This is a genomic window from Psychrobacillus syltrankelensis (assembly GCF_055454035.1).
Window position 1 is genome coordinate 1,787,309 of the sequence record NZ_CM144227.1, and the last position, 230,686, is coordinate 2,017,994.

At 36.6% G+C, this 230,686-nt stretch carries 207 protein-coding genes, 2 pseudogenes and 1 riboswitch (1 of these 210 only partly in view); of the genes and pseudogenes, 39 read left to right on the forward strand and 170 right to left on the reverse strand.

Annotated features, from left to right (window positions below; all coding sequences use genetic code 11):
* Both ACTSKG_RS08700 and ACTSKG_RS08705 read right to left on the reverse strand, forming a co-directional pair.
* A protein-coding gene (locus tag ACTSKG_RS08700; protein WP_464757787.1) for a S8 family serine peptidase crosses the window boundary here: on the reverse strand, positions 1–3,266 show its 5' portion. It extends 2,038 nt beyond the left edge of the window; only the first 3,266 of its 5,304 coding nucleotides appear in the window; the start codon lies at positions 3,264–3,266; its stop codon lies beyond the left edge, outside the window.
* A 405-nt stretch (positions 3,267–3,671) separates the two neighbouring features.
* The gene (locus tag ACTSKG_RS08705) at positions 3,672–8,915 is read right to left on the reverse strand and encodes a S8 family serine peptidase (protein ID WP_464757788.1); all 5,244 of its coding nucleotides are present in this window, start codon (positions 8,913–8,915) and stop codon (positions 3,672–3,674) included.
* A gap of 926 nt (positions 8,916–9,841) precedes the next feature.
* Between ACTSKG_RS08705 and ACTSKG_RS08710 the strand changes: the two genes are divergently transcribed.
* The gene (locus ACTSKG_RS08710; RefSeq protein ID WP_464757789.1) at positions 9,842–10,612 is read left to right on the forward strand and encodes an eS27 family ribosomal protein; all 771 of its coding nucleotides are present in this window, start codon (positions 9,842–9,844) and stop codon (positions 10,610–10,612) included.
* Between the two features lie 225 nt (positions 10,613–10,837).
* On the opposite strand, the gene ACTSKG_RS08715 is transcribed toward ACTSKG_RS08710, so the two are convergent.
* The 4 genes from ACTSKG_RS08715 to ACTSKG_RS08730 all read right to left on the reverse strand — a co-directional run bounded on the left by ACTSKG_RS08715 (position 10,838) and on the right by ACTSKG_RS08730 (position 21,322).
* On the reverse strand, positions 10,838–13,549 hold the full coding sequence (locus tag ACTSKG_RS08715) for a hypothetical protein (RefSeq protein ID WP_464757790.1): 2,712 nt from the start codon (positions 13,547–13,549) through the stop codon (positions 10,838–10,840).
* An 828-nt stretch (positions 13,550–14,377) separates the two neighbouring features.
* A complete protein-coding gene (locus tag ACTSKG_RS08720; protein WP_464757791.1) occupies positions 14,378–15,589 on the reverse strand; it encodes a hypothetical protein in 1,212 nt (403 codons plus the stop codon).
* A 664-nt stretch (positions 15,590–16,253) separates the two neighbouring features.
* A complete protein-coding gene (locus tag ACTSKG_RS08725) occupies positions 16,254–18,494 on the reverse strand; it encodes a hypothetical protein (protein WP_464757792.1) in 2,241 nt (746 codons plus the stop codon).
* Between the two features lie 581 nt (positions 18,495–19,075).
* A complete protein-coding gene (locus ACTSKG_RS08730) occupies positions 19,076–21,322 on the reverse strand; it encodes a hypothetical protein (RefSeq protein ID WP_464757793.1) in 2,247 nt (748 codons plus the stop codon).
* 684 nt (positions 21,323–22,006) lie between these two features.
* Here ACTSKG_RS08730 and ACTSKG_RS08735 point away from each other — a divergent pair.
* Positions 22,007–22,174 carry a helix-turn-helix domain-containing protein gene (locus ACTSKG_RS08735; protein ID WP_464757794.1) on the forward strand — a complete coding sequence of 56 codons (168 nt, stop codon included), beginning with the start codon at positions 22,007–22,009 and terminating at the stop codon, positions 22,172–22,174.
* 1,015 nt (positions 22,175–23,189) lie between these two features.
* Here ACTSKG_RS08735 and ACTSKG_RS08740 read toward each other — a convergent pair.
* The 5 genes from ACTSKG_RS08740 to ACTSKG_RS08760 all read right to left on the reverse strand — a co-directional run bounded on the left by ACTSKG_RS08740 (position 23,190) and on the right by ACTSKG_RS08760 (position 31,338).
* Positions 23,190–23,651, reverse strand: a complete 462-nt coding sequence (locus ACTSKG_RS08740) for an SLAP domain-containing protein (RefSeq protein WP_464757795.1) — start codon at positions 23,649–23,651, stop codon at positions 23,190–23,192.
* Positions 23,652–24,143: 492 nt separating this feature from the next.
* Positions 24,144–26,378 carry a hypothetical protein gene (locus tag ACTSKG_RS08745; protein ID WP_464757796.1) on the reverse strand — a complete coding sequence of 745 codons (2,235 nt, stop codon included), beginning with the start codon at positions 26,376–26,378 and terminating at the stop codon, positions 24,144–24,146.
* 1,153 nt (positions 26,379–27,531) lie between these two features.
* Positions 27,532–28,848, reverse strand: coding sequence for a hypothetical protein (locus ACTSKG_RS08750; protein ID WP_464757797.1), 1,317 nt, complete (start codon positions 28,846–28,848; stop codon positions 27,532–27,534).
* A gap of 15 nt (positions 28,849–28,863) precedes the next feature.
* Complete coding sequence (locus tag ACTSKG_RS08755; protein WP_464757798.1) at positions 28,864–30,156, reverse strand: amidohydrolase; 1,293 nt, start codon at positions 30,154–30,156, stop codon at positions 28,864–28,866.
* A 6-nt stretch (positions 30,157–30,162) separates the two neighbouring features.
* On the reverse strand, positions 30,163–31,338 hold the full coding sequence (locus ACTSKG_RS08760; RefSeq protein WP_464757799.1) for a M20 metallopeptidase family protein: 1,176 nt from the start codon (positions 31,336–31,338) through the stop codon (positions 30,163–30,165).
* Positions 31,339–31,527: 189 nt separating this feature from the next.
* On the opposite strand from ACTSKG_RS08760, the gene ACTSKG_RS08765 reads away from it, so the two are divergent.
* Positions 31,528–33,048: an AbgT family transporter gene (locus tag ACTSKG_RS08765; protein ID WP_464757800.1), complete on the forward strand. Its 1,521-nt coding sequence runs from the start codon at positions 31,528–31,530 to the stop codon at positions 33,046–33,048.
* A gap of 420 nt (positions 33,049–33,468) precedes the next feature.
* Here the strand turns inward: ACTSKG_RS08765 and ACTSKG_RS08770 are convergent, their stop codons facing one another.
* The 4 genes from ACTSKG_RS08770 to ACTSKG_RS08785 all read right to left on the reverse strand — a co-directional run bounded on the left by ACTSKG_RS08770 (position 33,469) and on the right by ACTSKG_RS08785 (position 37,064).
* Positions 33,469–34,437: a nuclease-related domain-containing protein gene (locus ACTSKG_RS08770; RefSeq protein ID WP_464758004.1), complete on the reverse strand. Its 969-nt coding sequence runs from the start codon at positions 34,435–34,437 to the stop codon at positions 33,469–33,471.
* A gap of 364 nt (positions 34,438–34,801) precedes the next feature.
* A complete protein-coding gene (locus ACTSKG_RS08775; RefSeq protein WP_464757801.1) occupies positions 34,802–35,530 on the reverse strand; it encodes an amino acid ABC transporter ATP-binding protein in 729 nt (242 codons plus the stop codon).
* Between the two features lie 21 nt (positions 35,531–35,551).
* Positions 35,552–36,211 (reverse strand): amino acid ABC transporter permease, encoded by a 660-nt coding sequence (locus tag ACTSKG_RS08780; protein ID WP_464757802.1) that lies wholly within the window; start codon positions 36,209–36,211, stop codon positions 35,552–35,554.
* Between the two features lie 22 nt (positions 36,212–36,233).
* Positions 36,234–37,064, reverse strand: a complete 831-nt coding sequence (locus tag ACTSKG_RS08785; protein ID WP_464757803.1) for a transporter substrate-binding domain-containing protein — start codon at positions 37,062–37,064, stop codon at positions 36,234–36,236.
* Positions 37,065–37,320: 256 nt separating this feature from the next.
* Between ACTSKG_RS08785 and ACTSKG_RS08790 the strand changes: the two genes are divergently transcribed.
* Complete coding sequence (locus tag ACTSKG_RS08790; protein ID WP_464757804.1) at positions 37,321–37,875, forward strand: helix-turn-helix domain-containing protein; 555 nt, start codon at positions 37,321–37,323, stop codon at positions 37,873–37,875.
* Positions 37,876–38,803: 928 nt separating this feature from the next.
* On the opposite strand, the gene ACTSKG_RS08795 is transcribed toward ACTSKG_RS08790, so the two are convergent.
* The 28 genes from ACTSKG_RS08795 to ACTSKG_RS08930 form a co-directional block, all read right to left on the reverse strand.
* On the reverse strand, positions 38,804–39,757 hold the full coding sequence (locus ACTSKG_RS08795; RefSeq protein ID WP_464757805.1) for a nuclease-related domain-containing protein: 954 nt from the start codon (positions 39,755–39,757) through the stop codon (positions 38,804–38,806).
* A 255-nt stretch (positions 39,758–40,012) separates the two neighbouring features.
* Complete coding sequence (locus ACTSKG_RS08800; protein ID WP_464757806.1) at positions 40,013–40,393, reverse strand: DUF1761 domain-containing protein; 381 nt, start codon at positions 40,391–40,393, stop codon at positions 40,013–40,015.
* 15 nt (positions 40,394–40,408) lie between these two features.
* A complete protein-coding gene (locus ACTSKG_RS08805; protein WP_464757807.1) occupies positions 40,409–40,864 on the reverse strand; it encodes an SRPBCC family protein in 456 nt (151 codons plus the stop codon).
* A 258-nt stretch (positions 40,865–41,122) separates the two neighbouring features.
* The gene (locus tag ACTSKG_RS08810; RefSeq protein WP_464757808.1) at positions 41,123–42,271 is read right to left on the reverse strand and encodes an acetylornithine transaminase; all 1,149 of its coding nucleotides are present in this window, start codon (positions 42,269–42,271) and stop codon (positions 41,123–41,125) included.
* Entirely contained in the window at positions 42,268–43,047 is a 780-nt protein-coding gene (argB, locus tag ACTSKG_RS08815) for an acetylglutamate kinase (protein ID WP_464757809.1), read from the reverse strand. The genes ACTSKG_RS08810 and argB overlap by 4 nt, the downstream gene beginning before the upstream one ends.
* On the reverse strand, positions 43,010–44,236 hold the full coding sequence (argJ, locus tag ACTSKG_RS08820) for a bifunctional glutamate N-acetyltransferase/amino-acid acetyltransferase ArgJ (protein ID WP_464757810.1): 1,227 nt from the start codon (positions 44,234–44,236) through the stop codon (positions 43,010–43,012). Before argJ ends, argB begins: the two co-directional genes overlap by 38 nt.
* An 18-nt stretch (positions 44,237–44,254) precedes the next feature.
* Positions 44,255–45,289 carry an N-acetyl-gamma-glutamyl-phosphate reductase gene (argC, locus tag ACTSKG_RS08825; protein WP_464757811.1) on the reverse strand — a complete coding sequence of 345 codons (1,035 nt, stop codon included), beginning with the start codon at positions 45,287–45,289 and terminating at the stop codon, positions 44,255–44,257.
* 230 nt (positions 45,290–45,519) lie between these two features.
* Entirely contained in the window at positions 45,520–46,611 is a 1,092-nt protein-coding gene (locus ACTSKG_RS08830; RefSeq protein ID WP_464757812.1) for an anti-sigma factor domain-containing protein, read from the reverse strand.
* A complete protein-coding gene (gene sigI / locus ACTSKG_RS08835) occupies positions 46,608–47,384 on the reverse strand; it encodes an RNA polymerase sigma-I factor (RefSeq protein ID WP_464757813.1) in 777 nt (258 codons plus the stop codon). The genes ACTSKG_RS08830 and sigI overlap by 4 nt, the downstream gene beginning before the upstream one ends.
* 87 nt (positions 47,385–47,471) lie before the next feature.
* Positions 47,472–48,101 carry a hypothetical protein gene (locus ACTSKG_RS08840; protein WP_464757814.1) on the reverse strand — a complete coding sequence of 210 codons (630 nt, stop codon included), beginning with the start codon at positions 48,099–48,101 and terminating at the stop codon, positions 47,472–47,474.
* Between the two features lie 654 nt (positions 48,102–48,755).
* On the reverse strand, positions 48,756–49,436 hold the full coding sequence (locus ACTSKG_RS08845) for a DUF4956 domain-containing protein (protein WP_464757815.1): 681 nt from the start codon (positions 49,434–49,436) through the stop codon (positions 48,756–48,758).
* A 28-nt stretch (positions 49,437–49,464) separates the two neighbouring features.
* Positions 49,465–50,175, reverse strand: coding sequence for a polyphosphate polymerase domain-containing protein (locus ACTSKG_RS08850; RefSeq protein ID WP_464757816.1), 711 nt, complete (start codon positions 50,173–50,175; stop codon positions 49,465–49,467).
* Position 50,176: 1 nt separating this feature from the next.
* On the reverse strand, positions 50,177–53,278 hold the full coding sequence (gene pelG / locus ACTSKG_RS08855; protein WP_464757817.1) for an exopolysaccharide Pel transporter PelG: 3,102 nt from the start codon (positions 53,276–53,278) through the stop codon (positions 50,177–50,179).
* A gap of 6 nt (positions 53,279–53,284) precedes the next feature.
* Positions 53,285–54,697: a GT4 family glycosyltransferase PelF gene (gene pelF, locus ACTSKG_RS08860; protein ID WP_464757818.1), complete on the reverse strand. Its 1,413-nt coding sequence runs from the start codon at positions 54,695–54,697 to the stop codon at positions 53,285–53,287.
* Between the two features lies 1 nt (position 54,698).
* Positions 54,699–56,534, reverse strand: a complete 1,836-nt coding sequence (locus ACTSKG_RS08865) for a DUF2194 domain-containing protein (RefSeq protein WP_464757819.1) — start codon at positions 56,532–56,534, stop codon at positions 54,699–54,701.
* Entirely contained in the window at positions 56,518–57,426 is a 909-nt protein-coding gene (locus ACTSKG_RS08870; RefSeq protein WP_464757820.1) for a hypothetical protein, read from the reverse strand. The genes ACTSKG_RS08865 and ACTSKG_RS08870 overlap by 17 nt, the downstream gene beginning before the upstream one ends.
* Before the next feature lies 1 nt (position 57,427).
* The gene (locus ACTSKG_RS08875; protein ID WP_464757821.1) at positions 57,428–59,602 is read right to left on the reverse strand and encodes an NAD-dependent epimerase/dehydratase family protein; all 2,175 of its coding nucleotides are present in this window, start codon (positions 59,600–59,602) and stop codon (positions 57,428–57,430) included.
* An 18-nt stretch (positions 59,603–59,620) separates the two neighbouring features.
* A complete protein-coding gene (locus ACTSKG_RS08880; RefSeq protein WP_464757822.1) occupies positions 59,621–60,958 on the reverse strand; it encodes a right-handed parallel beta-helix repeat-containing protein in 1,338 nt (445 codons plus the stop codon).
* Between the two features lie 167 nt (positions 60,959–61,125).
* Positions 61,126–61,557: a hypothetical protein gene (locus ACTSKG_RS08885; RefSeq protein WP_464757823.1), complete on the reverse strand. Its 432-nt coding sequence runs from the start codon at positions 61,555–61,557 to the stop codon at positions 61,126–61,128.
* A 191-nt stretch (positions 61,558–61,748) separates the two neighbouring features.
* On the reverse strand, positions 61,749–62,663 hold the full coding sequence (locus tag ACTSKG_RS08890) for a DMT family transporter (RefSeq protein ID WP_464757824.1): 915 nt from the start codon (positions 62,661–62,663) through the stop codon (positions 61,749–61,751).
* Positions 62,664–62,678: 15 nt separating this feature from the next.
* Positions 62,679–64,124, reverse strand: coding sequence for a sodium/pantothenate symporter (panF, locus tag ACTSKG_RS08895; RefSeq protein WP_464757825.1), 1,446 nt, complete (start codon positions 64,122–64,124; stop codon positions 62,679–62,681).
* A complete protein-coding gene (locus ACTSKG_RS08900) occupies positions 64,121–64,387 on the reverse strand; it encodes a YhdT family protein (RefSeq protein WP_464757826.1) in 267 nt (88 codons plus the stop codon). Before ACTSKG_RS08900 ends, panF begins: the two co-directional genes overlap by 4 nt.
* 608 nt (positions 64,388–64,995) lie before the next feature.
* Positions 64,996–66,249 carry an efflux RND transporter periplasmic adaptor subunit gene (locus tag ACTSKG_RS08905; RefSeq protein WP_464757828.1) on the reverse strand — a complete coding sequence of 418 codons (1,254 nt, stop codon included), beginning with the start codon at positions 66,247–66,249 and terminating at the stop codon, positions 64,996–64,998.
* The gene (locus ACTSKG_RS08910; protein WP_464757829.1) at positions 66,246–66,923 is read right to left on the reverse strand and encodes a hypothetical protein; all 678 of its coding nucleotides are present in this window, start codon (positions 66,921–66,923) and stop codon (positions 66,246–66,248) included. Before ACTSKG_RS08910 ends, ACTSKG_RS08905 begins: the two co-directional genes overlap by 4 nt.
* Positions 66,924–66,938: 15 nt before the next feature.
* Complete coding sequence (locus ACTSKG_RS08915) at positions 66,939–68,324, reverse strand: S41 family peptidase (RefSeq protein WP_464757830.1); 1,386 nt, start codon at positions 68,322–68,324, stop codon at positions 66,939–66,941.
* Between the two features lie 226 nt (positions 68,325–68,550).
* Complete coding sequence (locus tag ACTSKG_RS08920) at positions 68,551–69,363, reverse strand: flagellin N-terminal helical domain-containing protein (protein WP_464757831.1); 813 nt, start codon at positions 69,361–69,363, stop codon at positions 68,551–68,553.
* Positions 69,364–69,819: 456 nt separating this feature from the next.
* Positions 69,820–70,260 carry a transcriptional regulator gene (locus ACTSKG_RS08925; RefSeq protein ID WP_464757832.1) on the reverse strand — a complete coding sequence of 147 codons (441 nt, stop codon included), beginning with the start codon at positions 70,258–70,260 and terminating at the stop codon, positions 69,820–69,822.
* A 120-nt stretch (positions 70,261–70,380) separates the two neighbouring features.
* Positions 70,381–70,776 carry a hypothetical protein gene (locus ACTSKG_RS08930; RefSeq protein WP_464757833.1) on the reverse strand — a complete coding sequence of 132 codons (396 nt, stop codon included), beginning with the start codon at positions 70,774–70,776 and terminating at the stop codon, positions 70,381–70,383.
* A 153-nt stretch (positions 70,777–70,929) separates the two neighbouring features.
* On the opposite strand from ACTSKG_RS08930, the gene ACTSKG_RS08935 reads away from it, so the two are divergent.
* The 3 genes from ACTSKG_RS08935 (at position 70,930) to ACTSKG_RS08945 (ending at position 76,254) form a co-directional block, all read left to right on the forward strand.
* Positions 70,930–71,313 carry a helix-turn-helix domain-containing protein gene (locus ACTSKG_RS08935; protein ID WP_464757834.1) on the forward strand — a complete coding sequence of 128 codons (384 nt, stop codon included), beginning with the start codon at positions 70,930–70,932 and terminating at the stop codon, positions 71,311–71,313.
* Between the two features lie 652 nt (positions 71,314–71,965).
* Complete coding sequence (locus ACTSKG_RS08940; RefSeq protein WP_464757835.1) at positions 71,966–73,546, forward strand: hypothetical protein; 1,581 nt, start codon at positions 71,966–71,968, stop codon at positions 73,544–73,546.
* A complete protein-coding gene (locus ACTSKG_RS08945; protein WP_464757836.1) occupies positions 73,543–76,254 on the forward strand; it encodes a DEAD/DEAH box helicase in 2,712 nt (903 codons plus the stop codon). The genes ACTSKG_RS08940 and ACTSKG_RS08945 overlap by 4 nt, the downstream gene beginning before the upstream one ends.
* 508 nt (positions 76,255–76,762) lie before the next feature.
* On the opposite strand, the gene ACTSKG_RS08950 is transcribed toward ACTSKG_RS08945, so the two are convergent.
* Positions 76,763–77,158 carry a single-stranded DNA-binding protein gene (locus ACTSKG_RS08950; RefSeq protein ID WP_387582030.1) on the reverse strand — a complete coding sequence of 132 codons (396 nt, stop codon included), beginning with the start codon at positions 77,156–77,158 and terminating at the stop codon, positions 76,763–76,765.
* 517 nt (positions 77,159–77,675) lie between these two features.
* Here ACTSKG_RS08950 and ACTSKG_RS08955 point away from each other — a divergent pair.
* On the forward strand, positions 77,676–78,107 hold the full coding sequence (locus ACTSKG_RS08955) for a YwpF family protein (RefSeq protein ID WP_464757838.1): 432 nt from the start codon (positions 77,676–77,678) through the stop codon (positions 78,105–78,107).
* A gap of 57 nt (positions 78,108–78,164) precedes the next feature.
* On the opposite strand, the gene ACTSKG_RS08960 is transcribed toward ACTSKG_RS08955, so the two are convergent.
* The 9 genes from ACTSKG_RS08960 to spoIID form a co-directional block, all read right to left on the reverse strand.
* Complete coding sequence (locus tag ACTSKG_RS08960) at positions 78,165–78,515, reverse strand: hypothetical protein (RefSeq protein ID WP_464757839.1); 351 nt, start codon at positions 78,513–78,515, stop codon at positions 78,165–78,167.
* A 154-nt stretch (positions 78,516–78,669) separates the two neighbouring features.
* Positions 78,670–79,113, reverse strand: coding sequence for a 3-hydroxyacyl-ACP dehydratase FabZ (fabZ, locus tag ACTSKG_RS08965; RefSeq protein WP_464757840.1), 444 nt, complete (start codon positions 79,111–79,113; stop codon positions 78,670–78,672).
* Between the two features lie 21 nt (positions 79,114–79,134).
* Complete coding sequence (locus ACTSKG_RS08970) at positions 79,135–79,395, reverse strand: DNA-directed RNA polymerase subunit beta (RefSeq protein WP_464757841.1); 261 nt, start codon at positions 79,393–79,395, stop codon at positions 79,135–79,137.
* Between the two features lie 24 nt (positions 79,396–79,419).
* A complete protein-coding gene (locus ACTSKG_RS08975; protein ID WP_464757842.1) occupies positions 79,420–80,259 on the reverse strand; it encodes a flagellar hook-basal body protein in 840 nt (279 codons plus the stop codon).
* Positions 80,260–80,320: 61 nt separating this feature from the next.
* Positions 80,321–81,160: a flagellar hook-basal body protein gene (locus tag ACTSKG_RS08980; protein WP_464757843.1), complete on the reverse strand. Its 840-nt coding sequence runs from the start codon at positions 81,158–81,160 to the stop codon at positions 80,321–80,323.
* Between the two features lie 83 nt (positions 81,161–81,243).
* Positions 81,244–82,236, reverse strand: coding sequence for a rod shape-determining protein MreB (gene mreB / locus ACTSKG_RS08985; protein WP_464757844.1), 993 nt, complete (start codon positions 82,234–82,236; stop codon positions 81,244–81,246).
* Positions 82,237–82,549: 313 nt separating this feature from the next.
* Positions 82,550–82,825 (reverse strand): sporulation transcriptional regulator SpoIIID, encoded by a 276-nt coding sequence (locus tag ACTSKG_RS08990; protein WP_053590508.1) that lies wholly within the window; start codon positions 82,823–82,825, stop codon positions 82,550–82,552.
* A gap of 145 nt (positions 82,826–82,970) precedes the next feature.
* Positions 82,971–83,621, reverse strand: a complete 651-nt coding sequence (locus ACTSKG_RS08995; protein ID WP_464757845.1) for a peptidoglycan DD-metalloendopeptidase family protein — start codon at positions 83,619–83,621, stop codon at positions 82,971–82,973.
* 10 nt (positions 83,622–83,631) lie between these two features.
* A complete protein-coding gene (gene spoIID / locus ACTSKG_RS09000; protein ID WP_464757846.1) occupies positions 83,632–84,594 on the reverse strand; it encodes a stage II sporulation protein D in 963 nt (320 codons plus the stop codon).
* Between the two features lie 356 nt (positions 84,595–84,950).
* Here spoIID and ACTSKG_RS09005 point away from each other — a divergent pair, with 356 nt between their 5' ends.
* Positions 84,951–85,937: a nuclease-related domain-containing protein gene (locus tag ACTSKG_RS09005; protein ID WP_464757847.1), complete on the forward strand. Its 987-nt coding sequence runs from the start codon at positions 84,951–84,953 to the stop codon at positions 85,935–85,937.
* Positions 85,938–86,082: 145 nt separating this feature from the next.
* Here the strand turns inward: ACTSKG_RS09005 and murA are convergent, their stop codons facing one another.
* From murA to ACTSKG_RS09160, 31 genes are all read right to left on the reverse strand, one after another.
* Positions 86,083–87,378: a UDP-N-acetylglucosamine 1-carboxyvinyltransferase gene (murA, locus tag ACTSKG_RS09010; RefSeq protein ID WP_464757848.1), complete on the reverse strand. Its 1,296-nt coding sequence runs from the start codon at positions 87,376–87,378 to the stop codon at positions 86,083–86,085.
* Positions 87,379–87,703: 325 nt separating this feature from the next.
* Positions 87,704–87,940: a DUF1146 family protein gene (locus ACTSKG_RS09015; protein WP_464757849.1), complete on the reverse strand. Its 237-nt coding sequence runs from the start codon at positions 87,938–87,940 to the stop codon at positions 87,704–87,706.
* Between the two features lie 295 nt (positions 87,941–88,235).
* Positions 88,236–88,640, reverse strand: a complete 405-nt coding sequence (locus ACTSKG_RS09020) for a F0F1 ATP synthase subunit epsilon (protein WP_464757850.1) — start codon at positions 88,638–88,640, stop codon at positions 88,236–88,238.
* Positions 88,641–88,664: 24 nt separating this feature from the next.
* Positions 88,665–90,080: a F0F1 ATP synthase subunit beta gene (atpD, locus tag ACTSKG_RS09025; protein WP_464757851.1), complete on the reverse strand. Its 1,416-nt coding sequence runs from the start codon at positions 90,078–90,080 to the stop codon at positions 88,665–88,667.
* A gap of 35 nt (positions 90,081–90,115) precedes the next feature.
* On the reverse strand, positions 90,116–90,976 hold the full coding sequence (gene atpG, locus ACTSKG_RS09030) for an ATP synthase F1 subunit gamma (protein WP_464757852.1): 861 nt from the start codon (positions 90,974–90,976) through the stop codon (positions 90,116–90,118).
* Positions 90,977–91,020: 44 nt separating this feature from the next.
* Positions 91,021–92,529, reverse strand: coding sequence for a F0F1 ATP synthase subunit alpha (atpA, locus tag ACTSKG_RS09035; RefSeq protein WP_464757853.1), 1,509 nt, complete (start codon positions 92,527–92,529; stop codon positions 91,021–91,023).
* Between the two features lie 27 nt (positions 92,530–92,556).
* Entirely contained in the window at positions 92,557–93,093 is a 537-nt protein-coding gene (locus tag ACTSKG_RS09040) for a F0F1 ATP synthase subunit delta (protein WP_464757854.1), read from the reverse strand.
* Entirely contained in the window at positions 93,090–93,605 is a 516-nt protein-coding gene (gene atpF, locus ACTSKG_RS09045) for a F0F1 ATP synthase subunit B (RefSeq protein ID WP_464757855.1), read from the reverse strand. The genes ACTSKG_RS09040 and atpF overlap by 4 nt, the downstream gene beginning before the upstream one ends.
* A gap of 127 nt (positions 93,606–93,732) precedes the next feature.
* Positions 93,733–93,957: a F0F1 ATP synthase subunit C gene (gene atpE / locus ACTSKG_RS09050; protein ID WP_053590520.1), complete on the reverse strand. Its 225-nt coding sequence runs from the start codon at positions 93,955–93,957 to the stop codon at positions 93,733–93,735.
* A gap of 68 nt (positions 93,958–94,025) precedes the next feature.
* Positions 94,026–94,736: a F0F1 ATP synthase subunit A gene (gene atpB, locus ACTSKG_RS09055; protein ID WP_464757856.1), complete on the reverse strand. Its 711-nt coding sequence runs from the start codon at positions 94,734–94,736 to the stop codon at positions 94,026–94,028.
* Between the two features lie 26 nt (positions 94,737–94,762).
* Positions 94,763–95,137: an ATP synthase subunit I gene (locus ACTSKG_RS09060; RefSeq protein WP_464757857.1), complete on the reverse strand. Its 375-nt coding sequence runs from the start codon at positions 95,135–95,137 to the stop codon at positions 94,763–94,765.
* 6 nt (positions 95,138–95,143) lie between these two features.
* The gene (locus tag ACTSKG_RS09065) at positions 95,144–95,362 is read right to left on the reverse strand and encodes an AtpZ/AtpI family protein (RefSeq protein ID WP_464757858.1); all 219 of its coding nucleotides are present in this window, start codon (positions 95,360–95,362) and stop codon (positions 95,144–95,146) included.
* Between the two features lie 218 nt (positions 95,363–95,580).
* Entirely contained in the window at positions 95,581–96,210 is a 630-nt protein-coding gene (gene upp, locus ACTSKG_RS09070; protein ID WP_464757859.1) for a uracil phosphoribosyltransferase, read from the reverse strand.
* A 453-nt stretch (positions 96,211–96,663) separates the two neighbouring features.
* A complete protein-coding gene (locus ACTSKG_RS09075) occupies positions 96,664–97,899 on the reverse strand; it encodes a serine hydroxymethyltransferase (protein ID WP_464757860.1) in 1,236 nt (411 codons plus the stop codon).
* A 20-nt stretch (positions 97,900–97,919) separates the two neighbouring features.
* Entirely contained in the window at positions 97,920–98,465 is a 546-nt protein-coding gene (locus ACTSKG_RS09080; RefSeq protein WP_464757861.1) for a TIGR01440 family protein, read from the reverse strand.
* Between the two features lie 14 nt (positions 98,466–98,479).
* Positions 98,480–98,920: a ribose 5-phosphate isomerase B gene (rpiB, locus tag ACTSKG_RS09085; RefSeq protein ID WP_464757862.1), complete on the reverse strand. Its 441-nt coding sequence runs from the start codon at positions 98,918–98,920 to the stop codon at positions 98,480–98,482.
* 228 nt (positions 98,921–99,148) lie between these two features.
* The gene (locus tag ACTSKG_RS09090) at positions 99,149–100,453 is read right to left on the reverse strand and encodes a methyl-accepting chemotaxis protein (RefSeq protein WP_464757863.1); all 1,305 of its coding nucleotides are present in this window, start codon (positions 100,451–100,453) and stop codon (positions 99,149–99,151) included.
* 2 nt (positions 100,454–100,455) lie between these two features.
* A complete protein-coding gene (locus tag ACTSKG_RS09095; protein WP_464757864.1) occupies positions 100,456–100,896 on the reverse strand; it encodes a low molecular weight protein arginine phosphatase in 441 nt (146 codons plus the stop codon).
* A gap of 59 nt (positions 100,897–100,955) precedes the next feature.
* A complete protein-coding gene (locus ACTSKG_RS09100; protein WP_464757865.1) occupies positions 100,956–101,459 on the reverse strand; it encodes a manganese efflux pump MntP in 504 nt (167 codons plus the stop codon).
* Between the two features lie 215 nt (positions 101,460–101,674).
* Positions 101,675–102,703, reverse strand: coding sequence for an L-threonylcarbamoyladenylate synthase (locus ACTSKG_RS09105; RefSeq protein ID WP_464757866.1), 1,029 nt, complete (start codon positions 102,701–102,703; stop codon positions 101,675–101,677).
* Between the two features lie 69 nt (positions 102,704–102,772).
* Entirely contained in the window at positions 102,773–103,300 is a 528-nt protein-coding gene (locus ACTSKG_RS09110; protein WP_464757867.1) for a stage II sporulation protein R, read from the reverse strand.
* Positions 103,301–103,344: 44 nt separating this feature from the next.
* A complete protein-coding gene (gene prmC / locus ACTSKG_RS09115) occupies positions 103,345–104,202 on the reverse strand; it encodes a peptide chain release factor N(5)-glutamine methyltransferase (RefSeq protein WP_464757868.1) in 858 nt (285 codons plus the stop codon).
* Positions 104,195–105,274: a peptide chain release factor 1 gene (prfA, locus tag ACTSKG_RS09120; protein ID WP_464757869.1), complete on the reverse strand. Its 1,080-nt coding sequence runs from the start codon at positions 105,272–105,274 to the stop codon at positions 104,195–104,197. The genes prmC and prfA overlap by 8 nt, the downstream gene beginning before the upstream one ends.
* A gap of 1,171 nt (positions 105,275–106,445) precedes the next feature.
* Positions 106,446–107,018: a thymidine kinase gene (locus ACTSKG_RS09125; RefSeq protein WP_387581930.1), complete on the reverse strand. Its 573-nt coding sequence runs from the start codon at positions 107,016–107,018 to the stop codon at positions 106,446–106,448.
* 173 nt (positions 107,019–107,191) lie between these two features.
* Complete coding sequence (rpmE, locus tag ACTSKG_RS09130; protein ID WP_464757870.1) at positions 107,192–107,407, reverse strand: 50S ribosomal protein L31; 216 nt, start codon at positions 107,405–107,407, stop codon at positions 107,192–107,194.
* Positions 107,408–107,572: 165 nt separating this feature from the next.
* Positions 107,573–108,856 (reverse strand): transcription termination factor Rho, encoded by a 1,284-nt coding sequence (rho, locus tag ACTSKG_RS09135; protein ID WP_464757871.1) that lies wholly within the window; start codon positions 108,854–108,856, stop codon positions 107,573–107,575.
* Positions 108,857–109,153: 297 nt separating this feature from the next.
* A complete protein-coding gene (glpX, locus tag ACTSKG_RS09140; RefSeq protein ID WP_464757872.1) occupies positions 109,154–110,116 on the reverse strand; it encodes a class II fructose-bisphosphatase in 963 nt (320 codons plus the stop codon).
* A gap of 168 nt (positions 110,117–110,284) precedes the next feature.
* Entirely contained in the window at positions 110,285–111,562 is a 1,278-nt protein-coding gene (locus tag ACTSKG_RS09145; protein WP_464757873.1) for a UDP-N-acetylglucosamine 1-carboxyvinyltransferase, read from the reverse strand.
* A 19-nt stretch (positions 111,563–111,581) separates the two neighbouring features.
* Complete coding sequence (gene fsa, locus ACTSKG_RS09150) at positions 111,582–112,229, reverse strand: fructose-6-phosphate aldolase (RefSeq protein WP_464757874.1); 648 nt, start codon at positions 112,227–112,229, stop codon at positions 111,582–111,584.
* Between the two features lie 227 nt (positions 112,230–112,456).
* Positions 112,457–113,314, reverse strand: a complete 858-nt coding sequence (locus ACTSKG_RS09155; protein WP_464757876.1) for a class II fructose-bisphosphate aldolase — start codon at positions 113,312–113,314, stop codon at positions 112,457–112,459.
* A gap of 161 nt (positions 113,315–113,475) precedes the next feature.
* Positions 113,476–113,835, reverse strand: a complete 360-nt coding sequence (locus tag ACTSKG_RS09160; protein WP_464757877.1) for a response regulator — start codon at positions 113,833–113,835, stop codon at positions 113,476–113,478.
* Positions 113,836–113,974: 139 nt separating this feature from the next.
* On the opposite strand from ACTSKG_RS09160, the gene ACTSKG_RS09165 reads away from it, so the two are divergent.
* Positions 113,975–114,490, forward strand: a complete 516-nt coding sequence (locus tag ACTSKG_RS09165) for a DUF2529 family protein (RefSeq protein ID WP_464757878.1) — start codon at positions 113,975–113,977, stop codon at positions 114,488–114,490.
* Positions 114,491–115,121: 631 nt separating this feature from the next.
* Here the strand turns inward: ACTSKG_RS09165 and ACTSKG_RS09170 are convergent.
* The 24 genes from ACTSKG_RS09170 to ACTSKG_RS09285 all read right to left on the reverse strand — a co-directional run bounded on the left by ACTSKG_RS09170 (position 115,122) and on the right by ACTSKG_RS09285 (position 142,850).
* A complete protein-coding gene (locus ACTSKG_RS09170; RefSeq protein WP_464757879.1) occupies positions 115,122–116,717 on the reverse strand; it encodes a CTP synthase in 1,596 nt (531 codons plus the stop codon).
* 144 nt (positions 116,718–116,861) lie between these two features.
* Positions 116,862–117,404, reverse strand: coding sequence for a DNA-directed RNA polymerase subunit delta (rpoE, locus tag ACTSKG_RS09175; RefSeq protein ID WP_464757880.1), 543 nt, complete (start codon positions 117,402–117,404; stop codon positions 116,862–116,864).
* A 355-nt stretch (positions 117,405–117,759) separates the two neighbouring features.
* Positions 117,760–121,017 carry a fused isobutyryl-CoA mutase/GTPase IcmF gene (gene icmF, locus ACTSKG_RS09180; RefSeq protein ID WP_464757881.1) on the reverse strand — a complete coding sequence of 1,086 codons (3,258 nt, stop codon included), beginning with the start codon at positions 121,015–121,017 and terminating at the stop codon, positions 117,760–117,762.
* A gap of 114 nt (positions 121,018–121,131) precedes the next feature.
* A complete protein-coding gene (locus ACTSKG_RS09185) occupies positions 121,132–121,752 on the reverse strand; it encodes a TetR/AcrR family transcriptional regulator (RefSeq protein ID WP_464757882.1) in 621 nt (206 codons plus the stop codon).
* Positions 121,753–121,761: 9 nt separating this feature from the next.
* A complete protein-coding gene (locus ACTSKG_RS09190) occupies positions 121,762–122,901 on the reverse strand; it encodes an acyl-CoA dehydrogenase (RefSeq protein ID WP_464757883.1) in 1,140 nt (379 codons plus the stop codon).
* A gap of 437 nt (positions 122,902–123,338) precedes the next feature.
* Positions 123,339–124,475, reverse strand: coding sequence for an acyl-CoA dehydrogenase (locus tag ACTSKG_RS09195; RefSeq protein WP_464757884.1), 1,137 nt, complete (start codon positions 124,473–124,475; stop codon positions 123,339–123,341).
* A gap of 38 nt (positions 124,476–124,513) precedes the next feature.
* On the reverse strand, positions 124,514–125,365 hold the full coding sequence (locus tag ACTSKG_RS09200) for a 3-hydroxybutyryl-CoA dehydrogenase (RefSeq protein ID WP_464757885.1): 852 nt from the start codon (positions 125,363–125,365) through the stop codon (positions 124,514–124,516).
* Positions 125,362–126,570, reverse strand: a complete 1,209-nt coding sequence (locus tag ACTSKG_RS09205; protein ID WP_464757886.1) for an acetyl-CoA C-acetyltransferase — start codon at positions 126,568–126,570, stop codon at positions 125,362–125,364. The genes ACTSKG_RS09200 and ACTSKG_RS09205 overlap by 4 nt, the downstream gene beginning before the upstream one ends.
* A 174-nt stretch (positions 126,571–126,744) precedes the next feature.
* The gene (locus tag ACTSKG_RS09210) at positions 126,745–128,898 is read right to left on the reverse strand and encodes a (Fe-S)-binding protein (protein WP_464757887.1); all 2,154 of its coding nucleotides are present in this window, start codon (positions 128,896–128,898) and stop codon (positions 126,745–126,747) included.
* A 946-nt stretch (positions 128,899–129,844) separates the two neighbouring features.
* The gene (locus ACTSKG_RS09215) at positions 129,845–130,507 is read right to left on the reverse strand and encodes a hypothetical protein (RefSeq protein ID WP_464757888.1); all 663 of its coding nucleotides are present in this window, start codon (positions 130,505–130,507) and stop codon (positions 129,845–129,847) included.
* The gene (locus tag ACTSKG_RS09220) at positions 130,500–130,982 is read right to left on the reverse strand and encodes an ECF transporter S component (RefSeq protein WP_464757889.1); all 483 of its coding nucleotides are present in this window, start codon (positions 130,980–130,982) and stop codon (positions 130,500–130,502) included. Before ACTSKG_RS09220 ends, ACTSKG_RS09215 begins: the two co-directional genes overlap by 8 nt.
* A 5-nt stretch (positions 130,983–130,987) precedes the next feature.
* Positions 130,988–131,578, reverse strand: a complete 591-nt coding sequence (locus ACTSKG_RS09225; protein ID WP_464757890.1) for a cob(I)yrinic acid a,c-diamide adenosyltransferase — start codon at positions 131,576–131,578, stop codon at positions 130,988–130,990.
* Positions 131,553–131,963, reverse strand: coding sequence for a bifunctional adenosylcobinamide kinase/adenosylcobinamide-phosphate guanylyltransferase (locus tag ACTSKG_RS09230; protein ID WP_464757891.1), 411 nt, complete (start codon positions 131,961–131,963; stop codon positions 131,553–131,555). The genes ACTSKG_RS09225 and ACTSKG_RS09230 overlap by 26 nt, the downstream gene beginning before the upstream one ends.
* The gene (locus tag ACTSKG_RS09235; protein ID WP_464757892.1) at positions 131,915–132,514 is read right to left on the reverse strand and encodes a histidine phosphatase family protein; all 600 of its coding nucleotides are present in this window, start codon (positions 132,512–132,514) and stop codon (positions 131,915–131,917) included. Before ACTSKG_RS09235 ends, ACTSKG_RS09230 begins: the two co-directional genes overlap by 49 nt.
* Positions 132,484–133,233: an adenosylcobinamide-GDP ribazoletransferase gene (locus tag ACTSKG_RS09240; protein ID WP_464757893.1), complete on the reverse strand. Its 750-nt coding sequence runs from the start codon at positions 133,231–133,233 to the stop codon at positions 132,484–132,486. Before ACTSKG_RS09240 ends, ACTSKG_RS09235 begins: the two co-directional genes overlap by 31 nt.
* Positions 133,234–134,055 carry a cobyric acid synthase gene (locus ACTSKG_RS09245; RefSeq protein ID WP_464757894.1) on the reverse strand — a complete coding sequence of 274 codons (822 nt, stop codon included), beginning with the start codon at positions 134,053–134,055 and terminating at the stop codon, positions 133,234–133,236. It abuts the gene before it with no gap.
* Between the two features lie 9 nt (positions 134,056–134,064).
* Complete coding sequence (locus ACTSKG_RS09250; protein ID WP_464757896.1) at positions 134,065–134,595, reverse strand: bifunctional adenosylcobinamide kinase/adenosylcobinamide-phosphate guanylyltransferase; 531 nt, start codon at positions 134,593–134,595, stop codon at positions 134,065–134,067.
* Positions 134,568–135,644, reverse strand: a complete 1,077-nt coding sequence (locus ACTSKG_RS09255) for a pyridoxal phosphate-dependent aminotransferase (RefSeq protein ID WP_464757897.1) — start codon at positions 135,642–135,644, stop codon at positions 134,568–134,570. Before ACTSKG_RS09255 ends, ACTSKG_RS09250 begins: the two co-directional genes overlap by 28 nt.
* Positions 135,631–136,590 carry an adenosylcobinamide-phosphate synthase CbiB gene (gene cbiB / locus ACTSKG_RS09260; RefSeq protein ID WP_464757898.1) on the reverse strand — a complete coding sequence of 320 codons (960 nt, stop codon included), beginning with the start codon at positions 136,588–136,590 and terminating at the stop codon, positions 135,631–135,633. The genes ACTSKG_RS09255 and cbiB overlap by 14 nt, the downstream gene beginning before the upstream one ends.
* A gap of 3 nt (positions 136,591–136,593) precedes the next feature.
* Positions 136,594–138,063 carry an adenosylcobinamide amidohydrolase gene (locus tag ACTSKG_RS09265; RefSeq protein ID WP_464757899.1) on the reverse strand — a complete coding sequence of 490 codons (1,470 nt, stop codon included), beginning with the start codon at positions 138,061–138,063 and terminating at the stop codon, positions 136,594–136,596.
* A gap of 1 nt (position 138,064) precedes the next feature.
* Positions 138,065–139,048, reverse strand: a complete 984-nt coding sequence (locus ACTSKG_RS09270) for a FecCD family ABC transporter permease (protein ID WP_464758005.1) — start codon at positions 139,046–139,048, stop codon at positions 138,065–138,067.
* A gap of 4 nt (positions 139,049–139,052) precedes the next feature.
* On the reverse strand, positions 139,053–140,018 hold the full coding sequence (locus ACTSKG_RS09275) for an ABC transporter substrate-binding protein (protein ID WP_464757900.1): 966 nt from the start codon (positions 140,016–140,018) through the stop codon (positions 139,053–139,055).
* A gap of 129 nt (positions 140,019–140,147) precedes the next feature.
* Positions 140,148–140,287: riboswitch (cobalamin riboswitch) on the reverse strand.
* Between the two features lie 475 nt (positions 140,288–140,762).
* A complete protein-coding gene (argS, locus tag ACTSKG_RS09280; RefSeq protein WP_464757901.1) occupies positions 140,763–142,430 on the reverse strand; it encodes an arginine--tRNA ligase in 1,668 nt (555 codons plus the stop codon).
* Complete coding sequence (locus ACTSKG_RS09285) at positions 142,431–142,850, reverse strand: YwiB family protein (protein ID WP_464757903.1); 420 nt, start codon at positions 142,848–142,850, stop codon at positions 142,431–142,433.
* A gap of 144 nt (positions 142,851–142,994) precedes the next feature.
* On the opposite strand from ACTSKG_RS09285, the gene ACTSKG_RS09290 reads away from it, so the two are divergent.
* Positions 142,995–144,074 carry a diguanylate cyclase gene (locus ACTSKG_RS09290; protein WP_464757905.1) on the forward strand — a complete coding sequence of 360 codons (1,080 nt, stop codon included), beginning with the start codon at positions 142,995–142,997 and terminating at the stop codon, positions 144,072–144,074.
* A 507-nt stretch (positions 144,075–144,581) separates the two neighbouring features.
* On the opposite strand, the gene speB is transcribed toward ACTSKG_RS09290, so the two are convergent.
* Both speB and speE read right to left on the reverse strand, forming a co-directional pair.
* Positions 144,582–145,454 carry an agmatinase gene (gene speB / locus ACTSKG_RS09295; protein WP_464757907.1) on the reverse strand — a complete coding sequence of 291 codons (873 nt, stop codon included), beginning with the start codon at positions 145,452–145,454 and terminating at the stop codon, positions 144,582–144,584.
* Positions 145,455–145,458: 4 nt separating this feature from the next.
* Positions 145,459–146,292 carry a spermidine synthase gene (gene speE / locus ACTSKG_RS09300; RefSeq protein WP_464757908.1) on the reverse strand — a complete coding sequence of 278 codons (834 nt, stop codon included), beginning with the start codon at positions 146,290–146,292 and terminating at the stop codon, positions 145,459–145,461.
* A 167-nt stretch (positions 146,293–146,459) separates the two neighbouring features.
* Between speE and ACTSKG_RS09305 the strand changes: the two genes are divergently transcribed.
* On the forward strand, positions 146,460–148,529 hold the full coding sequence (locus ACTSKG_RS09305) for a transglycosylase domain-containing protein (RefSeq protein ID WP_464757909.1): 2,070 nt from the start codon (positions 146,460–146,462) through the stop codon (positions 148,527–148,529).
* A gap of 186 nt (positions 148,530–148,715) precedes the next feature.
* Here ACTSKG_RS09305 and ACTSKG_RS09310 read toward each other — a convergent pair whose 3' ends face one another.
* Complete coding sequence (locus ACTSKG_RS09310; protein WP_464757910.1) at positions 148,716–148,856, reverse strand: hypothetical protein; 141 nt, start codon at positions 148,854–148,856, stop codon at positions 148,716–148,718.
* Between the two features lie 61 nt (positions 148,857–148,917).
* Positions 148,918–149,433: a YwhD family protein gene (locus ACTSKG_RS09315; protein WP_464757911.1), complete on the reverse strand. Its 516-nt coding sequence runs from the start codon at positions 149,431–149,433 to the stop codon at positions 148,918–148,920.
* Between the two features lie 66 nt (positions 149,434–149,499).
* On the opposite strand from ACTSKG_RS09315, the gene ACTSKG_RS09320 reads away from it, so the two are divergent.
* The gene (locus tag ACTSKG_RS09320; protein ID WP_387581828.1) at positions 149,500–149,685 is read left to right on the forward strand and encodes a 2-hydroxymuconate tautomerase; all 186 of its coding nucleotides are present in this window, start codon (positions 149,500–149,502) and stop codon (positions 149,683–149,685) included.
* A gap of 253 nt (positions 149,686–149,938) precedes the next feature.
* Here ACTSKG_RS09320 and ACTSKG_RS09325 read toward each other — a convergent pair whose 3' ends face one another.
* From ACTSKG_RS09325 to ACTSKG_RS09335, 3 genes are all read right to left on the reverse strand, one after another.
* The gene (locus ACTSKG_RS09325; protein WP_464757912.1) at positions 149,939–150,454 is read right to left on the reverse strand and encodes a YwgA family protein; all 516 of its coding nucleotides are present in this window, start codon (positions 150,452–150,454) and stop codon (positions 149,939–149,941) included.
* Between the two features lie 13 nt (positions 150,455–150,467).
* Complete coding sequence (locus tag ACTSKG_RS09330) at positions 150,468–151,763, reverse strand: HD domain-containing protein (RefSeq protein ID WP_464757913.1); 1,296 nt, start codon at positions 151,761–151,763, stop codon at positions 150,468–150,470.
* 128 nt (positions 151,764–151,891) lie between these two features.
* Entirely contained in the window at positions 151,892–152,119 is a 228-nt protein-coding gene (locus tag ACTSKG_RS09335) for a YuzB family protein (protein ID WP_387581821.1), read from the reverse strand.
* 285 nt (positions 152,120–152,404) lie between these two features.
* On the opposite strand from ACTSKG_RS09335, the gene ACTSKG_RS09340 reads away from it, so the two are divergent.
* Complete coding sequence (locus tag ACTSKG_RS09340; protein ID WP_464757914.1) at positions 152,405–153,028, forward strand: RsfA family transcriptional regulator; 624 nt, start codon at positions 152,405–152,407, stop codon at positions 153,026–153,028.
* Between the two features lie 143 nt (positions 153,029–153,171).
* Here the strand turns inward: ACTSKG_RS09340 and lipL are convergent, their stop codons facing one another.
* Positions 153,172–154,011 carry an octanoyl-[GcvH]:protein N-octanoyltransferase gene (gene lipL / locus ACTSKG_RS09345; RefSeq protein WP_464757915.1) on the reverse strand — a complete coding sequence of 280 codons (840 nt, stop codon included), beginning with the start codon at positions 154,009–154,011 and terminating at the stop codon, positions 153,172–153,174.
* A 12-nt stretch (positions 154,012–154,023) separates the two neighbouring features.
* Complete coding sequence (pta, locus tag ACTSKG_RS09350) at positions 154,024–154,968, reverse strand: phosphate acetyltransferase (protein ID WP_464757916.1); 945 nt, start codon at positions 154,966–154,968, stop codon at positions 154,024–154,026.
* Positions 154,969–155,120: 152 nt separating this feature from the next.
* Between pta and hemQ the strand changes: the two genes are divergently transcribed.
* From hemQ to ACTSKG_RS09370, 4 genes are all read left to right on the forward strand, one after another.
* A complete protein-coding gene (gene hemQ, locus ACTSKG_RS09355; protein ID WP_464757917.1) occupies positions 155,121–155,870 on the forward strand; it encodes a hydrogen peroxide-dependent heme synthase in 750 nt (249 codons plus the stop codon).
* Positions 155,871–156,022: 152 nt separating this feature from the next.
* Positions 156,023–156,391 carry a cell wall hydrolase gene (locus ACTSKG_RS09360; protein ID WP_464758006.1) on the forward strand — a complete coding sequence of 123 codons (369 nt, stop codon included), beginning with the start codon at positions 156,023–156,025 and terminating at the stop codon, positions 156,389–156,391.
* Positions 156,392–156,409: 18 nt separating this feature from the next.
* Positions 156,410–156,739 (forward strand): spore coat protein GerQ, encoded by a 330-nt coding sequence (gerQ, locus tag ACTSKG_RS09365; RefSeq protein ID WP_464757918.1) that lies wholly within the window; start codon positions 156,410–156,412, stop codon positions 156,737–156,739.
* 1,161 nt (positions 156,740–157,900) lie between these two features.
* Positions 157,901–158,086 carry a DUF4177 domain-containing protein gene (locus ACTSKG_RS09370; protein WP_464757919.1) on the forward strand — a complete coding sequence of 62 codons (186 nt, stop codon included), beginning with the start codon at positions 157,901–157,903 and terminating at the stop codon, positions 158,084–158,086.
* 1,104 nt (positions 158,087–159,190) lie between these two features.
* Here the strand turns inward: ACTSKG_RS09370 and ACTSKG_RS09375 are convergent.
* The 5 genes from ACTSKG_RS09375 to ACTSKG_RS09395 are packed head-to-tail and all read right to left on the reverse strand — an operon-like array spanning position 159,191 to position 161,460.
* Positions 159,191–159,571 carry a DUF423 domain-containing protein gene (locus ACTSKG_RS09375; protein WP_464757920.1) on the reverse strand — a complete coding sequence of 127 codons (381 nt, stop codon included), beginning with the start codon at positions 159,569–159,571 and terminating at the stop codon, positions 159,191–159,193.
* Between the two features lie 29 nt (positions 159,572–159,600).
* Positions 159,601–159,837, reverse strand: coding sequence for a YwdI family protein (locus tag ACTSKG_RS09380; protein WP_464757921.1), 237 nt, complete (start codon positions 159,835–159,837; stop codon positions 159,601–159,603).
* Positions 159,834–160,013: a uracil-DNA glycosylase gene (locus ACTSKG_RS09385; RefSeq protein WP_464757922.1), complete on the reverse strand. Its 180-nt coding sequence runs from the start codon at positions 160,011–160,013 to the stop codon at positions 159,834–159,836. Before ACTSKG_RS09385 ends, ACTSKG_RS09380 begins: the two co-directional genes overlap by 4 nt.
* A 37-nt stretch (positions 160,014–160,050) precedes the next feature.
* Complete coding sequence (locus ACTSKG_RS09390) at positions 160,051–160,707, reverse strand: uracil-DNA glycosylase (RefSeq protein WP_464758007.1); 657 nt, start codon at positions 160,705–160,707, stop codon at positions 160,051–160,053.
* 3 nt (positions 160,708–160,710) lie between these two features.
* Positions 160,711–161,460, reverse strand: coding sequence for a DUF4230 domain-containing protein (locus ACTSKG_RS09395; RefSeq protein WP_464757923.1), 750 nt, complete (start codon positions 161,458–161,460; stop codon positions 160,711–160,713).
* A 104-nt stretch (positions 161,461–161,564) separates the two neighbouring features.
* Between ACTSKG_RS09395 and ACTSKG_RS09400 the strand changes: the two genes are divergently transcribed.
* The 5 genes from ACTSKG_RS09400 (at position 161,565) to ACTSKG_RS09420 (ending at position 165,353) form a co-directional block, all read left to right on the forward strand.
* On the forward strand, positions 161,565–161,825 hold the full coding sequence (locus ACTSKG_RS09400; RefSeq protein WP_464757924.1) for a hypothetical protein: 261 nt from the start codon (positions 161,565–161,567) through the stop codon (positions 161,823–161,825).
* Positions 161,826–161,893: 68 nt separating this feature from the next.
* Positions 161,894–162,727 carry a bifunctional hydroxymethylpyrimidine kinase/phosphomethylpyrimidine kinase gene (thiD, locus tag ACTSKG_RS09405; protein ID WP_464757925.1) on the forward strand — a complete coding sequence of 278 codons (834 nt, stop codon included), beginning with the start codon at positions 161,894–161,896 and terminating at the stop codon, positions 162,725–162,727.
* A gap of 127 nt (positions 162,728–162,854) precedes the next feature.
* On the forward strand, positions 162,855–163,205 hold the full coding sequence (locus ACTSKG_RS09410; RefSeq protein WP_464757926.1) for a YojF family protein: 351 nt from the start codon (positions 162,855–162,857) through the stop codon (positions 163,203–163,205).
* A 13-nt stretch (positions 163,206–163,218) separates the two neighbouring features.
* Positions 163,219–163,905, forward strand: coding sequence for a bacillithiol biosynthesis deacetylase BshB2 (gene bshB2, locus ACTSKG_RS09415; protein WP_464757927.1), 687 nt, complete (start codon positions 163,219–163,221; stop codon positions 163,903–163,905).
* A gap of 107 nt (positions 163,906–164,012) precedes the next feature.
* Positions 164,013–165,353 carry a YjiH family protein gene (locus ACTSKG_RS09420; protein ID WP_464757928.1) on the forward strand — a complete coding sequence of 447 codons (1,341 nt, stop codon included), beginning with the start codon at positions 164,013–164,015 and terminating at the stop codon, positions 165,351–165,353.
* Between the two features lie 483 nt (positions 165,354–165,836).
* Here the strand turns inward: ACTSKG_RS09420 and ACTSKG_RS09425 are convergent, their stop codons facing one another.
* Complete coding sequence (locus ACTSKG_RS09425; protein ID WP_464757929.1) at positions 165,837–166,796, reverse strand: L-threonine 3-dehydrogenase; 960 nt, start codon at positions 166,794–166,796, stop codon at positions 165,837–165,839.
* Positions 166,797–166,969: 173 nt separating this feature from the next.
* Between ACTSKG_RS09425 and ACTSKG_RS09430 the strand changes: the two genes are divergently transcribed.
* Complete coding sequence (locus ACTSKG_RS09430) at positions 166,970–167,605, forward strand: hypothetical protein (protein WP_464757930.1); 636 nt, start codon at positions 166,970–166,972, stop codon at positions 167,603–167,605.
* A gap of 41 nt (positions 167,606–167,646) precedes the next feature.
* Here the strand turns inward: ACTSKG_RS09430 and ACTSKG_RS09435 are convergent, their stop codons facing one another.
* From ACTSKG_RS09435 to ACTSKG_RS09485, 11 genes are all read right to left on the reverse strand, one after another.
* A complete protein-coding gene (locus ACTSKG_RS09435; RefSeq protein ID WP_464757931.1) occupies positions 167,647–168,837 on the reverse strand; it encodes a glycine C-acetyltransferase in 1,191 nt (396 codons plus the stop codon).
* Positions 168,838–169,157: 320 nt separating this feature from the next.
* The gene (locus ACTSKG_RS09440) at positions 169,158–169,829 is read right to left on the reverse strand and encodes a hypothetical protein (protein ID WP_464757932.1); all 672 of its coding nucleotides are present in this window, start codon (positions 169,827–169,829) and stop codon (positions 169,158–169,160) included.
* Between the two features lie 466 nt (positions 169,830–170,295).
* The gene (locus ACTSKG_RS09445) at positions 170,296–170,460 is read right to left on the reverse strand and encodes an amidase domain-containing protein (protein WP_464754350.1); all 165 of its coding nucleotides are present in this window, start codon (positions 170,458–170,460) and stop codon (positions 170,296–170,298) included.
* A 286-nt stretch (positions 170,461–170,746) separates the two neighbouring features.
* Positions 170,747–171,784 carry a DUF4179 domain-containing protein gene (locus ACTSKG_RS09450; RefSeq protein WP_464754351.1) on the reverse strand — a complete coding sequence of 346 codons (1,038 nt, stop codon included), beginning with the start codon at positions 171,782–171,784 and terminating at the stop codon, positions 170,747–170,749.
* Positions 171,781–172,335: an RNA polymerase sigma factor gene (locus ACTSKG_RS09455; RefSeq protein ID WP_464754352.1), complete on the reverse strand. Its 555-nt coding sequence runs from the start codon at positions 172,333–172,335 to the stop codon at positions 171,781–171,783. The genes ACTSKG_RS09450 and ACTSKG_RS09455 overlap by 4 nt, the downstream gene beginning before the upstream one ends.
* A gap of 261 nt (positions 172,336–172,596) precedes the next feature.
* A complete protein-coding gene (locus ACTSKG_RS09460; protein WP_464754353.1) occupies positions 172,597–173,010 on the reverse strand; it encodes a GNAT family N-acetyltransferase in 414 nt (137 codons plus the stop codon).
* A 32-nt stretch (positions 173,011–173,042) separates the two neighbouring features.
* On the reverse strand, positions 173,043–174,080 hold the full coding sequence (locus ACTSKG_RS09465) for a serine hydrolase domain-containing protein (protein ID WP_464754354.1): 1,038 nt from the start codon (positions 174,078–174,080) through the stop codon (positions 173,043–173,045).
* A gap of 471 nt (positions 174,081–174,551) precedes the next feature.
* Positions 174,552–175,613: a hypothetical protein gene (locus ACTSKG_RS09470; protein ID WP_464754355.1), complete on the reverse strand. Its 1,062-nt coding sequence runs from the start codon at positions 175,611–175,613 to the stop codon at positions 174,552–174,554.
* A 78-nt stretch (positions 175,614–175,691) separates the two neighbouring features.
* Positions 175,692–176,342, reverse strand: a complete 651-nt coding sequence (locus ACTSKG_RS09475; protein WP_464754356.1) for a YczE/YyaS/YitT family protein — start codon at positions 176,340–176,342, stop codon at positions 175,692–175,694.
* A gap of 99 nt (positions 176,343–176,441) precedes the next feature.
* Entirely contained in the window at positions 176,442–176,930 is a 489-nt protein-coding gene (gene ybaK / locus ACTSKG_RS09480; protein WP_464754357.1) for a Cys-tRNA(Pro) deacylase, read from the reverse strand.
* 8 nt (positions 176,931–176,938) lie between these two features.
* Positions 176,939–177,613 (reverse strand): hypothetical protein, encoded by a 675-nt coding sequence (locus tag ACTSKG_RS09485; RefSeq protein WP_464754358.1) that lies wholly within the window; start codon positions 177,611–177,613, stop codon positions 176,939–176,941.
* A 245-nt stretch (positions 177,614–177,858) separates the two neighbouring features.
* Here ACTSKG_RS09485 and ACTSKG_RS09490 point away from each other — a divergent pair, with 245 nt between their 5' ends.
* Positions 177,859–178,443 carry an undecaprenyl-diphosphatase gene (locus ACTSKG_RS09490; RefSeq protein ID WP_464754359.1) on the forward strand — a complete coding sequence of 195 codons (585 nt, stop codon included), beginning with the start codon at positions 177,859–177,861 and terminating at the stop codon, positions 178,441–178,443.
* Between the two features lie 81 nt (positions 178,444–178,524).
* Here ACTSKG_RS09490 and ACTSKG_RS09495 read toward each other — a convergent pair whose 3' ends face one another.
* The 10 genes from ACTSKG_RS09495 to ACTSKG_RS09540 form a co-directional block, all read right to left on the reverse strand.
* Positions 178,525–179,070: a YdhK family protein gene (locus ACTSKG_RS09495; RefSeq protein ID WP_464754360.1), complete on the reverse strand. Its 546-nt coding sequence runs from the start codon at positions 179,068–179,070 to the stop codon at positions 178,525–178,527.
* Between the two features lie 58 nt (positions 179,071–179,128).
* Complete coding sequence (locus tag ACTSKG_RS09500; protein WP_464754361.1) at positions 179,129–181,555, reverse strand: heavy metal translocating P-type ATPase; 2,427 nt, start codon at positions 181,553–181,555, stop codon at positions 179,129–179,131.
* A 77-nt stretch (positions 181,556–181,632) separates the two neighbouring features.
* Positions 181,633–181,842 carry a copper chaperone CopZ gene (copZ, locus tag ACTSKG_RS09505; RefSeq protein ID WP_464754362.1) on the reverse strand — a complete coding sequence of 70 codons (210 nt, stop codon included), beginning with the start codon at positions 181,840–181,842 and terminating at the stop codon, positions 181,633–181,635.
* Between the two features lie 14 nt (positions 181,843–181,856).
* Complete coding sequence (locus ACTSKG_RS09510; protein ID WP_464754363.1) at positions 181,857–182,183, reverse strand: metal-sensing transcriptional repressor; 327 nt, start codon at positions 182,181–182,183, stop codon at positions 181,857–181,859.
* An 806-nt stretch (positions 182,184–182,989) separates the two neighbouring features.
* The gene (locus ACTSKG_RS09515; protein ID WP_464754364.1) at positions 182,990–183,394 is read right to left on the reverse strand and encodes a disulfide oxidoreductase; all 405 of its coding nucleotides are present in this window, start codon (positions 183,392–183,394) and stop codon (positions 182,990–182,992) included.
* The gene (locus ACTSKG_RS09520; protein WP_464754365.1) at positions 183,384–184,028 is read right to left on the reverse strand and encodes a DsbA family protein; all 645 of its coding nucleotides are present in this window, start codon (positions 184,026–184,028) and stop codon (positions 183,384–183,386) included. The genes ACTSKG_RS09515 and ACTSKG_RS09520 overlap by 11 nt, the downstream gene beginning before the upstream one ends.
* Before the next feature lie 51 nt (positions 184,029–184,079).
* Positions 184,080–184,928, reverse strand: a complete 849-nt coding sequence (locus tag ACTSKG_RS09525; protein ID WP_464754366.1) for a M56 family metallopeptidase — start codon at positions 184,926–184,928, stop codon at positions 184,080–184,082.
* A 3-nt stretch (positions 184,929–184,931) separates the two neighbouring features.
* Positions 184,932–185,345: a BlaI/MecI/CopY family transcriptional regulator gene (locus ACTSKG_RS09530; protein WP_464754367.1), complete on the reverse strand. Its 414-nt coding sequence runs from the start codon at positions 185,343–185,345 to the stop codon at positions 184,932–184,934.
* Positions 185,346–185,728: 383 nt separating this feature from the next.
* A complete protein-coding gene (locus ACTSKG_RS09535; protein WP_464754368.1) occupies positions 185,729–186,091 on the reverse strand; it encodes a hypothetical protein in 363 nt (120 codons plus the stop codon).
* A 261-nt stretch (positions 186,092–186,352) separates the two neighbouring features.
* Entirely contained in the window at positions 186,353–186,736 is a 384-nt protein-coding gene (locus tag ACTSKG_RS09540) for a hypothetical protein (protein ID WP_464754369.1), read from the reverse strand.
* An 845-nt stretch (positions 186,737–187,581) separates the two neighbouring features.
* Between ACTSKG_RS09540 and ACTSKG_RS09545 the strand changes: the two are divergent.
* Positions 187,582–188,167: pseudogene (locus tag ACTSKG_RS09545) on the forward strand (toprim domain-containing protein); the annotation flags it as partial.
* A gap of 173 nt (positions 188,168–188,340) precedes the next feature.
* On the opposite strand, the gene ACTSKG_RS09550 reads toward ACTSKG_RS09545, so the two are convergent.
* The 6 genes from ACTSKG_RS09550 to ACTSKG_RS09575 form a co-directional block, all read right to left on the reverse strand.
* Positions 188,341–188,931 (reverse strand): hypothetical protein, encoded by a 591-nt coding sequence (locus ACTSKG_RS09550; protein WP_464754370.1) that lies wholly within the window; start codon positions 188,929–188,931, stop codon positions 188,341–188,343.
* A gap of 9 nt (positions 188,932–188,940) precedes the next feature.
* On the reverse strand, positions 188,941–190,164 hold the full coding sequence (locus tag ACTSKG_RS09555; RefSeq protein WP_464754371.1) for a phosphorylase family protein: 1,224 nt from the start codon (positions 190,162–190,164) through the stop codon (positions 188,941–188,943).
* Entirely contained in the window at positions 190,157–190,618 is a 462-nt protein-coding gene (locus ACTSKG_RS09560) for a response regulator (protein WP_464754372.1), read from the reverse strand. Before ACTSKG_RS09560 ends, ACTSKG_RS09555 begins: the two co-directional genes overlap by 8 nt.
* The gene (locus tag ACTSKG_RS09565) at positions 190,615–194,016 is read right to left on the reverse strand and encodes a hypothetical protein (RefSeq protein ID WP_464754373.1); all 3,402 of its coding nucleotides are present in this window, start codon (positions 194,014–194,016) and stop codon (positions 190,615–190,617) included. Before ACTSKG_RS09565 ends, ACTSKG_RS09560 begins: the two co-directional genes overlap by 4 nt.
* Before the next feature lie 99 nt (positions 194,017–194,115).
* Complete coding sequence (locus ACTSKG_RS09570; protein ID WP_464754374.1) at positions 194,116–196,308, reverse strand: DNA topoisomerase III; 2,193 nt, start codon at positions 196,306–196,308, stop codon at positions 194,116–194,118.
* 521 nt (positions 196,309–196,829) lie between these two features.
* Positions 196,830–197,222 (reverse strand): DoxX family protein, encoded by a 393-nt coding sequence (locus tag ACTSKG_RS09575; RefSeq protein ID WP_464754375.1) that lies wholly within the window; start codon positions 197,220–197,222, stop codon positions 196,830–196,832.
* A gap of 236 nt (positions 197,223–197,458) precedes the next feature.
* Between ACTSKG_RS09575 and ACTSKG_RS09580 the strand changes: the two genes are divergently transcribed.
* Complete coding sequence (locus ACTSKG_RS09580) at positions 197,459–197,989, forward strand: helix-turn-helix domain-containing protein (protein ID WP_464754376.1); 531 nt, start codon at positions 197,459–197,461, stop codon at positions 197,987–197,989.
* Between the two features lie 79 nt (positions 197,990–198,068).
* Here ACTSKG_RS09580 and ACTSKG_RS09585 read toward each other — a convergent pair whose 3' ends face one another.
* From ACTSKG_RS09585 to ACTSKG_RS09625, 9 genes are all read right to left on the reverse strand, one after another.
* Positions 198,069–199,160 carry an ABC transporter permease gene (locus tag ACTSKG_RS09585; RefSeq protein WP_464754377.1) on the reverse strand — a complete coding sequence of 364 codons (1,092 nt, stop codon included), beginning with the start codon at positions 199,158–199,160 and terminating at the stop codon, positions 198,069–198,071.
* Positions 199,157–200,386, reverse strand: a complete 1,230-nt coding sequence (locus tag ACTSKG_RS09590; protein ID WP_464758008.1) for an ABC transporter permease — start codon at positions 200,384–200,386, stop codon at positions 199,157–199,159. The genes ACTSKG_RS09585 and ACTSKG_RS09590 overlap by 4 nt, the downstream gene beginning before the upstream one ends.
* 17 nt (positions 200,387–200,403) lie before the next feature.
* Positions 200,404–201,336: an ABC transporter ATP-binding protein gene (locus ACTSKG_RS09595; RefSeq protein WP_464754378.1), complete on the reverse strand. Its 933-nt coding sequence runs from the start codon at positions 201,334–201,336 to the stop codon at positions 200,404–200,406.
* Between the two features lie 465 nt (positions 201,337–201,801).
* Positions 201,802–202,437, reverse strand: coding sequence for a response regulator transcription factor (locus tag ACTSKG_RS09600; RefSeq protein ID WP_464754379.1), 636 nt, complete (start codon positions 202,435–202,437; stop codon positions 201,802–201,804).
* A gap of 2 nt (positions 202,438–202,439) precedes the next feature.
* Positions 202,440–203,528 (reverse strand): sensor histidine kinase, encoded by a 1,089-nt coding sequence (locus ACTSKG_RS09605; protein WP_464754380.1) that lies wholly within the window; start codon positions 203,526–203,528, stop codon positions 202,440–202,442.
* A gap of 380 nt (positions 203,529–203,908) precedes the next feature.
* Complete coding sequence (locus ACTSKG_RS09610; protein ID WP_464754381.1) at positions 203,909–205,219, reverse strand: DUF4179 domain-containing protein; 1,311 nt, start codon at positions 205,217–205,219, stop codon at positions 203,909–203,911.
* Entirely contained in the window at positions 205,212–205,727 is a 516-nt protein-coding gene (locus ACTSKG_RS09615; RefSeq protein WP_464754382.1) for a sigma-70 family RNA polymerase sigma factor, read from the reverse strand. Before ACTSKG_RS09615 ends, ACTSKG_RS09610 begins: the two co-directional genes overlap by 8 nt.
* Before the next feature lie 112 nt (positions 205,728–205,839).
* Positions 205,840–206,403, reverse strand: a complete 564-nt coding sequence (locus tag ACTSKG_RS09620; protein ID WP_464754383.1) for an NADPH-dependent FMN reductase — start codon at positions 206,401–206,403, stop codon at positions 205,840–205,842.
* A gap of 186 nt (positions 206,404–206,589) precedes the next feature.
* Positions 206,590–207,348, reverse strand: coding sequence for an NAD(P)H-binding protein (locus ACTSKG_RS09625; RefSeq protein ID WP_464754384.1), 759 nt, complete (start codon positions 207,346–207,348; stop codon positions 206,590–206,592).
* Between the two features lie 111 nt (positions 207,349–207,459).
* On the opposite strand from ACTSKG_RS09625, the gene ACTSKG_RS09630 reads away from it, so the two are divergent.
* The 3 genes from ACTSKG_RS09630 to abc-f all read left to right on the forward strand — a co-directional run bounded on the left by ACTSKG_RS09630 (position 207,460) and on the right by abc-f (position 210,438).
* Positions 207,460–208,464: a hypothetical protein gene (locus ACTSKG_RS09630; protein WP_464754385.1), complete on the forward strand. Its 1,005-nt coding sequence runs from the start codon at positions 207,460–207,462 to the stop codon at positions 208,462–208,464.
* Positions 208,465–208,511: 47 nt separating this feature from the next.
* Positions 208,512–208,694: an SE1832 family protein gene (locus ACTSKG_RS09635; RefSeq protein ID WP_464754386.1), complete on the forward strand. Its 183-nt coding sequence runs from the start codon at positions 208,512–208,514 to the stop codon at positions 208,692–208,694.
* A gap of 175 nt (positions 208,695–208,869) precedes the next feature.
* Complete coding sequence (abc-f, locus tag ACTSKG_RS09640) at positions 208,870–210,438, forward strand: ribosomal protection-like ABC-F family protein (protein ID WP_464754387.1); 1,569 nt, start codon at positions 208,870–208,872, stop codon at positions 210,436–210,438.
* 245 nt (positions 210,439–210,683) lie between these two features.
* Here abc-f and ACTSKG_RS09645 read toward each other — a convergent pair whose 3' ends face one another.
* On the reverse strand, positions 210,684–211,232 hold the full coding sequence (locus ACTSKG_RS09645) for an RNA polymerase sigma factor (RefSeq protein WP_464754389.1): 549 nt from the start codon (positions 211,230–211,232) through the stop codon (positions 210,684–210,686).
* A gap of 376 nt (positions 211,233–211,608) precedes the next feature.
* Positions 211,609–212,874, reverse strand: a complete 1,266-nt coding sequence (locus ACTSKG_RS09650) for a hemolysin family protein (protein ID WP_464754390.1) — start codon at positions 212,872–212,874, stop codon at positions 211,609–211,611.
* Between the two features lie 115 nt (positions 212,875–212,989).
* Here ACTSKG_RS09650 and ACTSKG_RS09655 point away from each other — a divergent pair, with 115 nt between their 5' ends.
* The gene (locus ACTSKG_RS09655; protein ID WP_464754391.1) at positions 212,990–214,405 is read left to right on the forward strand and encodes a dipeptidase; all 1,416 of its coding nucleotides are present in this window, start codon (positions 212,990–212,992) and stop codon (positions 214,403–214,405) included.
* Positions 214,406–214,640: 235 nt separating this feature from the next.
* Here ACTSKG_RS09655 and ACTSKG_RS09660 read toward each other — a convergent pair whose 3' ends face one another.
* Together ACTSKG_RS09660 and ACTSKG_RS09665 are read right to left on the reverse strand one after the other, a co-directional pair.
* The gene (locus tag ACTSKG_RS09660; protein ID WP_464754392.1) at positions 214,641–215,219 is read right to left on the reverse strand and encodes a nitroreductase family protein; all 579 of its coding nucleotides are present in this window, start codon (positions 215,217–215,219) and stop codon (positions 214,641–214,643) included.
* A gap of 84 nt (positions 215,220–215,303) precedes the next feature.
* On the reverse strand, positions 215,304–217,121 hold the full coding sequence (locus ACTSKG_RS09665) for a sensor domain-containing diguanylate cyclase (protein WP_464754393.1): 1,818 nt from the start codon (positions 217,119–217,121) through the stop codon (positions 215,304–215,306).
* 50 nt (positions 217,122–217,171) lie between these two features.
* On the opposite strand from ACTSKG_RS09665, the gene ACTSKG_RS09670 reads away from it, so the two are divergent.
* Positions 217,172–217,744, forward strand: a complete 573-nt coding sequence (locus ACTSKG_RS09670) for a glycerol-3-phosphate acyltransferase (RefSeq protein ID WP_464754394.1) — start codon at positions 217,172–217,174, stop codon at positions 217,742–217,744.
* Between the two features lie 97 nt (positions 217,745–217,841).
* Positions 217,842–218,693 carry a DegV family protein gene (locus ACTSKG_RS09675; RefSeq protein WP_464754395.1) on the forward strand — a complete coding sequence of 284 codons (852 nt, stop codon included), beginning with the start codon at positions 217,842–217,844 and terminating at the stop codon, positions 218,691–218,693.
* Positions 218,694–218,969: 276 nt separating this feature from the next.
* Here the strand turns inward: ACTSKG_RS09675 and ACTSKG_RS09680 are convergent, their stop codons facing one another.
* Positions 218,970–219,458 (reverse strand): amidase domain-containing protein, encoded by a 489-nt coding sequence (locus ACTSKG_RS09680; protein ID WP_464754396.1) that lies wholly within the window; start codon positions 219,456–219,458, stop codon positions 218,970–218,972.
* A gap of 178 nt (positions 219,459–219,636) precedes the next feature.
* Here ACTSKG_RS09680 and ACTSKG_RS09685 point away from each other — a divergent pair, with 178 nt between their 5' ends.
* Positions 219,637–220,659 carry a DUF2804 domain-containing protein gene (locus ACTSKG_RS09685; RefSeq protein WP_464754397.1) on the forward strand — a complete coding sequence of 341 codons (1,023 nt, stop codon included), beginning with the start codon at positions 219,637–219,639 and terminating at the stop codon, positions 220,657–220,659.
* A gap of 29 nt (positions 220,660–220,688) precedes the next feature.
* Here ACTSKG_RS09685 and ACTSKG_RS09690 read toward each other — a convergent pair whose 3' ends face one another.
* Positions 220,689–221,732 (reverse strand): NAD(P)/FAD-dependent oxidoreductase, encoded by a 1,044-nt coding sequence (locus ACTSKG_RS09690; protein ID WP_464754398.1) that lies wholly within the window; start codon positions 221,730–221,732, stop codon positions 220,689–220,691.
* Positions 221,733–221,856: 124 nt separating this feature from the next.
* Between ACTSKG_RS09690 and ACTSKG_RS09695 the strand changes: the two genes are divergently transcribed.
* Genes ACTSKG_RS09695 through ACTSKG_RS09710 form a run of 4 tightly spaced genes read left to right on the forward strand, consistent with a single transcriptional unit; the run spans position 221,857 to position 225,644 of the window.
* On the forward strand, positions 221,857–222,648 hold the full coding sequence (locus tag ACTSKG_RS09695; RefSeq protein ID WP_464754399.1) for an ABC transporter ATP-binding protein: 792 nt from the start codon (positions 221,857–221,859) through the stop codon (positions 222,646–222,648).
* Between the two features lie 4 nt (positions 222,649–222,652).
* Positions 222,653–223,582 carry an iron-hydroxamate ABC transporter substrate-binding protein gene (locus ACTSKG_RS09700; RefSeq protein WP_464754401.1) on the forward strand — a complete coding sequence of 310 codons (930 nt, stop codon included), beginning with the start codon at positions 222,653–222,655 and terminating at the stop codon, positions 223,580–223,582.
* Between the two features lie 59 nt (positions 223,583–223,641).
* Entirely contained in the window at positions 223,642–224,640 is a 999-nt protein-coding gene (locus ACTSKG_RS09705; RefSeq protein WP_464754402.1) for a FecCD family ABC transporter permease, read from the forward strand.
* Positions 224,637–225,644: a FecCD family ABC transporter permease gene (locus tag ACTSKG_RS09710; protein WP_464754403.1), complete on the forward strand. Its 1,008-nt coding sequence runs from the start codon at positions 224,637–224,639 to the stop codon at positions 225,642–225,644. Before ACTSKG_RS09705 ends, ACTSKG_RS09710 begins: the two co-directional genes overlap by 4 nt.
* 382 nt (positions 225,645–226,026) lie before the next feature.
* Here the strand turns inward: ACTSKG_RS09710 and ACTSKG_RS09715 are convergent, their stop codons facing one another.
* Both ACTSKG_RS09715 and ACTSKG_RS09720 read right to left on the reverse strand, forming a co-directional pair.
* Positions 226,027–226,743, reverse strand: a complete 717-nt coding sequence (locus tag ACTSKG_RS09715; protein ID WP_464754404.1) for a glycerophosphodiester phosphodiesterase — start codon at positions 226,741–226,743, stop codon at positions 226,027–226,029.
* A gap of 95 nt (positions 226,744–226,838) precedes the next feature.
* Entirely contained in the window at positions 226,839–227,006 is a 168-nt protein-coding gene (locus ACTSKG_RS09720; RefSeq protein WP_464754405.1) for a hypothetical protein, read from the reverse strand.
* Between the two features lie 283 nt (positions 227,007–227,289).
* Between ACTSKG_RS09720 and ACTSKG_RS09725 the strand changes: the two genes are divergently transcribed.
* The gene (locus tag ACTSKG_RS09725; protein WP_464754406.1) at positions 227,290–228,588 is read left to right on the forward strand and encodes a bifunctional DedA family/phosphatase PAP2 family protein; all 1,299 of its coding nucleotides are present in this window, start codon (positions 227,290–227,292) and stop codon (positions 228,586–228,588) included.
* A 49-nt stretch (positions 228,589–228,637) separates the two neighbouring features.
* Here the strand turns inward: ACTSKG_RS09725 and ACTSKG_RS09730 are convergent, their stop codons facing one another.
* From ACTSKG_RS09730 to ACTSKG_RS09740, 3 genes and pseudogenes are all read right to left on the reverse strand, one after another.
* Complete coding sequence (locus ACTSKG_RS09730; protein ID WP_464754407.1) at positions 228,638–229,342, reverse strand: DNA alkylation repair protein; 705 nt, start codon at positions 229,340–229,342, stop codon at positions 228,638–228,640.
* A 271-nt stretch (positions 229,343–229,613) separates the two neighbouring features.
* The gene (locus ACTSKG_RS09735; protein ID WP_464754408.1) at positions 229,614–230,033 is read right to left on the reverse strand and encodes a VOC family protein; all 420 of its coding nucleotides are present in this window, start codon (positions 230,031–230,033) and stop codon (positions 229,614–229,616) included.
* A gap of 90 nt (positions 230,034–230,123) precedes the next feature.
* Positions 230,124–230,514: pseudogene (locus tag ACTSKG_RS09740) on the reverse strand (VOC family protein).
* Positions 230,515–230,686: the final 172 nt, after the last annotated feature.

A 230,686-nucleotide genomic window follows, 5' to 3' on the forward strand; every position in this document is an offset into this window, starting at 1 on the left:
TCTGCAGTTACGTCTTTGTTCGTAGCTTCTCCTGTTGCTGGTGTTGAAGTTTCTGTTACAGCAAGTTGAGCTGTTCCACCAGTAGTTAAATCAAGTTCCGTTGGGTTTACAGAAAGCGTTAGAACAGGTTCAGAGTAAGCTACTTCAAACGAGTGCTCGGCTTTATTTCCAGCTGCATCATTAACATAGATTGTAACTATGTTTTTACCTAGTGTTAAGTTAGTAAGGTCGAGTGAGAACGTACCTTCTTGTTGGAGTTTCACTGGGCCTTCACCAATTTTTTCGCCTTTTGCATTAAGTGCTTCGTACGATACTGAGAGTTTTTCATTTACATCAAATTTATATCCAATAGTAACTAGATCCTTGATAAATTTAATGTAATCATCCTTAATTGTTCCCTTAAACTGATACTCAGATTTAAAGGTTTCAAGTGATTCCGCTGCATCGATTGTTGCTAATGTACTTTTCACGAATAATGGCTCCGGATCAGCATCGCCATACCAAGTACTACCACTAGTATTTGATGCATAAATGGCAAGCGAATAAGCTCCGTCAGCCATATTTACAATTTCACCATTACCATTTGTATATGTTCCATTAATCGGGTAAGAGATTGGTCCACTTGAAAAAGAACCTACTTTAGCGAAGACTGTTCCAATTTCATCCCCATTGTTTAGTAGGTCTGATAGTTCCACGGAGATTTCTCCATATCTAGTGGTCCCAGTTCCTCCTAATACCCCTGATACGGTCGATGATTTTTTTGTACTTTCACTATTAAGTGATAAGTCATAATTCGATACTTTAACATTGGATACACCAACAGCTTTTACGTTATTTGGCGTGAATTCTGCTGCAAATGGTAATGAAACTTCTTTTCCATTTCCTCTAATATAAATATAACCAAGAATTTCAGCTGCCGCAGTTACTGTTGTTTTTGGTGCACTCAATGTTACGTCGATCATTTCTGAGCCATTCAATGAGAATGTTGGTTTATTAACAGTAACCGTTGCCCCAGTGAAGGCTTTTGTAACTTGCACAGTAACCGTATAGTCCCCACCAAGTTTTGCAACATCTTCTACACGAATTTGTTTTGTTACCGAAATGTCTTTTTCAGATATCTCACTTAATTTCCCAAATCTTACTGTCCCTTTTTCGTGTTCTATTACTTTTCTCTGAATTATATTACTATCCAGCGCATAAGCAAGAACTGTTGGGAATGCAGCTTCATAAGGTTGGACTCGCCCAGGACCTTGTGCAAACACATCATAGGTAGTTAATGGACTTAATAATTTTGCAGTATTTGATAAGGCTACTTTCACATCGAATGGCGTCCAAGTTGGATTTGCTTGAAGAATTAACGCACTAATAGCTGCAATATGTGGCGTAGCCATTGAAGTACCTGTTTTTCTTGCAAATGCTCCGCTATAATCTGCTCCTGGAATGTCTTTTCCATACATAGGTATCGTGGACATTATATTCGTACCTGGTGCCACTACATCTGGTTTTATATCAAAATCTGGATTTGTAGGTCCACGTGAGCTTGAAGAACTCAACGTGTCTCCCCCACTTACCGTATTCGTAAAATTGCTAAATGAAATTTTTCCTGGTTTTGAAGCAAGCGCAGCTCTTAGTAACGTGCCTTCAGGGAAGGACATATCAAATGTCGTAATAAAGGCAAATCCAGAACCCTGATTAGAATTTATTAATCCAGTACCTGCATTATTATGAATAATAACTGCAACTGCACCCGCTTTTTTTGCAGCATCAATTTGTACAGGGAATGTTGGTGTCCCCCTTGAAACCAGTACTACTTTCCCCTTAACGTCAAGACCTTCATAATCCTTTACTGTACCAAAATTAGGTATGGCAACAAGATCATACTCACCAGTAAGTTGTTCACCTGGTTTGTCACCAAATTTATATGCCATATAATTGAGAGTATATGATTTGTCATATGACTCTGCTTTTACTGCTAGTGTTGCTCCTTTTTCCGTAATTGTAGGATTTGTCGAGTTCCCTACTGCAATGCCGAGTGCAGCTGTTGCTGGGCTTCCGATAGATCCACGAGCAGATCCTGAGTTCCCTGTAGCCACAGCCGCTACAGTACCTGCTAACATCGCATTGTTAATTGCGAATGCATCAGCTGTAACTGAACTCATGGAAGGTCCGCCTAGGGATAAATTAATAACATCCATTCCTTCTTCAACTGCTGCCTCAATTCCTCTAATAACCCACGAAGTATACCCACTTCCATATGCACCTAAAACGCGGTATACATGTAATTCCACTTCTGGAGCAAGACCACTAATTCTGAACTCATTTGCACCAATTCCTGCAATTGTTCCTGATACGTGTGTACCGTGAGAAGTGGCAAATGTACTACCAGCTTGTGTGACTGGTGTATTTGGATTATTTGGATCCCGGTCCAATGGAGCTGTTTCATAAGGGTCATTGTCATCTCTAGGACGGGCATAGTCCCCTCCATCATGAGGTACAAAGTTTTTGCCGCCTTTATATACACCAACGAATTCAGGATGATTGTAATCAATCCCTGTATCGACTACTCCAACTTTAATCCCTTTCCCTTTGAATCCTCTTGACCATACTTTTTCTATACCTAAGTGGGAAATGCTGGTATTATTTGCTTCACCAATATTTCCATTTGCCGCTTCGGAGTTTTCTTCCTCAATACTTCCGTTCTCTACACCAACATTTACAATTCCATCTGTGTTATCAAGTGCATATCTTAATTCGTCTGGCTCTACTAAAGTGACACCTTGGATGGACAGAATCTTTTTTAAATCACTTGCTTTCACTTTCGCACCAAAACCATTTAAAACTGTATGGAAAGTGTAGCCTTCTCTAAAGGAAATATTTTTCACTTTCATTTCTTTTTCAACTAAAACTTGCTGTGTTTTTACTTTTCGTTCCGCAGATGTTGCATCTGATGCTGTGAATTTTTTTCCACTTAACTCTTTAATTCCTTTTTCAAGTGCTACTGGATTTTCAGATAAATGAATAATTACAGCTACTTCTTCTTCCCCCGTTAAATCTTGTAAATCTTCATGTAACGTGGCTTGTGCATTTCTTAAAGCTAATTGTTCATTAATAGCTTTTTCTGCTTGTATTTTGCTTTCATTAGTAGCATTTTGAATATTTAGCTTGTCTCCAGTGTTTGCGAATACGCTCATTGGAGATAGCATCGTGAATACCATAATTAACGTCAAGAAAGCGTTAAAAAACTTATTAAGCTTTTTTTTCTTCAAGTAGTTTCCCCCTTTTGGCAATATTAATGACAATCTTTAACGCTAGTAGAGAGTTGAGTTTGTAGTACATTGATAATTACATATGCTTTAGATCCAGTCCTTTCTTTACTAATCACAAAGTTGAATGCAACAACACTCTCAATTGCAGATTCCTCAATCAATCGAATGCTGTACTGTACGATATGATGAATCCTTAGTCAAACAATTGTTACAGGAGTGTTATCGGTGCCTGGCACCAGTAACACTCCTGTAATAAAAGATAACTTGAATACTTTTTTAGTACGAGTTTTATAGGTTTTCTAATGCAAGATACCAGTTCCTCAATGAATTCTGGATTGTTTTAGAATCTGGTACCTTTACTCAGTTGTTGAGCTTTTTCAGCCACTTTATCAAAGTGAATAGAAATTAGTTAACTTCTAGAGTTTCTCCCACTACTAAAGGGTTTCCAACGTTTACAACAATTGTCACTTCGTTTTTACCGTATTTAACAGTGATTGTTGTAGTTCCTTCTGCTTTTGCTCTTACTAAACCGTTAGTTACAGAAGCTACCTTACTATTTGCTACAGTATATTTTGCAGCTGTTGTAACATCTCTTTCTATTTTTGTTCCATCTGGCATTGTTGTTACTTCGGTAAAGATCAGTTGTACTTCTTTTCCTGGTTTCAACTCAAGTTGTGTTTGGTCGGCAACCAATGTCACAACTGGTGCTTTAACGTTTACATTGACAGTTACTTCATTTTTACCGTATTTAACAGTGATTGTTGTGCTACCTTCTGCTTTTGCTTTTACTAAGCCATTTGCTACGGAAGCCACTTTACCATCTGCTACTTTATACGTTGCTGATGTTGTAACGTCTTTTTCTGTTGTTTTTCCATCCGCCGTTGTGGTTACTTCTTTAAATATCAGTTGTGCTTCTTTTCCTACTTCCAAGTCAATTTTTGTTTCGTTAGCAACCAGTGTCACTACCGGTTCTGTCACGTTCACATTGACAGTTAATTCATTTTTACCATGTTTAACTGTAATTTTTGTTGCTCCTACTGCTTTTGCTCTTATTAAACCATCCGTTACAGATGCAACTTTACCGTTTTCTACTGTATAAGTAGCTGCTTTTGTCACATTTTTTTCGGTTGTTTTTCCATCCAACGATATTGTTAACTCTTTCACTGTCAGTTGTAGTTCTTTTCCAGGTTCCAAATCAACTTGTGTTTTGTTTACTGATAGTGTCACTACTGGTTCTGCAACCTTCACATTAACAGTCAACTCATTATTCCCGTATTTTACAGTGATTGTTGTACTGCCTACCGATTCTGCTCTTACGATACCGGTGCTAGTGACGGAAGCCACTTTGCTATTTGCTACTGTGTACGTTGCAAAATTTGTGACGTCTACTTGTTTTTCTTTTCCATCTGCTCCGATAGTTACTTGTTTAATCGTTAGTTTGGATTCTTTTTCTGGTTCAAGAACAATGTCAGTTTTATTTGTTGTCAGTGTCACTTTAGGACCGATAACCGTCACGTTGACCGTCAATTCATTTTTACCGTATTTAACTGTGATCGTTGTAGTTCCAGCCGCTTTCGCTACCACTAAACCACCAGTTACGGAAGCAACCTTACTATCTGCAACTGTATATGTCGCAAATTTGGTAACATCTGTTTGTTTTTCTTTTCCGTCTGCCCCTGTTGTTACTTCTTTAATCGTCAATTTTGATTCTTTTCCTGGTTCGAGAACAATGTCTGTTTTGTTTGTAGTTAATGTCACCCCTGGTTCTGAAACAGTTACATTTACAGTTAATTCATTTTTATTGTGTTTTACAGTAATTGTTGTACTTCCTACAGCTTTTGCTGTTATTACGCCCTCAGATACGGATACCACTTTATTATCTGCTACTTTATACGTTGCAGCTTTTGTGACGTCTGTCTGTTTTGTTGTTCCATCTGCTGCTGTTGTTACTTCTTTAATAACCAGTTTTGCTTCTTTACCTGGTTCTAGATCAATTTGTGTTTTGTTTGAAGTCAGTGTCACGACTTGTGCTTTAACCGTCACATTTACAGTTAATTCATTTTTACCATATTTCACGGCAATTGTAGTGCTTCCTTCATTTTTTGCTGTAACTAAACCATTCGTTACCGAAGCAACTTTACCATCCGCAACTTTATAAGTAGCAGCTTTTGTTACGTCTTTTTCAGTTGTTTTTCCATCTGACGTTGTTGTTACTTCTTTAATAGTAAGTTGTGCTTCTTTTCCTGGTTCCAAAACAATATCTGTTTTGTTCGCAGTTAGTGCCACTCCTGGTACGATAACTACCGGATCTTTTACGCTCACATTTACAGTCACATTATTATTACCGTGAGAAATGGTAATCGTTGTGGATCCCTTTCCTACTGCAGTTACTAATCCATTAGTAACCTTTGCAACTGATTCGTCTGCTACCACGTACGTAGCTTTTGCAGTTACGTCTTTGTTCGTAGCTTGCCCTGTTGCTGGTGTTGAAGTTTCTGTAACAGCAAGTTGAGCTGTTCCGCCAGTAGTTAAATCAAGTTTCGTTGGGTTTACAGAAAGAGTTACTACTGCTTCTGGCTCTTTCTTTTCATAAATTAATGATTCTCCAACATTGCCTGCCTCATCTTTCACGATAACGGTTACAGCATTTGTATCAGCAGTTATCGGGAATGAGAATGATCCATCTTGTTCCAGATTGAATTTCACTGCTTCCTTTGTTACCCCGTTAATCGTCGCAATATAGGTCGCGTGTAGTTTTTCATTCAAATCATAATCCATATCATACAAATATAATTCTTTATTATAATCAATATATTTGTCAGTCACTTGCCCTGTAGCCACTTGATTTGTAACTGAGCCTTTAATTTCTGGTTTCGTTGTTTTAACGACAATCGGTCCAACGTAGGCACCAAGAGCTCCAGTAGCTGAACTTGCAGAAAAGTCAATCGTATATAAACCATCTGGAATCGTTGTTGCAGGCGCACTGCCCCATGGTTTGTACTGCCCAGCAACAGTTAGCGTATAGGAACCTTTTGCAAGTGAAGAAGCAGCATGTAAGTACCCAATGTAGCCATCGCCGTACTCTCCACCATCAGGATTCATGATATCCCAAATTTCGATATAGTTTGTTCCTACATTGCCGGTCAGCGTGAATGAAAGCACAGCCGAATCTTTCACACCGTCTCCGTTAAAGGAGAGGTCAGTTTCTGTTATTTTCATATCCTTAATATCTATTTTAACTACACTACTTAAGTCAGCTGCAAATGGCAATGAAACTTCGGAACCTCCACCGTTAATACGGATATATCCTATAATTTCTGACCCAGCTGGAGCTGTAGCTTTTGAAGCAGTCAATGTTACATTTAACAGTTGTTCGCCAGCCAACGTGAATGTTGGTTTGTCAACCGTCACTTTGGCATTACCAAAGGACTTGGTAACATCCACTGTCACATTATAATCTCCACCGGTACCCTTCTTATCTTTTACAAGAATTTGTTTCGTCACAGAAATATTTTGTGTTAGTGGCTGTGGACCGAATGTAACAGTTCCTTTTATATTATCAACAATTGCTCCAGTTCCATCAAGAACAGCCTTGTCAAGCGCATAAGCAAGTACACTTGGATGTGCCGCTGCATATGCATCCACACGTCCAGCACCTTGTGCGAACACATCAAATTTTGCTTTATCAAGAATTTTCGCTGTATTCGAAAGCGCTACTTTAACATCGAATGCATTCCAAGTTGGATTTGCTTGTTTGACAAGTGCTGCGATTCCCGCAATGTGTGGTGTTGCCATTGAAGTTCCAGTCTTGCGGTCATATGCTTTATCATAAACAGCATTTGGAAAATCTGCTTTGTACATTGGAATTGTTGACATAATATTCGTACCAGGTGCACTTACATCTGGTTTGATATCGAAGTTCGGTGTGGATGGCCCACGTGAACTAGAACTGTTTACCTCATCCCCAGTTGTTTTAGTAGAGGCAAACTTCCCAAACTTAACAGTTCCCGCTCCACCTTTTAATGCTGTACGAATTGCATCGCCATCTGTTTGAGACATATCATACGTTGGGATGAATTCAAATGAATCACCTAGGAAAGTTCCTGATGCATTTGGAGCATTCGTACCACCAGCAAAGTTATGGATAATTGTTGCTACTGCTCCATTTGCTTTTGCATACGCAATTTTATCTACAAATGCAATACTACCCCGAGAGATCAGTGCAACTTTACCTTTTACATCGATTCCTTGATAATCCTTCGCTTCACCGTTTCCAGGAATTGCGACTAAGTCGAATTCACCTTGAAGCTGTGTTGCTAAATCTTTCCCAAAAGTAGTTCCCATCAATTGGATCTGTTTAGTTAGATTGAAGGCACCAACTGTGACATTTACTTCTCCGTTGTACATCGTTTCTGGGTTCGTTGTGTTACCAACTGCAATTCCTAAACGAGAAGTAGACGGAGTTCCTATCGTTCCTCTGTTTGGACCTGAATTACCTGTTGCTACAACAGCGATTGTCCCAGCCATCATAGCGTTATTGATTGCGAAAGATCCGCTATCCGTTTCTGAGTTATTCTCCCCACCTAGTGATAGGTTAATAACATCCATCTTTTCAATTACAGCAGTGTCAATTGCTTTTATAATCCCTGAGTTAGACCCACTTCCATATGCTCCGAGTACTCGGTACATATAAAGATCTACTTTAGGCGCAATACCTTTAATGCCGTATTCATTCGCACCAATCGCAGCAATTGTACCTGCTACATGAGTACCATGAGAAGTGTAGAACGCACTACCTTTATCATTAAATTCAGGTGTTCCAGCTGGGCGTTCCACTGGTGAAGTTTCCGATGCATCATTATCTGCACGAGTTCTTGTATAAGTGGATGAATTCGGGATAAAGTTCTTTCCACCTTTATAAATTCCAGCAAATTCTGGATGATTTGCATCGATTCCAGTATCAAGTACTGCAACTTTAATGCCTTGTCCTTGAATTCCTTCGTTCCAAAGCTTTTCTATTCCTAGGAATGAAATGCTAGTATTCATCTTTGCATCTAATTGCGCATCTTTACTTGGCGTTGTTGTATTAATTGGTTTAGATTTTTTTGGTTCTTCCAACGCATAAACTGTTACATCAGGTTCCACTAATGTAACTCCATGAACAGTAAGAAGTTTTTCTAGATCATCAGCTTTGACAACCGCTGCAAAACCGTTCAATACTGTATCAAATGTATATCCTTGTTTAATATTAATATTTTTTACACTTAATTCTTTTTTTACAGATGCTTGTTGTGCTTTTACTTTCGTTCTTACTTGATTTTCCTGAGCGCTTGAGAACGCTTTTCCTTTTAACTCGTTTATTCCTTTTTCAAGGGCAACCGGTTTTTCAGATAAATGAATGATTACTGCAACTTCTTGATTGCCGGAAAGGTTTTGTAATTCTTTGTGTAGTTTTGGACCGCCATCCAACAAGTCCAGTTGCTCCGTAATTGCTGCTTTTTGTTGCATCGTACTTTCGCTTGGAATATTTTGTTTGAATGGTTTTGGTACTACATTTGCAGATGCAGTCGTCGTCGGAATTATCAACGAGAAGACCATAGCTAATACCATGAACACACTAAATAACCGATTAACTAATTTTTTCTTCAATATATTTCCCCCTTTAGTACAGATAATTTCACTTTATGAAACTATGAGTTTTACTACCCTCTTTGCTAATGTTGTTTAATAGAGACCGCATCCTTCCTATGGATTAACATATGCATAATGTGATACTGTCCTAATGTATGTGCTAGTCCATGCTTCTATGACGTTTTGAAATAAAAGATATGACTATTTATTCGTCTATTAATCTTTTTTAAGAAACCTGTAAAGTAGTTTCTAATTTACTTATTAGACATTCTTTTCCAAAGTCCAAAACAAGTCGTTCTAAATAATCTTATTAAAACAGAACCTATTATTTACTCTTTTAACTTTTTCATTTTATTAGTCGCCTCCTGTGAATTTAAAGTAAAAATCAATTTTCGATACTGCAAGAGATTTATATGGTGAATTACCGTGATTAGAGGTAATACCACGTACTCTACATTAATATTTGAATTCTAGTTTATCAATAAATTTCATCCGACAATTCAGATTAGTCAAACTATTCAACAGTAATTGCTGTCGAATTATTACTGTCCAAAGCCATTTTGTTTTTCAATAATCGTTATTTCCCTATCAATCCAACACGTTATTTGTTATGAATAAAAAAAAACGTCAAAAAAGGTAATTTTCACTTGGCGAAAATTTTTTCTTGTCATAATATGAAACCTTATATTTCAGGCGAGATAAGGTGTCATTTTGTGCGGATATATTTTAGTAAGAACGGTTAACCGCTTGCCTTGGGAGAAATCTGGTGTTGAGTTGGAAATGCTTTAAAATATTGCGAGTATGGAGTTTCTGAGTTACTCCGTTGATGTTCTTCCGAGATTTTTAAAACGATAATGAGACAACTTAAGCAGGTGTCTGTTACTTTCTTTGCAGAATATTAAATTTATTCGCTTCATATGATTTTAGTAAAGGAGGAATATTGGGTGCACTGTTCGGATTGTGGGAACATTCAAATTACTGGCAAGTTTTGTAGTACATGTGGAAATAAATTAGCAGAGCCTATCTTGGATTCGGAAAGCATGCTTGCGAAAGAAGTTACTATAACGAGACGAGAGGTTGAGCCTAATGTCCATATGCAAAATATGAAACAATGGTTCAGTGAATACCGTACTTATTTTTCGAAACAATTAAGAAAGCCTTCCCTTGCGTTTAATCGGGGCGAAATGGAGTTATCAAATGGACTAACTAGTATTATTTTATTTATAGTACTTTTTACTACATCTTTGTTTTTACTAACGAAAAGTTTAAACATATCCATTGAGCCAAGCTTCGTATCATTTTTTATGAAATCGTTTTTGCTAACATTAGTTTTAATCGGAATCCCTGTAATTTCAATTTTTATCGCTAACTATGTTTTTGGGCCACAGCACACATTGAAAGAAATTGTCGGCTTCTATGGTGGACAATTATCTCCGCTCCTTATAGGAGTAACTGTTTCCTTATTTCTTATTTTTGGTAATTTTTATAGGTATGGGAATATCATTTTAACTATATGCCTGATTTTTGCTATTTTTATCCTCCCGCCTTATATAATAGTTTTTTTAATCACAAAGAAATCCACTGATGTTGATCCTCTCTATGGCTTGATGTTATACATACTCTTTTTTGCGGTTGTGTTTTTCCTCTTCCACATCGTTATTTCTGATTCACCAATAGTTGAATACTTTCAAAACCTAAATTACTTCTTTTTATAAACCAAAAAGCTGCTCCAGCAAATAATTTGCTGGAACAGCTTTCTAGAAAGTCATTAGAATAGGGTCTAGTCTTCGTTGGAGTACCTATGGTTGCCAGTTTATACAAAAAGTTGAATAGCTCTTTTTGTTTAATCTCATGCAGTAATTTTTTGAGATTTCGGCATTCCTTTATAAGCCGTATGAGTTGCTGGGAGTTCGGCAATCAAAAGATTTTATTATCAGCTTCTAGTTTTTTTTACTTTCTTTTGGTTCAACGGTAAGATAGACTGTTTGTACGATTTTCGTGCCATTAGCGCTTTTTATTTGAAATTCTACATCTCCAGAGATTGGTTGCTCGCCGGCTTTTGGTTGATTAATTTGTTTTCCTTTAAGCATTCCTGGTGGCGAAGTCAGGATAGTTACTGTATATCCGGCTTCGAGAAGGTTTGTAGCTTTGTTGACCAAATTGTCACCGTCGACTAAGACGCCGATTGCTTTTGCCGACACTTTCGATGCCTCCGCTTTTATTGCTCTGAAATCTGCTAATTCATTCTTTAGTTTTTCAGAGTTTGTTACTAATGCTGTTTGTGTTTCTGTCAATTTCTCATAAGCTATTCGTGCAGCTTCAAGAGTTTCTATATAATCACTATTATTCTTTTTGATTGCTGTTATTAATTTTACTACTTCTTGAGCTTTTTCCTTATCATCCGAGGCTACTTTCAATACTTCAAGGGCTTCCTCTGCATTTGTTAATGCAGTAATATTCACCACCATTGCTTGTTGATCTTCCGATAGCGCTTCATATGCTGCTCGAGCTGCCAGGATTTGAGTTTCATGCTTTAATGTTACCTTATTTGCTGCTGGAAGAGCGGCGATCAAAGATTTTACTGCGTCAATTGCTAGTTTACTTGAATCTTTTGGTTCTACGGTTAGATCGACTGAATGTTCGATTTTTGTACCATTGGCACTTTTTACTTGAAATTTTACCGGTCCATTAATCGCTTCTTCACCAACGCCCGGTTGAACAATTAGATTTCCTTTAAGCATTCCAGGTGACGAAGCCGAGATTGTGACTGTATATCCAGCATCGAGAAGTGCTGTTGCTCTTTTTACCAAATTATCACCATCGACTAATACGCCGATTGCTCCCGCGGTTAATTTGGATGCTTCCGTTTCTACGTCTGCGAAATCCGCTAGTTCAGTTTCTAGTTTTTCGAAGTTTGTTACTAATAATTGCTGCGTTTCTGTCAAATTTTTATAAGCTGTTTGTGCATCATCGAGAGCTTTTTTATACTTAACTGCAGTATTATTTTTATTGATTCCGTCAATTAATTTTGTTACATCTTGAGCTTTTTTCTTATCCTCTGCAGCGGCTTCTACTTTCGCAATTTCAAGGGCTTTCTCCGCCCTTATTAATGCAGTAATATCCACCATTGCTTTTTGAACGGCCGTCAATTCTTTGTATGCTGCTCTGGCTGCTTCGATTTGCGCTTTATCTTCAACTGTTACAAACACTGGAAGAGCTACAATCAATGCCTTTACCACTTCTGATGCTTTTTTGTTAGCTTCATTTTCTTTTGCAATTACAAGAGCTCGTTCTGCTTTTACTAATGCAGTAGTATCCACCATTGCTTGTTGATCTTCCCCCAATCCCTCGTAAGCTGTTCGAGTAGCTTGAATTTGAGCTTCATCTTCAACTTTTACATTCACTGGAAGTGCTGCAATCAATGACTTTACCACTTCTATTGCTTGTTCGTTAGCTTCTTTTTCCTTTGTAATTACAAGAGCTTGCTCTGCTTCTTCTAATGCAGTAATATCTCCTACCAAAACTTGTTGAACGTCTGTCAATCCTTCGTATGCTGCACGTGCCTCTACTATTTGTGCTTCATGTGTAACTTTTACATCGACTGCTGCTGGAAGGGCTTTTATCAAAGATTTTACTTCAAAAGCTTTCTCTGCATCCGTTAATCTAGTAATATCCACCATTGCTTTTTGAGCGGTTGATAACTTTTCATACGCTGTTCGTGCCGCCTTGATTGCTTTTTCATCATTGAGATTTGGTGGTGTTAAAAGAGCATTTATCAATGCAGTCACCGCTCTTGCGGCTGTTCTATTTGCAGAAGCTCTATCATCAGCATCGGTGTTGTTTTTACTATTTCCACCACTTGTCGGTGATGGAGGAGGAGTGGGAATTGAGAGGACTAATCCAGCCTCTTTACTTACACTGTCCACTTCTTTCATTAGCTCCACAACCATAGGAAAAGCATTGGATGAAGGTAACTTCTCTAATAGAGGAAATATAGTTTCTAATATTTTTCTCGCTTTTTCTGCTTGGCCTAAAGCTAATAAAGTTTCTGCTTCTTTTACTTTCATATAAATCGTGACAGGAACAATTAATTGATCTCGTTTCAAGTTGGCTGGGTTTTTATACTGTTCTATCAATAAATCTCTGGAAGCTTTTCCTGTAAACCGGTATAGAATATCGGTGCGGGTATTAAGTTGTACGGATAATTTATGATATGCTTTTTCAAGTTCCGACCAGTCTTTCTCAGATTCCGCTTGTTTTATCTTGACCATGATAGGATTCAGGTATTTATCTACATAATTGAATGCATCAATATAAGGAATGAGTCCTTTTGTTAATCTATCATTATACAATGTATCTAACTCTTTCAGTACTGATTCTTTATTTGATAAATCTGATTTTATTACCAAGCTTCTTGCATTTTGGTAGTTTTCTTTCGCCAAATTCAATACTTGATATAGTTCTTGACTTGAAATAACTCTTCCGTTCTCTGCTGGTTTTACATAAGCATATGTTGCATTCTTCATGTCAATTTTCGCTCTATCAATCGTTTCTTGGATTGAACTATTTGCGAAACTAACATTTGAATAAGTTAGTAAAGATGTCGTTATCACTACTGCTACAACGGACTTTTTCAAGTTTTTCTTTTTCATGACTCGCCTCCAATGAAATTTTGATAATTACTTTATTAATAAAGTAATTATCATGACTAAAGCATTACCATACCCCCCTAACTTTATAACCATGATTATCTTTTATCAATAATATTTATCCGACAATTCATAACATTGTAATAACAATAAGTCATAATATCTCACTTCATATCTTTTTTGGGTTAAAATTAAATGTAGGATTGCAAACTTTCTATCCATTTATTTGTCGTAATCATTAATATTCCATCAAAAAAAGTCATTCAGCTAGACTAAATTTTGTCGGAATTTTTTTCTACTGTTCCATTAGTCAGTTTGGATATTTAAACAAAATAGGGTTCATAAACCTTGCAGTGAAGCTTGAATTTTTTCATACGAAGGAATTCAGATGTAATAACTTTTAAACATTTTACATATATTCAACGTAAACTAATTAAAAAATAGGAAATTCTACAATTTGTGTAAATGCAACTAGTTTTTCTGAATGATAGGATAGTAGCCATTTCGTTGTACTATAATCTTCTTTAACAGTTTCTTTATAATCTGTTAACCGCGCAATGGCTTGGATTTTGGCTTCATCCAGTGCATCTTGGTCTCAGCACTTATATCAATGGATGCTTTCTATTTTTCTACAGTACCACCATCTCTAATCATACTCACACAGAATCAGTAAATTTTTTAACAGCAAAAGGAAAATTACTAACGATTTCTCAGATAATATCCTCATACATCAAATAGAAAAAAAGTAGAAAGCAATCGAAGTTTTCATTTCGGCCGCTTACTACTTTTTACTTACTTGAATCGAGGATTACTATTAGAATAGTCTAGAATTTACCTGACACAGTTCACTAGAGCTTGCTCTGCTTTTTCTAATGCAGTAATATTTACTACCAACGCTTTTTGCACGCCTGTCAGCGCTTCATACGCTGCACGTGCCTCTTTTATTGGTGCTGCATGTGGAACTTTTATATCAACTGTTGCCGGAAGGGATTCTATTAAAAATATCACAACTTTTGCTGCTTGTTCATTTATTACTTTATTTTTAACTACTTCGAAGACTTTTTCTGCTTCTGTTAATCTAGTAATATCGACCATTGCTTTTTGAACGTTTGTTAACTTTTCATATGCTGCTCGTGCCGCGTAGATGGCTACTCCATCACTGACATTTACTTTTGATGCTAATGGAAGAGCATTTATCATTGTAGTCACCGTTCTTGCAGCTGCATTATTAGAAGAGGTTCCATCATCGTTCTCACTAGGTGATACAGAAGTAGGAGACAAGATGACTAATCCAACAGCTTTACTGGCACTCTCCACTTCCTTTTTTAACCCCCTAATCATAGGAAAGGAACTTTCGGTAGGTAACTTCTCTACTAACGGTATTATAGTTTTTAATGTTTTATTTGCTTCTTTCGTACTACCTATATACAATAGAGTCTCGGCTTCTTTTACTTTCGAATAAATTGTTACAGGAACATTTAATTGATCTAGTTTCAAGTTTGCTGGTTTTTTATACTGTTCTATTAGTAAATCCCTTGTAGCTTTACCTGTAAATCTGTAAAGAATATTAGTGCGGGTATTAAGTTGTACGGTTAATTGATGGTATGCTTTTTCAAGTTCCGACCAATCCTGTTTAGATTCAGCTTGTTTTATCTCGTCCATGATAGGGTTTAGGTATTTATCCACATAATTGAAAGCATCAATATAAGGTATGAGTCCTTTTGTTAATTTTTCATTATACAAAGTTTCTAACTCTTTTAGTATCGCTTCCTTGTTTGACCTATCTGATTTTATTACCAGGCTTCTAGCATTTTGGTAGTTTTCCTTCGCCGATTTCAACACCTGGTAGAGTTCTTGACTTGAAACTATTCTTCCACTCTCTGCCGGTTTAACATAGGCATTTGCTGCTTCATTCATGTCAGCTTTCGCTCTATCAATCGTTTCTGTTAAGTAACTTTTAGCGAAACTTACATTTGAATTAGTTAGGAAAGATACCGCTATCAACACTACTACAACCCTCTTTTTCATCTTTTTCGTTTTCATGACTCACCTCCAAGTAATTATCATGACTAAAGCATTGTTTACTTACCTTACTTTATAACCAAAAATATCCTTTATCAACACAATTAGAACGACAATTCACAACATTCTAATAATTAAAGTCAGAATATTGCTTTTTCGATCTTTTTTAGAATGAATTAATGTGTATTTTACCATCAATCTATCCACTTTTTTGTCGTAATATTTAATATTGCATCAAAAAAAGGCATTCACTTTGACTAAATTTTGTCGTTATTTTTATTACTTATCCATTAGTTATCTTGGATATTTAAAATCAAATAGGAGTACTGTCCTCACAATGAAATTAGAATTTTTTCTTACAAAGGAATTCTGATGTGATAACTTTATTTTTAACGAAACTTATTAAAACCAAATTCTACAAATTGCGTAAATGCAAACATCTGTATATAGATATACCAATATTGGAATGCCTAATAACTATTTAGTATTTTCACTTACTAGAATCAGACTGGATTAAAGTTTTTTCTGACTCATCTGATTGAAGAGTTGATTGTATGTTAATTCCCAATCATATAATTAAATAAATCCACTCAAGGTATCAAACTCCTGAGTGGATTTTGGTTTAATTCTTAAGACAATTATGTTCTGAAACACTTATTGAAATATTGTTACACAACACATGCTGTTACTTAGCATATTTTAATATAACTGTTCCTTTAGATTGTGATTCAGCTATATTGTATTCTAGTCTATCTTGGTTTACTAAACCAGTCGTAGCAACAATGATAAGCGAAGCAGAATTATGAGCAAAGCCAGCCTCTATAGATATAAAATCAACAACTTTAAGTGTATGACTATCTACATATTCGACTTTTACTACAGCAGTTCTGCCGTAACCGTCATTTATTGTAATTGTACCGGTTAAATCTTTTTTTAATTCATGTCTATAAGATGGATTAATGAACGAGAAATCTAGTGTATCAAATATAGTCAATCCATTATTGTCTCTATCATTTAAAATAATTTCAGTTGAAGCAAACGTGCCTTCGTTAATGATAGCGGTAGCTGGATTATTTGGATTTTCAGATCCTTCGCCGTTTTGTCCGTCTTTACCAGGAGCATATTGATACGCTTCAAATATATTCGCTATATCTTGTATCAAGCTTATCGATCCAAGAGTCCAATCCCCATTGTCATCTACTTTAGTTGTACCAATAAACACACCGTTTCGATAAACATGAACAGTATAGCCTGCTTCAGCAGTTCCGCTTATGATATAACTGGAGCCATCGTATGTTACAGGGGAGTGTGCTGGGTTTGTAATTTCTAATTTTTCTGCCTCTGTTACATCAGATGTGATGTTCCAAGTAGAAATATTTTCTTCTTTTATTTCATAACCAATTGTAATAGAGTCACCACTAGAAAGTGCTCCTTTAAATACTTCTTGTGTCACTTGTTGTCCACGAATGAAAAATAGATCATTATTATCCCATTTGTATTTGAAACCATTCATATAGATATAGTTATTCTCTTTGAATATATTGGTGCTTATACTATTAAAATTATAAAAACCGCTAACGTTCTGTAATTGGAAAAAATGAGTTAGAGGTGCTTTTTTACTCTTTTGATTTCCATCCAATTTTTGAATTATTGGTTGAACATAGGTTACTGAAGTAGCGTTAGCTGGTGCAATAATAAACGTTAAGTTACCATATAGATCTGTGAATACTGTAATTTCTTGTCCTACATTGCCTACAGAGCCATTTGCGGAAGTAATCACAGCTGTGGTAAAAGACGTTTCAGTAGCAGGGCTTGCCTCCATTAAGTTAATCTTTACACGACCTACGTATGGAGTGCCGTCCGAATTAGTCAAATTAGCACGATATACACGATTATTTGTAGTTTCCAAGTAAGAAACATCTGTATCATATAGTGCAATGCCTGAAGTATCAGCAACCGCATCTGTTTCAAAATTTAACTTATAGTCTTTCCAAGTGACTGTGTATTTTGTCGAAGAATCCAGATCAGAAGTTGTTAAAATAACTGTTTTTTTGTCTTCTGATAATTTAGACGCTTGTACGGTTTCTCCAGAAATTTTAAATTGACCGGCCTCTAAGCCAACTAAAGGGATGGAATATTCTTTTGAAAAATGAACTTTAACTGTGTTTTGTCCATCAGACGACACGGTAAGTGGTTGCAATGGTAAAGATTTCATTACATCATTATAACTTTTCTCCAATTGACTTAGGAAAGTAAAATTTTCCTTGTTAAAAGTTATGTAATATTCTGCTTTTTCTAATTCACCCCCTGCTTCTGCTAGCTTATTATCCTTTATAAAAGATAAAGCATTTTCTATATACATTTTCACAGTAACATCATATTTAACTTGATCAATTAACTTTTCCATAGCTGGTTTCACTGCATTTCGAACACCATCACGAGTGGATTGTCCATAGACGCGATCTAATAGTTTTACTTGTTTACGGTATTCCGCAGTTGCTATGTGGTACGCATTTTCTACTTTCTCTAGGTCTGCTGATTTAATAGCTTGATCTAGATTTTTTGTTAAATCTGTAATCTTTTCACTTGAGGTAATCGCATCGATGTAAGCTTGCGCACGTTTTATATGTATTTTTGGTTCAACCAGCTTAGCTTGTACACTGAGTTGTTCAGAGGTTGTAAGACTAGTTGATGCAGTTTCCACTGTTTGAAGCGTTTTCTTAGCAATGTTGTACTGATTATAAGGACGCGTTTTAAAATCAGCAGATCCTTCTACTGAAATAGCCCATTTTAATATAGTACCAGCATTCTGTGCGTCGATAACTAGTTGGTTTATATTTGTTGCCGCTTCGGCGTTTTGCGTTGGTGCTGCAATGATAGCAGCAATAGCAATTGAACATGCAATTTTGATAGCTTTTTTTCTCATAACTTTAGATCTTCCTTTCAGCGATAACTCTCTTTTTTACTTAACAAATGAGAACCATATTCTTCATTAAATAATTTTAACATGGTGAAGCTATATCCAACGAAACCAAAGTATTCCTCTATAGAAAGAAATATACATACAAAAAATACCCTACAATATGTAAAGCCGTTAAAGGTAAATTACCCTTTAACGGCTTTTACACATTATTAAATTAGTATCCGCTAATCTGAATCACGAATTTACAGTCATGTTCAGACCCCTATGGAGCCCATCATTGCTATGAATTTCTTATTGCATTAAGCCACAGAATTATAAATATGAGAAACACTAATATTGCCGATTCATGAATTACAGTAAACGCTATACTAATGTGAGCGGTTTTCCTCAAATATCTCACTTTCATTTTTACTGAATTGTTTGATTGGAAAGTGAGGAAACTGGAGTTATCCCAATACAGAATTAGTCCAAAATGCTATACACATATCTTAAAGAAACGATGATTGCATTAGGATACAACAAATATAAAGTCAACAAAAAACCGTTAAAGGAATTATCCTTTAACAGCTTCTGCCCGTTCTATTTTAATATCCTGTAATTTTAAGCCCTGTAGGTAATGACAAAACGAGACCATACGCATTTGTAACGCCCTCAATTGCAATAACTTCTAGTGAAGTTGGTGCGGTTGGTAATGTTTCAACATCTCCTGCATCCGGGTCTGTGTCGGGAGTTTTATCGTCTACTTTTGTAGGAAACTTGATTTTAAATCCGTTTGTTACAGTAGTGAAAGTTACTCCGTCTACACCATGTGTAAATTTAATCGCTTTCCCATCTGTACCTTTTACCGTGATGGATGGTGATTTCGATAATACAACTTGATCTTGAGCTACTGTCGTTCCATTTGCACGTTTTACCGGAGCGACTGTGAAGGTTACTTCTTTTTTCGATACGTCTTCACTAATAGTGGAAAGGGCAAATGGTCCTTCTACTACTCGAAATGCTGTTGCAGTTGATGTGTTAAGTGCAGGAGTGGTCTTGCCTGCTGCCTGCTGCATAATGTAGAAAGTTGTTAGGTCAATTGGGTCCACTTTTGTATTTGTATTAAACTCCCAAGCACCTGTTGTAGCATTCATTCTTACTTTTCCAAGGTAAGTACTTGAATTTTTGAAAAAGAATAGTTCGTCTCCCGGTTGTCCATATCCTGATAATTTGATCGAATTACCGATCATTCGGTAAGCAGTAGTTCCAGATTTATACGCAAACTCGTTGTCTAGTGCTAAATTGTAAAAATAATAGTTTATAGCGATATTGAATGATGAGCTGGATGTCGGTTGATAGGTTCCATTGACCGTATCTTCGATGTTTAAAGCATATTTGAATGAATCAAAGGTTACCGCAATTCCCTCATTTTTGTACGTATCGCTATAACCCTTTAATATATACTTCAATCCATCTGCAGTAACGAAGTAATTATTATACGAATCTACATAATATACTTTCTTATTGGATATAGTTCCTGCTTTTGCAGGTGCGTAAAAGTTTATCGTTCCTGATGTTTGTGTGTCTACTACTTTATTATTCTCTAGTCTGTTAAATGTAATAACCTTATCAATCGCAGCAGTGTTTTCGTTATTCGCAGTAAAAGTAATCGTAACTACCCCATTTTTATCAGGCATTACATTTACACTTTTTGCTCCTACGATTACGTTCTCTATCCCATTTATCGTTAATAGTTTTACTCCAGCTGGAATATCAACTCTTATATTATTATAGCCATAAGAACCATAGAAAGTAGCCGATAACGCAAGTACTTCTGATGTTTCTCTATGTTGAGTAGTCATGTTTCCTATTTGAATAGGAACAATGCTGCCTGGAACTGTAAAGCTAACTGAACTTCCTTTATATTTCACCGCATATTTCATGCCAGGTGTTTGTGTAGAGGTTGTAAGTGTTACTGTTAATCCATCTTTACTTAATGATGCATTTGTTACGGATAAAGCGTTATCAAATGCAAACTCATTAGCTTGAATAGACGAAACTGCTCTATTCAATTTTACAGATACAGTTGTGTTATCTACTCTGGATATAGATGCAACTTGAACCGGCAAAGAATTAGTAGCAGTATTTACATTCTTTTGTAAAGTACTTTTCCAATTCAAATTGTTTCCATTCAGAATTGCTTGTGCTTCATTAATTTTCCAAGTAGCTTCCGTAGTTCTAGATACTCTTATATCCTCTATCGCAGCTTTCGTTAACATATGAACTGTCACATCATTTTTTAACTCTTTAATTAACTTCTCCGCAGGACCTTTTACTGCATTACGAATTTTATCACGAGTGGACTGCCCGTACACTCGATCTAGTAAAATCGTTTGTTTACGGAATTCGGCCGTCATTTCGTGATACGCTTTTTCCACTTTGTCTAAATTATTTTCACTAACTGCAATTGAAAGTGCACTCGTTTTTTCATTTATCTTTGTACTAGCAGTAATCGCATCCAGATACCCTTGTGCACGTTTCAATTGAGTTTTAGGATCTGCTAACCTTGCATCATACACCATTTGCTCTGAAAAACTCAATTTCATGATTGCTGCTTCCGCATTTGCAATTGCTGTTTTTGCATCATTGTACTGGTTCCAAGGTTGAGTTACCCCATCAGCGGACCCTTCTACTGAAATTGCCCATTTTAATACGTTACTTGCATTTTGTACATTCGCCATCAATTGCTCTATATTTGCCGCCGCATCCACTTGTTTACCTGGTGCAACTGCCACAAATGCCGATGCGGCAACTGCTGAGGCAACGCCAATTTTAATTGACTTCTTCATCATATTTTTACTCCCCTTTGTTATCAACTTACATTTTTTATTTTATATGAACACAAAATTATTACCAGAAAATATGTGTATGTACATTTCTATTCTTCTAATTACGTATTCTACACTCCATATCAATATTCCTTTTTTCTAAATTATTCCTTTACTATATATTAGTACGACTAGTATCAAAAAAAGTTTCATAATTAATTAGTTTTGTTAGTAGAATTAGAATAATATGGACTTGAACTTATGGTCTATTTTTTTCATATAGTACAGACTTCTCATAATTTTATCTTCTACTGTCTGTTCAAATTTGAAATATCTTCCTAAGTCTATATGACTCTATAGAAGTGTTTCCCACAGAGTATCTAGATTCTTGTGCTAGATAGATTAAGATGATCCCACAGGCTTTATACCATTAATAAAACCGTTTGAGAATAATTTGAACTGTTCTGTAAATGTTTTACACTACATAAATGGTTGTTTTTTATGGCAAGATTTACAACAGAAGAAGAAATCAATATTGTTCTACATTATTAGAGGAAAATGAAAGTTCAGTTGACATCGCACAAGACCTAATAATAAGCGAATATATTATTATTGGTTAGGTCATCCTTTATCAACATCATGAGGCAGAAGCGGTTATAAAATCCTATACAAGTTATTCTCAGTAGTTTAACTAATGTACTTAATTATATGAACAAAACGGGTACTTTCTCTGCCGAAACAGCTTCTATTATTAATATTTCATCTCCTCAATTAGTACGAGAGTGGCATAGAAAGTATGAAACAGGAGGAATCAATGCCATAGAATCGAATAAAAAGAGTCATGCGTCCATGAAAAAAGAAAACACCATTAGTTGAAGTATCAATTGAGGCATTACAAGCTGAAAATGAACATTTCCGGTGGAGAACTCCTACATAAGAAAGTTGAATGCCTTAGTTCAAGAACAGTGAAAATCAAAGCGAAAGTAATTATAATCCAAAAACAATAAATCGCTTCATTAACGAAAAGGGCTTTAAAGTCTCGTGCACATGAAGAAATACCGTTCTTATCGTGGAAACGCGGGTAAAACTGCGACAAATCTATAAAATCGTGATTTCAAAGCAGAAAAAATGAATGAGAAATGGAGAACGGATGTGACGGAATTCCTCTTTGGAGAAAAGCGATATTTATCCCTTCTACTCGAGCTGAGCAATGGAGAAATCATTTCCTATACAATCCGAGGATGAAGTCATTCCACTCAGATCAAGGTTGGCATTACCAAATGAAAAAAGAATGAAACACGCTTCCAAAACACAATATCAAGAGCATTGTCAAAAAAGGTAAACTGTTTAGATAATGCGTCATCAAAAGTTTCATTAGCTTATTAAAGTCTGAGCTGCTTTAATTACAAGAGTTTGAAAGTATGAAGCATTTCGAAATGAATTTACAAACATATATTCAGTATTAAAATCAGAAGCTAATGAAGTCAAAGTTAAAAGATCTAAGTCCGGTAGTATACCGAACTCAGGTCCTCAAAGCTGCCTAAAGTATTTTTTCCAGTTTGACCTATCTGGATTTTCTTTTTAAATATTTCTTTTTGAAAATACAAATTTATTAGGCGAGCATGGTTTGATTAAATAGTTCTAACGAGAATTCATATTGTGCGCCTATATCTTCTGCTTTATAAAACAATTGTATAGGTAGATTATTAAGAATGGCTTCCTTATTGAAAGAATTATGTATTAATACTTCAAGTGTGACCAAGGTCTCTTTATCTTTGTAATTAAATAAGGTAATTGACACATCATTAGGTGCTATGGAATCTAATCAATCTAGTGGCTTCTTTAATGATTCTTTTTGATCTAGTGTTAATTCTTGAGTCCACTTTTCATCTTATTGTAAAGAGAGAAGTGATATAGAATCTTCTTGATATTCAAAAACTACTTCAAATTCCATTTGATCAGTTATTTCATCATAGGCTACGAGTAAAAACTCATTTTCAAACTCAAACATCCAAGGACGGGCTCTAAGAGAAGCTAATTCACCATAATGTTCCAAATTAAAATCCTTCTTTGCCAGATCTTTTCCTTCCCTGTCACGAATTTTTAAACGAATATCACCTATTGCTAAATTCATTTTCAATGATTGACGAATGATTGCTGTAATGATTAATCCTTCGTTTGTTTTGTGGAGATTCACTCCGTGGATACTCAATTGATTTGGAATTAACCCTTTTAATTTATTGTGGGCAGATTGAAAAACGTAGCGTTCTTGTTCATTAAGACTCCACAAGTCACTAAATTCTAATGTAGTTTTTAATAATTTTGGTTTAGATACTTTATTTGATTTAAACATTGGAACATCCCTTCAAAAATAATTCTGTAATACCATTGTACCACCATAACAAAAGCAGTACCATCTTCTAATGAGGTATATCCCTTGAAATTTGTGGCTCTAATTTTACTAACTCATATTAATAATCTTTATATTAAAAAGTTACTTTCGTGTAGTAGATTATCCAAATGATACTCTATTATTAAACTATCAACTCATTGTTTCCTTATATATCTACCTAAACCTTACACTATACGTTGCTGATCAGTTTCTAAAGCAGAGAGATTATTCATCCATTTCACTTTTGAAACGATTAAATTTACCACTTACTCCTCACTATTAATACTCCATAAGTTGCAACTAAATTTACATATCAATTATAGAGAATAACAGCCAAGGAATACCCAAAATGTTGTATTAAGGTTGAAAAATTTATAAATACTCTCACCACAAAGAAAAGCTATCTCTAAGATAAACCTAGAGATAGCTCACAGTTAGAATATATAATTAAAATTAATATTTAACAATTTGATTTGTAACGTTAACTTTTAATCCATATTCATTAGTAATACCAGTGATATTATTAACTGTTAATGGACCAGTTAATTTTCCATCTCCACCAGAGATAGATGTTGGAGAACCAAAGTATACGCTAAAACCAGTTGCAGTTTCAACAATAGAAGTATGGTTTACTCCGTCTACATATGTTGCTTTTGTTAAATCACCATCAATTAATGTGATTTGTGCTTTTGATGCAATTTTAACATTATCTTCATCTTCTGATTTAGTAGCATTAAAGTTAACTGTTTTACCAGAAATAGAAGATTCATCACCTACTACTGATGCAGTTGCAGTAGCATTAAATTTACCTGCAACAACTATTAACTCGTCACTTAATCCAGCAAGAGTAACATCATAGTCAGGTGCAACTTCATTTACAACTGCCGCTTGACGCGCTGCGAAAGTAACAGCTGTTGTCGGATCTACATTTACTCCTACTGTCCAAACACCATTTGATTTTACAGTAGTATATGCCACTGGACGTTTTGAAGAAGTATTAGAAGTATTATAAATTGAAACTACTTTACCAGCTTCACCTGTACCCGATAAAGTAACAGTATTACCTTCAACACGGAAAGCTTTAGTATCACCTAAATACTCTTGATCCACTGTGAAATCATATCCAGCAACTTTATCAAGTGCTAATTGAAGAACTGAACCACCATCTTTATTATAAGATCCTACAACAACGTCACCTTTAGATAATTTAGCTTTTAAAGCATCTAAAGTAATAACAGCATTATTAGTATCTTGATATACATTTCCAGTTGCTTTCAAAATAAACTTTTCATTTTTATTATTTACAAAATAGTTGTTAGCTAAGTCAACATACTTAACAGTTCCAGATGCATCGTTAAGTAATGTTGCAACTGGCGGTACTGTATAAAAATTCAAAGAACCTGAAGTTTTTGTTTCAATAGCGGTTCCAGCTGCTCCAGTTAAATATTCAAATTTCACTTTACCTCCAGTTGCAGCAGCTGCAGTTTTCGCTTTAACAGTTACTACTAATTGCCCGTTAACTGGATAATAGATGTCATCAGCAGCAGTTGCAGCTGCTCCATTTACAGTTGCTAACACATAATCAGTGTCATTAGTTAATGTAATTTTTACAGCTCCACTATGAGTTGTACCTTGTGCTGTTTTGAATGAAGATGAAACAGCAAGTGTTTGACCTACTTCTGCATGTAGTGCAGTTGCATCTACACCGATATTTCCAGCGCCAGTTGCAGGTGTTTCAAACGTAACTGTAGAACCATTATAAGTTACAGAATATTTAGTTGAAGCATCTAATGTTGTAGTTGTTAAAGTTACAGTCTTTTTGTCAGAACCAAGTTCAGCTTTAGTTACAACAGCTGCGTTATCTAGAACAAATTCAGAACCTGAAACCGCAACTACTGGTTTAGTTAAAGTAAGTACAATAGTTTTGTTGTCTACATAACTTACCGAAGAAACAGCAAGTGGTAATGAAGTTACTACATCAGAAACTGATTTTTGTAAAGAAGTTTCCCATTTAAGAACGTTAGCATCAAGGATTGCTTGTGCTTCAGCGATCTTTTTAGAAGCGTCTACAGTTTTACCTGCTTTAACGTCAGCAGCTGCTGCTTTTGCAAGCATGTTAACAGTTACTTCGTTTTTAACTGAAGCTACTAATTTTTCGATAGCTGGTTTCACTTCGTTACGGATACCGTCACGAGTTGATTGTCCATAAACGCGGTCTAAAAGAGCCGCTTGTTTACGGTATTCAGCAGTTGCTTTGTGGTATGCTGTTTCTACTTTTTCGATGTCGTCAGATTTAATAGCTGAATCTAAGCCAGCAGTTAATTCTTTAATTTTTACACTTGAAGTGATTGCATCGATGTATGCTTGAGCACGTTTAACTTGTAATTTTGCATCTACAAGTTTAGCATCTGCGCTCAATTTTTCAGAAGCTGAAAGTTTTGCAGTTGCTGCTTCTGCTGCAGCGATTGCTTTTTTCGCAGCATTGTATTGAGCCATTGGTTGAGTTTTGTAATCAGCAGTACCTTCTACTGAGATAGCCCATTTTAATACTGTACCTGCGTTTTGTGCATCTGTTACTAATTGGTTTACATTTGTTGCTGCGTCAGCTTGGTGTGCTGGTGCTGCTGCAACGAATGCTGAAGCTGCTACTGCAGTTGAAGCTGCAATTTTGATAGCTTTTTTCTTCATAAACTTGTGATCTCCCTTCGCTTGTGTGTTGCAATTTTTTTTAGTGTGTAACACCGGTCGCCTGATAGCGTCCAATATCGTCACCCTAACTAATATATGAGTATACAAAACTCATATGCTAAAATCAACCAATATCCTAAAAAGATTACCAGTTTATTTTGAGGATGATGTTATGAAAGCACCAAGGACACCATTACATATTCCATATTACAGTAATTTATCCATTTGCGCTAGCTTTTTTTATGAATAATTCTTACTATTTTTATTTTAATAGATTTTTACTTATCATTTTCCATTTATTTAATAGTAAAAAATTTTTTTATGTTTCTAAAAATTAAATGCGTGCATTTTTAGAATTTTGTGTTATGATGTACAGTATAGAAGGTTACTTATAGATGTGTAACGCCGTAAACTTGTTTGTACATTCATTAGTGTGCAGCCTTCTACTTCCTTCGTTTTATCGCTCAAGAAAAGAAGCATCTGAATATCGGATGCTTCTTTTCTTATTTTATGGGGATTTTAGTAAAGCCAAGGATTGAGAGTATAGAGTTAGCACGCTACGAAGTACTAGCATTTAAAATGGAGCTCGAGATCGTGGCGGTATTTTTCTGTTCTCTGCCTATTTTCACTTTCAGGCTCCTTAACCAATAGTAAGACCAATCATATAGACATGGAACGTGCAGCTGAAATTCATTTTCGGCTGCTTTTTTAATTTGTAGAAATCATCTAATCTCTCGTTTCTCTAAAGTTTACATACTACAAAAATAGAGGCTATCGGTTAGTTCTTTCCTTTTCACGAGAGTGTTTTTAAAAGAGTAGTAAAGTTATAGGAGTTAGGTCATTTATCCTAACCTGTATTTTATTAAACCTTTTTATCCTATTAAGTTTTGATTACTAAATTGGATTTGTTGTAATGATATTGTAATTTTCATCTATCTATCGGTTTCTTCTATTTATATAGAAGTATTTTCAAATTATGTGGTGGTCGCTTGGGTTTATGTGGCATTCGAGGGTGTTTATGTGGCGCTCACTTCTATTTATGTGGTGGTCAAAGGGGTTTATGTGGCACTCACTACGACTTATGTGGTGGTCGATGGTTTTATTTTTCCTATGAGCTGATATTAAAAAGGAAGCCGGTTAGGTTGGCTTCCTTTTATTGTTGAATGTTTTTGAAGGCGTATACTTTTCTTGGGCGGCCGCGGCTTCCGGATTGTTGTTCATTTACTATAGCTATAAGTCCTAGCCTTTCTAATTCGGTGACGATTCTTCTGCCGTTTCGCTCGGTGCTTTTCATCCATGTGGCTACGTCTTGGGATGTGAAAGTCGGCTTATTGTAGTGCTGGGAGAACGATAGTATTTTTACAGCCATTGTCGGTGTGATGGATGCACCGTTAAATAGTTCGTGCCAATCCGCTCCAAAATTATTTGCTTCATAGGTCGTTGCAGATTCGTCTGTGTCGAGAATGATTAGTTCTTTTTCTTCGTTCATCACGACTAATTGTGGAAAATCCGCTTGTCGGGCGTGTTCAAATGCTTGCAACACATGTTTTTCTGCTTCTAACATGGATGCTCCGTATCCGACTCCTAGCCGAATTTCAATTCCGGTTTGGTTTTTGGATAGATGCATGAGTTTTCGTAGTTTTCCTGCTTTCAAATAATCTTCAATTTCTCCGAATGTGGAATAGATGAAAAATAATCCATCCCCTAGCGGACGCAATGAACCTTGAACATCTTCCGCTACACTTAATAGTAAGTCATGTAAATGCAATTCCTTCCTTTTTAAACGGTATGTATATGGAAGGTTTCGAATTGCATCATGTGTTAATATCGCTTCTATCCCTAAGAGTGCTATTTGAGATTGTTTATATTTGGCTGTGTAAATCCGTTCTTCTAATAATTCTATAATCATTCGAATCGAAACATCTGATGGAATTACTCGGTAGACAGGATAGCCTCTTCGGCGAATCTCGTTATACACAGACAATATACATGTAAAAGCTGCTTCTACTTTATTTTTTTCAAGCTGTTCGATATGGAAATCAATTAATTTTTCGGCAGGTAAATATCCTTCATACGGAAAGGTTTCAAAGTGTATATTATTCAGATGATAAAATGACTGACTACGTTTCAGATCCTCTATTGCCAGCGTGTCTATACTCGCCCTGTGAATGATTTCTCCTTTTGAAAAGATTCCTTCTAATAATGCCCCTAAAAATCCAGAGCCATGTAACTGTGCATAGGCAGCTTCATCGGATCGAATCCATCCATTTTGATAGGCATAATAATAAGGGGATTGTCCTGAAAAGTACCATTGGTCTACCTGATTTTTATTGTCCGCTATAATTTTTTCTACTTCTTGGACATGCATATATGGGTATGCAATAAACTCAATATCTTTAAAATCAGCACCCATTTCTAATATTCGTTCAATGGAATCTGCAGGACCAATCACACCAATACAAGCTCTCATTGCCTCTCATCCTTATCATTTAATATTCGTATTATGATGATAACCGATAAGGTGCATAAAAGTCGATACAGCTATAGGAAGTACTTCTTCATTAAAATCAAATAAAGGGTGATGATGGGGTGCTTTAAGTGGAGAAGAGAAAATAAGATATGTCGATTTTGCACCCTTTCTCTTCATCTCATTTATATAAGCGGTTGCATCTTCTGAAGCTCCTAGTACTGCAGTATCTTGGATCGTTTTCACATATATATTATCTGCTAACGCTTTTTTCCCCCATGCTATCCACTCTTCATCGCAGTTTGCGCTTTCTGCAGTTCCAGTTATTTGTACATCGACAGAGGTATTAAAGAGAAGTGCAGATGCTTGTAAAATACGCCTTGCTTCCTCTTCCATATATTTATTCAGTTCAGATGTTGCGCCTCGTGTTTCCAGTTTCATTTCTGCTAGGTCTGCAACTACATTGCGTCCTGCACCCGCTTTTAACGTCCCTACATTTATACGGGTTGCACCAGCAGAGTGTCTCGTAATCCCATTCAAATGAACAGCAGCAGCTGCCGCACTCAGCAAGGCATTTCTTCCTTCCTCCGGTGCCTTTCCAGCATGTACAGATTCCCCTGTGAATACTGCATCCATTTTTGTTGTCGAAAGGAATTGAGTTGTCGTTAACGCAACTGTACCAACAGGCGATTCATCAATTCCGATATGACCACTTAAAAAATAGTCCACATCATCAAGCCACCCTTTATCAACGAAAGCCTCAGCCCCGCGGCCACCTTCCTCTGCGGGTTGAAATATTATGGTAATTTTCCCTTTTAGATTTATTAGTGTTTTATCGATTGCATGAGCAACACCAAGCCCTATAGCTGCATGTCCATCATGTCCACAAGCATGCATGACTCCCTTATTTACTGAAGCAAAATTTTGTTCATAAGGATAATGACCAAGAATACCCTCTTCAATCGGAAGAGCGTCTATATCTACACGGAGGAGTGTATGAGGACCTTTTCTTCCCGTATCAAATACGGCAACCGCTCCAGTTAGTCCACCTTGCATTTTCCCCAGAAGTTCTTCGTCTTGAACGAATGCTTGTTGCAAAGCCTTTGACAGTTCATCTTGTGAAGGAACGCCTTTTCGCACCTTAGGATTCATGGCATCTTGCCCGAAATAGACAGTACAAGAAAGATTGGTCAATTCTTGTTTTATTAGTTCGGTAGTTCGAAATTCCATAAATCCTTCCTCCGGGAACTGGTGGAGCTGTCTTCGCCATTGGCTGAGTTTTTCTTCAAGGCCCTTTACTATGTGATCCATGCGGTTTTATTCTCCTTTCAATTGCTCCAGAGCTTGAAGTGTCACATCTACTAGGAGATTTACTCCGATTAGTAGGGCTCTCTCATCGAAATAGAAATTCGCATCGTGTAAAGGTCTACGTTTTGTAACATCTTCTGCTCCGCAACCTAGCCAATAAAAAGCACCAGGAACCACTTTCAAGAAGCGAGAGAAATCTTCTCCTCCAAGCGATGGGTTCACAGTTGGCGTTGCATCCTCTCCGATTGTTTTTCTAGCTTGAGTGCGAATAAGGCTAGCCCATTCGGGGGTGTTGACCGTTGCATCATATCCATCCTGATAGTCCATTTGAATCTCAACGTTATATGCGATAGCGAAACCTTTCGTTAGTTCTTCTAACCTTTTCTTCACTTTCTCTTTTACTTCTTTTCGGTATGTTCTTACTGTACCTTCCAGCTTAACTTCATCCGCAATTACATTATAGCGATATCCCCCTTGGATTGTTCCAATTGTCACAACTGCTGAATCGAGCGGATCTGTGTTTCTACTTATAATCGTTTGTATAGAGGATATCAGTTCCGTCGCAATAACAATGGCATCTTTTGCTTCATGCGGCATGCTTGCATGTCCACCAGCTCCAACAACAGTTATTCTAATTGTGTCTGACGCACCCATCATTTCATTATCACAAACTCCTATTTGTCCCACTGGAAGAGCTGGCCATACATGTTGTCCAAAAATAACATCCGGTTTATGCTCCGCAAAAATACCGTCGTCTAACATTGGCTGGGCACCTCCTAACGGCGATTGCTCTTCGGCTGGTTGAAATACTAATAAGACTTTTCCAGCAATTTTATCTCTCATACTAGCAATCTGAATACCTGCCCCTAGTAGCATTGCCGTATGTGCATCATGGCCGCAAGCATGCATCACGCCATCTGTTTTGGAACGAAAGGAAATATCCGTTTTTTCAAAAATAGGAAGTGCATCTATATCCGCTCTAAGTGCGACAGTCGCCCCTTCGTGTTTTCCTTCAATAATTCCAAGTACTCCTGTTTTTGCAAAACCTGTCTGAAATGGAATGCCCGCTTCCGCCAAAGCATTTTGGATACATTTCGATGTTTCCCATTCTTCTCCGCTTAACTCCGGATTTTCATGAATACTCCTTCTAAACTCCTTTATGTAATCCAGCTCTTCTTTTTTCATCTAATCCCCTCTTTCATTAAAGGTAAAAAATAATTACGTTTCCTTAAATAAATAAAATATGTACTTTTAAGTGTTGATTTATAACGTTTTTTAATTATTTTTAAAAAATGTATTGCGGAAAAGCACAACTATCAAATACAATAATAAAGAATTCTAAAAATTGTGTCAACCTACAAAGGGGGAGAAGAAATGTCTGAAGTAAAAGAAGAATCACGTAGATCAAAGGGTTTTCTGGGGTCAGTAGAACGTTTAGGAAATAAATTACCCGATCCATTTATGCTGTTTGTGTATCTAGCAATCTTCGTTGTTGTGTTATCTTCCATAGTAAGTCTGTTCGATGTATCTGTGGTACATCCAAAATCAGGCGAAGAATTACCTATTAAAAGTTTAATCTCAGGGGACGGATTAGAATACATATTAACTTCAATGCTTACAAACTTTACCGGTTTCGCACCATTAGGATTAGTCTTATCCATGATGATTGGGATTGGACTTGCAGAAAGAGTTGGTCTACTAGAAGCAACGATTAAACGAACAATTATGAAAGCACCAAAGAAATTAATTTCTTTCTCCGTCGTATTCGTTGGTATCATGGGGAATATCGCTTCGGATGCCGCTTTCGTTATTATCCCTCCTCTTGCCGCTATGGTTTTTTATACAATCGGACGCCACCCACTTGCAGGTCTAGCAGCTGGTTTCGCAGGAGTAGGAGCAGGGTTTACCGCAAACTTAATCATCAACGGGACAGACGGGCTTCTTGCAGGTATTTCAACGGAAGCGATTAAAACATTCGATCCAAATCTCGTTGTCACACCAGTAGATAACTATTACTTTATGGCAACTTCCGTATTTATTTTAGCAATCGTCGGAGCATTTATAACCGACCGCATCGTCGAGCCGCGTCTCGGAAAGTTTACATTGAAACTAAATAAAAAAATGGCAGAGCCAAGCGAACACGAAGGTCGAGCTCTTCGCAATTCTATTATCGCCGGCGGGATTTACATCGCTATCATCGCCATTGGATTATTTTTACCGAACTCCGCTTTACGTAATGAAGAAGGCGGAATTATTCCATCTCCATTCTTAAATGGAATTATTCCAATTATTCTTTTCTTTTTTATAGTTGTCGGCATTACATTTGGTAAAACAACCGGAAAGATTAAGACTACTCGTGATATTCCAAAGTTCATGTCTGATGCAATGAAAGATATGTCTAGTTATATCGTGTTAATCTTTGCCGCTTCCCAATTTATCAGTTATTTTAATTGGTCCAACTTAGGGGTATGGGTTGCTGTTAGTGGTGCCAATTTCCTAGAAGGTATCGGGTTAACCGGAATACCTGTCGTTCTCGGCTATATCATCTTTACAGCCTTATTAAATCTAATTATTTTCAGCGGTTCCGCAAAATGGGCTCTAGAAGCACCAATTTTCATACCAATGTTCGCATTCCTAGGGTATAACCCAGGTTTCATACAAGTTGCATACCGCATTGCCGATTCATCAACAAACATCATTACCCCGATGAATCCATATTTGGTCGTTATCCTTTCCTTCATGAAGGAATATGATCCAAAAGCAGGATTGGGTACATTAATGGCATTAATGATTCCTTATAGTATGAGTTTCTTAGCTATATGGATTGTCCAGTTGTTAGTATTTATCTTTTTCGGTATTCCATTTGGGCCTGGCGTTGGTGTTTACTTGGAGTAGATAGAATATGTGACCTCAGAATCGATTGGTTCTGAGGTTTTTTGTTTGGAAGTGTGGTGGTTAGGGTTGGTTATGTGGTGCTCACCGTGAGTTATGTGGTACTCGGGTTAGGTTATGTGGTAATCGATTGGATTATGTGGCAATCGGGTTGGGTTATGTGGCAATCCGGTTGGGTTATGTGGTAATCGCTTGGTATATGTGGAATCGGGTTAGGTTATGTGGTAATCGATTGGATTATGTGGCAATCAGGTTGGTTATGTGGTAATCGATTGGTATATGTGGCACTCACTAGGAATTATGCGGCACTCGTGGTGGGTTATGTGGTGACCGACATGGTTTATGTGGCATTCATATGCTTTAGAAAAGAGGAAGCCAATTTGTAGATTGGCTTCCTCTGCTATTTTTTTGAAGTTGGTTTGTTTATTTTTGTGTAGTTGGTTTGTTTATTTTTGTGTAGTTGGTGGATTTTTTATGTCCGTTTTTTTCTAGGTTCATCTTTTGTAAGTTGTTGTATATTGTGTATCTTGAATTTATTTGCAGATAGTGCATACAGTCTTTTATTGAAATGTTTGGTTTGATCAGTAAAAATAGGTCTTCAATATTTCTTGGAATTGGGTTGGTGTCGATACTTTTGCATGTATTACATATCCAAGTTCGAAGAGATATCCTTTGAAGTGTTGCATTACAATGTTTGCAAAGGACACCCTTTTTCAAGTTTTTTGGATTTATTTTCAATGTTTCACACAGTGGTTTTGGAGTGAAGTTTTTATTTATACTCATTAGTTTGTTTGATAGGTGGAAGAATTGATGGTCGTTTAGGACTAGTCGTAATTTGTTTAACCTTTGGATGAATAAAGGAAATTGTTTGACGAAAAAGATATTTCGATTTTGGGGGGCATTTTCGATTATCGTGTTTTGGGATGGAAACACGAGGGCTTGGTGAATAGGAAGTTCCAGATTTAATTTTGAAAGAATTTTACTGATTCCATCGCAATTTCGGTCTAGTTGGGTTAGAGGGCAATCAAAAGGCTTTTCTTCTTGATTGTCAACGATTCGCAATAGTTTGTTTGGGTATTCTTTAAATTGAAGGGTGCCCGTTATGTTTTTGATTTCCGTTATTAGGATATAGGATTTAGTAAGAATCAGGGTGTCAATTTGGATGTATCTTTTGGCATGTAGGCGGAAGTGTAGGTCTGGGATGATGAGTACTTGTTGCGGGAATTGTACTTCTTCAATAAATCGATCAGTGCGCATTTCCCCGTAGTAGCCAGCACTTATTTGGTCTAGTTTTTCAAGGATAGATGAATATTTTTCGTGATGTTGTGATAAGCGTGCTTTTAGTCGGGTTAATGCGTAATAGTTGTCGGGTACTGGTCTGATGATTTCTATGGTAGTTGCTCCTTTCTATAGGTATGGATATAAGGTATCAAAGAGTTAGATGGAAAGCAATAGCTGTATTTGGTTTGATGCGGGATATGTGATGGTGGTTATGTGTGGTCAGCTTGGTTATGTGGTACTCGCCATCAGTTATGTGGTATTCACTAGTGGTTATGTGGTACTCGCCATCAGTTATGTGGTATTCGACTAGTGGTTTTGTGGTGCTCGCCATCAGTTATGTAGTATTCGCTAGTGTTATGTGGTGCTCACCATCAGTTATGTGGTATTCACCACTGGTTATGTGCTACAGACCATTGGTTATGTGGCAGTTATGGTGTTTGATTGGAACCCAAAAAGAAAAAACCACTAGATTGCTCTAGTGGTTTAAAACTTTGGATAGGAAGTCTTGGGCGCGTTGTGTGTCAGGGTTTGTGAAGAATTTGTCTGGTGCTGCGCGTTCGACTATTTTTCCTTCTGCCATGAATACGATTTCGTCGCAGATTTCTTTGGCGAAGCCCATTTCATGTGTTACTACGACCATGGTCATACCGTCTTTTGCTAGTTTGCGGATGGCATCAAGCACTTCGGTTACCATTTCTGGGTCGAGTGCGGATGTTGGTTCGTCAAATAGCATAACGGTTGGATCCATTGCAAGTGCACGTGCGATTGCTACACGTTGTTGTTGTCCACCGGAAAGTCGGCTAGGGTAAGCATCGAACTTGTCACCTAGTCCAAGGGATGCGAGAAGTTCTTTCCCTCTTTTTTCAGCTGCTTCTTTGCTTAGCCCTTTTACTTTCATTGGTGCCATTGTTACGTTTTCTAGTGCCGTTAAGAACGGAAATAGGTTGAAACTTTGGAATACGAAGCCGATGTTCGTGCGGGCTACGTTGATGTCCGTTTTTTTATTGTGTATGGAGATACCATCGACGATGATCTCTCCGTTATCGATTGGCTCTAGTGCATTGATTGTACGGATGAGCGTGGATTTCCCAGCTCCACTTGGTCCAATTAATGCAACGACATTCGATTTTGGTACTTCGAGCGAAACGTCGGTTAGGACGTGGTGGGCACCGAAGCTTTTATTGACATTTTTAATAGATATCATTTAGGTACACCCTCCTTGCCGTTATGCTTCGCTTTTCAGTAATCGTTTTTCGAAGAATCGAATGATTAACGATAAGCTGAATGTCATGATGAAATAAATTAATGCAACAAATGTCCATACTTCTATAGAAGCGAACGATGTTGCCACTAAATTTTTGGCGTTTAGCGTTAAGTCTGTTGCGGCTATTATAGATACGAGTGATGAATCTTTTATAAGCATAATAAATTGTGATGCAAGCGGCGGTAATACTCGTCTAAATGCTTGCGGCAAAATAATATGTGTCATTGCCTTTGTATGAGACATTCCAAGCGATCGCGCTGCTTCCATCTGTCCTTTTGGTACTGCTTGAATCCCTGTACGGACAATTTCTGCGATAAAGGCACCGGCAAATATCGCGAGCCCCACGATGGAGCCCCAATATGAACCTAACCTGAAAACTTGACCCATTACATAGAATATCCACATTAAGAGAACGAGCAGTGGTACCCCGCGAATTATTTCTACATACGTGGATGAAATAAATAAAATAATTTTGTTTTTCGATATACGTCCGAGTCCAAAGAGAATCCCAATCGGAATCGCAAAAAGGATTGCAATTACTGAGATTTCCAGGGTTTTAAGCGCTCCATCAATGAAGACGTCCATGTTTCTCGGTATGACACTCCAGTCATAGTTGTACATAGCTGATTCCCCCTAGAGTGTATTATTCTTCTATAACTTCTTTTAACCAGTCGGAAGTTTCGAACCATTTTGCGCGTGATGCAAGTTCTCCGGGGCTTCCAAGGTAGCTGTTTAGGAATGAATTCACCCATTGAATTGTATCGAAGTCATTTTTTTGAAGCGCAATCCCTAGGTTTTCAGTAGAAATTAAATCTTCAATCTCTCTAACTGAATCGCCATTTTTCAGTTTCCAAACTGCAATTGCAGGCTCATCGTATACTACCCCGTCTGCTTCCCCTTGTGCCATTGCAGCTGCTGCCGATGGGAATTCTTCAAAGTCTAAAATTTGTGCGTTTTTGAATACATCTTTCGCAAGTAATGCACCAGTCGTTCCGATACCTACTGCGATTTTTTTGCCTTTAACATCAAGGTCTTGCCATGTTTTTGTCGTAGTATCTTTTCCAGGTACCATTACAGCTTGACCTGTTTGAAAGTATGGATCTGAGAAGCTCACAGCTAATGCGCGGTCTCCACGAATCGTCATTCCAGCAAAAATCATGTCTACTTCCCCTGTTCTAAGTGCAGGAACTAAACCATCAAATGTGAATTGTTTAAATTCTACTTTAATGTCTTTTCCTAAAGCTGCCGCTAATGCATTCGCCGTGTCAACGTCATATCCTACGAAATCGCCTTTAGGATCTTTCATATCAAATGGGAAATATCCTGAAGACATCCCGATAACTAATTTCTTATTTTTTAATACTTTTTGTAATGTCGAATTTTCTGTTGATACACCACCAGAATCATTGCTACATCCAGCGATGACTAGAAAGGAAATCATTAAAAGTGCTGCTAACCATTTTTTCATTTTCATGTACACTTACCCCCATTTTTATATTCTTCAGTTCCCCTATTGAACTACTGAATTATTAAAAGTATAAGTTATTATTATTCACGTGTCTACATAAAAAATTATTGTACTTAATATTTTTATTATTAGTTCTATTTAATTAAATTTAGAATTAAATGGTAGACATTACTGATATATGATTATATTATTATCGAGTAAGCAAAAATTTACATGTTTAATTATTCTGCTAATTGCATTTTTATTCAAAAGGGGTGTTTGTTTGGAATTTCCTAAAGAAGAAGTTGGCAAGCGGATAAGATATTTACGTAGGATGCAAAGTTTAACATCAGATGAACTTGCAAAACTTACCGGAGTCAGTCAAAGTATGATTTCTCAAATAGAGCGTGGCCAGGTGTCCCCATCACTAGAAACACTTTGGAAGTTAAGCCACAGTTTAAAAGTTCCCGTGTTTTCATTTTTCGAAACTGAAGAGACAAATGCCGTAACGATTTGTCGGTCCGGTGAGGAAAAGTTAATCAAGCGCGTTCGGCCAAATGTTAGTTATCAATTATTGTCTCCGAGTACCGGGAAGCAGATGAGCTTTTTTAAGATGGTCGTCGAGCCCGGCGAGAAATTGGAAACTCCTTTTATGTATCACGCTGGCGAAGAGTGCGGCATTATGCTAAGTGGTAGCATGCGTATTGAGGTCGAGGGTGAGATGCATATGATTTATGAGGGAGATAGTATTTACTTTGACAGCTCGCTGCCGCACCGGTTTATGAATACTGGTAAGGTGGAAGCTGTGGCGATTTGGGCGATGACGCATAGTTTTTAGGGGTTGGTTGTGAGGTGTCCGCTCGGGTTGACTGGTTGTGCTCTTGGATCGGAGTGGAGTGCTCTCGGATGATGGGGTCGCTCTCGTATCTATATGGAATGCTCTCGGATCGGCGTGGAGTGCTCTCGGATGATGGGGTCGCTCTCGTATCTAGATGGAATGCTCTCGGATTGGTCGGGATTGCTCTCGTATTCGAGTGAAATGCTCTCGGATCGGAGGGTTGCTCTCGGATTAGTTGGAATTGCTCTCGTATCCGAGTGAAATGCTCTAGGATCGGAGGGTTGCTCTCGGATTAGTTGGAATTGCTCTCGGATCGGAGGGTTGCGCTCTCGGATGATGTGGTTGCTCTCGTATCTAGGTGGAATGCTCTCGGATTGCTTGGGAGTGCTCTCGTATCCGAGTGAAACGCTCTCGGATTGGCGGGTTGCTCTCGGATTAGTTGGAATTGCTCTCGTATCCGAGTGAAATGCTCTCGGATCGGAGGGTTGCGCTCTCGGATGATGTGGTTGCTCTCGTATCTAGGTGGAATGCTCTCGGATTGCTTGGGAGTGCTCTCGTATCCGAGTGAAACGCTCTCGGATCGGAGGGTTGCTCTTGGATTAGTTGGAATTGCTCTCGTATTCGAGTGACGCTCTCGGACTGGAGGGTTGCTCTCGGATTAGTTGGGTTTGCTCTCGTATCCGAGTGAAATGCTCTCGGATCGGAGGGTTGCTCTCGGATTAGTTGGGTTTGCTCTCGTATTCGAGTGAAACACTCTCGGATCGGAGGGTTGCTCTCGGATTAGTTGTGTTTGCTCTCGTATTCGAGTGAAATGCTCTCGGATCGGAGTGAAGTGCTCGCGGATTTAAGCAGAGAGCTCTCGGTTTGGGCTAGAACTGATTAGAAATTGTATAGAATAAAACAGCCCTTCGATTGTGGTCGAAGGGTTTTATTGTGGAAAGATCATTTGATATTTTGTGTTGTGCGATTGACCGATTTTTGGCAGATTTGCTTTTTTGAGAATTCTTGTTGCTTCATGATTGTTATTTAGATGTAGGAATTCACGACAGTCTTTGTTTGAAATTGTTTTATTGGCTATGAGAAAGTATTCTTTGATTGTTTTTTCGTGTGCATCCAAGCTTGTAGTTTGGCATATCGGGCAGAGCCATCGTCTTTTTATTTTTTTCATTCCTATATAAGCGCATTTTTCACATGATACACCTGTTATGAGGTCCTTTGGATTAATAGAATAATAAATACTGAGTGGAAAAGGTCGGTAATCTCTATTTTTTAGAAGAATGGCTTCTTTAATTCGCTCAAGTTGTGCCTCCTCGATAGGGGAGTTTTGTGTTTTTATTGTTCGTATATATGGGAGTAGTTCGTTTTTCAAGAGTATTGTTGTTTGATTGGAAGAGTTTTTTATGTGGGTATTTGCAAAAGCAAATACGATTGCTCCTAGAACAGGAATTTTTATATTTGATTGCTTGAAGAATTTGCTTAGCTGGTAGATGTATTCCTGTAGTTGGGGTTCAGGGCTCGGACATGGGATGACTTCGCCAGTGCTCAGTGTTTGAATCATTTGACATGGATTGGATTTAATTTCAACTGTGTCTCTAAAGTTTTTTACTTCTAGGATTAGTGCATAGAACGGTGTGATTATTAGGATGTCTAGCTGAAACAATCTTTCGACTTGTAAAGAGAGGTTGTGATAGATCTGAAATTTGTATGGAAGCATTAGTTTTTCCAGTTCACGCATAACTACTTCTTCCCCTAAATCTCCTGCATTTTTTTTCTTCACTTCGATTTGGATATGCCTATATTTGGCATGATTCTGTGGTAACCTATTTTCCAGGTATTTTAATGCTTCCGTTTGTAGATTTGGTTTAAATGGTTTTGCTATCAATTTTTATCACCTCATCTATAGGTTAGCATATCAAGTCAGCGGAATCCTAATCACCAAAAATGATTTTTGGTTACATTCTGAGTATATAAATGAAGTTGTTGTTTATTACGGACAATTTTGTACTTGATGTTTTACTTGGGATAGAGTTAATCTGCTAGCGGAGTTGTAGGTGAATTGTTGGATATTGTTGATATTTTTTTTATTTTTTATGAGTTTTAAATGGCCCTTTGATTGACTCAAGGGGCCTTTAATTTGTTAAGATAACCAGCCGTGTAATGCTCCAAGCAGTGTAAAGATAACAACGTGATCACATATTGCGATAAACGTTGATTTCTTGGAGATCAAGCCGAATAACATATTTTTTATATATACCATTTTTATAGTAACTCCTAGTATGAATCCAATGAGTGCACCTTGAAGAAGTGTGTCTGCTCCAGCTGCGTTGATGAGGATTGCTACAAAAAAAGAACTGATGAATGCAATGATGACGGAATAAATATACTTTAACGGGCCTTTCGTTTGTTGCCCTTTTTTATTTGATAATAAAATCGAGTAATAGATTGTGCCGTAGATCATATATAAGAATCCACCAATAATTATTGCTACGTAATTTAAGTTATTCCAGTCGATTGTCATGTAAATCCTCCTAAATTATGAATCTTTCATTGCTTCCGTGCGAACTAATTCGACGAAGTCATCAACTACTTTATCATTCCTCTTTTTTGAACCTAGTTTAATAAATGTTTTTCCCATAAGATTTAGTCCTTCATTCTGGCCAGTATAAATAAATTTCGTGGATTTATCATCAAGTTGGATTAAGGTGAATGCTGTTTGAATTTTAAACGCTTTAGCTAATGTGAACTCAACTTTTTTATGTTTCTTTTGTTCAGTATTTTCATATTCGGTATCTGTCACGATATACGTTTCGGTTCTTTTCCCTTCTTTATAGGTTTGCTCATATGTTGAACCGACAACACCTTCTTTTATTTCTATCGGTTTATGTTCGATTACGTTTGGCATGATTCGTTGAATTTGATCGAGTTCAAAGAGGTTCCATACTTTGTTAATCGGTGCGTGAATGATGATTTCTTTGTTCCAAGTCAGCAAGCTCTTTCCCCATTTCGTTGATAAGTAGAATGCGATGTGAAGTGAATTTTTCTAAAGTGTACCATAATTGGATGTGAATGCAACGGGATATTTTAGACTTAATAGGTAGTTTGTTGCATAGTAGAATTACATATTTTGGATGAATTATTACAGGTGCCTGGCACCAGTAATAAAAGGACCTGCCATAATGGCGGGTCCTTGGTTTTGAATAGCGGTTCGCTGAGCGCTTTAATTCAATTGGGTTTCTTCTATATAATGTTACGGGTGCCTGGCACCGGAAACATTAGGTAATATAGTTGTAATAATGTTGATGGCTTGGTCGATTTCTTTGTTTGTGACTGTTAATGGTGGCAAGAGTCGGATGACGTTTGGTCCTGCCGCTACTAGTAGTAGGCCGGCTTGCTCTGCTTTAGTTATGTATGGTGCGACTTCGTCTGGACAGACGATGCCGAGCAACAAGCCAGATCCGACGATTGGATATGCTGGTAATGTTTCTTTTAGTTTAGCCATTAAGTAACTTGATTTTTCATTGACTGCGGATAGAAATTCGGTAGTGAATACATTGTCCAGTACAGTTTGTGAGACGGCGACTGCCAATGGATTTCCTCCGAATGTTGCGCCATGTGTACCTGGGCCAAATGTGTCGTGCAATTCACATGTGCCAAGCATTGCTCCAATCGGAAAGCCTCCACCTAGTCCTTTTGCGAGCGTCATGATGTCAGGTCGCAGGACGGTTTGCTCGTATGCGTATCGGGTTCCAGTGCGGCCGATGCCTGTTTGGACTTCGTCAACGATTAGGAGGATTCCTTTTAATTTGCATATATCCGCAATGGCTTGTGCGAATTCTGGAGTTATTTGGTTGACGCCACCTTCTCCTTGGATGACCTCGAGCATGATTGCTGCTACACTCTCGTCGATTACTGCCTCAAGTTGCTCGATATTATTGAATGGAACCTTCCGGAAGGTATCGAGTAGTGGACCGAAACCTTGGCGCACTTTTTCTTGTCCTGTTGCGGACATTGCGCCAAATGTTCTTCCGTGAAAAGACTTCTCGAAAGTGATGATAACGTGCTTGCCAGTGTGTTTGCGCGCTAGTTTGATTGCTGCTTCATTCGCTTCTGCTCCACTATTACAGAAAAATGCGTGTGCATAATGCGTGTCTTTTATTAGTGATGACGCAAACTGCTCTTGTTCCGGGCTTTCGAATAAATTCGATGTGTGCCATAGTTTTTCGCTTTGTCGTTGGATTGCTTCGACAATTGCAGGATGTGCATGACCAAGGCTGAGTACGGCTATTCCACTTGTGAAATCAAGATATCTTTTTCCGGAGTCATCTGTGACAATTGTGCCCTTTCCTTCTACTAAATGAACCGGACGACGAGTGTAATTTGGGAATAAAGAGCTCACACAGATACCTCCTGTTGTAAAATAGTCGTTCCTTCTAGTTGCTCACCAACAATTTGAACTGATGGAATGCCTGCTACTAAGCAATCTAGCGCTGCATTTACTTTTGGTATCATACCTCCGTAGATTTCTCCTGAGAAGACCCAGTCGTCTATTTTGGTAGGAGTTACGACTAGTTGCACTTCCCCACCGATTCGGATACCAGGTGTATCTGTTACTAGCATTAGACTTTCGGCTTTTATTGCTAAAGTAATTTTGCTTGCTACAGTGTCGGCGTTAATGTTGAGTGGCGTACCTTCTTCAGTGCAGCCGATACTCGAGATGACTGGCGTAATGCCATTTGCCAAAAGCATTTCAAGTATAGAAATATTTACGGTTTTTATTTCCCCAACGAAGCCGTATGTTTCTTTATTTAATAAAGTACATGGTAATAAATTGCCGTCGCTCCCATTTAGTCCGATTGCTACAATGCCGCTTTTATTCAGATGGTGAACAAGAGTGGGATTCACTTGACCGACAAGTGTCGACTGGACGATTCCAACTGCTTTTTCTGAAGTGACACGCATGCCGTTTACTGTGGTCGAAGTTATGTTGTTTTTGGCTAGTTCTTTATTTATTGCTGGTCCTCCGCCGTGGACAATGATGAGTTCAGTGCCAGCAGCTTGAAGTTTCTTTAAATTAGTAAAGAGGTTTTCATTCAGACGTTCGAGCATGCTTCCTCCGAGCTTGATGACGGTACGTTTAGGAGCGATATGTTGCGTTGATTTGGACGTAGTCATATGTCAAATCGCACCCCCATGCAGTTCCTTGACCGTTACCTTGATGAATATCAACAAAGATTTTAATTTCTGGTTGTTTCAAATAAATTATCAAGTCTTCCTCTGAGAAAGAGACTGGTTCCCCATTTTCTACAACTTTTGTGGAACCGATAAGAATGGTGATTGCGTATGGGTTAAGGGTTGCTCCGCTATAACCAACCGCTGCGATGATTCTGCCCCAGTTTGCGTCATTTCCAAACATAGCAGTTTTCACAAGTGGTGAGCCGACCACTGTTTTCGCGATTTTACGAGCTTCCGTGTCTGAAATTGCTCCTTTTACCTCGACTTCAATCAGTTTTGTTGCACCTTCCCCATCTTTTGCTATCATTTTCGCTAAGTCTTGTGATACAGCGTGTAGAGTTTGAATAAAATTTTCCCAGTCTGGGTGATCAGGAGTTAGTGATTTATTTTCAGCCAAGCCATTTGCCATAACGATTACCATATCGTTGGTGGATGTGTCTCCATCAACTGTGATTGCGTTAAATGTTACATCAGTAATGGATTTTAGGGCAGTTTGCAAATGGTTTGATTCGATGTTGGCATCTGTTGTTATAAACCCAAGCATCGTTGCCATGTTTGGTTCGATCATTCCAGAGCCTTTCGCAGTTCCTGCAATGATGACTTCTTTTCCGTCTATTATCGTTTGATAGGAAGTATTTTTTGTTACTGTATCTGTCGTCATAATAGCTTGAGAGAATCCAATGGCGCCTTCAAGTTCATCGATAGGCTCTAATTGCTGGATACCTTTTTTCAGTGGCTCCATTTTCATGATTTCTCCTATGACACCAGTTGAAGCAACGCCGACTAGATTGCGTTCGATTCCTAGTTTTTCCGCGGTTAGTTTTTGCATTGTGTAGGCATCTGTCATCCCTTGTTTTCCGGTGCATGCATTGGCATTTCCAGAATTGATGATGATTGCTTGCATTTTTCCGGTCTGGTACACGACGTCTTTTGTGACTAGAAGTGGCGCAGCTTTGATGGCATTTGTTGTGAAAACACCTGCAACGCTTGCTGGCACTTCACTGACTAGTAGTGCTAAGTCCTTTTTCTTATGTTTTAGACCACAGTGAATACCGGTTGCTTTGAAACCTTTTGGTGATGCGATGTTTTTATATGAAATTCGTTTCATTGTCATAGTGGTTATCGGCATGTTTTATTCCTCCTAGATTTATATAAATAAAGGGACGAGCGTGAGACCTGTTGTTTGATTTAGATTGAATTGGACGTTCATGTTCTGAATTGCTTGGCCAGCTGCGCCTTTGACTAAATTGTCAATGACAGAGACAATGGTCGCGCGGTTTGTGCGCGGATCTACTTTGACATGAATGTCGCAGAAGTTTGATCCGTATACTTGGTTTGTTCCGAATTTGTCGGTTTGTTTGATAATCCTTACAAATGGTTGATTTGCGTATGTTTCTTGTAGCGCATCTGTTAGATCTTTTTCTGTTATGCCTTCGTTAACTGGGGCATAGCTCGTTGTGAGAATCCCTCTTGTCATCGGCACAAGATGTGTCGTGAACGTAATCGGTGTTGATTGGTTTGCAAAGGTTTCGATTGCTTGCTCGATTTCCGGTATATGTTGGTGTTGATGTAATTTGTAAATGGCTGTATTTTCATTCGTTTCGCAGAAATGCGTCATTTGTGTTGGTTTGTTTCCTGAGCCTGAGATTCCGCTTTTTGCATCGATAATGAGTTCTGTTACGTCGATTAAGTTTTCTTTGATGAGCGGGAGTAGTGAGAGTAAGGCTGCAGTTGGATAACACCCAGGGTTTGCAATTATGTCTGCCTTTTTGATCGCTTCTGCGTTCCATTCTGTTAAACCGTAGACGCTTTTGTCGATTACTTGTGCGGGAGCTGATGTTTTTTTGTACCAAAGTTCATATTGAGCTGGGTCTTTGAGACGGAAATCTCCTGACAAATCGATGAGCTTCGGGCCGATTCCTATTAAAGATGGGAGCAACTCGCTTGAAATTCCAGAAGGTGTACTTGTGAAAATCACATCGTTATCTGCAAGTTTTTCTTGATCAATTTTAAGAAGTGGCACGTCATGGATATTCAGTAAATGTGTATATTTATTCGAAAAGATGTTTCCTACATCGGAAGAAGTGAATAGATCAATATTTTTGACTTCAGGATGGTTATGCAGCAATCTAATTAGTTCCAGACCTCCATAACCTGTTGCACCGATAATTCCAACTTTCATCCCATTCACCTCTTCGTTAAGTTAGAGATTATTATATAATTGCATATTTATAAAGTCAACTGTATTTTTATTTATTTTTGTTTTTTATTTAATTGAAAAGAAGTTCCGAACAAATGCCTCCAGCGCTTTTGTTACAGAATTATTACTGGTGCCAGGCACCAGTAATAATTCTGTAACAAAAAAAGAGCGAACTTTTGAGGGTTGCTCTTTGATGGTTGGTGTTATTTTATTTAGTCATCTTCGCCTTGGTTGTCCTGATCTTGATGTTTTTCTTCCTTCTCTTTTTCTTTGTGTTTCTCTTTTTGTTTCTCTTTTTGTTGCTCTTCTTGTTTCTTTTGTTCTTTCTTTTGTTCTTTCTTTTGTTCTTTCTTTTGTTCTTTTTCTGCTTTTTCTCTCTCTTTCTCTCTTTCTTTTTCCTTTTCTTTCTCTGCTTTTTCTTTATCTTTTATAAGATTTTCTTGTTGTTTTTCTTGTTCTTTTGTTTGTTTCTCTTTTTGTTTTTCTAATTGTTCTTTCATTTTTGCTTGTTCTTTTAATTGTTGTTCTTTTGTTTTTTCATTGGATTCATTTTTATTTTCTTTCTTTTCTTTGGATGGTGTGTATTTATCCTTGTTATTTTCTTTTGGATTATTATTATTTTTATTTGAATCTTTTATATAGGTGTCGAGTTTTTTTCTTTCGGTATTTATTTGATGTTCTTTATGTTTGAGCTTTTGAATAGAGGTGTTTTGTTTGTTGGCTTCGTTTCGTTCTTCCACGGTACTTTCTTTTATTAGGAGAACTTTTTCCTTATGCTCATTATTAATTTCTTCTACTGCATTTTCAATCATTTCTCTCATATCGACTGAATGTTTTTTATTTTCGTATACAGTCGTTATCGCTAGTTGTTTGGAAACTGGGCTCATTTGCTTTATCGCTTTTTCAAGCACGAAGTCAAATGGATGTCCTTCCCAATCATCTAACTCAATTGGAGTTTCAGTTAATGAACGTAGGGTCACTACTAGACCGTTTTTATTTACCCCTAACTCTACTGCGCTTCTTCCGTTTAGTTGAACAAAGGCCAAAGCTTTTTCTGGATTAGGTATGAATGATACGACGACAAATATGAAAAGGATTGCTGCTACAAGAACTGGTCCTAATATGGAGGGTTTTAACCACTTTCTACGTTGGGTGGTAGCCTCAAATAAGTGAAAGTGCGCTTCTTCTCCTATTTCGGGATTCGTTCCTATAGGAGTTCCGCGGAGAAATTCGCCTTCTTTCGTAATGAAAACGCTATATTTATTTTTCTTTTCGCAAACAATGCCTTTATATACGCGCATCATACGATTTCCCCTTTGACATATTCTTTTATATAAACGAAGTCACTTTTTAATAATAGGACAACGGCAATTATATATTTTCTTTGCCGTTCAAGTGTTTTTCGAGATACCTCGACGATTTCTTCGATTTCTTTCAATGGTAGTCGTTTATTATTTATTAAGTAATCATAGAATTCTTCTGTTTCTGCTATAATCTGTGCAGTTTGAAATGCTGTTCTTCTAGCATCCGCATGTTTTGGTGCTGCTTTTGTTAGCTCTTCAAAAGATAAACCAAACTTCCGCATTAAATGGGTGTAGCGGATTATCTCTTCTCTTCTGGCTTCTGCTTGTTGTTCTATGGTATAAGTATGAATTGCTTGCTCGTCGAATAATTGTTGATGCTCAGTTGAAGCATCTTCTTTCAACGTATGTATGAGTAAAACCTTTTCTTTTCGTGCGGATTCTTTTCGAATATAGTCAATGATGCGTCTCTTTATTATTAAATGTGCATAGGTTTGCAAGGAAGCTGTTTCTTTTGGATTAAAGCTCATTATAGCTTCGTGAAATCCGTTCATGGCCACACTAAATTCCTCATCATGTTGATCAATGGGTCTTTTACAAACAAATGAAGCAGTTTTTTTCATAAATGGGGTAAAGGCAAAAAGGAGGTCATTTAAAACCTCCTGATTACCAGCTTTTGCCTTTTGAGCAAGTTCTGTCGTTATTTGTTTTTGTTTTGTTTTTTGTTTTGTGTTTTGTTTTGTTTTGAGAATTCCTTGAATAATGGACAAAAGCATACATACCCTCCCGTTTTCATTTTTTCCTTAGCCTTTAATTGTACCTGGCTAAATTAAGAATGAAAAGCGGTTATATTTTACACATGATTAATTTTTGTCATTATTGTTTTTGTGCTTATTCTTTTCGTGATGTTTGTGCTGGTGCTTTTCAGATTTGTGTAATTCTTTTTCCTTTTCTTTCTGTTCTTTCCGTAGTTCTTGTTCCGCTTTACGTAATTTTTTCTCTGTTTCTTTTTGTTCTTTATGCACTTCTTTTTTTACTTCATGCTGTTTTTTAATAGCTTCTTTTTTTAATTCTTCCAGTTTTTTCGCTTGTTCTTTGGCTTCATCATTCTTGTATTCTTTTGCCGCTTCGTACTTTGCAATTAGATTCTGGATTTTAAGCTTGATCTCTTCTTTTGTTTTTGGATTTTGTACATTTTCATATGCTTTGTATAAGCCCTTTAAATTGTCGTATGGGTAATCTGCTGGAATCTTAGGTAGCCCATTTTCTTGTAGATTGTTTGTTTGATTGGTCGTCTTCGCTTCTACAGTTGTCTTAGAAGGAGTAACTGGTTTCTGAGAAACTGTTGTAACTACTGGACTGGTTGCAGGTTTTTGACTCAATTTACTTAAATCAACCGTATCAAATAACTGATTATTTGCGAACGCATATCCGGCACTTGTTACAGTTAAAGTAGTAACAAGTAATGCTGCTCCTGTTTTCTTCCACTTCATCAAATCACCTCGAATTAGATTTTGCCCTCAATTTTTCCGGACACTATATTATTCGTTTTGTTGGGTGGAGTTTATGGGGGTCGTGGGAAAAGTTTTTAAAAAAGTTATGAATGGGTTGTAGGATGAGTGTTTGTAGGGGGGGTCTTTTTGTCGTTGTTCTTGTTTGCAAGAGGGTTGCACTTGGCTGGGGGGTGGGTGCTCTCGTTCGGGGTGGGAATGCTCTCGCTCATGAGGTGGGTGCTCTCGTTTGAGGTGGGAAAGCTCTCGTTCGCGAGGTGATTGCTCTCGTTCAGAGGCGGTTGCTCTCGTTGGCAGAGGGATTGCTCTCGTTGACAAGGGATTCCTCTCGTTCATAATGCGATTCCTCTCGTTCGGGAGGTGATTACTCTCGTTCAAGCGGATTGCTCTCGTTGGCAGAGGGATTGCTCTCGTTCAGAGGCGGTTGCTCTCGTTCAGAGGCGGTTGCTCTCGTTGACAAGGGATTACTCTCGTTCATAATGCGATTCCTCTCGTTCAGAAGGTGATTGCTCTCGTTCAAGCGGATTCCTCTCGTTAGCGGAGGGATTGCTCTCGTTGGCAGAGGGATTCCTCTCGTTCACAATGAATGTTACCGGTGCCAGGCACCGGTAACATTTCTGTAATATAGGCAATCGATTATTGTGCGTAGTCACCTGTGTAGTTGACAAGCGAGCATTCTATTACTCCGTTTATGTCATCGATGGTTTTCATGAATGCAGTATTGTCGTCTCTTAAGTTTATTTCGACGGTTTGTTCGATGTAATTATTTCTTATTGATTTCGATTTCAGTTTTGCCTCTAGTTTTCTTAGTTGAACTCTTAGATCATATGTTGCTTCATCTGTATGTCGAATGATCAGTAGGTAAGCTTGATGTTTTGTTTTCTTTTTTGAAAGCCATGCTAAGGTTGCGCCAATTACTAAAGAACCGATTAATGCTAATGGATATATTTTAGCACCTGTTGCAATCCCAACTGCAATTGCCCAAAACATGTAAACTATATCAAGGGGATCTTTTACAGCTGTTCTAAATCGGACAATACTGAGTGCACCTACCATTCCTAGTGATAGGATGATATTTGTACTAATTGTCATAATGATAAGGGTTGTGATCATGGTCATCAATACAAAGGACACATTATAATTATAGCTATAGACAACTCCGCGAAAGTATCTTTTATAAATCCAATAGATGAACATCCCGATTGCGAAGGAACAACTCAATCCTAAAAATATATCTAGATAAGACACACTTCGAAATACTTCAAGGTGGAGCACACTTTTTTTGATGATATCCTGGAAACCAACTGTTTTATCCATTATTTCTCTCCTAACTAAAAAGTAAGAGCTATTGTTTAAAGTACTTAATGTTTAGTTCTCTACAGATGATGTACTTCGAAATAGCGGAACGCACTATTTTTTCTGGTTGGACAATTTGGCGAATACTATCCGGCAGAAATTGGTCGAATTTTACTTCCAATATTGTTTGTTCTGGAAGTAGCATTTCTTCATATATCAAATTTGCGTTAAACAAATCAATTCCGTTTACTCCAGCGGCTAATCGTTTATCAAACGTTATACGAACATTTCCATGCTCGTAAATGTACGCTTCCCTAATATAATCCACTATTACTTTTGGGAGAAAACCTCTGTATTTTAATGCTGCATAAAAATCGACCAATAGAGGGTGAGTCTTATTTGCCATCACATCTGCGTCTCCATCTAATATGGCTCTATATTCTAGATAAGTAAGAGGGGCTGATTCTTTGCAAATAAAATCTCCATATTTACTTTTTCTCTCTAAACTAATTACTTGATCACTTCCGTTATAAATACGGATTCGATATTTTTCTCTTTGAAAAACTCCATTATTTTTATCATACAGAGAATGATGTTGGATACCATCAAAATACAAACTACGTATGCCATATCCATCTGCATTAATCGAATTTTTATCTAGCGTAAGGAAGGATGAAATTTTTTGACGCAGCGCAAGATAGTCAAATACATTCACATAGTATTTCATTTCATGTCTGAATTTTTTCTCATGAAAATTCATCTTACTCCACCTCAAAATCTTTAATTCCAAAAGTGAATGTTCCTTCTTCATCCATATACATCTCATATGAGGTTTGTTTATTTCCATTTATGTCTTCTACAGTGACTTTCCAGAAATACTTCCCTTGTGGAGGTTTTTTCATTGTGAATTCATTTTCACGTATATCTTTTTTCTCTACCAAAATATCTGTAAATAAAGGATCACGAGCCACCGTCACAGTGTAAAAGAGGTCATCCTCTTGAAGGTCATATGAAATTTGCCAAGAAAACAAAAGTTCTGTTTCATTTTCATTGACATCGTCCATATAAAAAGGCTTTGGCTTCTCAAGGTCTTCATAAAATCTTTGCTTCGCTCTTTTAGGCGTATCCTTTATCTGTTGTAATTCGCTTTCAAACGAAGTATTCAAACTAGGTAAATATTTTATATCAGGTTCTCTAAAGAGAAAAGGTTTCACGACATCCGCGTATTTATTTAACTGATGTTCTACGGTTTCTGCATTAATAACTCGAGAGAGTTCTTCCACTTTATCAATCAGTTGTTGAACATTTTTTTTATTGCGGAAATATCGATTATGCAAAATACTTCCCCAGTAGTTACTTATTCCAGCTTGATAAGGTCTTATTGAAAGTTCTTCCCTTTGAAGCTCCCAACCCCCGTCATAGTCCCATGGTAGAATAAACCATTTTTCCGAGTTTAGCGGAGAGTACAAATAGAAATTGCTAGCGTCCGTATCCATGTTGTCCATTAATATATTCAAGGCGGTCCAAGTCAAAAAATTGTCTAAGTCAAAATGTTTTTCCATCACTTCTTCAATTGGAATATCCATATTATTTACGTCATCCAACATTGCTATTAATTTGTCGTGTTCTTCTCTTCCTTTTATCTCCAAAATAGTTTCAAATTTCTCTTTATCGTAAGTTGGATTTGTTTGAGATTTTATTTGATCTGGATAACGATCATATTCAAAAAAGGTAACTTTGTACAGATTTCCACTAGGATCTAACCAGTGATTTTTTAAAAACATTTCGTTAGGTTGTTCTACTTGTGTATATAACCCGTAATCTTCGTAAGTTGTTTTACTTCCAGCTGTCAGGTCTTTTACATATAAGTGCACAAATTGAGTGCGCAGGCTTGTTAAATTAGGTATTTTTTCCATCAAATCAAAACTTAATTTATTTCTAATTCTACTTAAATCACCGATATGTTTATTTAAATTAATGACTCGTTGATTTTGCCATAAGCCTGCATTATCAAATAATTTTATTTTGTATGATTTCTGAGGAGCATTGCGGGAAGTGTTTCCCCTTAAACTAATTTTGGCGTTTGCATCCAAATCACCGTATCCAAACATTCCTTCTTTTGGACCAGTTCCATCTTCTGTACCTTCCGAAAAAATGATGTCTAGTTTTTCATTGCTATACCGATCCATTATTCGATTTAATCCGTACCAATCTACTTTATCTTTAGACGCATTTGGTAAAATGGTGATATACAGTGACTTTATAGAATCATCCTCGTCTTTTTCGTACAGTCTTTTATCTTCTACTAATTTATCATTACTAGTAGAATTCTCCACCACAATTTTAGGTTCTATATGATCGATAACTTCCTGTTCTTCTTTGTTTATACAGCCAGATAGAATGATGCTAGAAGTCAAAACTATTGCCATTGTTGTAAAAGATTTAGAAAAAGGGAGTTTTATTTTTTTCAGTTTTCTTTCCTTACTTAATGGTTGAGAACAAAACGTATAATAATCAATATTAGAAAGAATATACAACATTCTTGCAATCGTTATTAGAAGTATAGCGAATGAAGCAATGAACATTCCTAAACCATTTATCTCTAGCTTCATCGTTATAAAAGACAAAACTCCATTTAAACCAAAAAACAATGAACTAATCATTAAAACACCTTTTCGGTCATCAAAATACATGAGCCCATGAATTAATACAAACGTAATAATAAAGAAAAAATAACCTAGACATAATAGAATAAATAAATCCATTTGCTCCATCGAAAATCCGATCTTCGGTAAATAATTTATCCCTATTGCAATCGATAATGCAGTAAATAGAAGCTGTACTTCTACTAAGAAACTGATGCGTTCTAACAATACACTTTGCATTTTTTGCTTTGCAATATTCATGCTTTTATATGTACCACCATCTAATACATTCTTATAATAAATTAGAAATCGTTCGTAAAAATCCGTTTCTACTATTACGACAAAAATAACTAGTGAAGGTACAACAGAAATATATGCATAAAATACTGGTAAATCGTAGAAAGGCATCAGTCGGAATCTCTCCGATACTAATAATCTATCGTTTGAGAAGAACCAATAGACAAAGTTATGAACATACACAGTTGCGTATATAAATAGGCCACTAAAAAAGACAGATGGATATTTTCGAAAGTAGTGTACAAAAGAAAAGTAATTCCTCTCTGTATTTCGAGGAAATACCTGTTCAAAATGGTACATCGACATAGCCACAATAATAGCAAAACCTATATCCATACCTATTAAAGCGATTGTCGTTTGGTTAAACGTAGTTAAATTAAATAACAGATAACTGACAAAAATAGAAGCCATTACTCCAATAGAAAAGCCTCGGACAATCCTTTTATAATCTTTCAGTGCGGATAAATAAACACTTTGAATCCAAATAATTACAAGTTCTATAAAAAACAAATAAGCGGCGATTTTGTAGCCTAAATTTTCTTCCACTCCATATAGGAAAAGTCCGGTAATAATACCTCCAATCGGAAGAACAATAATTAAAGCACCGTAAAAAGAAGTGATAATTTCTTTATATTTTTTTTGGTAAATCATGTCCGCAATGAATCTTGTTAATATCATTGAAAGTCCAGAAGTCAAAATGATAGAAAAAATGAAACAGTATGTCATAGTTGATATGAATAATTCATTATCTAAAAATCGACTTCCATTTGATAACATCATTTTTTGTTGAATAAACACTAAAAATATACATAAAACCAATGGACCAATCGTAGTCATGGAAGAATACGCATAAGCTTTAATATTTTGAACAATACCCTCTTCTCTATATAATTTTCGAAGTTCAAAACCTATACCTGCCATACTCTTTTACCCTCCTAACAATTGATACAATTTCCGATAACTTGCGATAAATTCACTACGTTTATAATCATTTTTCACTCGGTTATATCCATTTTCGCCCATTTTTCTCCTTAATTCTTTGTCTTTACATAACTGAATTACGTACTTTGCTATTTCTTCATAATGCATGACTGGAGCAATAAACCCTGCTATTCCGTATTCATCTTCCGGTTTACCATTGATTAATTCTTTGCAACCACCGACATTTGTAGACACAAAAGGCTTTGAACTTGCAAGTCCTTCTAAAATTGCAAGAGGCTGTCCTTCACTAATACTTGTTAACATTAGAATGTCCATTTGACCTAAATAATCTTTTACCTGTACCATTCCTGTAAAGGTAATATGTTGAACACCTAAACCTTCTATTAACTGCAGACATTCTTTATAGTAAATATCATCTTCTTCAGTTGGCCCTATAATATACAACTCTACATTTAGTACTTCTTTTTCTACTAACTCAAAACTTTGGATCATGGTTTTAATGTCTTTAATTGGGACAACTCGGACAATGGCTCCTATTCTGATAATGCCATCATCCGGAGACTTCAAAAGATTGTTATAATTAAAAACATCTACCCCGTTTGGAATAATAATAATTTTTTCTTCTGCACACCCTAATTCCACTTCTATTTCTTTGTTTCTATTAAACAAAGTAATCACTTGATCGGCAGCTTCATAGATGGAATTCGACAGAGTGTAAAAATAGTTAATCCATAAATCTTTAAAATATCCTTTGACCCAATCTGCCTTAATAATTTCTTCTTCTCTTTCACGAGAATAAATACCATGTTCCGTTAGTAAAAGAGGCTTGTTGTGTAAATGCTTAGCAAGCGTTCCTACTACTCCTGCATATCCTGTAGAAACGGAATGATATACATCTGCTTTTGGAACATCATGACGAATGGTTAAAAACAGTGGTAATATCATGGAATTAACTGTCCAGAATAATTCCGTAAAAGGAACTTGACTATATTCGTTTTTCCCTAGATACTCCACAAGATCAAAGTAATCTTTGCTAGACAAAAACTCACCAACATTTTCAAATTTTTCACTTCTGATTAAATCAAATAATTCGTTCCAATTTACATCATTACTTCCACTTACAAGCGATACGAGATTATCTCTTTCTTTTGAAGTAAGATCGTATCTCTTTCCCCACCGTTTCTCTTCAAACAAATATTCATCTAGAAACATTTCTTTCACTTCAATTAAATTGGAAGGTAGCTCATAACGAAATATTCCTTTTTGTTTTGTCTCAGCTCCAATTGCATACACTATGAATTCATGTTCTTGCATCTCTGTAATAAGACTATGAATCCAGCTTGATACGCCCCCTGTGACATATGGATAGGACCCTTCCGCTATCAAGCAAATTCTCATTTTATGCCCCCTCGAAATCTATTTTGAATCTAGATTGGTTTGCTGTTACAAGGTAAGTATTTTCATCGATTTTCTTAACAGAACAATTGAGGAGTCTTCCAATTTTTCTTTCTGTACGCAAAATATAAAAAGTTTCCGATTTGTAATTGGTTATAGCCCCTTCCATACCATCTCCATCGGTTTTCCAACTCACTTGTGACTGAAGGTTTGTTGCCATATCTAGAGCAGCTTCTGTAGCAGTCATCGCACGTACCCATGGATATGTCGTTTGCACGCGAGACATATATTTATTGAATAAAGTATAATTTTGTTCCCAGCTCATATTATTACTTCGGTCCTCACTTATTACATCATCAGGATGGACAAAATGAGAAAAAACCCCTAATCCTGTCATAGTATTTGCTTCCGCCCACCGATTGTACTCTATTTCAAAATAACCAGAAGTGATTCGAGGCATTTCAATAATCCCATCTTTAGCTATTTCGAATTCTTGTACATAAGCTACGGCATTTTCATCCTCCCCATATAGTGAGGAGATGACAGTTAAGTCTGGCCATATCTTTTTCATCGCTTCTCTACCTTCTTTCGATAGAACATTGGAAGGCGGCACATATGAGGTAACTTTGTATCCTGGAAATGCGCTCTTCGTATAAGAAAGTAACTCCTCTATCGATTCGGACATGTCTTCCTCGTTTTTCCACTCTCGATAACCAAATTGGGTAGATATTTCTTGGTCAAGAACAAATGATTGGTGATTGTAGCCATGGAAGCCTAACTCTCCACCACTTTTAATAAGCTCACGACCATATGAAATTAGATAATGACTATCTTTATCTTCAGGATTACTAAAAGAAGGCTCTATTCGATTGTTGTATGATTCAATAATTGCTCCAGTATAATTCATGTCAAAGTTCTTCGAAGTTTTCAGCATATTTGGCCACCATATTTCTTGAAAAAAAGATGGCGTATCAAGCTTATAATTCTCATAAATGATTGGAATAGTTCCTTTTACGATTGGTGCCGGGAAATCGTCGATAAAAAATACTTTGAAATTAAAAATGGGATATATAAAATTTGGTTCCAATAAACTTAATGCCCCTGCAAAAAAACCACGATTTATCTTTTCTTCTAGCATCGTTCCGTTAAAAGTCATAAATGCACCTTTTCCGTATTCTTTTTTCCATAATAAAGGTGTGTTATCTGCATCCTCAGCTAGTAACTCTACACCTTCATCCAGGGCGACGCTTACTGCAGTATTGTGGATAAATTCATCATCTATAAGAAGTTCTTTTTCACCAATCAACACATTCTTAACCAAATGAATTCCTTTCGCATCCGTCAATTTGCCAAAAGAGGAAATGCCAAATTTTCGATATAATATTTGGTAATTTGTATCTATGTCTAACGCAATAGTAAAAAAGATATATCCGCCTTTAGAAACATATTGTTCAATTTCCTCAAAACTTCCAATATTCTTTATACTATCTGTAGCTAGAATAATTACATTACACTTCTCAAAATCAACCTTTTTCACATTAACATTTACTTCTGTTGATCTTTTCTTCATATATTGAAGGGTTTGAACCGCATTGTCTTTTACTTCATTACTAAATTCATCCAAAGCATTGTACAAAACACAGTAGTTGCTTCCACTCATTTTTATATCGTTCTCATGCGAAATGTCTGCTAATAATTCATCTCTTTGTTCGATTAAGTTTTTGTTATGCTGAAATTTCAATACGAATTGTGAACGTGAAAACTGCAGCAATATACCGAAGAGTAATACAAAAAGGATAATAATATAAATTTCTTTAGAGAAATTATTCTTTAATTTCATAATTAGATCCTCCCGACCAATACCTAACAATAGTTAGTGCTCGATTGGAAAATGTAATGGTCGATTTTTTTAATTCATCCAGTATACTTTGCATTTTTATAGTCGATTTTGTTGTGTAATATAACTTCAATAAATTAATATAAGAATTTTCCGAATCTGGATATTGTCTTAAATATTCTAAGCATGTAGCTTCTGCATCGAGATATTCTTTTAATTCTATTTCTGTATTTATTTTTTCTCCAAAAGTTTCCTCAACTCCCTCACCGTTTCGAATGAGTTGATTCAAAACTTGAATATATATATATTTATATTTTCTTAGTGTTTGATTGTCCAAAAAACCGCTTCTCATATATTCCTTTAATACCTGGGCATAAGCTTGAGACAAGTGAGTATCACTTTTATTTTGATCGAATTTAACAGAGAGTTGTTGTAATGATATAGATAATTTCCTCTTTATTTCCATCACCGCAGTTACCGCATAGTGAGAGGTTTCTGTGTCTTCATTTAGAACTGCTGTTTTAATAACTTCCATGTATTGCATTGTGTCTTCTTTTAATACATCAATCATTACTTTTCTTCGTGTTGATAAATCGCTCACTACTAGAGCATCTTCAATCGGAACAATGTTAAGCTCTTTTTCTTTTTCTACCTTTTCTTGCATTGTTAATAGCTCTAAAAGAATATCCTCGTCTTGTGTGTTTATATAAGCCTCAAATAAATCTCCTCTATTAGCAATAAACTTTTTGAGCCATATAACAGGCATGAACCATCCAAATATAGGTAAAAAGGTTACGATCGTCATTTTTAACAACCATTCTTTTAAATTCCTGTCTGAGAGGAATAAAAGTAAAATTGCAGATAAAATAATATACAGTATATAAATGTATATCATTTTATAAATCTCCTTCTATTAACTGGAATCTAATCCCTCGTTTCTCAAATCTAGATAAAACAACTTTCCCATTTTTTAAGTTTGTATTGGACAATAGCACATGGATATTGTTGTTTTTACTTTGACCTTTATAGTCCATTTCTCGAATAAGAATCTTAATCTCTTTTGAGAACTCTGTATATGATTTTCCATCCATAAATACTTCTAAAAGTAAGAAAGGAGTATTATACTTTTCTTTTCTTTCCCTCTTATAAGATAAAATTTCCTCAAATACACTATTATTCAAAATATGAGTGTTAGGAATATATCGATTGTTTTCAGTTGCTTCAATATAACTGAATGCTCTTACTAAAGCTGACTCTACTAATTCTGCAGTCACTTTAAAAAGGTTTTCATGATATAGTGAAAAACTATCAAAATCGAGCCCATTTATCGTAATAATTGCTGAAATTTTTTCATTATAATAAATTGGTGCTGCCATCAATGGGGCATTTGAATGTAGTTGTTTGTTAACAAATACTTTTCCGGTTTTTAATATATTTTGAACATAATCAACTTCATCTACTTTTAAAGATTCCATTCTTGGTATTTCTGAATCACTTGCATGAACTATCAGTTTTAAAAACGAATTATCTTTATTGAAAGCATAAATGGAAACATCTTTTACATTCATGATTGTTTGTACAACTTTTACTGTATTAGTAAACACTTTTTCAGGTTCTAAAGCCTCTAATTCTTTTAGTATAGAATGGATTTTCCCATAACTATCTCCGCTGTTTAGTAAACGCAGTTGTAGCTCTTTTTTTACTTCTCTAACTTCCTTTAATACTCCATTCAAAAAGGTATACTGGTTATCTAGCTCTTCCATTTTTATCTTTTGTTCATTTAGCATATTATTTTTTCGTTGCGTAGAATAACCTACTACCAATCCTACAAATAGAAAGAGGGCAATGTGGAAAAAGAAAGAAGTATCGTATAATAAGGAAACAATTTCTCTACCCTCCATTAGTTTTTCTACTAAAAGTAAACCAACAGATAATCCTACCGCTATAATGGATTGTCTGCTTCCGTAAATAACTCCTATAACAACGATGTAAAAAATTTCAACATCAACTGAAGTTAAAAAACTCACCTGGTTAGTTAATATAAGCCAAGTAATAAATAAAAATGCTATTACATTTTCAAGATAAGGTTGGATATTTTTATAGATTGTAGGAGTCTTCTTCGTAGATGTAATATTCGTTTTAGTCTTTTCTTTCACTGCTTGCTTCTCCAACGCCCACTTATACGTATGCTCTAGTCCTGTTTCCATATCGTATATCGGACTCCAATCTAATTCGTCCTTCACTTTTTGATTACTTAATACTGATTTGTTAATATCACCATCTCTAGCAAGGAAGGTCTTTGTCTCGAATTCTCCATGGATATTTTTCATCATGGATAACAGATTATTAATACTGTTTTCTTTATTTGTAGATAAATTAAAGATTCCCTCAATGTTAGAGTTTGAAGTTCTAAAAATAGCATCCGCTACATCTTCTACGTATATGAAATCTCGTGTTTGCTCTCCGTCACCATAGAGTTCAATTGGTTTGTTGTTAATAATATTATTGAGAAAGATGGAAATTACACCACCTTCTCCTTCATTATTTTGTCTCGGGCCATATACATTCGAAAAACGAAAACAAACACTATTAAAATCATGTATTTCCTTCCATTTTCGGCAGTATTCCTCCCCCATCCATTTACTTATTCCATAGGGTGAGATAGGTTTGCACCCTTCCCCCTCTTTCAATGGGAGATGATCATTTAACCCGTAAACCGCTGCGGAGGAAGCAAATATAAACTTTTTTGCCTGATACTTATGAGAAAGGGTTAGGATATTAACAAGGCCAACAACATTTGTTTCTAAATCTTCTCTAGGATTTATGATTGATTTTGCAACACTAACTTGCGCTGCTAAATGAACAACTACATCAAATCGATAAGACTTGAAAATTTCTTCGCATTTTGGATCATCCACTGATAGCTCATAATTTTTATGTTTAATCGAAACATTTTCTTTTTTCCCAGTAGAAATATCATCGATAATAAAAACTTCATATCCTTCTTTGTAATACTTATCCGCTACATGAGAACCAATAAAACCGTAACCACCAGTAATTAATACTCTCATCCGATTTTCCTTTCTATTTCATTCACTTTTTTGATCATCGAACAAACTCTTTATTTTGGTTATCATTTTTTGGATTATAGAAGGCTCTTTTGTAAATGAATAAATACGATTGTTTATAAATAAATTGCTATTTTCTTTTAAATCATTTATTTGAATTACATCATTGTTACTGTAAATGATGTTATTTATAAATAGATTTTCTGTTGTATTTGATTGAAGGGTTATTTCTCCATAACCTTCCTCTAATTGATCATTAAAGATAAGAATATTACTTGTTATTAGATTTTTATAGGCTCCTCCATTTGTATCGCTTGCTCCACCGCTAATTACTCCCGCACCATTGTTGTTGAAAATAGTATTATTCTTTACAGTGATATAACTTGTTTGTTTACCATAATTTTCGCTTGCCAACTCAATTCCAAAGTCATTGTTATAGATTAAATTCCTTTCAATTGTTATCTTTGTTGAACCATCCGCGTATATACCTGCTGCTGCATGGCTGCCTTCATAAGCTGAATTTTTTCCCGAGCTATTATTGTAAACTTCATTATTTGATATTGTTCCGTTCCTAACTTGATCCCGACATTTAGATTCACAGGCACCGTAAAACCCAGCTACGTCAATTCCAATATTATTGTTATGATGGATTTTGTTATGTGAAATAGTAAATCCATCAATATTTCCACTAAGTGTAAGTGCTTCACTGTTACCTAGTATTAAATGATGTATTTCATTCTTTTCAATCGTGATATCACTTATTTGTTGTGAAGAATTACCATAAAAAAGAATGCCGTGTGCGTTTCCTTTTTTAGTGCCATTTTTTATATGATGGACATTGTTATTTAATAATTGAATATGGTTTCCGCCTTCACTTACTAGTATCCCAGCAGGATACTTATCAGAATCGTTTGTACTTAGATTTCTTACTTCGAATCCATCAATCTTTATGTAACTTACATTTTCTAAATAAAATAATGCAATATCACCTTTTGTTAACGCCAGCTTATTTCCATCTATAATTGGATTTTCGCCTGGAAACGATTGAAAGGAAATATATCCCTCTTCTTTAGATCCGGAATTAGTAATACGTACAAATTCTGAATAAATGCCGTTCCGGACATACACGGATTCTCCCGGTTTTAGTGTATCAGCAGCTTTTTGAATAGTTTTCCAGGGAGCCGATAAACTTCCATCATTTAAATCATTGCCATCTACCGATACGTAATAAATGCTTTTTTCCATACTCATCGCATTAGTATGCAGTGAAAATACTAAGAATGCATAAATGCTAATTAGCGCAATTGTTATGCAATATTTTTTATTCCAATTGGATGATAAGTTTCCTTTTGCAATCAATTTATCACCCCTTTCATCGTTCGTTCCATCAATCCATTATTTTCTTCTATGACTTGAAATTGCTTTTTCCGTTGGAGTCGCCGCCTTCCCCTACAATTCAAGTAAATGTTTCAAAATCCATAATTTCATCTAACATAGTCATACTTTTAACAAAAGAGCAGGAGCACTTATTTTTCTGCGTGCTTACGCAGGTGCAAGGTCTTTTCTGCGACGTGCTTGCACAGGAGCAATGGTTTTTCTGCGACGTGCTTGCGCAGGTCCAATGGTTTTTCTGCGACGTGCTTGCGCAGGTGCATTGGTTTTTCTGCGACGTGCTTGCGCAGGAGCAAGGGTTTTTCTGCGACGTGCTTGCGCAGGAGCAAGGGTTTTTCTGCGACGTGCTTGCGCAGGTGCAAGGGTTTTTCTGCGACGTGCTTGCGCAGGTGCAATGGTTTTTCTGCGACGAGCTTGCGCAAGAGCAATGGTTTTTCTGCGACGAGCTTGCGCAGGAGCAATGGTTTTGTGCTGCGACGAGCTTGCGCAGGAGCAATGGTTTTGTGCTGCGACGAGCTTGCGCAGGAGCAATGGTTTTGTGCTGCGACGAGCTTGCGCAGGTGCAATGGTTTTGTGCTGCGACGAGCTTGCGCAGGTGCAATGTTCTGGTGTTTAATTCGAGGGAATACGGGCTAGTGTTTAGAAGGATACTAAATTGGGAAGTATATTTACCCATAACATAGAAAAACGAATGTAAAATTCAGCTTTTGAATTTTGCATTCGTTTATCTTACTATTCATCTATTGTTTTTATAACCTTAAGATGAAATATGCTTTTTTCGTTTATTCCATATATCTTCGGCAGCTCCGGAACCTAATAGGACGCCGGCTATTATTAAGAAAAGGCCGAGGATATGTCGAATGTTTAGTATTTCTCCTAGGAAGATAGCAGTAAGAATAAGAGAAAATAATGGATTTAGGTTCATAAATATAGCCGATTTAGTTGGGCCAGCTTTCCCAACTGCATAATTATAAATAAGATGCCCAATGGCTGTCGAAATAATGGCAGATGCTAAAAATAAGTACCAGAAAAATGGCGTTGTTTCAGAAAAAGCAGTTATACCTCCTGGCTCTTGCACTAAGCTTATGACCATTAGAACAACGGAGCCCACTAGCATCATATACGCCGTAAGCAATCTTGGATCAAGCGTTTTCGCAGCTTTGCTTACAACCATATAACTAAGCACTTGAGCAATAATTGCGAGAAAGACGAAGAAGTCACCAATGTTTGCCCCATTAGATTCACCGCCACCAACTAATATAGAAACACTCACTCCAGCAAGTCCTAGCACAAGTCCCATCCACTGAACTCGCGACGGAAAGTATTTTAAAATAATTGCCCCGGAAATCGCTGTCAACATCGGACCAGTTCCTAATATTAGCCCTCCATGTGTCCCACTTGTGATGGAAAGTCCTATATTTAGAAAATAATGATGGAGCACTACATTTGTAAGTGCCCCGATTAAGACATATTTCCATTCCCGTTTTGTAGGCATTCGAAGTAGTTTCATTTGCCACAAAATAGCAAGAACTACCAGTCCTGCAGTAAGTACTCGAAACGCTGTTAACGTAACAGGAGGAACTACAGTTACCAAATACTTGAGTATCGGTAGGTTTGCTCCCCAGGCGAACATGACGAAGACGAGCATTATGTAAATTTTCCATTGTTTCATCTGAGGACCTCCTTATTAAAATATATATTTCGTTTTTTTGATTAATAAACTGAATACTACATATACCACTAATGATAATATTACTGGTACCACTACAGTATGCACTCCGAATAGATTGCCATTTGCTTGATTATAAAAATGCAGTGCAATATATGAGATAATTCCCGTGAGCATCGATGGTATCGCTCCGTATTTATTGCCATAAGACCAGTAGAGCCCTAAAACAACTGGCCAAATAAAAGCAGCTTCAAGTCCACCGAAAGCAAAAAGATTTAAGAAAATAAGTAAGTCAGGAGGATTCAATGCAAATAAAAATACTATCGTCCCTAAAAGTGTTGTCACTCCAAAACTTAAATTTTTCACCTTTTTCTCGCTTGCTTCGGTATTAAAATAATTAATATAAACGTCCTTTACAATAGAAGAACTAACTAATATAAGAAGTGAATCGACCGTCGACATTATTGCCGCAAGTGGCGCTGCCAAGACAATCCCCGCAAGCCATGCAGGTAGCACCTTGAGGGCAACAAGCGGAATTACTGTATCTGCCACTTCCACACCAGGTAAAATCGGGCGAGCGAAAATTCCGATTAGATGCATATTCAGCATAATAAAACCAGTGACAATTGTTCCGATCACTAGTGCACGGTGCATCGATCGGGTGTTTTTATAGGACATGGCACGCACCGCCATTTGCGGTAGCCCAACAACACCAACTCCTACGAGTATCCAAAAGGATGACACATACGCAGCGGATAAATTTCCTTCATTGCCGTATGGCGTCACAAGATTTGGATTTTCCGCAAGTAGATCTTGCATAATATTCGGCACGCCGCCGCCAGCGATGATAACTGCGATTAATAGGATGAGCGTACCAACGACCATAACTCCTCCTTGCACAGCGTCTGTCACAGCTACTGCGCGGAAGCCACCGATTACAACATACACAAGTACTGATACAGCAAAAATAAATAAAGCGGTTGTATATTTCATACCAGTCAACGACTCTATTAAACGACCACCACCAACCCATTGTGCCGTCATTGCGGAAAATAAAAAGATAATCATACTTACTGCTGCTAGCAACACAACTACCGTACTGTTATATCGTACTTTAAGGAAATCAATTAACGTGATAGCATTATATTTCCTGGCTAAAATCGCAAACTTTTTCCCTAAAATAAGCAATACAAAATAACCAGTCACGACTTGTGTCATGGCAAGTAAAACCCATCCAAAGCCCATTGTATATGCAGTTCCCGGTCCACCTAAAAAGCTCGATGCACTACCATAAGTAGCAACCATCGTCATAGCAAGAACAAAACCACCTAGCTCCCGCCCACCTAAGAAATACTCTTGGAGAAATCCCCCTGTCGAAGACTCCAACTTCTTACTAGACCAATAACCGATGAAAAAAATAATGGCAAGAAAAATAATGAGAGGAATAATAACACCAATATTCACAGTTCATCCTCCTCTTCTTCAAACGAAACATCTTTTAAGAAATATTTCGCTAGAATCATTACCGTAATTGCTACAAGAATAAATCCAACAATACAACTATAAAAAAACCAATCCGGAAAGCCAAGAATATATGTATATTCCTCAACGGGTCTCGAGCCAAGTCCATAAGCAAAACCAAACCACCACAAAAAATGGACAACCGCAAGCACTACTCCAATCAGCGCCTCCCGATGAGCAATTTTAAATCTAGGATCCAACTCCATCCACTCCTACCTTTTATAAATGCTTCACTTTAGTATAACTAAGTTAAATTAGTATGTTAATAGAAGTTTGGTGAATATGGAATAAATCCAAAATACCTCTATCATGTGACTCCTTAAGTAGATGCTATAAGTTCCTTAGAAGTACAAATTGTGGCTACATAGGCACATATTTGTAATCATAACTACCTTAATATCTCGAGAGCACCTAAGTGGGCGACATCAGCACATAAACCTCAGCCATAAGCACATATCCGGGAGGCATAACTACCTTAATATCTCCAAGCATCTAAGTGGGCTCCATAAGCACCTAAACCTCAGCCATAAGCGCAGATCCGGGAGGCATAAGCACCTTAATATCTCAAGAGCACCTAAGTGGGCTCCATAAGCACCTAAACCATAGCCATAAGCGCATATCCGGGAGGCATAAGCACCTTAATATCTCAAGAGCACCTAAGTGGGCGCCATAAGCACCTAAATGCGAGGCATAAGCACCTTAAATATCTAGAGAGCACCTAAGGATTTGAAGGAGTGGGCACCAGTAGCAGATATTTGTACTTTACAATCTATTGAAAAACAGCTTTTGCACAAGTGCAAAAGCTGTATATTGGTTATTTATAGGTTAGGTATTTTAGATAGTTTTTCCATCCTACTGATTTAATGCTGCTCCATGTTGGGAGTTCCAAAGGGAATGGTAGGAAAGCGCCCGATGCTTCTACTTTGGGTTCCGCATTTAGTGCAATCATTCCATTTTTTAATCCTTCAGATAGGATGGCAGTTTGTTCTAAGTCGAACGGTACATTTACAGGTGTGCGTACGATGAGGCCATCACTTGTTAATGTATATACCTCGGCATTTTGTTTGGTTCTATTTAGAAGCCAAGTAGAGTTTAATCGGACTGCATTTTCAGCTTCATTCGTAATGATGATAGAGTTTATGTTGGCGGCGTATGGCAATGTTTCTAGCTGATCATTTAATTGAATTCGTACTTCGTATAAAGGATCTTTGGCTTTATTGTCAAATTGTTCGTACGCTTTTAGCCAAGTGGATGGGTTTGCGGGAACTTCTGATTTTGCAGAAATTGCCCCTTCCACTATCCCATCCTGATGCGGAGTATAATTTAACACTTTTTGTCCCTCATCTAGGTCATGCCATTCTGTTTCATTTGCGAATGTGAGGACTGATTTTTCATTCGAATAAATCGTAATGAAATATTGGTCTCCTCTCTCTTCAATGCTTGCTACGTTTCCATCAACCGGGCTTAGTAAAGAGAGATCACCTGTTTCTTGGCTAAGCTGTGTGCTGACAATTTGTAGTTTCCGATCAACTTCGGCGATTTTTTGCTCGGTTTGAGCAATGGCTTGTGCGAAGTTGCCATCCGGTGAGATATTGACGTCTACTTGTACATTGATGTTATCATTGGCTGTGTTTCCAGTTCCAACTCCGTTTCCATTGGTCGTTGAGCTGGACCCTGCTCGATCTGACTGAAGTGAGCCCAGAGTTTGTTGCAATTGCGCTTGTTCTTGCGTGTATGCTTGTTGTTCGGATTCCCAAAGAGAACGTTGCTTGTCGGCTGTCTCTGTTTTTAATTTGGCTAACTCTGCTCCTTGTTGGACCGTGTCTCCCGGAGTAACAAGGAAATCAGCCACTTCTGTTGCTTTGATTGTCGAAGTGGTTTCGTTTGTAGGAACTATAACTGCTTCTTTTTCAAGCTCTTTTTGGTAAGTATTTTCATGTACTCGGTCGTACTCATTTACATAATAGCTTCGGGAAATTTGGCTTTTATTTGAAAATAAAAGAATGGCATTTGTAGCGATGAATGTTGACACGACAATTGCAATACCAATTGTAAAACCTTTATTCATGCTGGTTTCCCCCCTTCAAACCAAGTTTCCAATGGGAGTACGCTAATTCCTGCCGTGATTAATGCAAGACCAATATGGATTGCCAATAAAATTATGAATAGATTACGAGCTGACATTGTCGAAAATGATCGTAAAAAATGAAACTGAATTGCGATGATCAGCGCTGTTATAAGTGTTAAGTGATTAAAGAAATAAATGATGAATTTATTGTCTAAAAATGTTGCTGCTAATGGACCAAATGACAATAACGAAAAGTCTGTTGTATATCCGACAATTGCAAAAATGAAAAAGACAAGTGCTTTTTCCATTAACAATAAGGCCACAACAAACAATTGTAAAACGGCTACTTTGGACAATTCAACCGCAGTAATTTTGTGTAGTAAAAAGGCGATTCCGAAAAAATGAAACGCCATGAATAGGATTGCCAAAATGATAACTCCCAATAAAGAAGCTGTTCTTGCTATCGTATACGTATCTCCATAGCCATTCACAAAAATGGATGTAAGTGCTTCCGTATTCATACCCCATATATCTTGAAGTGCGTAGAGCAATATCCCAAAAAATGCAACAAACCAAACACGTCTTTCAAAATGACGCATCGGTGTATTATTTAGCGACTCAATCAATTCATTTTGGTTAAAAAGATTTCTCCAAAATCGAAATTCAAAAAACATTCCATTGTTCCCCCTCTATGGTTGAACAGTTACTTCCACATAAGCACCATTTTTCATCGGATTTCCATTTTTCAATTGAAATTTTGGATGGATGAGTAGTAAGTATGCTGCTCCTTTTTCTAATGGTGCATTTGGTGTTACAACAAACTCCTTTGGTGATTGTTGTTTGATGGATACGGAAACACTGTCCGTTCCGCCTAGTTTTACTAACTCTATATTTTTAAGTTGTTTATTGTCTTTTACGGAATCAGAAAACGTAACTGTAAATTCTTTTTTTGTCGACACATTGGATAGTGCCGGTAGCTTTTTGTATGTTTTATTTGATTCTAAAATTGTGTCTAAATGAGCTTTTGCGAGTTCCTTACCTTCGTCTGTCACTACGTTTGGATTGACACCTGTTTTATTAATAACCGTTCCTTTTGGTCCTGTGAAGTTTGCCACGGTCAACTTTAAATAAGATCCATCCGACAAATTATAAAATGTCTGCATCGATCCTTTACCGTATGTTCTTTGCCCGTAAAGTTTAGCCGACTTTTGGTCAACAAGCGCTGCTGCAGTCATTTCAGATGCACTCGCACTAAAACCATTTACAAGGACTTTTGTATTTTTGGGAAATAAAGATGTATGTGGTACTGATTTGACAAGTCCTGACTGCCCTCTTGTTTGAAGATAATAAGCGTCCGGGCTATTTGGAAATAAACCTATCAGTTCCTCTGCAGTATGTACATATCCACCACCGTTGTTCGTTAGATCAAGAATAAAAGAAGTAGCTCCCTGCTTTTGAAGTGCTTTTTTTGCCTCTTGCACTAGTGTAGCTCCATCATCTGAAAAGGAATTAATTCCGATATAACCGACATTCCCGAAAAGAAGTTGCTTTGTCACAACAGGAACTTGAAACTTTTTGCGGGTTAGCTTATATGTTTCTTTTTTATTCGTACTAGTCTTCCATACTACTACTTGAACTACTGTTCCTTCTTTTCCTGTTATAAGTGATGAAGCACGTTGAATAGACATTTTTTCGGTCGAGACGCCGTCCACTTCTAAAATAATGTCCCCTGGCATAATTCCTGCGCCAATTGCTGCTCCACCTTCAAACGTATTGACAATCTGGATACCCTTTTCATGCTCTTCAATAACAACTCCAATCCCAGTTGTCGTATTATTGATCGAATTCGTGTAGGATTCAAATTGCTCTTTCGTAAAATAAGTAGAATACGGATCCAATTGCCCAATTATACCATCAATCGAAGTCAGACTATTTAGGTTAGTTGGAATGTCACCTTTATAATCCTTTCCCACAATCGCCTTAACTTCATCCAGCGGTGCTCCAAGCGCAGAAATAGGTGCAACCAAAATACAAAAAATCATCATGATAATTGCTAAACCGGAAAACCTCTTCATACCAATTCCCCCTTTTAAAACATATAAACCTATAATACTAGAAAAATTCCCCTCCTGCAGACTTTTTCTTCCATCAATATTACAAAACAGTTACTGGTGCCAGGCACCAGTAACTGTTTTGTAATAAATTCTAGGTTGAGGACCAAATAAAAACAATCGCGAGTGTTAGGCTTTTCACGATTGTTAAATGAAATATGAAAGTATTTCTTATTAAATGAAATGTCGCTTACTTTAATAATTGTAAAATGGATTGAGCTTGTTGCATATGCAGACTTAAGACATATTGACCTGCTTGCATTAAAATATTTGCCTTAGTTAAAGCCATCATTTCTTTTGCAATGTCCGCATCACGAATTCGAGATTCCGCAGCGGTTAAGTTTTCTTCCATATTCACTGTATTATTGTATGCATGTTCCAGTCGGTTGGTATATGCACCCATTCGTGACCGTTCACTTGATACTTTATTGATTGCTTTATCTAATTCTCCAATTGCATTATCTGCATCATCTCTAGTCAAAATAGACAAATCTTTGATACCTATTGCATCTGCACTCATATTTCCAATCGTAAGTTCAATTTGCTGTCCCGCATTTGCTCCTGCTTGAATCTTCAAAGTACTTTGCGAACCGTCTAGTAAAGTTTTTGTATTAAATTCTGTATCTTTTGAAATTCTAGTTACTTCTTTTTTTATTTCATCAAATTCTAGAGCTAGCTGTTTACGATCATTATCTGTTAAGGTATCATTCGCTGCCTCTACACTAAGTTCTCGCATGCGTTGTAAAATCGAATGCGTTTCATTTAACGCACCTTCCGCCGTTTGAAGAAGTGAAATACCATCTTGTATATTTCTTGCTGCCTGTCCTAATCCACGGATTTGTGCCCGCATTTTTTCCGATATTGCAAGACCAGCAGGATCATCTGCCGCACGATTAATACGATAACCAGACGAGATACGTTCCATGGACTTATTTGCTATTGCCCACTGAGCATTCATATTTCGAATAATGGATAACCCCGTAGAGTTCCACTTCCCCAGCATTCAATCATCCCCCTTTAAAACCTTTTCATTTATATCGACCACTCAAGCTTTTTATTAACCAAAATGGATTAAGACAGAATTGTTACTGGTGCCTGGCACCAGTAACAATTCTGTCATATAAGGATTTAATCGTGGTATTTAATTTTATAGGTTTAGGTTTAATAGTTTTTGGGTAAACTATTAAAAATTTTTTACTTTGTACTGATATATTCAAAATCCGTTATATTTCCCGGGAAATTTACAAGATTAGGGGGCAAAGGACTTGAAAAACGACAAATTTATAGGTTTAAATTGGGGGGACATTTTATTTGGAGTACTTGGTTCGAGTATATTTGTATTATTTTTCTATTTTTTTACTTCCTTATAATTTTTTCCACACATAAAAACACCTATCGAAGTTTAATTTTCGTTAGGTGTTTTTTATTTATCAATTATTTTCAAAAGTGACAGCCTCCGTTAGGGTTTTTTATATTCTTGTAGTTCTTGGAAGAGTGCTTCATTTCTTTGAATTAATGAATAGTCTACCATTCGTTCAAAGTTTTCCTTCTCTAACTGTTGTATAATTTCTTCCATGCCCTCAATTGGAAATGAGGTAGATTTTTTTTCATCAGTATTTTCAATGATTGATAGTAGATGTGTATGAATATCTGAAACAAGTAATAGTTGGTACAGTGGAAGTCGTATGAATCGATTTCCTTTTTGGAAAACAAATACCTCCGATAAGTTTTCTACTTGCATTGTCTTTGCATTAACAATAATTTCTTTTCCTTCAACTGGAACAAAATGAAATATTTCATCATCTTTTTTTATTGAGAAGTATTGATAGGCAAAGACTAAATTTATCCTTCCATCTTCTTTCTTTATATAAAATGGTTTCATTAATTGTACTAGTAACATAATATCCCCTCCTATTTTTAGAATTTTCTAATTACATATATTCTATCATATTTGGAGAATTTCGTGTAGTGCAAATATAGGAAAAGCGAACACTATATGTATTCGCTTTTGTGTTTTATATTATGAAAATACCTTTACTGGTTGAGGGCGATTTCTTCCTGGTGCATATAGAAAAAAACCAATTTTTCTAGCGTTGTATCTTACTGCAAAAGTTTGAAAAACTTTTTGAAGAATTATAGAGTGGGAAGGCATTACAACACTATCTAAATAAAAAGAGAGTGTTTGATTATGAAAATCGAGTTTAAGGTCATAAATAGTAAAATCTTCTGCAACTATTTTTTCTATGCGTGTCATTTTTTTAGTATTTTGGCCAATAAAATATTTAACATTGTTTGTTTTAACACCAACTATTCTAACTTCTTCTAACCACTTATCCTTACTATGATCTAGAAAATCTAACAATGAAGGTATATAAAACTCTATTTTATCTACCTCGTCCACTTCCCTTCTTTTCAATTTATGCCTAATATTTACTCCTATGTAACAGGATGTATATTTATTATATACAACAAAAGACGACATTTTACTTATATATCGCCATCATGGCGATATTAATAAATCCGTTTCATTATTTAGATATTCTTGTTTCATTGATAAGGAGGTAAACATATGCCTTTTAATGAACAAATACGAGAATATAGAGAGCAATTGGAAATAACACAGACGGAAGCAGCATATCGTTTAGGCATTGACCATTCTGTTCTATCCAAATATGAATTGGGTAAACTAGAAATTCCCGTTCAGCTATTACCGGAAATTAGAAGAGTTTATGCGATTCCAAAGGAAAAGTTTATGGATATGCTTGAAGATACACGTCATAAAAGCAGTAACCCAGGTCTAGAAGCTAGAGAAAATAAAAGCCGCTATATTACGGAGTTGCAAAATGAGCTCAAGTCAGACCTATATAATTTAAAGGAATTCCGTTACTTTTTACATTATTTAAATTCCCTTGATATAAAAGAAGTGAAAAAGTTGATAAATGAAATTATTTAATAATTAAAGCTTTCGCTAATGTTTCTACCAGATAATTTTGCAGAAATTCTCTGGCAGAGGCTTTTTTTTATTGTAATATAGCTGGCGGTGCTCGCGTATTAGGTGAATATCTTCTCGCATCGGACAGTGATGCTCTCGTTCAGGCGTCTACTCTTTCGCATTGGACAGTGACGCTCTCGTTCGGGCGTCTACCCTCTCGCATTAAGCGGTTATGCTCTCGTTCGGGTGTCTACTCTCTCGCATCGGACAGTGACGCTCTCGTTCGGGCGTCTACCCTCTCGCATTGACCGGTTATGCTCGCGCATTAGGTGAATATCTTCTCGTATCGGACAGTGATGCTCTCGTTCGGGCGTCTACTCTCTCGTATCGGACAGTGAGGCTCTCGTTCAGGCGTCTACTCTCTCGCATTGACCGGTTTTGCTCTCGTTCAGGCGTCTACCTTCTCGCATCGGGCAGTGACTCTCTCGTTCAGGGGTTTTACCCTCTCGCATTGACCGGTGACGCTCTCGTATAGGGTCTATCTTCTAGCATGGGTGCGGTTGTATCAGATGACGGCACATATGTTTTTTCGAAGGTTACGAGCTATCCCTTTTATTAATGAACCATTATACGTATAATGGAAGGAAAGCCTTTTTTCTTAGGAGAGATTCGTTTGACCCTTACTTCATACCAAAAACTAGCCGCCCATTATAAAAAGTATATTGATCTGTCGATGCAGACGATTGAAAAGAAGTTCCATCCTGCAATTTTGGAAGATGAGGAGCTTATTCGTCGTGCGGCGTTTTTTGTACGCAATGGCGTTGTGTCGATTACGAATTATTATCCGCAAGATCATCGAGTAGATTTTATTGTGAGAGACGTCAGTAATATAGAAGTAACTTATTATCCTTTGACGGACACATATAACTGCCCATGTCCAATGCATAAACCGTGTCGCCATATCGTTGCGGCAATTTTTTATTTATATCAACAGAATGATTCGTTGTCTACTTGGATATCCGATTGGCGTTCTACGGCGGATCAGACTCAGTTAAAGTTATTGAGAGATGAGCGTAGTCCTAGAAGTTGGGATATCCTTGTTGAAAACTTTTTCAGAAAATTTATTTCGAATTATCCACCGAATAGCTTTTATCTTTTGGAGTTCGCGGTGCATGATTTAAAAACGCAAATTCGTAAGTCACGACCCTTTGAACGAGAGTGGCAACCTATTTTCGATGTGTATGTAGATCTTGCCATGTTAATGAAAATTTGGCCCTATTTAGAACCATTTGCTGAGTCTAATATGCGCAATCGGGTATTTCATTTTCTTAACGAATATATAGAAGAATTAGATGATTCATTGGCACAACTAGCTTCGAAACCACGTTTATTTGCTGCAGATACTTTTTACGAAGAAATGATGAATCGCGTGAGAGAATTCTATTTTGAAATGGAGTCTCTGATCAGCTATCGCAAGCATGTGTATTTGTCTTTTTGGGATGCGCTTGTGACAGATAAAGCAACTCGAGAAAAAGAGGTTACTTATTTACAAACGCTCGAAAAAATGGAAGATGAAACTCCTTTAAATATGGTACTTCCTTATTTTTATATTACCCTGTCTAGAATTGACGATTTGTTAAAAGCTGCTGACCAAATGAAAACAGAGCAACTTTTGGAATGGGTAGAAGTTTGCGAAAAGGCACTTCACTCCTCCAACAAGGAATTGGGTATCGAACTTGCACGCAAGTTATTGCCGCATATTCCTTCTTATTTAAATGAAGTAGCCCAAAATCCATCAAGAGTGATGCTTATTCGCCGCTTAGAATTACTTTTCGACTCCATTCAATTAAAAACCGAAGAACGGGAGAAACTATACCAGTCATTTGGATTGTATGGCATACAATCCTACTCGAACTTATTAATTAAAGAAAAACGGTACCAAGACTGGGTGGCTCTCCATCAATCAGCAAATTCATCCCTTGAATATGCCGAAGCGTGCGGCCTTTCTATTGTAAAAGAAGAAGCTCCGGAAGTATTATTACCTCTCTATCATCATTATGCCATGCGATATGTTTTGGAAAAAAATCGCTATAGCTACAAACAAGCAATAAGAATTTGGAAGAAAATGAAACAAGTAGCCAAAAAGACGAATGATACGGATTTTTGGAATAATTATGTTGAGACGATTCGAGACAAATATCGCCGACTTCGTGCATTACAACAAGAAATAGAGAAAGGAAACTTGCCATTATGACTCAACCTTTGTCTATTAATAAAGAACTACCATTAAAAATTAATGTTACAGAAGCCGGGAACTTTCGCTTAATATCTTTAGGAAACCCGGCTGAACAGTGGGTTCCTTCCTTATATATCAATCATCGTGAAAGCTTCTTCGGGTTGCTCGCACAAATTGAAGAAAACGCACTGCTTGCTACTCCTGTCGAAATAATGGAGTTATTCTCTGGAAAACCACATCCTTTTGTTTCATTCACTGGAGCAAATACTGATTCTGAAAATTGGCTTCAGACGTTTAAGAAAGCTGCCAACACATGGTTATCTCCTAATTTGTGGAGCAAGCTAAAATTAAATGGAGATATAATTGAAGTGGATGCTCCTATAGAAGAAAAAGAAAAAGCACTTGTTGCAAATGCAGTCAAACAAAAGCTTTATCAAGCTGGATTAACGTTGGAAGATGTTCCAGCACTTATTCCTTTTTTCGAACAAGGCGGGTGGCCAATTAAATCACAAGCAACTCATCCTAGTTTATTGGTCGCATTAAGATTGTCAGAGCCAGAAGCACTTGATGATACATGGTTGTTAGAAACTGTGGTTCGCGGTAAGAAAAGTAGTGTTTACTGGACACCTGCTTTTCGTAAAAAGACTTCCCCAATTAATGAAGCGCTACCTGACAAGTGGCGTGAATTCAGCTCCTATATTGAGGAAATACAAACAAAAATATTCTCACTCATTTCTTCCATTGAACAACTGAACACCAACACTTTTTTCTCTTCAACAATGACGGATGAGGAAGTACGGATCTTTCTTCGGGATGATTTAGTGAAATTACAAGCATTAGGATTCGAAGTTGTACTTCCTGCTTGGTTAAAGGCTGTTAAAGAGACGAAGCTACGTGTCAAAACTATTGCCAAATCTGCAAATACGTATAAAACCGCAGCTGGCCTAAACGAAATATTGAAGTTTGACTGGAGCTTCTCCTTAAATGGACAAGAGATTTCTTCAGAAGATTTCCAGCAACTGGTCAATGAAAACCGTTCATATATTCAAGCAGGAAATGAATGGTTCCGCATAGATGCTGCTTGGATGCATGAAATCAGAGAATTAATGAAGAAATCTGAAGACGAAAACTGGACTGTAAAGGAGCTTCTATTCCGAGAAATTCCAGAAGAAATTGCACTAGCTTTAGACGATGATGAACAGTCAGATGAAGATCCTTTATTCCAATTCGAGTTACAGAAGTCGCTTCAATCCCTAATGGAGCAATTATCCGAAAAAAAAGGATTTCCTGAAGTCCCGGTTTCTCCGAATTTATTAACATCCCTTCGACCTTATCAACAGCTTGGACTCGAATGGCTCGTTTTCATGAGAAACGAACAGTTTGGTGCTTGCTTAGCTGATGATATGGGTCTTGGAAAAACTGTTCAATTAATTTCCTATTTATTGCATGTTCATGAAAAGGAAGAAAGGCTTACTCCATCTTTAATTATTTGCCCCACTTCCGTTCTTGGGAACTGGCAAAAAGAGTTAGCAAAATTTGCTCCCTCTTTGAAGGTGCAAACACATTATGGATCTGCCCGCACTAAAGAGATTGACCTTACCTCTGACATTGTTATTACTACTTTCGGCACCGCGATGCAAGATATCGAGGCTCTTCAAGAGGTTGAATGGTCAAGTATTACTCTGGATGAAGCACAAAATATTAAAAATATGCATACAAAACAGTCTCGTGCCATCCGCAAGTTAACAGGCGCTCATCATATTGCCTTAACTGGTACACCTGTTGAAAATAGATTATCTGAATTATGGTCCATTTTTGATTTTATTCATAAAGGATATTTAGGATCATTTCGCAAGTTTCAAGAAAATTATATTGTACCAATTGAACGCGATGATTCTGATACAACCAAACATAAACTACGTGTGAAGATTCAACCGTTCTTGCTGAGAAGAACGAAACAGGATCCTGAGTTACTGCTTAACCTGCCTGAAAAACTGGAGCAACGAGAATATTGTGCTTTAACAACCGAACAAGCTGCCTTGTATGAATCACTTATACAAGAAACGGTTAGTAAGATCGACACCCTTTCTGGTTTTGAGAAAAAAGGGCTCATTTTAAAAATGCTAAGTAAGCTAAAACAGCTTTGCAATCATCCAGCCCTCTATTTGAAGGAACCGTTTGATGATGCTGATGATATGATGGAGCGTTCTGAGAAATTTGCACGTATTGTTACGCTCGCTGGTGAAATCGCAGCACGCGGAGAGCAATGTCTCATCTTTACGCAATATATTGGAATGGGACACTTATTGCAGCATTGTTTAACAGAGCTATATGATATCGATGCACCATTTTTAACAGGTAGTATGCCGAAAAACCAGCGCGATCATTTAGTCGAAGCTTTTCAAGCAAATGAATTTCCTGTCTTCCTTTTGTCACTAAAAGCTGGAGGCACCGGGTTAAATTTAACTGCTGCAAGTCATGTTTTGCATGCCGATCGTTGGTGGAATCCTGCCGTTGAGAATCAAGCGACAGACCGCGCTTACCGAATTGGGCAAACTAATTTTGTTCATGTTCATAAGTTTATAACAATTGGTACAATCGAAGAAAAAATAGATAAACTGCTTATTGAAAAGCAATCATTGTCTGAAGAATTAATCCATTCTAGTCAATGGATTACTGAAATGTCGGATGCAGATTTAAAGGATTTATTGACGCTGACGATATGAGTTGAATTATTAGGTTGGCGATTTGGGAATTAAGCTTGGCAGGTAGCGCTCTCGGAGTGGCGTGTTGCTCTCGGAGTGGCGTGTTGCTCTCGTATCGGTAAGAATCGCTCTCGCATCGGTGCGCAGTGCTCTCGCAGCGGCGTCTTGCTCTCGTATCGGTAAGAATCGCTCTCGCATCGATGCGTAGTGCTCTCGCAACGGCGTCTTGTTCTCGTATCGGTAAGAATCGCTCTCGCATCGATGTGGAGTGCTCTCGCATCGGTGCGTAGTGCTCTCGCAACGGCGTGTTGCTCTCGTATCGGTAAAAATCGCTCTCGCATCGATGTGGAGTGCTCTCGCAGTGCACTGAATTACTCCGCGCATGTTGCTCTTGCTTTTGAGTAAATCGTTCTGCCATTAGTTTTAAATTTAGCACCATCAAATATAACTATTTAAAAACCTGACCGTGCTTCTTCGGTCAGGTTTTCCTCTTGTAAATCAGCGGTTTTTAGTGCGGTCTACTAAGTATTTATACTGGAAGTTGATTTGAGTGTGTTGATGGAAATTCGAAATCTGTTTCTACTTTCTTCTGTTCTTGATTGTTTTCTAGTTCGTCACGTTTCTTTGTTGCCAAAAATCGGATGTCCTCCACAACTACCTCTGTTACGAATACTCTTGTTCCTTCTCCCTTCTCATATGACCGAGTATTAAGCCTACCTGTAATCCCAACAAGCGAGCCTTTCCCACAATACTTGACGGTCGTTTCTGCGAGCTTTCCCCAAATCGTGCAAAGCACAAAGTCCGCCTCATCCGTTTTGTATCCCTTATTAACTGCGACTACAAAACTAGTTTGTAATCTACCTTCAGTTAAATATTTTAGTTGTGGAGCTTTAGTCATTCGTCCGATTAACGAAACTGTGTTCACTATTTCACCTCCTCTATTTGTAATTACACTCATCATAATGGTATTAAGAATTGTTAGCAAAAGTCGGAAAAGTGATTTTAAGTGCTTTTTATTCATGAAAATGAAATTGTTTGCTTTGAAAATTTTAGCAAGTCCTGTAGAACTCTGCTTCTTACAAAATTGAAAATTGAAATTTGGCACATTCTCAAATAAATTTTAATTTCTATTTTTCCCTATGAATCGACACTTACTAAATTCTGAAATCAATTTTATAATCCAAATGTCCACGTATAAACGCAAAAAATTTATTGTTCTCTAATCTTTTTTAGGTGACACCTCGTTGCGCTAGCGTGGCTAGCCCTCGTCAATTGTCTTTTCCGCTTTTCCCGCTGGAATTGCCGCCTTTCACTCAAAAAATAAAATCAATAAAAACAATATTTCACAGTTTGAATGTTCGGCATATTGATCAAAATCGCTATTTATGAAATTGATTCATGTTATAATACATTTAATTAAATCCTTTTGAAGGAGAATGTAGATGAAAACGTTTAAGATGATGTCAATTGATTTAATTCGTGATCAAGAGATATGTCCAATTTCCATTGAGGATGGAATTGTGATTAACCAAGAAAACACGAGTCGTTCCTGGATATTGGAGCTTTTTATTGATAAAAAATATGAGGAACTTTTTAATAATTTTCAAACGACAAATGAAATAATACATGCTAAAGTTGTGATTTCTTATCCAGAAAACGAACCCGCTCATTTTGATGTTTTAACATACTCCGTGAAGGAAATAGGTGAACATATTTCTGTCTTACTAAAAGGAACATTAAAGCGAGTAAGAAAAAAATATGCTGAGTCTTTACTTGCAGAATTAATTGAAGATGGTTTAAGTGGAGAAGAACTTTTGTCCAAGTTTGAACATGATATGAAAACTAGACCTTCCTTAAAAAAAGAGGAAACATAAAAAAGGCTGACTCAAAAGAAAATCTTCTTTGAGTCAGCCTTTTCATTAAAATGCCTTCTATTTCGTTTGGCCTTTTACTCCAGTTCCATTTGTACCAGTTGTACCAGTTGTTCCGTTCATAACATTTCCATCAGGAACAACTTCATTTCCATTAGGTCCTACATTATCTATTCTATTGTTGCCATTTACACCTCTATAACCGTCTGTACCATTATTGTTAATTCCAGGCGTAGGTGTATAGTTTTCTGGTGTAGTTAGATTTGGATTGACGTTTGGATTGATTCGGTCAACACCTTGGCGAACGTCTTGCATAGGCGTTTCATTTTTGGTAGGAGCTGGTTTGTTAGTATTACATCCGACTAATAATAAAGAACACATTGCCACTGCAGGAACGGCTTTTTTCCACATAAAAAAATTCCTCCTTTCTTGGGTATCTTCATCACTTGTATGTGACTTACGATAGGTTGTCCAGGAAAGGAAAGAAATATCCCATGGCAATAATGCCTGTTTTTTCATTTGAAAAATAAAAGAAGCATATCCTCCATCTTATAGAGGAATACTATTATTGTTCTTGTTCAACAACTGGACCTAATGCAAAAAGAATGTCTGCTTCACAAACAAGTTCACCGTCTACAGTTGCAATACCATGTCCTTTACCCATTGCGCCACGTAATTTAACTAGTTCTACTTCTAGTTTTAATTGATCGCCCGGTTTCACTTGACGTTTAAATCGGCAATTATCAATACCAGTAAAGAAAGCTAGTCTCCCTTTATTTGCTGGTATTTGTAGCACTGCTACTGCTCCAACCTGTGCCAACGCTTCTACTATTAGAACTCCTGGCATAACTGGATATCCAGGGAAATGCCCATTAAAAAAATCTTCATTAATCGTTACATTTTTTAATCCTACTGCTCGTTTTCCTTCTTCCACTTCAAGAATACGATCAATCATTAAAAATGGATAACGATGAGGTAAAATTGCTTGAACTTGTTCTGTTGTTAACATGGTTTTCCCCTCCGATATTTCCTATTTACCGTCTTTAATATCTAATATATGCTGATAAGTTTCCCATTTGAGCGCATCTTTTGCTGTACCATTTCCTAGTATCCCGTATCCGACCATAAGACCAGCTGTAGCTGCGCCTAAAAATAGTGCAATAACTATTAGTATACGCAACCAAATAGGAAACATGCGGATTTGCACCCAATAGGTCTTTTTCGATTCAGCTGTTTTTGCATGTTCCAATTTTCGTTGTCGTCTGCCAGAAATTTTAATTTCTTCTGTCATATACTTAACTCCTTAATAGGAAAATTATCTTATTCCATTAATAAGACCCATCATTTGGTCTGCTAACGTTATTGACCTTGCATTAAATTGATATGAACGCTGTGCATTCATTAACTCGGTCATTTCTTTTGAAATATCTACATTAGATAATTCCAATACTTGATTCGTAACGGAGATTTGATTGCGATTGGCACCTTGAAGGTTCGTGACAACATCTTGTGCATTTACACCTAACTCCGCCAGATTATTAGGCAACTTAATATAAGTCTCAGAAAGTTGTACCATTAACTGTGGTTTTTGTAAAACGGAAACTGCTAATTCTCTTTTTACAGTGGAACCATCTGGATAGTTTGCAGTTAGTATTCCTGTTTCATTTACAGCAAAGCTTGAAACGTTATCTGGTATAGTTATTGCTTGTCCCGTTGCATCAGCCACTGGATAGCCATCGCCAGTTACAAGCATTAAGTTACCGTTTTCCATCGGTGAGACATAAAAAGCACCTTGACGTGTGTACGCTGTTTGTTGCCCGTTTTCACCATCTGGCATTAACACGTTAAAATATTGTTTTGGTTCTTGGAAAGCAAAATCTAAATCTCGACCAGTAGATTGTAAGCTTCCTTGTTTCCAATTCATTGTCGCTTGTGCTAGTGAAGCTCCTACTCCATATCGAATACCTATAGGAGATTGACGTTCTACCTTATCCAATTTGTCATTATTAAATTGTTGATAAAGTAGCTCTTGAAACTTAACATCCTTCGCTTTATAGCCATGTGTATTGGAGTTAGCAAGATTATTCCCTATTATATCTAACTGACTTTGAAGCTGCGTCATTGTATTAGTAGCAGTAATCATTGTGCGTAACAATCAAGATGACCTCTTTTCTATATTAAAAATGCTTCTAGTCGATTAAGAACTATATCTTTTATTAGTTCACGCGTCCTACTTCGTTTACCGCTTTTTGCATGCTTTGGTCATATGCTTGCAGTATTTTTTGATTTGCTTCAAAAGCTCTGTAAGCTGTTAGCAAATCAGTCATAGTTCTAGCAGAATCGACATTCGAACGCTCGATATATCCTTGTTGCATCGAAAAACTGACGTTTGCTGAATTGTAAGCAGAAGGCAAATTTGACCCATCAACAGTTTTAAATAATCCATTATCTTGTTTCAATAATTTTTCTGGTTGCGCAGCAAATGAAACACCGATTCGTGCAACTGCTTGATCATTAACATAAATCTGGCCATCGTCTGCAACACGGAAATCATCATTTTGTAGCTGTATACGCTGTCCGTTCGAATCGAGTACAAATAACCCTTGAGCGTTCGTTAAAAAGCCTCCAGGATCCAATGTGAAGCTTCCATTACGCGTGTAAGCTTCCCCTTCAACTGGATGCTGTAAACGATAAAAAATAGCGCCAGTTTGGCCAGTTTGCACGTCTTTAGGAAGTTCACCATCAATTAACGCTATATCTGTATTTAAATCGGTACCTTGAAGTTGTCCTTGTTGTAATAGCGGAATGGTTTCCTGCATATAAATGCCAGTTCCAACAGCTCCGACACCTGTTGCATATTTACCTTTAATAGGCGCTTCAGTCGGTATACTAGATGGTCCAAGTTTTGATAAAAACATTTCTGGAAACGATCTAATTACCGATTGATCTGCTTTATATCCAGGCGTATTTGCATTTGCCATATTATTTGTAAGTAATTCCGTTCTACGCTGTTGCGCAATCATTCCGGATGCAACTGTATAAAAACCACGAAACATTTGGAAACCCCCACTCTTTTTACTTTCCAGCTTTGCTTATCTAGCTTGACGCTGGAGAACTTTATTACAGTCAAACGATTTTATTATCTTCTTGAGATTTTATCAATATTATCTAACATTAAACCTGTTCCAACCGCAACACAATCCATTGGATTTTCCGCTACAAATACCGGTACTTTCAATTCTTCCACAAGAAGGTGATCCATACCATGTAAAAGAGCTCCACCACCCGTAATAATAACTCCACGATCAATAATATCCGCAGATAATTCTGGAGGTGTTTTTTCTAAAACATTTTTTGCGGCTTGTACAATAACTGATACAGATTCACGTAATGCTTTTTCAATTTCTTCCGAATGTATTGTAATTGTGCGAGGAAGACCTGTAACCATATCTCGTCCACGAATATCCATTTCTTCATGTCGACTATTAGGAAAAACAGTTCCAATTTCAATTTTAATATTTTCAGCTGTTCGTTCACCAATTAAAAGCTTGTACTCTCTTTTAATATATTGAAGGATGTCATTGTCAAAAACATCTCCAGCAATTTTAATAGATTCAGAAGTAACGATATCTCCCATAGAAAGTACGGCTACATCTGTTGTGCCTCCTCCGATATCGACAACCATATTACCGCTTGGTTGAAAAATATCCATTCCAGCGCCAATTGCAGCTACTTTAGGTTCCTCTTCCAAATACACTTTTTTACCACCGGATTTTTCAGCTGCTTCTCGAATTGCTTTTTGTTCTACACTTGTAATGTTTGTAGGACAGCAAATTAATATACGAGGTTTGGATAAAAAACCTTTTACATTTAGTTTATTTATAAAGTGCTTAAGCATTGCTTCCGTTACATCGAAGTCTGCAATTACTCCATCTTTTAGTGGACGGATTGCAACAATATTACCAGGAGTCCTACCTACCATTTGTCGTGCTTCCTCACCTACCGCAAGCACTTTATTTGTATTTTTATCTATCGCAACAACGGATGGTTCATTTAAAACAATCCCTTTTCCTTTTACATGAATTAATACGTTCGCAGTACCTAAGTCGATTCCTATATCCTTAGCAAACATTAACAGTGTTTCTCCTTCCCTGTTAAAACCATTTTATATGTATATTTCGATGTGTCTCTAACTTATAATTTTATCATAGTTTTGGAATAAATACACTTTTTTTATTGACATATTAACCGCTATTTATCAAGGTTCTTAATGGTTTGTATGTATTTAAGAGTGACCAATACCTTTGTACTAGAATCTTTTCCAAAGTTCAGTTGATAACAAAAATTAAGTACCCTTTATATACGCAGGAATGGTATTTAATGGATATTAGAGACCTGTCACGATTAATTAGTGGTACTAAGAAACAGAAAAAAGCCGTGATTCGTTACAAATCACGACCTTTCCCATCTTCCTTTTTAGTTTTCCATTTTCGTTTCGTGGCTTCTCCACCTCGCAAATGCCTGACCGATTTATGATACGCAAGAATTTCTTTTACTTCTTTAGCTAATTGCGGATCTACTAAATGGAGTCTTTCCGTCAAATCTTTATGAACTGTGCTTTTTGAATGACCGGTTGTGCTCGCGATGGCACGGACAGTTTTCTTAGTTTCGATTACCATTTCACCAAGACGTATGCATCTATGACGTATCGTTTCGTGCACTAACTCTTCCTTTCGTTAGTAAAGGAACACTTTTCATCACTTTATGCATACGTATGGGGATTTATGAATGTCATTTTCTACAATAAGCATTTGAATCCCAGCTGAATTGTGTGTTTATGAATCGTAAAAAGATAGCTAGATTAAATTAAAACGCTAGTTTTGATTCTGGATTGATTGGAACGCCGTCTTCTAAAACTTCAAATTGTAAGTGAACACCTGCAGTAGGGTTCCATTCATTTTCAGTAGATGTTGCTAGTGCTTGTCCTTGCTCTACTACATCTCCGACTTTTACTAGAATGCCAGTGACAGAACGATATTTTGTTTGCATACCATTTGCATGGGAGAGTATAATTTCATCCCCTTCAAACGGATCTAAATTTACCTCTTCTACTTTTCCGCTCATTGCAGCTAGTACTTCAAATGGTTCGCCATTCATAGATAAAGAAACACCAGTACTAGTTACGTACGTTTGATTGAACACTAGTAATGATTTTTCACGTGTCGCTTCATCGGCATCCATGTCATAATAGTGCTGTACAACTTCGATACTATCACGCAGAGTCTCTTTGAAAGGATATTTCATGGATTCTGCTTGGGCATTGGTTTCAATGGTTACTTTATCTGGATCTCCAGCTTTAGACCATTCCCCCGCTGTGTCCGTGTTTACAAACACATTGTAACCCCAAATCATTCCAACGAATGCTACCGAAAATCCCGCATAAATTAGTGGCCAAAACCACGGCTTTTTCGGATTTTTATTCTTCTGAGAAGGCTTGTTCGATTGTTCTTCTCTCATTTTCATCACCTCAATTGCTATTCTTTGCATTTGTAGGAGATTTTAAACATGTTGAGAAAGTTTTTATTTCTGTTCCTTTATAATAATGTAGTAAAATGTCATGAGCTTTCACAGAATCATGTGCCAACACCTCTGCTCCATATTGACTCATACCAACACCATGCCCATATCCAACCGTTTCTACTACAACTTTATCACTCTGAAATGTAACAGTGAAATCAGTAGATGGTAGCTCAAGCAATGCTCGTACCTCTCTGCCTGACCAAGTTTTGCCGCCAATTTGAATTGATTTAATACGGTTTGAATCCGTCTTGATCACTTGAAATGTATTCGGTATATTATCCGACCACTTCATTCCAAAAGCATTTGCCCATTCTTTCTTTGTGAATTCATACTTCTTTTTAACATTCGGTGCATAAAGTTCTTCTTCTTTGCTTGGGACAGAAACTAAATAAGGAATAGCATTACCGCTGTAACTTTCCGCGCTTTCCGTTTGCCCATTACTCGACGAAAAGAACATTGCCGTAATTAGCTGATCCTTATATACAATTATTTCTCCTTCTGTGGATGAGACAATGTTTTGAAGTTTAGATTCATACTCATCGAAGGATGCACCCCACCTTTTTTTGCGCTCCTCTTCGCTTGCATACACTTGCTTTTGCACCGTTTTGGAAATAGCGTGTTCTCCGAAATTCGTCTCTCGCAAAACATACGTCCTCGCAGCTATCGATTGCGCCTTTAATGCTTCCTCATGAAAAGAAATCGGCATTTCTGCAGCAACAACTCCTAAAACATACGTTTCGAGAGGAATTTTTTTAAGTTCCCCTTTCACTTCGATTAGTATTGGACATTCAATTTCATAATCTAGTTCCAACTTAGGTGCGGGTTTCGCTTCATGCTTTTCTTTGATTAGTAAAAACGGTAAAAACAAGAGACTAATGCAAATTAATAATAAGATAATGTTTTGTTTCATAGAGGTACTATATGCAGAAGGTTGTGGGAAAATGAACGAGTGTTGCGATGAGCTTTGCGAGGTTTTTTCTAGGAAATATTATCCATAAAATAACGTAATGTGGATAAGGGAGACCAATTCTCTAATGAAAGCAACTAATACACCATCATAAGCAATCAAATTCCTATGAAAGCAACTAATAAATTCTTTGAGCAACCAATTTATTTGTGAAAATACCAAAATGGAATTTTGATGCCTTTTTACTGTTGATAATGAGATTTCCAAACTGCATTTAAGGAAAAACACCCTTCGAAAATGGAATTCTCGTGATTTTTATCTTCTCGTAAAATATGATACTCTTTGTGTGAGGTGACATAATGATAGTAAAAAAATATTCAGCTTCCCTATACGTAAAAGCACTACATTCTCTCCATAAACGATTGTCGAGAAATCATCCAAAATATTCAATGATTAAAGAGGAGTACTATCAAAATCTAGCTGGTGAAATTGGAGAAGAAGTGGTGATGAAAATGATGGAGCAATTGAAATTGCCCTACAAGTTCTTTGTTTTTCATAATCTCTCTTTATATGCGGAATCACTTTTTCAAGTAGATATTTTATTAGTTACCCCGTACTATGCATTAGTTTTGGAAGTAAAGAATATTAAAGGAGAGATTACATTTACGGACCAACAATTGCTAAGAAAACTTGATACAAATGTAACTCACTCTTATGAAAGCCCAGTTCTTCAATTAGAAGAATATGTTTACCAACTGAATTTACTTTTCCGAGCAATTGGTATTAATTTACCGATCTACAGTGCTGTTGTCTTTGCTTTTCCAACAAGCTATATTAAAGTCCCCCCAGCTAATAAAACCGTCCTTTCCCGACGAGGAATTAAACCTTATATAAGAAATATTCAAGCTATTACTCCCTATATCAACGAGATCCAACTGGGTACCTTAAAAAATTATCTCCTAAATGCAAATACCGATTTTCATCCATTTCCATTAACCGAATACTATGGTATAAATCCTGATTCAATTCGAAAAGGAGTAGAATGCATAAATTGTGGATTAATGGGTATGAAAAAAGTCATTCGAAGTTGGTATTGTCCAAAATGCAGAGTTACTCATAGAGATGCACATGAAACTGCGCTTGTAGATTACTTCCTAGTATTTAAAAACATAATTTCAAATCAAGAATGTCAACAATTCTTAAATCTTAACAATAAACATGAAGCAACAAAAATATTAAAAAGTCCTTTACTAATGAAATCTGGGGAGTCTAGAAACAGAAAATACACCATTAAACTAAAGTCTTTAGAGGAAATAAAAGGCAAGGGAAACCATTTCAATAACTAAAGCAACTATTCTTACTTGCAAAGCGACATAATAATGTTAGGTGAAAGCAATCATTTCGACAACGAAAGCAACCAATTGCCGTTAAACCAATATTTTATCGAAAAAAAGCACCATGCATGTATGGATGCACAGTGCTTTACATATATTATACAAGTTGAATTGCTTTCTCTGGGCTCTCGCTACCGATACGTTCAATATCTGCACCAAGTGCTGCAAGTTTTTTGTCGAAATCGACGTAGCCGCGATCTAAATGATATAGTTCGGTTACTCGAGTTATTCCTTCTGCAACAAGGCCAGCGATGATTAGTGCTGCTGCTGCGCGTAAATCGGTTGCTGCAACTTCTGCGCCTTGTAGATTAGAAGGTGATTCCATAATAACAGAACGTCCTTCAATTTTCATATTACCGTTCATGCGACGGAATTCTTCTACATGCATAAAACGGTTTTCAAATACTGTTTCCGTGATGATACCTGTTCCATGAGCAGTCATCATTAATGCCATCATTTGAGATTGCATATCTGTCGGGAAACCAGGATGAGGCATCGTTTTAATATCTACAGATTTAAGTTTACCTATAGAGCGTACACGAAGTCCTTGATTTTCTTCAGTTACTTCAATGCCCATTTCTTGCATTTTTGAGATGAGAGCCGTCATATGTTCCGGGACCGCATTTTCAATAAGCACATCACCTTTTGTAATTGCTGCTGCAACCATAAATGTTCCAGCTTCAATACGATCTGGGATGATATGATGTTCCGTACCGTGAAGTTCAGTTACTCCTTCAATGCGAATTGTGTCAGTTCCAGCACCTTTAACTTTTCCACCCATTTCATTGATGAAGTTTGCTAAATCGACAATTTCCGGTTCTTTTGCAGCATTCTCGATTGTAGTAATACCTTCTGCAAGCGCCGCTGCAGTCATAATATTTTCTGTAGCTCCAACACTTGGCACGTCTAAATAAATTTTAGCACCTTGTAATCGACCGCTTGTTTTAGCTTCCACAAAGCCATGCCCAAATGAAATTTCGGCACCCATTGCTTCAAAACCTTTTAAATGCTGATCGATTGGACGAGAGCCAATAGCACACCCGCCAGGAAGTGCCACGCGTGCAAAGCCATTTCTCGCTAAAATGGGACCCATTACCAGTATTGATGCACGCATTTTCCGCACATACTCAAATTGTGCTTCACTTGAGAGTCTTTCTTGAGAGTCAATTATAACTTCATTGTTCTCTGGATTATATTTAACTTTTGTATTTAAGCTTTTTAGTACTTCATTTATTGTCAAAACGTCTGCAAGTGTTGGCACATCTTTTATTACATTTACTCCCTTGGATGCAAGTAAAGCTGCTGCTAGTACTGGTAGTACCGCATTTTTCGCACCTTCAACTCGAACATTGCCTCTTAAAGTTTGACCGCCTTTAACAACGATTTTATCCACTTCTTTCCCTCCGCGTTCATTATCCTCATTTGCTTTTATATAAATGAAATATGTATGATGTCATTATTAGGAATTCAAAACAATATACATCATACAACGAATTTCGCGTATATACAAGCATCTAAAACACTATTTTCATCGACTATTTCGTAATTTTTCTAATGCTATAGTATACGTTATACCCTGTCTTTTCGTGTAGATAATCTTAAATTACCCTCGTAAGCCTCACATAAACATATTTGACAAAATATTTCCCAGGAAATTTGAGGAGATTCTACATGCTCATACAAACCTCTCCAATATTTGCATGAGCATATAGAATCGCTTATTGAAATAAAAACTGGAATTGATTAGACCAAGCTGTTACATTTAAGAAAAAATTAGCTACAGTCGATCCTATTGCTATACTAGCTAAGATATAAAATAACTGAGCTTGAAACACATGGTTTTTTTTGATAACTTTTTCAACCATAAGCGCTTGAAGTGCATAAAACGATATACCTATAAAAAATACATTGGCTAAAATCGCAATAATTGCCTGCTCTCCATTTAATAAACCCACTTTTATCCTCCTTCAAACCTCTAATAAACTTCTTTTTTGAATCTTCTACTGCTACGTTTTCTCTTCCCAACTTTTGGATCTTGATGTGAAGACTTTCCAGCGTTTCATCGATGTTGCTCTTAATATGATAAAAACGGACAGAACTAGTTCTGCCCGTTTGTTTTTCATATAAATCAAATTACCTTGGCTAAGAGACTAGATTTTGTATCGTGCAGACACGATTAACTCCCTTACAAAATCTGTGGCATTCACCAGAGGTCTTAAATCTTATTCATTAATTAATAACTGAATAAGATTAAATGTTACCCTCATAAACGTTGATACGATTCATCGCACGCTTCAAGGCAAGTTCAGCACGACTAAAGTCTGTTGAATCTTGCTTACTTTGAAGACGTTCTTCTGCACGTTTCATCGATTCTTTTGCACGAGCTACATCGATATTTGAAGCAATTTCGGCTGATTGTGTAAGGATAGAAACCTTTTCAGGACGAACTTCCACAAATCCTCCATTAATTGCTACGTACTCGGATTTTCCATCTTTTTTCAGTTTAACGGCACCAATAACAAGTGGCGCAACCGTTGGAATATGACCAGGTAAAATACCGATTTCACCGGATGCTGTTTTGGCGATGATCATGTCGACTTCAGAATCGTATACCGGGCCGTCGGGAGTGACAATATTGACTGTAAGTGTCTTCATATTTTTACCTCCTGGTCCGATTTATTATACTTCTACGCCCATGCTTTTCGCTTTTTCAATAACTTCTTCAATGCGTCCAACTAAACGGAAAGCATCTTCTGGAAGGTGATCAAATTTTCCTTCAAGAATTTGTTTAAATCCTTGAACTGTTTCTTTAACTGGAACATATGAACCTTTTTGACCTGTAAATTGTTCTGCAACATGGAAATTTTGAGATAGGTAGAACTGAATACGACGAGCACGGTTAACCGTTAACTTGTCATCATCGCCTAATTCATCCATACCTAAGATTGCAATGATATCTTGAAGCTCTCTGTAGCGTTGTAATGTATATTGCACTTGGCGTGCTACATCATAATGCTCTTGCCCTACGATTTCTGGTGAAAGCGCACGAGAAGAAGAAGCTAAAGGATCCACAGCTGGGTAAATACCCATCTCAGATAATTTACGCTCTAAGTTTGTTGTCGCATCTAAGTGAGCGAATGTTGTTGCTGGAGCTGGATCCGTATAGTCATCGGCTGGTACATAAATCGCTTGGATAGATGTAACTGAACCAGTGTTTGTTGACGTGATACGCTCTTGTAATTGACCCATTTCTGTAGCAAGAGTTGGTTGGTAACCAGCAGCAGAAGGCATACGACCTAAAAGTGCTGAAACCTCAGAACCTGCTTGAGTGAAACGGAAAATATTATCGATGAATAAAAGTACGTCTGCACCCTGTTCATCACGGAAATATTCAGCCATTGTAAGACCAGTTAAAGCAACACGCATACGTGCACCAGGTGGCTCATTCATTTGACCGAATACCATTGCTGTTTTCTTAATAACGCCAGAATCGCTCATCTCGTGGAATAAGTCGTTTCCTTCACGTGTACGCTCACCAACACCAGCGAATACCGAAATACCACCGTGTTCTTGCGCAATATTGTTAATAAGTTCTTGGATAAGAACCGTTTTCCCTACACCGGCACCACCGAATAGACCGATTTTACCACCTTTAATGTATGGAGCTAAAAGGTCTACTACTTTAATACCTGTTTCAAGAATTTCAACTTCTGTTGAAAGGTTTTCAAATGTTGGAGCTTGACGGTGAATTGGATCACGACGCTCACCCGCTGGAACCTCTTCTCCTAAGTCGATAACTTCGCCTAGTACGTTGAATACACGTCCTAATGTTACGTCACCAACTGGAACAGAAATTGCTGCACCAGCATCAAATACCTCTGTACCACGCTTAAGACCATCAGTTGATGCCATAGCAATAGTACGAACAGAGTCATCTCCTAAGTGTAAAGCTACTTCTAACGTTAACGTAGTAGGCGCTTCATTTGGACGTTCAATCGCTACAGTTAATGCATTATAAATAGCTGGTAATTGGCCGTTGTCAAACTTAACGTCAACAACTGGACCCATTACTTGTAGTACTTGTCCTTTGTTCACTACTGTTCCCTCCTGTCTTACTTTTCTTTCATTTACTATTCTAGAGCCGCTGCACCGCCAACAATTTCCGTAATTTCTTGTGTAATTGCCGCTTGTCGTGCTCGGTTATAAACTAATGTTAAGTTACCAATTAAGTCAGTTGCGTTGTCTGTTGCAGATTTCATCGCGGACATACGCATAGCATGTTCACTTGCTTTACCATCGAGTAATGCACCAAAAATTAGGCTTTCCGCATATTGCGGAAGTAACACTTCTAGAATCGCTTCAGCTGAAGGATCGAATTCATAAGAAGCAGTTGTGCCTGTTTCTACTGCAATATCCGTAAGTGGCAGTACCTTTTTCTCTGTTACTTCACTAGAGATGGCACTGACAAAGTGGTTATAGTACATATAAAGTTCATCATATGTACCATCTGTGAACATACCAACAGCTCTGCGCGCTATTTCTTTAATATCAGAAAAAGCAGGTTGATCTGGTAAACCTATTACTTCTCCGATTACATTAGAACCACGTTTTGCGAAGAAGTCACGTCCCATACGACCAATTGCTAAGATCACATACTCATCTTTTGAAGAATGTCGCTCCGCTATTGCATTAGATGCTGCACGGATAATATTACTATTATACGCACCAGCTAAGCCACGATCTGCAGTAATAACAAGATATGCCGTCTTTTTCACAGGACGAGAAGTTAACATTGGATGTGCTCCGTCGCTAGTTCCTGTTGCAATTGCGCCTACTACTTCTTGAATTTTAGACATGTAAGGAACGTATGCTTTCGCATTTTCCTCCGCACGATTCAATTTAGAAGCAGAAACCATTTGCATAGCTTTGGTAATTTGACTTGTTTTCTTTGTTGACGTAATTTTACTTTTAATGTCGCGTAATGATGCCACTGGTATTTCACCACCTTATCGTTTTTTTCACTTAGACAAAAGAATTATTCAGATTTAGCGAAAGTCTTTTTGAATGCAGAAATTGCATTTGTTAAGTCTTCATCTGAAGGAAGAGCTTTAGTCGTGCGAATATGATCTAAAACGTTTGTGTGGTTTGTATCTAACCAGCTATATAACTCTGCTTCAAAGCGACTGATATCTTTAACTGGGATATCATCTAAATGGCCACGTGTTAAAGCATATAAAATCATAACTTGTTTTTCTACTTTAATAGGAGAATTCAAGTCTTGTTTTAATACTTCTACAGTACGAACACCGCGGTTAAGTTTTGCTTGAGTTGCAGCGTCAAGATCTGATCCAAATTGAGAGAATGCTTCTAGTTCACGGTATGCAGCTAAGTCAAGACGTAGCGTACCCGCAACACTCTTCATTGCTTTAATTTGAGCTGATCCACCTACACGGGATACGGATAAACCAGCGTTAATCGCAGGACGTACACCAGAGAAGAATAAATCAGATTGTAAGAAAATTTGACCATCTGTAATCGAGATTACGTTTGTTGGAATGTAAGCAGAGATGTCTCCCGCTTGTGTTTCAACGAATGGTAATGCAGTGATTGAACCTGCACCTAATGTTTCATTTAACTTCGCAGCGCGCTCAAGTAGACGGCTGTGTAAGTAGAATACATCCCCTGGATATGCTTCACGACCTGGAGGACGTTTAAGTAGTAATGAAAGTTCACGGTATGCAGCAGCTTGTTTAGATAAATCATCATAAACGATTAACACATGCTTGCCTTCGAACATAAATTCTTCTGCCATTGTTACACCCGCATAAGGAGCTAAGTATAATAATGGAGCTGGTTGAGATGCAGATGCAGTAACAACGATTGTGTAGTCTAGAGCACCTTTTTTACGAAGTGTTTCAACAACATTACGAACAGTCGATTCTTTTTGACCGATTGCTACGTAAACACAAATCATATCTTGGTCTGCTTGGTTAAGAATAGTATCAATCGCAACAGTTGTTTTACCTGTTTGACGGTCACCGATGATTAACTCACGTTGTCCGCGTCCGATTGGTACAAGCGCGTCAATTGCTTTAATACCTGTTTGAAGTGGCTCATGAACCGATTTACGAGCCATAACCCCTTGTGCAGGACTTTCAATTGGACGAGATTTTGTAGTTGCGATAGGACCTAGTCCATCAACTGGTTGGCCAAGTGGATTGACTACGCGGCCAATCAATTCTTTACCAACAGGAACTTCCATAATACGGCCAGTTCGACGTACTTCATCGCCTTCTTTGATGTCTGTGTATGGTCCAAGGATAACGATACCAACGTTGTTCGTTTCCAAGTTTTGTGCCATACCTAATACACCAGTTGAGAATTCTAAAAGTTCTCCAGCCATGACGTTGTCGAGGCCATGAGCAAGGGCGATACCGTCACCAATTTTGATAACTGTACCAACATCGCTAACTTTCATCTCAGATTCATAATTCTCAATCTGCTGTTTAATCAAGACACTGATTTCTTCAGCTTTGATGCTCATGTATGTCACCTCTCTAAATTCATAATATTAACCGATCAAATTACGTTTTAAACGATCTAACTTAGTGCTTAGACTGCTATCGTAAATGCGGTTTCCGATTTGAACACGTATTCCACCAATAATAGATGGATCTACAATGTTTTCTATACGTAAAGAATGTTTTCCAACATTTTTTGCAAACACGGTTGAAATGTTCACTCGTTCTTCTTCTGTTAAATCACGAGTTGAATATACTTTCGCTTCTGCAACACCTTGTGCTTCATTGGAAAGAGTCATAAATTCATTGATAATGTTACCAACTTCGCCTAATCTTTTCTTATCAATAAGCACTAGAAGTGTATTAATCACGATTGGATTAGCATTTGTAAAAATTTGACGAATAAGCTCTTTTTTCTTGTCTAGGGAAAGCTTTGGAGAAGTGAATAGATTCTTCAATTCTTTATTACTATTCCAGACAATTTTAAGCTCACGTAAATCTTCTTCAACAGAACGAAGCTCGTTTTTTTGTTGTGCTAATTCGAATAATGCGATTGCGTAACGCTTTGCTACAGTTGAATTACTCACTTAACTTCGCCTGCCTTCGCAATCGTTGCCTCGATTAGCGCACGATTATCTTCTTCCGAAACTTCTTTTTCAAGAACTTTGGACGCTGCAAGTACTGAAAGTGAAACGACTTCTTCTCGTACCGCTGCAATCGCTCTTTCTTTTTCTGTATCAATTTCACGGATAGCAGATTCTTTCAAACGCGCAGCTTCAGAACGAGCAGTCGTAATAATTTCTTCACGAGATACTTCGCCTTGTTTCTTCGCATTTTCTACAATCGCTAATGCTTCCGTACGTGCTTCTTTTAATAAGTCACGCTGTTCTTCAAGTAAACGCGCTGATTCTTGGCGGCTATTTTCAGCAGCTTCGATTTCGCTTGCGATTAACTCTTCACGTTGAATCATAATACCCATCAGTGGACCCCATGCTACTTTCTTCAATAAGAATAAAAGTAGAACGAAGAAAAATAATGTAGCAAAGATATCCAAAGTGTTAAAATGGCTAGCGCCAAGTACAAGGTAATCAAAAGACACGATTGTTTCACTCCTTTCAAACGCTATTAAGAGATATTGCTTCTATTAAAATAAATTGTGTTCATTGTTTTCTAGTTCATAAAGAGAATGGCGGAATGCTCCGCCATTATAGACTTGTCTATGTTTATTATTTGTTTAATACGATGAATGCGATAACTGCTGCGATAATTGGAATCGCCTCAACTAATGCTACCCCGATGAACATAACTGTTTGTAAAGCTCCACGTGCTTCTGGTTGACGAGCGATACCTTCTACTGTTTTTGAAACGATTAAACCATTACCAATACCTGCACCAAGTGCGCCTAAACCGATTGCTATAGCTGCTGCTAAAAGACCAACTGAACCTACCATTGTGTAATTTCCTCCTTGGAATGTTGTTTGTTTTTATTTATTTCTGTTTAGAAATCTAAACAGTTATATTAATGGTCTGCTGACACTTTATGTGACATATAAACCATTGTTAACATAACGAAAATGAACGCTTGGATTCCGCCGATAAATAGCGAGAAACCTTGCCATGCCATTGCTGGGATAATTGCCCCAATAAAACCAAATGGCCCAGATATTGCTAATCCTGCAAGTAGTCCTAATAGAACTTCCCCTGCATAAATGTTTCCGTAAAGACGAAGACCGAGTGTCAACGTATTTGCGAACTCTTCAATAATTTTTAAAGGTAATAGGAATGGAAGCGGCTTTAAGAAGTCTTTTCCGTATTCTTTAATACCTTTCATTTTGATACCGTAATAGTGCGTTAATAGTAGAATCATTACTGCAAGTGTCATCGTTACCGTAGGATCTGCAGTTGGAGATTTCCACCAAAGCACACCATCATACGATATGGAGAATGGAAGACCTAATACGTTTGCTACTGCAATAAACATAATTAATGTTATTCCAAGCACATGAAACCGGCCACCTGTTTTCCAATCGAAGTTACTTTTAATAATGCCTTTCACGAAGTCCATAATCCACTCCATGAAGTTCTGCATACCAGTTGGTTTCAGTTTCAAGTTTCTTGTCGCAAAAAATGCGATCAAAAATACGATGAGTGTTGTAACTGCTAACATCAATATGTTTGACAAGTTACCATGCATCCCTAGAAACACAAAATCTGGATTTTTATGTTCCACGATTGTTTCACCTCTCTTTCACAATCTCATAGTTGGTGTCTTGCAAAATACAAAATCCGTTCTACGATAAGTAGAACATAGGGAATCATTAATCCAATAACAGTGCTTACTAGATGGATATACTCTGGAAGGGCTAAGGCTATTGCAACGGCTGCTACGCCAGATGCGAAGCGAAATGTCGTACCAAGACCTGCTCGTCCTTTTCCATCTGTTAACACACGATCAAATTTCTCCATTCTACGAACTAGAATCCAGAAATTATACAGACCAAATAAAGAACCTAGTGCTAAGCCCGCAAAAATTGTCGAATATGGGGTGAATCCCCAACCTAGCGCACATGCTGCGAGCAAAAAAAATATGTACTTTCTTTGCTTCGTATAGATACGTTGCATTTCCTGCATGGGTCTTTAGTCTCCTGAATCGTATTTTCGAATGGTAGTAATAATGGCAATCACACCAACCGCTAGGCCAGTAAGAAGAAATATTACTAGAAATAATGGAGTGGTTCCAAAGATACTGTCTACCCACATTCCTGTGAATATACCTATTAAAATAGAACCTACAAGCTGTGAGAGAATCGCAGAATACATTGCTATCCCTTGTAAAGGACGTCTATTTGGACGCATAAAAGAATCCTCAAGTTTTTTCTTTTATAGTAAAAACTGTGAATCTAGTAGAAAGTTGATACGACAAGTATTTCAAGCATGAAACCCCTATCATTTTATATCCTTTGTAAGCATACAATAGGGGCAATTTGATGTCAATTAGAAGTAGTGAAATTCTTCACAAATACTGACTATTTGACATTTTATCGACAAATTTAAAGTAGGAAATTACTATTTTTTTATTTAGTTCCAAACAATCGGTCCCCAGCATCTCCTAAACCAGGAACAATATAGCCATGATCATTTAGTTTTTCATCTAATGCAGCTATATAAATATCCACATCTGGATGAGCTTTTTGTAATGCCTCTACACCTTCTGGAGCTGCAATTAAACACATAAACTTAATATGTATTGCACCTCGTTTTTTAAGCGAGTTCACTGCTTCTATTGCAGAACCCCCAGTAGCAAGCATTGGATCCACTAAGATGAATTCTCTTTCAGCTACATCTGCAGGAAGTTTCACATAATATTCAACTGGTTGTAATGTTTCTGGATCACGATAAAGACCAATATGACCAACTTTTGCAGCGGGAATAAGCTTTAATATTCCATCAATCATGCCAATTCCAGCACGTAATATAGGTACGACACCTAATTTTTTACCTGCCAACACCTTGGATTTTGTTTTTTGGACTGGAGTTTCTACTTCTGTTTCTTCTAAAGGTAGATCACGTGTAATCTCAAAAGCCATTAACGTTGCAACCTCGTCTACAAGTTCCCGAAATTCCTTTGTTCCTGTGTTTACATCACGGATATATGTAAGTTTATGTTGAATTAGGGGATGATCAAATACAAATATTTTTGTCATATGGCATTTCTCCTTCTTGTTTTAGTTGCAATTCTATTAATTATAACAAAAAACACGGGTCACATACTAGCAATCCTTCGTTCTTACTATTTCGTCTATTTGCTGTCGTCATAGGTTTGTAAAAATATTGTCCTTGACTGTCTGCATTAGCTTTATTTCATACTCCTCACATGTTGCCCAATAGTCTTTTTATAAATTCATTTGAAATTTAATCTGTATTACGAAAGAAAGAATGGTATTAAATGGTGAGAAGAAGCTTTATGGTCAGAAAACTTTTTATATGGACAGAAAAAATTTTATACGGACAGAAATTCATTTATCCGATCACAAAGTTTATCTATCCGGTCAGAAATAATTTTATCTGGACAGAAAGGCAGTATAAAATGAGTATACTACTGCAGAGAAAAAGGCAGTTGGAATGTGCTCATCCCGACTGCCTTTATTACTAATCTCTTAATTATACAATGGAAAATTAGATGTTAATGCTGCAACTTTTTCTTTTGATTCTTTTAAGATTGCTTCATCTTCATGGTTTTTCAAAAGCTTTGCAATAATAGAAGCGATTTCTTTCATTTCTTCTTCTTTAAATCCACGTGATGTAACAGCTGGTGTACCAATACGAACTCCAGATGTAATAAATGGACTTGCAGTATCAAAAGGAATAGTATTTTTGTTGACAGTAATACCTACTTCGTCAAGGACATGCTCTGCTACTTTACCTGTTAAACCTAAAGCTGAAACATCCAACAGCATAACGTGATTGTCAGTACCACCAGAAACGATACGAATACCTTCTGCTGTTAAACTATCTGCTAGTACTTTAGCGTTTGCAATTACTTGTGCTTGGTAATCTTTAAAATCCGGTTGTTGTGCTTCACCAAATGCCACTGCTTTTGCAGCGATTACGTGCATTAGTGGGCCACCTTGAATTCCTGGGAAAATCGTTTTATCAATTTTCTTCGCGAATTCTTCAGTTGTTAAGATTAATCCTCCACGAGGTCCACGCAAAGTTTTATGTGTTGTCGAAGTAACGAAATGTGCATGCGGTACTGGATTTGGATGAAGACCTGCTGCGACTAGACCTGCGATATGTGCCATATCTACAAATAGGTAAGCTCCTACTTCATCTGCAATTTCACGGAATTTAGCGAAGTCAATTGTACGTGAATACGCACTTGCTCCAGCTACAATCATCTTAGGTTTATGTTCTAATGCAATTGCACGAACATTTTCATAATCGATTGTTTCTGTTTCTTTATTCACTCCATAATCAATGAAGTTATATTGGATTCCACTGAAGTTTACTGGAGAACCATGCGTTAAATGTCCACCATGTGACAAATTCATACCTAAAATTGTGTCACCAGGTTGCAAAGCAGTCATATATACTGCCATATTAGCTTGTGAACCTGAATGTGGTTGGACGTTTGCATGTTCAGCACCAAAAATTTCTTTCAAACGATCACGAGCAATGTTTTCTACTACATCTACATACTCACAACCACCATAGTAGCGTTTACCTGGGTAGCCTTCTGCATATTTATTTGTAAGTACTGAACCTTGTGCTTCCATAACTGCTTCGGATACGAAGTTCTCTGAAGCGATTAACTCAATATTTGCTTGTTGACGCTTTTTCTCCGCCAGCATAGCTTCATAAACCGCTGGATCTTGTGATAAAATTTTCTCCACTCTTAGTTCCTCCTCCAATATTATCCGTAAAATGCACGTTCTCCACCAATTAGCTTCGGACGTGTTTTCGCAATCGTAACGACTGCTTCCCCAATTTGTTTTATGGACACGCGAATCGGCACAGCAACTGGTTGCAACTGCATACCAATAAGGGTTTGTCCTATATCAATGCCAGCCTGTGCTTGCACATGCTCGACAACTACAGGGTCTTGAAATTGAGTGTACGCATAGGCAGACATAGAGCCACCTGCGCGGACAACAGGAATAACTGAAACTTCCGGTAATCTAAAGAAAAGTTGTGTTTTTCTTTCCATTGTAATTGCTCGATTTATATGTTCACAGCCTTGAAATGCTAAATGAACTTTATTTCGATTTGCAAATGCTTGTAATGGTTCAAATAAAACTTCAGCTACCTCTAAACCACCAGCAGTACCAATTTTCTCGCCGATAATTTCAGAAGTAGAACAACCAATGACAAATAAATCATTTTCTTTTAAAATTGCTTGCTGTTCCACTTCTAGTAGAAGCTGTTCTATTTGTTGTTTCCACAAATTTTTTGCTTCCATATGAAATCACCTCTTTAAGCGTTTTCTAGTTCCGTAATCTTTTCAACACGTCGCTCATGACGTCCGCCTTCAAAGTCTTGACCAAGCCATGTAGCAACAATTTCTCTTGCAAGTCCCGGACCTATTACTCTTTCGCCCATCGCAAGGACATTAGAATCATTATGTGATCTCGTTGCTTTTGCAGAAAATACATCATGTACTAATGCACAACGAATACCTTTTACTTTATTTGCTGCAATTGACATTCCAATACCAGTACCACAAATCAATATTCCGCGATCAAATTTCCCACTCGCAACACCATCTGCAACTGGAAACGCAAAGTCGGGATAATCGACTGAATCATCATTAGTTGGACCGAAATCCTCATAGGATAATCCAAGCTCTTCTAGCTGTTGAATAATTTCTTTACGTAGGTTATTACCACCGTGATCGGAAGAAATGGCTATTTTCAACTCGTTCCCTCATTTCTGTTTAAATTCTAATTCATCATACCATTTTTCAGAATAAAAAAACACAATTCACATACAGTGAATTGCATTCTTTACAAAACAATTGACGAATTTCTGTCAAAACTCTAATTTCCCTTCATGTTTTTAGTTAAAACTGTACATAACACGAACTATATCTTACATTTTAAATTTATAGTTCGTATATTGACTATTTTCTCACTTCACACATCGTTATTTTGAAGTTCGATCGAATTGACAAATAACCTTGAACAAGTCTTCTGATTGTTGTTTCAACCCTTCAGATAAATGGTCAATTTGTTCGATGGAGCGTGCTTGCTCATCTGTAGCGCTTCTTACTTCTTCAGCACCTGCAGATGTTTCTTCTGCTATTGCAGCTACTTCTTGTGATTGACGAGCCGTACTTTCAATATTAGATAATTGTTGTTCTATTAGTGTTGATATCTCCACAACTGACCCTGCCATATCATGGATTTTATTGGACATACCTTCAATTGCTTCGTTTGTTTCGGATACTCGTTTTGCTTCTCCTACCGCAAAGCTAACTTGGTTCGTCATTTGTTGTACAACTGTTTGCACATCGGTTTGAATAGCAAGGATTAATTCGGAAATACCTTGAACAGCTTTTGCACTTTCATCGGCTAGTTTACGAACTTCTTCTGCAACAACTGCAAAACCTTTTCCGTGCTCTCCTGCACGAGCAGCTTCAATGGATGCATTTAGTGCAAGCAAATTCGTTTGAGCTGCAATATCCCCCACCAACTGAATAATACTTTCTACTTTTCCAGCGTTTTCTTCTAATTGTTGTACATTTCCGAGTGCCGACTCACTTCCTGAGGCAATTTTTCGTATCCCATTTACAAGTGATTCAATAACTTCTGTAGTTTGCGCTAGACCAACAATCATTTCTTTTGATTGGACAGAAGATTCTTCCGCACGTTTATTTACTTTAGAAGCAAGTACTCTTACATCTTCCACAGATTCAGCAGTGTCTTGTACCGCTACCGCTGATTGTTCTGCCCCTTGCGAAATTTGTGCAATAGTATGAGCAATTGCTTCCGCTTGTTCAGATGCGACAGACGATTCTTCTGACAATTGTTGTACAGTATTGTTTGTTTTCTCAAAATTTTCTTCAATGCTTTGGACCATTTCTCTTAAGTTCACTAACATGGATTGAAAAGCAACTGCAACAGATTGGATTTCATCTTTAGACTTTGGTACAACTACGTCCACACCGATTTTTCCTTCTGAAGCAAGTGTTGCAACTTTTTCTAAATTAAATAAGGGCTTGATAATTACTCCACTGAAAAAATAAGCTAATATAGCGGACCAAATAATTCCTAAAGCATACATTGCTATTTCAAAATTAAGTGATTTTGTAGCACCATCAAATATTAGTGGTTGTACAAAGTTGATAAAAACGGCACTTGTTGAGTATGTAATGATAGCTAAAATAGTGACAAATAATACAATCTTCTTTTGTATTCCAAATGCATACTTTTTCTTTTTCTCTTTCATACTTAATCCCCCCGAAGTCTTTTCACTAATTCTTCTGTTAGTGCATTTAGTTCTTGAAACGTGTTTTCATATGTACGCACATCCCCGCCATATGGATCAGATACATCTTGTACATTTTGGGGTGTTACAAACTCCGTGTACATATACAATTTAGTCTTGGTATGCGGGAATATTTGAAGGATTGATTGTTTGTGGGAATCTGTCATCGTTAATATGAGATCTGCCCAATCTACTATTTGCTTATTTATCGAAGTCGAAGAATGAGTAATCGGTATCGATGCATTCTCTAATACTAACTGCCCATTTTTAGACATGCTTCCACCGTCCAATGCATAAATACCTGCTGAACGAACTTCCACATTTTCTAAATCACGAGACTTTAATAACGCCTCAGCTATTGGGCTTCGACATGTATTTCCCGTACAAACAAATAAAATATTCATCGTTCTATTTCCCCATCTCTAGTATATAATATTTAGTCCTATAAATGTTTTAAATATTGTTAAATATTTCGTAAAGTTAAAACTCCCATTATTAAAATAACGAGTCCTGCTAATCTCATAATGATAGCTCGGTCCATAAATGTGTGCTTAATAATGAATTTTTGTGCAATAAATACTCCTAAAAAAGAAAAGATCCCTGAACTTAAAATAAAAATAAGCTTTTCTACTTTAAGCATACCAAACGAAATACTTACTGAAAAGGTATCAATACTAGCAACTATTGCGAGAAGATAAGGAGATAATAGCGGCACTTGTTTAGGAGATTGTGTAATAATCATTTGTAATCCTACTAGCGATAAAAGTACCCCGGATAAATAAGGACTTGCATGTTGCAAATAATTCTGCACGACGATACCAGCATAGTATCCAATTAAAGGAAAAAGCATATGTAATGACGCTACCCACGCAGCAATCGTAAAGACTTGTTTTCGATAAGGAACAAGCGAAAACAATATAAGTACATCTACTGACATTAAAACACCAGCTAAAATTTCACGCCACAAAAAAATCTCCCCCGTCCTTTTGCATAATTAACTATATGCAATTAGATAGGGGAGAATACACTGCTAACGTTGTATACTTATCTTGGTATGGATAAAATAAGTGAATCGGTCGAAAAATACTGATAATCGGTCGCATTCTACTAGAAACGGTCGAATATAACAAGGAATCGGTTGAATTCAGAATAAAATCGGTCGAATAACCCAGAGAAACGAAATTACTTATCAAACCAGTTGCCGTTTGCAGCTTTTTCTAATCGATTCATAATAGCTGCTCCAACTCCTTCTTTTGAGAAGACAGGAACAAGGACTAAATCTGCATCCGTTTCATCACAACTTCTTAATGCTTCATATAATAGATGTGCTGCATCTTCCAGCTGATTCTCTTTTCCTAAAGAAAAAAAGTAATCCGCCTCGCAATTACCAAATTGCTCTCTTGCAATTAATGCTACCTTTTGAAGATTTTTATGTATTTTTTCTATTGCATTTTGTACAGTTTCTTTGGAATTGTAAATCAAGTATACAGGTGCATTCGGGGCATAATGTGCATATTTCATTCCTGGTGCTCGAGGTGCCTCTACTTGATCTGTCGGCATGGATTCATTTACTTGTCCGATTACTTTTTCAAGCATCTCTTTTGTAATTCCACCTGGACGAAGAATCGTCGGCACTTTGGATGTGACATCTAATACTGTCGACTCTAGACCGATTCCTGTCGCACCACCGTCTACTATAAAAGGTATTTTCCCATTTAAGTCATGGAATACGTGAGCAGCTTTCGTAGGACTTGGTTTTCCACTTCTATTTGCACTCGGAGCAGCAACTGGAAGTTTTAAACGTCTCAGTAATTCAAGTGCCACCGGATGTTCAGGCATCCTAACCCCTACAGAATCTAGTCCAGCGGATACATTCTTTGCTAGTGTATTTGGCTTCAGAGGGAGGACAAGTGTGAGTGGACCTGGCCAAAAAGCATCCATGCAATCCTTTGCTATTTGTGGAATATTCATTGTAAAAGCTTCTATTTCCACTTTTTCTCCGATGTGCACAATAAGTGGATTATCCTGAGGTCTGCCTTTTGCTTCAAAGATTTTGCTCACTGCTTTTTCATTTGTCGCATCTGCACCTAATCCATATACTGTTTCTGTTGGAAAAGCGACAGTTTCTCCTGCTTTTAACAAACTCACAGCTTGTGCATAACCTTCCGTTTTTGTGGATAAGTTATCCACACTTACAATTTGTGTTTTCATCTATTATTTTCTCCTTTCTACGGTATTTATCCACATTTTTGTTGATAACTATATTGTTTTTGTGGATAATTATGTGGAAAACTTCTTTTTCAGCCATTCCCAAACCCAAAACTTTGGCTTCTCTTCCACTACTTCTTCTTTGTAGCATACTTTCGGAAACAACGCACACCACCAGTTATCACCACGACCACTACCGATTGTTATAACAACAGACTCCACATAATTTTGTGCAGTTATCCCTTGATTCCATGCTTTGGGTGGAAATAATGCTAAGCCTGAGGAAAGACTAATATCTTTTTCGTATTTTTCTGACAACTTATCCACAGCTTGTTCAAGTTTTGTATAAATTTGTGGATTATTTTGATATTGGACTAAAAGAGGCTCAATACTATTTTTCACTTCGTGTTTTATTTGTTGATCTTCTATTGTATTGCTATTTGCAATTAATCGAAAGCGCAAACCATCCGCTTGATCGGTAGGCTGAAATAATATAAATAAACAAAACTGAATAAGAAGTAACATCCACACGAAGAAAATAATTGCGTCTATTTGCTTGCTAATTCTTGGTGCTCTCTTTATCTCATAATCTGGTAACATATAACATTCCTCCTTAGGAACATTGTTACCAATAGATTCATAACTTATTCAGTAATTGTGCAAAAAACAAAACGATTTTTTTTATTAATATCTTGGACTACTTCTACCAAGGCCTTAGGAAATGCAGTTTGGAGCATATTTTGCACCGCTACTCCTTGTTCATAACCAATTTCAAAACCTATGAAACTAGGTACGTTCATCATAGAAGGTAGCTGCTCTGCCATTTTTCGATACAATTGCAATCCATCTTCTTCTGCAAATAAGGCTAGATGTGGCTCATAATCAATTACTGTATCTGAAAGTGTTTCTGCTTCGCGCAAACCAATGTAAGGCGGGTTAGATAATACAACATCCCATTTTTGAAGTGAAATTGGAGCTAGTAAATCGCCTTTCTTGAAATGGATTTCTGCATCCAATAGCTGTGCATTTTCCAATGCCACTTCAAGTGCTTGCTCGGATATATCGGTTGCAGTAACTTCTGCATTAGGGATTTCTTTTTTTATCGTGACCGCAATCGCTCCGCTTCCAGTACCTATATCAGCGACTTGCAAGATTTTATTTGCATCGAAAAGGGTTTTTACACGATTTTTTACTTCTTCTATTAATTCTTCTGTTTCTGGACGAGGAATCAATACGTTTTCATTTACAAAGAAATCCCGACCGTAAAAGGTTTCCTGTCCGATAATATATTGAAAAGGTCGCCCGGTAGCATGTTCTTCAACATATGACCAAAACGTATGAAATTCTTCTGTGGATAATTCGTCGTACATTGCGAACATTAATTGTGAATAGTTTTTTTTCAAAACATGTTGCAACAAATAACGAGCCACTTCTTTTTCTCGATTATTCTCTTCTAAAAAAGAAGAAGCCCGGGTTAGGGCCTCATAAGTTGTTTTACACATTAGTATCATTCATTCTTTCTAATTTTTCTGCTTGGTCCTCTAATATTAATGCATCCACTATTTCATTTAGCTTTCCTTCTAAGATCTGGTCGAGCTTTTGAATAGTTAACCCGATGCGGTGATCCGTCACCCGATTTTGTGGATAATTATATGTTCGAATCCGCTCCGATCGGTCACCAGTACCTACAGCAGATTTACGAACGGCATCATATTTGGCTTGAGCTTCTTGACGGAATTTATCTGCAACACGAGCACGTAGAATTTTCATAGCTTTTTCTCTGTTTTTAATTTGCGATTTTTCATCTTGCATAGAAACTGTAATGCCTGTTGGTAAATGCGTCATACGAACAGCAGACATAGTCGTATTAACAGATTGACCACCCGCTCCAGAAGATGCAAATGTATCTACACGAACATCTTTTTCATGGATATCGACATCCACTTCCTCCGCTTCCGGAAGAACAGCAACTGTTGCGGTAGATGTATGAATACGGCCACCAGACTCTGTTTCCGGTACGCGTTGTACACGATGGGCACCATTTTCATATTTCATTCTAGAATAAGCATTAGTTCCATTAATCATGAAAATAATTTCTTTGAATCCACCAAGCCCTGTTGGAGAGGATTCCATAATATCAATTTTCCAGCCTTGAGTTTCTGCATATCTACTATACATACGGAATAAATTACCTGCAAATAATGCCGCTTCGTCTCCACCAGCTGCTCCGCGAATCTCCATAATAACGTTTTTATCATCATTCGGATCTTTTGGAATTAATAACACTCTAAGACGCTCTTCCAGTTCTGTAATTTGGCTTTCCAAATCATTTACTTCTTCTTTTACCATATCACGCATATCCGCATCGAGCTTTTCCTCTAACATCAGTTTTGCGTCATTATATTGACTTTTTGCATCCTTGTATTCACGATACGCATCTACTGTTGGCTGCAAATCTGATTGCTCTTTTGAATAATCTCTTAGTTTTTTTGTATCGTTCACCACATCTGGATCACTAAGCAATTCATTTAAATTATTATAACGATCTTCTACCGATTGTAATCGATCAAACATCGAGCTCACCTCGTTCGTTTAAGTCTATATCATTCCTATTATAAAGAAAAAGTGTCATCCTCGCTACTTTTTCCGTAATATTCTTTGCAAAGCAGGCTGTTGCTTACATCCAAAAGGAGTGCAAGACCATTTTACCTCGATTCGAGACTAAATTGCTCCAAAGCGAGAACAATTAGCAAATCCAATTGAAAAAGTGTTTTCTTGCACATCAAATCAGCGTAATTTTACATATAATAGCAGTTTGAGACCAATTCACCCGACAAGAAACCAAATTCACAAATCAAATAAGAAAAACCGGGTAAAAAGACGCCCGGTCCTTTTAAGAAGAGTAACTTAGAAATGGTTGATTTCCGCTATGGCGGACGCTTTTCGCGGGCATGGCTTCAGTCTCCTCGTCACTCCGTTCCTGTGGGGCCTTCCGCTCATGCTATTCCCGCAGAAGTCGCCGCCTACGCTCCAATCAACTAGTATGTATTGTACGATTTATAATTTCTTAGTTAGATAGATGTCATTTAAATCCTATGAACATTAGTTAGGGGACTATCCGGATGTACAAAATTCCACCAAAATTTTAAAAAGCAATAGCATCCCTTATTCAATAACGATTACAGGATGGCATTATCACTACGTTTACATAAACTAATTCTATTTTCTTAGAGATAGCTGGGCTAAATCTTCTTGTTAAGTCTACTTACCTAATAGATTGTAGTGAAAGGTGGCGACTCCAGCGGGATGAGTGAGACAGATGAGCCATCACAACGAACGCGTAGCGGCGGTGATGGTTCATCGCTCACCCCGCGGAACGCGCCCACCTGAAACGGAAATCCGCTGTATTATCTAATTCTTTAAAGTACTATGAACACTGGTTTCGCAGGACGATAATCCACATACTTTCTTATCTTTTAAGAAAAACGCAATCGTCCTATAAGTGTACCTGGCGGAAGGCAGCGAATCCTAGGGGATTAGCAAGCAAATCAAGACCTTGGACGGAGCGTAGCTAAATTAATTTCTGCGACGAGCTTTGCGCAGGTGCACAGGAAGCGGCTTGATGCTTGTCCCCAAGAAAGCGTCCGCCTGCAGCAGAAATTAACCTGTTCACGGCATAAAAACTTATAGCTTTCTTTCAAAAAACCACTTTATTCATATAGAATAAGTGGTTTTTGCTTTGTATTTATAAAGGTGGATTGGCATGGCATTTACGGCATACTGGATAGTAGGAGTCGTTGCCACCGATTTGAATTTGTTCGCCAGTGTATATTGGTTTGCCATTTTCGTCTACACGGAGATTCATAATAGCTTTCTTATGGCAGAACCAGCAAATTGTTTTCATTTCCTCAATTTTATCTGCGTATATTAACATATAGCGACTTCCTTCAAAAAGTTCATTTTGGAAATCGTTTTTTAGTCCGAATCCCATAACAGGAATATCTAGTTCATCTACAATTTTTGTTAGTTGTAAGACATGCTCTTTTTTTAAAAATTGCACCTCATCAATTAATACGCAATATGGTTTTGGTGAATGATCTTTTACCAACTCATATAAATTTGTATCGTCATAGATTGCTGTAGCTTTTCTCTTTAATCCTATTCTACTTGAAATATATCCAATTTCATCTCTTGTATCAATGCCTGGTGTAAATATGAGAACTGGCTTATCTTGTTCCTCGTAATTATGAGCTACTTTTAGAATTTCAATAGATTTGCCACTATTCATTGCACCGTGCTTATAAAATAATTGCGCCATTCTAATTCTCCTTGTAATTCAATTTCTTCTACTAATCTATTTCCTATATCTATTTATAACATAAGGGAGTGGACCTCGATATATAAAAAAATATTTACATTATTATGTATGCAAATGTTCCAAACAAATAAAAATACCTGCAAAACACAATGTGCTTTGCAGGTACTTGGTAATTAGTTTTTAATTTCTTCTTTAATACCGTATTTTTTGTTGAAGCGATCAACACGGCCATCCGCAGCTGCGAATTTTTGACGTCCAGTATAGAATGGGTGACATTCGTTACAGAACTCGACTTTGATGTCGTTTTTTACAGAACCAGTTGTGAATGAGTTACCACATGAACATGATACTGTTGCTTCTTTGTAATCGGGATGAATTCCTGCTTTCATCTCTATCTCTCCTCTCGCCCTGAACCATCTGGAACAGAGTTGTTTATGAAACTGATACCTTACACGATCCGATTGTTTGCCAATCGTATATGTAGCAGAAAATTGTAAACTTACAACATATATAATAGCATCTATACATTTTAAATGCAAGTTGTTAGTTTTAGTTTATAGAGTCACTTTACCACTACGATGTGCTTTCATTTCAACTGCTAGTTGTTCAAAAAATCCTTCGTTTGTTTTTGACTGACGAAGTTTTTTCAAGAAACGCTCAGCAAAATCGCCAGAATCGGAGAAAGTTTTGCGAATAGCCCAAAGTTTATCCAACTGATCTTTTTGAATTAGAAGTTCTTCTTTTCGAGTACCGGAACGACGGATATCGATTGCTGGGAAAATTCTACGTTCTGCAAGACTTCTATCTAAATGAAGTTCTAAGTTACCCGTTCCTTTGAACTCTTCATAAATTACCTCATCCATACGGGAACCCGTATCAACTAATGCCGTAGCAAGAATTGTTAAACTACCGCCTTCTTCGATGTTACGCGCAGCCCCAAAAAATCTTTTTGGACGGTGGAATGCCGCTGGATCAATACCACCTGATAGCGTACGACCACTTGGAGGTATTACTAAATTATATGCTCGAGCAAGTCGAGTAATAGAGTCCATTAAGATAATAACGTCACGTTTATGTTCAACTAAACGCATTGCTCTTTCTAAAACAAGCTCCGCCACCTTTACATGGTTTTCAGGTACTTCATCAAATGTAGAACTTACCACATCTGCTTTAACGGAACGTTCAATGTCAGTTACTTCTTCAGGACGCTCGTCTATTAATAAAACAATTAGTTCTGCGTTTGGATGATTTGTTGTAATTGCATTTGCAATTTCTTTAATTAATAAAGTTTTCCCTGCTTTTGGAGGAGCAACAATTAGTCCACGTTGACCATAACCAACTGGAGCTACTAAATCCATAATGCGAGTCGATAATTTTTCTGGACTAGTTTCAAGCTTAATTTGGCGGTCTGGATATAATGCTGTCAGTCCTGGAAAGTGTACACGTTCTTTTGCGATTTCTGGATCTTCCCCATTAACTAATTCTACATGTAAAAGACCATAGTAGCGTTCACTTTCTTTAGGAGGACGTACTTTTCCAGTTACTTTGTCTCCATTTCGCAAATCAAATCTTCTAATTTGGGAAGCAGAAATATAGATATCTTCAGAACTTGGAGAATAGTTAATAGGGCGTAAGAAACCAAAACCTTCTTGTTGGATAATTTCTAATACGCCTTCCATAAAGAAGAACCCTTCTTGTTCAGCACGTGATTTTAAAATTGCAAAAATAAGTTCTTTTTTCGAAAGTTTACTATAAGTCGCAACTTTATATTTGCGTGCAAGGGTATATAGCTCTTTTAAAGTCATATTTTCTAACTCATTAATTGTTGTTTGTGTCATTGGCATAGCACCACTCTTTATTATATTTTGTTGTTTCGTATTTTTGGGGATATATACTTTGGTGTATCTGATTTCACTCGTCGCCCCAAAAAACTGCACACGAGCTTGTACAATAACTCTCACCAAAGGCTGTAACCTATTTCAATGGTAAGCTGACCAATCAAGTTTATGAGTTGTTAGCAACATCTCGCTTTTATAAAAGGTGGCGACTTCTGCTGAAAAAGGTTTAATAGGATTGAAGTTTATAAAGAGGATACCCGACCGACTAAGCCGGGTATACATTAGAGAAGTTTAGTTTTATAGAACTAAATTCGGTTTTTTCTTTAAGCTATGTCTTCCTTCAACAAATCGGATTGTACCTGATTTTGCACGCATAACGATTGAATGAGTAGAGCCAAAAGCTCCTTTAAATTGTACTCCACGAAGAAGTTCTCCGTCCGTTACACCAGTAGCTGCAAAGATCGCGTCGTCACCTTTAACCAAGTCTTCCATACGTAAAATCTTATTTACATCCAGACCCATTTTGATACAACGTGCTAGCTCTGCTTCGTCCTGAGGAATAAGTTTCCCTTGAATTTCCCCGCCTAAGCATTTTAATCCAACTGCAGAGATAACCCCTTCAGGCGCCCCACCCATTCCAAAAAGAATATCTACACCAGTATTATCGAAGGCTGTATTAATAGCTCCGGCAACATCACCATCTGTAATTAACTTGATGCGAGCTCCAGCAGCTCTAATTTCATCGATAATTTTTTGGTGTCTTGGACGACCTAAAATAGTAGCCACTACATCCTCAATGTCTTTATTTTTCGCACGGGCAACCGCTCTCAAATTATCAATAACTGGTGCGTTAATATCCACTTGACCTATTGCTTCAGGACCGACTGCTAATTTTTCCATATACATATCTGGAGCATGAAGTAAATTTCCGCGATCTGCAATTGCAAGAACTGCAAGTGCATTCCATCCCCCTGAAGCCACGATATTCGTACCTTCTAAAGGATCCACTGCCACATCTACTTGAGGACCTCCAGTTCCTTGTCCGAGCTTCTCTCCGATATATAACATCGGTGCTTCGTCCATTTCACCTTCCCCAATTACTACGACACCTTCCATTGGGATTGTGTCAAAAACTGTGCGCATAGCAGTAGTTGCTGCGTCGTCTGCTTCATTTTTTAATCCGCGTCCCATCCAACGAGCTGATGCGATAGCTGCGGCTTCTGTTACTCGGACTAATTCCATTGATAAACTACGTTCCATCTAATATGTGCCTCCCGTTTACGGTTTACGGTTAATAAATCCGTCCTGTCTTTCTTCCTGTTACATTGTAGCATATTTTCTAAATAAGAAAAGTGCAAGGTTCCTAGAGTCTAGACAGTTAATTTGTTGAAGAGTTATACTCTCTTAATTGTTCCGAATGCATTCAATTTATTCGTTGTTTATTTCTATTTCCTTTATTTCCACTCGTCTAATGTCTGCTCCTAATCCTCGGAGCTTTTCAATAATTGAACTATAGCCACGTTCTATATGAAATATATCTTGAATTTCTGTTTCTCCGTCTGCTATTAAACCAGCAAGAACTAACGCTGCTCCTGCACGTAAATCACTTGCGCGAACCGTGGCAGCTTCTAGTTTGGCCGGTCCAGTGATTATTGCAGTTCTACCATCTACCCGTCCATTGGCACTCATACGACGGAGTTCATCAATTTGTTTAAATCTAGCTGAATAAATGGAATCTGTAATAACTGATGTACCTGTGGCCTGTGTCATTAGCACTGAAAATGGTTGCTGTAAATCAGTTGGAAACCCTGGATACACGAGTGTTTTAACATCTACCGCTTGTAATTTATCTGACTTAGGTATAAATATTTTTTCTTCATATTCTTCTACTTTAACGCCCATTTCACGTAGCTTTGCCGTTAACGCCTCTACATGAAAAGGAATGACATTATCAACGGTGACTCCGTCTCCGGCAACTGCTGCCATAATCATGAATGTACCTGCTTCAATACGATCCGGGATGATGGTATGCTTCGTCCCATGCAATTCTTCCACACCTTCAATTCGAATTACATTCGTACCAGCACCTTTAATATTTGCTCCCATATTAGATAAAAGAGTTGCGACATCAATGATTTCTGGCTCTTTTGCAGCATTTTCAATGATCGTTCTTCCTTTTGCAAGTACGGCAGCAAGCATTATATTAATGGTTGCTCCTACACTTACAACGTCTAAATAAATCTTTGAACCTACTAATTCATCTGCACGTAAATAAATTGCTCCATGCTCATTGGATACCGATGCACCCAGAGCTTCAAAACCTTTAATATGTTGATCAATTGGACGTGGTCCAAGATGGCAACCTCCTGGTAATCCTATAGCTGCTTTTTTAAATTTCCCAAGAAGCGCACCCATTAGATAATATGATGCACGTAGTTTTTTTATATTACCATTCGGTAGAGGCATATCCACTACATTCGTCGGATCGATTGTCATTGTTCCATCTTCAAATGTAATTTTTGCCCCTACTTCTTCAAGTATTTCTTTTAATGTCAATACATCTAAAATTTCTGGTAAACCTTCTATAGTAACTGGGGAGTTAGCTAGTAAGGAAGCCGGAATAAGTGCTACCGCACTATTTTTTGCTCCACTTACCTTAATCGTTCCATGTAAACGATTTGCACCTTTTATTTTATAAACTTCCATACGTTTCTCCTTCGTCTTGTTACTCGCTTTTACGATTGTTCCAATCCGCTAGAAATCCTTCAATCCCTTTGTCTGTCAATGGGTGATGAAATAATTGTTTTAATACTTTGAATGGAGTTGTAGAAATATGAGCACCATTTAACGCGGCATCTGTAATATGCTGTGGATGTCTAATCGAAGCTGCAATAATTTCTGTATCGATATTGTGTATTTCAAATATTTGAGCAATTTTCGCAATTAGTTCCATTCCGTCATGTCCTATATCATCTAAGCGACCAAGAAATGGAGATACATATGTTGCTCCAGCTCTTGCTGCTAATAGTGCTTGGTTTGCACTAAAAATAAGTGTTACATTAGTTTTTATTCCTTCTGAACGGAAAACAGAACATGCTTTTAGACCTTCAGGTGTCATTGGTAGCTTAACCGTTATATTCGGAGCAATTGCAGCAAGTTCTCTACCTTCTTTAATCATACCTTCTGCATCTAACGCGATTACTTCTGCACTTACAGAACCATCTATTAATGCTGTAATTTCGCGAAGACGATCATGGAAAGAAATATTTTCTTTCGCTACTAGTGATGGATTTGTTGTTACGCCAGATAAAATTCCCCAAGCGTGTGCTTCTTTAATTTCCTCGAAATTGGCTGTATCTATAAAAAACTTCATATAATTAATATCCTCCTGTTGATTGAAAAATAGGAGAAGCATCTGATTTTAAAACAGAGCACTTCTCCTCAGACTGTTGACAAACACTTTCATTTTTCGTTGCACTTCGACTGACAAGCGTTTTGTTTTCAAGTCAGACTGTAGTGCGTATAAGTATTGTCTAAAACCTAAGGAAAAGATCCTGTTAATAATGATGGCTTCTCCTTCTATCTATTTACATTGCTGAATTATGCTTTGTTTGAGCTTCCAAATTCACGCATTTTCCCGATAACCGTAGTTTTGATAGCATCGCGTGCCGGTATTAAATATTTACGTGGATCATATTGAGTTGGATTTTCATCTAAATATGCACGAATTGCTTTTGTAGCAGCTATTTGATTTTCTGTATTTACATTGATTTTGGCAGTTCCTAAAGATATAGAACGCTCAATATCATGTGTTGGTACTCCTGTACCACCATGCAGTACAAGCGGAAGGTCTGCTAGTTTTGAGATTTCTTCCATTTCTTTAAATCCTAAATTTGGTTCACCTTTATATGGACCATGTACTGATCCTAATGCTGGTGCTAAACAATCAATTGCAGTACGTTTTACTAGTTCAGCGCATTCTGTTGGATTCGCATAAATAACACCATCTGCGATTACATCATCTTCTTGGCCGCCAACTGTCCCAAGCTCTGCTTCAACTGATACATTTTGAGCGTGCGCATATTCCACAACTTTAGAAGTAATTTCTACGTTTTCTTCAAATGGATGATGGGAAGCATCGATCATCACAGATGTGAAACCAGCTTCTATTGCCTCTTTACATTTTTCAAAGCTAGAACCGTGATCTAAATGAATAGCCACTGGAACCGACGTTTTGTAGTCTTCCATTAGTCCTTTTACCATATGTACAACTGTAGTAAAGCCGCCCATATATTTTGCAGCACCTTCTGAGACACCTAAAATAACTGGTGACTTTTCTTCTTCTGCCGCTTGTAAAATAGCTTGTGTAAATTCTAGATTATTAATATTGAACTGCCCTACAGCGTATCCTTCTTTTTTACCTTTTATAAGCATTTCTTTCATTGATACTAAAGCCATTCAAATGGACCTCCTCTGTTTGATTTTATTCTCATTTATTTGCTTATTATATCTATTTTATCCAGTGAATGAGAAAATCCTCATTTCTGCATGTGGCATTTCCCACTTTTCTTTTTCATCATAACAAAAACAGGCGATGTTTTCCACTGCCTGCTTATGGACTACTTTTTTAACAAATTATTTATTGCGTCCCGTACTTCAAAAATATCAAAAGGTTTTGTAAAATAAAGCGATGCACCTAGTCCCATTGCTTCTTGAATCATATTCAACTCTCCATAAGCCGTCATCATTATAACGGGTAAGCTTGGATACTTTTCCTTTAATAAAGTGAGAATCTTTATTCCATCCATTCCAGGAATTTTCATGTCCAATAAAACACCGTCTATTGCTTGTTTTTCAGCAATATCCAAAGCTTCTAGACCATTTGAGGCTAAACTCACTTCGTATCCTTCTTGTGAAAAAACTTCCTTTAAGAGCATTCGTATTCCTAGTTGATCATCAACAATTAAAATTTGTTTCATGATGCACAAACCCCTTTAATTAAATTTCCCCCTCTATACTATTCGCTATGAATTTTCTTTTCCCTTCTATAAATTCAAAATACTTCCCGTTTTACGTATCTCCTCTCCTACCTTATAATAACTACGAGGTGATAATTCCATGAAAATGTTAACAACCCAACTTTCCGGACTTCTTCAAAGAATTGCTACTTCCGAAGAAGAAAATATAGAAGAAACATCTAGACTTCTTGCACAAGCCGCTGCACGACAAGGTTCCATTTACTTCGCCACTTTCGACGAAATGGAAAGTATTAAAATAAATGCAAAAAATGCTGTAGAACCATTTCCCAGCATGCAAGAATGGACAAAAAATACTAAACTTACAAGTGTAGATCGAGTTTGGATTATTACAAGATCTTGTGAAAATAAAGAAGCTTTAGCTCTCGCAAAAAAATTAAGTGATGAATTCATCCCATTTAGCGTTACAGCCGCAGAAGTCGCAGATGACGAGAACCAACTTGCTAATCTAGCCTATACATATATTTCCTTGAAACTCTCCAAAGGTCTCCTTCCTACTGAAGATGGAAGTCGAATTGTACTACCCTATGCCTTAAGCGCAATGTTTGTATATGAAGCTGTAAAAATGAAGCTTGACGAAATACTTATTGGTGAATAAACATAGGAAAAGCCCCAAGAAATTTGTTATTTCTTGGGGCTTTTTTGTTTTGGGTTTCTATTGTTGGTCTCGCTCTGCTAATTTCTAACTGATTATGGATAATAATTCAAAACGCTTGCCCCAGTTTGAATATTTTATTGTAAAAAAGCTCTGTCTCACCTTGAGTTAACTCTTAGTTCTGAGATTTGGTCGCTCTTCTCATTGAATTGGTCGCTCCCACTGAAGAATTGGTCGCTCCTACCACATAACTGGTTGCTCTCCAAGTTCATTTGGTCGCTCTTTGCCATTTAATCCCTGAGGAACAAAGTAGATTCAACTATTACTCATGGAGTAATCCCTGTATTAGGAATATTTGTTTTTGCATCGCTCTGCTAATTTCTAACTGATTATGGATAAAAATTCAAAACGCTTGCTACAGTTTGAATATTTAATTTATAGAAACGCACTGTCTCACTTTAAGTCAACTCTTAGTTCTGAGATTTGGTTGCTCTTCTCATTAAATTGGTCGCTCCCACTGAAGAATTGGTCGCTCTTACCACATAATTGGTTGCTCTCCAAGTTCATTTAGTTGCTCTTTGCCAGTTACTTCCATAAAAAAAGCAGTTCGACGAGTCGAACTGCTTTATATAGTTTATTTTTCTACGGCTGCTTTGATGAATTCACGGAATAATGGTTGTGGACGTTGTGGACGTGACACAAATTCCGGATGGAACTGAGATGCTACGAAGAATGGATGATCTGGTAGCTCGATGATTTCGATTAGGCGACCATCTGGGCTTGTACCAGAGAATACGAATCCAGCTGCTTCAAATTGTTCACGGTATTCGTTGTTGAATTCGTAACGATGACGGTGACGTTCGTATACAAGTTCTTCTCCATATGCTTCGTGTGCTTTAGAGCCATGAGTTAGTTTGCATGGATATAATCCAAGGCGAAGTGTACCACCTAGATCTTCAACATCTTTTTGTTCAGGCAGCAAATCGATTATTGCATGTGGAGTTTTAGCATCTAACTCTGTAGAGTGAGCTCCTTGTAGTTCTAGAATAGAGCGTGCAAACTCAACAGTTGCAAGTTGCATTCCAAGACAAATACCTAAGAATGGTACATTGTTTTCACGTGCAAATTTAGTAGCTGCAATTTTACCTTCTACTCCGCGATCTCCAAATCCACCAGGAACAAGAATTCCATCTACATCTGAAAGAATTTCCGCGACATTTCCTTCGTTTACTTCTTCTGCATTAACCCATTTAACTTCAATATCTGCATCAAATTTGTAACCAGCATGTTTCATCGCCTCTACTACAGATATATATGCATCTTGAAGTTCTACGTATTTACCAACTAAACCAATACGAACTTTTTTCGATAATGATTTCACTTGATCCACAAGTGCTTGCCAGTCAGTCATATCCGCTTCTTTTGTATCAAGTTCGAAATGATCCACAACAATTTGGTCTAAATGTTGTTCTTGAAGCATTAATGGAATTTCATATAGTGAATCTGCATCGATACATTCAATTACTTCCTCTGGTTTAATATCACAGAATAACGCAATTTTGTCTTTCATATCTTGAGGAATTGGCATTTCTGAACGACAGACAATTACATTTGGTTGTATACCAAGGCTACGTAATTCTTTCACGCTATGTTGTGTAGGTTTTGTCTTCATTTCACCAGCAGCTTTGATAAATGGAACTAAAGTACAATGTACGTACATAACATTTTTGCTACCTACATCACGTTTCATTTGACGAATTGTTTCTAAGAATGGAAGAGACTCTATATCTCCAACTGTACCACCGATTTCAGTAATAACGATATCTGCATGTGTTTCTTTTGCAGCTAAGAATAAACGCTCTTTAATTTCATTTGTAATATGTGGAATTACTTGTACTGTTCCTCCATTGTAATCCCCGCGACGCTCTTTTCTTAAAACAGAAGAATATACTTTCCCTGTTGTGATATTCGAGTATTTATTTAAATTAATATCAATAAAACGCTCGTAATGACCTAAATCTAAATCCGTTTCTGCACCATCATCTGTTACAAAAACTTCCCCATGTTGATAAGGACTCATTGTTCCTGGGTCTAAGTTAATGTATGGGTCAAATTTTTGAATCGTTACATTCAAACCTCTGTTTTTCAATAGACGTCCAAGTGACGCCGCCGTGATACCTTTTCCTAATGAAGATACTACTCCACCAGTAACAAAAATAAATTTAGTCATTGTTTATTCCTCCTATGTGTTTAATTACAACAACAAAAAGCGCTCCGCCTGCTTTTTTGCAGGGGAGCGCATATGCACATGAGTAATGTCTCTTTAAAAAGAGCCCAATTGAATCTTATAGCGTATAGAAGTAGAAGTCAAGAATTATTCCTCATCTTCTAAATCTTCGTCGTCCAAATCTTCGTCTTCAATGATTTCAAATTCATCTTCGTCTTCATCGATTAAATCCTCTTCGATCACTTCATCAATTTCTCCTACGAAATCAATTGCAACGTCGTCGTCATCATCTTCATCTTCCTCTTCGACAAACTCATCGAACTCTTCTTCAAAGATAATTTCATCTTCATCTATGTCATCTAACTCATCATCTTCCACTGCTTTAGCTTTCTTTTTACGAACCTTTACGGTTGGAGCAGTTTCTTCTTCTATTTGTTCTACAGGGTACCATTCTCTCAAACCCCATTGATTTTCAGCTGTAGCTAAAAAACGGCCATCGATGTTCATATCTGTATAGAATTGAGGCTTACGGTTTGCCATCTCTTCATCAGTAAAACCATTAAGTTTTTGGATTTCGTCAAATAGTTCAGTTAGTGTTAAAGAATTTTTCTTATCCTCTAAAATAGCAAATCCTAAATCTATTAACGATTCTTCTTTTAATTGAGCTGTTGTCATTTCACGAAATTTCAAATCGTGCACGTCCTTTCAATGTCCGTTTTGCATACTTCCCATTATATACAAACAAGTATGTTATATGCTACATTCATTTATTCTTTTTGAAAAATGAATTTTTTGAAGTTGCTAACAAAAATAAATAAAATGAAAGTAAAAGTAAAGGAATGGATCCCAGTTGTTTATTATATAGGAAAACAGTAAGTAGTAGGAGTATGATAATGACCATTATGTGAATTACTTTTCTCATGTCATTTCTCCTTTACTACTTAAATCAAATTGAGTCTCTAACATCTACTAAATAAGGTTAGTATCATTATACAAAAAAACAAGAAAAAGTGCCCCGATAATACATCGGAACACTATTTTTTTTTTACATATTTCGTCGGTACTGCCCGCCGACCTCGTAAAGTGCGTTGGTGATTTGTCCAAGACTCGCCTTCTGAACGGTTGTCATTAGCTCTTCAAATATATTTCCACCAGTAACCGCTACTTGTTTTAGACGAGCGAGTGCTTCCTCTGCTTCGTTCGCATGTTTTTGTTGGAAGTTTTGAAGATTTGTAATTTGTGTTTCTTTTTCTTCTTTCGTTGCACGAGCAAGTTCCATATTATCAATATCCTCTGCGGTAGCAGGATTTGGATTCAAGTATGTGTTCACACCGATTATCGGAAGTTCGCCAGTGTGTTTTTTCATTTCATAGTACATGGATTCTTCTTGAATTTTTCCACGTTGGTATTGTGTTTCCATTGCACCAAGCACTCCACCACGGTCATTTATACGATCGAATTCGGAAAGAACTGCTTCTTCGACAAGATCCGTCATTTCTTCGACAATAAAAGCTCCTTGTAGTGGATTTTCATTTTTCGATAAACCATGTTCTTTTGTAATGATCATTTGAATTGCCATTGCACGTCGAACGGATTCTTCTGTCGGCGTTGTGATTGCTTCGTCATATGCATTTGTATGAAGCGAGTTACAGTTGTCTTGCAATGCCATTAAAGCTTGAAGCGTTGTGCGAATATCATTAAAATCTATTTCTTGCGCGTGTAGGCTTCTACCTGATGTTTGAATATGGTATTTCAGTTTTTGACTTCGTTCGTTCGCACCATATTTATCGCGCATTACAACAGCCCAAATGCGACGTGCAACTCGGCCAATTACTGTGTACTCTGGATCCAAACCATTCGAGAAGAAGAACGATAAGTTTGGTGCAAAATCATCGATATTCATACCGCGACTTAAGTAATACTCCACGTAAGTGAAACCATTTGAAAGTGTAAACGCCAGTTGAGATATTGGATTAGCTCCCGCTTCCGCTATATGATAACCAGAAATCGATACCGAATAATAGTTACGAACTTTTTGGTCAATAAAGTATTGCTGAATGTCACCCATCATACGTAAAGCAAATTCTGTGGAGAAAATACATGTATTTTGACCTTGATCTTCTTTTAAAATATCTGCTTGAACTGTACCACGAACAACTTGTAACGTAGCAGTTTTTACTTCTGTAAATTCTTCTAGAGTTAATGTACGCCCAAGTTTTTCTTCTTGAATACGAACTTGCTGATCTATGGCTGTATTCATAAACATTGCTAAAATTATTGGCGCTGGACCATTAATTGTCATCGAAACAGAGGTAGATGGCGCACATAAATCAAAGCCATCATATAACTTTTTCATATCTTCTAATGTACAAATACTTACGCCAGATTCACCGACTTTTCCGTAAATATCTGGGCGATGATCTGGATCTTCACCGTAAAGTGTTACAGAGTCAAACGCTGTAGAAAGTCGTTTTGCATCATCATCTTTGGACAGATAGTGGAAACGACGATTTGTTCGTTCAGGTGTTCCTTCTCCTGCGAACTGTCGCTTCGGATCTTCCCCTTCACGTTTGAATGGGAAAACTCCCGCCGTATATGGGAATGAACCCGGAACATTTTCTTTATATACCCATCTTAAAATTTCACCATAATCCACGAATTTTGGAAGCACCACTTTTGGAATCTTTAACCCTGACAAGCTTTCTGTACGTAATATTGTGCGAATTTCTTTATCACGAATCTTCGTGATAAATTCATCTCCAGCATACGCTTCTTTTAAAGTTGCCCAGTTTTCCAATATCCGCTTTGATTCCGCTGTTAATTCATCACGAACTCCATTTGCTAATGACTCCAATGATTGAACTAAAGCATCATCCGCAGCTTTTTCTTTTACTGTCTCAATTGCACCTTCTAATTGGAACAATCTTCTCGCAAAAGCAACTTGTTCATCTGATTTTTTATGATATCCACGTACAGTATCTGTTATTTCACGAAGATAATAGCGACGGTCATTTGGAATGATGACGTTTTGCTTTTGTGTTTTTACAAAATGTTCGTAGGAAGTTTCCCAGTCAGAACCGGTCTTTTCATTCAACACTCCTACTAAAGCTGCAAATAAAGAATTTGTTCCTTTATCATTAAATTGGCTAGCAATAGTTCCGTAAACTGGCATTGTATCTAAATCATCATGCCATAATTCACGACTACGTTGATATTGCTTTTGCACTTGTCGAAGTGCATCTTCTGAGCCTTTACGTTCGAATTTATTGATAACAATTAAATCTGCATAATCAATCATATCGATTTTTTCTAATTGAGATGGTGCTCCGAACTCACTTGTCATTACATACATCGAAACATCCGATACATTTGTAATTTCCGCGTCCCCTTGCCCGATACCACTAGTTTCAACAACGATTAAATCGAAACCTGCTACTTTTACAACATCTAGAACATCGGCAATTGCACCCGATAATTCCGTGCGAGATCCGCGTGTTGCTAAACTACGCATAAATACACGCTTGTTAAAGATTGCATTCATACGGATTCTGTCACCGAGTAATGCTCCACCCGTTTTTTGTTTCGTTGGGTCAATCGATAAAACGGCAATTTTTTTGTCAGGCAATTCATGTAGGAAACGGCGTATTAATTCATCTGTTAATGAACTTTTCCCCGCTCCGCCAGTCCCTGTTATACCTAGAACAGGGGTACCTTTTGACAATTTCCTTGCTTGCTCAATCATTACTTTTACTTCAGCATCTTGCGTTTGATGTGCTTCTTCTGCAATTGTGATTAAATGAGCAAGCACCTCTGGGGCTTCCGTCGAAACGGTTGAAATTTCATCTTTCGCTCCAGAAGCTTTTGTTGGCACATCACATTCAACTAACATATGATTGATCATACCTTGAAGGCCAAGTTTACGACCATCTTCAGGCGAGAAAATACCTGAAATCCCGTAGTCTTGTAGTTCTTTTATTTCTTTCGGGATAATTACTCCGCCTCCGCCTCCGTATATGCGAATATGAGGTGCTCCGCGCTCTACGAGTAAATCCTTCATATATTTAAAATACTCAACATGTCCTCCTTGGTAGGAGGAAATTGCGATTCCTTGCACATCTTCTTGAATAGCAGCATTCACTACTTCTTCTACCGATCGGTTATGCCCTAAGTGAATAACTTCTGCTCCACTTGCTTGTAGAATACGGCGCATAATATTAATCGATGCATCATGTCCGTCAAATAGACTCGATGCAGTGACAAAACGAACATGATTTTTTGGACGATAAACTTCTACAGTTGACATGTTGTTCCCCCTTTTTGAATGGCTATGTTAACCTATACTGTCGTGCCTCCACAACAATCAATTAAATGGTTCAAAATCAACAATTATATTTAACATAGACTTTTGAATAAAAATTTACTTGCCCATCCCACTTAAGACAAATTCTATTTGTAATTCTGTAAATTGCTCAATTGTATATTCTTTACGTAAAGCCCATCTTCTAAATGCCCACATTTGTCCTTGAACGACAAGTGTATGTGCATAAAGGTTTGCTTGTGCTTCTGTAAGTTCAAGTTCACCAGATTGTATGCATCCAGTAAGAATCTCATGGAAGATATCTACCATTTCTAATTCTTTTTTTAATACATATTCCAGCGCATCTTTTGGTAAAGATTTGGATTCTTGATACATAACAACAAACTCATCCTGCATGTCGTCAATTACCCGATAATAGTGTCGGATCGCTGTTTTTAAATCTTCTATAGTGTCATTTTGTGACGTAATTTGAGATAGTTTGTCATGTACTTCATTGTAAATACTATCGCAAACTAAATAGAGCACATCTTCCTTTGTGCGAATATATTCGTAGAGTGTACCAATACTGAAACCAGCTTCTTTAGCTATTTCTCTCGTTGTAGCGCGGTGAAATCCTTTTTCTTTAAATAATGTAACTGCTGCACGAATCATTTGGTGACGTCTTTTTTCGATGAGACTTTCATCTTTTACAGATGTCTTCACTTCATGCTTTTTATCCATCGTCATCTACTACTTTGTAAGCATACGAGAAATAACTAGACGTTGAATTTCTTGTGTGCCCTCGTATATTTGCGTAATTTTTGCATCACGCATAAAACGTTCTACAGGGTAATCTTTTGTATACCCATATCCTCCGAATACTTGCACTGCTTCTGTCGTCACTTTCATTGCTGTATCGCCAGCCATTAGCTTCGCCATTGCAGATTCTTTTCCGTAAGGAAGACCATTGGATTCTAGCCATGCAGCTTGATACGTAAGTAAACGAGATGCTTCTGTAGATGTTGCCATATCAGCAAGTTTGAAAGATACGCCTTGATTTGCAACAATTGGTTTACCAAATTGAACACGTTCTTTAGCATATCCAACTGCAGCATCTAGTGCGCCTTGTGATATCCCGACCGCTTGAGCAGCAATTCCGTTACGTCCACCATCTAATGTTTTCATTGCGATGATGAAGCCCTCCCCTTCTTCTCCAAGAAGATTTTCTTTTGGTACACGGCAATTATCAAAAATAATTTCAGTTGTTGGAGAAGAACGAATTCCCAATTTCTTTTCTTTTTTCCCTACGGAGAATCCAGGGAAGTCTGCTTCAATGATAAATGCGCTTGTTCCCTTATGTTTTGAGTCTGGATCCGTCACTGCAAATACTACATAGATATCTGCAATACCACCATTTGTGATGAAGATTTTAGAACCATTTAGTACATAATGATCGCCATCTAATTTAGCAGTTGTTTTCATGCCGCCAGCGTCAGAGCCTGAACCAGCTTCTGTTAAACCGTATCCACCGATTTTAGTTCCCTCTGCCATTGGACGAAGGTATTTTTGCTTTTGCTCTTCATTGCCGTATTTAAAAATCGGCCATCCAGCGAGTGAAGTATGTGCAGAAAGCGTCACACCTGTTGATGCACAAACACGAGACAACTCTTCTACTGCGATGCAGTAAGCAAGATAATCAGAACCGATTCCGCCATATTCTTCTGGCCAAGGAATACCCGTTAAACCTAGTTCCGCCATTTTGTCGAAAATTTCGCGGTCAAAGCGTTCCTCTTCATCACGCTCTGCAGCTGTTGGTCCTACTTCGTTTTCTGCAAAGTCACGTACCATTTTTCGAATCATTTCATGCTCTTCTGATAGTTGAAAATTCATTATTATCCCGCCTTTTAGTGTTTTAGTTTGGTTACTCTCGTATTGTCGTTGGTTGCTCTTGTATCTAGGTTGATCGCTCTCGCATCGAGATTGGTTGCTCTCGTTACGACAGTGGTTGCTCTCGGATCGAAGCGATTTGCTCTTGTATACGTTGGTTGCTCTCGGATCGACGCTGATTGCTCTCGCATCGAAGCAATTTGCTCTCGTATACGTTTGCTTGCTCTCGGATCGTCGTTGGTTGCTCTCGGATCGACGTTGGTTGCTCTCGTATTGACGTTGGTTGCTCTCGCATCGATGCGATTTGCTCTGGTATACGTTGATTGCTCTTGGATCGAGATTTGTTGCTCTCGCATTGACGTTGGTTGCTCTCGGATCGACGCTGATTGCTCTCGCATCGAGGTCGGTTGCTCTCGTTAAGCCATTTATTAGGAATACATTTAATTTGTAAGATGCTTACTAATTACGATATTTTGTATTTCACTTGTTCCTTCGTAAATTTCCGTTATTTTTGCGTCACGGAAGTAACGTTCGACAGGATAATCTTCTGTGTAACCATATCCTCCAAATACTTGAACAGCTTCAATTGCTACATCCACCGCCGTTTTCGATGCAAATAGTTTCGCCATCGAAGCTTCTTTTCCACAAGGAAGTCCTTTTTCGCGAAGGCTCGCTGCACGATATACAAGAAGTCTAGCCGCTTCTACTGCAGTTCCCATATCTGCAAGCTTGAAGCCTACTCCTTGGTTTGCTGCAATTGGTTTACCAAATTGCACTCGTTCTTTTGCATATTCTACTGCTGCTTCAAAAGCTACTTCTGCAATTCCTAGTGCTTGCGTTGCGATTCCGATTCGACCAGTATTTAAATTTGCCATTGCAATTTTAAATCCTTCGCCTTCTTCACCGAGTCTATTTTCTACTGGAATTTTCATATCTTCAAAAGTGATTTGCACAGTTCTGGAACCGTGCAATCCCATTTTCTTTTCATCTTTTCCAACTATAAAACCAGGTGTATCCTTCTCCACGATAAAAGCAGTTATTCCTCTTGAACCTTGAGACGGATCCGTTGAAGCGAACACGATGTTCACATCTGCTTCGCCACCATTTGTAATAAATACTTTAGAACCATTTAGTACATAATGGTCATCTTTTTTAACTGCTTTCGTTTTCAGTGCACCCGCATCTGATCCTGCAGATGCCTCTGTTAAACAAAATGCTCCTAAGTATTCACCAGTTGCAAGCTTCGGAATATATTTATTTTTTTGCTCTTCATTGCCGAAGTAAAGGATTGGGTTCGTTCCAACAGATGTGTGAACAGAAAGAATTACTCCAACGACTGCACTCACTTTTGACAGCTCGTTTATTGCGATTACGTAGCTTGTGAAGTCCATTTCTGCACCGCCATATTGTTCAGGAACTGTTATCCCCATTAACCCTAATTCACCCATTTTTTTTATTATTTCACGAGGGAATTCCCCTTGTTCCATTCGTTCAATAAAAGGCTCGATTTCTGTTTTCGCAAAATCTCGCACCATATTACGCATCATTAATTGTTCTTCCGTGAATTTCAATTCCATCTTAAAAACCCCTTTTCCCCACTGATTGAGGTTTCACTTTATTCGTAGCTGTAAAAGCCTCGACCTGATTTCTTGCCTAACCAACCAGCTTTTACGTATTTTCTAAGCAGTGGGCACGGACGATATTTACTGTCCCCAAAACCTTCATGTAAAATTTCCATAATATACAAACAAGTATCTAAACCAATAAAATCGGCTAATTGAAGTGGTCCCATTGGGTGATTCATACCCATTTTCATCACATCGTCGATTGCTTCTTTTGAAGCAACACCTTCATAAAGAGTGTAGATTGCTTCGTTTATCATTGGCATTAAAATACGATTGGAAACGAAACCTGGGAAGTCATTTACTTCCACTGGTGTTTTACTTAGTTTAATCGTCATTTCTTCAATTGCTGTATATACCTCGTCAGAAGTTGCTAATCCGCGGATAATTTCTACAAGTTTCATTACAGGAACGGGATTCATAAAATGCATACCGATTACTTGCTCAGGCCGATTCGTTACCGCTGCGATTTCCGTGATTGGTAAAGAAGAAGTGTTCGTTGCCAAGATAGTATGTTTTGGCGTTATTTCGTCTAATTGTTTAAAAATTGATTGCTTGATATCCATATTTTCGACGGCCGCTTCAATTACTAAATCCACATCATTTGCGTCTTCGATGGAAAGTGATTTTGTAATATTTTGGAGAACTGCTTGTTTTTCATCTTCTGTCATGCGACCTTTTTCGACGTTACGTGACAAGTTTTTTGTAATTGTTTGAATGCCGCGATCGTAATATTGTTGTTCACGGTCATTTAATTTCACTTCAAATCCTGCTTGTGCACAAACTTGTGCAATTCCAGATCCCATTTGACCCGCTCCGATTACCATTACTTTTTGAATCGTCATGCGTTACTTCCCCCTGTTTTTGGAACTTCGATCATAATAGCATCACCTTGCCCGCCTCCCGAACAAATTGCTGCTACTCCAATACCACCACCGCGGCGTTTCAGTTCATAAGCAAGTGTTAATATAATACGCGCACCAGATGCTCCAATTGGATGACCAAGCGCTACTGCACCGCCGTTTACGTTCACTTTTTCCTCATCGATACCTGCAATTTGACTGCTTACTAATGCAACAGCGGCAAATGCTTCATTTATTTCAAATAAATCAATTTCAGCTAGTGTTTTCCCTGTTTTATCAAGTAATTTATTGATTACTATACCTGGTGTTTGAGGGAAGTTTTCCGGTTCAATTGCTATTTCGGCGTGACCTAGCACGTATGCCAGTGGCTCTTTCCCAAGCTCTTTTGCTTTTTCTTCATTTGTTAAAACCATCGCACAAGCTCCGTCATTAATACCAGGAGCATTTCCTGCAGTGATCGTTCCTTCACTACCAAATGCGGGTTTTAGTTTCGCAAGTGATTCGATGGAAGTGTCGCGGCGAGGTGCTTCATCTTGGTTTACGATGAAAGCGTCCCCTTTTCGTTGTGGAATTTCCACAGAGATAATTTCCTCTGCAAAAATGCCTTTGTCCATTGCTTTTAGTGCGAGATCATGACTTCTAAAAGACCACTCATCTTGCTTCTCGCGAGATAGTTCGAATGATTCGGCAGTAGTGTTTCCGTATGTCCCCATATGCACGTGCTTTGGATGGAATGAACAAGAAAGTCCGTCGTATATCATTCCGTCCACCATTTGCGCATCTCCCATACGAAGTCCGAATCTACCTTTTGGTAAATAATATGGAGCATTCGACATCGATTCCATTCCACCAGCAACAATGATTTCTTCATCACCAAGACGAATTAATTGATCAGCTAAAGTAACACTTCGCATACCAGAAGCACACACTTTGTTAATCGTTTCGGTTTTAACTGACCAAGGAATTCCTGCTTTTGTAGCAGCCTGTCTAGAAGGAATTTGCCCTTGACCTGCTTGTAATACAGTTCCCATAATGACTTCATCCACTTGTTCTACATCTATTCCAGCACGAGTCAACGCCTCTTTAATCGCTACTCCACCTAAATCAGATGCAGTTAAACTACTAAGTGCCCCTCCGAATTTCCCAAAAGCTGTACGTGCACCATCCAAAATAACTGTCTTTGTCAAACTAGCCACCCCTTTGTCTGATTTGTATGCGCTTTCAACAAAAATAAAATAAAAAACGTTACTGACTGAACGCTCGCTCGATTAAATTGTTAGAAAAAAGGGAGCTTTTACACTCCCTTACTATTAACACTAGTTTACGAAACTATCACATTAATTGCAATATAATATGTCTATTTATTGAACGATTGGTTCTACTTCTTCCTCTTCAACTGGTGGAATGAACTCTCCGAAAACTGATTTTTCTAGAAGCTCTGCAATGTCATAAGTACCAACAGTTTCTTCAACTTCCTTCGCTTTCGTACCATCCGATAACATCGTTAAACAGTAAGGACATCCAGAAGAAATAATGGTTGGATTCACTTCCAGCGCTTGTTCTGTACGAGCTACGTTTACACGATTTCCGACATGCTCTTCCATCCACATCATACCGCCACCTGCTCCACAGCACATTCCTGTTTCGCGGTTACGATCCATTTCTACTAATTTCACCCCAGGAATAGATTTTAACACTTCACGTGGTGCGTCATAGACATCATTGTATCGCCCTAAGTAACAAGAATCATGGAATGTAATTGTTTCTTCTACTGCGTATTGGGCTTTCAAACGACCAGCTTGCACTAAGTCATAAAGCATTTCTGTATGGTGAACTACTTCTCCACTCCATCCGAAATCGCTGTATTCATTTTTAAAGATATTATATGCATGTGGATCAATTGTTACTATTTTGGTTACCCCAGCTTTTTCAAATTCAGAAATATTATTTGTTGCTAGCTCTTGGAATAAAAACTCGTTTCCTAAACGACGTGGTGTGTCTCCAGAGTTCTTTTCTTTATTACCAAGAATAGCAAATTTCACTCCAGCCTCGTTCATTAAATGGGCAAACGATAAAGCGATCTTTTGTGATCGGTTATCGAACGATCCCATTGAACCAACCCAGAATAAGTATTCAAATTCTTCTCCAGCTTTCGATACTTCTTTCACTGTCGGAATGTGAATGTCTGGACGTGCATCTCTCCAGTTTTCTTTTTCTTTACGATTCAAGCCCCATGGATTTCCTTGGCGCTCAATATTCGTCATTGCGCGTTGTGCATCTGGATCCATCTTTCCTTCTGTCATAACTAAGTAACGGCGAAGGTCTATTATTTTGTCTACATGTTCATTCATAACTGGACATTGGTCTTCACAGTTACGGCAAGTTGTACAAGCCCAAATTTCTTCTTCTGTAATCACATCACCAATTAGTGATGGGCTATAAATATCTTCGATTACTGCAGCTTCTGCTCCTGCAGCCATCGCAAGTTGGTTTCCTTTTGTTCCTTGGAAAGCAAATGCTGGTACCCAAGGTTTTGTCTTTGTTTCAACTGCTCCAGTAAGTGTTAAATGATCTCGAAGCTTTACGATTAAGTCCATCGGAGAAAGCATTTTGCCTGTTCCCGTTGCTGGACACATATTTGTACAACGTCCACATTCTACACATGCGTAGAAGTCGATCATTTGTGCTTGGGTAAAATCTTGAATGCGACCTACACCAAAAGAAGGCATTTCTTCTTCGTCGGCTTCTTCGTCTTCTTCCTCTTCAAAATTGATTGGACGTAATTTCCCAACATTGTCTAACCGGTGGAAGTAAACGTTTGCAGGACCAGTTATTAAATGGAAATGCTTTGATTGTGGTACGTATACTAAGAATGTTAGTAGGAACAGAAGATGGACCCACCACATTAAATAGAAAACGACAGTTGCTGCAGTTGGTGGAATAAAACCAAATATTGTTGAGATAGAAGATGCGATTGGCTCAGTCCAAGCTGCATCATGGCCATGCCAAATCATCCCCATGCCATTACCAACTAAAACAGAAACCATTAACCCCCCGATGAAAATCAAAACAAGACCATTTTTCCATCCACGTTTTAAACGAACTAATTTTTCGATATAGCGTCTATAGAAAGCCCATACTACTGCTATTAAAATAACAAATGTGACGATTTCTTGGAAAAAAGTAAAAGCAGAATATACTGGTCCCAGTGGTAAATGTGAGCCAGGAGCTAATCCTTTCCATATAAAATCAATTGCCCCGAATTGAACTAATAAAAAGCCATAGAAGAACATAACATGGATTGCTCCACTTTTCTTATCTTTTAATAGCTTCTTTTGTCCGAAAACATACACCCAAATTTTGCGAAGTCTTTCCTTCACATTGTCTTCAAATTCAACTTTCTTCCCCAGTTTGATATATGCATACCTCGTTTTCAATAAATATGCGAACAAACCGATTGCGTACAAAGTAACTGCTATAAACAGCACCCAGTTTGCGATTAATAAAGTACTCATCTTATTTCTCCCCCTTTGAGTTGTAAAATGACGTGTTACCGATAGAATACCATTTGGTTAATAGAATGTTAAAGAAGTAATTTAATATTAAAACTGAATGAGCATTCAGTCAACATTAACTTATTTAAAGGTGTTCGAGATTGATTATAATGGCAAGAGGTTTCTTTGGGAATAGGAAAATCAGAAAATTTCTTCGTTTTGGAGGAAAAGCGAGGAGTTTTATTCAGTATTAGAGAGCTGCGTCTGTTATCAAAAATTATTATTCAAATAAAATAGCTTGGGATTATTTAACTTTATTTGTTGTAATACGGCACTTCGAGACCATTTCTCACAATTAAGAGTTAACTTGAAGTGAGATAGCTCACTATTTTTAGTTATTTGGAATTATTTTACATTAAAAGTTACTATACGGTTAAGGGAGACCATTTTCACCATATAAGCGATTAATTTGCTCATATCAGCGACCAATTCATTCCTATGAGCAACCATTTCAATTTCCAAAGCAACCAATTCTCGTAATAAAGAGTTACCTCTAAGTGAGATAGCACACTATTTTTCAATTGACAAATAGCCTTTTGGAATTATTTTACATTAAAAGTTACTATACGGTTAAGGGAGATCATTTTCATCATATAAGCGACTAATTTGCTCATATCAGCGACCAATTCATTCCTATGAGCAACCATTTCGATTTCCACAGCAACCAATTCTTACAATAAAGAGCTAACTCTTTGTGAGTTAGCTCCAGGTTATAGACAAAGTTATTTTTGAATGAATGGTATCTCTTCAGACTGTCTTGAAAACGCTTGTCAGTCGAGGCGCGCCAGCACGAGGCGGAAGCGAATAGAACTAAAGTTCATGAGCTTACAACGAAGTGCAAGCAACGAAGAATGCGAGCGTTTGTCAACAGTCTGGAGCTAACTCTTTGTGAGTTAGCTCTTAAAAATCAATTAATTTCTTCAAAATACTTTCCAAAATGCACTTTTGCTTCTACCACTCTATTAGGAGAAATTCCTAGTAATACAGATGTTGCCGGACCTGCAGATTTCGAAATGTCCCAACCGTTTAATTGGAAGGTTAATCCAAGTCGTTTGCATTCTGCTTCTATTCCTGTGGAACCGATTGGCCATACATGCTGCACTAGACCACTAACTATTCCATCCCAAATCATTTTTATGTCTGCAATTTTCTCTGCATCCATTAGTACTTCTTGGCCGACGCATGGTTTGCCATATATACACCATGAAGATTCTTCACTGCTCGTTGTTCGCTTTTCACCAATCATTGTGACTGCCATCGCAGATTGCAGCATTTCCATGTTTGATTCGGTGCTTCCGGTAACAACTGGGCAGGGTTGCCCGATTTCGACAAACAATTTCTCGATACCGGCTAAATATTTATTCCAGCTTTTATTACCCGAAAAGTTATGCATGATTATTGAGATCGGATGTGCTCCGGCAGCCCATTGTTCAACTAGTGTTACTCTTGCTGCAAAATAAGCTACAATCTCATCATCCACACGAACAATATCTGCTTCTTTTTCACCGATTCCAGCAGAATTATCGGTAGTTAATATTAGGCCATTTTGCAATAATACTGCGTTACGCATGGGTTTTCACACGCTCCATTACTCGCTCAACTAATGGAAATACTACTATCGCGATTCCAGCATTCAAAATGGTAGCAATTGTAATTCCGGGTAGTACAGTAACAAAAAATCCTGGCGAAATAATCCAATAAAACGGAAGTGTTGCAAGCACACTATTTGCAAATACAAAAAATATCCATTTCCATACCCGTAATCCTGATCTATGAAGTTTCGTGAACACAAATAAAATCAAAAACATTTCACCAGCAATTAATATATGAAGTGGTCCTAAAGGAAATCCTGCATAAAGGGATGAAGATAAATGACCGATCATGGAAGCTGCTCCTGCGTAAACAGGAGGCAAAAATGCAGCTGATACAAGTGCTGGAATCGTATCAAGTGCCGCGCTTCCAATACCTACAGGAATCTTCACGAATGCACCAATGGCACATAATGCTGCAAACATTGCTGCGAGTGTTAGTAGACGAAGCTTCATTGCACTTACTTCCCCTCTTTTTTTACGCTTCCTACGTTTTTAAAAACTTTTGCACTACGCAAATATTCTACATCCGAAACATTTTCACGTGCATTGGCTACACGTGCTGCTGCAAATAAATAATCGGATAGGCGATTCAAATAGCGCTGCACTACTGCTGGCACATCCTCTTCCGTTTTCATCAAGGTCACCATTTGACGTTCTGCACGTCTTGTAATTGTTCGTGCAATATGAAGTGTTGCTGCAGCTGGCGTACCACCAGGTAAAATGAATCTTTCTAAAACCGGACCTTCCTCAACGAGTACATCAATTCGTTTTTCCATTGCTTCAATCGGTTCGTCGGTCATTTTATACACACGTCGATTCGATACATTTGCTAGGTCGCCACCACAATCAAATAATTCGTGTTGAATCGTTTCTAAGTCCTCTAAAACGTCTGCGAAAATTGCTGGATCTAATTCTGTCACTGCTTTTCCTATGAACGAATTCACTTCGTCGATTGTGCCGTATGTTTCTACGCGAATATCATCTTTGTCTGTTCTTCCTCCGATTAATCCTGTTTGCCCTTTGTCACCTGTTTTTGTGTAAATTTTCATTTCGATCATCTCCCTTTATTGTTTGTGAAATTCCGTACCAAATTCGTGTTACACGTTCCGCTTTTGAAAAAAGTTGTTGATAAAATCGGCCGACTTCATCTCGTAACTGACGTAAACTTGCTTCCATTGGAACTATACCGCGTCCAATTTCTGTCGCAATGACCAACACTTCCAGTTGTTCATCCCACTGTTCTATCTGTTCAATCCACTTATTCAAATTAGGTTCTAACAGATTTTCTACTCCAAAAACTACTAGCACTTCGGTAGCTGGCAATAAAACCGGGACATCCTCTCCGGCATCAACCCACTGGACACTTTGACCGTGCACTAGCGTCTCTACATATGCTCGTTTACCATTAAATGCTCCACCGAAAATGACATGCACGGCTTTCCCTCCAGTATGTCTTTTTTAGTTGCCCATTGCAGCTCATAACAGCAACCATGGGGCACTTCCCACTCCCAAAAACTCTTGTCAGCGCTTGCAAACTTTGTTAATAAAATACGAATCGGTCCCCCATGTGTCAAAATAACAGGTTCTTCAAATTCCTTTACCACATTATAAAATCCTTGTAACACACGCTTTTCCATACTTTCAAGTGACTCCCCATTTGGTGGAGCCACTTGTCCAGGGTTCTCTAGCCATCTCTTATAAATCTTTTCCACTTTTAATTCATTATATGTCTTTTCTTCCCAATCACCAAAAGAGCACTCTCTAAAATTTGCATTTGCAAGATAGGGAATCCCTTGGAATAACTGTTCTGCGGTTTGTTTACAGCGTATCAGGTCGCTACCAATAACTTGTGTAAGTTCACGATCTAATTTTTTCGTTTGTATTTCAGAAATAATCGACTCATCAGTCCAGCCAATATATTTTTTCTCCCTGTTCCCATTCGTCGGCAAATGTCTTATGAGAGTAATAGTAAAAGTGTCAGCCATAGCACTACCTCCGAAACTTCCACACTAGCACCGAGCAAATCCCCCGTAATACCACCGAAATTCTTCACTGCCCAGTGTCGAAATAAGCAAATAAATACGAGTAAAACTGCTGCAAATGTTATCGCAATTAACCAATCAGAAAACCATCCTATGAAGAAAAGACCAACAAAATAGTTACATGAGGTCGCAAGTATGAGCATATTTGTATTCATCTTCTGTTTAAAAAAGTAGGCAAGCCCGCTCACTTTAGCACTTCTCGTTAACACGAATACCATCGTAAGTGTTGCCCTTGAGAAAAAAGGTATAAGTAGGACAAAGATCCAATGAAACGATTGTGCTGCCAATACTTCGGATACAATAATCACTTTCCCTACGACCAATAACACAACTGCCATTACTCCAAAGGCACCAACGCGTGGATCATCTAATATTTCATATCGCTTTATTCGGTCTTTATAAGAGAAAAATGCATCAGATGTATCAATAAAACCGTCCATATGGAGACCTCCAGATAACAAGATCCCTAAAAACACAATAGAAAACCCCGTCATTAGGGTACTCCATTCGAAATAGAGTCCTAAACAAGCGGTTACCCCGATACCTGCACCTATCCAAGGAAACAAACTATACATTCCTGATATTTGCCGATTTTCCATTGGTAAATTTTTATGCACAGGAACGATGGTAAAAAACTGAAGAGCTAACAACAAGCTATTCAATTACTCATCTCCTTCTAAAGTAGCAACAATTTTATCCCATCTTACATACTTTTTAAAATGATTTGCCCAGTCATTTATTTGATCGTCAGAAGCAAACTTATCACTTTTGGCAATACCATCTTCTTCCTCTAGTTCATTCGGAAAGTAAGGAACGACCCCTAGTACTTCAATTCCTGTGTATGCTTCGATGAAGTCAATTCCATCTTGGAACAACGAAACGTCTCCTTGAAACTTATTAATAATGATTCCTTTCACACGTGCTCTATGCTCTTCAGGTAATAATGCAAGTGTTCCAACAATAGATGCAAACACTCCACCATATTCAATATTGGCGACTAATAAAACAGGAACATCTGCTAAATCAGCAACGCGCATATTGACTAGTTCACGGTCTCTTAAATTCATTTCGACAGGACTCCCTGCACCTTCTAAAATCAAGTATTCAAAGGAATTGGATAGTGCATGTAAACTTTTTTTAATAAGCTTTTGACCTGCTTCAAAATACTGCTCCCGGTAGAGCATCCCATTCATTTTGTTTTCTTTTTTGCCAAGAATAAATATGTCTGTTTCCATGTCGCCTGATGGTTTCAATAATATTGGGTTCATCTCAGGTAGATAAGGAGTTTTTGCAGCCCTTGCTTGCAATGATTGGGAAACGCTTATTTCAAAACCCTCTTCTGTATGAATACTTAAACTGGACATGTTTTGTGATTTAAAAGGCGCTACATGCTTACCTTCATTCGCAAGAAGTCGACAAATAGCGGTACATATTAAACTTTTCCCTACACTAGAAGCGGTACCTTGGACCATTAATCCTTTCACAACTATTCCTCATTTCCACTGATGACTTATTCCATATTCCATTTCAAATGCTAGATCTGCTTTTGCCACAAGTTGTTGGTGAATTTGTCCAATCCATTTTTGATAGAGAACGACACTTTCATATTTAGATAAAGGTTCATCTAGCACTTCATTTGAAACAATGACGATTACTTTTGCTTTGTGAATTAAACAATCAATTGCTTCAAATAGAACCCTTTCAACTTTTTCCATATCATTATCATAAAGCTCATTGGCAAGCCATGTCGTAACACAATCCCAAAGGATTCCATCTCCTTCTTGGATATGTGGAATAATTTGTTCGAAGTTGCAAGGTTGCTCTATCGTCACCCATTCAACCGGATAATTTTCACGGTCGATTTGGTGTTTTGCAATTCGTTCCTTCATTTCGCCATCTACTGCAACTCCAGAAGCGACATACACATTTCGTTTTGCTTGCTCATTCATTAAATAATGTTCGGCGAAGCTACTTTTTCCACTTCGCACACCACCTGTTATGAAGACAAGTTTTCCTCGAACCATGTGGTCATCTCCTTTTGCAAGTGCATCATTTGCGAGTTTTGTTTCATTCCAACTCGAAACCATTTTCCATCAAGCCCTTTAAAATTCTCTGTATGACGCAGTACACAGCCTTTTTCTAATAAAAACAAAAAGAATCTTTTGGATTGAGTTGGATCAGGTAGTTGAAAACATAGAAAGTTCGTACTAGATGGTAGGAATACACAGTTCCAATTTTCAAGAAATTCAGTGAATTGCTCCCGCATTTTCTTTGCAAATGAAATTGCCTGTAAACGATATTCCTCTTCTTGTAAACATGCTGCACCAATCGTTGTTGCAATCGCATTGCTATTCCAGTGTGGCATTCTATAACGAGTTTCTCTAACAATTTCTTCACTTGCTACCGCGTAACCAAGTCGTAAGCCTGGAATCACATACATTTTCGTCATCGAACGAACTACAATAACGTTCGTAAATTCCTTCAAATATGGAATAAATGATTCTTTTTCATCTATAAAATCAAGAAATGCTTCGTCTAGAATGACTTCACATTTATATCTTTTCGCGTATTTGGCAATTTGGATAATATCTTCTAAAGAAACCAAATAGCCAGTCGGATTATTCGGTCTGCAAATATAAATTACTTCTGCAAACTCTATTTCATCAAGTACTTCATCTATTGGTAAATCTTGTGTTGCAATGATTTCTTTTATATATACATGATAAGGGGCTAGGGTCGAAGCATACTCTGAAAAAGTGGGATGAATCAAAATAGCTCTTTTGTTTTCGTAACGTCTCGCAAGACATGCAAATATTTCCGCTGCGCCGTTTCCGACTATGATATTTTCTACCTGTACGTCATGATATGTTGCAACCGCTGATAGAAATGGTTCACCAATAGGATCTGGATATTTGGTGATTAATTCACTATAAGATTCCCACTGTTCTTTCACAAATGCAGGTGGTCCTAGTGGATTGACATTTTCACTGAAATCAATCACTTTTTCAGGTATCCTCATATCTAGACTTTCATATAAAAGATGAGCATTTGCTCCGTGATTAGGTAATGACAAATAAAATTCCTCCAATGACCATCATCCATAGCCAAAATAGAAAAACGGCAGTATTCAAATGCGATATTGTACTTAATATATGGCGCGGAGTTAATGTTACCTCACCAATCCCCATTAGTGCTCGATTTGAAACGACACCTTTATATGTATTTACTCCACCTAGTTGTATTCCTAATTGATAAGCTGTTGCAGCTTCTAAGTAGCCGCTGTTTGGACTAGGATGCTTTTTTGCATCTAGCCACCAGCCTTTCATTCGCTCTCCAAAAGGTAACGTACTTTCTTTTTTCCCCCAAAGCATAATGAGATAGCCGGTTAAACGACTTGGAATGTAGTTTGCGATATCATCCAATTTTGCAGCGGCAAAACCGAAATCCTTGTAATTATCATTTTTGTAGCCGACCATAGAATCGAGCGTATTGATCGCTTTATATACCCAGAGGCCGGGTGCACCAGCAAAAAGAAATGCATAAAAAAGTGGAGATGTTATTCCATCACTAATATTTTCAGATACAGTTTCAACGACACCTCTTGTAATTTCTTTTTCATCTAGCTTCTCAGTATCACGACCGACAATCCATGATAGTTTTTGTCTAGCTGCTGGTAAATCTTTTGCCATTAAAGGTTTATATACATCCATTGCCGCTTCTTTTAAGCTTTTTTGTGCAAGTCCCGATGCGATGAAAATACTCTCAACTGCAATTCCAACCCACATATGAATGGAATAAGCACCTATTAGGATTGCAATTGTAATAAAGAAAGTTATTCCAACGACAATAACAACAAGGACAAATCCTTTCGCTTTTCGTGCACTACCTCGATTTAACAAGGCAGTTAGCTTCGAAATTAGTGAACCAATCCAGCGGACAGGATGCGGCCAGTTTGGTGGGTCCCCGATGATTCTGTCTAATAGAAGACCAATTGCTATAGCAAAAATATGCGGACCCATTATTTACACCCATCCTTTGGCTTTTTTATAAATTTGAATAGCTTCTACCGTGCACTCGTAAACGCCTAGTCCAATTTTTTTACCAATTTCCGTAATAGGACCAGCGTATGGAATAGGCAGTCCTTGTTGAGTTGCTGCTACTAATATGCTATCCGTGGATGTACCTGTAGCAATTGTACTAGTACGTGGATCTTTAACTTGTTCGAAAGATAGCGCTTTTGTTTTGGCTTCTGTTGCCGTTATAACAGATTGAATAAATGCCTCATCCGAAAGCTCTCCGTTCACAATAATCCATGTATTAATCGTCCCAATTGCCGGTAACATTTCTACTTCATGTGCTCTTGATACGTCTACTGCATTTCCAACGCCTGCAGTTACCATGATGACGATGCTACCAAAAGGTGTATCGTATTCTTTTATTACCGCGTCCTTTGTATTAACTGCAGTCATCATTCCAACTGTATCAGCTTCAGAAAATCCATTATTCGAAAGGTATTCTAACATTTCTTCTTGGACATTATTACAGGCATAATTGGCTTCAACTCTTCTGTTTACGAAGTTTTTATACCAACCACTACCTGCATTGATTACCGCTGATGACCAAGTTTTTAGCTGAGTTTCCCCTTGGAATACAACAAGATCTCCTGTAATCCGAAAGTTTTGAGTTGTAATTAGTTTATCATTCTTCTTTTCTTTCACATCTGGAAGAATCGTAATTTGTGGTTTAGGACATTCAGGATGTGGATTTGTACTGACACGAGCTTCATAAACTGTTTCAATTTGACTTTTCGTTACTACTTCATGTGGTGCTCCAATTACTTTTATTTCTCCATGATCCATTAATAACAGTCGATCACAGTAAATAGAAGCAAGATTTATGTCATGAAATACGCTAACAATCGTAATTCCTTTTTCGATTGCCTGTGTTTTAATTGTATCAAGCAATTGCTTTTGGTGTGCTATATCCAGGTGATTTGTTGGTTCATCCAACAATAAAATAGGTGCTTGCTGTGCAAGTGCTTGTGCAACAAATACACGTTGCTGTTCTCCCCCAGATAACATGTCTAAAAGTTGATGTTCGTATTTCTCCATTGCCGTTAAATTCATTGCCTCCACAACGGCGGCTTCATCTTCTTTGGACCATGAAGAAAACCAACCACTTTGATGAGGATATCGTCCAAGTGAGACCGTATCTCTCACTGTATGTGAAAATGCATGACTATGTAATTGTGGGAGTACCGCCATTTTTCTAGCTAATTCCTTGGAAGAATAGGCTGTTAAAGATTTACCCTCAATGAAAACTTCACCTGACTCCATCGGTAGAATACCACTCATCACCTTCAATAAAGTGGATTTCCCACTTCCGTTTGGACCTAAAATTCCAAGCATTTCGCCTTTTCCTACTTCAAAGGAGACGTTTTTAACTACTAATTTGTGATCGTAACCACCAGATAGTTTTTCTATTTTCAACATATCAAACGCCTCCTTTTCTTCGTTGTCTAAAGAAAATAAATGCAAAAACAGGTGCCCCAATGAAAGCTGTTATAACACCAATCGGTAGCTCCGTTGGGGAAATAATTGTGCGTGATACTAAATCACAAACGATGAGCAGTGCCGCTCCGTTGATAAAACTTAGTGGTAATACATTTCTATTATCCGAACCAAATAATAGTCTTGTCATATGCGGAACAACTAGACCTACAAATCCAATCGTTCCGGATACCGCCACGGCTGTTCCAGTAAGCATCGATCCGCCAATTAGTATCATCATTTTTCGTTTTTTCACATTGACTCCTAAATACCTCGCTCGTTCTTCCCCAAATAGCATCGCATTTAACTCTCTTCTATTCAGCCATAATAAAAATGAGCCAATGATAATAAAAGGTAATGCCATTTGAACAAAACTCCAACCACGCATCGATACACTTCCAAGAAGCCAGCCAATAATTTGGCGTAGCTCTTCTCCCGTAAGTGCAATCATGAGAGATATTACTGAACCTAGAAAGGAACTGAAAATGATTCCTGTTAAAATAATGGTTTCCATTTTCATTGCACGATCAACTAGTTTGGCAAATGAAATAACAAGGAGCATCGTAACTAATGCGCCTATCATACTAAAAACTGGTAACGTATATATACCTAAAAAAGGCACCGAAATACCGAAAAAGAGCGTAGCCACGGCGCCTACTGAGGCACCGGACGACACTCCTAACGTATAAGGATCGGCAAGCGGATTTTTAAATAACGCTTGAAAAGCAGCACCTGCAATTGCTAGTGATGCACCAACTAGCCCTGCAAGTACAACCCGTGGCATGCGAATTTTCCAAACTATATTAGTAGCAATTTCGTCTGCTCCCGTATCCCATAATGTGCTGATCGGTACCTTAACGGATCCGACCGATACACCTAGCCAAATCGCTACAATTAAAGTAGCAATTGACAAGATGTAGCCGATCATGGCTTTACTCACTAAACGCCTCTGGATAGATTGCTTTCGCTACTTCTTCTAGTCCATCCGCAAGACGTGGACCTGTACGACTTGTTAAGTTTTCATCCACTTGCACGACTTCATTATTTTTCACTGCATTAATCGTACCAAATCCAGGACGAGCTTTAACACTATCAACTATTCCATCTACATAGCTATACATTACTAGGATCACATCTGGATTACGGCTAACAATTTCTTCTGGCTCGATTTTAAACCAACCTTCTTGGTCTGACGCAATATTATCAGCGTTTACCATATTTAAAATTTCTTGCATGAAAGTTCCTTTACCAGGAGTGTAAATATCCGGAACATCTGATGTTTCGACGAAAACTGTTTTCTTTGTTTTTACTTTTGCTATTTTTTCTTTCACTTCTTCTACTTTTACTTTCATACCTTCTACCATTTTTTGTGCTTCGGCTAATTTCCCAGTTGCACGGCCAATTTGCTCAATTGTTGTGTATGTTTCATTGAAGTCTGCTGCATTTTTCACAACGAATACTTTCACACCTGCATCGCGAAGTTGTTGTAGACCAGCTTCACCTGTGCCTAACATGGAAGCATGTGCAAATACGATATCAGGATTCATCGATATAATTTTTTCTACGTTGAATTCCGTACCACCGATTTTCTCTTTTTCAAGCGCTTCCGCCGGGTAGTCATCATAGTCGTTTACTCCAACAATTTCATCATTCAATCCAAGTGCAAATAATATTTCTGTATTACTTGGCATCATAGAAACAATGGTTTCTGGAGCTTTTTCTAAAGTGATTTCATTGCCAACTGAATCAGTTATTGTTAGTGGGAAAGTTGCTTCATCTATTGCCGTTTCTTGTTGTGCATTATCTTTATTATCCGGTGTTGCTTCTTTTGCCCCACATCCTACTAGCAATAATACTGCTAATGCGGATGCCATCCATAATTGCCACATCTTCTTCATCTGTCATTCCTCCATTTTTTGTGCAAATAAAAATCCCTCGTCCAATGAACGAGAGATAAAATAGGTATAAATCTGCTAGTTTATGTATAATAACAAGCTGACTTACACGAACCTATCCTCGTAGGTACAAAAGTGTAACACATAAAGGCAGGTTTTCTGACTCGTGATAGAGTTCTATCACATACAGTGGCGGGACCGCGCTGGGTTTGAACCAGCTTCCCTTTTAACTTGTCAGACTGTTGACAAACGCTTTCATTCTTCGTTACTGGTACATCGTTGTAAGCTCATGAACTTAAGTTCAATTCGCTTCCGCCTCGTACTGGCGTGCCTCGACTGACAAGCGTTTTCATTCAGTCTGAAGTAACACCTTCGAAATATGAATTGTCTACAATCTGATTAACTAGTAAACTAGCAAGCACCTTTATGTTCAAAATATTCATGATGCATCGTTTTCATTATACATGAAATCGATTTGTTGTCGATATTGATTTTTCTTTGGATTCTGTGCCGATTTTATTATATTCGACCGATTATTGGTGGGATTCGACCGATTAATGGTGGGATTCGACCGATTATGCTCACTATTCGACCGATTCACTATTAATTCACCAAAAAACACTCCGACCGAAGTCGAAGTGTTGGAGATTACATTTTCTCCGAAGCAGCAACTCCGAATAAGCGGAGTGCGTTTGCTCCTGCGCAAGCTCGTCGCAGAAATAACATGTTCCCTCATTCCACAGGAGATTACATTTTCTCCGGAGCAGCTACGCCTATTAAACGAAGTGCATTTGCAATTGTTTGGCGCGCTGATGTTACAAGAGCAAGACGAGCTTCTGATAAAGCGATGTTTTCCGCATTTAGTACTTTATCTGCATTATAAAAACTGTGGAATGTTGCAGCTAGTTCTTGGATATATGTTGCAACACGGTGAGGTGCACGGAGTTTTGCAGCATCCGCTACAACTTGTGGGAAGTCACCGATTTTTTTCAATAAGTCTAATTCTTTTTCACTTTGCAATAAATCAAGTGAATCTGTAGAAGCCTTCATCTCTTGAGTTTCTGCTGAACGTAAAATGGAACAAATACGTGCATGTGCATACTGTGCATAATACACTGGGTTTTCATTTGATTGAGAAACTGCTAAGTCTAGATCGAAATCCATATGTGAATCGCCTGAACGCATGCCGAAGAAATAACGAACTGCATCCAGTCCAACTTCTTCCACTAGCTCACGCATTGTAACTGCTTTCCCTGTACGTTTACTCATTTTCATTTTTTCGCCGTCTTTATACAGCTGAACCATTTGAATAACAGATACTTCTAGTTTTTCACGCTCATATCCAAGCGCTTCAATTGCAGCCTTCATACGTGGGATATACCCGTGGTGATCTGCACCCCAAATATTGATCAGTTGGTCGAAACCACGAACTAATTTATCTTCATGGTATGCGATGTCTGGCAATAAATAAGTGAAGGAACCATCACTTTTTATCAATACACGGTCTTTGTCATCTCCAAAAGTAGTAGAACGGAACCAAGTTGCTCCTTCTTCTACAAAGATGTGACCATTTGCTTTTAATTTGTTGAGAGCCACTTCAATTTTACCGTCTTCGTATAAAGAAGTTTCAGAGAACCAGTTGTCAAAGCCAACACGGAAATCTGCTAAATCTTTTTGTAATTTAGCTAGCTCTACTTTCAAACCGTGTGCACGGAATGCTTTATAGCGTTCCTCGTCTGACATTTGTACAAATTTATCCCCATGTTCTTTTACAAGAGCACCAGCAATATCAATTATATCTTGCCCACGGTATCCATCTTCCGGCATTTCTTTATCTAAGCCTAAAGCTTCAAAATAACGAGCTTCAATAGAAACAGCAAGATTATGGATTTGATTACCAGCGTCATTAATATAATATTCACGAGCCACGTCGTAACCAGCAAAATCTAATACATTGCACAAAGAATCCCCAACAGAAGCTCCGCGCGCATGCCCTAAATGTAAGTCACCAGTTGGATTTGCTGAAACGAACTCGACTTGAACTTTTTCCCCAGCACCCGCTGTAGTACGTCCGTATTTTTCTTTCTCCATTAATACGGCCTTCACTACTTCTTGTAAATAATCTTTTCGAACGGTAATGTTCATAAATCCAGGACCGGCGATGTCGATTTTCTCCATCATTGTTCCGGTCATATCGATATTCTCTACAATTGCTTCCGCAACTTGGCGAGGATTTCTTTTTGCAAGCTTTGTTAATTGCATCGCAATATTCGTTGCATAATCACCATTCGACTTGTCTTTCGGTGTTTCTAAATGGATTGTAGGAAGTTGTTCTTCTGTTACAAGTGCTGCTTTTATAATCGCATCTTGCAATGCCATTTTAATGGATTGTTGTACTTTTTCTACCGCGTTCATTTATTTCGCCTCCGTATAAATTAGTTCCAATGTATATGTACCTGTCACTTCATCATTTATTAATAGCTCATATTCCACTTGAAAAAGACCATCTTCAAAATGTAACTGCTTCGTGTTTGTTGTGATCATTAATGTGCCATAAACGGTGTCATAGCTTCCTGTTTGAAGCTTGCCTTTTTCAAATGGCAACCGCATTTTAACTCCACCACTTCGCATTATTAGAGCTGATTTTCCGCTAAGTTTCACGGTTGTTCGAACATTTTTTTCATCCTGCACTTCTTCGTAAACTAAATAAGGCTGATTCCCTTTTAAGATTAGTTCTCCGGTCGTTTTAATATCCAAAGTTTCCTTTTTGACTTTGGGATGATGAATTGTTGATAATAAACGAATATTTACCCGTTTTTTTTGTGGTTGGGACATTACTTTCATCCTTTAGAACATTTTTTCTATAACCTTTTTATTATAAGGCCAAAAGCTTACTAATAACAACTAATCAAAAAGAAATTCACTAATTATTTGGAAGAGGTTATAATATACCCAAGATATGTAAAGAAGGTGAAAACAATGTTAATAGGTTTCATTATAAATTTTTGTATTTTATTTACTTTTGCAATTCTTACCTTTATTCCTTTTCAAAACAAATTAGATGTTTTTATTCCATCACCAAAATACCATCCATATTTACTTGGTGTACTAAGTGGGTTAACTGGATGCTTGTTAATGTTAACGTCTGTAAGAATATCCGATCATGTAATAGTTGATGGAAGAATGGCTGTCATCTCTTTATCAGGAGTTTTAGGCGGTCCTTTAGCCACAATAATTAGTGGAATAATTATCGGTTTGTTTAGAATGTTTTTTCACGGATTTTCTATACATACACTTATAGCAGGAGGCAACACAATAATTGTTTGCCTTGTCATTGGTTATTGCATTTCGAAGAAGCCGATGACGTTTAGAAATGCCTCTTATTATTTTACTTATTCTATAATTCAATCCTCTGTAGTGATTTGTTATTTAAATGACTGGTCATTATCAGGAGTTTTACCTCTCGTAGGTTTTATACTGTTCTCCTTTGTTTCATTTTCCATTGTATTTTTAATTTTGATTCACCTAAGTAGTTTATTCGATAAAATTCACAAAATTGAAGAGATGTCTGTGACAGACTATTTAACAGGGTTAAATAATAATCGAAAGTTTCAAGAACATGCACAGAATCTATTAAATACAAATGATAGATTTTCTCTTATTTTACTAGATATTGATTATTTCAAAAAAGTAAATGACACATACGGACACCCAATAGGTGATGAAGTATTAAAAGAATTAGCCCTTCGAGTAAAAGATGCTACAAACTCTTGTAAAGGGATTGTTTCTCGAAATGGTGGAGAAGAGTTTTCAGTCCTACTTCCAAATATAGAATCACCAAAAAGTATAGAAATAGCGGAAACGATTAGACAAGCAATTGAGAATAATACTTTTCATGTTTCCACTGGCGAACAGTTAACTATTACAATATCTAGCGGAATTAGTTCTTATCCAGAAAACGGAAAAGCGGTCATTGAACTATATAAACTGGCGGATGATGCTCTTTATATCGCAAAATCATCAGGAAGAAATAAAGTAGTCCATATTGATCAAAGATGATGTTTCCATGTAGTGGCTTATCGAGACCAAATCTCACAATAAAGAATTTACCTGATATGAGAAGACTACTAGTTTCAATTAATGAGTAACGATTTAACCAATTTTCAAAAAACGAGACTAAAAAACGTGATGCCTTCGTAAAGGACATCACGTTTTTTATATCAATCTTTTCTAGTAATAGCTTACTAGCATTATTTGCAGTTTGCTCGTCCCAGATAAATAAAAATAGCTTTCTATTTCACCCAACCTAAAATCATTTCTCGTAGTAGTTTACTAGCAGTGTTTGCGGTTTGCTCCTGCGCAAAGCTCGTCGCAGAAAAGATTTTGCTCCTGCGCAAAGCTCGTCGCAGAAACAATTGTAGATTATTTTCTATTTCACCCAACCTAAAATCATTTCTCGTAGTAGCTTACTTGCGGTGTTTGCGGTTTGCTCCTGCGCAAAGCTCGTCGCAGAAAAGATTTTGCTCCTGCGCAAAGCTCGTCGCAGAAACAATGGTAGATTATTTTCTATTTCACCCAACCTAAAATCATTTCTCGTAGTAGTTTACTAGCAGTGTTTGCGGTTTGCTCCGATGAATCGTAGATTGGGGCAACTTCAACTAGGTCGAAGCCAACTACGTTTACGCCTGAATTTGCAATTGCATGGATGGAAGCTAGTAGTTCGCGGCTGGTGATTCCGCCGCAGTCAACTGTTCCTGTTCCAGGTGCGTGTGCAGGGTCTAAAACGTCAATGTCAATTGTGACATAGACAGGACGACCAGCAAGCGTTGGTAGCACTTCTTTCAAAGGTTCCAGTACTTCGAATTTGGCAATTTGCATGCCATTTTCTTTTGCCCAGTCAAACTCTTCTTTCATTCCAGAACGAATTCCAAATGAGTAGACATTTTTTGGACCGATGTATTCAGCAATCTTACGTATTGGAGTAGAGTGGGAAAGCGGTTCTCCCTCATATTCCTCTCGTAGATCGGTGTGTGCATCCATATGAATAATCGCAAGGTCTTTGTAATTTTCTGCTACTGTTTTCATAACTGGCCATGATACTAAGTGCTCGCCACCCATACCAACAGGAATTTTCCCATCTTGCATAAGTTGGCGGATAAAACCTGCAATTAGATCCAAACTTTTTGATGCGTTTCCGAATGGAAGTGGAATATCTCCAGCATCAAAATAGTTCACATCATCTAATTCACGGTCTAAATAAGGGCTATATTCTTCTAAACCAATAGATACTTCACGAATACGTTGCGGGCCAAATCGTGAACCTGGACGATAGCTTACCGTCCAGTCCATTGGCATGCCGTAAATAACTGCTTTCGCTTCTTCGTAATTTTGCTTACTTTTTATAAATACATTTCCTGAATAAGCTTCATCAAATCTCATCGGCTTACTCTCCTGCAAGGTTTTTCACAAATTTTGGTAAAACAAATGCTGCTTTGTGAAGCTCTTTTGTATAATACTTCGTTTCTATATCAAAGAATTGCTCATCCGGTACTTGAAGTGGATCGTATTTTTTCGAACCAATCGTGAAACACCAAAGTCCACTTGGGTACGTTGGAATATTCGCCAAGTACATATTTGTAATTGGGAAAATTTCTTTCACGTCTTTTTGTACTTGTCGGATTAAATCAGCTTTAAACCAAGGGTTGTCCGATTGAGCAACGAATAATCCATCTTCTTTAAGCGCTTTAGAGATTCCTGCGTAGAAACCTTTTGTAAATAAATTCACTGCAGGTCCTACTGGCTCAGTTGAATCTACCATAATTACATCGTATTCATTCTCTGATTCAGCAATATGCATGAAACCGTCGCCAACTTGAACTTCCACGCGTGGATTTTCTAGCTCGCAAGCGATTTCTGGTAAATATATTTTTGAGTACTCGATTACTTTTCCATCTATATCAACTAGAGTTGCTTTTTTCACTTTAGGATGCTTCATAATTTCACGGATTACTCCACCATCCCCGCCTCCTACAACTAATACGTTCTCTGGATTAGGATGTGTAAACAAAGGAACATGTGCAACCATTTCATGGTACACAAACTCATCTTTTTGTGACGTCATAACCATACCGTCTAAAAAGAGCATGTTCCCCCACTCTTCGGTTTCTGCCATTTCTAATAGTTGAAAATCCGTTTGCTCCGTATGAAGTGTACGTTTCACCTTCATTGTGATGCCAAAATTCTCGGTTTGCTTTTCTGTAAACCAAAACCCAGCCATTTATCTATCTCCTCTAACTATATAGTTTGTGTACTTTTTAAAAAAATAAATACAAAGAAAGTATAGAGGTTTTTGACAAAAGTGCAATACTTTTTTCTTCTTCTGTTTAATTTGAATCTATTGTTCTCATACTAATGAAAACATCAAAAAGAACGGAGTAGATTTTTATGCGTCGTGTACAACACCGAAAAAAAGTCAAACGATCAAAACGCATGAAAAGTTTTTTTCTACTTAGTATTGCTGCTATTTGTGCAATATCCGGTGCATTTGTGACTCTTCGTATTTATGCGCAAATCGTTGGAGCACCTATTATCCAGGTACCTATTTCCTCTGTATTTTTAGATAATCAAGGAAATGTAATTGGAGATCGATTTGAAGAACAGAGACGTTATTGGGTTGCATTGGATGAAATTTCCCCTTTTCTATCACAAGCCGCAATTGCAGTGGAAGATAAGGATTTTTATAAGCATCACGGATTTGATTATTCCCGAATTGCTTCTGCTGTTTTAAAAGATGTAAAAGCAGGCAAAAAAGTCGAAGGGGCTAGCACAATTACACAACAATATGCACGAAATTTATTTTTAACGCACGAAAAATCGTGGAATCGTAAAATAAACGAGGCATTATTTGCGTACCGATTAGAAATTTTTTACGATAAGGAAGATTTATTAGAGGGTTATTTAAATACCGTCTACTTTGGACATGGAATGTACGGTGTAGAAGCAGCAAGTAGATTTTATTTCGGAAAAAGTGCAAAAAATGTAACACTTTCAGAAGCCGCATTATTAATGGCAATTCCAAAAGGGCCTTCCCATTACTCCCCTTTGGTAAATGAAAAAAAAGCTGAGGACCGACAAAGACTTATTTTAAAACTAATGGAAGATCAACAATTTATAACAACAGTTCAACGTGAAAGAGCTAAAGAAGAAAGATACGTATTAAAAGCGAATGATTCTGTTGTAACCAAGAAAACTGCTCCTTACTTTTTAGAAGAAGTTTGGAAAGAAGCAAGCGAAATCGTAAGGAGAAAAGGACATCGCATTGAAGAAGGTGGTTGGACTATTGAAACGACTTTAAATAGACAACATCAACAAGCGGCTGAAGAAGTAATTGAAAAATGGATGCCCAAAGGTGAGCTTCAAATTGGGTTTGTAAGCATGGAGCCTAAAACTGGATATGTAACTGCTATGGTTGGTGGTCGCAGTTTTGCAGAAAGTCCGTTTAACCGAGTAACTCAAGCAAAAAGACAACCCGGTTCCACGATCAAGCCATTACTATATGCTACTGCACTTGAAAACGGATTTTCACCGTTGACGTACATGAAGAGCGAACAAACCGTTTTCACCTATGATAATGGACGACGGGAATACGAACCGAAAAATGTAAATGGTGAATTTGCTGAACATCCGATTTCTCTTGCTCAAGCACTTGCTATTTCTGATAATATTTATGCAGTAAAAACGTTTGAAAAAATAGGATTTAAACCATTTCAACAATTAATACAGCGATTTAATATCGATATGGAAATTAAAGATACTCCGTCAACTGCACTTGGAACATCTGAAGTGTCTCTTATTGATATGACGAAAGCGTATAACACAATTTCTGATAAAGGAATTCAAAAAGAACCTACTTATATAACGAAAATTACAACTAATAAAGGCAAAGTAATATACGACATTGAAAATGAAAAAACGAAAGAGAAGAAAGTATTGTTGGAACAGGATGCATTCTTATTGTCACATTTGCTGACTGGAATGTTTGACCCTACTTTTAATGATTATTCTCCAGCAACCGGAAGTAGCATTCGTTCTAAACAATCACGACCATACGCAGCTAAATCTGGTACAACAAATACGGATCAATATATTATTGGATTCTCTCCCCAATTAACCGCAGGGGTATGGAATGGCTATGACCAAGGTAAACAAGTGAGCGATGCAGAAGCTAAGCAAGTAACGAAGCAAGTTTGGATAGAATTTATGGAAAAGGCTCATCAAGGATTACCAGTGGAGCCGTTTATTTCTCCTCCTGGTGTACGTGGAGTTATTGTTGATATCGAAACCGGTGGAATCGCAACGTCAGCTTGTAAGAAACAGCGACTCATCTACTTAAAGGAAAAAGACATTCCAACAAAATTATGTACAGATCCAAATTTGAAACAACAAACCTTTGAAGATAGCAAAAAAGATGACAACAGTTGGTCCATCTTTCCCTTCTCCTTTTTTGGAGAATAAAAAAAGATGGAAATAAGTTCGATTTGGAGAAAACACGCTTGCGTCATCCAGTAAATGGCACTTCGAAACCATTTTGGGGCTAGGCGAGATCAATTCGTGTCTAGCCGATACCAACTGCCAAATATGAATTTTCACCAAAAATAAAAAGCTTTCTAATACCTAATTTAGGTAATAGAAAGCTTTTTCCTAGTGAAGTATTTGCATTGAACTTGCTGAATCGGATTGGGTTGTCACGATGTCTACATGCCCAAGCATGAACACTTTCACTAAGTGTCCTAGCATTACTGTGAAGTAAGCTTTAACTAGATTGTACTTTTTTTTTGGCATTTATTCAACCTTATAAAACCATTATAGACATTTGTAACTATTTGGTCAGAATTAAATAATACTAGATTTTTAAGTCGTCATGTAATTTTTCATCGCTTCGATTCCACATATCTTTATTATGAGTTTGTAAAAAATCACTTAGTATATTCTTAGAACGATCATCCATAAAGTCCACAAGAATTTGCCTTTTCATAGATTTATCCATTCGATTTACATGATCCGCGAGCATTTTATAGCCTCGACGTTTTTCACGATTTATAACCATTTCGCATGCCGTGACTCCTGCATAATATGGACCTTCTTGTTTTTGGTCAATTGTCACCCACACTAGCCAGTACGGTTTTCCACCTTCTGAATCTTCTCGATTAGTCGTAAATTTAATACCGCGTTCTGTATCACTTCTCGCATGCATTGCACCAATCTCTACTCTTGCTACACCTTCTTCAACGTCTATTATTACTGGTGATACATTCTCTAGCGAAAGAGAACCAATACCAAATCCTTTATGTCCGTCTGTCGGATCGTTTTTTATAATAGTGAAGCCTATTTTTTGTTTTGGTTTTTCTTCATTACCCATTCGAAAGTTCCCTCCGTTCTGTTATGATACTAGTATACAGAAAAGTTCACTAAAGGAGGAAATGAAATGCCATATGTAACAGTAAAAATGCTCGAAGGTCGTACCGAAGAGCAAAAAAAAGCTCTTGTAGAGAAAGTGACAGCTGCTGTAGTTGAAACAGCAAATGCACCTGCAGAAAACGTTGTTGTTTTCATCGAAGAAATGTCTAAAAACCATTACGCTGTTGGTGGTAAACGCTTTAGTGATAAATAATTAAAATCGCCTCCCTCTTATAAGGTAGGCGATTTTTTATTTATATTAACTTATAGTGACGCTCATACCATCGATTGTTGTACTTATTCGACCGATTATTGTGCTTTTTCGACCGATTTTAATGCTTATTCGACCGATTATTGTCCTTTTTCGACCGATTGTTAGAAACATTCGACCGATTGTTGCAATGATTCGTCCCTTTCGTACTTTTTCTCGTACTAAGAGGGCAAGTATGCCGCATCGAAGTGCAATCCTACTGGATAGCTCGCTCATTCATAAGATTCATTACAAATGTAAATGCTTCTTCTATTTCATCTTCTGAAAAATTTAGTTTTCCTTTTACTACATGAAGCTTTTCGATTTGTTCCTCTTTTGGCATACTGTCAAAGTAGAGTAACGTGGAAACAAGTTCTAGAAATCTTGAGCTTTTGGCTTTCATTTGATTAATACAAGAATTTAATGCTGGGTTTATTTCTTCTACTTGGGCCATTTGCGTAAAATGCTCACCAGCATCCGTCATTTGATATTTATATTGTACGTAAGAACCTTTGTCTTGTCTTTCTTCATATAAAAAGCCCATGTTACATAGTTCTTCCACTCGTAAAGTTAGCTCTTCTGAGTAAGGACCATATACATGAAATTCATACTTTTCTTTGTAGGGGTATTGTAGTTTTTTTGCAATGTAAACCATTTTTTGTAGTTTCTTTCGTCCAGTTATTCCGTCTGCTGCTCCGATAAATTGTACAATTTTTGCATGTTCTTCTAGCAACGCAAACCCACCTTTACTTTAACAACTCTAAGATTTGTTTTTTCAATGCTTTTTTCTTTCCATCTTCTGTTAAAAAGTCTTCCGGGAAGTATAACTTATGATCCGTTCGTCGTTTCCCCGAAATTGCTTCTACTATTTCTGATTCACGTGAAAGTTCTCGAATCTCTCCTGAAGGCATAAGTAAATGGATTGGAATTCGCTCCCCTTCTTCTCCAGGTCGATAAAAGTCATAAGGTAAATCAGAAGACGAATCAAAAACCAAATAATATTCTGGATCTATACCCGCTTTTTTAAATAATAATTCAAGCTCTTTCATCTTCGTATAATCCTTCGCTAAATCAAATTCTATATATTGAAAGAGTTTACGATTTACAAACCGATCACATAAATCAGCTAATATTGGATCTTTTTCGTTCATCCATAGCTGAAAATAGGTCATTAAAACACCTTCATCTAATGCAAGATACTCTTTCAAAGAAAAACTTCCATCAAAAAAAGATTTAAAATGAGTAGGTTGTTGTTCAAAATCATAACCCATTTCACTTAATGCTTTTGCACGATGTAGGATTTTCGTTAATATCACTTCAGCACTTCGAGAAACTGGATGGAAATACACTTGCCAATACATTTGATACCTGCTCATAATATAGTCTTCTACCGCATGCATTCCGCTTGATTTAATAACGACTTGATCTTCACGAGGACGCATAACTCTCAAAATTCGTTCCATATCAAAATGACCATAGCTAACGCCTGTAAAATAAGCATCCCGCTGTAAATAATCCATTCGATCCGCATCAATTTGACTGGATATTAAGCTTACAACTTGTTTGTTTGAGTAAGTTTTTGCAACAACATCCGCTACTTTTTGTGGAAAGTCTTCGCTTACTCTTTTTAATATTTCATTTACTTCGGTATCTCCAAGCAATATAGCACCAGTAAATTTTTCATGGTCTAGCCCAAAAACGTTTTCAAAAGCATGTGAAAATGGACCGTGTCCTAAGTCATGTAAAAGAGCCGCACATAATGCTACTAGTCTCTCAGAAGCATCCCATTCTGGGCGCCCGTTAAAACTATCATCCACTATTCGACGAACAATTTCATATACTCCAAGAGAGTGATTGAAACGGCTATGTTCTGCACCATGAAAAACTAGATATGTAGTTCCCAGTTGTTTAATCCGGCGAAGCCGTTGAAATTCCTTCGCTCCTATAACATCCCAGATAACTTGATCTCGAACATGAATATATCGGTGAACTGGGTCTTTAAATACTTTCTCTTCTGCAAGCTTTTGCGTTGCATAGCTCATTTAGCCACCTCCATTATTATTCTTTCTATTATAAAGAAAAAAGCCGCTCTTTGAAAGGCGGCAAAAGTTCTGATTACACTGTCGGCTGTTCGTCGCACGGGAGATGAAAGCTCGGATAAACGGACTCTCTACCTTTCTAGTTTGGCCCGGACTTTTTCCATTAATTCGTCTTCTGAAAGAGCCGCCACAGGTCGATTATTAATAAATGCGAACGTCTTTTTTCGCCCTGGTCCACAGTAAGATTGACATTCTTTTATTTCAATTTCTGCTTCTGGATCTATCGCCTTTAGCTTTGGTATTAGTGATTTTAAATTAACGGCCTGGCATTCATCGCAAACTCGAAAATGGTTTCCCATATTTCTACAACCCCTTCATTAATAATGCCTCAGCATAATTGTATCCAAACTCTGAATTGTGCTTAAGATCCGATAGACTGAAAGCACTAACTTTGACAATTGGATACCATCCCTCAACTTTTATTAAGAGACTTCCACTGAAACATGTTAATAGTAATAGTCTACAGGTCATTGTATCTTAAAGCTTATATTGCTATCAAGTGTAATTTAAGTGAATAAAAGAGCAGTAAGTTGTCCATTATGTTAATAGAACAACGAAACTATGAACATGGTAGGAGGACAAAAATGGTAAAAATAAGACAAGATGCTTGGATGGATGAAAACGATGAAATGTTAGCAGAAATGGTGCTAAGACACGTCCGCGAAGGAAGCACACAGTTAAATGCATTTGAAGAGGCTGGAGATGAATTAAATCGAACAGCTGCTGCATGTGGATTTCGCTGGAATGCTGTCGTTCGCCATCAATATGAAGCAGAATTAAAAGAAGCAAAAAAAGAACGAAAAGAAAAGCTTCGGATATTAGGTAAAGATTATAGACGAAGAGGAAATGGTATCTATTTAGCAAAACCAGCTGAAAGCGGCGAACGCACAGCCTCTATTCCTGTTTCTGCATTATCAATAGATATTATTATCGCATATCTCGTTCGATTACAGCATAGCGATTCGGATATTTCGAGGTATCGCCATTTGGCTACTATTTCTAATGAAAAAATTCGTAAACTAGAAAGCGAACTTGCAAAACTAGAAAAAGAAAATGCGGCAATTAAACAAGATTACGAGCAATTCGTCCAAATTATGAATCGTGCAAGACGATTAGTTACTTTAAATGATGAAGAGATTCCAACTGTACCCGTATTTCAAATGGAGAAAAACGGCAACTTAGTATCAAAAGAACCACCAACTATTTAACAAAATTCAGCAGGAATTAAACCCTGCTGAATTTTGTTATGGATAAGGATTTCAACTGGAGGTTATGAAAGAAACAAATTTTCTTTCTATCTAGACCAAGTGCAAGCATACAGCCTGTCAGGCCATATGCGCTTGCATTTTTCTTATTTCTGGAGCATCTTTTTATTGCGATCTACTACCCGTTGCATATAAAACTGGTAGAGTTCCATTTCATCTTGTGTAACAGATTGAGACACTACTTTTGTAGACAGATGTTGTAATATTTGTTGGATTCGTATGACAATATCTTCGACTGTAAAATTTGTATCAAGCAATTCATTTAAAGAGGCCATCACTTCTGGGTTAATTACCGGATAACTAAACTTTGTGTCTTCTCCTTGAACTCCTATTTCATAAAATTGGCGAATCAAATCTGCTCGCTCGCTTCCACTACCTTCAATGCATAAATAAACTTGGACCGCAATACCTTGTCGAAGTCTTCGTTGCGAAATTCCAGCAAATTTTTTTCCACCAATACTTAAATCATATGAACCTGGACAGTACGATCCTACAATTTCATAAGCTTCTATTTTCCCATTGGCTTCTGGAAATAAAATCCTAACAAATTCTAGCATTACTTCATAACCAGTAGAAATATCAATAGATTGCTTATTTTCCGATAGAACAATCGAAACATTGAGCACTCCATCATCTAAAACTACTGCAAGACCTCCCGAATTGCGCACAATAGGAGCAAACCCTTGAGTACGCAGGAATTCCTGTGCATCTTCGACAAACGGTAGTCGGTGATCTTGTATTCCCAATACAACCGTATTCGTGTGTACCCAAGTTCTAATCGTAGCTGGGGTTTGCCCTTGTCCAACTAAATGACAAAGTAAGTCATCTGAAGCGAACGATTCCAATGCAGATCGGCTTTTCCCACTAAGCGATTGATCCCAAAACCGCCAACTTTCTTGTTGTAATAAAGATTCTATTTGAGACATTTATTTAACTCCCTATTCTAATGCTTGCGCTGCAGTAATATAAACTAGTTTGTATACATCCTCTGCTGTACAACCACGTGACAAATCATTAATTGGTGCGTTCAAACCTTGTAAGATGGGTCCGATTGCTTCGAATCCACCTAAACGCTGCGCAATCTTGTATCCAATATTCCCTGCATCTAATGAAGGAAATACAAAGACATTTGCATCACCTTTTACTTCTCCATTTGGTGCTTTACTTGCAGCGATTGCAGGAACAATGCTTGCATCAAATTGTAATTCACCTTCGATTGTAATAGATGGTGCTAATTCTTTTGCTAGTTTAGTCGCGTTCACCACTTTTTCCGTTTCCTCTGAGTGTGCTGATCCTTTTGTAGAAAAGGATAACATGGCAACTACTGGTTTTATTCCAAAGGCAGCTGCAGTTTTCGCACTTTCTACAGCTATTTCTGCCAAGTCTTCACTTGTCGGAGCAATTGTAATGGCACAATCGGCAAATACATAACGAAGATCATTTTTTACCATTATAAATGCGCCGCTCGTTTTCGTAATGCCTGGTTTTGTTTTGATGATTTGAAGTGCAGGTCTTACTGTTTCGGCAGTAGTATGTGCTGCTCCACTTACTAAACCGTTTGCTTTTCCAGTATAGACAAGCATCGTTCCGAAATAATTGACGTCTTTCAAAAGCTCTCTTGCTTCAAGCTCTGTGATTTTCCCTTTGCGACGCTCTACAAATGCCGACACGAGCTCATCCATTTCTTCATATGTTTCGGGGTCGATAACAGTAAAATTTTTGGGAATATTCTTAGAAGAACTAATTACGATAGGTTTAATAATTCTTTCATCTTGTAGTTTTTCAGCTGCTATTAAAATTCGCTCGTCTGTTCCTTCGGGTAATACAATGGATATATTGGCTCCGCTTAACTTATGTTTTATTTCTTGAAATAAATCAGCCAAATGTGCCCCTCCTATTGAAGTTCTCGTTATTTTTAAGCATACACGAGTTTGTCACAGATTGTCATGTGAAATACATGCGAAACGGGAAAAAGTGGTGGTTGTATGATACACTAAAAATGCGAAATTTTTAATTAAAAGGAGTGTCTTACTCAATGAATGAAGCAGCAATAACACTAGATGGTTGGTACGTTTTACATGATTTCCGCCAAATGGACTGGACATCATGGAAACAAATAGATCCAGAACTTCGAAAACAAGCAACAGATGAATTTATCGCATTTTTAGATGAATTACAACACGCAGATGATGCTAAAACAGGTGCCCATGCATTTTACACAATCGTTGGCCAAAAAGCAGACTTCATGTTAATGACATTGCGCCCAACAATTGATGAACTTCAAGAAATAGAAGCTAAATTTAATAAACTAACGATTGCTGACTTCACCATCCCTGCTTATTCTTATGTTTCCGTAGTTGAATTATCTAACTACTTAGCAGGTGAATCCAACGAAGATCCGTACCAAAATCCACATGTACGTGCTCGTTTATATCCAGAACTTCAACGTTCACAATACATTTGCTTCTATCCAATGGATAAACGTCGCAATGGTGAAGATAACTGGTATATGCTTTCAATGGAAGATCGTCGTGCACTTATGGCAAGCCATGGAAAAATTGGTCGCGGTTATGCAGGTAAAGTAAAACAAATCATTTCTGGTTCAGTTGGCTTCGACGATTTCGAATGGGGCGTAACTTTATTCTCAGATGATGTTCTTCAGTTTAAAAAATTAGTTTATGAAATGCGTTTTGATGAAGTAAGCGCGCGCTATGCTGAATTTGGTTCCTTCTTTATCGGGACAATCCTTGCTGGTGAAAAGCGCGGAGAGTTTTTTAATATTTAATAGTAACGGACTGCATTTAATGCAGTCTTTTTTATTTTTCATGATTGCTTTTGGGTATTATGTTCCAATTCTTTGCATAGTGTATTGTAGGAGGTGATGTATTGGCAGTAGTCCGTTCTACGGCGAAGCAATTGGATTTACTTGCAAGATTAATGCGTGCAGAAGCGGAAGGTGAAGGAAATCTAGGAATGCTACTGGTCGGAAATGTTGGAGTAAACCGAGTTCGTGCTGACTGCTTAGACTTCAAAAATGTCCGCAATTTGGAAGATATGGTTTTTCAAAGTCCCGGTGGTTTTGAAGCAACAACAAAATCGTATTTTTATCAGCGTGCACGGGAGAGTGATAAAAAACTTGCAACGCGTGTGATTAACGGAGAACGTTTTCATCCTGGAGAGCGATCTTTATGGTTTTTTGACCCAGGTGGCAATTGCCCTGCTCAGTGGTTTAACCAATGGAACACTGGACGTTTTAAAGCACACTGCTTCTACTCCCCTTCAGCTGAGGATTGCCCTAGCATTTAATTTAGAAAGGATGTATGAATGGTTCAATATTATTGGCACCCCGGAAGCTATCCACAACAGCAGCAGCAACAAATGACCCCACCAAACGTTCAACTACCCGCTACTAGAAGACGTCAGGAAGAATCCTATATCGAAAACATTTTGAGAATGAATAAAGGAAAGCTTGGCACATTCTATTTTACTTTCGAGCACAGCAAAGAGCATAACTCCAAAGTAATTACAGGTTATGTTGAAGCTGCTGGCCGAGATCACGTTATTATTAGTGATCCAAACGGCAAAAGATACTTAATGCTAATGATTTACTTTGACTATGCAACATTTGATGAAGAAATTAATTATAACTTATGAGAAAAGAGGCTTATCCGACATTGCGGATAAGCCTTTTATGAATTAGTTTCTTTCCTATGCGAATGAATCTCTTATTTTGAAAAGTTATTATCGATTAGAGTGAATTGGTTGCTCTTGAGGCAGAATTGGTTGCTCTTTGCCCCTATTTAGTCGCTCTCACATGCGAATTGGTTGCTTTCATGTTGCAACTGGTCTCGCTTTGCCAATTACTAACTGTTAATAGATAATAATTACAGGCAAATTAATGAGCTTGTGTTACTTTATAGTGTCTCACCTGAAGATAACTCGTTGTTATGAGAAATGGTCGCTCTTATGCAGGAATTGGTTGCGGTTAGGTGCAAATTGGTTGCTCTTGTATCTGAATTGGTTGCTCTCATGTTGCAACTGGTCTCGCTTTGCCAGTTACTAACTGTTAATAGATAATAATTACAGGCAATTTGCTACTCTTATAGTGTCTCACCTGAAGATAACTCATTGTTTTGAGAAATGGTCGCTCTTGTGAAGGAATTGATTGCTGTTAGATCCAGATTGGTTGCTCTTGTATCTGAATTGGTTCCTCTCACGTTGCAACTGGTCTCGCTTTGCCAGTTACTAACTGTTAATAGATAATAATTACAGGCAATTTGCTACTCTTATAGTGTCTCACCTGAAGATAACTCATTGTTTTGAGAAATGGTCGCTCTTGTGAAGGAATTGATTGCTGTTAGATCCAGATTGGTTGCTCTTGTATCTGAATTGGTTGCTCTCACGTTGCAACTGGTCTCGCTTTGCCAGTTACTAACTGTTAATTGATAATAATTACAAGCAAATTAAAGAAGAGTATCCCACTTACCTTCCATAAGGAACGACTTGCTCGTTATAAATTAACTGGTTCGTTTGTTGTGAAGAAAAAAGTACATAACAACATAATTGGGGACGCAATTTACAAATGTATTGGTGGCTCCTTTTTTTGTTGTCATATCATACTTCAATATATTTGACACTCTGATTAACATATTAATTCACATACTAAGTGTAGACACCACATAATTTATGCGGTATTGTTAAAACAAATGCTAAAACTGGTGCGAATTAGGGAAACTAAACTTCTTTTTTGAAGGAAATTTGAAATTTTTTGCTAAAATTGAAGGGAAACTAAGATGAGACCAAGGGGGTATTAATATGTTTAAATATGAATTTGTTAATATTAAGATTGACTGGAATGGTAATCCTAAAGAAAATCCAGAGGAGATTATAAAAAAGTATGCACAGGAAGAATGGCGTTTACATACCTTTGCACCACTATCATCAACCACTGGTGGCACAACTGATATAAAACTCATTTTTGAAAAAAAGGTCATTGAATAAGGATAGCAAAATATACATCAAAAAAAACGCTCATATCTGAGCGTTTTTTTACTTGCCATTTATATTGTCAATTTGTTATTGAAATATGTGCTGATTAATAGTGTATTCAGATGTTAATAGCGTTTTTCTCCCCATCAACCGAACCCGTGCCACTCTTTTTTTTATTTTGAATCACATAGTTTTTTAAATCTACATGCCAGTAAGCCATCACATCGGCCGCCCCATTGGCACCTCATCCGATTCTCTGTCAATATGTATCAAATCGCCATCTTCCGGATTTCCTAGTTTCAATTCCTTATGAATTTCCTTCAGCAATCCACCCTAGGTAATCAATCGTTTATAGGCAAGGGCCGAATCCATGTCCTTCACGGTTTGAACGTTTTCCTCCGTGACCTTGTAGCCCCTAATCACATCCGTATCCTTCACTGGATACTTCGACACTTTAATCCTTGCTACTTTATTGTTTCTCCCTGAAGATAACTCCTTATTATGAGATATGGTCGCTCTTGACCCAAAATTGGTTGCGGTTAGATGCAAATTGGTGCTCTTGTATGTGGATTGGTTGCTCTCACGTTGCAACTGGTCACGCTCTGCCAGTTACCAACTGTTACTAGATAATAATTACAGGCAAATTAGCTGAAGCTTTGCTATAAATAATGTCTCACACAGAGTTAACTCTTTGTTATGAGAAATGGTCGCTCTTACGTAAGAATCGGTTGCGGTTAGATGCAAATTGGTTGCTCTTGCATGTGAATTGGTTGCGCTCACGTTGCAGCTGGTCTCTCTCTGCCAGTTACTAACTATTAATAGATAATAATTACAGGCAAATTACTACTTTATTGTGTCTCCACCAGAAGAGTTAACTCTTTGTTATGAGAAATGGTCGCTCTTGCGCAGGAATTGATCGCTCTTTGCCCCTATTTGGTTGCTCATGCATGTAAATTGGTTGCTCTCACGTTGCAATTAGTCTCGCTCTGCCAGTAATTGATAATAATTACAGGCAGTTTAGCTGTGTCTTACACAGAGTCATAACATTTGGTCTCGAAAAAAATAATTCCATTCAAAAAAAGACCAAACCTTTTAAAGATTTGGCCTACCCAACTATTAGTTAGCAAATTTTGCTGCTGCAACGATTAGTAAGATCCATCCTACTAAAAACGCTACGCCTCCGATTGGAGTGATAGCACCTAAAATTCCGATTCCTGTCAAGCTTAATACGTACAGGCTTCCAGAGAATAAAACGATTCCGACTAGGATTAAATATCCTGCTGTATTCAAGGAAGTTACATGTCCTAGTAATTTATTACTCATTAAAATGCCGATTGCAATCAATGCAAGTGCATGAAACATTTGATATTGAACTGCCGTTTCCCAAATGGCTAAATACTTTTCAGATAGTCGTTCTTTTAAAGCGTGTGCACCAAATGCGCCTAGTGCTACAGATAAAAACCCATTAATTGCGCCTGCGATAATAAAAAATTTCACTAAACTCTCCCACTTTCTACGTCAGCTGATTAAAAATCAAATAATGATTCTCCGTTTGCGTCGTTTTCTTTTATTGTGATTGGTTGTGCTGGGACTACAGGTGTTGACTGGATAGGACTGACTGATGTAGCAGCAGAATCCAGTACTACATCACATAATGCACGGATGGCAGCAAATACCTCCCGTGTAGCCTGTCCATTCGTTTCCATTTTCGCTTTATGTATTTGTTTTTCTATTTGATTTAAAATTTGTTCATTTGAAATCATCTTTTAAGCCCCTCCACTTGCTTTGGTTCGAATTTTAAACAGTCCATGCCAGAAGTACGTTTTACTATTGTGGATGGAAGCTCTTTTGTTTTAAATTCATATGCCTTACAACCACGAGGATTACTGGCATCCCATGTAGTAAAAAAGTGTCGGCATTTAAAACAATTTACAGCCATTGGACTCCCCCACTTTCCATTCCATATAGTAGCATAATTACAGACAAAAATCGATTGGTGCCTCTCCCCATGCATGTAGTTGTACATTTATTTTAGAATATGGCTTACTTCCTAAAAATCCTCTATGTGCACTTAAAGGGCTCGGATGTGGGGCTTCTATAATTGCATGTTTACTTGTATTGATTAACTTCTTTTTCGCTTGTGCAGGTTTTCCCCATAAAACAAAAATAATGGGACTTTCCCGTTCTGACAATTTTTTAATTACTGTATCCGTAAACGTTTCCCAGCCCATTCCTTTATGGGAATTGGCCTCACTTTTCCGAACAGTTAAAACCGTATTTAACAATAAAACACCCTGCTCTGCCCATCGTTCCAAATATCCACTTGTAGGAATTGGACAACCCAAATCGTCCGAAAGTTCTTTGAACATATTACGTAAGCTAGGAGGGATTGGTACTCCTGGCTTAACAGAGAAGCTCATGCCATGCGCTTGTCCTTCCCCGTGATATGGATCTTGACCAAGAATCACCACTTTCACTTTATCGAAAGGTGTAGAACGAAAGGCATTGCCAATATTAGTTCGTTCTGGATAAATGGTATGTTCTGCATATTCTTTATCTAAAAAAGCTTTTAACTTCATAAAATATGCTTTTCCTCGTTCTTCTTCTAGAATCTCTTCCCAACTCAACACTATGCATCACTCCTTAAATTGTACCTGTACGTCATAGTCTACTAATTGGAACATTTCTTTCACGGATTTCGCTGCGTTTGCTTCTGCTATTTGCAATAACCCTTGCCCAGTAGTCTCCTCGATCATCATTTCTTTGGCAGTTTCCGCTAGGTCATATGCTTCTTTAATATCCGCTTTTTCACGAAATAATCCTTCATATGAAAATACTTCTACTTTATCGAATAAAATCTCTGGACCACCTAAAAATTGTGCCTTAGGCAATGTTAGCTTCGCTGTTTTATTCTTCTCGTCTACTTTTATATCAGACTCAGTCACTTGCGAAAAATCGACTCCCGCCCTCACGGAACCAGGCACTACAACTAAAAGTTGTCTCTTCGTTCCCGGTAAATCAACGACAATTTCTTTTCCAAATAATGCATTATCTTGTCGTTCAATAATTACTTTTGTAAATGCTTGAGCTGTTGATAACTCATTCAAAGCTTGTACTTGCTCAATAAATGACCCTTGATGTTCCGTAAATGTACTTCCTTTTATTGCCCAAAATGCAGCAAATGGTAAGGCTGCTAGGAGTAACAGAACAATAAGTGCAATCGCAAATAAAGATTTAGTTCCAAGTTTAAATAAAATGCTACGTACTTTCCAAAAACTAAATCCTCTTTTGAAAGGAGTTTCTGCTATTGTAGCGGCTGTTTCATTATGCGCTTTTAATTCTTCTAGTAATTTTTCCATTTCACGAATTTTATCGTCATTACGCATGTCATCCCTCTTTCCCTATCATTCTACTACGTTAACAGTAACGAAAAGTTTCTCTATTAACAACTATTCGTTACATGGTACGATGAAAAAAAGGGGATGTACAAATGGCAGATTTACATTATCGCGAAAAGTTGAAAACGATAGAGAAAGCAGCTACAACTTCTAACGAGATTCCAGATAAAGCTAAGACTTTAGGCATTGGCTGTTTCACGTTAGGAACTATTCTATTAATAGGCTTTCTTCTCTTTTTAGCATTTTCTTTATTTACAAATGGCATTATTATTGGTTCCATTATTACTATTTTCATTGCGTTTATTTTATTATTTGTTTTGTTTAAATTATGGATTGCTCCAAAGCTTCCGTAATTCAAAAATTTACCTCAATCTGATACAATGAGTTATATTATAGGTTGCAAAAAAGGAGATATTTTGACATGTCTATTAAAAAAACATTAACAATTGCTGGATCAGATACTTCTGGTGGAGCTGGAATACAAGCAGATTTAAAGACTTTCCAAGAACATGGAACTTACGGTATGAATGTTTTAACGGTTGTTGCGACAATGGATCCAGACAATGGGTGGAGCCATAATGTATTTTCTCTTCCAGTAGAAGAGATTAACCGTCAAGCAAAAACAGCGTTATCTACAAATGTAGATGCAATTAAAACGGGTATGTTAAGTACGGAAGAAATTATCGAAACTGCTGGTAATATTATCGAAGAATCAGGCGTGAGCAATGTTGTAATTGACCCAGTTATGGTTTGTAAGGGAGAGGATGAAGTACTTAATCCAGGTACTGTGGACGCAATGATCAAATATTTACTTCCACGTGCACAAGTCGTAACTCCTAACCTTTTCGAAGCTGGACAACTTTCAGGTCTCGGAATATTAAAAACAGTCGAAGACATGAAAGCTGCTGCGGAAAAGATTCATGCACTTGGCGCAAAAAATGTTGTGATTAAAGGCGGAAAACAACTAGCGCATGATAAAGCAGTAGATTTATTCTACGATGGACAAACCCATACGTTGCTTGAAACAGAAAAAACAGATACAACTTATAACCATGGTGCAGGATGTACTTTTGCTGCTGCCGTTACTGCTAACTTAGCAAATGGTTTAACAGTATCAGATGCTGTATTTGAAGCAAAAGAATTCGTCTCTGCTGCAATTGCACATGGTTGGAAGCTAAATCAATACGTTGGACCAGTTCTACACGGAGCAAAAGGAAAATTTGGAGCACCAACAGTAACTTCAACTACAGTTTAAGAATTCACTCGCAAAGTCTCTCTTGGCTTTGCGTTTTTTTGTTTTTAAGGTTAGTAGTTCAATCATTCGCTTCAAGAACTTTTTTTCATTATACTAATAATAGACAGTATGCTAGGAGGATATAGAGATGGAACTTGTTAATGTTGAACAGTTACAAGAGCTTTTGAATAATTTTGCAAACGAAGAAGTTTATATACATTTAGAAACAACGAACGGTGCTTATGCAACCCATTTTAATGAAAATGTGTTCAATGCTGGTGCCTTTATTCGTAATGTACTAATTCGGTATGAACTTGGTAAAGTGGCTGGTGAAGCTCCACATCGTGTTGGTTTAAAATTGCCTCATGGTTGGGTTTACGCACAAGGAATTACTCATTTTGAATTAGACGAGCATGGTCGATTACTAATGGCAGGCCACGATCAAAGCGGAAAACTTGCGGTTGCTCTTGAAATTAGTAGAACACCATTCACTTATTAAGGAGGAAAATTTAATGACTTTACCAATGGAACGACATGTATTAGTTGTGTTCCCTCACCCAGATGACGAGGCTTTCGGAGTTTCTGGCACGATTGCTACTTATATAAAACAAGGAATTCCTGTAACATATGCATGCTTAACTTTAGGAGAAATGGGAAGAAACCTAGGGAATCCTCCTTTTGCAACTCGTGAGACACTTCCTCAAGTTCGAAAACAAGAGCTTCTAGCATCTGCCAAATCTATGGGTGTTACAGATCTTCGAATGATGGGACTTCGTGATAAAACGATTGAATTTGAAGATGATGAAAAAATGGTTGGTATGATGGAAAACTTAATAGAAGATACAAATCCTTCTCTTGTTATTACATTCTATCCAAACTATGCAGTGCATCCCGATCATGATGCAACTGGTCGCGCGATGATTCGGGCAATCCGTCGTATGCCAGAAGAAAACCGTCCGACTATTTATGCTCTTGCGTTTTCTAACAATTCGAAAGCAGATCTCGGTGATCCAGATATTATTCATAATATTAAAGATTCCAGTGAAGAAAAAATGGGTTCGATGAGAGCACATATTTCACAAACAGCTTGGATGTTACAGGAAATGGACAAACGTTTAGCGGATGGCGAACCGGAAGCAGAGAACTGGCTTAATTTTGAACGATTCTACACATACGACTTCAGCAAAGATTTCGAATAATAGAACATCCTGTAATGCTATGGACTTTCTTATATAAATGAATTAATATGTATAAATACTTTAAACATATGTATAATTATTCATTTATAGAAAGTTGGTTCTTTGCTTTGAAAAAGTTTTCCTTATCTACATGGATTTTATTTCTGCTACCATCTATAGCAGGTGTTATTTTGTTTATGATTCCCCTTCCGACTTCGAACGGATTTAAAATTCCAATTGCGTTGTTAGGGAGTATATTATCTGGTTGGTTAGAACCTATTGTACATTGGATAGCACTATTAACCATGTTAGTTGCTGCAATTGGTTCTGTCCTATTTTTATTCAAACCGAAAGAAAATACGTTTGTAAATAATCTATTTAAAGTGACGTTATTTTGGACGGTTACGCGTGTAGTTGGAGCAGTATTTGCTATATTAATAATCTTCCAACTTGGGCCTGAAGTAGTTTGGAATGAGAATACAGGCGGAATGTTATTAAGTCCAGATGGATTAGTTTCTTTCCTTTTTACTATTTTCTTATTCGCTGGCTTATTGCTACCTTTGTTATTAAACTTCGGATTGCTTGAATTTTTCGGTACGATGATGGTTAAAATCATGCGTCCATTATTCAAACTACCTGGGCGTTCTGCAGTTGATGCACTGACTTCATGGGTTGGTGACGGTACTATAGGGGTTCTGCTTACAAGTAGACAATACGAAGAAGGATATTATACAAAAAAAGAAGCGGCTATTATTGGTTCTACTTTTTCGGTTGTTTCTATTACTTTTTGTATTGTCGTAATTGAGCAAGTTGGACTTGCTAATTATTTCATTCCTTATTATTTGACTGTTTTACTTTGTGGGGTTGTTCTTGCTTTTATCATGCCAAGAATTTATCCCCTTGCAGGTAAATCAGAAACGCATATTGACGGACGTCCACTAGATTTGGACGCTGAAAAGTATCCTGAAAGCTATAATGCGTTTACACATGGACTTGAAAATGCATTAAATACGGCGGAACGTAATCGTTCTGTTTCTAAGTTCTTTTCAGATGGTTTTAAAAATGTTATTGATATGTATATCGGCGTAGCACCAGTTGTTTTAGCTTTCGGAACAATTGCTTTAATGTTAGCTCAATATACATCGATCTTTGCTATATTAGGTAAACCATTTGAACCGTTGTTAATGCTATTTGGCATTCCGGAAGCTTCAGCAGCTGCTCAAACGATGGTTGTTGGATTTGCGGATATGTTCTTACCTTCTATTTTAGGCGGTTCGATTGACTCGGAGATGACTCGTTTCTTTATCGCGACAATGTCGGTTACTCAGTTAATCTATATGTCGGAAGTCGGTGGATTGCTACTCGGTTCGAAAATACCAGTGAACTTTAAAGATCTACTTGTTATTTTCTTATTGCGTACGCTAATTTCCTTCCCAATAATTGCGATAGTTGCGCATTTGCTATTCTAATTCGAATAACAAAAACGTAAGCGTCCTTTAATTTAAGTTCACCTGGTCATCACCAGTTCCCGAGTGCTTTGGACTAAACATTGGCTACACTATTAACGAAGAATTTTATGAAGGATCTGGAAGTGACTGCGTCACTTCCAGATCCTTTTTTTCGGTAATCTTGTGGCGGATGTTTGCCCGTCGCCCTCTTGAAATGCGTAGAGACAAGGTACATAAGTTTTGGATAATGAGAGAATAAATCCTTATCTATTCTTTTAAAAGCGGACGAAGATGCAATTTCGTCCGCTCAGCGCTTCTTTACCAATGGATACTTTCTATTTTTCTCTAGTACCACCTATTCTTATGAAGCCTTACTATTACAGGATTCCTAGCAGCCAAGATTCATATACTTTCTCTTAAAATAGGCTCCAGTGCCACTGTGTCTCAATTATTCCCCAAATTGCGGCTAACACAGTGGTTCGTGTAAAAAAGCAGCGAACCCTTTTACAAGGTGTCCGCTGCTTTTTTTGCTGCTAATTTTTCAAGCATATCTTTTGTCATTGTATCTAGATCATATTTATAAGTGAAGCCCCACTCTTCTTTAGCAGCTGTAGCATCAATTGAGTCTGGCCAGCTATTTGCAATTGCTTGGCGAACTGGATCCACATCATAATCCATCGTAAATGTTGGAATTACTTTTTTTATAGAAGCAGCGATTTCCTCTGGCTCAAAGCTCATTGCCGTAACATTAAATGCATTTCGGTGAATCAATTTAGATGCGTCTGCTTCCATTAAGTCTACAATCGCTTGAAGGGCATCTGGCATATACATCATATCCATATAGGTTCCTTCCGCAATATATGAAGTGTACTTCCCTTCCGCTAAAGCTTTGTAATAAATATCGACCGCATAATCCGTCGTTCCCCCACCAGGTAATGTCTCATTAGATATCAATCCAGGAAAACGCACACCACGAGTATCTAATCCAAATTTTTGAAAATAGTAATCACAAAGAAGCTCGCCAGAAACCTTATTAACTCCATACATAGTTGTCGGGCGTTGAAGTGTATCTTGCGGAGTATTCTTTTTAGGTGTGGATGGCCCAAATGCTCCAATTGAACTTGGTGTAAAAAATTGCATGTTTAATTCACGAGAAGCTTCGAGTGCATTCACAAGACCGCCCATATTTAAATTCCAAGCAAGTAAAGGCTTCGCTTCTGCAGTAGCTGATAAAAGAGCAGCCATATGCATCATCGTATCTGCACCAAAATCTTTGGCAACTTGATACATTTTCTCTCCATCAGTCACATCCAAAAGTTCAAAAGGACCGCTTTCTGACACTCCTGATGAAATATTTCTTATATCCGTTGCCAGTACATTTTCAGCACCGTATTCTTTACGAAGTTTTGTAATTAATTCCGAACCAATTTGTCCTAAAGCACCGGTGACCATAATCTTTTTCATATAATTTTCTTCCTTTCGAAAACAAATGTGTTTTTGGAGAGAACATACTATATCGGAAAAACGTTGATTTAAAGACGTTTTAATAAAGTTTATTATACGATGTTCGGTGGTGGAATACAACAACCCATTTTAGTTAGGATTTGGTATAATGAAAAGAAAAAAAGAGGTCCATGATGAAATTACTTCGCAATACATTAATTATTCTAATTGGAATAGCTCTAACAATTGTTATGCTTATGTATAAATTGCCAATTTGGCTTATCTATATCAGTATACTTGTGTTATACCTATTCATCTTATTTCTACCACAGTATTACACCGTATATAAATCCAATAATTTAAAGCGAATTGAACGATACTTAGAGGAAAACAAACGAAAACCTATTTTTGCCTATCCTCTTGCTATAAAGACGGGTGATCCAGAAAAAATCATCGAGGCGATTCAAGCCATATTAAATAAACATAAGAACCGCTACTTGCAAGAAGTGTATAAAACCAATCTTGCATTTTATGAAAATAACGTTTCAAAGGTAGAACAACTAGCGAAACAAATAAGCAAGGAACCCCTACGTACCTATTACATGACTTACGCAGAAGCATTAAAAGGGAATTATGAGGAAGCAAGGAAACTAAAAGAAAATTTGCCGACTGGTTGGATGCCATATGCGATTGAAGCAATTATTGCTAAAGAACAAGGAGATGTTGTTTCCTTCCGTAAAGAGGCAGATACGAGTATTGAACAAGCTCGAGGGATTCAGAAGTTTAGCCTCCTTCATTCTTTTGAGCATATGGAGAGAAATATTAAGTAATAAAAAAGCAGCCGGTTTGGCTGCTTTTTTCTTTTGTTTAATTATGAAATAACCCCAAGCTCTTTACCAACCTTCTCATAAATAGCCAATGCTTCATCTAGCATTTCTTTTGTATGAGCAGCTGTTGGCATATTGCGAACGCGGCCTGTGCCTTTTGGTACGGTTGGGAAGACGATAGATTTTGCGTAGACGCCTTCTTCAAATAGTCGTTTGGAGAATTGTTGTGTTAGTTTTTCTTCTCCTATGATACATGGTGTGATTGGTGTTTCGGATGCGCCGATGTTGAAGCCGAGTTTAGATAGTCCAGCTTTCAAGTAATCACCGTTTTCCCACAGTTTGTCATGTAATTCCGTAGAATCAATGATCATTTGAACTGCTGCAGTAATTGCTGCGACATCTCCAGGTGGTAATGCTGTAGAGAATAAAAACGGACGAGAACGTACTTTTAACCAGTCGATTAAATCTTTTTTCCCTGCAACGTATCCACCTACAACTCCGATTGCTTTAGAAAGCGTACCGATTTGGAAGTCGATTTCTTTTTCTAAACCGAAGTGCTTCACAGTCCCTTTACCTTTACCAGTAACGCCTGAACCATGTGCATCATCCACATATGTGATTAGGTCAAATTCTTTAGCTATTTCTACGATTTCTGGCAGTTTTGCAATATCTCCGTCCATCGAGAAAACACCATCTGTAATTACCATTACTTTATTGTATTTGCCAGATTCAGTTGCTTCTTTTGCTTTTGCTCGTAAATCATCCATATCAGAGTGATTGAAAGGAATAATTTTTGCTTTAGATAGTCGGCAACCATCGATAATGGATGCGTGGTTTAATTGATCCGAAAGAATTGCATCGTTTTTATCCATTACGGCTGAAATTGCCGCCATATTACAGTTGAAGCCAGATTGATAAGAGATAGCTGCTTCTGTTCCTTTGAACTCGGCAAGTTTTGCTTCTAATTTTACATGAAGATCTAGTGTTCCATTAATTGTACGAACTGCTCCTGCCCCAACTCCATACTTGTCCACTGCTTCTTTAGCAATGCGTTTAAGTTCTGGATTTGTAGCAAGCCCTAAATAGTTATTAGACGATAGATTAATAAGTTCCGAGCCGCGGACATTTATCTTCGCTCCATTTGGTCCTTCTACGGGGTCAATTTCGTTATATAAGCCTTGGTCTTTCAATTCATTTAGGTTTTCTGTTAAAAAATTGTTTAATACGTTTGACAAGGTCATCTTCCTTTCAAGCGAAATATTCCCTTCTATCTTACCATGCTCAGCCGAAAAGACAAAAAAAACCGCAGACAGTAGTCAGCAGCATTGTTTTGCATGAGAGAATTTCTGGATAGTTGGAATTTCGAGGTGTTTAGCCTTGCCAATAAATTAAGATTAACTATTATTCCTCTTACCTCTTTAATCAGTAGTGAACAGATAGCGTTTCTGAATATCCATTTTTTCTACCATTATTTGCAATGATAACTTATAAGAAGGATATATTTTATAACGATAATTTATACAATAAAAACCTGTTTCCTCACTTGAGTCAACATTCAATCTGTTGTACTATCTAGCTCCTTTACCCATTCAACATCATTCCAAATATCAGGATTGTCAATAGTTATATTTTCACCACGCACCATGAAATCATAACTATCTTTTGTGCCAGTATACCAATCAGCAATGACTAACTTTCCGTTTACATTACGTACAAGAAATTCAGTTACTTCGCCATAACTACCGACAGTCATATTAATTTGCACGGGTAATTTTAAATAGAGGAAACCTCCATCCACATCATCTGTATACTCCACTTCCCAAGCCCCAACCTCAATACTTTGTACCTTATCTGTAATATTGGTCTTTACATTCGTATCATATTGGGATTGAATTTTCTTTTTTGTATACTGTTTAAGGCGTTCGTTCTCGATAAATGTATCCAAATCAATATCTGAGCCGTTCCAGACTGCTTTATAATAGCCAGTCAACGCTCTCACAGACATTTCATAGGCCGTTTCAGAATCATGAACAGATAGTTCCCCTTCAATCTTAGCTACATATTCGGGGGAATCTTGTAATACATCCTGTTTCATTTTGGGCATATTTTCTGTATTTATAACACTATCTGTACTACTCGAGAATACAGGAGATTTTTTTTCGTGAACATTAGTATTATCACAGGAACTCAGTGTAAATAAGCCTACTAACAGATAAGCAAACTTCATTGTTTTCCCTCCAATTCAAATATGAATAAATATTTTGAAGATACAATTTAATTTAATGCTTATATTAACACAATTCGTCACCAATTTTATGCACAGATTTCCATAATGTACCTGTGAGTGTTCAACTTAAAATTTTTTAATGTTAAAATACACCACTATAATCCAAAGATTGTAATGGTGTACCATTTATCTTAATAATTAGTTGTAATAGTCGGAAAGCTTTATAACCTTTTTGAGTCATCTGGGAATATCATCTCCGATTTTTGTTTATTGTTATAGCTACCTACAGCACTTCGCACAGTAACACTCGTGGGATGTCTCTAATTATTATAACTTCCACTTAGATAGAATTGCAGAATACCTTCCAATTCATAAGGGTGATTGGAAGTAAAAATCAAAAGTTCTATTAGTAATAGAAGAACCAGCTGGACTATTTTATTATTCACCAAGAAATCATTAAGATTTGTTATATTGACCATGATAAGGAACGATTACTTAAATTTCTATAGTACCAACCAGTAGAAGAAATTCCTGTTTCATTTGTATCATAGGTAACTGCACCGCAAGCTAGGAGCGAGTGCGATACGAAATTTGTACTGTCCTCAATTCCAGGATAGACGTGAAAAGTCATAATAACTCACCACCACTTGCAGGTGAAGCTTTAATGTTATTTCTTTTACGCCAGTCAAAATATTGACCGTGCCAATCCCCTATTTGTTCCTCGGCTAATTCTATACACATTTAACATAAGTTCAAGAGGAACAAATACCATAAGATCGCAGAATGCGAATACCTTTAATTAACCACATACCACCGATTGGATAAGAAATTGAAAGAGTTCCGAATAATGGCAGGACTAAGACCAATGATTATGGGACACCAATAATTAGCGGGTGTAATTATAATTTGCTTGGTCTTTAAAACGGAAAATCATTGCCGTTCTTGTCTTGGATAATTAGCTCATATTTCGGATTCTCTATCTTTGTTTTTACTTCTTCACTATCCAGGAACTCAGTAATTTCTTTTCGGATCCTGTTTACCGTCTCTTTAGTCTCTGAATCCGTTGATTTCATTTTAGTTATGAGGGTAATAGACACTTTTTCAGGCTTATAGGAATATCTAATGTCTGCTACCTGATACCCTTTTTTCAGGAAAAACTCTTCTTCAATGCTCCTCATGACGGGCATCCACTGAATCTTAAGTTCTTCTTCCGAAACGTCTCGAGTTATAACCTGTACCTGTTTCGGTGTGTCATTTGCTTTCAAAAGTTCAATCGCGGCCTTGTAGATTTCTACCTTCTTAGCTTCATCAGCTATCGGGATATACACTTCGACTACAGGGCTACGTGCGTCAACATTCATAATCGGATAGCCTGCTCCCTGCAAGTCCGACATCAACTTCTCGCCTAGTTCCTCCCTTTGTTTATATATCTCCTTTTGTACAGGAGATTCCTCTTTCGTTTCAGACACCACTACTAACTCGTAGTTATCATACCCCTTTTTTTCCAAAGTTTCAGTCAAAATAGTCAAAACTTTGTCCTCTTCTTGTTTGACGTATTCTTCCGTTCCTTTCAGGTATATGTGAAACATTGGTTTACCTCCCCACATGCCCATACCGATTCCATCTGTTTTATACCCTTCTTTCACCAACGCTTCCCTAATTACTTCATGTATCGGTTTATGGAATATTTGTCCAATATAAGGGATTTTCGATGCCATTTCCGCCATAGTTGGATTCAGGAATGCGGAACCCGTTAGGATCCCAAGACTGATAACCGCTGCAACCGCAAACTGGGATTTCCTCCAACCTCTTTTTCTTCCTGTCGATTCTTCAAAATCCGCTCTCTTTTCCGATTCTTCCTTAATATTTTTGACAAATTCGTACATGGAAGATGGTGCCTGGATTTTTTCCATCTCTTCTTCGATTTCTTTCTTCAACGATTCATCGATCTTCATTGTGATTTCACCCCTATAAACTGATTTTCGATCAACCTTTTTTTTAGAGCATTCCTCGCCCTACGAAGGTGGGATTTGACCGTCGAACTTTTCAGTCCCAGCAAGTCTGATATTTCTTGGATTGCTTGCTCTTGGTAATAGTAGAGGATGAGGACGGTTTGGTAGTCACTGTTATCAAGGGATGATATGCCCTTTTTAATCTCGTTTTCGGTTTCCTCTTTTAGTATGCTTTCCATTACGCCATGTTTGTCTGTCACCACATCGATTTCAAGTGGTGATTCCTTCAGGCGGTCATTCTTTCTCCAAGCATCGATTGAGCGGTGGGAGACCAATTTATAAAACCAGGTGTTGAAATAGGTGATATCCTTTCCACTCATAATGTTCCGATATGCCTCAATCAACGCATTTTGGACAACCTCTTCTGCCTGTTCCTTCGACTTGAGGATACTGAAACTAGTCCTATACCCCTTTTCAATCAAGGGATTGACTAGTTGAGCGAAAGCTTCGTCCTCGCCGTTCCGGATTCGTGTCTTCAGTGTTTCCTGGTCCATGAGGAAAACCCCCTTTTTTGTTTCTACCTTTTAGGCGAAGGTGAGGCTACTTAGGATGCACAATTTGAAAAAATAAAATGGAAAAGGAGTTGAATAGACGTCCAACTCTAGGAAATTTTTTATTATACCTGTTTTCCCAAAAATTTAGATCCATTATCCATGAAGACTTGTTGATATAAATAAATATGTAAATAAATAGCCCAGTTCAATGAACTTGGTTAATAACTTTTTTATTTTAATGTTATCAATTTTCCAATATTTTTAATCGTTAAAAGCCCAGATTTTAAATTCTGCATCTTGTTCTTGTAGATGCCAACCTGACTTGTAAAAGTATTCATTAAATTTTGATTCGAACGGACATAACGCAAGGATTGGTAAGTCATTTATAGTTTTTAACATCTTTTTTAACAACCCCCGACCGCGATAGTCCTCCTTTATAGCAAATTGATATAGTGATATGCTATTGGATGTTTTTTTTCTGTAAAATCGAAAAGCTCCTACTACTTGTCCATCGACTATCGCCACCATCATTTGTTTTCTTCTTATAGCTGCTTTAATTCCGAGAGGGCACAAAAACTCTTCAGAATAAACTCCGCTGTTATTACAATTTAAATTGTTTTTGAAGATAGACACCACTTGAGGTGCGTATGTTGTATCGGCTAACGCTATCTGCATTTTTCTCACCCCATTAACAAAAATAACGTTTTTTAAAACATAAGCGATTTATATATTTCTCCGATAATTCCCTCCATTTGATGAACACCCAACTCCGCATTTGTCATTATGACCGCTCCTTTCTCTAAATTTGGAAAAGCCGTCAACATACATTGAAAGCCTACTCCCCAACCTAGAGATGTAATTTCAATTTCTTTTTCCGATCCCTCTATAAATACACCAAGCCCAGTCCACGCCTTTCCTCTCTGTGGTGTTATCATTTCTTTTGCTAAACTTGTGGAAATTCCAATCTTACTATCTCCTTTTAATGCATTCATTAATTCAATGACCAATTGGGCTATATCTAAAGAAGTTGTCCATAACCCAGAAGCAGCTGGGTATGGATATATAGGATATTTTCCTGCTACTAATTCGCCGTATTTGTTATGCCCACAAGAAAAATAATCTCTTTTTGTTTCTGAGATTATCGTATCTAATGTACTGTTTTCCATTTTTAATGGTCCAAATATTTGTTCGGTCATAACTTGCCTAAACGATATTTCAGTAATATCTTCTATTAGTTGCTGAATGATGCAAAAACCTGCATCTGAATAGTGAAATTGACTCTCAGGTTCATATTTCACTTCAATTGGATATTTACAATAAGGTGTTTTCCCATTTAATAGTTCAACTATTGTGGGCATACCTAACGCCGAGTTAAGATTAGAGAAACTATTTTCGGGGTCTATAATTCCAGATTGATGACTAAGTAAGTTTCGTAATGTAACTCTTTTATTTTTAGTTAATTCATTATCAGGTACTTTCCACGATACAAGCCTTTTGTTTACATCCTCATCTAAATCAAGAATACCTTGTTCCGTTAATTTCATAACTAGCATTCCTGTTAGGAATTTACTGATTGAACAAGCACTAAAAATAGTATTTCTTTTTACATTTTTAGTGGTTCCTACCTCTAGCAAACCGTAATTTACTGTATTTTTGATTTGACCATTTTCTATTAATGTAACGCTTAAACCTGTCACATTATAATGTTTCATACGTTCTTTAATGTTTATATTCTGCAATTCCATAATAATCCTCCTATTTAAGTTTCCATAGGAGTATATTAACACGAATGTATGTTCCTTGTGTATATTTGGTAAATATATTTTATTCAACTAACCTACCTCTTAAGTACGATAACTTCTACAAAAAAGCGGTAATTCTTTTTATTCGACGCCTCTTTTACTTCAAGATGAAAAATTTTACTAAAAGAAAGCATTTGAACAATAATTGATCAAATGCTTTATCGTTCTGATGATTTAGTAACTAGTTTTCATTTTTATTAGCTATCTTCAACTAATGCCTCTGTTAGTTGAACCACTTATGCGAGATTAATCCTATTTGATCGGTTGCACCAGCCTAGCCTTTATTTAGAAAGAATGACAAAAACAGCTCATGATTATGTAATCAATGAGCCGTTTTTATCTAACTTTATTATAAATGATCAATCTTTATTACAGTAATATACTTTAGATGAAAAGTAGCCTATTTGCAGCAATTCACCCTATCGTTTCTACCATTCTATTATGCAACGAACTCCATTTATTTTCATCTATTGCTGAATCGTACATCATTTTAATCATTTTTAAATCGCCTGCATACGTACAGAGATAGTCTTGCGCAATCTCCATTTCTGAAGAATACTTTTGTTGCACTTCTTTTATTTTTTCTTCGTCCAAAAGCGATTGATCTATATAAGGAAAGAAATCAACTATTTCATCCCCATCTCGTTCTGGTTCGTATACATGTGGACTTGTTGCGTCGACAATGCATAATTGCAATTCAGGAACGACAACACCGTCCACGCTATTTGCATCCAGTCCACACCAAATTAAACGAACATCTAAACCATGCAATTTAGCTTCTTCACCAAACTTCTTCATAAATGAAGACTTTCCGCTCCCTGGTAATCCTTTAATAAATAGTCTAGATTTCAAGTTTTTAGAGATCGAATCCAAGGTATCTTTTGCTCCGAGTGGAGTAAGCGATCCCATTAGTCGATGTGTTACTTTAGGATTTTTTTGAAGTGCCACATTACCAATAGCTTTCTTGTTTAAATGTTCCAGTAGCGCATTTATTCCTTCCCAATTCACAGTTGGTTGGATTAGTTGCTCCCATTCATCATGTATAACTTTTGCACGAGTAAGTGCTTGAAGTCCCTTTGTTAGCCAAACATCATTCACAATTTGCTTATCACGAATAAGGGGACCAATTTCTCTAAGTTTACTTTCATCATATGCATCGTAATATGGAACCCACTCGTGTCCCGCACCGTAATAAGTGGGATCTACTGCATCCGTTTGGATGTAGAGTGTTTTAGTGTCTTTAATATATATGCCCTCTAATACTTCTTCATGAAGGGGATCATAAAACCATTCCATGTTTTTCCCTCTACGAATTCCTGCATATCCTATTTCTTTTAATGTATCTGTTAGTCGGAAGGAAGTAGGTCCCTTGAAAAAGTAAACTTTTTTTGCTTCTTGAATGATTTCTTTATAGAAACTTTTTACACCTTGTCCCGTATATGATTTACCCATATAGTGCGTAATTGTTCCGTTCAAATCTTCATCCTTTCTATCTTTCATTCAATGAATAATATATGCAAAATGACTAGATAATATGAAAAAAAGCGCTGAAAATCATTCCTGATTTTCAGCACTTTTTTTTATGTATGGCAATGTGTAGCCGCAAATTTGAAATAAAATCTTTTGAGACATCGGCAATGTATAGTGAACTAGCTGACCTAATAATATTGCAATAATAACCGTTCCCAAGCCGACCGGTCCTCCAAGTGCCCAACCAAGGAGGGCAACTACAACTTCTAGAGATGTACGTACTATTTTTATGCTCCATCCCGTTTTTTTCATGATTAATAACATAAGTGAATCGCGAGGCCCTGCTCCAACGTTTGGTGAAACATATACACCAACACCAATTCCTGTTACAACTACACCTAGTATGAAGATGATTAGTTGTCCTATATAGCTGTTTACGTCAGGCAAGAGCCAGTTAAACATATCAATAAACGAGCCAATGAAAAGTATGTTGAGCCAAGTACCTAGCTGTGGAAACTTTTTCGTTCCAATCATCGTGACTACTACAATAAATATTCCCGTTAAAATAGCCCATGTTCCAATGGACAACCCCAAATGTTTAAACAAACCTACATGAAAAACATCCCAAGGTCCAATTCCAAATCTTTGCCCTTTGATCGTCATTGAAATACCTAATGCCATTAAGATGACTCCACTCACAAAAAATATCCAACGCCAAACAAATTCCTTTTTCATAAAAATCCTACTTTCTGTTTCCGTAAAAAAACCATTCTCAACATGGTTGGAATGGAATAAATACTATTCATTCAATTATAACTTCTTAGAGTTAAAAAGCTATTCATTTTTAGGCTTAATAATTTCAGCAAGTTTACCATTTGTCATCTTGAGTAACTCTGGAACAGCAAGCTTTACTTGAAGTCCTATTTTCCCTCCACTCACAATTATATAATCAAGGTTTTGTGAGTTTGTATCTACTATCGTCGGAAATAACTTTTTCATTCCTATCGGAGAGCATCCTCCGCGGATGTAGCCAGTAGTTGGGAGTAAGTCTTTTAGTGAAAGCAATTCTACTTTTTTCTCTCCGACCACTTTTGCGACTGCTTTTAAATCTAATTCCTTATCTACCGGGATAATGCATACGAAGAATTTGTTCGGTCCAGCTGTAACAAGTAATGTTTTATACACAACAAAAACAGGGTGACCTATTTTGTTCGCTACAGTTACCCCGTCTACTTGGTCACCCGTCAACTCGTATTCAATTAAATCAAAGGGTATTTTTTGCTGCTCTAATATTCTAACAGCATTTGTTTTTTGCTTTTTCATTGTTTCTCCTACGCTATTCGAAAGAAGCTAGGCTGTTGACTTGTAAAACCATAGCGCTTCAAATGTACTTGATATGAGTATTTCGCAATCGCTTGTTCTTTTAATCTTTTTTTCTGTAAGTTCTCCAACTCCTCTTTTAACACTTTTGAAGATTGAAAATCCGATTGAATGGAGCGATTAAAAACAGCTGCTTCATCTTCTTTTTGTTTATTAACTTCTACTTTAATTTGCCGATTAGCTTCTTGATTTAACGTAATTTGCGACTGAGTTTGCTGGATTTTAGCAGTAGCACTAGCAGCAACACGTAAATCTTGCGGAGTTGGTTCCACTGGAGCTAATGCTGAACTTCTCACTTTTTCTAAAAGCTCAATCGTTTTTTCAGGTGTTGGTCCCCCAATTGTTTGCACTGGTGTGCTAGGCCCTTTCATAGGTCTACTGTTCGCACCTTCTAATTGCTGAAATTCTTTTATAGCAGCACTTACTTCAGGCGTTTCTTCCTCTCGTTCTTTGTTGCCTAATAAGAGATTTTCTAATTCAGATAGAGTAGGGACTTTCGGCTGAAAATATTTTGCATGCTTTCGATATGCTTCGCCAGCGTCTTTCCGTTGCATCGCTCTTTTTCTTTCATCCAAACTAGCAATCTGATTAGAAATACCATTCCCAGTAGCCTTTATTAACGTCATACCAACCACCTCATTCCACAGAATTTCCCTTTATAATATCTTACCACTTTATCAGAATAATCAAACTCACAATAGTCATGAAAATGGATATACTACTTCTAGGTCAAAGGATCTAAATAAGGACAAAAATTCTAAACGAAGCTAATTTTCATCTTATTTTCAGATTCAATGTTTATTCTTTATAGTAGAAATCATATTGTTTTGGTTTCAATTACGTGATTGTTAGTTGTGAAAGGAGAAATACTATGAACTATCATATATTTCAACAAATAAATGGATGGGCTGGACACTCAAAATTATTAGATAATATAATGATAACGTTATCGGATAGTTTACCTTATATAGCAGTAGCCATCATTTTGTATCTTTGGTATATAGGAAACAAGCAACAAGGCATCGAAAAAAGGTATACAGCTATTTATGCTATTTTTTCTTCTGCCATTGCATTAGTTGTAAATGCGATTATTCATTTGTTTTATTACCACGCACGTCCCTTTGTTACACATCATGTTCAGCAATTAGTACCACATACTGTAGATTCCTCTTTTGTAAGTGATCACGCAGTTTTAGTTTTTGCGATCGCATGGATATTTATTATGCGAAATGAGCGGTTTAAATATCCAATTTTAATATGGGCGATAGTTGTTGGGCTTTCACGTATATATGTTGGCGTACATTATCCATTGGACGTGATAGGGAGTGCGTTAATTTCATGTGCCACAAGCGGTATCGTTTTGTATTTTTCAGCGAAACTGGAACCACTTGTACAGTTATTGTTTCGCCTTTACAATCAGTTAAATAAGTTGAAACTACTACTTCCTAAACACTAAGAATATGGAATACAAAAAATCACACATTAAAACTGCACCTTGATATGCTATTCAAGGTGCAGTTTTCTTTAGAGATATTTATTATGGGTTAACGGGCGATAGCTCATCCTCTGTTACCCACTTATGATTTTTCACTTCTTCTCCACCGTTAGTCGGGGTGTAATCGATCATATACACAGTAGTTTTTTCAGCTGAAATTATTTCTCCTGTAGCACCTTTCATACCTTGCATATGATCTGCCTCTATCGTGACTTCAGTACCTGGTTCTAATGTTTTGTCACCTGCATCTTTTATTTCTTCTTGAGTAACCCATTTATGATTTTCCACCATATCCCCACCTGTTGTCGGCGTATAGGAAATAACATAAGCTGTACTATCATAGGATCCTACAATGGTCGCTTCAGCACCTTTCATTCCCTTCATATGGTCTGCTTCAATAATAGCCTTACTTCCTACTTTATAAGTAGGATTTCCGGCCACTTTCATCCCTTCTGGAATATCTCCTGAACTAGAATGGTTCATGTAGGAATGCTCCCCCACTTTTGCCCCCTCTTTGTCATTCGAACATGCAGATAACACAAGTATTGAAAGTAGAGAAACAATTACTACAGCTATAATCTTGTTCATCTTTATCCTCCTAGTTAATGTATTCCCACCTATGAAGATATTTTAACTTAGACATCTTCTATACTTGTTTATCCATTTTTACTCTCTGTAAACGTAAAGCATTTAACACAACCGATACAGAGCTAAATGCCATAGCTGCTCCTGCTACCCAAGGTGCTAGTAACCCAAAAGCAGCAATTGGAATGCCTAAAGCGTTATAGGCAAAGGCCCAGAAGATATTTTGCTTAATATTTTTTATTGTTTTATGACTCATAATGATTGCATCCGCAATACTATTTAAATCTCCTCGAATTAATGTAATATCAGCAGCTTCCATAGCTACATCCGTTCCTGTTCCAATTGCCATACCTATATCAGCGACTGCAAGCGCAGGTGCGTCATTAATTCCGTCACCTACCATCGCTACCTTTTTACCAGTAGCTTGAAGTTTCTTAACCTCTTCCGCTTTCCCTTCCGGAAGTACTTCTGCAACAACGAGGTCAATTCCTACCTCTTTACCTATCGCAGTAGCGGTGCGCCAATTGTCGCCAGTCATCATAATGACTTGAATGTCCATCTCTTTTAGTCGTTTAATTGCTTTTTTAGATGTTTCTTTAATCGTATCTGCTACGGCTATGATGCCTGCGTATTGACCGTCAATACTAGCTAACATGGCCGTTTTCCCACTATTCTCTAAATCCTCCAACACATTTAATACATCGGAAATATCTACATCATACTGATTCATCAGTAGTTTTCTGGTTCCAACTAGGATTTCTCTTCGATTAATGGTCGCTTTAACTCCGTATCCTGGAATGGCAACAAAAGCTCCAATGCCTTGGAGTTGTATCCCTCGTTCCAGAATTCCTTGAACAATTGCTTCGGCTAATGGATGCTCTGATTGTTTTTCAGCTGAACCGATTAAAGATAGAAATTCCTCTTCTTCTACACCTTTTGCCGTAATTATATCCGTTAATACCGGCTTACCGTTTGTAACAGTTCCTGTTTTATCTACAATAACTGTATCAAGATGGTGAGTTGTTTCAAGATGTTCGCCACCTTTAAAGAGTATCCCAAACTCAGCCGCACGCCCGGACCCGGCCATGATTGAAGTAGGTGTTGCCAATCCCAATGCACATGGACAAGCGATAACAAGAACAGCAATCAAAGCTTCTAATGCCGGGGTAATCTCTCCTGGATTTACCCAAATGATCCATATTAGAAAGGTGATACTGGCAATACCAATTACAATTGGTACGAATATGCCTGATATTTTGTCTGCAAGTCTTTGTATAGGAGCTTTTGAGCCTTGTGCATCTTCTACAATTTTAATAATTTGAGAAAGTGCAGTATCTCTTCCAATTTTCGTTGCTTTCATTTTAATAAAACCATTCTTATTGATCGTTGAACCAAACAAAGTATCGCCTACTGTTTTATCAACTGGAATACTTTCTCCTGTAAGCATTGATTCATCAAACGAACTGCTTCCTTCGATCACTTCACCATCAACCGGGATTTTTTCACCCGGCTTCACCAAAATAGTATCTCCAGTGACAACTTCTTCTAATGGAATTTCTATTTCGGTGTCATTTCTGAGGACTAATGCTGTTTTAGCTTGTAATCCCATAAGCTTTTTAATGGCTTCGGAAGACCGTCCCTTTGCTTTTGCTTCAAACAATTTTCCTAATATAATTAGGGTAATCAACACTGCACTCGTTTCAAAGTACAGGTTTACCATATGATTCTCACCAATCGTTATTATGGCTTGATAGACACTATAAAAATAGGCTGCGGAGGTACCGATTACTACTAACACATCCATATTGGCACTTTTATTTCGGAGTGCTTTATAGGCACTTACATAGAACTGTTTTCCAATGACAAATTGGATAGGAGTTGCGAGAGCCATTTGGACCCATGGATTCATAAGTAATTCTGGTATATAAATAAATGATGTAAACGAGAAATGCCCAACCATCGTCCATAGTAAAGGAAGCGACAAAATTGCAGAGACGATAAATTTTCTTTTTTGATTGTGTATTGCTTGCTCACGGTAATCTACCGCATCCTTGTTGTTTTCCTTGCTAAGTGCCTTGTAACCTAACTTCTCGACCCGTCCAATAATATCTGCAACGGAAGTTTGGGCTGGATTATATTCGACTGTTGCATTTTCGAGCGCTAAGTTAACATTGACGTTGGATATTCCTTCTAATTTATATAAACCTTTTTCAATTCTTGTTGCACAGGCAGCACAAGTCATTCCCGTAATAGCAAACTCTTTTTTCTCTTTGACAATGCCATATCCAAGGTCTATTATTTTCTTTTCGAAGTCTTTATCACTTACCATTTTCGGATCGTATTTTATTAAAGACTTTTCAAGAGCCAAGTTTACATTTGCTTCTTCTACCCCATCTATTTTATTTAAACCTTTTTCAATTCTTGTTGCACATGCGGCACAAGTCATTCCCGTAATATGGAGACTTGATTCCTTTAATTCATTGTCCATTTTATTATCACCTCTTCTTATATACCGCTACGGGGTATATAATATTGTAAGAAAAAGAGTGCCTTCACAGCACTCATTTATTCCACTTCATATCCTTGATCATCAATCGTTTCTTTAATTTTCTCAACCGTTACTTTTTCCTCGTCAAATGATACTTCCACTTTTCCGGACTCTAAGTGTACTTTTACTTGATCCACGCCTTCTAATTTTCCTACATTACTTTCTACTGCATTTACACAATGACCACATGACATTCCTTGTACTTGTAGTGTAACTTGATTTGCCATTTTCATTCCTCCGATTATTTTCTCATTAGTTTTTGTATAGTTACTAATAATTCGTCTAGCACTTCATCATCGCCTTCTGCAAGTCGATCTACTACACAGCCTTTTAAATGTCCTTGCAAAAGGACTTTCGCTACACTGTTTAAAGCAGATTGAGTGGCAGAGAGTTGGGTAATAATATCGTCACAATAGACATCTTTGTCTACCATTCCTTTAATTCCTCGAATCTGACCTTCTATACGATTTAATCGATTTGTTAAATCTTTTTTTACTTTATCAGGATGATGACTTTTTCGACAAGATATATCCAATTCGATTGTACCCTCTTCTTTTATATTGTCCAACAAAGCAACCTCCAATCCTTACACTTAATATACTATACCTTAATAGGGTATGCAATTGAAATGAAAAAGTTTATAAGAAATACGTTTAGAACATCTTGTTTTCACCTATTCCTGGGTGCTTTGGACGAAATTTCTGCTACACTATTAACGTTCAATTTTTTGTGGATCGTGAAGTGACTGCGTCACTTCACGATCCACTTTTTTCGGTAATCTTGTGGCAGATGTTTATCCGTCGCCCTCTTGGAATTTGTGTGGACATAATGCGTTTGGTTTTGATAATGAAAGAAAAAATGCTCCCCTACTCATTTAAAAGCTTCCGAAGATACAATTTCGGAAGCTCTCCCCTTCCTTACCTTTAAAACCTATCTATATTTGTATGGTGCAAAAAATTTTTTTCGCTACGCTCCAATCAACTAGATTTATAGGATAATTGCTAAATTAAATATATACATTTAATCCTACCAACTTAGCAATATCATCTCTTAATAAGGTACTACTCACTTAATGGATTGTAGTGAAAGGTGGCGACTCCGGACGGAGGCCAACAGGATGTTGGTCACGAAGGCGTTGCCACACGATGTGGCGCTCTTAGCCTTCGTTCCTCTAGAGACAGATGAGCCATCACAAACGACGCGAATGCGGCGGTGACGGCTTATCGCTCACCTCGCGGAACGCGACCACCTGAAACGGAAATCCCGGTATTCCAAGTACTACGAACACTGGTTTTGCAGGACGACATTCCATATACTTTCTATCTATAAAAAAAAAGCCTCCCTAGCAATTTAAGGAAGGCCAAAAAATAAATATTATTTACGCTTCATAAGCATTAGCATCATAATTGTGATGATGGTAAAAGCTATTAGCGCTAAAAAAGGGATTGTTACAAAACCGAACCAGTTAATATATTGCCCTGAGCATGGAACTCCACTCGTACATGCACTGAATTCTTGCATGGAAGGGATTTTTTGCAACGCATAATGATAACTTGAAACAACTAGTCCAATGACTGAAATCGGCAACACATACTTATAAATTTCTCGATCATTTCGATAAAAAGCAATGCCTAAGAAAAAGACTAGTGGATACATCAAAATTCGTTGATACCAGCAAAGTGTACAAGGAATAAAACCCATACGCTCACTAAAAAACAAACTTCCTGCCATCGCTAATATAGCTGCTATCCACGCTAAAAGAAGAGGTTTATTTACCACTGGCAGCAGCCTCTTCCACCATTTTTATAAAATCATCCATTGTTCTTCCCTTGAATTCTTTTCCGCCAATAAAAATTGCTGGCGTGGAAGAGACTCCTAGATTTTTTGCCGTAGCCATATCTTTGTCCCAAGCTTCTTTTCCTTCATTTTTACTGAAAGCTAGCATTACTTTTTCCGTTTCTTCTGGGCTTGCTACATTCTCTAAAACTGCTTTTAAAAATTCTTCTGTCATTACATTTTCTTGGCCAGATTCTGTAGTTTGATTTGCGAAAAGTAGATGATGGAATTCCCAGAACTTTTCATTGCCAAGTTCCTTGTAAACTGTTTCCGCAAATTGTGCAGCTGTTGTTGAATCGGCAGCAATAAATGAATAGTTCATGAAGTAAAATTTGGCTTTACCTGTTTCCACTAATTCTTTATTAATGATGGGTAAGAGACTATTATTAAACTCTTCACAGTGTGGACATTTATAATCACCAAATTCAACAATTTCAACTGGTGCTGACTTTTCCCCTAGATACGGTTGTCCTTCGTATTCAATATTAACTCCCTTTTCTTTCACATCTGTTAGTACAATAATCCCTATTAAACAAACTGCTACTATACCGATAATCCAAAATATTTTCTTTGACAAAATAAACACTCCTAATTAGAACTACACTATGTAGTGTGATTGATAAAAAATTTACGCTAATGCGTAAATAAAAAATGCACAGATTAAACTAAAAATGGTTAAAGATATGAACACTACCTCCACTGGAATCTTTAATTGGATATTCTTTACCGGGTTTAACATATATTCAATCCTGTAATTTACAGACGTATCGGCAAAAGACACATACATAAAAGGCATTTTTTCTTGTTTCCCTACCTTTAACATTTTCAAAAGGGCACTGCCCAAATACACTGAAGTCTTCTGTTTTTCAATCGCAAATTCATCCGCCAATACTTCCTGAATGATTCTATATTTCTGATTAAACCATTTCAGTATGGGAATGTAGCCCATCGTAGACGCGAAAAGTGATAGCAAAAAGATTTTTAGCGGATCGCGATTTTCTTTATGGTATTTCTCATGAGATATGACCGCTTTTAATTCCTCTTCATTTAAAAGATTTATCAAACCAGTTGAAATAACAATTTTAGGTCGAATAAACCCCATGGTAATAGCAATTGGTCCTGGATAAGAAATAACAATAATGTCCTCTTTTCCACCTTTATAGTCTTCATTCATTTCGATAGTCAACATTTTCTCTCTATATTGCTGAAATCTTCTTTGCATTCGAGAAGCATGAACTAACTGCGAACCCATTTTCCAAAACGAAAATAGTAACGTATAAATTACTAGCGCATCAAGAACATATTCAAGTGAGGACAATCCAATTGATTTTAACGTGCTGTGACATACTTGAACTAGATTAAACTTGATATTCCAGCCAGCCAACATTGCAATTGCGTATAAAGCCATTTGAATAAAAATTGTACCGGAAATGATAAGTGATACTGAAAACATAAGAGAAGATTGACGTTTAGACATATATTATAATTCCTTTTTCAATTCTTTAATTTTATGTTCAAGTTTAGCAACAAGCTCATCATCTACGTCTTCCAATGCATCTAGCATATGACTTACGACAACGTTTCCGAATTCATCCATTAACTCGTTTGTCATCTCTTTTGACTGCGTATTTAAAAACTCAACTCTCGTTTGAATCGGTTGATATAAAGATGATCTTCCTTCTACCCTCTTTTGAAGAATTCCCTTCTCTACTAATCGATTCATGACAGTCATAACTGTGTTGAAGTTCGTCATTTTTTCCCGATCAAGAACTTGCTGAACATCTTTAATGGTCATTTCAACATCGTTCCATAAAATGTCCATAATCTTAGCCTCAAGAGGTCCAAAAAAGCGGTTTAACCCACTTTCATTAATCTTAAATTTTCGAATCAACACTATTTTATCACCTCACATTACTCATTGTAGTGTATTTATTTTTCGAAGGGAAGTATTTAAACTTAATTCAAACAGTAATTACAACGATTCTATGAATTTTAACTTAATTGACTTCCTATAAATATATTCATTTTCTTTTTCTCATAAACTTACATTTGCATTATTGCCTATACAATTGAAGCGAAATTCACACTATTAAGTAGAAGTAAGTGTTTTAGGAAGTTAAATACGTCACTATAAATAAACAAGAAAGAGGAACTTGTTTGATTAAACCGGAGCTACACAACCCTCGAGTATAGTCACCATCCACTAATTATTAATCCTTTAATAAAAGAAAAAGAACGTCCTATTATGAACGTCCTAAAAATATTATCATAAAAAACTTATTCCATAACATTCAAACCGATTAATAAAGTTTTCGCATCTTCATTCAAATAATGTTTTATATCTTTCCTTACCAAAAGATCAGAATTATTTTTGATGGATAACTTTAAACTGCGAATATCAAATTTTGAAGCATAGGAATTTAGAGAAAATATGACATTCATTTCTTGGCGAGTCAAAGTGTTTATTGCTGATTCGGAATTATTGTTTAGTAATTCAAACAATGACCTAGCATTAGTTCTAAGATGATGTCTATTCTCACTAATTAATTCGATATTATTTTCAATCAATCTTCTAGCTGTAACGAGATCTAAACCATCCATACTTTTGTTAATTTTTTTCACCAATTCACTTATATCCATAAAAAACTCCTTATCCTATTAATAATAATTTTATCGGTTTAAAATTATCATTGTTTATAGTTTAAAATGCTTCCCTAATTCATTGATAAAAAGTCTTTTTAAATAAATATAATAGCATTATTCCACTTATTACTCATATAATGCTAAATTCATGGAAGGTTTTAACATAAAATTCTTTTACCTTTTCATTTCCTCATTCTCAATGTTAACAACAAAATCCAACCATTTATCCAGTGGTTAACTTCACTGCATATAACGGTACTAACTGCCTTGTGTCTCTTTTAAAAACCGAGTAGGCACACTCTGAATATAACCATACGACTTTCCCAATTCATCCGCAATCTGCTTATAGGATTTATTTTCCATGTATTTCATCCTAGTAATTTGATAATTTAATCCTTGCAGTTGATTGATTTTTGCCTCACTTTCTTTCTTAATATCTTGATGAAATTCAAGCAAATTCTCCAATCTACACTTTTTATCGTAATATATCTGGTTTATATTCATATTCCCTAATACCCCGAAATCATCTGTATCTGTACCTTGAAATTTTTTTCCGAATAATGCAATTTCAACTTGCTCTAATTGTGTTTCAATACTATCTATCTTTCTACACAAGTCCACGTAGTTTATAATTACTTCCATAACACTCCCCCAATCCAGATGCTCTATTTCTATTCTGAACAATTTTATTTGTGTAGTTTTTTAAAAAAAAGACAGATAATCTTTCATTTTGATGTTTCTTGTGATGAATGCTGCCCGAGGTTTAGTCGCATCTAGTCAAGCTCTGGGAATGTCCATAAATGAAGATATCAGTAAAATGTTCGGTGTTCCATATAGCGCTCATTAGGGGTTGGTTTTTTATTCCAACAGACAAATCGCTGTCTACTTGCTGGTTTTTATTTCCATTTATTTCTATCAGACTATTACTTGAATAAATCTATCCAAGTTTGCTCATACTATACTTAAAAAGAAGGTGAAAAGTATGATTAAATTTGAATTAACCATAAATAATTTTTATGTTGAAGCCCTTAATGAAATAGTACGACAATTCAATGAACTTATTCTTGACGATTCTTCGTATTCTTATACCCCTCAAGATGTAATTGAGTTATTGATAGTTCGCGAACATGTGAATAGCGAAATGAAACATATTAGACCTTGAAAAGGGACTTTTTTGTCTATAATCGATCCAATGCAAACTCATTAAACAAATCCATTAAATTGGTTGTAACTTATACCTCACATTTATTCTACTTCTGATGTTTTTTCAAAGTGCTTTTGCTTATGACAAAATATGTAATTTCGATTCCTTTCACATCCACATTTTCTACTCATTGCAGTGTGATAGTTTTCCAGTATACAATTGTTAATTGTATTATCTAATCTGTAACATCTAATATCTTAACGTTAGTCTATGCTTTTCCATCAATCGCTACGTTTTATGCTATATTTAAACTCAATGGTTACCGTGGAAAGGATGTATTAACATGAAGAAAAGTGTAGGAATCGCAGAAAAACCTTCCGTAGCTCGTGATATCGCACGGGTATTGAATTGCAATAAAAAAGGGAATGGATTTTTAGAGGGAGATAAATATATCGTCACTTGGGCACTTGGGCACTTGGGCACTTGGGCATCTTGTTACACTCGCAGATCCCGAAGTGTACGATACGAAATATAAAACATGGAATCTAGAAGATTTACCTATGCTTCCAAATGACTTAAAGTTAGTTGTCATTAAACAAACGAGTAAGCAGTACAATGCGGTCAAAAGCCAAATAGTCCGTACTGATGTTAGTGATATTATTATTGCAACTGACGCTGGTCGCGAGGGTGAATTAATAGCTAGATGGATTATTGAAAAAGCTAAAGTTAACAAGCCGATTAAACGTCTTTGGATTTCATCTGTTACACACAAGGCAATTAAAGAAGGATTTCAAAATTTGAAACCTGGTAAGGCATACGAAAACCTATATCATGCGGCAGTTGCGCGTTCGGAAGGTGATTGGTATATCGGATTAAATGCGACACGAGCACTAACAAGTAAATTCAATGCTCAGTTATTATGCGGACGTTTTAATTTGTATCCTGTCAATAGCTTGGGCGAAATTGGTTAAGCTAGATTTTATCTCTGGTGTACGAATTTCGCCCATATTATTTAGGTTAAAAAGTAAAATTTATGAAAATAAAAAGAAAGTAAAAGTATGTGTGATTTACTTCATACTTTTACTTTTTCAGAAAAATAATATTAATTTGTTTCCTTTTTAGCTTTATCCCATTCTCTCTTTATATGATTCTGTAAAGATAAATCTAGTTTGAATATTTTTAAAATTAAAAGATCTTTACAACGAGAAGATATAAATTCATCATTAATATAATTATCCCAATTTAATACTGAATTATATTGTACTATAAAATCGTTATATAGAATTTTCTTATTATTTATGAATACATCTTTTGTAGTTTTAATTTTATCTGAATTATCTATTTCCCATATGTAAAGTACCGACACTAATATATTACAGATTTCTAAAAGATCTATCACTTCTCTCTCATTTGAACTATTTTTATTTAATTGATATATTATTTTTTGTGTTAAATAGCCTATACTATAAAATTCTTCCCTATCCATCTCATTCAATAATATATATTGTTTTATGGATGAGATTATTTTAGCTGAATTAATTTTCAGTTCTTCAAGAGATTGTATTCTTTCTTGAGTAACTGAACCTATATAAGAAGTATGCCTATTTATTTTATAAGCGTTTATCAATGTAAAAAGGTTAAGCAGTACAGAAGTCGATAAAGCCCATATAGCTATAATATCCGGAGTTTTCATGTTAACCCTCTATTCGAATTCAAGATAGTCTGTAATTAATTTGAAAATAAATTTAGCACTCGTATAAGCTGCAAAGTCACTAGCATGGTCATCTTTTGATTGATCAGCCTTATCACTAATAGATTTTACAGCCAAAGGCTCTGGTTGAGGTGATAATGAATGCTTAGCAGCATACATAAATCCAAATACCTCCATATCGACAGCAATAATTTTTCTATGTTGTGTTTTAATTTCTTTTTTCTTAGCATCTGTTGCAATAACCGCTGAACCAGAAACTAAGGGTCCGATATGAATTGATAATTTGTTTTCAAATCTTTTTGAAGTATAGTTAGAAACTACTTCTTCTAAAAATGATTCATTTGTCTTAATCCTATTTGTATAATTTAATAAGTTTATAGGTGCTCTTAATTGATATGGACTATCCTTAAAAATGGTTTCTCCATTTTCCTCAGCAAATTTACCATCACCATAATCCCAACAAGGATCCCCCACTATAATGTCTCCGAAATTTAAACTGTCTTCAATTGCACCCGCGATTCCTGACATAAAAATATACTTCGGTCTAAAATGATTTATTAACTTGGTAGTTGCTACTGCAGTAGCACTCATTCCCATCTGTTCACAACTAACAGCAACAATTTTCACTATATAACCTTCTTGGTTTTTAACACTTCCTAGTTTATATATCAAATTGTCATTAGCAATATTGAAATCAACCCATCTTCCACCTAATTTCAAAATATTTTCTAGCTCTATTTTTTCTAAAGCACAAACAATTCCGACATCATAATGAAAATTTGAATTAAATGAGTTAATTTTAGATGCCATTAAATAATTTACTTTGTTTGTTAATTTTTTTTCCCAGGCATCAGATTTAATATCAAATTTAATGAGGGTGTGTAATTGTTCTTCAAATAATTCATGATAATCTTCTATAAGATTATCGAATTCCGAGAGACCAATAATGTAATTAGGTGTTTGATACCTATTTGGGTTACTTAATAAATTTAAGATTTGCAACCCTCCATCTGTTAAAGGAGGATCTCCTAATCTTTCAGGCAACTGTACATCTAGGATTAAAATATCATATTTTTGTGCCCTCAATTTCCTCTTACCTTCTACAATATCCGATACTATTTCTATGTCATTTACCACAATACTTGCTCTATCTAAACACTCTCGAATTTTCCCTATTTTTTCTGGCTTATCGTCTATTATTAATATCTTAATCACTCTGATAGTCTAGTCCTATATTATTTTTTAATAAATCTATAAGTTCTTTTTTCCAAGAATTATTAGTTGTGTTGTAATAAATTGTATCAATGTAGTTTGAATAATTTTTTTCTTTTATAGAATTTTTGAGTTGATTCAAAGACAATCCTTTTTCAAATCTTTCATACTGTGTTATTACAATAGTTGGTATTTCTATTTTTCTTCTCGATAACTGTCTTAATATTTCCTCACCAGCAAATGACATTGGTTTACCGCCTAATTCGTCAATAGTGATTTCAAATGTGGGTAAACTCATATCTAACAATAATAAGTCATACTTTTTCTGAAGAATAGTTCTCAATCCATGGTTATAAGAAGTTTCTATATCTGTACTTACATGAATGAAATTTTCCCGCAAAAAAGTAATAATTTGTTCTGCTTTCTTTTCATCATCTTCAATTAATAGAATTTTCATATTAATAACCTCTCTAATTCAAGTTTAATATCTACCTGGAATTTTTTGTCGTAAATATTAAAATCCATTTCACCTGAACTTTCAAGATCAATTTTTATTAACTTAGAAAGTTTTGGTAAACCAGATCCTCCTTCTGTACTTATTAAATCCTGATTTTCTATTGTTAATTTTTCTTTTGCTTCATGAATATTCTTCATTCTTGTTTTCAAATCAATTTTTTCAAAATCAAGTTCATTAACGACTTTTAGCATCAAATACCCGTCTTCAACACTGGATTCCACTATAATATTAATTTCCGTTAATCCACTACGTTTCATAGCATTATCAAAAAGAATTGTGAATAGGTGTACAAATGAATTTAAATACCTCCCTTTGAAAGTTAACGCTACATCATTACTTTGAATATTGCTTTTCAAAATATTACTATTCATATTTTTTGATGCTTGAAAAGCTATATCAATAGGAAGATGTAAATTGAAACTCTCTGTTTCTAAATTCTTATTTCTTGTAAACCAAGAAATCATAATATCAATATCTCTATTAGTTCGTATTTTTACGTCTTTAATTTTACTATTTAAATCTTCTAAATTAAACTGACTCGCGAAAAAATCTAAGTTATACAACAGTTCTTCGAAATAGGAATTAATTTCTGCCTTAAATTTACTTTCTAAATAAGATCGAATTATATTTAGATTTCTTTCTGTAATATCCCATAAGTGACCTATTACATAATCTATAAAGCTCTCTAATGTCAGATCTTTTGATTGTACGACTTCCATATACAACGTTCTTAATATAGATTCATTTAAACAATAGTCAAATAAACCTTTTGAGTTTAGATTTTCTTCTGTTTTAATCTGAATGTATTCGTCCTTTAATTCAAAAATTTTAGAATCATAACTTTGAGAAAATATATCTAGTTTTTCTTGTATTGCATTTTTATCTTTATCTTCACACCCAATTTTTTCCAACCAATAAGTATTTTCATTATAAGTATTCGATTCAGAATCTATTTGTGTGATAATTTTAGCTTTCTCTAACTCTCGTCTTAACTGTCCAACCAAGGATCCATGACGAATACCTACACTTAAATAACCATTCAGACCATATTGTTTGCTGTATACAAATTCATCTCTAATATTTGTAATTAAGGAAATAAATAATCCCCATTTTTCATTTACAACTATTGCAACTTTTTTCGATTCATTAAATCCTGATAGATAAATGATAGTTGCCTTGTTATCTACACTATTTAAATTATCTAAATTTACAAATCTAGAAAAATCCTCTGATAATATTTTCATTAAGGTCTTCTTTATTCCAAATTCATCTACATATATCTTATTGCTATCAACTACTCTAGTTACCTTTTTTAAGGTCATTTTTTTAGTAATCTCTTGAATTTCTTCATCGTATTGATTTTCATTAGATGAATCAAGTTCTTTTAGCATAGTACAAATTTGAATTCTTTCTTTTTCAACTTCCGAATGATTAACAAATTCTACTGATTTTGACATTATTTCGATTGAACAAATATTTTTTAAAAAGAAGATGAACTTTTTGGAATCAAATTTATCTTTAATCTCATAAAGTTGAGTAGGTTTAAGAAAGTTATGTTCGTATAGGAAATCTTCATAAATATCCGTAAGTAAGTAATCTTTATCATTACTAATATTTTTAGAATAATAATAATACATAATAGGTACATCAATCTTCTCTTTTCTGTAACTGTGAGAGTCTAATAAATTAATAATATTTTTAAATGCATCATCAGAAATAATATGGATATTATTTAAATAATGCTCTGCAATAATTTTTATCGCTTTATTAAAAGTAAGAGTATTAATATAACATTTCACTAATAAAGAATTTAATTCAAATCGGTTAGTACTTTCAGTTTCTTGTATTAGTGACTCATAATATCTTGTGGCATCTGAATAGTTATTATTACTAAAATTAATCATACCTAAAAATTTAAATTCTCGTTCTTTTGGAAGATTAAGTCGTTTTATTCCTTCTAGTTCATTATTAATAAAGACCTTATGTAATGCTAGAGTAGGGGAAGTTTCAAAATCATGTTTAAGCGAGTTTAAAAGGTTTAAAGCATCACCTTTTGTATAAACTTTTGATAGTATATGAGGCTTAACTAACAATGAAAGTCTGGCGCCTATTCTACTGAGCTGATAATTTAATACGGTTTCTGTAAAATCTATTGATTGTAAAGTAATTAAAAACAATTTCCATGTCCAATATTCTGTAGAATATTCATAGCAAATTTTTAACAAGGGTTGAATTTTAAGAGAAGTGTTTGATTTATTGACATGGAATTTATATAGATTGGATAATATAGATCCTTGTAAAGTTTTAGAATCTAAACTAATATCAACATTTAAATAAATGCATGATTTAACATAGATTTCATAAAGTTCTACGTATGAAGAATTATAGAGAAAAAATTCTTCACATTTTAATTTAACTTTTTCATATTTACCTAATGAATAATCATCCAAAATTTTTAATGCTTCAATATCTGTAGAACTCGGCCTTAAATTTATTAAATTTCTAAAAAGTTTTTTAAATTCTATATCTTCTATTTTCTCCATATTATTTAGGATAATTTTCAAGACTTCTATATTAAGTTCTTCTTTTTCAACAGTTGAGAAGATAATTTTTATGAATTCTATATATCTATCTATTAAAGGTAAAAACTTATCCATGTTCAATTTAAAGAGTTCATTAGTATGGTTCTTATCTAAAAAGCTCAATTTATTTGAAAGATAACTTTTTCCTACCGCATCAGGATTCCCTTCAAATAAATCATCTAGATATTGTTTTAATTCTAATTCAAATTTTTCAGTAGAAACAGATTCCTCTATCTCCATGCTTTTAAAACTGAAAATAACCTTAATTATTTCTGATATACTATCGTTACCTAGTATTTCTTGAACATACTTTTTTTGAGCAGTTAAGCCACCTAATTTTTGATATATTTTCATTTTGTTTTCTATTAACCATATAGATAAACCCAGTTCCTTTTCTATATCTTCTAAAACAGTGATTGCCTCTTGCCATTGAGAATTAAATATCAAATTATTATATTGCTCTCTTAGTTTTATAAAAAGGTTAATTTCTTTTGAGTAATACTTAATAATGCAAGATAACCAAACCATTTCCTTTTCCAAATCAAAAAAATGATTTTTTATTGACCAATTCAAATCTTCATATTTAGAAGGGAATACTCTGCCTTCTAAATAAATACTAAGATTTCGGATTTTCTTAAGACTAAAATACAAATTTGATAAATTATCTACTGACATGTTACTTTTCATTGATAGTATAGCGTCATATGGATTTCTATATTTCATCAGTTGTTTTTTATAAATTTTCTCAGTATTCATTCAAAACACCTCCGATTTTCAAATTATAAAATATAGTATTAATTTATTGATAATGAAAAAAACATTAAAAATCCACTTTATATCTAATTTTAAAATTATCTATTCTTCTAAGTTGAAGTTTTTCAATAAATCTGCAAATGCATTATTAATTGGTTCAGCTTCTTTTTCTTGCTGTTTTATATATTTTTGAACACTACGTTTATCTACTTTACCACCTGACTCTTTTTTACGTCTTGCTTCAAATGCTGATAGTTTCTCCCGATAGCCACATTTACAAGTAAAGATTTGACCTTCCCCTTCACCACGCAGTTCTAGCTTCTTTTTACATTGCGGGCAGCGAGCATTCGTTACACGCGCCACATTTTTACGGTGACCACATTCACGATCTTGGCACACAAGCATTTTTCCTTTTTTCCCGTTTACTTCAAGCATTGGTTTTCCACAGTCTGGGCAAGATTTAGTGGATATGTTGTCGTGTTTATATTTCTTATTACTGCTTTTAATTTCAGAAACGATTTCTTTCGTATACTTCTTCATCTCTGCAATGAAAACCTCTTTTTTCAATTTGCCTTTTGCAATCGCTTCAAGCTTTTGTTCCCATTCCCCAGTAAGTGTGGGGGATTTTAGTTCTTCGGGTACTAAATCAAGCAACTGGCGACCTTTAGATGTGATATGAATGTCTTTGCCACGCTTCTCAATTAAAAATGAGTTGAATAGCTTATCGATGATGTCAGCACGAGTTGCTACCGTACCTAATCCACCAGTAGATTTTAAAGTGTCTGCGAGCTGTTTATTTTGCGTTTCCATATACTTTGTAGGATTTTCCATTGCAGTTAGTAAAGTTGCTTCATTAAAGCGCGCAGGTGGCTTTGTTTGGCCAGACGTTTGAGCGATTAGTTTCATTTTTAATGAATCACCTTTTTCGATTCGAGGTAAAATCTGTTCTTTTAAATCATCCGTTGTATCATCATCTTCAAAGTGATTTTGATATACCTCTTTCCAACCATTCGCTAAAATCGTTTTTCCTCTAGCTACAAAGTTCTCATCACCAATTTTCGCACGCAACGTTAATTGCTCATATTCAAATGCTGGGAATAGAACAGATAGGAAACGTTTTACAACTAAATCATAAATTTTGCGTTCTTTATCGTTGAAGGCAGAGAAATTTACATAACCCTCAGTCGGTATAATAGCATGGTGATCGGAAACCTTACTGTCATCTACAAATGATTTAGAAACTTTAATCGGCTTATTTAAGACTTTATTTGCTAATAGTCGATATTCACCTACCCCACAAGCTTTTAAACGCTCAGGTAGAGTGCTAACAATGTCTGATGAGATGAAGCGTGAATCTGTACGAGGATATGTTAATACTTTGTGTTGCTCATACAGTTTTTGCATGATGTTCAATGTTTCCTTTGCAGAATAACTAAAGATTTTATTGGCATCACGTTGTAACTCGGTTAAATCATATAGACCAGGAGCAAATGACTTCTTCGGCTTTTTCTCAATTTCCGTTACTGTAGCGTTTCCTTTACCAAGATTTTTCACGATTGCATCTATTTTTTCTTTTTCGAAGTTACGACCATTTCCTTTTGCATCTTGCCAAGTAAGCTTTAAATTATCTTCTGTTTGCGCTTCAATTCCATAGTAAGTTTGCGCTTTGAATTGCTTAATTTCATCTTCACGCTTGGCAATAATCGCCACTACCGGAGTCTGAACTCTTCCACAATTTAACTGTGCGTTGAATTTTGTAGATAGTGCACGACTGGCATTCAGACCTATATACCAATCTGCCTCGGAACGAGCTACTGCAGATGCGTAAAGGTTTTCATACGCTTTTCCTGGCTTTAAGTTGGCAAAACCATCTTTAATCGCTTTATCTGTTACAGATGAAATCCATAAGCGTTTAATCGGCTTATTTATTTTAGCTTTAGCAATAATCCAGCGAGCGACTAACTCACCCTCACGACCAGCATCCGTTGCGATAATAATTTCATTAATATCGCCACGAGTAAGTTGGGATTTCACAGCGTTATATTGCTTACCCGTTTGTTTAATAACTGTTAGTTTTAGGTTGTCTGGTAACATCGGTAAATCTTCTAAATTCCACGTTTTATATTTAATATCATAACTTTCTGGATCAGCTAATGTTACAAGATGCCCTAGAGCCCAAGTAACAACATAATCTTTGCCTTCTAAATACCCATTTCCTTTTTTATCACATTTAAGTACACGCGCAATATCGCGTGCAACAGATGGTTTTTCTGCTAATACTAAGTTTTTTGCCATACATAACATCCTTTCGTAAATCCATATGCTAAATATAGCATACAGTACACCATGCTGCCTTTCGTGTAGAAGACACGAAAGTTTTATATGAATGGATTGAACATATGCAAGCAGCTGGTTTTGGTAAAGAGTATTCACGTTTAGATTATCTTTTCTCTTACTAGTAGTGCTTCAATTTGTTTGCGTTTTCCTTCAAAGAATTGCGGTTTCTATTCTCCGTCCGATAAATTGCCATTTTTATTGGAAAATTGATTTATAGACACTTGCCCAGTTAAATAGCGTCCAAAAGCTGTTTGTCCTAGAAAATGTTGTCCCGAGAAAAACTATCTACTTTCAACGAATACCAAAAAAAATTCAGGTGGTAGATATAACTCAAAATAAACAAGAAGGGCCCTGAGAATAATTCATTAGCAAAAGCTTTGAAGAATTTGAGACTGTAGATTTATCAAGAAAAAAAAGAGTCTTCACGTCATTTTTTTTGACATGAAGGCTCTTTTTTATTTACTACATCATTCGCTTGTTTATTTAAAAATTGTTTCGTCAACTGACAAAAACTTGCTTCCGTTTATCATCAAAAATAGAGCAATTACTAAGAATGCTAGATCAAGCTCATAACCAGCCATATCAGCTGTACCTAAAAATCCGACAGCAAATTTTACTGTTACAATCGCACCAATCATTAATACGATAAATAATGCAGAAAATACTCGAGTTCCAATACCTAAAATAAGTGCAATGCCGCCTACTAATTCCAATGTAGCAACTACATATGCAAAGAAACCTAGAATCCCAATACTATCAAACCATCCTACAGTATTATCTATACCGCCTTGAAATTTTGCAAGTCCGTGTACAAAAAAGCTAATTCCTAACACAAGTCTTAATAATAATGTACTGATTCCTAATTTATCCATTACTCTTTCCTTCTTTCATTGTTATAGAATTTCTCAAAACAATATTCTCTTAGAAATATTTTATTCATATAAGTAAACTAAAAGTTCAAAAAAATTACCCATTGTATTCTTCTTTCAATAAAAAAGTTTTCTAATAGAAATATATGTTTCTTATAAGGTAACATCATTTTATAGATAACGTCAATATATTTGTGTTACGATAATATTTACAAAATACAATTTAGGGAGAGATAAACGTGGAAATCGGCTCGAAAATCAGAGATATACGCAAACGAAAGAAAATAACTATTGCGCAAATGAGCGAACAAATAGGGCTATCAAAAGGATTCATTAGTAACATCGAAAACGATAATACTTCCCCTTCTCTCAATACGCTACAAACAATTGCGGTCTATTTGGACGTTCCGTTGCCTTATTTACTTCTTGAAAAAAAACAACATATGAAAGTAGTAAGGAAGTCCGAGCGAGTGTATACAACATTTAATGATATTAAAATAGAACATCTTACTTCTCAAAGTGGATTACGAATGATGCATGTTGAATTGCTTCCTGGCGCATCAACTGGAGAAGCTATTGCGCACGAAGGAGAAGAATGCCATATCGTACTTAAGGGCACCGTTCTTGCAGAACAAGGAGAAGACTCCGTAATCGCTCACGCGGGAGACTCATTTAGCTGGAATGCCTGTGTCCCCCATTTTGTTAAAAACATCGGGGAAGACGATGCCGTCTTACTAATTGCAGTCTATAAGGAAGATAGTCAACTATGACAAAACGCTCAAACTCTGTGGTAATGCTAGAAAAGGGTGATTTGAAAGCCGCTTTTTTTCGCTTTCAATCACCCTCTTTTTACGTATTTCTTTTCTCTATAACATTTATACCAATTCCCATCATGATAACTGCCATCAAGAGAAGGATGCTCATTGGTTCAAGTAGCTCACCATATGAATAGCCATTCACTGTTGATCCATTTAATAGTTGCATGCCATAATTTACAGGTGTGATTTTTGCAAAAAATAGCATTACTTTTGAAGTTACAATATCTAATGGCCAATAAGCCCCGCCAAGCATTGCAAGTGGTGTTGCTATGATTGTCAAATAGGACATATACTTTCTTGGTGTTCCTGCTAATGATGCCAGTAAAATGCAAAGTGCTACAATGGCAATAACGTATGGAATTAAAACGATGAGTGTCTTCGTAAAGCCCCCATAAAAATCCACTCCTACGACATAACGAAATGTACAAAAGATAATGAATATTTGTGCATACCCAATTATAAAACTGAATAGTAAATTTCCTGCATACATTTCCCATTTGTAAACTGAAGATAATATTAGTCGATCCCAAATACGATTTTGTTTCTCCTCCATAATAGGGTATACATTACCTCCTATTGTATAAATAACGAAAAAGAGTGAAAAACCAAAAATGCTATGCAACCTGCCATCATAAATTTTTTCCTTGTCATTTTTAAAGTTAGACTGCTTCACATTAAAGAATGGGCTTTCTTCCGCTTGCTTTAACAGTGCTTCTACTTTAGCTGGTTTATCTGTTTGTGCTAATACACTTTCATCCTGTAGTTTTTTTGCGTATACAAGTCTAAGTTCGTTTTCAATCAGTGGTATATTCGTTTCATCCGAGGAGTGAATGATTGTAAACCCTTTTTCTAATAGCTCCACTGCTGCAACAGCTCGACCTCCTCTTACTTCATTTTCTGCATCTTCTTTTGTACTTTTTACAAACGAAAAACTTTCTGATTCATTAAGATGTCCTAATAGTTCCTCTGTGTTAGTAAGTGTTGTATACACTGGAATTTCAATCTTTCCTTGTCCACCGAGTCCGACAGTATAGGCAAAAATTATACTAATAGCAGTCATAATAATAAATGTTGCTGGTTTCCTAAAAAACAATTGTAATTTTGCTAAGATAATACCAATCATGCTACTCCCCCCTTTTTTGGAAATAGCGATATAGAAATGCTTAATAAAACAATAGCTAAGATTGCTAGTACATATAAATGACTACTTATTTCTTTCAAACTATCCCCTTGCATTAATTTTAAATAGGCAGACATCGCAGCTCCATTTGGTGTTAGATTTCCAGCGATATTAAAGAAGTCTGAGAAACCACTCACTTGAAAAAAACTTCCTCCTAAAAATGCAAGCATCGAAGCAAACATAGATTGAAATAATCTAGAAGCATTCAACGAACCTACGCGATAGTTAATAGAAGTTAACAAAGTAGCAATAGCACCGATAACTAAGCTAAGCATGAACGTTATTAACAAAAATACTGAAAGTGTCGGGAACTTTACCCCGTAAACTAAGTATGCACCACCAAATAAAATCAATAGCTGTGCAATTACTAACACCACTGTCGATGCAAAAACACTTAATAAATAAGTCCAGCGTGATACATTTGCAAGCAAAATTCGGTCAAATAAATATAATTGCTTTTCACCAAAGGCCACTGTAGATGCTTTAACTGCAGCGAACAGTACGAACATAACACTCATGCCAATTGTGTAATACGCACTTGCATCAACAGGTTTGTGGTTATCGATTGTTTGAATATCAGAAATAATATCCACATTTACCGGTTCTACTAATAAATTATTTTTCCCAAGAAGCACCATTCTCGAATACTGTTGTTGAAATGAATCAATTAAGCTTTGTACTACACTAGCTGATAAACTTTTTGTTTCGTTCGAATACAGTATTAGTTCGGGTTTCTTTTGATTTTCTAGAAAAATTGCTTTGATTGTATTCAAGGTAAAATGCTCTGGCACTTCAATGATAGCAGCATAAACATCATCTTTTTTGGATTCCTCTAATTTATCTGGACTAATTACATCCAATGTGACAAACGATTTTACTTCTTCACTGTTAAATAATTGTTCTTTTAATATATGAAGTGGTAATAAAGAATTAATATTTGGTATTTCTCCAAACTGCTTTTCAATATCTCTTAACTCTTGCTGTTCACTCGTATGCTCAACAATCCCTACTTTCAAACTTAGAGGAGGTCCGTCTTCACCATCCATTATTGAACCAAGTGCAAATCCTAAAATACTAATAAGAACAAATGGCATTAATAATAAAATAAGCAACTCTTGTGGCGAACGAAGAAACAAGAGAAACTGCTTTTTCATAAAAGCATTAAACATTTTCACTCGCTCCCCTCTTAGTTTCGTAGTGCTTTTCCGGTTAAATGAAGGAACACATCCTCTAAACTTGGTGCATCCACATCCACGCTTACTAATACTGCTCCAGTTTGCTCAGATAAAGATAATAATTTAGGAAATAAATTCACGTCTTTCGCAACGGTCACAGAAATCGTCTCACCCTTTTCCTGAAGTTGTGAAATAACAGTTTCAAGTTTTAACCCTTCAACAAATTCCGGTACAGCACGCTCAAGCTTTATTCGAATCGTTTTTTCAGAGGATAAAATATTTTTTATCTCCTCTTTACTTCCAGAAGCGATGACATGACCCGAGTCCATAATATAAATGCGGTCACACAGATATTCGACTTCTTCCATATAATGACTCGTATATAAAATAGACATTTTCTTTTCTTTATTCAACAGCTTCACAGTTTCCAATATATAATTTCTAGATTGTGGATCTATTCCGACTGTCGGTTCATCCATTATTAGAAATTGAGGTTCGTGTAATAATGCAGCACCAATATTAAGACGCCGTTTCATGCCTCCAGAATAATGCTTCACAAGCTTTTTAGGTTGATCCTGTAAGCCAATTTGCTCAAGTACTTCTTCAATTCGTGCATTTAGTTGGGCTTTCGGCATTTTATGAATGCGACCAAAAAACTTTAGATTTTCACGTGCTGTTAACTCTTCATATAAGGCGATTTCTTGTGGAACCACCCCAAGTATTTTTCGCAAATCATTTGGGTGTTGCAACGCACTTTTATTATCAATTCTCACATCTCCACTTGAAGATGGTATGAGTGTAGAAATCATTGCAATTGCCGTAGATTTCCCTGCACCATTTGGGCCAAGCAACCCTACAATCTCCCCTCTCTCAACATAGAGACTAAGATTATCAACCGCTTTTACTTTTTTATACATTTTAGATAACTCTACAGCTTCTAACATATCGATCGCTCCCTTCCCCATTACTATATGATAATTTACGATAACTCCCATCTATCTGAAGTCATTTCTACACATGACCTCCGTCACTAAATTTAAAATGGGCTTCTTAATTGGTCGCAAATAGTTATGTAACACACAACATATTAGTTACGCGCAACATTATCGGCCGTATTCGCAATATAGGATGAGCTACTCGCAACATTTTGCTAATTACTCACAACTTGAATTGACTTATTACAAAAAATGTGCGAATCGCAAGGTAGGAGCCTCTAATCGCAAGGTAGTTGCTACGAATCGCAAGATCCATCATTCAAATCGCAAAGTACACATTCCAAATCGCAAGATTGTCTCTGAGAATCGCAAGATAAGTTTCCAAATTTACTTATGCCCAATTGAAAGTGCTTAAATCTGACCTCTCGTCATAAAAAAGGAGTTGCCCCAAAGACAATTTTGGGACAACTCCTATTAAACGAAGCTATTTTTCACTGCGTAAATCGCAAGCTGGGTACGATCACGAAGTTCGAGCTGTTGTAAAATATGCGTAATGTGATTTTTTACTGTACCAATGGATAGAAACAGTACCTCGGCTATTTCTTTATTCGTCCTACCTTCTCCTACTAGTTTTAAAATATCAATTTCTCTACCTGTTAAAGTATGCTTGACTATTGGTTCATTGTTTTTTTTCAAGAGACGAGGCATCATTTTAGCTGCAACTTCTTCATTTAACACAAGACCGCCATTTGAAATACTATGAATGGCTGCTATAAGCTTCGTGGGTTCTGCCGTTTTTAACATAAAGCCACTCGCACCATCTTTTAACGTTTCAATTGCATATTCGTCATCATCAAAGGTGGTTAGTATCAAAATTTTAACTTGAGGCCAGCGCTCCTTTATTCGTTTGGTTGCCTCTACTCCGTTCATCTCAGGCATTCGAATATCAAGTAATACAATATCAACCGCATTTCGTTCAAGTGCGAAAATTGCTTCTTTTCCATTACTTGCTTCTGCAACAACCGAAAAGTCCTCGTCTAGATCTATCATCATACGCAAGCCTTGTCTTACAATCGCTTGATCCTCTACTATTAAAACCTTTTTTGGCATCCTCAATTCTCCTTTACAGGAAATGATCCTTCAATTTGGAAGTGTTCCTCTGTTCGTAAAATTCGTAGTTCTCCTCCTAGTTCTTCTACTCTTGCTTTCATATTCGTTAATCCAAATCCTAATACAATTGGAATACTACTGGATATTTTATTGTTTACTAAAAATTGTAATGACCCTGTAGATGTTTGTCTAAGCGTCACTTCCACTTCCCGTGACGCACCATGTTTCATCGCATTTGTTAGTGCCTCTTGAAGCACACGGTATAATGTAATACTTTGTGTATTGGTAAGTGGGATAGATAGAGCGCCCTTTTCTGTAATAAAGCGAACGAGTAGATGACTTTCGGATTCTAGCTTACGAATAAGTAGGAGCACTGATTGTATACCTGTTATTTCTTCTTGCTTTAACTGATGAACAGCATGCCTTGTTTCTTCTAAACTATCTTTTGCTAGCTTTTTTAATTCGACAACATTGGCATAGTTTCCTGTCATCGAATCCATTTCTAACTGCATTAAAAGTGCAGTTAGTTTATGTCCAACAGAATCATGAATATCTCTTGCAACACGCGTTCGTTCTTCTAATCGGACAACTTCTTCCTGCTGTAAAGAGGTACGTTTTAAACTACGATACTCTCCAAGTAGTTCTTCATATAGATCACGCTTCTCATTTTTCTCATTAATATAGCGATTGAGGAATAAACAGGCAATGCCGAACAAAACAAATAACGCACTAATTGCATAAGATGTATGTGTGTATATTAAACTCGTAAGTACAAAAACGAATAATACACTAACAAGCAACCACAATTGTCGTTCCTGCAAATAAAATGCACCTTCTAGTAGACTTAGTGCAATTAGAGGTACTATATATTCAAAACTAGAAGTCCAATACAGCGTAGAAAAAAGGATCAACTGACCTAACAAATAAAGAACAAGCGGCTTTTTTACAACTGGAATAAAAAAATGCACGGTTAACGATGTTGCAAAAAGTGAAATAATCAATGGTAAAGAAGAAGATTCATTATATGCAAAAAAGATGAAAAACAACCATAAAAACGTAAATGCACTAAAGCGAATCGCAAATTGTCTCATTCTAAATGCCCCTCAATAGATTAGTTATTTCTACAATAGCATTTTTTACTACTCATTAGGGATTGTTTTTTTTGACCTCTATTTGGTTGCGTTTGTGATTTTTTGACCATCACTAGACCTTACTACCAAATAAAAAGACTCAATAGTTGTTTATAACAACTTTTTGAGTCTTTTTTACTTTAGTAATGGGCTTTTATTGATTTAAGGCACTCCTACGGAAGCCTATCGCAGAATTGATTGCTCCTTTATGCAAATTGGTTGCTCTAGTGAATGAATTGGTTGTTTTCATTTATAAACTGGTTGCTCTCGATTGTGCATTGGTTGCTTTATCACTCCATTTGATCTCCCTTAGCCATTTAGTGGAAAACAAATACGCTACTTTATTTAATTTGAACAGAAACAGAGCCGTTTAAGTAATTGGGGTATGCAGAGAAATACAGTTTAATTGGATTTATAATGTTTTTAGAATCCAAGTTAATAGTTGTGTAATTATATTCTCCATCCCCATCTCCATGCATACTTTGTGATGGCGTATCGATTCTTTCTCCATTTGCATTTTTAGCATCTGTAAAAAGCTCATACATGTGATTTTCTTTTATTTGCGGGATTTTTACTTCAACCGAATTGTTGCTAATGTTCATAACTTCTAATTTCCCGTCTGCCGGTTTATTCAATATTTCTTTTTTCTCCATATCAATTAGTAAGTAGCTCTCCTCTTTAGGTAGCGCCTGCACTTTATCAAACTTAAAAAATAACTTTTTCGGTTGGTTAAAATAATTACTTTGTAGAAAGTAAGTTCTTTCTTTATTTTCTACTCCACCAAAACCAGTAGTTCCATTTTGAATAGAACTCCATATTTCACCGTTTTCATCTTCTATGCGCATATCTTCAAATTGTAAAATCTCCATCTCGTTTTGTTCATCAAATACTAACGCTACAGCCACTCGTAGCGGATAAACGGTAATTTCTTTCACCAACATCTTTTGACCATCCATCTCTACTTCTTGGTTTACTGAATAGACTTTCCCTTTTTTAATATCATTTTTAATAGTAAATGGAATATCGAAAGTCGTTTTCTTTTCATTCTCTAATTGAAGTTTTAATTCAAATTGCTTCGAAGTAAATTCCACGGCATCTCCAAATGTAAAACTAAAACGTTCCTCTATTCGTTTTGTTTTTTCACCACTATATCCAAATGAATAGGATGAATCTTCACTTAGATTTCTGTTTCCATTTAATACATCAATTTTTCCATATCGAATGTTTTCAATTGAAAACGGTGCTTCCAATGTATAAAAAATTTCCATTCCCGTTTCATCTAAAATAATTCCATCTATGGTGAAAGTTATATTATCTTTCACTTGGCTCACACCTATGGGCTCGTAATAATCATTTTCAATGATAGCTTCTATTCCTTTATCGAACTTAATAAGATCAACAAATCTTTCCATGCCTGGTATGGAGGCAATCGCACTTGCAAATGCAGGTGATACACGAATAGATGTCACTAGGGTGAGCATGAGGATAGCAGCAACTGAAAAAGTCCAAAGCGTATATTTTCGCTTTCTTTTTTTATTCTTAGCTTGGAGCAAGCCTTGTTGGATTGCATTCGTTATTTGTTGGTCAGGAATCTCGATTTGCTCTAATTGCTTTCTTGATTCATTTAACAACTCTTCTTCTTTTTCAAACATGATCTACATCTCCTTTCTCTGCCAGGAAATTTCTCAATGACTTCAGTGCCGTATGGAGCCTCGATTTGACGGTTCCTTCTGGAATTTTCTTTATTTCAGCGATATCTTGAATCTTCGTACCTTGGAAGTATTTCAGAAATATTAACTGTTGCTCTTCACTAGTCAGAGATGCTATAGCTTCTTCCAACTCCATATTAGAATCCATTGAATAGCCCGCCTCTTGCAGAACTTCATTCGAAATAAATCGCTTCTTCTTTTTCAACTGATCTTGGCAGTAATTCATCATTATTCGAATAAGCCAGGTTTTTATATATTTGGGCTCTTTTACGGTATGTATTTTTTGAAAAGCTCTATATGTTACTTCTTGCATTGCTTCAACTGCATCATGATCATTTTTTAAAAATGCAAAAGCTGTTCTATATAAATCTTCTTTATATAGTTGCATTAATTGTATAAAAGCCTGTTCATCCCTTTTTATTGCTTTAATTGTGATTTCAACTTCCTCCACCACATCACCCCATTTCGCTTACTGTTATACATTAGACATTCGAAATACGAAAAAGTTCATTTATTTTAAAATAAAAAAAGATGTCTCCAGCATTTTGGGGACATCCTCTAAATTAGTGCGTATCAATTGGCTCTTTGCAAAGCGTTTTGCTCATTTCTGCATATTGAACGAAAACACGAGCTAGTTCGCGAAGACGCTTATGCACATCTTCATCCACAATGATGTTGTTTCCATCAAAATGGCTCGTATGGGTGTATACATAGTTTGGTGTAACAAGGCATCGGAAATAGTCCAAAATTGGCTTGAGCTGATTTTCTATTACTAAGTGATGTTGATATGTCCCACCATTCGCCACGATAGATACCGGTTTATATCGCATTGTTTTCGGATGTAAAAAATCAAACATATTTTTCAATACTCCTGGAATAGATCCTTGGAAAATAGGTGTGGCGATAATATAACCATCTGCCTGCTCGAATTTACTTACTAGCAGTTTAATATCATCATTGTAATCATCAAACGGTCTTCCATCTACAAATTGATGTTCATAATTCGCCAAACTTACAATTTCCAACGTATAATTCATATTTAACGTTTCTATATAGTCTTTCACCTGTTCTAAAATGACACCTGTTTTTGTGCCGATAATCGTTCCATCTATAAGTAGAATCTTCATCATTTAAACCTCCTTTATCCGTCCCTAATTGTATCAAATAAATAGAATTATTTTAGACTTCAAGTTTCATTTTTTAAAAGTTCATCCTTTCGACGGAGAACTCATTCTTCATTTTTTCTATATATTAACAAACTTTTTAACTGATTAATGCAGAATATGCATTCTTTTTATTAGCTGTAAATAACTTCAATTGTCTATTTTTTCATTTTCTACGAATATATCTTTTCGCTTATCCCAATTAAACAATTCTTCACGTGCGATGGGTTGCTCATCCTCTTCAATAAAGGGCTTTGCATTTAAAATATCTAACGATTTATATATTGTTACTTTGTTTTTATTTACATAAACTGCAAAATGGTACATTGCATAAGATAATTGTTTTCCTTCAATAGAACGAAATCTTTTTAGAGATCCGAATAAAATAGGATTTAATAATTGATATACCCCTTCTGCAATACGTTCACCTAATCGAAATTCCTTTCTACCCCCAGTAAGTAATGTTGGTCGAAAAATTGAAAGTTTTGGAAGGTTTAAATCAATTAATTGCTGCTCCATCTGTCCTTTTATCCGACTATAAAAAAACGGAGATTTCTTACTGGAACCAGCAGCGGAAATGACGAGTATATGGTGTATCCCTCTTTTTTTGGCTAATGAAGCAATTTGTAGTGGATAAATTAAATCGACCTTTTCAAAATTTTCTTTGGTCCTTGCTTTCTTCATTGTAGTACCCAAACAACAAAAAAGATCATCTGCAATATCTAAATCCTTTTCTTCCAGCGTGTCAAAGTCTTTTATTTTCACTTCGAGTTTTGGATGTTTATAGGAAATATTATTTCTAGCAATTACAGAAACAGAGACATATTCATTACTTTCACATAGCTGCTTCACTAAAAAACTCCCAGTAAAACCCGTTGCACCAATAACAATAGCCGTTCTTTTTCCCATCTATATAGAACCTCCTCACTTTATATCTATCTCTTCCGCTATTCTAGTAGTCATAAGCACCTGTCCCTTTCCATACAATAAATAGAATATGTCAGGAAAGGAAGATGCAACTTGAAACTAGCTTATCTTTTAAATACATTTTCACACCGTGGATTATATCCTGCTGATAGAGCAAAAATGCTACTCCCAGCTTTAAAAGTTTCAGACTGTAAGGTTTTTGTGCCTAGTTCGAATATAAGCCTTATCGAATACTTAGAAACACAAAATATCACAGCCAATATATACAGAAACAATGGGCAACTTTTTGAAAAACTAAAACTATTTAACCCAGATTGCATTATTCACGATAATGGGAATTCCGAAAAAGATTTAATACGGCATTTAAAAACATTTAATTGCCCGCTTATTCATTTTGATGATCATGGTGATGGCAGCGCATTAGCTGATATTGTTTTTCAAGCATTATACGAAAATCCACAGGACCTATCTAAAGATAATTATGTATATGGACCTACTGGGTATATCCCAGCAAATAAAACGATTAGTAAAAATAATAACATGTTGCAGAATCCACCGCATATTGTTGTGGCCTTTCCTCATGAAGATCCTGAAAACTTAACTTACCGAACGTTAAGACATCTTGTGCAATTGCATATTCCCTTACAAATTAGCGTGGTCGTTGATAATTATTATAAACATGATATAAACGAGCTTAAAAGGTTCGCACTTACTCGAAAATCCATTAAAGTTATTTCCACTAAAGAACCTGAATCTTATATATACAATAGTGATATCGTCATAACTTCCGGTGCTTACACCCCTCTATTAGTTGCACAACAAAAAATTCCTTGCATTGTTCTTTGTGCACATGAGGAAGAAATAAATTTTGCATTTCCTCAAGAAGAAAATGGCTTTGCGAATTTAGGACTAGGGCGCAAGATAAAGCAGTCCTATCTACAAAATGCTGTGATGGAAATCATTTTGCATGATAATAGAAGAAACGCTTATATTCAAAAACAAAAACACTTTCAATTTAGTTCTAACTTAGAAGATGTGGTAAATCTTATTGAACAAACAATTGCCAATAAAAAAGAGGAAGAAGAAATCGTACGTTAGGAAACTTTTTATGCTACAATTATTCAAAAAGCTGAAGGTGACTTTTCATGACTAAAAACCAACTGCAAATGGAAATTGCTGAATTGAAAATGGACTATATCCGATTACAGGGTGATATGGAAAAATTAGAATCTAACGGATATCCTGCTCAATTAGAGAATGCCGAACGTAGACTAGCTAAAATGGAAGAAAACCTTGCAGAACTAAACAAACAACTCGCGGATTTGTAAATTTATCGCTTAAAGATTGAAGACTACTTATATTTCGAAAGTGATACCTAAGACTGTTTTGAAAACGCTTCGCAGTCAGGTACTACTTGCAACGAAGAAAGAAAGCGTTTATCAACAGTCTGAAAGCTCGCAGATTTGTATTCTGCCGAGCTTTCTTTTTTGGAGGAAATAATAGATGAGCTTATTAAACGTAGAAAATTTAGGACATACATTTGGAGATCGCACTCTTTTTAAAGAGGTTTCATTTCGCTTAGTGGAAGGAGAGCATGTTGGACTTGTTGGTGCAAATGGAGTTGGTAAATCAACTTTGATGAACATTTTAACAGGTGAAATTATTTATGATGAGGGTCGTGTTGAATGGTTACCCGGTACACATTATGGATATTTAGATCAACATACTCGTCTTCAACAAGGTCGATCGATGTTTGACACACTTCGAGATGCTTTTTTACCTCTTTACAAAAAAGAAGAAGAGTTGAATGAAATCATAGCAAAAATGGCAGATGCAACTCCAGAAGAATTAGAAGTTCTACTTGAAGAAATGGCAGAAATTCAAGATGCTTTGGATGCTGGTGATTTTTATTCATTGGATATGAAAGTAGAAGAGGTTGCACGTGGGCTAGGATTAGATGCAATTGGTTTAGAGCGTCCAGTTGAAGCACTTTCTGGTGGTCAACGTACGAAGGTTCTTCTTGCCAAGCTTTTATTAGAAAAACCAAAAGTATTATTACTAGATGAGCCTACAAACTATTTAGATGAAGAACATGTGAATTGGCTATCTAACTATCTAAAAAACTATCCACATGCGTTTTTATTAATCTCGCATGATACGGAATTTATGAACGGCATTGTAGATGTCATCTTCCACCTTGAATTCTCGAAGTTGACTCGTTATACTGCATCCTATGATAAATTTTTAGAACTAGCCGAGTTGAATAAAAGACAGCATATTGATGCATATGAAAAGCAACAAGATTTTATTAAGAAGCAAGAGGACTTCATTGCTAAAAATAAAGCACGTTATTCCACAACAGGACGAGCAAAATCTCGTCAAAAACAACTAGACCGTATTGAGCGTATTGACCGTCCAGAAACAGCTGCGAAACCAGAATTTAGTTTTAAAGAATCTCGTAGTTCTGGCCGCTATGTTGTGGAAGCAGATCATTTACAAATCGGTTATGATAACCCACTGCTTCCGCCATTAACGTTCACCATTGAACGCGGTGAAAAAATTGCACTTGTTGGAATGAACGGGATTGGTAAATCTACTTTACTTAAGACGATGTTAGGCAAAATTCCAGCTCTAGGTGGAAAAGTAACACGCGGAGATTTCTTATTCCCTTCTTATTTTGAACAAGAAGTAATAGCCGGGAATATAACACCAATCGAATCTATTTGGGAAACTTACCCTAGCATGGAACAAAACCAAGTTCGTGGCGCACTTGCTCGCACTGGTTTGAAAAGTGAACACATCTCCCGTCCTCTCTCTAGTTTAAGTGGTGGAGAACAAGCTAAAGTGCGATTATGTAAATTGATGATGGAAGAAAGTAACTGGTTAATTTTTGATGAACCTACGAACCATCTAGACATTCATGCAAAAGAAGAATTAAAACGCGCGATGAAAGAATTTAAAGGTACAATCGTCCTTGTAAGCCATGAGCCCGAATTCTACGAAGGCTTAGTAACAAAAGTGTGGAACGTTGAAGAATGGTTCTCTACTGGCAAGGAAGTAATAGAAGAATAAGTGTGTCAACCGACCTCAAGTTATAGAGACTTGGGGTCTTTTTTAATCTATTCAGAACTTTTCCTTACAGTAAAAGGCAATGCGAGACCATTTTATACTCAACAGCAACCAATCCTTCTGTAAAAGAGACCAATTCATACCTAACAGCAACCAATTTAACTATTAAAGAGACCAAATTAACTATTATACTTTTTAAAAACAAAAAGAGCTTCCCAACATTAAAATGTCGGGAAGCCCTTTTCCTATTACACTAAAACTAATGAATCCTTCGCAAGTTCATCATTCATAATTAATTCTTTCAATCGTTGTTTCGCTCTAAATAATCGAGACTTAACGGTACCGATAGAAACTTTCATCACTTCCGCTATTTCAATTAAAGAATATTGATGTACATAGAAATACAAAACTGTTTTTTGATAGATGCCATCTAACTCTGCAACTTTAGAGCGAACAATCTCGCCAACATCTTCTTTTACCAGTTGCTCTTCAACTGATAAAACATCTGCAGCTATTAAATCTAGAATAGAAACGTCTAGTTGTTCTGGCTGATTTGCAATGTATTTACTTCGTCTTGCTTGTTTGCGGTAACGATCACGAAATGTATTCATACAAATAGTAGTTAGCCAGGCTTTTACATGATCTACTTCTTTCATATAAGATTCGTATCTTACCACTTTCATCCATACTTCTTGCATTAAATCTTCTGCATCTATTTGATTTTTAGTTAATTTCAAACATAAAAAATATATGTAACGGTTGTATTCCTCGTATACGCCTTCTATATTTACTTGCATATTTTTTCCTCCGCTCATCTTCTCTTGTTACCTATATAATGCCAAATAACAACCTTTCACTCCATCGGATTCTCTTTCAACTATATTACAAACGTGTAAGTAAAACATTACCAAGTAGCATCTGATAAGTACCACAACTTTCCTCCTCATGCGGTTTACACTTTATAGGAATAGTGCGTACTAGTTGCCGCTGGGATTTTCGCTGCAGGGCGGACGCTTTCCGCCGGGGGAGCGATGATCCATCGCCGACCCTACGCGTTCGCATGCGATGGCTCATCTGTCTCCCTCATCCGGCTGGAGTCGCCGCCCCTTCGCTTCAATCCATCTATAAAGACGCACTATTTCTTTACATGTGGTCATAAAAAAACGCAAGGAGCTATAAACTCTCTTGCGTTTCGGGAAGTATGATTTCTTTTTTTATGATCGTTAATTTTGTAATACGGTTTCGATCCATTTCATTTACTTCGATAAGTAAGTTTTCGTATGAAAACTGCTCGGTCTCTTCAGGTACATGGCCTAGTTGATCTAGAACAAATCCACCAATTGTGTCATTTTCGTTTAGAATGTTAATATCAAATAATTGATTAATTTCTTCAATTTCTATACGTCCAGCACAGACTAATCGATTTTCAGTTATTTCATGAACTAAAATTTCTTCATCATCATCCGTTTCGTCTTCTATTTCTTGTCCAATCATTTCTTCAATTAAGTCTTCATGCGTAACTATTCCAAGTGTTCCACCGTATTCATCTAAGACTATCGCCATATGTTTTTTATGCGTTAGCATTAGTTTAAATACTCTTTCAACACTTAATGTCTGCACTACAAACAACGGATCCTTATCAATAATTTCCTCCAACTTTTTGGATGGATACATCGACCACTCAATAAGTTTTTTGGAATAAAACATCCCTACTATTGTATCCATATCTTCTTCATAAACAGGATATCTCGTATAAAAATGCTCCAGTATCGTATCACGGACTTCTTCATAAGTAGCTTCCAAAGGAATTGCAACCATTTCTGTACGATGCGTAGAAAGCACATCAGATACATCTTTGTTTGGAAAGTCAAGAATTCCCTTTATTCGCTCGGACTCCTCTTCTTCAAACGTCCCATTTGTTGAGGCTATATCTACCATATTTAAAAGTTCTTCTTTTGATATGGTCGTTTCTTTAACAGCACCTTTGGATCCGATTCGAATCATCATATTAATCAGTTCAGCTATTAAAAAAGCTAGTGGTTTAAACAACTTCACAAACAGTCTTATTAATGGTGCCACCTTATAAACAATTGTTTCCGAAAAAGTTGCAGCAATTGTTTTCGGAAGCACTTCAGCAAATAATATTATGACGACAGTCAATGTCACTACAGACCAAACTATATCCCATTGATAATGTTCTGAAATAAGGATTAAAAGCACTGTCATCGCTATGTTCGCTACTGTATTTCCTACCAGAATAGTAATTGTCATACGGTCCGGCTTTAATAAAAGAACAAGTAATTTTTCAGCATCCCTATCTCCTTGTTCTGCTCGCAACCGGACCTTCGTCCTATTAACTGTCATTAATGCTGTTTCACTACCCGATAAAAAAAACGAAACAAGTAGTGCAAAACCTAGTAGTACAAACTCTGTGTACAATTTTGTATCCTCCTAAAATGATAAAGTCGAACAATATTTCTTTTTATTACTATAGCATACTGTGATTTTAGTTGTCACAAATCTTATGCTATACTATTTCTATTCACGAAATTTTATGAAAAGAGGGATTCTAGTGAGCCAATTTTCTACATTAGATAAATATTTTACTGAAAAAAGAGACGCACATTTAGAAGAGTTGAAACAATTCTTACGCATTCCAAGTATTTCTTCTTTATCAGAACATAAGGAAGACATGAAAAAAGGAGCAGAATGGTTAGCAGATTCTTTAACGAAAGCTGGTTTAGAAAATGTAATCGTTGATAGAACAAGTGGACATCCTGTTGTATATGCCGATTGGTTACATGCAGAAGGAAAACCAACGATGCTGATTTATGGTCATTACGATGTACAACCAGTGGATCCATTAAACCTATGGGAAACCGAACCTTTTGAACCACAAGTAAGAGACAATAAATTGTATGCTCGTGGAGCTAGCGATGATAAAGGGCAAGTATTCATGCATGTAAAAGCGATTGAGGCTCTTCTTCAAACAGAAGGAACTCTTCCAGTTAACGTAAAGCTTTTAATTGAAGGCGAAGAAGAAGTAGGTAGTCCTAATTTAGAAGAATATATAGAAAATAATAAAGAAAAACTAGCCGCAGATGTAATCGTCATTTCGGATACTGGAATGCAAGGACCTGGTCAACCAGCAGTTTGTTACGGATTACGCGGTCTTTGTGGCGTGCAAATTGATGTTAAAGGCGCAAAAAGCGATCTTCACTCTGGTTTGTATGGTGGTGGGGTTCAAAACTCGATTCATGCACTTGTATCCATTTTGGATTCTTTCCGTGATGCAGAAGGCACTATCGAAGTAGAAGGTTTTTATGAAAATGTCCGTCCTTTATTAGAAGAAGAAAGAGAAGCATACAAAGCACTAGGTTTCGATGAAGAAGAACTGAAAAAAGAGATTGGCGTGGACGAATTATTCGGAGAAAAAGGCTATTCTCATTTAGAACGCGTTTGGGTTCGTCCAACTTTAGAAATTAACGGTGTATTCGGTGGATTTTCCGGGGAAGGGATTAAAACAGTTTTACCAAGTGAAGCTGGAGCTAAAATCACGTGTCGTTTAGTACCAGACCAAGATCCAGATGAAATTGTTGCTAAACTTAGAGCACATATTGAAAAGAATAAACCAGCTGGTGTCACAGTGACTTTAACTGAATTTGATAAAGGAAAACCATTTATCACACCATTCGATCATCCAGCAATTCAGGCGGCTGGTCGTAGCTACGAAAAAGTATACAATGTACCAACAGCATATACACGCGGTGGTGGCTCCATCCCTATCGTTGCAGCTTTCGACGAAATTCTAGGCTTACCAGTAGTGCTAATGGGATTCGGCTTATCGACTGAAAACTTCCATGCACCAAACGAGCATTTCCATTTAGAAAACTTCGATCAAGGCTTACGTGTAATCGGAGACTACTATTACGAGCTTGCAGAACTTTCAAAAGAAGATCTAAAAAAATAATGCTTATTAAACCACATGGATTTCTAAGATCCATGTGGTTTTTTAGTTACATAATTAGAGTTATCTATAAGTCTTATTATAGGGAGAAATAATTGCGGTACTACTTAAACTGGTCTTGGGTAGGTGCCATTTGGTTGCGGGGACTCAAACTAGTCTCGGTTGATAGCTCCACTTCTTTTTTTAGTAGTTAAAAAATAAATGGCTATCTCTATGCGAGATAGCCATTTCCATTTACTTATTGTTGCTTTTCAAATATCGTAATTAATTCTTCCACACTTTTACGTGGTTTTGGTTTAGGCATTTCATCGAAGTATCCGACTTGAAACATGCTAATGATGCGCTCTCCTGGTTTAATACCAAGTGCTTCTCGGAATTTTGGATTATCTAAAAATCCTGGTGTTTTCCAACAAGACCCGATTCCTCGGTCCCAAGCGAGCAATTGTACATTTTGTACTAGCATACTGGCTGCAGCATAATCCTCTAGTCTCTCCTTCTGACGTGGGTCTTCAGGAACGATTACAAATACATATCCACCAGGTGTTGTAAATTTTTTCATTTGTTTTTCTAAATCGTCTTCTGGAAGCTCTTTCCATTTTGGAATCGCAAATTCTTTTAACACGTCATATAATTCTACTTGCTCTTTTCCACAAGCAATAACAAAGCGCCATGGCTGTCTTAACTGATGATTTGGTGCCCATATTGCGTCTTCTAAGATAGCTAATAATGTTTCTCTTTCTACTGGTTGACCGTTAAATTGCTTTATGGAACGTCGTTGAATAATCGCATCGCGAACAGTTAATGATTGACCTATCATTTTTTGAAAAACTCCCTTTTAATAAACGTGAATGATTATTAACATCATACCAATTAATTTAGTGCAATAACAGTCTTGCTTTTTTCATAGCACAGTTACACGGTTTTTTCCGTTTTTCTTTGATTCATAAAGTGCTTTGTCCGCTCGCTCAATTAATTCTTCTTTTTGTTTAAATGAATGATGTTCCGTCGATGAAACACCAACACTAATTGTGACATAATTATCGTCAAACGCACTTGAAATCTTTTGTTCCTCTATTAATAATCGTAGGTTTTCTGCAAAATGTGTAGCTTCTTGTAATGAAACACTTGGTAAAACGACCGCAAATTCCTCTCCCCCATATCTTGCTACAAATGTGTAACCACTGCACATTTCTTTCACTAGCTGAGAGTAGTGGATTAATAATTCATCTCCTGCAATATGTCCTTTGTTGTCGTTATAAATTTTAAAATTATCTACATCGATCATTAGTAGAGACAAATGCTGATTGGAAGAAAATGCTTCCTTGAAGTATTTCCCCACATATTCATTAAAATATCTTCTATTATAGATCCCCGTCAAACCATCTACTAGGGTCAACTTTTTCAACTCGTCATTCTTTTGTTTTAATTCCTCTGTTCTTTCTTTAATTCTGTCATCTAACGATTCGTTTAGTTGTTGTAAATCAATGGACAAATTCTCCGCTTCTTCGAATTTGCGAGCATATTCTTTACTTAGATTGATTGACTGTATTAGTACATATAAAAAGAATCCAATTGTTGTAAAAGGAATGGAATGAATCCAATTTAGATAGAGTAATACATCATTTATTACAGAACTAAAAAATATTAAATTCGCTAATAAATTCACAAAAATAGTAGGCCTTTTTCTTTTATATGCTAAAATTAGCACATATAAGATGTAAAACATAAGGATAGTAATCAGTATAAAAAAGTAATTTAAAAGTGGCTGATAAAAGATTGGCTCCGCTAACATTGTGACGGTCATAGCAATAAAAGAAATGATTATACCTATAAAAACTGGTGTTTTTTTCATTTCTTTAGGATACATTGTTCGCACAAAAAATAAATATAGAATGAAAAGGATGTAAATACAAATAATTTCAAAGCGATTCGCACAAATCCAAGGAATCTTAGCGACAAAATGGTTAAAATAATACGGTGGTTTTAGTATGGAATATAAAGAAATGAAAATACTTATCAAACCAAAATAAAGGAATACTTTGTCTTTCCTTCTAAAAAAGAAAATAAATAATTCATAAATTCCCATAACCAATATGGAACCTATAATGAACATTGTATAAGCTAAAGTATTTTCATATGTTCTTGTAACTTGTTCTGAAGTTCCAAAATAAATTGGCTTCGTTGCACCACCTATCGGATTTATAAAATTTGAAATATGTAAAACAATATTTATTACTTTATTCCTCGGTGTAAAGTATACTAAACGATTTGAATAATTAGGTTCACTTGTTTGAAGACTTGTGCCAACATAACCATTAGAAGCTACCCTAGCTCCATCTATTAAAAGAGTGTATGATGTATCCTGGTTTGTCGTTGCAATTGCTAAAGTATTGCCCACTTTCTCTTCTGGTATTATGACCTTTAAATAATAAGTTCCGTAACCAATGGAGGTTCCTACTGTGTCTTCCCAATTGGATGGTACTGTCACTGTTGCTTGTGTGTTTTGGCTAGTCCTATCCTGGATCTCTTTTTCAGTTAACAATTCTTTCCAAAAGAACTTCCATTCTCCATTTAGTTGAATTAACTCCGTACTAGTGAAGTCTTCTCTACTTAATATTAACTCTCCATTTTTGGCCGTTGGATGTGCAGCAGTTTGTGGATTACAGGATGCTAATATAAATAATATTAGTAAAAATAATAGTAAAACTCTTGTTTTCAAACTTAGTAACCTCTCTCTACTTTCACAAACAAATTATTTGGGGTGATGTAATGTATTTTTATTGGTTTATTAGCTATATGATTGGTAACTTCCTTACCGCTTGGTGGGTAGGCAAATGGAAAAAAACTGATTTACGAACGATGCGTAGTGGAAATTTAGGTGCAAGAAATGCTGGTGCAGTTCTTGGAAAAACGGCTTTTTTTCTAACTTTTTTAGGCGATGCACTAAAAGGAATTCTAATTATATATTTCGGCTTTTATTATCACTTTTCCTTAGTTATAGTTGCAATTGGCGGATTATTAGTTATATTAGGTCATCTTTTTCCTTTTTGGCTAAGATTTAAGGGTGGTAAAGGAATTGCAACTTTTGTTGGAGTAGCATTAGCTTATAATTCTCTGTTATTTGCTATATTGGCGTTATTTTTTGCCCTTTTACTACTAATTATTAGAAGTGCCACATTGAGCATGTTTTTAGCTTTTCTTTCTTACGCACTCATATGTTTAGTAAATCCATCATTATATCATGCATGGCCACTTTCCATAGCAGTTATATTCATTCTCATACGGCATCGATATGATTTAGCGGAATCTTGGAATACTCGGTGGTGGAAAAGACAGCCATAATTATTATCTATAATATAGTAATTTTACAATGGTTATTAAGGATATGACAGATATTATGCTATAATTAATTAACTAATTTATTGAATAGGGTGTTTTTATGTCTAAGAAAAAAATAGCTTGGGTAGTAGATAGTAGCGCATATGTAAATACTTTGCTTCAAGAGCATCCTGATGTGTATATTATTCCCCTCTATATATCTTTTGGTCAACAACAGTTTATAGACGGAGTTGATTTAACTTCTGAACAACTGTATGAACGAATTCGAAATGGTACTGAAAATGCAAAAACTTCCCAACCATCTTCTGGTGAATTTGCAGAACTTTATACAAAGCTTAGCAAAGAATATGAATCAATTATTGCTATCCATGTTACCAAGAGTTTAAGCGGAACTATATCTTCTTCTATGAATGGTGCTGAGATCGCACAAGTTCAAGTGGAGTGTATCGATTCTCTATCATTATCTGCAGGAATTACAGGTTTAGTAGAAAAAGGTTTGCTTTTGGAAGAACAAGGACTGTCTTTTGAAGAAATTGCATTCACTTTAAGAAAAGAAGCAACTAAATTTCGTAATTACATTTTAATTGGTAACCTAACCCAGCTTTATAAAGGTGGCAGACTTAGTAGTGCCCAGTTTTATCTTGGTAGTTTGTTAAAAATAAAGCCCATTATCCAAATCAACAACAAAGGTGAATTAAAAGAACTGGATAAAGTTAGATCCCATAAAAAAGCTATACAATATCTTATCAATAAAGTAATTGAATCTGAACAATCAGAGGGTGTAGATCTAGTATACATTATGCACGCCAATGCAATAGAACAAGCGATTGCTTTAAAAAATGATCTTCAGCACCAATCTCCCAATCTTCAGGTATCAATTGGGGAAATTAGCACCGCTTTAGCAGTTCATGCAGGTGAAGAAACTTTAGCAGTATTGTGGTATGTAAAATAATTAGTAACGCGAAAGCGTCTTTTGAGTCCACCTTGGCTTCCCTAATTCCTGAGTGCTTTGGACGAAATATTGGTTACACTACTACCATTAGAAGTATGGATCGTGAAGTGACTTCGCGATCTATTTTTTCGGTAATCTTGCTGCGAATGAAATAAAGGAAAATCGTGGAGCCTATTCGTAATATCAACTGAACTTCTCGCAACATTCCCATGTATATGAGCAATATATAAAAAAGTGTAACTAAACATCCATCGTTTGGTTACACTTTTCGTTCGGTTAGAAGTTGTCTTTTACATGAAAGAAAATATAACTTGTTTTTGGTGTATGTGCATAAGAATCTTCGTAGTTCCAATACCTGTCTCTACTATTATTTGTATGTGCATTTACATAGGGCATACCATCTTTGATACTGGTTACAATCGTCGAGTGATCGTATCTACCATCTCCTTCAAAATCATAAAAAATAAGATCTCCCGGTATTAATTTCGAAGGAGAATCCACTTGGGTCGCTTGTAAACCCTTTGTTGACTTTGCCAAATACCATCGTAATCCGTGTGGAGTGCTCCAGCTATAGCTCCACGAGTGATTTCCAAGCCACCAACCTTTTCCCCTGTTTGGTTGCCCTCTCATGGGAGCACCACCTGCAAATAAACATTGGGAAATATAATTTGTACAATCCACATCGAATATCGGAAACTTAGGATTATTACTATTCCACCATTTTTGTGCATAGGCTACTGCTGCGGCACGGTTATATGTTGCCAATTATCCACCTCCTTCTCTTCTGTTTATATGATTTCGTTTAAAATATATGCTAGTATTGATTCAATGAATCCTATTTTATTTTTCAAAACAAAAATTTAACAAGAAAAGTTATGTAGTTTAGAAAGAAACTGAGTAGAAAAGTTTATTTTTCTAATTAGTTTGGAAAGGAAGATGGCTAATGCCACAACATGCAGAGAAAGAAATTACATTACCTACTTTCCTTTGTGATGAAAAAGGCAATTTAAATCCAAAAGCGATTGGATATGCGAAGAAGCCAATCATTGAAAGCAATTTAAAAGGACACTATATGCGGAAGAAAAAGTGGAATTATTGGTGTGTGTTTGGAGATGAAATCCTTTTTTCTGCAACGATTAGTCACTTAGATTATGCAGCAGTTTGCTTTGTATATTTTTTAAATTATGAAACGCAACGTTACGTTGAAAAGACGGTAACAATTCCTTTAGGAAATAAAGTGAAAATGCCTACTCAGATTTTGGAAAGTGTTCAGTTACATTCAAAAGAAATGTCAATTCAGCTTTTATATATACAAAATGAAACTCATATGACGGTTACCATACCTAACTTCGATGGGGATTTTTTACATGCTGATTTACATATTTCACACCCTTTGGATGATGAATCACTAAATGTTGTCATTCCATGGAGTCGGACACAGTTTCAATTTACAGCGAAGCATCATCTATTGCCTACTACCGGTTTCGTAAAAATTGGAGATGCTCGTTATTCTTTTCAAGCAGAGGATAATTTCTCTGTGCTCGATTATGGCAGAGGTGTTTGGCCACGTGAAGCTTTATGGAATTGGGGTTTTGCTTCCCAACGTGTCGGTTCCAAACGAATTGGACTGAACTTTGGAGGGAAATGGACAGATGGAACTGGGATGACGGAAAACGGAATTTTCATCGATGGTAAGCTAACTAAAATTCACGAAGATTTATTATTTACCTATAATTCAAATGATTTCATGCAACCTTGGACAATAAAAACTAAGTTTTCAAATGAAGTGAATTTAACTTTCACTCCATTTTTCCACAGAATTGCAAAAACAAATGTAAAGCTTGTCACTTCAAACGTCCATCAAATGGTAGGATATTATAGCGGAAAAATCCAGTTAGAAAATGGTCCATCCCTTCATATTCATCAATTGCTTGGGTGTATTGAGGAACATAAAGCTAAGTGGTAAAAAGCTGAGCGATTTAACTCAGCTTTTTTTTATTGAATAAGTTGTTTGATTAATTGTCTATTTCTTTCCTTAAAAACTTCATTATGAGACGAAACCATTGCAGTATTATCTGCATCTGGTTGAATATATTGTTTTGCTTGATTCACCGCATTTGCAGCATCATGGAAAGTGCCTGCAATTAAATACAGCTTTCCTGGATGTTGTAAAATGTCACCTGCAGCGTATACTCCCTCGACGGAAGATTCACTCAAACTCGTGCCAGCTACATAAAAGTTTTCAGCAATTTGGATATCTATTTTACTATTCGTTAAAAGATTTGCATCTTGCTCATATCCATGATTGATGACCACTTCATCTATATCTAAATAGGATATTTCCCCTGTTTCATGATTAGTTAATACAACTTGTTGAATAACGTCATGATTCTCACTTGCTATTAGTTTGGAAATAGTTGTATTGAAGTAACAAGTTATAGAACTTTCAACCAGTTGAGTTATTTGAGCTTCATGACCATTCAGGGCATCTTTTCTGTATGTCACAAATACTTTTTTAGCAATTGGTTCTAATTCATTTGCCCAGTCGATCGCGGCATTTCCTCCACCTGAAATAATAACTGTTTTATCTTTGAAGTGTTGCAAAGATTTTACTGTATAATTTAAATTCCCAACTTCGAATCGTTCTGCTCCTTCTATTTCAAGCTTTGTTGGCTTTAATATTCCACTGCCTACAGCTATTATAATGGTTTTAGAATAATGCTTCTGTCCTGAAACTGTATGTAAAACAAAATTTCCATTCTCATCTTTAGCAATGGATTCCACTTTCTCATTTAACACTACTTCCGGATCAAATGTGAGTCCTTGTTGTATTAATTGGCCCATTAATCTTTCTCCTGAAATTGGTGTTTGTCCACCAACATCCCAAATCATTTTCTCTGGATATACGTGAATTTTTCCGCCCAATTGTGTTTGATATTCAATAATTTTTGTTTTCATTTCTCTTAAACCACTATAAAAAGCAGAATAAAGTCCTGCTGGTCCTCCACCTATTATTGTCACATCAAATAAATTTTTCATTTCCTTCAGTCTCCCACCAAAAAAAGTAATTGTTGACACCTTGCATTTTATTAAATATAGTAACATATGATAATGATAATCGTTATCAATTATTAACGCAACTAATAGATTGGAGGTATAGTGTATGGTTCGTCTTTATACAGATGATTTGTCTATTGGCTATGGTGATAGGTTAATTGTAAAAGAATTATCTGTTGAAATACCTGATCAAAAAATTACTACGATTATTGGACCAAATGGTTGTGGTAAATCTACTTTGCTTAAAGCAATTACACGAATCATTGCTCATCAGTCTGGTTCTGTCGTACTTGATGGAAAAAATGTTGCAATGGAAAATACGAAACAACTTGCAAAAAAGATGGCTATTTTACCTCAAACACCTGAAAGTGCAAGTGGACTTACTGTTGGTGAACTTGTTTCCTACGGACGATTTCCTTATCAAACAGGCTTCGGACGGCTTACAAAAAAGGATTTTGAAGTAATTGAATGGGCACTCCAAGTAACTGGTACAAGCGAGTTTAAATATTCCCCTGTCGATGCCCTATCCGGAGGACAACGTCAACGAGTTTGGATTGCCATGGCTCTCGCTCAAGAAACTGAAATAATTTTTTTAGATGAACCAACTACTTATTTAGATATGGCTCATCAACTAGAAGTACTAGAATTGCTTCAGAAGCTTAACCAAGACGAAAAACGTACTATTGTTATGGTTTTGCATGATCTCAATCAAGCGGCGCGCTTTGCGGATTATATCATTGCATTAAAAGCCGGAGAAATTGTTAAAGCCGGGAACTGTCACGAAGTTATTACGCAAGAAGTATTACAAGATGTGTTCCATATAGATGCTGAAATCGGTGAAGATCCAAGAACAAATAAACCAATGTGCATTACATACAATTTACTCAAAGGAGAATAACAAGATGAAAAAATTATTACTACCTATATTATTTTTGTTTGTACTAATTTTAGGAGCTTGTGGTAATGATTCTACTGATACCAAAACAGAATCGAAAGCATCGGAAGAAAAAGAAGAACCAACGACAATTACTTATCAGTCTGAAGAAGGTCCTATAGACGTGCCCGCAAATCCTAAGCGTGTAGTTGTCGTATCATCTTTTGCTGGTAACGTAGCAGCTCTTGGGGTAAAAATGGTTGGCGTAGATTCATGGTCTAAACAAAATCCACGATACGATAGCTATTTATCTGGTGTCGAAGAAGTATCAGAAGAGAACTTAGAAAAAATTATTGAACTAGACCCGGATTTAATCATCGGTCTTTCTACTGCACAAAACTTAGATAAATTAAAAGAAATTGCACCAACAGTTACATTCACTTATGGAAAATTAGATTATTTAACACAGCATTTAGAAATAGGAAAACTTTTAAACAAAGAAAAAGAAGCACAGGATTGGATTAATGACTTTAAAGAACGTACTAAATCTGCTGGTGAAGAGATTAAAGCGGTTATCGGCAAAGATGCTACTGTTTCAGTAATCGAAAACTTTGACAAACAATTATATGTATTTGGAGATAACTGGGGACGCGGAACTGAAGTACTTTATCAAGCTATGGGATTAGCAATGCCTGAGAAAGTCAAAGAGATGGCATTAAAAGATGGATATTATGCATTATCATTAGAAGTTTTACCTCAATTTGCTGGTGATTATGTTATTTTCAGTAAATCATCCGATCAAGATAACTCTTTCCAAGATACAGATGTTTACAAAAATATTCCAGCAGTTAAGAATAATCAAGTATTTGAAGCAAATGCGAAGGAATTTTATTTTAATGATCCAATTTCATTAGACTACCAACTTGATTTCTTCAAAAATCACTTTTTAAGTAAGTAATGATTAAGGAGGAATTCGAGCTAAGAATTCCTCCTTAATTATTGAGAAAGGAACGTAATATGAAATCTTCTGCTCATTTCAGTATAAAGTTCATTGTCGGTTTGGCTTTTCTATTCGCTATGTTTATCGTCGCTATGATATTTGGGGCAGCTCAAACATCGACCCAGGATTTATGGCATGCAATGTTTTCAAATTTGAAAAATGATCAAATCAATATTCTTCGTGAAATTCGTCTACCTCGAGAAGTTGCAGCGATTATCGTTGGAGCCGCACTTGCTGTATCTGGAGCTATTATGCAAGGAATAACGCGCAATCCTTTGGCAGATCCAGGCTTACTCGGACTTACTTCTGGAGCAAATGCTGCACTTGCTATAACGATTGCACTTCTGCCTGTTTCAAACTATTTAGGCATTACAATTGCGTGCTTCATTGGAGCTGCTGTAGGCGCTGTTATGGTATTCAGCATTAGCGCTGCGAAAAAAGGAGGCTTCTCTCCATTACGAATTGTACTTGCTGGAGCCGCTGTTTCTGCTTTTTTATATGCAATTGCAGATGGTGTTGGAATTTATTTTAAAGTTTCAAAAGATGTCTCCATGTGGACGGCAGGTGGTTTAATAGGTACCTCTTGGAAACAGTTAGAGATTATCAGTCCTTTTATTGGTATTGGTATATTAGTTGCTCTGTTACTCTCTAGACAACTTACTATTTTGAGTCTAAATGAAGAGGTTGCTGTTGGACTTGGTCAGAAAACTGCTCAAATTAAAATGATTCTTTTTATTGTAGTTATATTACTAGCTGGAGCATCTGTAGCAATAGTCGGTAATATGGCTTTCGTTGGATTAATGGTACCTCATATCGTCCGGGCTGTGGTCGGAACTGATTATCGATTTATCATTCCGATGTCAGTTGTAGTAGGCGCTATTATGATGTTGATCGCTGACACACTTGGCCGTACTATAAACATTCCTTATGAAACTCCCGTTGCAGCGATCATAGCAATAATGGGACTACCTTTCTTCCTTCTCATTGTGCGCAAAGGAGGAAGTGTATTCCAATGATCCAATCTCAGCTATTAAAAAAACAACGAATTCTCCTACTAATTTTACTTGCCCTAATTGTGTTAACTGCATTAATTAGCGCTGGAATTGGTTACTCTTCTTTATCATTTAATCGACTTTTACCAACCATATTAGGTAATGGGACGTTTAAAGAAGAATTTGTTTTATTTTCGGTTCGCTTACCACGGATTGTTATTACAATTCTTGCAGGAATGGCATTGGCTCTATCTGGAGCAATCTTACAAGGCATTACACGCAATGATTTGGCTGACCCAGGTATTATTGGAATAAACGCTGGAGCTGGAGTTGCAATAGCTCTATTTTTCTTATTTTTCCCTATACAGCCAGGTTCTTTTGTATATATGCTTCCTGTTGTGGCATTTATCGGAGCCATACTCACTGCATTTTTTATTTACATACTATCTTATAACCGAAAAGTAGGCTTGCAGCCAGTCCGCTTAATACTTGTCGGTATTGGTTTTTCTATGGCATTATCGGGTTTGATGATTGTACTTATTTCATCAGCAGAGCGTCAAAAAGTAGATTTTATCGCAAAATGGTTAGCAGGTAACATTTGGGGGTCTGATTGGCCATTTATATTAGCACTTTTACCATGGCTAATCGTTCTTATCCCTTTCACTTTTTATAAAGCAAATAGGTTAAATCTTCTAGGATTAAGTGAACCTGTAGCTGTTGGAGTTGGAGTATCCATTGAGAAGGAACGAATTGTTCTCTTGCTTGCCGCTGTTGCACTTGCAGCATCTGCGGTTTCCGTTACGGGAGGTATTGCTTTTATCGGATTAATGGCTCCGCATATCGCGAAGTCACTAGTCGGTCCAAGACATCAATTGTTTATGCCAATTGCTATATTAATTGGCGGTTGGTTATTACTTTTTGCAGATATGATTGGTCGAAATATTGTTGAGCCAAATGGAATTCCAGCCGGAGTTATGGTTGCTTTAATTGGAGCTCCTTACTTTATGTACTTATTATTGAGAAAATAAGAACAGCGCAAGCATACTTTTAGTGCATCTTGGCTTCACTAATTCTTTAGTGCTTTGGACGAAACATGCCCTACACTATTACCTGTGGTTTTTAAAGAATTTGGATGTATGCATCAAGCCGATTCCTTCTTTGAGAGCGGGGATAGTGTATTGATTTACTTGCTAATCCCTAAGAAATTGCTGCCCTCCGCTTCTAATAAGGAAAAACTATATATGTCTGACTCTCAAACGTCCGCCTGTATCGGAAATCAAATTGTTCATGGCATTAAAATTTATATGCTTTCTTTTAAAAAAAAAGGATATCTCTATCGTCTTTTGATTAACGACGAGTGAGATACCCTCTTTTTAATCGTCTGTTTCATTTCTAGAGATACTGATTTTTTTAGCACAAAAACTGGTACATTCTTTCAGGAAAATCTGTAAAAATAGCGTTGACACCAATTTCTTGTAGCTTATTTGCATAGATTTCGTCATTCACAGTAAATACACGAAATTGTCTTCCACTATCTATAACTTCTTTCCCCATTGCTCTAAAAGCTGTTGGAAAAAACGCATGTAATGCATCTGCTCCAACTATAGTTGCATACTCATCAGGTTTTATCATGACTTCCATAAATAAAATAGCTGTTTCAATATGAGGCGCAAGCATTTTAAAGTTCCTCACCATTTCATGATTAAAAGATGAAATAACGACTCTGCTTTCTAATCTATAATCCTTTAACATTTGATAAACTGTATCTTCCATTCCCACATACGGAAAAACATCTGATTTCAATTCTATGTTCAAATGGTGATGTGTATCTTTAAAAACGTAAAGTACTTCTCTTAAGGTAGGAATTTTTTCCCCTTTAAACTTAGTAGAAAACCATCCACCAAAATCATAGCCTTTTAATTCTGCAAGCGTCTTATCCTTAACATAACCATGTCCATTCGAAGTACGATCAATGGATTCATCATGAATAACTACAAGTTCTCCATCTTTCGATTGATGAACATCAAACTCTACACCATGCACAGGAAGTGATGCTACCTCTCTAAAAGAAGCAATTGTATTTTCTGGATGCGTCCCTGCCGAACCTCTATGAGCGTATATTTTCACTTGAAAACCTCCCCACCAATTTACTCTTTAAATCATTATATACTGGTAGAACAAATAAAAAACCTCATACAAATATAGAAATGATATAAGACTAATTACTTTCTAGGTGGAATAGGAATATATTTCAACTTAGGTGGTCGTGCTTTTTTTAATATAATCCATTGCAAACTCGTTTGTACTTTCTTTCTTACGTAAGTAAAAGGTAAAAAATTCAACCGTTTTTTCGAAACTCTCATTGTTACATGGTGTTCATTTAAACCCAATAGTATCTCTCCTTTTCGATTGAATGGTCTCTTCCCATTCATCTTAAAAGAAGTTTATGAAATGGATATGGGAGTTATGTTTAGTGTTTGTAAATCTAAAACGAATACGAGATAAAGCGGGTAATAGAGAATAAATAAATGAACGATTATTATTTCAAATCTCTTCAATTGTTAAAAAAAAGATTATTGCCTTATAATGAATTTATTAAATAACTCAAATTATCATGATAATTATTAGATAACCTTCTTTCAATCGAATTAACATACAATCCTGGAGGGCGACATGGCACACTTCATACAAAGTTTAATGGAACAATACGGATACTATGTGCTTGGCATTTCACTCTTCCTTGAACTACTTGCTTTACCTTTACCTGGAGAAGTTCTGATGACTTATGCTGGAATGATGGTTTTTCAGGGGCATTTTAGTTTGGTGGTAAGCATTCTAACAGCTGGGATTGGCACTTCATTGGGAATGACAATTTCTTATTGGATTGGTATGAAATTAGGGCCTAGCTTTTTTGAAAAGCATGGCCATAAAATACATTTCGGCCCCGAAAAGTTAAAGAAGACGTCAGTATGGTTTGAACGCTTTGGAGTGAAACTACTCGTAATTGCATTCTTCATCCCTGGTATTCGTCATATTACTGGTTATTTCTCCGGCATTACACGTATGCCTTTTCGAACATATGCCTTATATGCTTATATAGGTGCTTTTTTATGGGTATCAACCTTTATTTCACTAGGAAAGATTCTTGGTCCCAAGTGGGAACTGTACCATAAAACAATTTCAAAGTATTTAGTGATCATTGGAATTATCTTAGTTTTACTGACCCTTATGTACTATTTATTTAATAAGTATCAAGAAAAACTGTACGTTTCAATCTCTATACTACTTAACAAGTTGATTGAAACTTTTCGATCATTAAGGAAAGTTCGTTTTTTACTCCTTTTCTCATTTATCTTGTTTCTAACGCTTTTCTTCTTGATGGTAAGCTTAATTCAAGATTTCTTAGCAAATGAATTTGCTGAGTTTGACAATATAACTACCTTTATCGTACATTCTATTTTCGATGAAAGCTGGAAGGCTTGGATGATAAGATTTTCCTATTTAGATTCTATTTATCTGCTTTTCACCATTTCTCTCATAACATTTATTTTCATCATGATCCAAAAAGAAAATCGTTTGTTGGATGCATCCTTTTATCTTTTCGTTTTACTTGGTGGTTCATTTCTAACAGAAATATTATCTAACTTTTTCCTTCGTGTTGGTCCAAGTCTATTACCTGAGTCATTTCCAAGTGAACAAACACTCATGACAGTGACTTTTTTTGGCTTTACATCTTTTCTTTTCGCTCGATATATTCACATAACATGGATTAAGACAGGCGCGTTTCTTTTGGTAATTGGAGTCTCATTTTTAGTAGGACTCAGTCAAATTTATTTTAATAATCATTTCCCAAGTGATGTAGTAGCTGGTTACGTTTTTGGAGGAGTCTGGGTCAGCTTAAATGTGATTTTGTTAGAAATATTTCGTTTTGTAAAATTAGAATCAATGAAAACTAATACGAAAGGGGACTGACACCGATAAAATGAAGCGGCAGCCCTCGTTTCGCGATGCGAGGCTAGTTTTAACATCTTACATACTTGCGTTTAAAACCAAGCTTTCCTTTATCAAATTTTTGAATACTTTCGTAAGCATTTAGGAAACTGCTTTTTTTCATGTCCCGTTTGACTTCTACTGTACCTATTGCCTTTGCGGTCTCTACTGCCTTTTCATGGAGCGGCAAATATGAAATACCGACGGTGTATAAAAAATTATTCATAGCCGATTTCGTCCGTTCTGGAGAATTGTGAATCTTATTTTTCACATTATCAAGCATAATGGAAATTTTGCTTTCTGAAAATTCAACGTCTAGTCGATTTCCTAAAAGCCAGCAGTAGCAACTCCAGCCAGCTGACATTCTCAACTCTTCACCACTTGCAATCCATTTGTCAGCAACTTCTTGGGCAATATCTGACTCAGATAAAGTTACGGACACTACAAAATCGGACAACATATAAAAATACGCCGCATCCATCCAACGATTATAATCCGACTCAGTCATGGCTTTTGGGTCTGCAATAATGCCTGCAAAGTACATTGCATCGTAGTTCCCTGTGGCATATAGCTCTTCAGCTAAACGTTGACTTATTTTTATTTTCTTTGCGATTGGTTTCATAGCGCCTGTAGCCACGCCAAAAAGTGGTTCTTGTGCACCATTGGATATGTATATTTTTTTAGTTCGTTCCTTGCCAAGGGCTTCAAGCTCATGCATAACCATTTCTAAATTCATCGTTTTAGCACTTCCTTCTTTTTATTTGCCCATCAAATACATCACAAATATCCTATAACAAACTACCTTCTAAGCGCACTAGTGTTGTGCCGAAATCCATTGGTGCTGAGAAAAACGAAAGGACAACTTGTCTTCACCGTTTCCAGAGTGCTTTGCGCGAGATCGTTTGACATTGAAAATGGATATCCTCGCTTTTTTTTCCTGAACTTCCCTACCAATTCATTAGTTAAAATAAATCCATAATAAGAGCGTTAACGCGATGATAGTTTCTCTAATCTTTTATAAAATATCTTTCCTTAAATATTGGACTTAGTTCACTCCACACATCAAATTTATTAGCATCTAAATCAAAAAAAACAAAGTTTCTCCCCGTGTGACCTCTGTTTTCAATTTCACCAACTTTTATTTCTTTTTCTTTAAAATCTTGGTGAATAGCTTTTAAAGCATTTAACCCATTAACCTCAAAAGTCATAGAAAAACGTTCTTCCCCGTAACTATCATAGAAATTAGATCTTTGATTTTCTTTTGATTTCACAAGAAATATGCTTTGGTTTGCAAAATTTAGTATTGCTTTATCTTCATCTTTATAGCTAACCTCTGCACCTAGTTTACTCACATACCAGCCAGAAGATAGTTCCACATTAGTTACTGGTATATAAATAGTACCTATTCTTAATAGTTGTTCTTTCACGCTATTCCTCTCCTCTATCAGATAGTAAACATATTCTCCACTACCATTACCTTATTAAAACCCGCTACCTTTTTAATGGGAATAAAAAATTTACGACTGGCATACACCTAATGGATTTCCGTCTGGATCATAAAAAGTAAAAAAATTAGTTGTTCCATCCCCACTAATAGAATCTACTTGCACATCTCGTTCAAGTAACAATCTGTGGGTTTCTTCAATATCATTAGAAATGAAGTTAAAATATTTCCCTACATCAAAGTTATTCTCAGGTTATTCTCAGGGAATATCATTGGTTGATGGTTTATACTTCTGACAAGGCATACTACCGTTTGAGAAATATCCGAATTTTCATAACAGCAGCTTCATTTTCAATATAAATTAGTTTAAAACCAAGTTTTTGTTCATACCAATAGGCTGAAAATTTAGGGTCACTAATTGGTATAAATATACCTTCCATTCCCATCAAAAGTGGATGACTCATTCCATTTAACTCCTTTAAATACATAATCTATTTTTATTTCGCTTTAAACTTGTAAAATCCTTTAAATTTTTTTTATTCAACTTCTTCATAGATTCATTTAGCCTATTAGAATGATCTGCGACGAGCTTGCGCAGGAGCATTGTTTTTTCTGCGACGAGCTTGCGCAGGAGCA

Coding starts and splice junctions, on each gene's coding strand:
- ACTSKG_RS08775 (WP_464757801.1), bottom strand. CDS start 35,530: ATGATATCTATTAAAAATGTCAATAAAAGCTTCGGTGCCCACCACGTC.
- atpE (WP_053590520.1), bottom strand. CDS start 93,957: ATGGTAGGTTCAGTTGGTCTTTTAGCAGCAGCTATAGCAATCGGTTTA.
- ACTSKG_RS09410 (WP_464757926.1), top strand. CDS start 162,855: ATGGAACTTGTTAATGTTGAACAGTTACAAGAGCTTTTGAATAATTTT.
- ACTSKG_RS09700 (WP_464754401.1), top strand. CDS start 222,653: ATGAAAAAATTATTACTACCTATATTATTTTTGTTTGTACTAATTTTA.
- ACTSKG_RS08755 (WP_464757798.1), bottom strand. CDS start 30,156: ATGGATCACATAGTAAAGGGCCTTGAAGAAAAACTCAGCCAATGGCGA.
- ACTSKG_RS09155 (WP_464757876.1), bottom strand. CDS start 113,314: ATGGCTTTAGTATCAATGAAAGAAATGCTTATAAAAGGTAAAAAAGAA.
- ACTSKG_RS09090 (WP_464757863.1), bottom strand. CDS start 100,453: ATGAAAGAGAAAAAGAAAAAGTATGCATTTGGAATACAAAAGAAGATT.
- argC (WP_464757811.1), bottom strand. CDS start 45,289: ATGAAAGTTGGAATTATCGGTGCAACAGGTTATGGAGGTCTGGAACTA.
- ACTSKG_RS08800 (WP_464757806.1), bottom strand. CDS start 40,393: ATGACAATCGACTGGAATAACTTAAATTACGTAGCAATAATTATTGGT.
- ACTSKG_RS08760 (WP_464757799.1), bottom strand. CDS start 31,338: ATGAAAAAAGAAGAGCTGGATTACATAAAGGAGTTTAGAAGGAGTATT.
- ACTSKG_RS09210 (WP_464757887.1), bottom strand. CDS start 128,898: ATGAGTACTTTATTAATCGCAAACTGGGTGCTGTTTATAGCAGTTACT.
- ACTSKG_RS08890 (WP_464757824.1), bottom strand. CDS start 62,663: ATGAAACAATGGAAAATTTACATAATGCTCGTCTTCGTCATGTTCGCC.
- ACTSKG_RS09550 (WP_464754370.1), bottom strand. CDS start 188,931: ATGAAAACTCCGGATATTATAGCTATATGGGCTTTATCGACTTCTGTA.
- ACTSKG_RS09305 (WP_464757909.1), top strand. CDS start 146,460: ATGCGTCGTGTACAACACCGAAAAAAAGTCAAACGATCAAAACGCATG.
- icmF (WP_464757881.1), bottom strand. CDS start 121,017: ATGTCAACTGTAGAAGTTTATCGTCCAAAAAATCATGTTCGTTTTGTC.
- argB (WP_464757809.1), bottom strand. CDS start 43,047: ATGACTACGTCCAAATCAACGCAACATATCGCTCCTAAACGTACCGTC.
- ACTSKG_RS09340 (WP_464757914.1), top strand. CDS start 152,405: ATGGTAAAAATAAGACAAGATGCTTGGATGGATGAAAACGATGAAATG.
- ACTSKG_RS09360 (WP_464758006.1), top strand. CDS start 156,023: ATGCGTGCAGAAGCGGAAGGTGAAGGAAATCTAGGAATGCTACTGGTC.
- ACTSKG_RS09430 (WP_464757930.1), top strand. CDS start 166,970: ATGAAATTACTTCGCAATACATTAATTATTCTAATTGGAATAGCTCTA.
- ACTSKG_RS08875 (WP_464757821.1), bottom strand. CDS start 59,602: ATGAGAGTATTAATTACTGGTGGTTACGGTTTTATTGGTTCTCATGTA.
- ACTSKG_RS08725 (WP_464757792.1), bottom strand. CDS start 18,494: ATGAGAAAAAAAGCTATCAAAATTGCATGTTCAATTGCTATTGCTGCT.
- hemQ (WP_464757917.1), top strand. CDS start 155,121: ATGAATGAAGCAGCAATAACACTAGATGGTTGGTACGTTTTACATGAT.
- rho (WP_464757871.1), bottom strand. CDS start 108,856: ATGACACAAACAACAATTAATGAGTTAGAAAATATGACTTTAAAAGAG.
- ACTSKG_RS08920 (WP_464757831.1), bottom strand. CDS start 69,363: ATGCTGGGGAAGTGGAACTCTACGGGGTTATCCATTATTCGAAATATG.
- ACTSKG_RS08870 (WP_464757820.1), bottom strand. CDS start 57,426: ATGATATACATTTATATACTGTATATTATTTTATCTGCAATTTTACTT.
- ACTSKG_RS09525 (WP_464754366.1), bottom strand. CDS start 184,928: ATGTCTAAACGTCAATCTTCTCTTATGTTTTCAGTATCACTTATCATT.
- ACTSKG_RS08970 (WP_464757841.1), bottom strand. CDS start 79,395: ATGACAGAAGAAATTAAAATTTCTGGCAGACGACAACGAAAATTGGAA.
- ACTSKG_RS08865 (WP_464757819.1), bottom strand. CDS start 56,534: ATGAAATTAAAGAATAATTTCTCTAAAGAAATTTATATTATTATCCTT.
- ACTSKG_RS09445 (WP_464754350.1), bottom strand. CDS start 170,460: ATGACTTTTCACGTCTATCCTGGAATTGAGGACAGTACAAATTTCGTA.
- ACTSKG_RS09330 (WP_464757913.1), bottom strand. CDS start 151,763: ATGAGCTATGCAACGCAAAAGCTTGCAGAAGAGAAAGTATTTAAAGAC.
- ACTSKG_RS08730 (WP_464757793.1), bottom strand. CDS start 21,322: ATGATGAAGAAGTCAATTAAAATTGGCGTTGCCTCAGCAGTTGCCGCA.
- glpX (WP_464757872.1), bottom strand. CDS start 110,116: ATGGAACGTAGTTTATCAATGGAATTAGTCCGAGTAACAGAAGCCGCA.
- pelG (WP_464757817.1), bottom strand. CDS start 53,278: ATGGCAGGTATAGGTTTTGAACTTCGAAAATTATATAGAGAAGAGGGT.
- ACTSKG_RS09620 (WP_464754383.1), bottom strand. CDS start 206,403: ATGAAGATTCTACTTATAGATGGAACGATTATCGGCACAAAAACAGGT.
- ACTSKG_RS09265 (WP_464757899.1), bottom strand. CDS start 138,063: ATGTTGAAAATAGAAAAACTATCTGGTGGTTACGATCACAAATTAGTA.
- ACTSKG_RS09670 (WP_464754394.1), top strand. CDS start 217,172: ATGTATTTTTATTGGTTTATTAGCTATATGATTGGTAACTTCCTTACC.
- prmC (WP_464757868.1), bottom strand. CDS start 104,202: ATGTGTAAAACAACTTATGAGGCCCTAACCCGGGCTTCTTCTTTTTTA.
- ACTSKG_RS09095 (WP_464757864.1), bottom strand. CDS start 100,896: ATGAATATTTTATTTGTTTGTACGGGAAATACATGTCGAAGCCCAATA.
- ACTSKG_RS08850 (WP_464757816.1), bottom strand. CDS start 50,175: ATGAATTTTCATGAGAAAAAATTCAGACATGAAATGAAATACTATGTG.
- spoIID (WP_464757846.1), bottom strand. CDS start 84,594: ATGAAACAAAACATTATCTTATTATTAATTTGCATTAGTCTCTTGTTT.
- mreB (WP_464757844.1), bottom strand. CDS start 82,236: ATGTTTGCTAAGGATATAGGAATCGACTTAGGTACTGCGAACGTATTA.
- ACTSKG_RS09060 (WP_464757857.1), bottom strand. CDS start 95,137: ATGCAGGAAATGCAACGTATCTATACGAAGCAAAGAAAGTACATATTT.
- ACTSKG_RS09540 (WP_464754369.1), bottom strand. CDS start 186,736: ATGGAAGTAATTATAAACTACGTGGACTTGTGTAGAAAGATAGATAGT.
- ACTSKG_RS09225 (WP_464757890.1), bottom strand. CDS start 131,578: ATGAAAATTTACACAAAAACAGGTGACAAAGGGCAAACAGGATTAATC.
- speE (WP_464757908.1), bottom strand. CDS start 146,292: ATGGCTGGGTTTTGGTTTACAGAAAAGCAAACCGAGAATTTTGGCATC.
- ACTSKG_RS08955 (WP_464757838.1), top strand. CDS start 77,676: ATGAAAACGTTTAAGATGATGTCAATTGATTTAATTCGTGATCAAGAG.
- ACTSKG_RS09635 (WP_464754386.1), top strand. CDS start 208,512: ATGACTAAAAACCAACTGCAAATGGAAATTGCTGAATTGAAAATGGAC.
- ACTSKG_RS09275 (WP_464757900.1), bottom strand. CDS start 140,018: ATGAAGAAGATGTGGCAATTATGGATGGCATCCGCATTAGCAGTATTA.
- prfA (WP_464757869.1), bottom strand. CDS start 105,274: ATGTTTGATCGATTACAATCGGTAGAAGATCGTTATAATAATTTAAAT.
- ACTSKG_RS09585 (WP_464754377.1), bottom strand. CDS start 199,160: ATGATTGGTATTATCTTAGCAAAATTACAATTGTTTTTTAGGAAACCA.
- ACTSKG_RS09005 (WP_464757847.1), top strand. CDS start 84,951: ATGATAGTAAAAAAATATTCAGCTTCCCTATACGTAAAAGCACTACAT.
- ACTSKG_RS09020 (WP_464757850.1), bottom strand. CDS start 88,640: ATGAAGACACTTACAGTCAATATTGTCACTCCCGACGGCCCGGTATAC.
- fsa (WP_464757874.1), bottom strand. CDS start 112,229: ATGAAGTTTTTTATAGATACAGCCAATTTCGAGGAAATTAAAGAAGCA.
- lipL (WP_464757915.1), bottom strand. CDS start 154,011: ATGTCTCAAATAGAATCTTTATTACAACAAGAAAGTTGGCGGTTTTGG.
- ACTSKG_RS09125 (WP_387581930.1), bottom strand. CDS start 107,018: ATGGCGCAATTATTTTATAAGCACGGTGCAATGAATAGTGGCAAATCT.
- ACTSKG_RS08750 (WP_464757797.1), bottom strand. CDS start 28,848: ATGAGAGCTTGTATTGGTGTGATTGGTCCTGCAGATTCCATTGAACGA.
- ACTSKG_RS08900 (WP_464757826.1), bottom strand. CDS start 64,387: ATGGAGTTGGATCCTAGATTTAAAATTGCTCATCGGGAGGCGCTGATT.
- ACTSKG_RS09105 (WP_464757866.1), bottom strand. CDS start 102,703: ATGAAAACACAAATTGTAAGTGTGGATAACTTATCCACAAAAACGGAA.
- ACTSKG_RS09395 (WP_464757923.1), bottom strand. CDS start 161,460: ATGCGTAATGACGATAAAATTCGTGAAATGGAAAAATTACTAGAAGAA.
- ACTSKG_RS09690 (WP_464754398.1), bottom strand. CDS start 221,732: ATGAAAAATTTATTTGATGTGACAATAATAGGTGGAGGACCAGCAGGA.
- ACTSKG_RS08915 (WP_464757830.1), bottom strand. CDS start 68,324: ATGAAGAGGTTTTCCGGTTTAGCAATTATCATGATGATTTTTTGTATT.
- ACTSKG_RS09560 (WP_464754372.1), bottom strand. CDS start 190,618: ATGAAAATTCTATTAATTGAAGATGATGAAAAGAAAGCAGAACAAATT.
- ACTSKG_RS09190 (WP_464757883.1), bottom strand. CDS start 122,901: ATGAATTTTCAACTATCAGAAGAGCATGAAATGATTCGAAAAATGGTA.
- ACTSKG_RS09570 (WP_464754374.1), bottom strand. CDS start 196,308: ATGGCAAAAAACTTAGTATTAGCAGAAAAACCATCTGTTGCACGCGAT.
- ACTSKG_RS09285 (WP_464757903.1), bottom strand. CDS start 142,850: ATGTCCCAACCACAAAAAAAACGGGTAAATATTCGTTTATTATCAACA.
- upp (WP_464757859.1), bottom strand. CDS start 96,210: ATGACAAAAATATTTGTATTTGATCATCCCCTAATTCAACATAAACTT.
- ACTSKG_RS08765 (WP_464757800.1), top strand. CDS start 31,528: ATGTCTGAAGTAAAAGAAGAATCACGTAGATCAAAGGGTTTTCTGGGG.
- ACTSKG_RS09320 (WP_387581828.1), top strand. CDS start 149,500: ATGCCATATGTAACAGTAAAAATGCTCGAAGGTCGTACCGAAGAGCAA.
- ACTSKG_RS09440 (WP_464757932.1), bottom strand. CDS start 169,829: ATGAAGTTTGCTTATCTGTTAGTAGGCTTATTTACACTGAGTTCCTGT.
- ACTSKG_RS08780 (WP_464757802.1), bottom strand. CDS start 36,211: ATGTACAACTATGACTGGAGTGTCATACCGAGAAACATGGACGTCTTC.
- abc-f (WP_464754387.1), top strand. CDS start 208,870: ATGAGCTTATTAAACGTAGAAAATTTAGGACATACATTTGGAGATCGC.
- ACTSKG_RS09675 (WP_464754395.1), top strand. CDS start 217,842: ATGTCTAAGAAAAAAATAGCTTGGGTAGTAGATAGTAGCGCATATGTA.
- ACTSKG_RS09535 (WP_464754368.1), bottom strand. CDS start 186,091: ATGGATATAAGTGAATTGGTGAAAAAAATTAACAAAAGTATGGATGGT.
- ACTSKG_RS09455 (WP_464754352.1), bottom strand. CDS start 172,335: ATGGACCAGGAAACACTGAAGACACGAATCCGGAACGGCGAGGACGAA.
- ACTSKG_RS09595 (WP_464754378.1), bottom strand. CDS start 201,336: ATGTTAGAAGCTGTAGAGTTATCTAAAATGTATAAAAAAGTAAAAGCG.
- ybaK (WP_464754357.1), bottom strand. CDS start 176,930: ATGAAAAAGCAAAAAACAAATGCTGTTAGAATATTAGAGCAGCAAAAA.
- cbiB (WP_464757898.1), bottom strand. CDS start 136,590: ATGGGTCCGCATATTTTTGCTATAGCAATTGGTCTTCTATTAGACAGA.
- sigI (WP_464757813.1), bottom strand. CDS start 47,384: ATGCTTTTGTCCATTATTCAAGGAATTCTCAAAACAAAACAAAACACA.
- ACTSKG_RS08910 (WP_464757829.1), bottom strand. CDS start 66,923: ATGTTTTTTGAATTTCGATTTTGGAGAAATCTTTTTAACCAAAATGAA.
- gerQ (WP_464757918.1), top strand. CDS start 156,410: ATGGTTCAATATTATTGGCACCCCGGAAGCTATCCACAACAGCAGCAG.
- ACTSKG_RS09290 (WP_464757905.1), top strand. CDS start 142,995: ATGTTAATAGGTTTCATTATAAATTTTTGTATTTTATTTACTTTTGCA.
- ACTSKG_RS08995 (WP_464757845.1), bottom strand. CDS start 83,621: ATGAGAGAAGAACAATCGAACAAGCCTTCTCAGAAGAATAAAAATCCG.
- ACTSKG_RS09610 (WP_464754381.1), bottom strand. CDS start 205,219: ATGTTTGAAAAAGAAGAAGAGTTGTTAAATGAATCAAGAAAGCAATTA.
- ACTSKG_RS08785 (WP_464757803.1), bottom strand. CDS start 37,064: ATGAAAATGAAAAAATGGTTAGCAGCACTTTTAATGATTTCCTTTCTA.
- bshB2 (WP_464757927.1), top strand. CDS start 163,219: ATGACTTTACCAATGGAACGACATGTATTAGTTGTGTTCCCTCACCCA.
- ACTSKG_RS08925 (WP_464757832.1), bottom strand. CDS start 70,260: ATGTTACTAGTACAATTAATGAAACCATTTTATATAAAGAAAGAAGAT.
- ACTSKG_RS09250 (WP_464757896.1), bottom strand. CDS start 134,595: ATGGTTCGAGGAAAACTTGTCTTCATAACAGGTGGTGTGCGAAGTGGA.
- pelF (WP_464757818.1), bottom strand. CDS start 54,697: ATGAGAATTTGCTTGATAGCGGAAGGGTCCTATCCATATGTCACAGGG.
- ACTSKG_RS09110 (WP_464757867.1), bottom strand. CDS start 103,300: ATGTTACCAGATTATGAGATAAAGAGAGCACCAAGAATTAGCAAGCAA.
- rpmE (WP_464757870.1), bottom strand. CDS start 107,407: ATGAAAGCAGGAATTCATCCCGATTACAAAGAAGCAACAGTATCATGT.
- fabZ (WP_464757840.1), bottom strand. CDS start 79,113: ATGTTAACAACAGAACAAGTTCAAGCAATTTTACCTCATCGTTATCCA.
- ACTSKG_RS09160 (WP_464757877.1), bottom strand. CDS start 113,835: ATGAAACAAATTTTAATTGTTGATGATCAACTAGGAATACGAATGCTC.
- ACTSKG_RS09575 (WP_464754375.1), bottom strand. CDS start 197,222: ATGGATAAATTAGGAATCAGTACATTATTATTAAGACTTGTGTTAGGA.
- ACTSKG_RS08945 (WP_464757836.1), top strand. CDS start 73,543: ATGACTCAACCTTTGTCTATTAATAAAGAACTACCATTAAAAATTAAT.
- ACTSKG_RS09655 (WP_464754391.1), top strand. CDS start 212,990: ATGAAAAGAGGGATTCTAGTGAGCCAATTTTCTACATTAGATAAATAT.
- ACTSKG_RS09380 (WP_464757921.1), bottom strand. CDS start 159,837: ATGATTTCAAATGAACAAATTTTAAATCAAATAGAAAAACAAATACAT.
- ACTSKG_RS08830 (WP_464757812.1), bottom strand. CDS start 46,611: ATGATGCGCGTATATAAAGGCATTGTTTGCGAAAAGAAAAATAAATAT.
- ACTSKG_RS09565 (WP_464754373.1), bottom strand. CDS start 194,016: ATGAATACTGAGAAAATTTATAAAAAACAACTGATGAAATATAGAAAT.
- ACTSKG_RS08905 (WP_464757828.1), bottom strand. CDS start 66,249: ATGAATAAAGGTTTTACAATTGGTATTGCAATTGTCGTGTCAACATTC.
- ACTSKG_RS09705 (WP_464754402.1), top strand. CDS start 223,642: ATGAAATCTTCTGCTCATTTCAGTATAAAGTTCATTGTCGGTTTGGCT.
- ACTSKG_RS09710 (WP_464754403.1), top strand. CDS start 224,637: ATGATCCAATCTCAGCTATTAAAAAAACAACGAATTCTCCTACTAATT.
- ACTSKG_RS09485 (WP_464754358.1), bottom strand. CDS start 177,613: ATGACGTTAATAAAGGCTACTGGGAATGGTATTTCTAATCAGATTGCT.
- ACTSKG_RS09500 (WP_464754361.1), bottom strand. CDS start 181,555: ATGGACAATGAATTAAAGGAATCAAGTCTCCATATTACGGGAATGACT.
- ACTSKG_RS08845 (WP_464757815.1), bottom strand. CDS start 49,436: ATGGATAAAACAGTTGGTTTCCAGGATATCATCAAAAAAAGTGTGCTC.
- ACTSKG_RS08720 (WP_464757791.1), bottom strand. CDS start 15,589: ATGAAAACGAAAAAGATGAAAAAGAGGGTTGTAGTAGTGTTGATAGCG.
- ACTSKG_RS08740 (WP_464757795.1), bottom strand. CDS start 23,651: ATGTTTAAATCAAATAAAGTATCTAAACCAAAATTATTAAAAACTACA.
- ACTSKG_RS09425 (WP_464757929.1), bottom strand. CDS start 166,796: ATGAAAAAGATTATGGTCACCGGTGCTTTAGGACAAATTGGTTCGGAA.
- ACTSKG_RS09310 (WP_464757910.1), bottom strand. CDS start 148,856: ATGCCAAAAAAAAAGTACAATCTAGTTAAAGCTTACTTCACAGTAATG.
- argJ (WP_464757810.1), bottom strand. CDS start 44,236: ATGCCGATAACCACTATGACAATGAAACGAATTTCATATAAAAACATC.
- ACTSKG_RS09465 (WP_464754354.1), bottom strand. CDS start 174,080: ATGGAATTGCAGAATATAAACATTAAAGAACGTATGAAACATTATAAT.
- ACTSKG_RS09170 (WP_464757879.1), bottom strand. CDS start 116,717: ATGACTAAATTTATTTTTGTTACTGGTGGAGTAGTATCTTCATTAGGA.
- ACTSKG_RS09235 (WP_464757892.1), bottom strand. CDS start 132,514: ATGGCTGACACTTTTACTATTACTCTCATAAGACATTTGCCGACGAAT.
- ACTSKG_RS09730 (WP_464754407.1), bottom strand. CDS start 229,342: ATGAATTTAGAAATGGTTATGCATGAGCTTGAAGCCCTTGGCAAGGAA.
- ACTSKG_RS09660 (WP_464754392.1), bottom strand. CDS start 215,219: ATGATAGGTCAATCATTAACTGTTCGCGATGCGATTATTCAACGACGT.
- ACTSKG_RS09450 (WP_464754351.1), bottom strand. CDS start 171,784: ATGAAGATCGATGAATCGTTGAAGAAAGAAATCGAAGAAGAGATGGAA.
- ACTSKG_RS09145 (WP_464757873.1), bottom strand. CDS start 111,562: ATGGAAGTTTATAAAATAAAAGGTGCAAATCGTTTACATGGAACGATT.
- ACTSKG_RS09200 (WP_464757885.1), bottom strand. CDS start 125,365: ATGACGATTCAAAAAGTAATGGTAATCGGAGCGGGTCAAATGGGATCT.
- ACTSKG_RS09385 (WP_464757922.1), bottom strand. CDS start 160,013: ATGGCTGTAAATTGTTTTAAATGCCGACACTTTTTTACTACATGGGAT.
- speB (WP_464757907.1), bottom strand. CDS start 145,454: ATGAGATTTGATGAAGCTTATTCAGGAAATGTATTTATAAAAAGTAAG.
- thiD (WP_464757925.1), top strand. CDS start 161,894: ATGTCTATTAAAAAAACATTAACAATTGCTGGATCAGATACTTCTGGT.
- ACTSKG_RS09080 (WP_464757861.1), bottom strand. CDS start 98,465: ATGGAAGCAAAAAATTTGTGGAAACAACAAATAGAACAGCTTCTACTA.
- ACTSKG_RS09270 (WP_464758005.1), bottom strand. CDS start 139,048: ATGATCGGCTACATCTTGTCAATTGCTACTTTAATTGTAGCGATTTGG.
- ACTSKG_RS08735 (WP_464757794.1), top strand. CDS start 22,007: ATGAACAAAACGGGTACTTTCTCTGCCGAAACAGCTTCTATTATTAAT.
- ACTSKG_RS09590 (WP_464758008.1), bottom strand. CDS start 200,386: ATGTTTAATGCTTTTATGAAAAAGCAGTTTCTCTTGTTTCTTCGTTCG.
- ACTSKG_RS09725 (WP_464754406.1), top strand. CDS start 227,290: ATGGCACACTTCATACAAAGTTTAATGGAACAATACGGATACTATGTG.
- argS (WP_464757901.1), bottom strand. CDS start 142,430: ATGAACGCGGTAGAAAAAGTACAACAATCCATTAAAATGGCATTGCAA.
- ACTSKG_RS09370 (WP_464757919.1), top strand. CDS start 157,901: ATGTTTAAATATGAATTTGTTAATATTAAGATTGACTGGAATGGTAAT.
- ACTSKG_RS09600 (WP_464754379.1), bottom strand. CDS start 202,437: ATGCCAAAAAAGGTTTTAATAGTAGAGGATCAAGCGATTGTAAGACAA.
- ACTSKG_RS08960 (WP_464757839.1), bottom strand. CDS start 78,515: ATGTGGAAAAAAGCCGTTCCTGCAGTGGCAATGTGTTCTTTATTATTA.
- ACTSKG_RS09185 (WP_464757882.1), bottom strand. CDS start 121,752: ATGGATAAAAAGCATGAAGTGAAGACATCTGTAAAAGATGAAAGTCTC.
- ACTSKG_RS09195 (WP_464757884.1), bottom strand. CDS start 124,475: ATGGAATTGAAATTCACGGAAGAACAATTAATGATGCGTAATATGGTG.
- ACTSKG_RS09335 (WP_387581821.1), bottom strand. CDS start 152,119: ATGGGAAACCATTTTCGAGTTTGCGATGAATGCCAGGCCGTTAATTTA.
- ACTSKG_RS09685 (WP_464754397.1), top strand. CDS start 219,637: ATGCCACAACATGCAGAGAAAGAAATTACATTACCTACTTTCCTTTGT.
- copZ (WP_464754362.1), bottom strand. CDS start 181,842: ATGGCAAATCAAGTTACACTACAAGTACAAGGAATGTCATGTGGTCAT.
- ACTSKG_RS09165 (WP_464757878.1), top strand. CDS start 113,975: ATGAAAATGTTAACAACCCAACTTTCCGGACTTCTTCAAAGAATTGCT.
- ACTSKG_RS09495 (WP_464754360.1), bottom strand. CDS start 179,070: ATGAACAAGATTATAGCTGTAGTAATTGTTTCTCTACTTTCAATACTT.
- ACTSKG_RS09625 (WP_464754384.1), bottom strand. CDS start 207,348: ATGGGAAAAAGAACGGCTATTGTTATTGGTGCAACGGGTTTTACTGGG.
- ACTSKG_RS09215 (WP_464757888.1), bottom strand. CDS start 130,507: ATGCGTAACGCAGTATTATTGCAAAATGGCCTAATATTAACTACCGAT.
- ACTSKG_RS08840 (WP_464757814.1), bottom strand. CDS start 48,101: ATGAAGTGGAAGAAAACAGGAGCAGCATTACTTGTTACTACTTTAACT.
- ACTSKG_RS08745 (WP_464757796.1), bottom strand. CDS start 26,378: ATGAAGAAAAAAGCTATCAAAATTGCAGCTTCAACTGCAGTAGCAGCT.
- ACTSKG_RS08935 (WP_464757834.1), top strand. CDS start 70,930: ATGCCTTTTAATGAACAAATACGAGAATATAGAGAGCAATTGGAAATA.
- ACTSKG_RS09605 (WP_464754380.1), bottom strand. CDS start 203,528: ATGAGACAATTTGCGATTCGCTTTAGTGCATTTACGTTTTTATGGTTG.
- ACTSKG_RS08980 (WP_464757843.1), bottom strand. CDS start 81,160: ATGTTTCGTGGTTTTTATACAGTTGCATCCGGAATGATTGCGCAACAG.
- ACTSKG_RS09645 (WP_464754389.1), bottom strand. CDS start 211,232: ATGCAAGTAAATATAGAAGGCGTATACGAGGAATACAACCGTTACATA.
- ACTSKG_RS09400 (WP_464757924.1), top strand. CDS start 161,565: ATGGCAGATTTACATTATCGCGAAAAGTTGAAAACGATAGAGAAAGCA.
- ACTSKG_RS09065 (WP_464757858.1), bottom strand. CDS start 95,362: ATGCGTCCAAATAGACGTCCTTTACAAGGGATAGCAATGTATTCTGCG.
- ACTSKG_RS09220 (WP_464757889.1), bottom strand. CDS start 130,982: ATGAAGCTTCGTCTACTAACACTCGCAGCAATGTTTGCAGCATTATGT.
- ACTSKG_RS08715 (WP_464757790.1), bottom strand. CDS start 13,549: ATGAAAAAGAAAAACTTGAAAAAGTCCGTTGTAGCAGTAGTGATAACG.
- ACTSKG_RS09460 (WP_464754353.1), bottom strand. CDS start 173,010: ATGCAGATAGCGTTAGCCGATACAACATACGCACCTCAAGTGGTGTCT.
- atpA (WP_464757853.1), bottom strand. CDS start 92,529: ATGAGCATCAAAGCTGAAGAAATCAGTGTCTTGATTAAACAGCAGATT.
- ACTSKG_RS09315 (WP_464757911.1), bottom strand. CDS start 149,433: ATGGGTAATGAAGAAAAACCAAAACAAAAAATAGGCTTCACTATTATA.
- ACTSKG_RS09695 (WP_464754399.1), top strand. CDS start 221,857: ATGGTTCGTCTTTATACAGATGATTTGTCTATTGGCTATGGTGATAGG.
- ACTSKG_RS09490 (WP_464754359.1), top strand. CDS start 177,859: ATGAACTATCATATATTTCAACAAATAAATGGATGGGCTGGACACTCA.
- ACTSKG_RS09475 (WP_464754356.1), bottom strand. CDS start 176,342: ATGAAAAAGGAATTTGTTTGGCGTTGGATATTTTTTGTGAGTGGAGTC.